The sequence below is a fragment of the Microvirga sp. VF16 genome (genome assembly GCF_016864375.1).
Lineage (GTDB): Bacteria > Pseudomonadota > Alphaproteobacteria > Rhizobiales > Beijerinckiaceae > Microvirga.
In genome coordinates this window covers 2,525,328-2,756,013 of the sequence record NZ_CP069354.1, presented here as the reverse complement: position 1 = coordinate 2,756,013, position 230,686 = coordinate 2,525,328, and the positions used below count along the sequence as shown (strand labels likewise).

Here is a 230,686-nt window from a genome sequence, read left to right as displayed (position 1 = left end):
GCAGCCAGACGGAGCGCCAACTGCTTGCTGGACTGGTTCCCGAGCACTCTTCTCCAGATCAAATCTTTGTTGGCGCCGATATCAACCGATCCCCAAAATGACGCACCCAACTGACTCAGAGACCGCACTTTAGATTTAAAATTCCTCTGGAGCCAGGGCATCGTTTATCTGTCGGCGTGCGTATGTTGGCGAGTTTCCTGTCCACCTCTGGAATGCATGAACAAAGGAACTGACCTCCGAGTATCCCAGGAGCCATGCAATTTGCGAGATAGACAGATTATTGTTCTGCAAATAGCGACTTGCCAGATCCGAGCGAAGCTCTTCCAGTATCGTACTGAAGGTCACTCCTTCTTGAGCTAAGCGTCTAGAGAGCGTACGAGCGCTCATATTTAGGTCATCCGCGATATTCCCAATGTTCATTGTGCCGTGCGGCAGGCGGGGCACGATCGCGTTCTCGACTCGAGTTCGCATCGACTGCTGCTTAGCGTAACGCCCCGCAATTACCTTCTCATAATAGTTCACAAGGAAACGATTCAAAAATGGATCAGCCAATACGAGAGGCAGTCTTGCCTCCTGAATATCAAACGAGATTTGATCCTTCACTCCTCCAAACTCCATTCTACATCCGAAGTAACGCCCCATTTCGGAAGTATCGCCCGCGCGATGATGAAGAAAACTGACATGAAGCGGAATAAGCTCACGTCCTGTAAAGAGCCGGCTGAGACGGAGAGCGCATGTCATCCAAAATTCTATCTGATGACGATCAAGGTGCCTCTTTATCCCGATATAGTGAAATTCGATTGTAAAGGCACCTGCGCTCCGATTCAGCTCAATCCCTTCATTTACTACTGAACTGTACCGTGATGCGTATTCAAATGCATCCCCAAGAGTTTCTGATGATGCCATGAGATGGTAAATAGGTCCGGCCTCACGAAGATCTGTATCTCTGGCAAGATGAAAACCAAGCAGGTCATCCTCAATGATCTCTGCTACAAGACCGACGAAATCGATTTGACCGCGGACACTCACGCGCGCGTCGTGATTGGTCAAAAGATCTGGTGGAAGACCAGATTTCTTGAGCAAGGGCGCGACATCGATTCCCGCTTGAGTAGCACGTTCGGCAGCAAGCCTTGATAGCACTCCCGAAGCTGTAGGGAGTGTCACAGGATCCTTTCGGATGGAATGGCTCACCGGACCTTCTGTCATCGGGCGGCCTCGTCATGAGAAAGTATATTTTCTGATTAGACGGGAACTGGCAAGTCAAAACACTGCTCTATGTGTCAATGAATACAATGGCAGCCTAAGCTGCAGGCCGTTTTCAAAATTTGATGAGCTGAACCCCAGACAAGGCCTCTGAAGAGCAAACTTGCCCCCCTGCTTCTGATGCTGTGGACGGCTCCCACCCTGCGGTGAGGTAACATGGCTGTTGTCATCAGCCAGCGGCACAGGAGCAGCCCATGAGCACGGTCACCACCATTGGTCTGGACATCGCCAAGTCCGTCTTCCAGGTGCACGGCATCAGCGCCACGGGCGAGGTGCTGATCCGACGCCAGATCCGACGAGGGCAGGTGCTCAAGTTCTTCGCCTCCCTGCCGCCGTGCCTGATCGGCATCGAGGCCTGTGCGAGTGCCCATCACTGGTCGCGAGAGCTCCAGCGCCTGGGCCATGAGGTGAAGCTCATGCCGCCGGCTTACGTTAAACCGTACGTGAAGCGGCAGAAGAACGACATGGCCGATGCCGAGGCAATCTGCGAGGCAGTCACCCGGCCCACCATGCGCTTTGTCGAGACGAAGACCTGCGAGCAGCAGAGCATCCTCATGCTGCACCGGGTGCGGCTGATGCAGGTGCGGCAGAGGACCATGCTGACCAACGCGATCCGGGCCCACCTGGCGGAGTTCGGCGTGGTGGCGAAGATCGGCCGCGAGGGCGTGGACGAGTTGCTGCTGCTGGTCCGTGATGGCGACGAGCGCGTGCCTGAGCTGGCCCGGGCCTGCATCCTGGCCCTGGCCGAGCAACTGGTGCTGGTCAAACGCCAGGTCCTGGAGATGGACCGGCGCATCACTGCCTGCCATCGCGCTAGCGAAGTCAGCCGCCGGCTGGCCGAGATCCCGGGAGTAGGTCCGCTGCTCGCCTCCGCTCTGGTGGTCCATGTGCCCAACCCGAAGGCTTTCTCATCCGGGCGCAATCTCGCCGCTTGGATCGGGCTGGTGCCCAAGCAGAACTCCAGCGGCGGCAAGGAGCGGCTGGGCGGGGTGACCAAGCAGGGCAACCGCTACCTGCGCTCCCTGCTGACGGTGGGCGCACTCGCAGTGATCCGCTTTGCCCAGCGGCACGGAACGCGGCGCCCCTGGATCGTGCAACTGCTGGCCCGGCGGGCTCCCAAGGTGGCGGCGGTGGCCCTGGCCAACAAGATGGCTCGGATGGTGTGGGCGATCATGGCCAAGGGCGAGCGCTATCGTGAGCCTGTTGTGCAGACGGCGTAACACCTCGTCGGAACCCCTGACGAGACCGAGGTTGGGAAGGGCGAAAGGACGTTAATGCAGGATCCGGTCGAGCCGGGAAGCGGGACACCCCATTCGTGCCAGAGCATCTTGGAATGCGAGCTTTTGGTCGGGACCCCTTCGCGGAGGGCATTATGGCCAGCGGTCATGAGCACCGCAGCAACAGGTCGAACACATGGCCTATGTGGACGGCCCCCGCCTCGCAAGAAGATTTCGGCATGGTTTGATCGGATCGCTTGCGGTCATATGTCCGGCCTTTCATTGCAGTCACACATGACCGCTGGCCAAGATGGCGTCCGCTCTGTGAGTTCCCAACAGCACCGCGGCCTCGCCAGACCACAGTCATGTGCGGAGTGTCTCACCGTCTGGATCGATCGATCACACCATCTGCTCGCTTCCTTGCAAGGTCCGACACCAGCTCAACACGAGAGCGCTTGAAGGGTTCTCATGTCGGGCTGATCTCTACACAGCGCACGCCGCTGCCGATACTGACGCTGGGGCTTTGTAGCTCTCCCCTGTCACCATCAGCTTCCAGGCAATGCGGGCGATCTTGTTGGCCAGCGCCACGGCAACCAGCTTGGGCGGCTTGCGCTGGAGCAACGCCACCAGCCACGGCGAAGGCGGCGCACTCTGGCCGCGCCGCAACTGCCGGATGACAGCAGTCGCCCCGACCACCAGCACGCTGCGCAGGGCCTCGTCACCGGCCCGCGTGATCACCCCATGCCGCACCTTGCCGGCGGTGGAATGATCCTTCGGGGTCAAGCCAAGCCAGGCGGCAAAGTGGCGGGCCGAGCGAAAGGCCTCGGGTGCAGGCGTCTTCATCACCAACATCGCAGCGCCGATCGGACCCACCCCAGGAATCCTGGCCAAGCGTCGGCTGATCTCATGGGCGCGGTGCCAAGCCATGAGGCGATCTTCAATCTCCTCCAATCGGGCCTGCAGCTGCGCATACTCCGTGGCCTGCATCGCAAACAGCTCCCGGGCGAGAGCCGGCAAGGTCTCCTCGGTTTTGACCCGCTCCAGCAGAGGCTCGATCCGGCACAGCCCCTTAGGGGCAATGAGCCCGAACTCCGCCGCATAGCCGCGGATCACGTTGACCAGCTGGGTGCGCTGCCGGATCAAGCGATCGCGCACGCCCACCAGCATCAAGGCCGCCTGCTGGTCGGCTGTTTTGACCGGCACGAAGCGCATGGTGGGCCGGCTCATCGCCTCGCAGATCGCCTCGGCATCAGCCGCATCGTTCTTGCCACGCTTGACGTACGGCTTGGCCAATTGCGGCGCGATCAGCTTCACCTGGTGCCCTAACGACTGCAGAAGGCGCGCCCAATGGTGCGAGCCCCCACAGGCTTCAAGGGCAACTACGGTGGGCGGAAGCTTGCCAAAGAAGGTGATCAGATCCTGGCGCCGCAGCTTCTTGCGCAGCACCGGCTCCTCGGCGGCATTCACGCCGTGCAGTTGGAAGACGTGCTTTGACGTATCCATTCCGATGCGGATAATCTGGTCCATGGACGGTCTCCTGTGACTGAGATCTGCAACGACCTCATTCTGGCACAGCGATGCCGTAAGGGGGCCGTCCACTCCAACAGCACCGACCAGCCCGGCAGAAGCGTTCAAAAAGCTCTTGCCAACAGGGAGCCGTCCACACATGGCACGTATGCCTATGCCGCCAGTCGAACATACGGATGTGGCGCACTAAACGGTATGTTGGAATAAGAGCCTTGAGGCGGCACCATCGCCTGACTGGTGCCCAAGAGGAGCTGAATGCCCCCCTCCAACCACAACCTACAAATATCTATTATCCAACCATCTCTAGTATGTTCCGGTTACCGGATGGCTCCATACCGGTTCGTGCGAGAACACCACGCAAGACAATAGACACGCATATGGAAGCTAGGATGAGCTTCCTGAATCAGGGCAATTCAGATGGTCGCTAAAGTACACCTGTCGTAATTTCGTGCCTCATGAATTTCATACTTGCTGATATCTGACACATCATGCACTTAACGCTGCCAAGCTTTCGACAAAGTCGATCCAAGACCCCTCAACCTGTCCTGACATATCAAAGAACTGTCTTCATATCACAAGACGCCCATCGTCAGACATGTGTATCCGAAAGACATGTGTTGGCTCAAATTCTGTAGTTCGCACATTACCTAACGTTAGGTAGAGTATACTAATCCCTTCCTGCGTATTTCCCACCTCAGAAACTCTAAAATTACTCTAACAAATCATCCTTTTATTTTCAACCAGCCTCATAAAAACCAAGAGGCATCGTAGGGGTATGAAAATTGGCTTATTCAGCAACACAATGGCAGCCCGATATCTATGAAAACAACTCGTTCTCCCTGGACGGGTATAACTGGAGGGTAGCCGGCGACGAGGCGCACAGCTTCCGGTCACCGGATAACAACACGTTCCGTTTTGAGGTGCGCAAGGGCGACCGCTACAGCTCGTCCTCGTGGACGGACGATGTCGGGGTCGAGCGCTCGGAGATGGGCGAGACCAACCCGCACTCCCTGTCCTCGATGGACAACCACTTCCACGCCACCTACAAGTTCATGATCGAACCGGGCGCCAAGAACACCGCCCAGTGGCTCGTGACCGGCCAGCTCTTCACCGGCGGCACCCCGCCGTTCGAGATCAAGTTCATGGGCAACGACAAGATGGCTGTGGTGATCAAGAACGGCACCTCGAGCTCGCCGGTCGAGAAGACCGTCTACCTCGACAGCGCCGACATCCAGCGCGGCAAGTGGTACGACATGGAAGTCGACGTCAAGTTCGATGCCGCCGGCAACAACGGCCATGCCTATGTCTGGCGCGACGGCACCCAGATCGCCAACTACAACGGCAAGATCGGCTACACCAACGCGACCCAGGCCTGGTGGGAGATGGGCGTCTACCGCAAGTCGCCGTCCGGCGGCGAGACCTTCGCCGTCAACTACAAGGATGTCGACCTCACCTACGGCGCCAGCGGACACAGCGACACGGCTCATTCCAGCCCGTCGCCCACGCCCACGCCCACGCCCACGCCCACGCCGACTCCGACACCCCAGCCGAACGTCATCACCGGCACGGACAGCAACAACCTGCTGAAGGGTACGTCGGCCAACGAGACCATCTACGGCCATGGCGGTAGCGACACGATTATCGGCAGGGGCGGCAACGACGTTCTCTACGGCGGCTCGGACAATGACTGGTTCGTGTTTGAAACCGCGCCCAAGGGCACTGTCGCGCGCATCAAGGACTTCCTCCCAGGCACCGACAAGCTGCACATCGAGAATGCCGTGTTTTCCGGCGCCAACCTCAACACCGGCTCTCTACTATCACACCAGTTCAAGATCGGATCCAAGGCGACCGACTCGTCCGACCGCATCATCTATAATAAGAACACCGGAAGCCTTTATTTCGACAAGGACGGCACTGGCTCTACGGCTCAGGTCGAGTTCGCAAAGCTTGCTACGAACTTGAAGATGACTGCTGCTGACTTCTACATCCTCTAATCCCGTGGAGCGGCCCTCGTTTGAGCGAGGGCCGCTCTTCTATTTTGCGCAAAGTTAGAGAATAACTGGTGCTATCGCAAAATTTAAGACAGTGAAGAGATTATCGCTTCTCGCACGAGATATCTCTTGCAGAGCGACGCGGACATCATCGGGGTGTGTTCGTGCTGAACGAGCAACCAGGATGACACTGTCGACATACTGAGCGATAATGAGAGCAGCCGCTGCCCTCTTGACGGGTGGGGAATCGATCACAACAAGATCGAACTCCTGTTCACATCTCTTTATGAGCTCGCCTAATCGATTATGTTGAAGTAGCTGAGCGAGTGTAGTATCATCCACCTCGCCGCTGGTGATGATTGAACACGTCGAATGCGGGTCTGCCTTAATCACAGACGGCGCTATCAGTCCTTCGGACGAGGGAAGTATCTGGCCGACTCCATCACCTCTCGCAAGCCCCAACATAGAATGCAGATTTGGGTTTCGCAGATCACAATCGAGCAAAACTACTTTGAGACCGCTGCGTGCCGCGTCGCGCGCCAGCGACAAGGCCAGAGTTGATCGTCCCTCCTTGCGATCTACCGAAGTTATCAGGACCGACCTGCATCCAGAACCTTTATTTACGATGAGGTTCAGAGACACTCTTATCCGATGGATCGCTTCAGAATATTCCGATAAAGGATTTTTGTAGATCTCGTCATCAGGTCTGCGCCCTTTCATTCGCTTTGCGATTGGGACTACGCCAACATTGGGAACTTGCGAGATAGCGACCAGATCACGAGCGAATTTGACATTCCGTGGATAGTTATCGCGTAGGTAGCCTACTCCGACAGCTATAACCAAACCGGCGATGCTGCCGAATGCCAGCAGCAGAGTGCGTGGAGGGAAACTCCTGAAAGGAGGGACGCCAGCTTCCGCGGCCACATAAACATTGGGACTTAGAATGTTGCGCTGCTGCGTCAGCGCCTTTAGGCGGCCAAGATAATCTTGATAAAGCTGGCGATTAGCAGTGGCCTCCTGTTGAAGCCGGAAGAGTTGGACAGAGGTGTCAGTGGAGAGATCAGATTTTCTAACGGTCTGTTCCAACTCTTTCCGGAGATTGGCAAGCTGTTCGGTGCTGGCCCTTGATTTTTGGCGAAGGCCATCTACGCGCTGATTGACAATTGTCTGCAGCTGCGCGTTCACCAGCTCGTGACGCTGCCGGACGGGCGAGACATCCGTCTCCCCGTCAGAAGGATGCTGGAGTCGCTGCTCAAGGGAGCGACGCTGCTCGTCGAGTAAAGCGATCTCGGGAGCTTCGAGAATTTTTCCGAGTGTCGCATAGTTACCCGATGACATAAGGCTGTCGACCTCCCGCAGCTTGTTTGCCTGGGAGTTAGCCTCTCGGGTAACAACTGTGATGTTTGCTTGTAAACGGTCGATGTCACGGCGAGCCGTCTCATCGCTCGACTGAGAAGCCTGTGCCAAAGCGAATGCTTTGATTTGGCTTTCGGAACGCCGCAAGGCTTCGCCCAGTTCAGAGACACGTTTGGCGAGTGCAGCCGCCGCATGCCCCGCTGCGCGAAGCTTAGCGTCGATTTGTTCCTCGATGTATGTTTCGGCATAAGCATTCGCGAGTCGTGCAGCATCGTTCGCGTTATCAATGGTGATGTCGAGAGCAATGACGTTTGTCAGTCCACGTCGCCGAACACTGGTCATCTTCTGCAAAGCCTGAGCTGCGATTGCATTAGCGTTGCCAGGACGCTTTCCTTGCAGTCCTTCGTTCTCTGACGATTCTATCCTTGAGTCTGCCTGAGTTTCGGAAGACTCGGCCTCGCCCAACGAATCACCCGTAGTCGGCAGAAGCGCCCTAAGAATGCCGGGAAAACCTCCTGAAGAACCTGACGTCGGGGAAGACGCTTTCACAAATCTTGGATCTTTTGCAAGATCAAGTCGGCGAACAACCTGTTGCGCAAGCTTTGTCGACTTCATCATCTCGACTTCACTATCGACACTGACGGAAGAGACCGATGTGCCCCCCGTGTCGGAGCTAACAGTACTGTGCCCATCCTTTGGGTCGACAACCAGAAGCGTGGTCGCAGTATATTGAGGGCGGAGAGCCAGAATTATAGCTAAAGTGAGCAGCGAGATGCAGAAACTTAGGGCTGCAATCAGCCAGAACTGACGCTTGATGGCGCCGACAATCCGGCCAAAGTGTTCAAGATCGCCGGTTGTCGCTCCCTCATTACCGGAGCGGTTCGGCTCGTAAAACAGGCGCTCTCCGAGGCCATCGCTTGGATCCTGTTTGGCCTCTCCTCGATCCACGGTTTGCGATCGCGGCTCGGACACCCTTTGCTGACCTCTTCCAAGCAAAAATGGCGTCTGATAACTCTGATCTCCGGCGCTGCCTGAATGCCCCAGCGAGGAACTTGCACCAGCAAGGCCGGGGATAACAGTATTATCTTGATACTTCATGCCTGCTGGCCTGCTCTGACCACGGATAGGTAGGAAGAAACAAGCCAACCTGACTGCCTGAGGTCTTCGGCAAACTGATCAGCAAAACCTCGTCTCTCAGCGTCATGAGAATTCCCTCCGCAGGGCGGCGCGGGAGAACGCACTTCGCGCTCAAAAAGCAAGTTGATCTACAATGCCTTATCGTCATAGCCTCTGCCACACGCAGGATCGTGCAACTTGGAGCTACAACAATAGTAGGCTGGCATCTCCTGAGGTACCTCGGAATTTCTGCGGAGTACTGCGCAGGCTCATCAGACGTTACGTCGTGAAGAGGCCGGCTCGATACCATGCGATAACCCCGCGAGAGATCGCTTTCTGTAATTAAACAATCCGGAGCAACGAGCTTTCGGGGTTGAGGATGCCTTCGCCAACGAGCGTTTCAGGAACAACCCTTCGTCACCGGCGCTCACCATATCCGGTCCAATGCCGCCCCTCTCCTTGATCTTCCTGAAGAACATCCGGCTCGGAGTCCTCTTCCTGCTCGATACCAAGCCCCGCATCGTCTCCCATGGAGACAAGGTCAAGCTTCGGATTTTCGTCATCAGGTCGACCGGAAGATCGCCAGGCAGGAGCTCGGAAAGGGCCGACCAGCGGCAACGAAGGCCCGCGTCAAAGCCGGATGTTGTAAAGGCGGACCCGGTGTTGTAAAGGCACACGCGCGTCTTAAGTCGCGCGCTTCTGTTGTTCTGGGGCGCCTGCGCGAGGCGCTGGATCGATCCAGGCGACACAATCGGCAGATCTTAAGGGCGGTGCCCCCCGATGTGCAAAGTGTTCCTGCCCTCGATCGACAGGTTTCCCCGCCGTGAATTCGCAATGATGAGGCCTTAGGCCAGGCGCCTCACGGATGTCAGTTTCGATTGAAGAGTGGATTTGGCGGATGAATGCTCCCGCGCCGAAAGTCTCGTTCGTGTCTCTGGGCTGCCCTAAGGCCCTGGTCGATTCCGAGCGCATCATCACCCAGCTTCGCGCCCAGGGCTACCAGCTCACCAAGGAGCATGACGGGGCCGACGTGGTCATCGTCAACACCTGCGGCTTCCTCGACAGCGCCAAGGCCGAGTCCCTGGAGGCCATCGGCGAGGCCATGGCCGAGAACGGCAAGGTCATCGTCACCGGCTGCATGGGCGCCGAGCCGGAGCAGATCCGCGAGCATTTCCCGAATGTGCTCGCCATCACCGGTCCCCAGGCTTACGAATCCGTCGTCTCGGCCGTCCATCAAGCCGTGCCGCCTGCCCATGACCCCTTCATCGACCTCGTCCCGCCCCAGGGCGTGAAGCTGACGCCGCGGCACTACGCCTATCTGAAGATTTCCGAGGGCTGCAACAACCGCTGCTCCTTCTGCATCATCCCCAAGCTGCGCGGCGATCTCGTCAGCCGTCCCATTGCCGACGTGTTGCGCGAGGCCGAGAAGCTCGCCAAGGCCGGAGTCAAGGAACTCCTGGTGATCTCGCAGGACACCAGCGCCTACGGCCTCGACATCAAGTACCAGCCGAGCCTGTGGAAGGACCGGGAGGTCCGCACCCGCTTCTTCGAACTCGCCAGGGAGCTAGGTGATCTCGGCATGTGGGTGCGCATGCATTACGTCTACCCCTACCCGCACGTGGACGAGGTCATCCCATTGATGGCCGAAGGCAAGATCCTTCCCTACCTCGACATCCCCTTCCAGCACGCCTCGCCGCGCGTGCTGAAGTCCATGCGCCGCCCCGGCAATCAGGAGAAGACCCTGGAGCGCATCCGTAAGTGGCGGGAGATCTGCCCGGATCTGGCCATCCGCTCGACTTTCATCGTCGGCTTCCCTGGCGAGACGGAAGAGGACGTGGATTTCCTCATGCAATGGCTGAAGGACGCCAAGATCGACCGGGCCGGCTGCTTCCAGTACGAGCCGGTGCAAGGCGCGCCCGCCAACGACATCGATGGTGCGGTTAAGCCGGAGATCAAGGAAGAGCGCTGGCACCGCTTCATGCAGACCCAGCAGAAGGTGAGTGCCAAGATCCTCAAGGGCAAGGTCGGCAAGACGCTGCCCGTCATCATCGACGAGCAGGGCGCCACGGTCGCCACTGGCCGCACCAAATACGACGCTCCCGAGATCGACGGCTCCGTCTACGTGGCCTCGAAGACGCCGCTGAAGCCAGGCGAGATCGTCAACGTGAAGATCGAGAGCTCGGACGAGTACGACCTACACGGGACGGCGGTTTAAGTAGTCTGCAAGCGGTTTGCGACTCCCGCTACGTCATCATCGGCCTTATGCCGGTGATCCCGATGAGCTTGAGCGCCGCAGTGTCATTCCCCGGCCGGAGCGAAGGGGATGGGAAGCCACTCGCACGCTCGGCGCTATGGGTCTCCTTCCCGGCCCTTTGGGGCGCCGGAGATGACAGCCGAGCAATGCCTCAGATCAAGTCCGGAACAGTCTTAGTGTCAGTGCGAGTGTTCAAGCACCCGCAATCTGATCGCTCTTGATCGTCTGAACGCCGGCAGTCTTCAAATCCTGCCGCGCTTTCTCAAGCGAACCGTTCGTGTCGATGGCCCGGGAGGCATCCTCGATCAGGTAGGTCTCAAACCCGGCCTCCGCGGCGTCGAGGGCCGTCCAGGCGACGCAGAAATCGAGCGCCAGCCCCGCGCAGAATACGCGGCGGAACCCGCGCTCCTTCAGATAGCCCGCAAGCCCAGTCGAGGTCTGCCGGTCCGCCTCCTTGAATCCAGAATAGCTGTCGATCCCCGCATTGTAGCCTTTGCGGATGACGAGCTGCGCATGCGGGATATCGAGTTCCGGCGCGATCTCGGCGCCAGGAGTTCCCTGCACGCAATGATCCGGCCAGAGCACCTGCGGACCGTAATGCAGGTCGGTCATCTCGAAGGGCTGCTTGGCAGGATGGCTCGAGGCGAAGGAGGCATGCCCTACCGGATGCCAGTCCTGCGTCAGCACCACATGGCGAAAGGTTTTCGCGAGCCGATTGATGGGCTCGATCACCGCATCGCCGTCAGGCACGGCGAGCGCTCCGCCCGGCAGGAAGTCGACTTGAACATCCACGACGATGAGAATGTCGTTCTCACCCGGTTTAATCGTCGCCCGTTCGACCATTCTTCATCCTCTGCATGTCTGATGATGAATATAGAGATCGCAATGAAAAGGGCAGCCGGTCGCCCGGCCGCCCTCGTTCCAATCCAAGCCTGCTTCCAGCTTATTGCGGGATCTTGTCGTCGATACCCTTTACGTAGAAGTTCATGCCGAGCACCTGCTCGTCGGACAGCGCGCCCTTGCCCTTGCACTCGATCTCCTTGCCGTCCTGGCCGATGACCGGGCACTTGAAGGGGTTGAGCGCTCCGGACTTGATCGCGGCTTCGGTTTCCTCGGCCATCTTCTTCACGTCGTCGGGCATGTTCTTGTAGGGCGACATCACGACCATATGGGCATTCAGACCGCCCCAGGTATCTTCCGACTTCCAGGTGCCATCGAGAACGGCCTTGGTTCGCGCGACGTAGTAGTCGCTCCAGTTGTCCACGATGGCGGTCAGCTGCCCTTTAGGAGCAAAGCGCGCCATGTCGGAGGCCTGGCCGAAGCCGACCTTGCCGCGAGCTTCGGCTGCCTGGAGCGGGGCCGGGCTGTCCGTGTGCTGCGCCATCACGTCGACGCCCTGGTCGAGCAGAGCCTTGGCGGCATCGCCTTCCTTCGCAGGGTCATACCAGGAGTTCGCCCACACGACCTTGATCTTGACGTTCGGGTTTACCGACTGCGCGCCGAGGAAGTAGGAGTTGATACCGGCGATCACTTCCGGGATCGGGAAGGCGCCGACATAGCCGATAGTGTTGGCCTTGGTCATCTTGCCGGCAATAACGCCGGTAATGTAGCGGCCCTCGTGGAACTTTGCCGCATAGGTCGAGAGGTTCGGAGCGCGCTTGAAGCCTGTCGCGTGCTCGAACTTGATGTTCGGGTACTTCTTGGCGACCCGCACAGTCGGCTCCATGAAGCCGAAGGAGGTCGTGAAGATCAGGTCATGGCCGGTGCGGGCGAGTTGCTCGATGGCACGCTCGGAATCGGCCTCCGGCACACTCTCCACGAAGGTGGTCGTCACCTTGTCCGGAAAGGCCTTTTCGATCGCTTGGCGACCCTGATCGTGCTGGTAGCTCCAGCCATGGTCGCCCACCGGACCGACATAGATGAAGCCGACCTTGATCTTGTCCTTCGCCTGCGCGAATGCGCCGGTCGCGGACAGAGCCAGGACCGTCGCCCCCGCCACGGCCCCAAAGACTTTCCCTGAAAACATGCTCGTTCCCTCGAGGTTGGATTTCAAACACTCCGTCGCAGGTCTGAAGGCTTCTGGCAAGAATTCCTCTGCCTACACTTTGGTCAGATTAACATCACTTTGCTCACCGGTCAGGCACGAACGGTACACCGAGAGATCCGGGCGCTCCGATAGCTCTGCCGCGGCGTAGGGACAGGAGCAGCAGGGCGATGATTGTCGCCAGATACGGCACCGCTGAGAGCAGCTGAGAGGGCACCCCGAACTGCGCAGCCTGGGCGTGCAGCTGGAGCACCGTGGCGGCTCCGAAGATGTAGGCGCCGACCAGCACCCAACCCGGCCGCCAAGCGGCAAAGACCACGAGGGCAAGGGCAATCCAGCCGCGTCCCGCCGTCATGCCGGGCGACCAGAACCGGGTGTAGACAAGGGCGAGATAGGCCCCCGCCAGGCCGGCACATGCGCCGCCGAACAAGATGGCCCGGAAGCGCACGCGCCAGACCGGCAGACCTAGCGCATTGGCCGAGGTATGGTTCTCGCCGATCGAGCGCAGGGCCAGGCCGGAGCGGGTCCGGGTGAGGTAGATGGCCACGAGAATCGTGAGCGCGATCGAGGCGTAGACGAAGAGGTCCTGTTCAAAAAACAGGCGCCCGATCACGGGGATATCGCTCAGGAGCGGAATGTCGATGTGCTGGATAGGATCGCGCCTCGCACCGACGAAGGGAGCGCCGATCAGGCCGGACAAGCCGAGGCCGAAGATGGTCAGCGCAAGGCCCGATCCGACCTGGTTCGCGGCAAAGCCCAGCACCACGAGGGCGAACAGGGCGGCCATCAGGGTCCCGGCCAGCATTCCGGCGGCAACGCCGAGCAGCGTCGAGTCGAAGGTGACGGCGGCGGCGAAACTGCAGGCCGCCCCCATCGCCATCATACCCTCGACACCGAGGTTGAGGACGCCGGAGCGTTCCGTCACCAATTCGCCCAGGGCTGCGATCAGGAGAGGCGTGGAGGCCGTGACGATGGTAAGAAGGATGGCCTCGAAAGTGGTCACTTACCCCCTCCCCGTGTGACGAAACGAATGCGGTAGCTCACCAGCGCATCGGCTGCCAGCACGCAGAGCAGCAGGATACCCTGGAAGGCCTGCGTGAGATCAAGCGGCAGCTTCAAAAGGATCTGAGCGCTCTCGCCGCCGATGAAGGTCAGGGCGACGACGAGCGCCGCAATGAGGATGCCGACGGGGTTGAGCCTGCCAAGGAAGGCCACGGTGATGGCCGTGAAGCCGTAGCCGGGCGAGATCGAGGGCTGGAGCTGTCCGATCTGGCCTGAGACCTCGGAAATTCCGGCCAACCCGGCCAAGCCACCCGAGATGGCAAAGACCGCCATGGTCGTCGACTTGGAGCTGAATCCGGCAAACCGCGCCGCGCGAGGCGCGTCACCGGTCAGTTTGAGCCGATAACCGAACAGGGTCCGCCCGAGGATCACGGCGGTCAGCAGAACGGCGATCAGGGCGAACACGGTTCCGAAGTGGACGCGCCCCCCTTCAAGCACGGGATGAAGCGTCGCCGACGGATCGAAGGTGACCGATTGCGGGAAGTTGAAACCCTTTGGATCGCGCCACGGGCCGCGCACGAGATAATCGAGGATGAGCTGCGCCACATAGACCAGCATGAGGCTGGTCAGGATCTCGTTGACGCCGAACCGAGTCTTCAGGAAGGCCGGGATCAACCCGTAGAGCGCACCGCCGATAATGCCGAGCAGCAGCATGAGCGGCAGCACCCAGGCTCCGGCATCGGTGCCATGGGTCCTAAGCGCAAGCCAGCTGCCGAGTACGGCGCCAATCACATACTGGCCTTCCGCGCCGATGTTCCAGAGATTGGCGCGAAAGCAATAGGACAGGCCGATGGCGATCAGCGCCAATGGCGTCGCCTTGACGAGCAGCTCCTGCAAAGACCAGGGATCGCTCAGGGGCTGGAGCACATAGACGTCGAATGCCGCGATGGGCGAGCGCCCCATCAGCCAGATGACGAAGCCGGCGATCAGGAAGGCGGTCACGAAGGCCGCGACTGGAGCAAGCGCCCGCATGACGGGAGATACGCTGGGACGGGGCGTCAGCTCAAAGCGCATGAGCATCCCCTTGGGCTTGTGCGACACCGAGCATTTCGAGACCGATGGCTTCCTTGGTCCATTCACCGACCGGTTTCAGCGGGCTTAAATGGCCCTGGTGGATGACGGCCATCCGATCCGCCGTCTCGAACAGCTCGTCGAGATCCTGGCTCACGACGACAACAGCGCTGCCCGCACGGGCGAGATCGACGAGTGCCTGACGAATGAGACGCGCGGCTCCTGCGTCCACGCCCCATGTGGGCTGATCGACGATGATGAGCTTCGGCTTGCGGATGATCTCGCGGCCGATCACGAATTTCTGCAGGTTGCCACCGGAGAGCTTGCGCGCCTGTGGATCGCCCTCGGGCGTGCGCACGTCGAAGCTCTGGATGATCGAGCGGGCCAGTCGCTTGGCAGCGTTCACGAGAATAAAGCCCGAGCGGCTCACTTCCGCGGCGGCATGGGAGATCAGGGTATTCTCGCTCAGGCGATGGGTCGGTGCTGCCGCATGGCCCAAGCGTTCCTCCGGCACGAAGGCGGCCCCCAACCGGCGCCGAGCGTCGATGTTCAAGGTGCCTGCAGGCTTCCCTGCGATGACGATGGCATCGGGCCGGTCCGCCAGGCGCTCGCCTGACAGCGCCGCAAACAACTCGCTCTGCCCGTTGCCCGCGACGCCAGCAATGCCCACGACCTCACCGGCTCGAGCAACGAGATCGATGGCGCGCAAAGCCTGTCCGTGCAATCCGGCGGGAGGCATGGACAGGTTCGAGACCTTGAGCACCTCGCCCTGGACATGATGCGGCGCGTCGGTGCGGACCTCGCCGACCTCGTTACCGACCATCAATGCGGCGATCTCGCGGGCGTTTTTCGCCCGTGGATCGATGGTGGCGACCACGCGCCCGGCCCGCAAGATCGTGGCGCGGCGGCACAGGCGGCGCACCTCCTCCAGCTTATGGGAGATGTAAAGAATGGAGCAGCCCTCGTCCGAGAGTCGGTCCAGGGTGGTAAAGAGATGCTCGGCTTCTTGCGGCGTGAGAACCGAGGTCGGCTCGTCGAGGATCAGCAGCCTCGGATTCTGAAGCAGGCAGCGGACGATCTCGATGCGCTGGCGTTCGCCCGCCGAGAGCGTCCAGACCGCCCGGTCGGCATCAAGCGCCAAGCCATAGGTCCGGCTGATCTCGCCCAGCTTGCTGCGGACCGTCGACAGGCTCCACTCGCCCGACAGAGCCACCGCGATGTTCTCAGCCACCGTCAATTCGTCGAACAGCGAGAAATGCTGGAACACCATGCCGAGGCCGAGATTCCGCGCCTCGACCGGAGAGCCAATGGAAACGGGCCTGCCTTCCCAACGGATCTCCCCGGCGCTCGGCTCGATGACGCCGTAGAGAATCTTGACCAGAGTCGACTTGCCGGCGCCGTTTTCCCCCAGAAGGGCATGGATCTCGCCCGGCTCGATGGCGAGGTTGATTCCGTCATTGGCGAGAAGGTCGCCATAGCGCTTGCTGATCCCTTGAAGTTCGACGAGGGGCGGCCCCGATGGTGATACGTCTGGCTTCACACAAGCGACTCTGACTTAAGGGTTGCGGCGGGCTAGGAATTTGCACATGGATGACGGCCCGTGCGGCTCTTGGCAAGGGCCGTACGGGTGTGCGCTTCCGTTGTGGAACGATCATAGGGAAGCGGCGCGCCGGTCGGCAATGCCGAATCCGTGGTTTATTGTGAGTCCGCGAACCGTCCACAACCTGGTGGTGAGAGAGCCCCGTGACCGATAACACCTATGACATCGCCGTCGTCGGCACCGGAGCTGTGGGCTTGAGCGCTGCGCTCGCCTTCGCCCGTGACGGCTACAACACTGTTCTCATCGGCGGCCTCGATGTTCGCCGGGATGGACGGACGGTCGCCCTGCTCAACGGGTCGGTGCGCTTTCTGGAAGCGCTTGGCGTCTGGCCTTCAGTCGCCTCCGTTGCGGCGCCGCTCGAAACCATGCGCATCATCGACGATACGGGCAGCCTGTTCCGCCCCCCCCCGGCCTCCTTCCGGGCCGGCGAGATCGGCCTCGACGCCTTCGGCTGGAACATCGAGAACGTCGCTCTCGTCGAGACGCTCGCCGAGGCAGCCCGGTCCCGCGAACATCTGACCCTCATTCCGGAATTCGCGACCGGCTTCACAACCGACGAGGCGGGAGCAACCCTCGCCCTTGCCGATGGCACTTCGATCCGGACCGGCCTCGTGGTTGCGGCGGATGGAAGGAATTCCAAGCTGCGCCAGATCGCCGGGATCAGCACTCAAACTTGGTCCTATCCGCAATCGGCCGTGACGGCGATCCTGGCCCATGATCGGGACCACCGGGAAACCTCGACCGAATTCCACACCCGTCACGGACCCTTCACCCTGGTGCCCCTGCCCGGCCGCCGCTCGAGCCTTGTCTGGGTAACGAGCGAGGAGGAGTCGGAGCGCCTCTCGAACCTCGACGATGCTGCCCTGGCCCTTGCCATCGAGCGGCAGGCGCAGTCGCATCTCGGCGCCATGCGTATCGACGGTCCGCGCGGGCTCGTGCCGATGAGCGGCCTGTCGGTCAATCGCTACGGGTCGCGAAACCTGGCCCTCGTTGGAGAGGCCGCGCATGTCTTCCCGCCCATTGGCGCTCAGGGCCTCAATCTCGGCTTCCGCGATGTCGCGTCGTTGAGGGATGCCATCATCGATGGAGGGGATGAGGGTCACGCCCCCGGATCGGATCAGACCCTGACGCAGTATCAGCGCGGCCGGGATCTCGATGTCCGGTTGCGTACGGCAGCTGTGGACGGTCTCAACCGAACGCTGCTCACCGGCATGATCCCAACCGATTTCCTGCGCGGCGCTGGGCTTCTGGCCTTGAGCAATATCGGTCCCTTGCGCCGGATCGTCATGCGCGAAGGCGTTCTCCCGCGCGTCGGCGCGCCCCGCCTGATGCAGGGCGTATCACCGGTCTAATTGGTGCCCAGCCTCTCGCTGTCGCCCCGCCGGGGGCGTCGGGGACGTTTTGAAGATGTTATAACTTGATCTTCCGGACCGGGGTGCGCGAGCTTGCTCAAGTGAAGACAGCATCTGCAAATCATCCACCATTAACCCTATCTCCCGATAGGAGCGTCATCCTCTCCGCCCTTGTTGACTCGCGGAGGCGTTTCCTCATCTTACGGGGCGGGTTAAATCCCCGTTATTCATGGCGGATTGGGGTTCACGCGCGTGATGCCGATCCAAAGGCATGATGCCGCACCGCCATACCGGTGAAAGACCGGATTGTCTCATTCCTCATCTCTGTTTTTCGACAGGCCTCCCTCGCCCGCGATGGCATCGCTGCGGCGTAAAGCCTGCAAAGGCCCATTATGCTCACCGTTTACGATTGCATCATTGCCACACACGATCTCCGGCTTGTCGCTCTGGCAGCCCTAGTCTGTGCCCTGGCATCGCTGACCGGTGTCAATCTGCTGCATCATGTGCGCCGCTCGGATCGCAACAGCCGCATCGCCTGGCTCGGCATCGCAGCCGCGTCGACGGGCGTTGGCATCTGGGCCACGCATTTCATTGCGATGCTGGCCTTCTCCCCATCCCTGCCGACCGCCTACAACGTCTCGCTGACAATCATCTCTCTGGTCGCCGCCGTCATGCTCACCGGCATCGGTCTCGGCATCGCGCTCCTGCGGGGCCTGGTGGCAGGGCCCCTGATCGGCGGCGCCATCGTCGGCGGCGGCATCGCCGTGATGCATTATACCGGCATGGCGGCCTTCGAGGTCGCCGGCACCATCGCGTGGAACTGGGCTCTGGTAACGACCTCGATCCTGCTTGGAGCGGTGATCGGCGCGGGCGCCTTGTTCGTGGCGCTAAGCAGTTTTTCGCTTCCCTCCAAGGTCGTGGGTGCGCTGCTGCTCACGCTCGCGATCTGCAGCCACCATTTCACCGCCATGGGCGCGGTCGCGATCACGCCCGATCCCAGCATCGCGCTGTCGCCCTCGTCCCTCCGCACGGAATAGCTCGCCATCGGCGTCGCGTTCGTCAGCCTTGCCATTCTTCTGCTCGCCGTCGTTGCCCTGTGGCTCGACATCCGGGAACGCCGGCGCGCCTATCTTGAAATGGAGCGCATGCGCGATCTCACCGATGCGGCCGTCGAGGGGCTCGTGCTCTGCGACGGCGACACCATCATGACGGTCAACCAGAGCTTCGCACGGCTGACTGGCCTCAAATCCGAACAGATCGTGGGCCAGACCCTGGCCGCATGGATTCCCGACAGCTCCAAGCGGGATAAGCTGTTCGCGTCCCTGGGACAGGCCATCGAAACCGACCTACGGAACGCAGATGGTACCCTGCTGCCCGTCGAGCTGATCGCTCGACAGATCAATTACAACGGCGCTCCACACAACGTGGTCGCCTTCCGCGATCTTCGCGACCGCAGGAATGCAGAAGCCCAGATCCGCTATCTGGCCCATCACGATCCGCTCACCGGTCTGGACAACCGCGCAAGCTTCGATCATCGCCTGGACCGAGAAATTCGCCTGCACCGGCGAACGAAGCGGCAGATGGCGCTGCTGTGCCTCGATCTCGACGGCTTCAAGGAGGTCAACGATCTCTACGGGCATGCCACCGGCGACCGACTGCTGCAGGATATCGCAAAGCATCTCTCGGCAGCTCTCGGCGATGGACAGATGCTGGCACGTCTCGGCGGTGACGAATTCGCCATCATCGCACCTCATGTGACGGATCCCGCCCAGGTGGGGATTCTGGCCGACACGATTCTGAAGAACCTCAAATGGGACGAGGAAGGGGTTCCGTCCGGTCTCGTCTCCGTCAGCGTCGGCATCGCGCTCTATCCGTCCGATGGAAAAGATCGCACGGAACTCCTCTCCAGCGCCGATGCAGCCCTGTACCGTGCCAAGACCGAGGGAAAGGGTATCTATCGCTTCTTCGAGGCGGCCATGGGCGCGCAGATTCGTGAACGCCGCAGCATCGAGCACGATCTGCGCAGCGCGGTCGCCAACGACGAACTGAGCCTCGTTTATCAGCCGCAGGCGCAGGTCGACACGGGAGAGGTCAACGGGTTCGAAGTTCTACTCCGTTGGACGCATCCGACGCGCGGCAATGTCCCGCCCTCGATCTTCATCCAGATCGCGGAGGACAGCGGACTGATCCTGAAGATCGGCGAGTGGGTGATGCGGGAAGCCTGCCGCGAGGCCGCCACTTGGATGCGGCCGCTGACCGTCGCAGTCAACGTGTCGGCGCTGCAGCTGACCAGCGACGGCTTCGTGGACTTCGTCCAGCGCACGCTTAAGGAGACAGGACTGCCGCCGGAGCGGCTAGAGATCGAGATCACCGAGACGGCTCTGATCCGCGACCCGAACCGCGCTCTCCTGATGCTACAGAAGCTGAAAGGGCTCGGCGTCAATATCGCCATGGACGATTTCGGGACCGGCTATTCCTCGCTCTCGAATCTGCGCGCCTTCCCGTTCGACAAGATCAAGATCGACCGCTCCTTCATCCAGGCGGTTCACACGAACCCGCAGGCGGCCGCGATCGTGCGCGCCGTGCTCGGACTCGGCCGCGGTCTGGGACTCCCCGTGATCGCCGAGGGCGTCGAGACCTCCGAGGAACTGCGCTTCCTCGGGCTCGAGGGCTGCGCCGAGGCTCAGGGCTACCTGTTCGGCCGCCCCGCGCCGATCAAGGAATTCGTGCCGTTGATTTCAACCAATGTCGCCACGTTGCCGCGACCGCTCCGCCGAGCGACTGCGAATCGACCCTAGTTTGCTCGCCGCGGCGGCCGGAAGATTGTCATTCCCGGCCGAAGTGTAGCGAAAAGGAAGGGAATCCATAGCGCCGAACGTATGAGTGGCCCCCCTTCCGATCCTTCGGACCGCCGGGGATGACACGGTGGTTGGTGGAACGCCTCTATTTCCGTTCTTTATCGAACGGATTCTGGCCCATCCGCAGGGACACACGGATCGGGGTGCCGGGAAGGTCGAAGGATTCACGCAGGCCGTTGACGAGATAGCGTGTGTAGCTCTTCGGCAGAGCGTCGAGTTGGTTGCCGAACACGGCGAAATGCGGCGGGCGTGATTTCACCTGCGTCATGTAGCGGATCTTGATCCGGCGGCCGGAAACGGCGGGCGGCGGGTTGGCTTCCAGCGCCTCGGTGAGCCATTGATTGAGCTTCGCGGTCGGGATGCGCGTGTTCCACGTCTCGTAAACCTGGAATACCGCCTTCATGAGCGGATCGATGCCGCTGCCGGCGAGACCTGAGAGCGGCACCACCGGCGCGCCGCGCACCTGCGGCAGCAGGCGGGCAGCCTTTTCCTTCAGGTCCGCAAGCAGGCCCTTCTGATCGGCGACGAGATCCCACTTGTTGAGGCCGATCACGAGAGCCCGGCCCTCCTGCTCCACCAGATCGACGATGGAGAGGTCCTGCTTCTCGAACGGGATCGTGGCGTCGAGCAGCACCACCACCACCTCGGCGAAGCGCACGGCGCGCAGCGCGTCGGCGACGGAGAGCTTTTCGAGCTTGTCCTCAACCCGGGCGCGCTTGCGCAGACCCGCCGTGTCGAAGAGTTTTATGGGACGTCCACGCCATTCCCAATCGAGCGAGATGGAATCGCGGGTGATGCCGGCCTCGGGCCCCGTGAGCAGGCGATCCTCGCCGACCATGCGGTTGATGAGCGTCGACTTGCCCGCATTCGGACGCCCGACGATGGCGACCTGCAGCGGCTTGTTCGGGTCATCCTCTTCCTCCTCCATCTCGTCCGGATTGGGGAAGTGAGGCATCAGGGCCTCGAAGAGGTCGGCCATGCCCTCACCGTGCTCGGCGGAGAGCGGAATCGGTTCGCCGAGGCCGAGCGAAAAGGCTTCATAGGCGCCCGCCATGCCGCCGGATCCCTCGGCCTTGTTGGCGATAAGGATCACCGGCTTGCCTGAGCGGCGCACCATCTCGGCGAAGGGCCGGTCAGCCGGCAGGATCCCGACGCGAGCATCGATAATGAAGAGGATGACATCGGCATCGCCAATGGCGGCTTCCGTCTGGGCACGCATGCGGCCGAGAAGCGACTCCTCGGTCGCTTCCTCCAAGCCCGCCGTATCGATAATGCGAAATTCGAGATCGCCGAGTTTGGCCTCGCCCTCGCGCCGGTCGCGGGTCACGCCCGGTCGGTCGTCCACAAGCGCCAGCTTCTTGCCGACGAGGCGGTTGAAGAGAGTCGATTTGCCGACATTCGGCCGCCCAACAATGGCGACGGTCGCCGTCATGTCTTGTCCTATCTTACTGGGTCGCCTGCACCGGACCGCCCGCCACGAGGGCGGTGTAGATGGCAAGGCGCTGCCTCAAGGAGGAAGGCGTCTCGCGATCGGCGGCGATCTGGTCGAACCAACGACCGGCATAATCCATATCACCGGCCTTAAGGCCGGATAAGCCTAAGAGTTCCCTTGCAGAATGGCGCCAGGCGTTGGACGGCACCGCCAAGGGCTCTACGGCCTGACGCAGCTTGGCGGGCTCGGCCGTGTCGATGCGCAGCCATGCTGCGCGAAGGCGCGCCAAGTCCTTCCAGAGCGCAGGCACAGAGGCATCGTTGGCGAGCGCGTCGAAGGCCGAAGCGCCGTTCTCCGCATTCTGAGCGCCCATCTCGGCCGCGAGGCGGAAGCGGGCAAGCATCGCGTAGCCGGTGGCGCCATCTTCCTTCACGACATTCTCGAAGGCGGCTTGTGCTTCCTGTCCCTTGTCCTCCGAGGAGAGGCGCAAGGCCTCCTCGTAGCGCACAGCGGCTTCCTGAGCACGGGTCTCCTGGGTGTGCTGCCAGAAGCGCCAGCCGCCCACGCCAACAACGACCAGCACCACCACGCCAATGATGATTCCATTGTAGCGCTTCCAGATCTGAGCCATCTGATCGCGGCGGTATTCCTCATCGACTTCGCGAATGAACTCGTCGTTCGGGGCCATCGTCTCACTCATGCGGCCCAATGGCCGCCTCCTGCAATCGAAGGAGGTCGCCTAACACACACAACCGCGCAAGGCGAGAGGGTTCATGCCCGCATGGGCAGGACGGGAACTCCGATCAACCACGGGTGGAGCCAGAACACAAAGGCCAGATAGACCGCCGTTCCGATGATCACCGCCAGTGCATCATTCCGCCACCCGGCGGGTGCCGTCGTACCCCCATGCTGGGCGGCTATGTCCCGGCGCTTGGCGTTGATGCGGGCCAGCACGGCCCAGACCAGGAAGGAACCGAAGAGCAAAATCGAGCCCAGATCGCCATTGGCGAGAAGATGCGCCAGCGCCCAGATCTTCACGCCTGCGAGCATCGGGTGCCTGAGCCGGGCCTTGATGCGCCCCGGCAGATAGGCCGCCGCAATACAGACGAAGGCGAGCCAGACCAGAAGAAGCGCGAGATGGCGTGTCCAGACGGGGGGATCCCAGACCGGGATGTAGCCGCCGGCGCGATACTGGCCATAGCCGATGGCGATCAGAACGATGCCGAGAAGAGAGACGAGGGAATAAAGCCCTTTGTACGGCCTCTCCCCGATCCTCGCGATCAGAGCCGTCCGGCTGCCCCGTGCCATGCTGAAGGAATGAATGCCGAGGAAAATCGCAAGTCCAAGGATCAACAGCGTCACGAACGGCCCCCATGCTCTAGGAACTTATAGCCATTCCAAACAGAGAAAACCAAGCAGTATGAACAGGAAGGGCTCCGTGAGATGAAAAGCCCAAAGGCCGACGGCGCAAGTTTCCAATTACCCTCAAAGCCTTGGACTGCCTAAACTTTTAACAATGGGGTATCTTGCAGCATAAAAATTTCTCCGCTACGGACCGCGGAAACCTTGCTTTAGACTAATTCGGCACTAGCGACGCCGCCCCAAGTCCGATAGCCAAGGCCGCAAGATTATCAACCAACAAGTTTTAAGGGGGAGACAGGTGACGGCACTTCTTGGGCTATCCCGTGTCATCGACTCGATCAACGAGCGCCTCGGCAAGGTCGCAGCTTGGGCCATCGTGGTGGCCATCCTGGTCTCCGCGATCAATGCTATCATCCGGCGCATCTTCGGCGTCTCGTCCAATGCCTGGCTCGAGCTGCAATGGTACCTCTTCGGCGCCGTGTTCATGCTCTGCGCCGCCTGGACCCTGAAGGTCAACGAGCATATCCGCATCGACATCATCTCCAGCAGGCTCTCGAAGCGCGGGCGGGACGGAATCGATGTGTTCGGTCACCTCTTCTTCCTGTTCCCCTTCGTGGCTCTGCTGCTTTGGTTGTCGGTGCCATATTTCCTCAATTCGTTCCGTTCGGGCGAGGTGTCGTCGAATGCCGGCGGCCTGCTGATCTGGCCAGCCAAGGGCCTCATCCTGCTCGGGTTCATCTCGATGTTCTTCCAGTGGCTGAGCGAGCTGATCAAGCGCGTCGCCATCATGCAGGGCAAGCTCGCCGATGAGGAAGCTGGCGGCCACAGTGTCGAGGCCGAGGCAGAGCGCCTCATCCATGACATCGGCACCGTCAACACGCCGGGCACAGGCGCGACGCCGCCTGGCGACGGCATCAGCTGATCGTTTCGGCGACTGATTTTAGTTTTCGGAGTTTCCATCAATGGCTGCATTGATTGCCCAGAACCTCGCGCCGATCATGTTCGCGGCGCTCGTGGTTTTCCTTCTTCTCGGCTATCCGGTCGCCTTCGCGCTTGCGGCGAACGGATTGCTGTTCTTCTTCATCGCGGTAGAGCTCGCTCCGCTAGCCCCTGATACCATCACTCTTTCCTGGCCGTTCCTCCAGGCCCTGCCCGACCGAATCTTCGGCACCATGTCGAACGAGGTGCTTCTGGCGGTCCCGTTCTTCACCTTCATGGGACTGGTGCTCGAGCGCTCAGGTATGGCTGAAGACCTCCTCGACACCATCGGCCAGCTCTTCGGTCCGGTTCGCGGCGGTCTCGCCTACGCGGTGATCTTCGTGGGTGCGCTGCTGGCGGCCACCACCGGCGTGGTTGCCGCTTCCGTGATCTCCATGGGCCTCATCTCCCTGCCGATCATGCTGCGCTACGGCTATGACCGTCGTCTGGCTTCCGGCGTGATCGCGGCCTCGGGTACGCTTGCCCAGATCATCCCGCCCTCCCTCGTTCTCATCGTTATGGCCGACCAGCTCGGCCGCTCGGTGGGCGACATGTACGAGGGCGCTTTCCTGCCCGGCCTGATCCTGACCGGCCTCTACGCCGGCTACATCATGCTGATGTCGATCATCTATCCGAAATCAGCCCCAGGCCTTCCGCCGGAGGCGATCGGCTACCGCGAGCCCGATGGCGCGCGCGGCGTCTGGCAGCTCGGCATCCTGGTCGTCTTCTCCGGCCTCGTCGGCTACTACGTGCTCTCGCAGACCAACACCAAGGCCGGTGCGGATTTCGTCATCCTGACGATCTGCGTTGCCACCGTGGTAGCTCTCATCTGCGCCCTCATGAACAAGATGCTCGGCGCGAAGCGCATCGCCATCTCCGCCGTCCTGGTCGCCCTTCTTGTCGGCGCCTACGTGGTGCTGCACAACCAGGGCCATGAGGGTCTCGCACTGACTTTCGAAATGATCCTGGCAGGCGCGATCTATGCGCTGATCGTGGGCATCGTGGAACGGTTCACGGGCCTGCGGCTCATGTCCAATATGGCACAGCAGGTTACCTTCGTGATGGTGCCCCCGCTCCTGCTGATCTTCCTCGTGCTCGGCACCATCTTCATTGGCCTTGCCACGCCGACCGAAGGCGGCGCCATGGGCGCGTTGGGCTCGGTGATCCTGGCGGCCGTCAAGCGCAAGCTCGACAACAACCCGGCCCGGTTCAACTGGACCCTGGTGCGTCAGGCCACGGAAGCGACCGCGAAGCTCTCCGCCTTCGTGCTCTTCATCCTGATCGGCGCCCGCGTGTTCTCGCTCACCTTTTATGGCGTGAACGGCCACATCTGGGTCGAGCACCTGCTCACCTCGCTTCCGGGCGGACAGGTCGGCTTCCTGGTCTTCGTGAACGTGCTGGTGTTCTTCCTGGCCTTCTTCCTCGACTACTTCGAGCTGGCCTTCATCATTATCCCGCTCCTCGGGCCCGCAGCCGACAAGCTCGGCATCGACCTGATCTGGTTCGGCGTGATCCTGGCCGTGAACATGCAGACCTCGTTCATGCATCCGCCCTTCGGCTTCGCCCTCTTCTTCCTGCGCTCGGTGGCCCCCAAGGTGCCGTATATCGACCGCCTCACGGGCAAGAAGATGGAACCGGTGACCACGGGTCAGATCTATTGGGGCGCCGTACCCTTCGTGATCATTCAGCTGATCATGGTGGGCATCGTGATCGCCTTCCCGCAGATCGTGATGCATTACAAGGCGGCAGGCCCCGCGGTCGATCCGGCAGCAGTGCAGCAGAAGCTCGACCAACTACTGGTTCCTGGCCTCGGCGCCCCTGGCGATCCGGGCGGCCTCCCCAGCCTGAACTTCGACGAACCGCCGAAGATTCAGTAACTTTGCCTCGCATACGAGACGAAAAGGCGGGCTTTGCGGCCCGCCTTTTGCTTGAAAGAACGAAGGTCGTGCAAGAGGGACCAGAGTGTCTCGCTCGTCATTGCAGGACCATCACCCTTCCCGTAAAACCGCTGCACAATCGACAAGATGGGCCAGCCTGACCGGCACCGAGGGGGAACCGAAGATCATGCCTCGCACCATGAGCCTCATATTGACTGCCGGCTTGCTCCTGCTGCCTGAGGCAGCGTTCGCGGCGGAGTTCGACGGGGCGAGTCTCGGCTTCGCCTGGGCGCTGCCCTTTGCGGGCATTCTCCTGTCCATCGCTCTCTTCCCGTTGCTCGCGCCGCATGTCTGGGAGCATCACCAGGGCAAGATCGCTGCACTTTGGGGATTGCTGGTGCTGATCCCGCTGGCCGTTGTCGCAGGCCCCGCAGCGGCGCTCCACGCCCTCGCCCACACGGCGCTGCTCGAATACATCCCGTTCATCCTGCTGCTGCTCGCGCTGTTCACGGTGGCCGGCGGCATTCTCGTGCGCGGCAACCTTCACGGCGCGCCGGGCATGAACACGATCCTTCTGGCCATCGGCACCGTGCTCGCCAGCGTCATCGGTACCACGGGCGCGTCCATGGTGATGATCCGCCCGGTCATGCGCGCCAATGACGATCGGCGACACAACGTCCATGTGATCGTGTTCTTCATCTTCCTGGTGTCGAATATCGGCGGCTCGCTCACGCCCCTCGGCGATCCGCCGCTCTTCCTCGGCTTCCTGCGTGGCGTCGATTTCTTCTGGACCACCACGCACCTGTTCCCGGCAACCCTTGTCGCCAGCGTGCTCCTGCTCGCTCTCTTCTTCGCGATCGATCTCATCGTCTACAAGAAGGAAGGCCGCGTCCGTCCCGATCCGACGCCAGACAATCCGGTCCGCATCACGGGCGGCATCAACGTCCTGCTGATCGCCGTCATCATCGGCGCCATTCTCATGAGCGCCACCGTCGATCTCGGCCGCATGACCGTGTTCGGCACAGAAATCGAATTCGCCAATGGCTTGCGTGATCTCATCATGATTGCGGTCACCATCACTTCGCTGAAGACCACGCCAAAGGCCAACCGGATCGAGAACGGCTTCTCCTGGGACCCGATCAAGGAGGTGGCCAAGCTCTTTGCCGGCATCTTCATCACCATCATTTCGGTGCTGGCCATGCTGCGCGCCGGCGCGGACGGCGCCTTCGCGCCGCTCGTCGCGCTCGTGACCAATCCGGACGGCAGTGCCAACAATGCCGCCTATTTCTGGCTTTCCGGCGGCCTGTCCTCGTTCCTCGACAATGCGCCGACCTATCTTGTGTTCTTCGAACTCGCCGGCGGCGATCCGCAGCAACTCATGACGACGGGCGCGCTGACACTCACGGCGATCTCCGCCGGCGCCGTGTTCATGGGCGCCAACTCCTATATCGGCAACGCCCCCAATTTCATGGTCTACGCGATTGCCCGCGCAGGCGGCGTGAAGATGCCGAGCTTCTTCGGCTATCTGCTCTGGTCGGGCGCGATCCTGCTTCCGACTTTCCTGCTGCTCACGCTGCTCTTCTTCAGGGAATGAACATCACTACAACGTGGGAGCGGATCGGTTTATAGATCTACCGAACCGCCTCTTCATAAAACTCCGGCTTGAAGCCGACCACGAGGCGACCGCCGAGATCGAGAACGGGACGCTTGATTAGGGAGGGCTGGTCGAGCATCAGTGCGAGCGCTTTCCGCTCATCGATGCCTTCCTTCTCTGCATCTGGCAGCTTGCGGAACGTCGTTCCGGCGCGGTTGAGAAGCGTCTCCCAGCCGACGCTGCGCACCCAGGTCTCCAGCCGCGCGCGGTCGATACCTTCCACCTTGTAATCATGGAACGCGTAAGGCACACCCTTGGCATCGAGCCAGGCACGCGCCTTCTTCATCGTGTCGCAGTTCTTGATGCCATAGAGCGTGGCTGCCATCGCCTACTCCCACTCGATGGTGCCGGGCGGCTTCGAGGTGATGTCGTAGGTCACGCGGTTGATGCCCTTCACCTCGTTGATGATGCGGGTCGCGACCCGGCCGAGGAAGGCCATGTCGAACGGGTAGAAATCCGCTGTCATGCCGTCGATGGAGGTGACGGCGCGTAGCGCACAGACATGGTCGTAGGTGCGCGCATCGCCCATCACGCCGACGGTCTTCACGGGAAGCAGCACGGCGAAGGCCTGCCAGATTTCGTCGTAGAGGCCGGCATTGCGGATCTCTTCCAAGTAGATCGCATCGGCCTTGCGCAGGATGTCGAGTTTTTCGCGCGTGATCGTGCCGGGAACGCGAATGGCGAGGCCCGGGCCTGGGAATGGATGGCGACCGACAAAGGCGTCGGGCAGGCCGAGCTCGCGGCCGAGCACCCTCACCTCGTCCTTGAACAGCTCGCGTAGCGGCTCCACGAGCTTCATCTTCATGCGCTCGGGCAGACCGCCGACATTGTGATGGCTCTTGATGGTGACTGAGGGACCGCCGGTGAAGGAGACGCTCTCGATCACGTCCGGATAGAGCGTTCCCTGCGCCAGGAAGTCGGCGCCACCGATCTTCTTCGCCTCCTCGTCGAACACGTCGATGAAGAGCTTGCCGATGGTCTTGCGCTTGACCTCCGGGTCCGACACGCCTTCGAGCGCTCCAATGAACAGGTCCTGCGCCTGCACGTGGACGAGCGGGATGTTGTAGTGGTCGCGGAAGAGCGTCACCACCTGCTCGGCTTCCGCCGCGCGCAGCAGGCCGTGATCGACGAAGACGCAGGTGAGCTGGTCACCGATGGCCTCATGGATCAGCACGGCCGCCACGGCGGAATCGACGCCGCCGGACAGGCCGCAGATCACCCGGCCAGTGCCGACCTGGGCGCGGATGCGCTCGATGGCCTCCTCGCGGAAGGCCTTCATGGTCCAGTCACCCTTGCAACCGGCGATGTCGCGCACGAAGTTGCGGATGAGCTGGGCTCCTTGAGGCGTGTGCACAACTTCCGGGTGGAACTGCACGCCGTAGAACTTGTGCTCCTCGTCGGCCACGACCGCGAAGGGGGCGTTCTCGGAAGCGGCCAGAACCTCAAAACCTTCGGGGAGCTTGGTGACGCGGTCGCCATGGCTCATCCAAACCGGGTATTTCTTGCCGACCTGCCACACGCCCTGGAAGAGCGGGCTCTCGGTGAAGACCTCGATCTCGGCGCGGCCGAACTCGGAATGATGCCCGCCCTCGACCTCGCCGCCGAGCTGCGCCGCCATGGTCTGCTGGCCGTAGCAGATACCGAAGATCGGCAGGCCGGTGTCGAACAGCTCCTGCGGTGCGCGGGGAGAAGTGTCAGTGGTGACCGATTCCGGTCCGCCGGAGAGGATCACGCCCTTCGGCTTCATGGTCCGGATCGCCTCGGCGGCCTTCTGGAACGGCACCACCTCGGAATAGACGCCATCCTCGCGCACGCGCCGTGCGATGAGCTGGGTCACCTGGGAGCCGAAATCGACGATGAGGATTTTATCGTGGGTCTGGGTCATGGCAGGTTCTTACGGCCTTCCGGGTCGGGACAACAATCGAAATATGAGGCTTTTCATGGGTTTCGCACTAGGATCGCGGCATAAAAGCCGTCGGTCCCGGTCTTATGCGGCGTCAGCTGGAGCCCGTGTACGGTCGGGCGAACGGAGCCCTTGAGCGCGCCGAGCCCCGCCTGCTCCAGAACCTTGTCGGCCGGCACGGGCGAAAAGCCGTTGTGACGCTCCATGAGGGCAGAGAGCGCGTCGTCGTTCTCCTCCGGCAGGATCGAGCAGGTGATATAGACGATGCGCCCTTTGGGCTTCACCAGCCGGGCAGCACGGTCGAGAACCGTCGCCTGCTCGTTGCGCCGAACCTCCAGGCTGCCGGGCCGCAGGCGCCATTTCGCATCCGGGTTGCGCCGCCAGGTGCCGATTCCGGTGCAGGGCGCGTCTACGAGCACGCAATCGATCTTGCCGTCGAGATCGGTCACCGCATCGGCCTTGGCTCGCGGCGTGCGGACCTGGACATTGCGCACCCCTGCCCGAGTCAGCCGGTCATGGATGGGCGCGAGACGACGAGCGTCATTGTCGGTGGCGTAGATCTGGCCGTGGTTCTCCATCATGGCCGCCAGCGCCAGGGTCTTGCCGCCGCCGCCGGCGCAGAGATCGACCACCTGTTCGCCGGGCTTGGCACCGGAGAGCAGCGCCACGAGCTGCGAGCCCTCGTCCTGGATCTCGATCCAGCCTTTCAGGAATTCCGGCTCGGATTGCACAGCCGGTCCGCGCCCATCCTCGCTCGGCGCGATACGCAGGCCCAAGGGCGAGAGCGGCGTCTCGATGGCGTTGAGATGCGGCAGGGCGTTGTGTGCCTCCTCGCGGGAGGACACCTTGAGGGTATTGACCCGCAGGTCCAGCGGCGCGCGGGTAGTGAGCGCCTGCATCTCGGGCACGAGATCCTCGACGAAGAGACGCTGCAGCGACGGCTCGATCCAGTCCGGGAAGTCGCCCGCGATAGGGGCCGGCGCGTTGCCGAGATCGGCTTTCTCCAACCTCCCCCGCTCATCGGCGGTCAAAGGCTCCGGGGCGAAGCGCTCGCCTGAACACAAAGCCGCAATGGCGTCGAGATTGAGCCCGCGCTGCAGCTTCAGCATGCCGAGCACGACGGCGCGGGGTGTACTCTCGCCCATGATCCAGGCAGCGGAGGATTTCCGGCGCAGGGCATCGTAGACGAGGCTCGCGATGGCGGCGCGGTCCTTGGAGCCGGCGAAGCGATGGGACAGGCCCCAATCCTTCAGGGCGTCGGTCGCCGGGCGGCGGCGGGCCTCGATATCGGCCAGGACCTCGATAACGGCGGAGATGCGGGCGGCGGGTGTCATCGAAAAAGCACACTCAAGCTTGGCCGTAGAAACGACATAATGTTTCCTATTTTCCGTCCCGTTCGAAAGTGGATCTAAGGAGTGTGCACATCGCACGATTCTCTTTGGAGCCACTTTCCATGTTGACCCGACTGACCCGCGGCCTCGTCGCCGTCGGCCTGACCCTCGCCATCGCCGCCTGCGCCACCGCCCCGGCTGCCGACCTCACCCCACCTCCGATGAGGCAGACCGACGCCAAGACCCAGCTCGAAAGCGGCAAGCGCTTCTAATGCGATGCGCGGGATGGGTGCAACGCCCATCCCGTCCCTTCTAAACGCCTGTCTCGGCAGCCAGCACCCGAATGCCGAAGATCACCCACATAGCCACCAGGATCAGCACTCCGACCACGAAGACCGTGAAGCGCAACGACACCCTGTTCGAGGTCGTATGGATCGCCGCATGGACCAAGCGGCTTGTCACGAACATCCAGGACATCACCACGAAGAGCATATCGGCTTTGCGGGTGAACAGCGCCAGCACCACCAGCACATAGAACAGAACCGGCAGCTCAAACTGGTTATGATATGCGTTCTGCACCTGCAGGATCGGCGTGGGCCAGTTGCGCTCGCCCAACGCGATGTCCCTCACCTTCACCTTGCCCGTACGCAGGCTCGACAACCGTGAGCTGCCCATCCAGAGCAGCAGGAGGACGGTCAGCGCGACCTGGACATAGACCGGGAGAAGGATGGCGGTAATGCTCATAAGCGGGAACTCGACTCAAGCTTAGCTGCGAGTCGGGTAGTTAGGGCTCTCCCGCGTGATCGTCACGTCATGAACGTGGCTCTCGCGCAGGCCCGCGCTGGTGATGCGGATGAACTGGGCCTTCTCCTGGAATTCCGGCAGGGTCGCGGCGCCCACATAGCCCATGGAGGCACGAAGGCCACCGGTGAGCTGGTGCAGCACAGCGGAAACCGGCCCCTTATAGGCCACCTGACCCTCGATGCCTTCCGGCACGAGCTTCAACGTATCGCGCACCTCCGCCTGGAAGTAGCGGTCCGCCGAGCCGCGCGCCATGGCGCCGACCGATCCCATGCCGCGATAGGACTTGTAGGAGCGGCCCTGATAGAGGAAAACCTCGCCCGGGGTCTCGTCCGTGCCGGCGAGCAGCGAGCCGACCATGGCGCAGGAGGCACCGGCGGCGAGCGCCTTGGCGAGATCGCCCGAGAACTTGATGCCGCCGTCGGCGATCACCGGAACGTCTGCCTGCGAGGCCGCCTCGACGGCCTCCATGATGGCGGTGAGCTGGGGCACGCCGACACCTGCGACGATGCGGGTGGTGCAGATGGAGCCCGGGCCGATGCCGACCTTGATCGCATCGGCACCGGCATCGATGAGCGCCTGGGCGCCCTCGCGCGTCGCCACGTTGCCGGCGACGACCTGAACGGCGTTCGAGAGCTTCTTTACCCGCGTGACGCTCTCCAGCACCTTCACGGAATGACCGTGGGCGGTATCGACCACGACCACGTCGCAGCCGGCATCGATGAGGCGCTCGGCGCGCTCGAAGCCCTGCTCGCCCGTCGTGGTGGCGGCAGCGACCAGAAGGCGGCCCTGCACGTCCTTGGCGGCGTTGGGATAGGCGACTTGCTTCTCGATGTCCTTCACCGTGATCAGGCCGATGCAACGGTAATGGTCGTCAACGACCAGGAGCTTCTCGATGCGGAATTGGTGCAGAAGGCGGCGGGCCTCGTCCTGACTCACGCCCTCGCGGACCGTGATCAGGCGGTCCTTGGTCATCAGCTCGGAGACCTTCTGGCCGGGATTGTTGGCGAAGCGCACGTCGCGGTTGGTCAGGATGCCGACGAGCTTGCCCTTGGTGTTGTTCGGTCCCCGCTCGACGACCGGAATGCCCGAAATGCCGTGATGCTTCATCATCGACAGCGCATCCGCGAGGGTCTCGTCCGGATGGATGGTGATGGGGTTCATCACCATGCCCGACTCATAGCGCTTCACAAGGCGGACCTGCTCGGCCTGGGCTTCCGGCTCTAGATTGCGGTGGATCACGCCGAGGCCGCCGTTCTGGGCCATAGCGATCGCCATGCGGGCTTCCGTCACCGTGTCCATGGCGGAGGCGATGATCGGCATGTTGAGGCGGATGGTCCGGGTCAGCCGGGTGGCCACGTCGACGTCGCTGGGCAGGACTTCGGAGCGGCCGGGGCGGAGGAGCACGTCATCGAAGGTCAGTCCTTCGATGATCTTATCGGCAATTACAGAGGCCATGACCAACTCCTTAATGGGTGCGCGAGTGAGAAAATAACGCTTTGGCGAGTTGGCACGGGTCCGTAGCACGGGCTTGTCGTTTCGCAAAGGGTTGAGGAACGCTTCTCCAGAAGACCTGCCTTGCGCCTTTTTGGTCTTTGCAAGAGGGTTGCAGGGCGTTAAGTCCTGCGAGTCATGCGCCAATCCCGCCTTCTCCCGCTGATCATCGCCACAGCCCTCTTCATGGAGAACACGGATTCCACGGTGATCTCTACCTCCCTGCCGATGATCGCGCAGAGCCTGGGGACGGATCCCATCGCGCTCAAGCTGGCGCTGACCTCCTATCTGGTGAGCCTCGCCATTTTCATCCCGATCTCCGGCTGGATGGCGGACAAGTATGGCGCTCGCACGATCTTCACCGCAGCCATCGGCGTGTTTATGGCGGGCTCGCTTGCCTGCGCGGGCGCCACTTCCCTGGAGTGGTTCGTGATCGCGCGCTTCGTCCAGGGCGCCGGCGGGGCCATGATGGTGCCAGTGGGCCGCCTCGTGCTGCTGCGGAGCGTTCCCCGCAGCGAGGTGGTGCAGGCCCTCGCGACCCTGACCATTCCGGCTCTGATCGGCCCCATCGTGGGGCCGCCGCTTGGCGGCTTCATCACCGAGTTCTTTCACTGGCGCTGGATCTTCTTCATCAACATCCCCATCGGTATCCTCGGCATCGTAATGGCGACGATCTTCGTACCGAATATCAGGGAGGAGGATACGCCGCCGCTGGACTTTATCGGCTTCCTGCTCTCCGGCTTCGGCTTTGCGCTGCTCATGCTGGGCTTCGCTTCCGGCGGGCGGCATCTCATCCCGGCGGAGATCTCGACTGGCTGCGTGGTGATCGGCGCGACCTGCCTCGTTCTCTACGTTTTCCACGCGAGACGCACCCCCTACCCGGTCCTGCATCTCAGCCTTCTGAAGATCCCGACCTTCCGCATCAGCGTGATCGGCGGATCACTATTCCGCATAGGCATCGGCGCGATTCCCTTCCTGCTGCCACTGATGCTGCAGGTCGGCTTCGGCTTAAGCCCCCTCGCCTCGGGCTCACTCACCTTCATCGCCGCCGTCGGTGCCCTGTTCATGAAGACCATGGCGAAGCGCATCCTCGAGCGGACGGGGTTCCGCAGACTTCTGATCGTCAATGCGTTCATCGGGGCGGGCTTCGTCGCCGCCAACGGCTTCTTCACGCCCGAGACGCCCCACTGGCTGATCATGATCATTCTGCTGGTCGGCGGCTGCTTCCGCTCGCTTCAGTTCACCAGCCTCAACGCTATCGGCTATGCGGAGATTTCCAACCGGGAGATGAGCTACGCCACGAGCCTGTCGAGCGCGTTGCAGCAGGTCTCGCTCAGCATCGGCGTGGCCTTCGGCGCCTTCGTGCTGGAATATGCCGCGAATCTCCATGGCGACGGCACGATCACGGCGGCGAATTTCGGCCCCGCCTTCTGGGCGGTTGCGACGGTGTCCGCCCTGTCCGGTTTCATCTTCCTGGGGCTGACACCGACGGCGGGCGCCGAGATGTCGGGACACAGGATTGTGAAGGAAAAACCTCCTTCCACGGGCTTAGGGGACGGTATCTCGGGCCGCTAGATGCGCTAATTTTCCCGCGTCAGACCGGGAGGCTTTCATGGATCAACGCATCATCGACCTCTATGACGACTTCACCCATGGCGGCATGAGCCGCCGCAGTTTCATCGACAAGCTCGCCGCCCTGGCCGGAAGCACGGCCGCCGCGACGGCCCTGCTGCCGATCCTGCAGAACAACTACGCCCAGGCTCAGACCATTCCGGAGAACGATCCGCGGATTACCGCCGAGACCGTGGACATTCCCGGTGCCCAAGGACTCAAGGGGTATCTCGTCAAGCCGAAGGATGCTTCCGGCAAGCTACCGACCGTGATCGTCATTCATGAGAACCGGGGCCTCAATCCGCATATCAAGGACGTGACCCGGCGCATGGCGGCCGAGGGCTTCATCGCGCTCGGGCTCGATTATATCTCGCCCATGGGCGGCACGCCCGCCGACGAGGACAAGGGCCGCGAGATGATTGGCCAACTGAAGCAGCCAGACGTGATCGCCTACGGCAAGGCGGCGGTCGCCTATCTCAAGGGCCGCCCGGACAGCAACGGCAAGGTCGGCGCCATCGGCTTCTGTTGGGGCGGCGGCGCAGTGAACAACCTCGCGGTCAACGAGCCGAACCTCAATGCGGGCGTGGCCTATTACGGCGGACAGCCGAGGGCCGAGGACGTGCCGAAGATCAATGCCGCCATGATGATGCATTATGGTGGCCTCGATGAGCGCATCAACGCCGGCATCCCGGCCTATGAAGCGGCGCTGAAGCAGGCCGGCAAGACCTATGAGATCTACGTCTACGAGGGCGCCAACCACGCCTTCAACAACGACACAAACGCAGCGCGCTACGACAAGGACGCGGCGGATGAGGCCTGGAGCCGGACGGTCGGGTTCTTGAAGAAGAACTTGGCTTGAAGGCCGCTGTTACCGCGTCATCCCGGACGAAGCGCAGCGAAGATCCGGGATCGTTCTTAAAGTGAAGCGCTGGCAAGCCCTCTCCCGCTTGTAGGGGAGAGTTGGAGAGGGGGGTGCTGGCGCAGGACTGGTTTGAGGTTGGCGCTCACCCCCTGCCTAACCCTCCCCACAAGGAGGGAGGGGACAGGCGCGCCACTCTCGTCACGCGATCCCGGATCGGCTTCGCCATCCGGGATGACTGCTTGCTCTAATCCTCGAACGCCTCGACCTGCACGCGCTTGCCGATCATGAAGGCGTCGGCCACGAGGCGGAAGGGGGCGATGTCAACTTCCGACTGGCGAGTATTCAGCAACTCGTCGAAACGGCGATAGATACCCTGATATTCCGCAGGCTCTTCCTGCACGACCTGCCTCCCGCCGATCTCCAGGCAGCTGCCGCCATGGGTGAGTTTGAGGTTCAAGCCCGCTTCGGTTTCCACCTCGATGTCCCAGGTCTGCGGGCCGGTCTGGCGCCAGTCGAACACCGCCTGGAGATCACCTTGGCCGTGGCTCATCGAGAAAGTGAGGTTTGCAGCAATCGGTGCGTCGCGGTTGGCGGGGAATTCCAGGCTGGAGGTCTTGATGAAGACCGGCTCGGGCATGATGCGGGTGACGATGGAGAGCGCGTTGATTCCCGGATCGAAGACGCCGAAGCCGCCGGCCTGCCAAATCCACTGCTGGCCCGGATGCCAGTGCCGCACATCCTCCTTCCAGGTCACAAGAAGCCGCTTGATGATCCAACCGGCGAGCGCCTTCTTCGCCTCGTCGACCGCCTTGTTGTACTGGGCGTGCCAGGTGGTGAAGACGACCTTGCCCACCTTCGCGGCGAGCTCCTTGAGGTCCTCTAACTCGCTCAAGGTGGCAGCAGGCGGCTTTTCGAGAAGCACACTCTTTCCGGCGAGCAGCGCGTCGCGGGCGATCTGGTGGCGGACCTGCGGCGGAGTGCAGATCGACACCGCTTCGACCTCAGGGATCTTCAACAGTTCCCGGTAATCCTGGAAGCTGTACTTGGCCTCATCCGGCTGCAAACCACGCTGGCTCGCCACCGCCAGAAGCTCGAAATCCGGATTGGCCTTGATGACGGGCAGATGCTGATCCTGCGCGATCTTGCCAAGGCCGATGATTCCGATCTGGTGCGCTGCCATGGTCGTATCCCTTGCAATATGGCCTCGGACAAAATCCGTCAGGCGGAGGGCGTCTCCTCCGCCCGTCCCCGGAAACCGGTCGCGAGCACATAGAGTTCCGCCGAGTCTGCACGGCTTGCTGCGGGCTTCACGTGGCGCACCACGGCGAAGTCACGCTTGAGATCGGCCAGGAGCTGGCTCTCGGTGCCGCCCTGGAACACCTTGGCGACGAAGGCGCCGCCGGGCGCAAGGATCTCGCGAGCAAAATAAATTGCCGCTTCCGCAAGGCCGATGATGCGCAGGTGATCTGTCTTCTTGTGGCCGGTGGTGTTGGCCGCCATGTCGGACATGACCACATCGGCCGGGCCGCCGAGCATCTCGATCAACTTGCCGGGCGCACTCTCGTCCAAAAAGTCGAGTTGGATGAACTCGACGCCCGCCATCGGATCGATGGGCAGAAGGTCGATACCGACCACCTTACCCTTGGCCCCGACCTTCTGGGCCGCGATCTGGGACCAGCCGCCGGGCGCGGCGCCGAGATCGACGATCTTCTGGCCGGGCTTGAGGATCTTATACTTCTCGTCGATCTCGATCAGCTTGAAGGCCGCGCGCGAGCGATAGCCTTCGCGCTTCGCGCGGGCGACGTAAGGATCGTTGAGCTGACGTTCGAGCCATTTCTGCGAAGAAAGGGACCGCTTGTGGGCGGTTTTCACGCGCTGCTTGAGATTGCGGGCGCCGGAACCTGTCTTGGCACTCACCGTGGGCTGCCTCCCCGCCAAACGGAATCCTCTCGCATCATCTTCATCAAAATTCCTTCGCGCAGTCCGCGATCCGCAATGCGCAGGCGCTCCGACGGAAAAGCCCGCCGGATCGCTTCCAAGATGGCGCAGCCCGCGAGAACCAGATCGGCACGATCCTTGCCGATGCAGGGGTTCTCGGCCCGCTGCGAAAAATCCGAATGCAGCAGACGCTGCATCACTGTCGAGATCTCGCCGTTGCGCATCCACATGCCATCGACCCGGCGTCGGTCGTAGCGCGCGAGGCCCAGATGAATACCGCCGACGGTGGTGACGGTTCCCGAGGTTCCGAGCAGATGGAAGTTGTGGGCGCGCCCTGCCGGCGCCGCCACGAGGGCGAAATCGAGCAGAAGCTCGGACACCTCCTCGACCATGCCTTCGAAGGTCTTAGGGGTGACGTCAATGCCGCCATAGCGCTCGGCCAAGGTCACAACGCCGACGGGCAGCGAATCCCAGGCGCGGATGCGCTTGCACGGATCGGCGAAGGCATGCGGCGCCTGGCCGTCGAGCCAGGCGATCTCCGTCGAGCCGCCGCCGATATCGAACACGATGACGGAATGCGCCTTGGGATCGACCAGGGACGCGCAGCCAGTGACCGCAAGATACGCTTCCGTCTTGCGGTCGACGATCTCGAGCTCCAGATCGAGCTCGTCGCGCACGCGATCGATGAAGGACGGGCCATTCTCGGCCAATCGGCAGGCCTCTGTCGCCACGAGGCGTGCCCGCGTCACATCCTTTGCGACCATCTTTTCCCGGCAGACGCGCAGCGCTTCGAGCGTGCGTCCGATGGCATCGTCGCTCAAGCGATTGCCGAGCCCAAGCCCCTCTCCCAGTCGCACAATGCGAGAAAACGCATCGACGACACGAAAGCCGAAATGCGCAGGTTCTGCAATGAGAAGGCGGCAATTGTTCGTACCGAGATCGAGCGCTGCATAGCTTCTGGAAGAGCGTCGTCGGTAATCTGTCCGTGCCGGCGAAGGACGCTCTGCAACCAAGGTCGCCCCGTTTGCGGACCCATTTAACGGATCCGCATGCCGGTCTCCTGGTTCTGCTGTCACGTCCACTTTGACGGTCAAAACGAATCCCCAAGCATCCCCACCGAATGCCTTGCTTGACGAAGAGAGTAACCATCGCCCTGCCATCCTGCCAAGGGCAGGATCGGCAGATTGTCGCTCATCCTCCCGGGGAGGATCAGAGCCTAAGGTCCTTGAAACGCGACGTCAGCCCGCTCAAAACATTGGCTCCCACATTGGCAATAGCGACGCGCAGATGACCTTCCTGGCCGGGGCCGAAGTAGCTTCCCGGCAGGCACAGCACGCCCCGCTCCGTCGCCAGCTTCTCCGCCACCTGCTGTGCTTTGGCCTCAGGGAACGGGTGACACAGATAGGCGAAATAGGCGCCGACCGACTCGATCTTCCATTCCGGCAGAGGCGCGAGAGCGTCCTGAAAAACCTGTGCACGCCGGTTGATTTCGGCCCGGTTGTCCTCGCGCCAATCGCGCAGGGCGTCGATGGCCCATGGCAACGCTCCCTGGGCCGTACGCGGAGCGCAGATCTGGATGCAGTCGAGAATCTTGGCCACCTGGTCGATGAGTCCGGCATCGGCCGTGATGGCTCCAGTGCGATGTCCGGGGATCGCGTATGATTTCGAGAAGGAATAGAGCTGGATCACCGTGTCGCGCCATGCTTCGCCAATGAACAGTCCGTGGGCGCGGTTCATCCCCTGCGGCAGGAAGTCCCGGTAAGTCTCGTCAATCACGAGATAAATGCCACGTTTGCGACAGAGCTGTGCAAAGCTCTCGATCATATGAGCCGGGTAAACGGCGCCGGTCGGGTTGTTGGGCGTAACCAGGACGACGGCCCGCACCTTGTCGTCGATCAGCGCCTCCGCATCCTCCACCCGCGGCACGAATCCGTTCTCCGGCCGGCAGGGTAATGGACGCGGCTCGATGCCGAGCATGTCGAGGGTCATTTGGTGGTTGAAGTACCAGGGCGTCGGCAGCAGCACCGCTTCGCCGCGATGGGCGAGCAGCATCATGGCGGCGAAGAAGGCCATGTTGCAGCCGGCGGTGATCGCGGTGTCCTCCGGCGCGATCCGGCCCTCATAGAGGCGGGAGAGATCGGCAGCGTAGGCCTGCCGGAGCTCGGCATCGCCGTTGATCGGGCCGTATTGCGAGCCGGACGCGACGCCCGCAACACTCGCCATCCGCTCCAGCAGTTCGGCATGAGGCGCATTGCCGGGAACGGCCTGGGAGAGGTTGATCAGCGGCCCGAAGGAGCCGTCATAGCGCCTCGTCCAGCTTTGCGCCTCGGGGATCGGAGGGCTGCCGACATCCGCGACGAGTGGATTGATGGGATTCGCAAGACCGCGCGCCATGAAACCGTTGGACTCCAAAAAATTTAAGGGCAGGACGTCCGGTGAGCCTCCACCGAAACCTCCTGCCCTTCAAGATCTGATTGGCTCCGCCTGCCGTTATAACAAGCGAGAGAAGAACCCTTAGTCCTTCGCACGCTCCACGTAGGAGCCATCTTCCGTCATGATCACGACGCGGGTGCCGGCCTGGATGTGAGGCGGAACCAGGGTGCGCACACCGTTCGAGAGCATGGCGGGCTTGTAGGACGAGGAGGCCGTCTGGCCCTTCACGACCGGCTCGGTCTCGGTGATCTCGAGCGTCACGCGGGCCGGCAGCTCGATGGCGATCGGAACGCCGTTATGGGTCGAGAGCATCACGGCCATGCTTTCCTGGAGATAGGCTTTCTGGTCGCCGATGATGTCCTCCGGAACCACGACCTGATCGTAGGTTTCCGGGTTCATGAAGTGGAAACCCTCGCCGTCCTCGTAGAGGAAGGTGTGCTCGCGGTCTTCCACGAAGGCGCGCTCGACCTGCTCGGTGGTGCGGTAGCGCTCGGAGACCTTCACGCCGTCGGAGATGCGGCGCATGTCGAGCTGAGTGACCGGGGTGCCCTTGCCGGGGTGGATGTTCTGGGCGGTGAGAACCACATAGAGCCTGCCGTCGATATCGACGACATTGCCTTTGCGGAGCGTAGAGGCGATGACCTTCACGGGAAGCTTTCCTTGTGACAGATAAGGACGCGTCATGAGGGTCGGGTCGTCCAGCCCCCAGTGGCATCGAAAACGATTTCGGAGCCGCAAGTAGCCTATCTTCGCGCAAATCGCCAGTCCGACCTGACGGAACCCTTTGGAATGGATCAACCTGTGCCTGCATCCTCTCCCTGGTGGACGCCCCATGTCCATGCGGATCGCCGCCCCTTCCTGATGGGCCGCAACCGCATCCAGGCTGCCCTGCGAAGCTTCTTTGCAAGCCGGGATTTCGTGGAGGTGGATACGGCCACGCTTCAGACCTCTCCGGGGAACGAGGCGCATCTCCATGCCTTCGCGACGGAAGCCATCGGACATGACGGATCGCGGGTGCCTCTCTATCTCCACACCTCGCCCGAATTCGCCTGCAAGAAGCTGTTGGCCGCCGGCGAAACCCGGATCACCTGCGTCGCCCATGTCTATCGCAACCGGGAGCGCGGGCCGCTGCACCACCCGGAATTCACCATGCTCGAATGGTACCGGGCCGGCGAAGGCTACGAAGCGCTCATGCGGGATTGCGGCGAGATCCTTGGTCTCGCAGCCGAGACGGCAGGCACCCGCACCCTCACCTATCGCGGCCGCGAGACCGATCCATTCCGGGAGCCCGAGCGCCTGAGCGTAGCCGAGGCCTTCAAGCGTTTTGCCGGCATCGACCTCCTCGCCTCCATCGACCGGAGCGGCGCGACGGATCGGGATCATCTTGCCGCCAGTCTGAAGGCAGCGGGCCTGCGGGTGGCCGAGGATGATACCTGGGCGGACCTGTTCAGCCGCGTCATCGTGGAGCGGGTGGAACCCAATCTCGGCCTCCGGCGCGCCACGATCCTGGACGAGTACCCGGTCGCTGAGGCAGCTCTCGCCCGCCCGACCGCCCGCGATCCGCGCGTGGCGGAACGGTTCGAGCTTTATGCCTGCGGCGTGGAACTCGCCAACGCCTTCGGCGAGTTGACCGATGCGGCCGAGCAGCGCCGCCGCTTCGAGGCCGAGATGGCGGAGAAGATGCGAGTTTATGGAGAAAGCTATCCGGTGGACGAGGACTTTTTGGCAGCTCTGGCGCAAATGCCCGAGGCGAGCGGCATCGCGCTCGGCTTCGACCGGCTCGTGATGCTCGCCACCGGCGCCTCACGAATCGATCAGGTGATCTGGGCGCCCGTTCCGGAGACAAGCCGGTGAACACGATCCGCCCCATCCGCACGCCTGTGGAACTGGCCGAGGCCGGCCTCGTGGCACCCGAAGAACTTACCGGGATCGAGGCGGTGGCCGAGCGCTACGCCATCGCGATCAGCCCTGCCATGGCAGCCCTCATCGACCGAAGCGATCCGAACGACCCGATCGCGCGCCAGTTCGTGCCAGATGCGGCCGAGCTGACGACAAAACCTGAGGAGCGCGCCGATCCCATCGGCGATCTTGCGCATAGTCCGGTCGACGGCATCGTTCACCGTTATCCCGACCGGGTCCTGCTCAAGGCCGTGCATGTCTGCCCGATCTATTGCCGCTTCTGCTTCCGCCGCGAGATGGTGGGACCGCAGGGGCTAGGCACGCTGTCTCCCGAGGCCATGGACAAGGCCTTTGCCTATATCGCCGATCACCCGGAAATCTGGGAGGTCATTCTCACCGGCGGCGACCCACTGGTGCTCTCGCCCCGCCGCCTCGCCGAGATCATGCAGCGGCTTGCCGCTATCGATCACGTGAAGATCGTCCGCTTCCACACGCGCGTGCCTGTGGTCGAGCCGGAACGGATCGACGAGGCCTTGATCGCGGCGCTCAAGGCGAGCGGCAAGACGGCCTATGTGGCACTCCATGCCAACCACCCGCGTGAGCTGACGCCGGATGCGCGTGCCGCCTGCGCGCGGCTCGTCGATTCAGGCATCGTCATGATCAGCCAATCCGTGCTGCTTAAGGGGGTCAACGACGATCCCGATACGCTCGCGGGCCTCATGCGCGCCTTCGTAGAGACAAGGGTGAAGCCCTATTACCTCCACCATCCGGACCTTGCGCCTGGCACGAGCCATTTCCGCCTCTCCATTGAGGAAGGCCGCGCCTTGGTCGCCGGCTTGCGCGGGCGGATCTCGGGGCTCTGCCAGCCGACCTATATCCTCGACATTCCCGGCGGGCATGGAAAGGCCGTCATTGGACCTGACGCTATCCGCAACACCGGCAGGTGCTACACGATCTCGGACTACAAGGGCGGCGAGCACGCCTATCCTCCCTCGGAGTGAGGGGCCTGCGCCAGTTTCGCCACTTGGTTGGCCTCGAATTGCGATAGGATCGCTTTCCGATGCTCTAGTTGGAGCCTGACAATGGCGAAGGATGCTGCTGAACCTGTCGAACGCGGCGAGTTGCAACACGTCGATTCCACCTTCCGCAACGGCTCCATCATCGCTATCGGCGTCGTCGTCGGCTTCTCCCTCGGGTTCCTGAGCCGCTGGTCGGCACTCCCGGGAGAATGGATGAACTCGGATCTCGTCTCCGTGGCCGTGATCACCCTGGGTGTTGTCCTGCAGTTGAAGGCATTGGCGGATCTTCTGCTGGTCTCCTCTCTCCAGCTCAAACGGTACAACCGCTCGATCCACTTCTTCCTCACCGGCCTCGTCCTCGTTGGCCTCGGTGTGGTGTTTGCCGTCTTCGCCGATCTTTTCGGCTTCGGCGGCATCGTCCTTAAGGGATGAGGCGCTTAGAGCTGTTTCCACTTGCGTGGAATCATCTCTCTTTTTGGTTTGACGTATTTTTTTTGACGGCGAACCGGGTCCACTTCGCCAAAAAATGCTTTAGTCGAACCCCGGCTTGCCGCTGCGCCCTTTCTTGATCTCGGACCGGCGGCCCTTGGCCTCGAGCCTGCGCTTCTTAGAGGCGAGTGTCGGACGCGTGGGCCGGCGCGTTTTCGGACGCTCGGTCGCCTGCCGGATCAGTTCGACGAGGCGCGCCACCGCGTCCTCGCGATTGCGTTCCTGGGTGCGGAAGCGCTGAGCCGTGATGATCAGCACGCCCTCGTTGGTCATGCGCTTGCCGGCGAGCCTTTCGAGCTTTTCCTTCACGTAATCCGGCAACGACGGCGAATTGCGCACATCGAAGCGCAGCTGCACGGCCGTCTCGACCTTGTTGACGTTCTGGCCGCCCGGACCGGAGGCGCGGATGAAGCTTTCCTGAAGCTCGGACTCGTCGAGCGCGATGGAATTCGTCACCTGGATCATCAAGGGCCTCGGACCGGACGCGGAGAAAGACAAGTGGAGCATAAGGACCGAATTCCAATGCAAGCTTATCCGGCGCTTGTCGATGGCTGCGATACACCTTAAGCGCCTCATGCACCCCGCTTTTTCTGGATCTCATGGTCCGCCCGGCCCAGTTTCTCCATGTCCGCCATCCTCGCCAGCCTGATCCCAACCTTCCTAATCATTGCCACCGGCTGGCTGTGCCGGGCGACGAATTTCGTGAGCGAGCAGCAATGGGCGGGGCTTGAACGCGTCACCTACGTGATCTTTTTCCCGGCGCTCATCATCGACACCTTGTCGCGCGCCGACCTTTCCTCCGTGCCGGTCCTCGGTGTCGGTGGCGCGCTGATCGGCGCGATTCTCACGATGGCGGTCCTCGTGCTGGCGTTGAGGCCCGTGCTGGAGCGCCGCTTCGGCATCGACGGCCCGAGCTTCACGTCAATCTTTCAAGGAGCGACGCGCTGGAACACCTTCGTCGGACTAGCGGTCGCGGGAGGCTTGTTCGGACAGCGCGGGATCGCCCTGATTGCGGTCGCCATCGCGGCCATGGTGCCGCTCCTCAACCTGCTCGCCTTCTATGTCTTCATCCGTTTTGCTGGCCAGCCCCGGCGCAGCCCCTGGGACATCCTGCGCTCGTTCCTGACCAATCCGTTCATCTGGTCCTGCGCCGTGGGTCTCACGCTCAATCTCTTAGCCCCTCCGCTGCCCAGGCCGCTCGCTGGATACATCGAAGTGATGGGCCGGGCGGCGCTCGCGGCCGGTTTGCTCATTGTCGGCGCGGGCCTCGATATCCGTCGGCTCGCCAGCCCTGGTCTACCACATGTCCTGACCGCAAGCCTCAAGCTCATTCTGATGCCGGTCATCGCCGTGACCTATGCCCGCTTCATCGGTGTCAGCGGCGACGACATGACAGTGACGATCATCGCAGCCTCCGTGCCTTCGGCCAGTGCCGCTTACGTGCTCGCCCGCCAGATGGGCGGCAATGCGGGTCTCATGGCCGAGATCCTGACCCTGCAGACATTACTTGCTCTGGTCTCGATGCCACTATTGATCTCCCTATTGAGATGATTTTGCAACTATAAGTAAAGAATAAATCAACTTGCGTTATCATTGGTTGTGTTGCTATCTAGGCGAATTGAAACAAAGAGACAGCGGCAGCCTCGATGTCCAAAGCCCCGCGCCATTTCCTAAAAGCCCCATCATCTCAAGAGCAGCAGATGACGGAACGGAAGGCTGCCCCGCACGAGGCTGGAATGTCGGCGAAGGAAACGGCCCAATACATCTCTGAATTTTCGGCGGAACTGTCCTACCTCGCCCGTGAGGTGAAGCTCGATCTTTTGGCCTATCTTCTCGACATGGCACGGCTGGAGGCCATCAGGACTCTGCAAATGGCCGATAAGGACCGGTAAAGGTTAACCCCCGACGATCAGCGACACTGCATTGCCGCCATGGCGCTCGAGACGTCCAGCGATCTCAAGTTCGAGCAGCGCCATCTGAACGTTGCGGATCGAAAGCCCGGTCTGCCGAACGAGATCGTCGACGGCAACCGGCGAGGGGCCGAGAAACGCGATCAGATCGACCTCGCCCTCACCCCTTTCGTCGTCGAGGCCCGCATCCGGCATAACCGGCCGCACGGGCGCGCGGACGATATCCGGCAGATCAAGCTCGTCCCAGAGTTCTTCCGAGCCCAGCGCGTGCTGCGGCTCCTCGGCGCCCCGGTCGAGACGAGGGCCTGAAGCGATCAGCGGCTCCAGCACACTCGTCACATGCTCCACACCGGCACAGAGCGTGGCTCCGTCGCGAATGAGATCGTTTGTCCCTTCCGCCCGTGGATCGAGCGGCGAGCCCGGAACGGCAAACACCTCCCGCCCCTGTTCCAGGGCAAAGCGCGCGGTGATGAGCGAGCCCGAGCGGCGCGCCGCCTCGACCACCACGACGCCATAGGAGAGACCTGAAACGATCCTGTTCCGGCGCGGGAAGTCGCGGCCGCGCGGCTCCCATCCCATCGGCATTTCGGAGATCACCGCCCCACCCTGCTCGATGATGGCGTGCAGCAGCGGCTCGTTCTGGGCCGGATAGATCCTGTCGTGGCCGCCGGCCAGCACGGCGATGGTGCCGCTCTCCAGGCTCGCCTTATGCGCCTTCGTATCGATGCCCCGCGCGAGCCCCGATACCACTACGTAGCTGGTCTCGCCGAGCTGGCGCGCCAGCCGTTCGGCGAAGGTCAGGCCGGAGGCGGAAGCGTTGCGCGATCCGACGATGGCGACGGAGGGCTTCGCCAGCACGTCGGTGGACCCGCGAACGGCGATCAGGGGCGGCGCGGTATCGATGGCCTGGAGGGTCTTCGGGTAATCCGGCTCGCCCATGGCAATGAAACGGACGCCGAGGCGCGCGGCCGCCGCCATTTCTTTTTCGGCCTCCGCCCGACTGCAGACTTTCAGCATCAGGCGCCCGCCGCGACGGGCGAGATCCGGCAGCGCCTCCAGCGCGGCGGCGGCACTGCCATATTGGTTGATCAGGGCCCGGAAGGTCCGGGGACCGACATTCTCCGAGCGGATGAGGCGAAGCCAATCGAGACGCTGCTCATCCGTCAGGATCATGAATTATCCCTTCTGTCCGATCTTGCCTTCGGTCCCGGCGAGAAGGCGGCTGATGTTCTGGCTGTGCTTCCACCACAGAAGCGCCACAAGGATGATCGTCATCGCGGCCATGCCGGGTTCGCCAAGGAGCCACAGGACCACCGGCGTTGCGGCGCTGGCGATCAGAGCGGAGAGCGAAGAATACTTAGAGGCGAAAGCCACACCGAGCCAGATGAGGCAGAAGATCAGAGCGGCCAGAGGCTTGAGGCCGATCAGCACGCCGATGAAGGTGGCGACGCCCTTGCCGCCCTTGAACTTGAGCCAAACTGGAAAGAGGTGGCCCAGGAACGCGCCGAGGGCCGCGAGGGTCGCGAATTGCGGTCCCCATTGGGCGGCGATCAGCACCGGGACCGTGCCCTTAAGAGCATCGGCGAGCAGGGTCGCCGCTGCGAGCCCCTTGCGTCCCGTGCGCAGCACGTTGGTGGCGCCGATATTGCCGGAGCCGATCTTCCGCACGTCCCCTAGGCCCGCCATGCGGGTGAAGATCAGGCCGAAGGGGATCGAGCCCAGCAGGTAACCGAAGAGCAGAGCGCCCAGGAGGTGCAGGAGGTTGGCTTCGTCAGACATTCACTTCTCGTTACATCGTATCGCGTTGAAACACCACCCTGCCCGCCACCATCGTGACCGTGACCTGCCCCTCCAGGCGAGCTTCGTCGAAGGGCGAGTTCTTGGACAGGGATTTGAGCTGGCGCTTGTCGAGCACGTAAGGCGCATCGGGATCGAAGACGATGAGATCAGCCGGTGCGCCGACGGCGAGGCGTCCGCTGGGAAGCCCAAGGATTTCCGCGGGTTTCGTGGACAGAGCCCGCAGGAGTTTCGGGAGCGAGATACGGCCCGCATGAACGAGGCGCAGGGCAGCCGAAAGCAGCGTCTCAAGCCCGACCGCCCCATTGGCCGCTTCGGCGAAGGGCAGCCGCTTGTTCTCCACATCCTGTGGATTGTGGTCGGAGACGATCACGTCGATGGCGCCGTCGGCGAGCGCCTCGATCATCGCCAGCCGGTCGTCCTCGTGGCGCAGCGGCGGCGAGAGCTTCAGGAAGGTGCGGTAATCGCCGATGTCGTTCTCGTTGAGCGCGAGATGGTTGATGGAAACGCCGCAGGTGACGGGCAGACCTCGCTCCTTCGCGCTCCGCACGATCTCCGCCGAATCGGCGCAGGAAATCATCGCCGCGTGGTAGCGCCCGCCGGTGAGCCGCACGAGGCGGATGTCGCGCTCCAGCATCACCGTCTCGGCCTCGCGCGGGATGCCGGGCAGCCCGAGGCGCGAGGCGAACTCGCCCTCGTTCATCACGCCCTGGCCCACGAGATCGGGGTCCTCCAGGTGGTGGACGATCAGCGCGTCGAAATCGCGGGCATAGGTGAGCGCGCGGCGCATGACCTGCGCATTGGTGACAGAGCGTGCACCGTCGGTGAAGGCGATGGCGCCGGCTTCCTTGAGACGGCCGATCTCGGCCATCTCCTGCCCCTCCAGTCCCTTTGTCAGGGCCGCGGCCGGGCAGATGTTGACGATGGAGGTATCGCGGGCCCGGCGGACGATGAAATCGATGACGGCCGGATCGTCGAGAACCGGGCTCGTGTCGGGCATGGACACGATGGTCGTGACACCGCCCGCCGCTGCCGCTTCGCCGGCGCTCTTGAGCGTTTCGCGATAGGGACCACCCGGCTCGCCAATGAAGGCGCGCATGTCGATGAGGCCGGGGCTGAGCACCTGCCCGCTGCAATCGATCACCTGTGCGTTGGAAGCTTCCGCGACTTGCGGCCCGACAGCCTGGATCACGCCGTCGCGCACCAGCACGCCGCCGCGCTCCTCGCGATCGCTGGCGGGATCAATGAGGCGGGCGTTCTTGAAGAGGATGGTATGATCGGACGTCATAAAGCACCTTGTTTCCCTCTCCCCTCTGCGGGAGAGGGTGGCCTGCGAAGCAGGTCGGGAGAGGGGCCGAGTTCGGCTTCAATCGCTTGGCGCACGGAGTCAAGAACGAGATTGCCGTTACCGAGCATCAGGTCGTTGGAAAAGCGAAGAACGCGAAAGCCCTGGCTCCGCAGGAAGGCATCGCGCCTTTCGTCGTGCGCCCGCTGCTCCGGCTGTTCGTGGGGAACACCATCCAGTTCCACAATCACCCTCGCCCCTGCGCAGAGAAAATCGACGATATAAGGCGCAATCGGCACCTGCCGCTTGAACTTGTAGCCGTGGAATCGGCCCCCGCGGACCTGCTGCCAGAACAGGTCTTCGGCCCTGGTCGGAATCGACCGTTGCTCCTTGGCGAAGGAGCGGAGTTTTGGGGTGACTTGGTTCTTTCGTGTCCTGTCCATGGCCCCTCTCCCGGCCCTTCGGGCCACCCTCTCCCGCAGAGGGGAGAGGGATTTTTCACCTGTTCGGCAGATGGCTCGCCAGAGCCTCCAGCACCGCCATACGCACGGCGACGCCCATTTCGACCTGTTCGCGGATGAGCGACTGCGCACCGTCCGCCACGTCGGAGGAAATCTCGACGCCCCGGTTCATCGGACCCGGATGCATCACGAGCGCATCGGGCTTGGCGAAGGCGAGCTTTTCCTGATCGAGGCCGTAGAAGCGGAAATACTCCTTCACGGACGGCACGAAGGAGCCGTTCATGCGCTCGCGCTGCAGGCGCAGCATCATGACGATGTCAGCATCCTTCAAGCCTTCCTTCATGTTGGTGAAGGTCTCGAAGCCAAGACGCGCGATGCCGGGCGGCAACAGGGTCGAGGGCGCAACAAGACGCACCCGCGCGCCCATGGCGGCAAGCAGGATCATGTTGGAACGCGCCACGCGCGAATGCAGGACGTCGCCACAGATCGCGACGGTAAGGCCTTCGATGCGGCCCTTGTTGCGGCGGATGGTGAGCGCATCGAGCAGCGCCTGAGTCGGATGCTCATGCGCGCCGTCGCCCGCATTGACCACCGAGCAATCGACCTTCTGCGCCAAGAGATGCACCGCGCCGGCCGCATGATGGCGCACGACGATGATGTCGGGCCGCATGGCGTTGAGCGTCACGGCCGTGTCGATCAGCGTCTCGCCCTTCTTCACCGAAGAAGAGCCGACCTGCATGTTCATCACGTCGGCGCCGAGGCGCTTGCCGGCGATCTCGAAGGAGGATTGCGTGCGGGTGGAGGCTTCGAAGAAGAGATTGATCTGGGTCCGGCCGCGGAGGCTCGACTTGCTCTTCTCAATCTGCCGGCTCACCTCGACCTGCTGATCGGCCAGATCGAGAAGTGCCTGAATGTCCAAAGGAGACAGCCCCTCGATGCCGAGGAGATGCCGGTGGGGAAAAACGGATCGGGGGGCGTCACTCATCTTAAAGCGATGGCTATAGGCGGTCTGGGAAATCGCGGCAAGCGGGCTCTCTACGCACGGCGCCGTTCAACCCTAGAATAAACAAGGAATTGTGTTGCGGGATCGATGACCATGCATTCGTTCGAGACCCATGACGTTCTCAACCAAACGCCACCCTTCGGCGACGCGAACCTGATCGCCACCGATCAGCCCCTGCTCGATGCGCTGAAAGCGAACGGCATCGATGCGGAGGCGGAAGGGCTCATGGCTTTCGGCGCGGCCTGGGGTTCGGCGGAGCGGCTCGATATTGGACGGCTCGCCAACGAGAATCCGCCGAAGCTGCGCACGCACGATCCGCGGGGCTTCCGCGTCGACGCGGTCGAGTTTCATCCGGCCTATCATGTGCTCATGCGGGCGAGCATGGAGGATGGGCTCCATGCCTCGACCTGGGACGAGCCGGAGAGCGACCACGCCCATGTGGCGCGCGCCGCCCGGATCTACACGGCGGCGGGCGTGGAGAGCGGACATATCTGCCCCATCACCATGACCCATGCCTCGGCGGCGGCGCTCGCCTCCTCACCCAACCGGCTTACCGAATGGCTGCCGAAGATCCGCTCGCGGGATTACGATTCCCGCTTCATCCCCTTCTGGGAAAAGACCGCCATCACCCTCGGCATGGGCATGACGGAGAAGCAGGGCGGCACGGATGTCCGCGCCAACACCACCCAAGCCGTGTCGAAGGCAGGAGACGAGTATGCCCTTACAGGGCACAAATGGTTCATGTCCGCGCCCATGTGCGATGCCTTCCTGGTGTTGGCGCAGGCACCGGGCGGGCTGACCTGTTTTCTCCTCCCACGTTTCCGGCCCGACGGCTCGCTCAACGCCCTTCGCCTGCAGCGGCTGAAGGACAAGCTCGGCAACCGCTCGAACGCCTCCTCCGAGGTCGAGTTCCAAGAAGCCTTCGCCTGGCGAATCGGCGAGGAAGGGCGTGGGGTGCGCACGATCATCGAGATGGTGCAGCTGACCCGCCTCGACTGCGCCGTCGCCTCGGCTGGCCTCGTGCGGATGGGGCTGGCGCTTGCCATGCACCATGCCCGGCACCGTAGCGTCTTCCAGAAGAAGCTCATCGATCAGCCGGCCATGCGGACAGTGCTGGCCGACCTCGCCTTGGAGAGCGAAGCCATGACGGCGCTGGCCCTGCGGGCAGCGCACAGCTTCGATCTAGCACCCACCGACAGCCATGAGGCCGCCTATGCCCGGCTCGTGACGCCGGCCGCCAAGTTCGGCATCTGCAAGGCCGCGCCACGCCTCCTCTACGAGGCCATGGAGTGTCTCGGCGGCAATGGCTATGTGGAGGAGAGCGCCCTGCCCCGGCTCTACCGGGAGGCCCCGGTCAACGCGATCTGGGAGGGCTCGGGAAACGTGATCGCCCTCGATATCCTGCGCGCGGAGACCCGAGAGCCGGAGGTCGCGGCCTCCGTGCTGGAGCGCCTGATGGAGGATGTCCGGGACCTGCCCGGCGCCTCGGACGCGGCACGAGACATCGTGCTGGCGCTTCATTCGCCCGAGGCCGAGGGGCGCGCCCGCTTCATCGCGGAGAGGCTTTTCGTCCTGGCCGCCACGGCGGCCCTTGTCCGCTCTGCCCCGCCCCAGATTACCGAGGCCTACGCCCTCACCCGCCTCGCCACCCCCTCTCGGATGATCGGCGCCAACGACCTTGGGAAGACGGTGAATCCCTTGCTGGAGCGAGCCTTCGTGGCCATATAGGCAACATACGTACAAGTCCGATTTGACTTGTTTGCGATCATCAACCACTTATCCCGCCCTGCGGCGGTCAGGGGCTGGCCGCTGTTTTGCCCTGGCAACGGGGCGTCCGCCTGCTCCCGCTTTTAGGAAGTCGTTCATGAAAGTCCTCGTCGTCGAGTCGCCTGCCAAGGCCAAGACGATCAACAAATATCTCGGCAAGGATTACGAAGTCCTGGCCTCCTTCGGGCATATCCGCGATCTGCCCGCCAAGGATGGTTCGGTCGACCCGGATGCCGATTTTCGTATGATCTGGACGCTCGAGGACCGGGGCTCGAAGCGGGTCTCCGATATCGCCAAGGCGATCAAGGGTGCCGAAAAGCTCATTCTCGCCACCGACCCGGATCGCGAAGGTGAAGCGATCTCCTGGCACGTTCTGGAAGCTTTGCGCGAGAAGCGTGCACTCAAGGACCTGCCGGTCGAGCGCGTGACCTTCAACGCCATCACCAAGGATTCGGTCCAGGCTGCCCTCCGGCAGCCGCGCCAGATCGACCAGGCGCTGGTCGATGCCTATCTCGCCCGCCGCGCCCTCGACTATCTTGTCGGCTTCACCCTATCCCCGGTGCTGTGGCGCAAGCTGCCCGGCGCCCGTTCGGCCGGCCGCGTGCAGTCGGTAGCCCTTCGCCTCGTCTGCGACCGCGAGCTCGAAATCGAGACCTTCAAGCCGCGCGAGTACTGGTCCATCATCGCGACGCTCGCCACCAAAGATGGCGGCGTGTTCGATGCGCGCCTCGTCGGTGCCGACGGCAAGAAGATCCAGCGCCTCGACATCGGCAACGGTAAGGACGCCGAGGCCTTCAAGAAGGACCTGGAGCTTGCGACCTTCTCGGTGGCGAATATCGAGGCCAAGCCCGCCAAGCGTCACCCCTATCCGCCCTTTACCACCTCGACCCTGCAGCAGGAGGCCTCGCGCAAGCTCGGCCTTGCCCCGGCGCAGACCATGCGCATCGCGCAGCGTCTCTATGAAGGCGTCGATATCGGCGGCGAGACAGTCGGCCTCATCACCTATATGCGAACCGACGGCGTCGACATGGCGCCGGAAGCCGTGCAGGCCGCCCGCCGGGTGATCGGCAAGGAATACGGCGACCGGTATGTGCCGGGCGCGCCGCGCAAGTATTCGACCAAGGCCAAGAATGCCCAGGAGGCCCACGAGGCCATCCGTCCGACCGATATGAGTCGCCTGCCGAAACATGTGGCGAAGTACCTAGAGCCTGAGCAGGCCAAGCTTTACGACCTGATCTGGACCCGTACCATCGCGAGCCAGATGGAATCGGCCGAGCTCGAGCGCACCACCGCCGACATCGCCGCCCAGGTAGGACCGCGCAAGCTCGACCTTCGCGCCACCGGCCAGGTGATCAAGTTCGACGGGTTCCTCACGCTCTACAACGAGAGCAAGGACGACGAGGCGGACGAGGACGAGGGCCGCCTGCCCCCGATGAAGGCGGGCGATCCGCTGGAACGCCGCCGCATCGCTGCGACCCAGCACTTCACCGAACCGCCGCCGCGCTATTCCGAAGCCTCGCTCGTCAAGCGCATGGAAGAACTCGGTATCGGCCGGCCCTCGACTTATGCCGCCGTGCTGCAGACCCTACGCGACCGCGAATATGTGAAGATCGAGAAGAAGCGGCTCGTGCCGGAGGACAAGGGCCGTATCGTCACGGCCTTCCTGGAGAGCTTCTTCCTCCGCTATGTGGAGTACGACTTCACGGCAGACCTGGAGGAGCAGCTCGACCGGATCTCCAATTCCGAGATCGACTGGAAGCAGGTGCTGCGCGACTTCTGGCGCGACTTCTCCACCGCCATTGGCGAGACGAAGGAGCTGCGTACGGCTGAGGTGCTCGAAGCGCTCAACGAGTTGCTTGGACCGCACATCTTCCCGGACAAGGGCGACGGCTCCCACCCGCGCACCTGCCCGACTTGCGGTACGGGTCAGCTTTCGCTGAAACTCGGCAAATTCGGTGCCTTCATCGGCTGCTCGAACTATCCCGAATGCAAATACACCCGCCAACTCGCCGCCAACGGCGTCGAGGGCGAGGGTGACGGCTCGTCCGAGAACGGCGGCCAGCCTGGCGTGAAGGTGCTGGGCACGGATCCGGAGAGTGGCCTCGAAGTCACCCTGCGCGACGGCCGCTTCGGTCCCTTCGTCCAGCTCGGCGAAGGCGAGAAGCCCAAGCGCTCATCCCTGCCCAAAGGCATGACGCCGGCGCAGGTCGATCTGGAGAAGGCCCTGAAGCTCCTGGCGCTGCCGCGTCAGGTCGCGACCCATCCGGAATCGGGCGAACCGATCCTGGTGAGCATCGGCCGCTACGGACCTTATGTTCAGCACGGCAAGACCTACGCCAATCTCGGCCCCGGCGACGATGTGCTGGAGATCGGCGCCAATCGCGCCATCGACCTGATCGTCACCAAGGAAAGCGGCGGAGGCGGTGCCCGACGGGCCGCCGATCCGGGCCGCCCCCTGGGGGAGGATCCGGAATCCGGCAAGCCGATCGTGGTGAAGGCAGGACGCTTCGGGCCCTATGTGACCGACGGCGAAACCAACGCCACCCTGCCGCGCACCATAGCTGCGGAAGCGGTGACGCTGGATGAGGCTGTCGAACTGCTGAAAGCCCGTCGCGCGGCGGGCCCCTCGAAGAAGTCTGCCCGCGGCCGCAAGGCTCCGGCCAAGAAAGCCGCTGCCAAGGCACCCGCCGCAAAGAAGACGGCAGCCAAGAAGACCGCTCCTAAGAAAACGGCCGCGAAAAAGACGACTGCCAAGAAGGCTCCGGCCAAGAAGGCTGCCAAGGTGGGCTGAATGCGATGACGGAGTGGCTGTCCTCGCTCTCAGTGGATTACGCCGTCCAGATCGAGATGTCGCTGCGCCTCGGCGCGGCGACAATCGCCGGAATGACGGTGGGCATCAACCGGGACATCCACGACAAGCCAATCGGGATGCGGACGCTTGGTCTCGTGTCCCTCGGCTCTGCCATCGTCATCCTGGCGGGCTCAGTTTATGAGGGGGTCCATTTCGGACAGGACGCGGTGAGCCGTGTCATTCAGGGTATCATGACCGGTCTTGGATTCCTCGGCGCGGGAGCGGTGCTGCGGGCCCGGGACAAGATGGAAGTACATGGACTGACCACCGCGGCGACGGTCTGGATCGCGGCGGGTCTGGGCGTAGCGGCGGGCCTGGGAGCCTGGTTCATCACCATTGCGGGCACGATCGTCACGCTACTGCTTCTGACTCTTGGAAAGCCCCTTGAGGACATGCTCACCCGGCTCTTCACGTCCGAGGGGAAACCCAGCGATGAGTGATCAGAAGGTTAGACCGAGGCCGATCACGGCGACGGCGGCAATCGCCAGCCACAGGATGCTTGACCCGTAGGAACGTTGGCTGGCGGGCGTCGCATCCGGCTCGTCGAAAGCAAAGGCCTCGCCGGCATTGCGAGCGGCGCGGTCCAAATGAAGCTTCTGTGCCGGTGCCAAAGTCGTCCGCGTCGTCACGCCCGAATCTCCTGTTAAGCTCATGCTTAACCACTCAACGTGAATGGATTTTAAACAGTTCCGTATGACAGCCAAAAGACATTCTTTAGAGGGACATATTGGTAACCTTTACGTCCTAGCCTCATTTCAATTTTGTCCATTGTGACGACAAGCTGCTCTTTTCGTTTCCGTTTTGTTCTCGTATAAAAACGGAATGAGAAATAGTGTAAAGAAACGCGAATCATCATCTCGGACCAAGGTCCCAATGACAGACAACGACGATCTCTTCGGAGGCGCTGCCGCCAAGCGCGCCGCGCCCGCCTCCGCCCGTAACGCCGCCGTGAAGGTGTCCCGCCAGGCGCCCCAGCTGGGCACGCCGGGCGAGGCCGGCTACGACGCCTCCGCCATCGAGGTGCTGGAGGGGCTCGAGCCCGTCCGCCGCCGGCCAGGCATGTATATCGGCGGCACGGATGAGAAGGCCCTTCACCATCTCTTCGCCGAGGTGATCGACAACTCCATGGACGAGGCGGTCGCGGGGCATGCCTCCTTCATCGAGGTGGAGCTGGAGGAAGGCGGCTGGCTTTCCGTGACCGATAACGGCCGCGGCATCCCGGTCGATCCGCATCCGAAATTCCCGAAGAAGTCGGCGCTCGAAGTCATCATGACCACGCTGCATGCGGGCGGTAAGTTCGACTCGAAGGTCTACGAGACCTCCGGCGGTCTGCACGGCGTCGGCGTCTCGGTGGTGAACGCCCTGTCCGAGATCCTCGAGGTCGAGGTGGCGCGCGGCCAGACCCTTTACCGGCAGATCTTCGCTCGCGGTCTGCCGCAGGGCAAGCTCGAGACCGTAGGCCGGGTGCTCAACCGGCGCGGCACCAAGGTGCGCTTCAAGCCCGACTGGCAGATCTTCGGCAAGGACGCCCATTTCCAGCCCCGCCGCCTGTTCAAGATGGCCCGCTCCAAGGCCTATCTCTTCGGCGGCGTCGAGATCCGCTGGAAATGCGCGCCGTCCCTGATCGAGGGCGTCGAGAACGTTCCGGCCGAGGCGACCTTCAAGTTCCCGAACGGCCTGAAGGATTACCTGCTGCACGACATCGAAGGAAAGGAGCTGGTCACGGACCAGATCTTCTCCGGCAAGATCACCAAGCCCGGCAGCCACGGCTCGCTGGAATGGGCGGTCGCCTGGATGACGAACGAGGACGGGTTCTCGACCTCGTACTGCAACACGGTGCCCACCCCCGAGGGCGGCACGCACGAGAACGGCCTTCGCATCGCGCTCCTGCGCGCCCTTCGCGAGCATGCCGAGCGCGTCAATCAGCAGAAGCGCATGGCGGCGGTGACCACCGACGACGTGATGGCGACCTGCGCCTCCATGCTCTCGGTCTTCATCCGCGAGCCGGAATTCCAGGGCCAGACCAAGGACAAGCTGGCGACCGTGGAAGCCGGCCGCATCGTCGAGAACGCGATCCGCGACACCTTCGACCATTGGCTCGCAGCAGCTCCGCAGCAGGCCAATAAGCTGCTCGACTGGGTGATCGACCGGGCGGAGGAGCGCCTGCGCCGCCGCCAGGAGAAGGAGGTCGCTCGCAAGACCGCGACCCGCAAGCTGCGCCTGCCCGGCAAGTTGGCGGATTGCTCCAATGCGGGCGCCAAGGGCTCGGAGCTGTTCATCGTCGAGGGCGACTCGGCCGGCGGCTCTGCCAAGCAGGCGCGCGACCGGGCTACCCAGGCGGTCCTTCCGCTGCGTGGCAAGATCCTGAACGTGGCTTCGGCCGGCAAGGAGAAGCTGCACCAGAACCAGCAGCTCTCCGATCTCGTCCAGGCGCTCGGCTGCGGCACGGGCTCTACTTACAAGGATTCCGACCTGCGCTATGAGAAGGTCGTGATCATGACCGACGCGGACGTGGACGGTGCCCATATCGCCTCGCTGCTGATCACCTTCTTCTACCGGCAGATGCCGCGCCTCATCGACGGCGGACATCTCTACCTCGCGGTCCCGCCTCTCTACCGGCTGACCCAAGGCTCGAAATCGGCCTATGCCCGCGACGATGCCGACCGGGAAAGGCTGATGAAGACGGTGTTCAAGGGCAGCGGCAAGGTCGAAATCGGCCGCTTCAAAGGCCTCGGCGAGATGCTGCCCGGCCAGCTGAAGGAAACCACCATGGACCCGAAGAAGCGTTTGCTTCTCAAGGTCGTCGTAGCGGCCGACGATAAGCCTGAGGCAAGCGATGCCGTGGAGCGCCTGATGGGCAACAAACCCGAAGCCCGCTTCGCCTTCATCCAGGAGCGCGCAGCCTTCGCCGACGAGGCAGCTCTGGATATCTGATCAGACAAGCGCGGGGCTGTTCCCGCGCTGCTGCCCTTGCTGTGATGAGATCTCCGGTGTCATTCCCAGCCGGAGCGCGGTGGAGGCGAAGGGAATCCATTGAGTCCCGCGAGTACAGGTGGATCCCCCTTCCCGGTCCTGCGGACCGCCGGGGATGACACAGTCTCATCACGGCCGGATTTGTTCCTGCCATCCACGTCTTAGAACGCTGTGCTGGAAAGATGTCGATCTCCGGGACAAGCCTGGGGAGGACACCAAGGGTTCAAAGCCACCAAAACTTTTTCAAAATATTTTCGGAACCGTTGGAACCATCTTCGAGGCGACGCGTTTTATGAACTCACCGGCTCATTCTGCCCCCACGGGCCGGTCCCTCAAAGGCTCCGACATCGGGGCCTTATTTTTTTGGCCAAATGGCTTTCCTCTCGCAGGGATCTCTTGCCCTGTCCGGGCGTCTTCACGATGCCAGCCTGCCCGGACTAGCCGCGGCCACGCTTGCATGCGACAAGACCCTGTAAACACAATGAGCTTCTCCCGTGGCCAAACCTCCGAAAGCTGACCAATCTGCTGCCCTTCCCAGCCGGGAGGAAGTCATATCCTTCATCGCCCATGCCCAGGGCAAGGTCGGCAAGCGGGAGATCGCGCAGCGCTTCGGAATAAAGGGCAGCGACCGGATCTGGCTGAAGCAGATCCTAAAGGATCTTGAGATCGAGGGCGTCGTCGATCGCCGGGGCAAGACGGTTCACAAGGCGGGCCAGCTGCCGCCGGTTGTGCTGGCCGACATCACCAAGCGGGACCGGGACGGAGAACTGATCGCCGTCCCGACCGAGTGGGACGAGGAGGAGCATGGCTCCATCCCGACGATCATCATCGTCTCGCCGCGCAAGCCGCGCCCCGGCATGCCCGTGGCGGGCGTCGGCGACCGGGCGCTGCTGCGGGTCGATCCGCTGAAACCCGGCGACATCCATCGCTATTCCGGCCGCGTGACCAAGATCATCGCCAAGAAGCAGGCGCAGGTGCTCGGCATCTTTCGGGCCATGCCCGAAGGCGGCGGTCGGCTTGTGCCTGTCGACAAGAAGGCCCGCGAGCAGGAACTGCAGATCAAGCCGGGCGACGAAGGCGAGGCGAAGGACGGCGATCTCATATCGGTTTCGGTGGTCAAGCACGGCCGCTTCGGCCTGCCCACCGCCAAGGTGAAGGAGCGTCTGGGCTCGATCAAATCCGAAAAGGCTGTGAGCCTAATCGCGATCTACGCCCACAACATTCCCAACGAGTTCCCGAAGGCGGTTCTGGACGAGGCCGAGAAGGCGAAGCCGGCCTCCCTGGACGGTCGTGAGGATTGGCGGCAGCTACCGCTTGTGACCATCGACCCGCCCGACGCCAAGGACCATGACGATGCAGTCCATGCCGCACCGGACGACGATCCGAACAATGCGGGCGGCTATATCCTCACCGTGGCGATTGCCGATGTGGCAGCCTATGTGCGGCCCGGTTCGGCCATGGACCGAGAGGCGCAGGAGCGGGGCAACTCGGTCTATTTTCCGGATCGGGTTGTGCCGATGCTACCCGAGCGGATTTCCAACGACCTGTGCTCCTTGAGGGCGCGGGAGGATCGCCCTGCCCTCGCCGTTCGAATGGTGATTGGCCCCGACGGGCGGAAGATCTACCACAGCTTCCATCGGGTCATGATGCGCTCGGCGGAGAAGCTCTCCTATGGCCAGGCGCAGGCCGCCATCGACGGCAGGCCCGACGACGTGACAGGGCCGATCCTCGACACGATCCTGAGGCCTCTCTGGGCCGGCTACGAACTGGTGAAAAAGGCCCGCGACATCCGTGAGCCGCTGTTTCTCGATCTGCCCGAGCGCAAGATCGTCCTGAACCCGGATGGCACCGTGGATCGCGTCTTCGTGCCCGAGCGGCTCGAGGCGCACAAGCTCATCGAAGAGTTCATGATCCTCGCCAATGTGGCGGCGGCCGAAAGCCTGGAGAAGGCCGAATCCGACCTGATCTACCGCGTCCACGACGAGCCCTCGCTCGAAAAGATGCGGGCGCTGAGCGAGGTGCTGGCCTCAATCGGCCTCAAACTCCCGACCCAAGGTGCGCTGAAGCCGGAATTGTTCAATCGCATCCTGCGCAGCGTCGAGGACACGGAGCACCAGCTCTTCATCAACGAGGTGGTGCTGCGCTCGCAGTCCCAGGCCGAATACGCGGCCGAGAATTACGGCCATTTCGGCCTCAATCTCCGGCGCTATGCGCATTTCACGTCACCCATCCGCCGCTATGCCGATCTCATCGTCCACCGCGCCCTGATCACAGCCCTCAAGCTCGGCAAGGACGGCCTGTCGCCGGACACCACCCGCGCGGAGCTGATCGAGATCAGCGCCAAGATCTCGGCCGCGGAACGCCGGGCCATGGCGGCGGAGCGTGAGACAATCGACCGCCTGATTGCGCACTTCCTTGTCGACCGGATCGGGGCCACATTCGATGGACAGATATCGGGGGTGTCGAAGGCGGGGCTCTTCATTAAGCTGAACGAGACGGGTGCCGACGGATTCGTTCCGGCGGCCACCATCGGCGACGATTACTACCGTTACGACGAGCGAACCCATTCCATGCGCGGCGACGATACGGGTGAAACCTATCGTCTCGGCGACAAGGTGGAGGTCAAGCTGGTCGAAGCGGCGCCCATCGCCGGGGCCCTTCGCTTTGAGATTCTCACCAAGGGGCGTTTCACCGGCAGGACCGGCGGTGCCAGAAAAGGTGGGCGACGTCCGCCACATGGTTTCAAGACGGGTAAGGCGGCTCCTCCCAAGGGCCGCTCCCCGACCCGGGTGAAGGTGAAGCGGCGCGGGCGCGCCTGATGTTTTAAGGATTATGGATGTCTTTGACGATTAAGACCGATTCACCCGCCATCGCGGAGGGGGTGAAGGCCGTTCCTGCGATGAAGCGCGGCTTTCTGGGCCGCTGCCCGGCCTGCGGCAAAGGCCGTCTCTTCGGCCGCTTCCTCAAGGTCGCGGATCATTGCGAGGCCTGTGGGATGGAGTTCCATCATCACCGGGCCGACGATCTACCGCCCTATATCGTCATCACCATTGTCGGCCACCTGGTCGGCTATGGCATTCTCATGACCGAGACCAAGCTCGAGATACCCATGTGGGTGCACCTCGCCACTTGGCCCGCCCTCACGCTGATCCTATGTCTCGCCCTGCTCCAGCCGGTGAAAGGCGCTGTCGTGGGGCTGCAATACGCGCTAGGTATGCATGGCTTCGGCGCCGCCCGAAACAAGAAGAACGCTAGCGCATCTGGCGGAAAAGTGGCCCCGGTTTTCCGCACAGAATGATGCGCCAGCGAGAGAGATGGAGCATAGGTCGCAAAAAGCGGATCCGCTTTTTGCGACCTATGCTTTAGCGAGGACAACGCACGTGACGGACACCGAGACCTTGGCGAGGATGGATCGCCTCGTTTCAGCCGAATCTAACCCCAAGAACCCGACCCTCCGCCCCGTCGACGCCGCGACCCTCATCATCATCGACCGCAAGGGCCGAAACCCGAAGGTGCTCATGGGCAAGCGGCATGAGGGCCTGAAATTCATGCCCGGCAAGTTCGTCTTTCCCGGCGGGCGCATCGAAGCCGGCGACCGATCCATGACCGTAACGGGCGCCCTTCATCCCCGCGCCGAGCAGGCGCTGATGGCCCGGGTCACCCGGCCCTCGACCCAGCGCAGTCGGGCTTTGGCGCTCGCTGCCATCCGCGAGACCTTCGAGGAGACGGGTCTTCTGCTCGGGACCAGGGATTATGGAGGTCCGGACAGCACCCCCGCAGCCACCGCCTGGACTGCCTTTCAGGAACGGGGTGTGTTTCCCGATCTGGAGGCGCTGCATTTCGTCGGCCGGGCCATCACGCCACCCAAGCGCGTGAGGCGCTTCGACACCCGTTTCTTCGCCGTCGACCGCACCGCCATTGCCGACGAGGTCGATGGCGTGGTTGGGCCGGAGGCCGAGCTTGTGGAATTGGACTGGTTCACTATTGCCCAGGCCAAGACCCTGGATCTGCCCCCGATCACGAATGTCATTCTGGATGAGTTGGAAGCCCGGATTGCAGCCGGTTTCAGCCACCAGCTACCGGTCCCCTTCTACCATCAGCAGCGTGGCCGTTTCGTGCGGGAGCTGCTGTAGGCAGGAATTCCGCCTCTCCCTGCCCTTCACCCTTGACTGTCTCCCGATAATCAGGCATGGGAACCAAACGATTTTCCGGCCGGGTTCGCCCGGCCTTTGCGTTTCGGCCATGCCTTGAGGCGAACCGAACCGCCGAACCGAACAAGAGGTCCCGACCATGGCCAAAGCCGCAACGATCAAAGTGAAGCTCGTCTCCACCGCCGACACGGGCTATTTCTACGTGACGAAGAAGAACTCGCGAACGATGACCGAGAAGCTCAATCTCAAGAAGTACGACCCGGTCGCGAAGAAGCACGTCGAGTTCAAGGAAGCCAAGATCAAGTAAGGCTTTCCGGCAGAATTGCTCAAATGAAAACCGCCCATGATGGGCGGTTTTTTGTTGGTTACGAAAAGAAGGCAGTCCCAGCAGATCTGCCTTTTGCTGTTTTAGCGATAAACGCCCTGGATCCTGCGAATCCGCTGGACGTCGCGCCGGCCGATCGATCCGGTGGTCACGACATCGCGCCGGACGGTCCTGACTACCCGACCACGGTCCCGATAGACGACACGGCTCGCAACACGCGGCTGCCGATAGACAATCCCGGTCCGGTAGACCGGATCACGGTAAACCACGCGCGTCCCGTAGACCGGTGCTGGTCCGTAGACGACCCGAGTGGCTGGGGCTGAATAATAACCGTAGGCGGGATAGCTATAGGCCGGGTAGTTGTAAGCGACGGGACCACCGTATCCGTAGCCGTAGGCCGGGTAGCCATAGCCCGGATAGGCATAGGCCGGGGTCGCCGCTGCGGTGATGAGGCCGCCGAGCACCGCTCCGCCAATGAGGCCTGCAGCGACCGCGCCGCCATTGCCCCAGCCGCCGCTACGGTAGTAACGAGGATAATAGCCGCCACGCCATCCGTCACCACGCCAACGTTGAGCCTCGGCCGAGCCGATAGTTGAGAAGGTGATCAACGCAACGCCAGTAAGCACAGTCAACTTCTTCATGATCAATCTCCCCAGAGGTCAGGCAAACCTCCGTCGATCGATCAATTCATTACTCTCTGTTCAGTTCACAGCTTGGCCGGAGAATTCAAATCACTTCTTATCGACTCGTGATGACAACAAGCCATTATTTTTCTGTTTCATGAGAATTCTGGAGGTTCATTTGCAGAATCTCTCTTCAACTTCGTGCCTTTTCACTATTCGGCCCATCTCTCTGGCTGACGGAACGCCACTTTCTGGCCAAACGTTGATTCAGAGCCCAAGAGGCCGAGGAGAGATCAGATGCTGGAGACAATCAAAACGTCCGCTCTGACGATGATGCTGGTGGCTTGGAGCACCATTGCCATGGCCCAAACCCCTCCAAGCGGGACGCCCGGAACGACGCCCCCCGCTCCGTCAGGAACCACGACAGGCGAAGGAACGGACTGGCTTTGGATCATTGCGTTGATTGCGGTGGTCGCTGTCCTGCTTTTCTACTTTCTAGGACGCGGCCGCAGCACGCGAATCTAAACGGGAAGGCTACCTGACTACCTAGAAAGCTTGATTGACCACTGCTTCCGAGAGATGCAGCATCAGGTCCTCAAGGGAGGCGCCCATGTTTGAGCAGGCCGTCCAGGTGAGTGAGGCGTTACGCCAAAGTGCACATCAGATGCAGGGATCCCTTCATATGGCGCTGAAAGGCTGTCCGGAATGCGGCACGACGCAGATGATCGCATCGCCGGCTCTCGGCGTTTGTGAGGATTGCGGATCGAGCTTGGTTGAACTGCCGCGCGAGTAGCGCTCTCCGGAGATCGTCTTTCCCGTAGCCGACCCGACGAGCCACCCTCTATGCTCTGCATTCGGAGAATCGCATGGCATTCTCAGGGTGGATCGAACGGGCACGCGACCGTATCAAAACACGTCCCGCGGAATTGAAGCTGGCGTTGCGAGTGACCATTGCTGGAACACTTGCCTTTGCCATCACGCGCATCTTCGATCTACCGCAGGGCTATTGGGCTGTCATCACGGCCGTCGTCGTGATGCAGGCAAGTGTCGGCGGCTCTCTCAAGGCTGCTATCGAGCGGTTTAGCGGAACCTTGGCTGGCGCTATCTTTGGCGGCTTCGTCGCCGCCTTTGTTCCTCACGGTTCGCCTTTAAGCTTGGGACTCGCCATTGTGGTGGCGCTGTTTCCGCTGGCGCTTCTGGCCGCGGTCAAGTCGGCTTTCCGTGTCGCGCCCATCACCTCGCTTATCATGCTTTTGCCGCCGACGGGGCAGGCGATCGGCCCGCTGGCCTCCGCTCTCGATCGGGTCCTGGAGATCACACTCGGCAATATCGTCGGTGTGATCGTCTCCCTGTTTGTGCTGCCTGCTCGGGCGCATACTCTGATGACGGAGGCTGCGGCCAAGGTCGTGTCGCTCAATGCGGAGCTCGTTTCAGTCTTCATTGATGAGCTGACGGCAGGACCGAAGGGACGCTCGGCGCTACAGAAACTGCATCCTCAGATCCGCGCCGCATTGAAGAAGGCAGAGGCTGCCGCCGAAGAAGCGGCTCGGGAACGAAAGAGCCATCTGACCGAAGCCCCCGATCCGGAGCCGCTCATCCGCACTCTATACCGGGTTCGCCATGACCTCGTGATGATCGGGCGCGCCGCCTCCAGCCCCTTGCCCACCCCGGTGCTCGAACGGCTAGGCCCCTCGCTCACCAACTTGCATCGGGCAGCACGCGACCTCCTTCTCAATCTCGCGAAAGCTCTCCAGCAGTGCAAAGACCCGCCGGAGGATGTGGCATTTCGGTCTGCGCTCGACGCCTTCACCAGCGAGGCGGACGCGCTGAGGGCCGATGTCATGGCGCGCGAATTGCCCGGAAAGACCTTCGGGCAGGTCTTTGCCTTAGGCTTCGCGTTCGAACAATTTCAGAAGAACCTGAGCGACCTGCTGGCCCGCACCGAGGAGCTAGCCTTGGGGCGCACAAACGAGGCTGCGGAGAGTTGAGTTGCCCGTGGTTCGAAAATCCAGGTCAGCGCCGATGTGGTTTTTCACACTCATTCTTTGTGTCACGCTCCTCTATACGGGCATGGTGCTGATTGCAGCACTGTTCCAGACGAAGATGCTCTTTCCAACGCAGATGGCAGCTGCGAACCAACCACCGCTGCCTCCCGCGGCCGAGCGGCTCGAGGTAACGACACGTGATGGCAATCGCCTCATCGGCGTGCGCCTCGGGTTTCCATCAAACTCGAAACCTCTTCTGCTCGGCTTCGGCGGCAACGCCTGGAATGCGGATGCCGTAGCGCTTTATCTTCACGGCCTCTTTCCGGATCATGAAGTGATCGCCTTCCACTATCGGGGCTATTCGCCGAGCACCGGCGGACCGAGCGCAAAGGCACTGCTTGCCGACTCTCTGACGATCTTCGATCACCTGAAGCAGGAACACTCGCGCCCCGTCATCGCCATCGGCTTCAGCATCGGCAGCGGCGTGGCAGCCTATCTGGCACACCATCGCTCCGTGAGCGGCCTGATCCTCGTCACGCCCTTCGATTCCTTGAACGCCTTGGCGAAAGAACACTTCTCCTGGGCGCCGACGGGACTGCTCCTGCGGCATCAGATGGCTGTCATCGATCTGGTGAAGGATCAGCCGACCCCCACCGCTATGATCGTGGCTGGCCGCGATACCATCGTTCCGGCGCACCGTAGTACGCCCCTGCGGAGCGCCATCCCCAATCTCATTCTCAATCGAACGATTGCGGACGCAGGCCACAACGATCTTTACGATCATCCGGCCTTCATGGCTGCAATGGGAGAAGCGGTGGCTGTATTCGAGGCCGCCGCTTCGCGCTGATGCTCATCAATCGTAGAGCGGCACCAGCTCCATCTCCGGCACGAGCACAAGGCCCTTGTCGGTGATGCGGATTTCCGGGATGACCGACAGCGGGATGAGGTTGAAGCCCATATAGGGGATCTTGCAGCCCGCGTTTTCCCACGCTGTCTTCAGGGCACGTGTCTCCTCCGCCACCTCCGTGACACGTTTGTCGGAGAGAAGACCGGCAATCGGCAGCGGCACCATGGCGACAACCTTGCCCTGATCCACCACGCAAACGCCGCCCTGCGCTTCGATGATCGCGTCGAGGGCCACCTGCATGTCGCCCTCGTTCGTCCCCGCCACGATCAGGTTGTGGGAATCGTGCCCGACGCTGCTCGCGACCGCCCCGCTCTTCAGCCCGAAATCCTTGAGCAGGCCATGGGCTATTCCAGCGCCGTCCGTACGGCCGTGGCGCTCGATCACTGAAACGAAAGTGAGACCGTTCTTGGCAAGCAGCGTATCCCAATCCCTCTCGGGCTGGAGTTGCACCTTGTCATGGAAGAGCACGATTCCCGGCAGCGCGACGCGGATGACATTGGCTCCGCAGGGCGATGTGGGCAGCTCCGGGATCAGCTTCGGCCGCCTCGAGACATGAACCGTGCGATACGCCTCCGCGGGATAGCGATAGCGATTGGACAACGCTTCATCGAGCACCGACGTGATCTTCTTGTTCTCGACCACGAGCTCGCCGCCATACCAGGTGTTCTGCACTTCGAGATTATCGTTGAGCAGCACCACGTCCGCGCGGCGTCCACCACCAAGCCCGCCGATCTCGCCGTCCATGCCGAAACGCGTTGCCGGGTGGAGTGAGCCCATGCTCCAGGCCTGCTCGCGGCTCATGCCTGCGCGGCGGGCTTCACGCGTCACCCAATCCATGCCGAAAAGCATGAGATCGTCGGCATCGCGATCGTCGGTGCAAACGCAGATGCGCTTATGCGAAGAGCCCAGTTCAGTGATGGTCTTGATGGCCTCGGGCAGCGAATGCCAGGGCGTCGTGGGCGGGCCGCCGCGGAGAAAGATCCACACGCCCGAATCGAGCAGATCGTCGGCGATATCCCGGTCGATGGCTTCATGCGTATCGGTCACGCCGCTCGCCGCATAGGCCGCGACGAACTCGCGTCCATAGATGTGACCGGAAACGGGCTTGCCGCGTTCCAGGGCCGCTGCGAGGATCGCGTGGCTGCGCTCGTCGCCCATGGTGACGGGCACGAAATCCATCTTCTCGCCGAGCGCCGCGGCCTCGGGCCAGCGGTCGAACAGAGCTGCGATCTTGTCCGGCGTAAGGTCGCCGCCTGCGGTCTCCAATTCCGGCGAGGTGGCAGGCACCGTGCTCGGCACCGTGAGGAAGATGGAAAGCGGCGCATGGCGCGCGTCCTCCAGCATCATCTCGATGCCAGCGGCGTCCATGACGTTGCCGATCTCATGGCTGTCGCAGAAGATGGTCGTGGTGCCGTTGAGCAGCGCTGCCTCCGCGTAAGCGCAGGCCGTGATCATGCTGCTCTCGATGTGAATATGCGGATCGACGAGGCCCGGCGCGACGATGCCGCCCTTCGCATCATAGACACGGCCCGGCGTTCCCTTGACCTGCCGATACGCACCAGCCGGCTTCACGGCTGCGATGCGTCCGCCGGCGATCCAGACCTCCCGCTCGGGCGCGATACGCTCGCTGTAGGTGGAAAGCACACGGGCGCCGGTGATCACGAGATCGGCAGGAGCGCGACCCGAGGCGACGTCTGCGAGGGGCCGGGTCATGGTCGACAGGGAAGCCACGGAAAAGCGGGTCAGCGCTGATTTGGGCGGCAGCGAAGGTGTGCGATGGTCCATGATCCCTCATCCCGTTTGGATACTCGTTGCCCCAGGGTAGCAGGGCGGAATGGGAACTGCACTCCGGATCAGCCTCAGAACGAAACCATCCCCTAAGGCAGTTTTCTTATTGTTAAGCCTAGCTAAAATAGGAATATATGCTGATACACCGTAGGCTTCCGGTGGTTCAACGACGATTCTCGGGCGACAGTCGGGAAGCCAAAACAAAAGGCGCCTTTCGGCGCCTTGAACTAGAAAACTAGATAAGGAAGTTGGTGGCCAGCCAGGGACAGCGTTGAGGAGGCAACGATCTGCCCCCAGGCTGGCCGAGCCCCCGAAGTCCCAGGAGATGCGGCGGACCTGAGCATCCGTAGGGCATTTCTTCCGCTCATAGCGGAAAGTTAGGCTGAACGTATAGGAAACATGGGGCGATGCAAGCACCCATGTGGCCAAAAAGCGGCATTTTCCCAAAAAAGTTAAAGCTAAGTCATCTCAAAGAGATGAGTCGGTCTCTTGAAGCTTCGGCTCGGGTCCTGCCATGGATTCGGCCCAGTTATGTCGGCTTGCCGTCGGCTTCGAGATAAGTTTTCACGGTCGCGATGAACTTGGAGACGGAGATCGGCTTGGACATATATGCCTCGCAGCCCCCTTCCCGGATCCGTTCCTCGTCGCCTTTCATGGCAAAAGCCGTGATGGCAATCACGGGAATCGACTTCAGTTCGTCATCGGCCTTAAGCCAGCGTGTCACTTCGAGACCGGAGACCTCGGGCAACTGGATGTCCATGAGGATCAGGTCAGGCTTGTGCGCCCGGGCCAGTTCCATGGCTTCGATGCCGTGGCTGGTCTTCAAGGTCGCATAGCCGTGGGCCTCGAGGAGGTCGTTGAAGAGCTTCATGTTGAGTTCGTTATCCTCAACGATGAGCACAGTCTTCTTCATGGCCGCTATCCCCGGGGCTTCGGATGTACTTCACCGGCCCAATGGTTCATTTGATGGTATAGTTAGATCCAAACCTATTGATGAAATGCAAATTGACAGCATGAACACTCCCTTAAAAAGAGTTACCCGCGAGGAGGCCGAAAATGTCGCACTCGGCGCTTTTTCACTTCTGACGAGCGACGAGGAACGCCTGAGCCGGTTCCTGGCAGTCTCCGGGCTGCGTCCGGACACCATCCGCTCAGCCGCCTCGTCCCCTGGGTTCTTCGCGGGGATCCTGGACTATGTCGTCTCCGACGAGTCGCTGCTGATCGCACTCGCCAAGGAGCTGAACACCAAGCCCGAGCACATCATGCAGGCCCATTGGACTCTCTCGCCGTCCGAGTTCGAGTAGCCTCGACCGGCCATGAGTGAAGCGCCCTTCTGCCGTGACTGCCTGACCTTGGCCGCCAGCCCCACGGCGGAACGGTGCTCGGCCTGCGGGTCCCCTCGCCTTCTGCGGCACAAGGAGCGCGACAGCCTATCCATCGCCCATGTGGATTGCGATGCCTTCTTCGCGGCTGTGGAAAAACGGGACGATCCGAGCCTCGCTGATAAGCCGGTCATCATCGGCGGCCGCAAGCGCGGGGTCGTCTCGACGGCCTGCTATGTGGCACGCACCTATGGTGTGCGCTCGGCCATGCCCATGTTCCAGGCGCTCAAGCTCTGCCCCCATGCCACGGTGATCAAGCCGAACGGCGAGAAATACAGCAAGGCCGGACGTGAGGTACGCCAGCTCATGCGGGAGCTGACCCCGCTGGTGGAGCCCGTCTCCATCGACGAGGCCTTTCTCGACCTGACAGGGACGGAGCGGCTGCATCACGGCAGTCCTGCCCTCACCCTCGCCCGTTTCGCGCGCAAGGTGGAGAAGGAGATCGGGATCAGCATCTCCGTCGGGCTGTCCTACAACAAGTTCCTGGCAAAGATCGCCTCGGACCTCCAGAAGCCCCGCGGCTTCTCCATTATCGGGCGTGAGGAGGCGGCGGATTTCCTCGCCGACAAGCCGGTCGGGATCATTCCCGGCATCGGTGCATCCGCCCAGAACAGGCTCGCCAAGGTCGGCGTGACGCGGATTTCGCATCTGCGCGACGTGCCGCTGAAGATCCTGTTCGAGGCTCTCGGGCGTGACTCCCAACGCCTCTCCCGTCTTGCCTGGGGTGATGACCGCCGGTCGGTCAACCCGGAACGGGAGACAAAAAGCATTTCGGCAGAGACGACCTTCGAGACGGATCTGCGTTCCTTCGAGGATCTGGAGCCGATCCTGTGGCGGCTCTCGGAAAAGGTTTCGCGCCGCCTCAAGACCGCCGGCCTCGCCGGGCAGAGCGTGACCCTGAAGCTGAAGGACAAGGATTTCCGTCTGCTCACGCGGACACGATCCGGCCTCGCTCCGACCCAGCTCGCCGCTCGCCTGTTCGATCCGGCACGGCAACTCCTGAAGGCGGCCTGCGACGGCACGGCCTTTCGCCTCATAGGCATCGGCGCGGCCGATCTCTGTGATGCCGCCGATGCGGACAAGGGCGACCTCGCCGATCAGAGCGTGGTCCGGCAGGCCCACATGGAAGCCGCCATCGACAAGATCCGCGACAAGTTCGGGGCTGACGCCGTGCAGAAGGGGATTGTGCTGCGCAAACCCTAGAGGAGCGTCGATCCTAACGCTGACAGGGGCTCGGCACCTGCATGTCCAGGCTCTTTAGGTCGCCCTTCAAGGCGAAGTCCCCGTAATCGAGCTTCAGATTGCGGCTGATGCCGTTCTCGTAGAGTTCGAACGAGATCGTATAGACCGGCATCCGGTCAGCCTTGCCTTCCTCGAAGTAGCTGATCGTGACGGGCCAGCGTGCGACCGAGGCGAGTTTTTCGCCTTGGGCAACATCCTCAAGGGAGGCCGTTGCCGCCCCCGCCTCGATCTTGCGTCCAATCAAGCCCAGGGTGTCGTAAACCTTGTCGCCCTTATTAGAACCGTCATAGACCTTCACGGACAGGGTGCTGTCACCCCGGCGCCCCGCTTCGATCAGACGCTTGAGATGCTCGGTCGGGAACACGGTCTCGCCCGCGGCCTCGAATGCCTTTCTCTTCGGCTGCTTCAAATCGACGTTGAGGCTGCCCTGCGGCGTGAGCTTGGCGTCGCCGTCGACCTCGCCATCCTTGATCATGCCCTGACGGAAGGCCGTGGACTTGAAATGCATCGAGCGGCCGTCACCCGTCTCATAGGTCGCGGTCTGAATGTCGAGAGTATTCGAGCCCGTCTCGCTGCTATTGAGAATGGTGACCTGCCGGTATTTGAGGGTGTAGCCGTCGCAGGCATCGCCGCCGAATTCCATGGCGATGCGCCCCCTCGCATTATCGACTCCGTTTGAACCACCGGCCCGCAGGAGCGAGAGATCATAGACCGCTCTGTGAGGTACCAATTGAACCGAGGGCTTCGCCGTTTCTGCAAAAGCAGGAGCCAGCAAAGCGATGGACAAGCCAGAGGCCGCAAAGAGGAAACGCATATCTTCTCCAGATCCGACGCGAGCCAAGATATGATCCTCCTGCGGACAGGGCAATCTTCAAGCTTGCGTCCTTACGGCTCATCCGCCACTACTCCGTCCGGATGATGTCACGGAATGAGGCTTCCATGAGCGCAGTCGACAAGAAACTTCAGGAACTGGGAATCACTCTCCCGACGCCAGCTGCGCCGGTTGCGAATTATGTCCCATTCGTACGGACTGGAAACCTGATCATCATTTCCGGGCAACTCTGCCTCGACCTTGATGGCAAGCTGGCCGACGCCCACAAGGGCAAGCTCGGCGCAGAAATCTCGCCCGAGGTCGGCCAGGAAGCAGCACGCCTGTGTGCCATCAACCTGCTCGCCCAGCTCAAGGCTGCGGTCGGCGATCTCGACAGGGTCACGCGCTGCATTCGCCTCGGCGGCTTCATCAATGCAGTACCGACCTTCGCGGCCCTCGCCCCCGTCATGAACGGTGCCTCGGACCTGATGGTCGAGGTTCTGGGCGACGCGGGCCGCCATGCTCGCTCCACCATCGGCGTCGCGGAATTGCCGCTCGATGCCTGTGTCGAAGTCGAAGGAATGTTCGAAGTCAAATGAGCACCCCGAGCTGGCTCGTCGCGAAGCCCATTGCCCATCGCGGCCTTCATAACAAAGCCAACGGCATCATCGAGAACACGATCTCGGCCGCGGAGGCCGCCATCGCGCGCGGCTTCCCCATCGAGCTAGACGTTCAGCTGACCGCCGATAACGAGGCCATCGTCTTCCACGATTTCGAGCTCGACCGCCTCACGAGCGAGACCGGGCTGGTGGTTGAGCGGAAGCTTTCCGCCCTGACCGACATCGACATCGCGGGCGCCACGGACGGAGACAAAATTCCGTCTTTGAAGGACTACCTCGGCGCAATTGCCGGACGCACGCCCCTGGTCATCGAGATCAAGAGCAAGTTCAACGGCGACATGCGGCTGACCAAGCGCGTCATCGAAATCCTGGCCGACTACAACGGCCCCTTCGTCGTGAAGTCGTTCGATCCGGACATCGTGGCCTATCTGCGCGAGAACGCATCGAACATCACACGTGGCTTCATCGGAGAGCTGGAATACGCCTCCAAATCGGACAGCTTCCTGCCCCCTGAGCAGAAGCACCGGATGGCAAACCTCCTGCATTTCTCGGAAACGCAGCCACACTTCCTGTCCTGGCGCGTGAAGGACATTCCCTGTGCCTCGACCCATCTCAGCCGGATTCTGGGCAACCTGCCCGTGATGACCTGGACCGTGCGCAACCCGGAAGATCGCGCCCGGGCCGAGAAGCATGCCGACCAGATGGTCTTCGAGGGCTTCCTGCCCTGATGGTTGCAAGGATCTCGCCGAGTGATTAGCTCATAATCCCTAACGGCGAGATCCTTCAAACCCTGTGACCTTCCAAGTCAAAATTGCCCAAGGCCTGAAGGCAGTTCCCGCCACCGACTGGGATGCCTGCGCCGTCAATGCCGGCTCCGGCGACGACGATCCGTTCAATCCGTTCGTATCTCATGCCTTTCTGTCCGCGCTGGAGGATTCCGGCTGTGTTGGGGGAAAGACCGGCTGGGCCCCTGTTCATATTCTCGTCGAGGACGAGGCTGAGAAACTGCTGGGCGCGGCCCCCTGCTATCTCAAGTCCCATTCCATGGGTGAATACGTCTTCGACCATTCGTGGGCGGACGCCTATACCCGTGCAGGCGGGCATTATTATCCCAAGCTCCAAGTCGCGGTACCGTTCACACCGGTCACAGGCCCTCGCCTCCTCGTCCCGAGCGGACCTCAAGCGGCGGAAGTCCGCTCCTATCTGGTCGCGGGCTTAAGAGCCTTGAGAGACCAGACGGGGGCCTCTTCCATCCACGCTACCTTCCTGCAGGACGCAGATCTCAAGGCACTGACATCGGAAAAATTTCTGCAGCGGGACGATCAGCAGTTCCATTGGTTCAATGACCGCTATGGCAGTTTCGAGGATTTCCTGACTGCGCTGGCATCCCGCAAGCGCAAGGCGATCCGGCGCGAACGGCGCGACGCACTAGCAAATGGTATTTCCATCGAGTGGGTGACCGGCAAGGACATCACGGAAACGCATTGGGACGCCTTCTTCGCGTTCTACATGGATACAGGCTCCCGGAAATGGGGGCGGCCGTATCTCAATCGCTCCTTCTTCTCCCTCATCGGCGAGCGTATATCCGAGAGGGTCCTCCTCGTCATGGCGAAGCACAACGGACGCTACATCGCCGGTGCCATCAACTTCATCGGCGATAAGCGTCTTTATGGCCGCAATTGGGGATGTATCGAGGATCACCCCTTCCTGCATTTCGAGGTCTGCTACTATCAAGCCATCGAATTCGCCATCGCCCGCGGCCTCGACCGGGTTGAGGCAGGAGCGCAGGGAGAGCACAAGCTTGCACGGGGCTACAGGCCCGTGATCACCTCCTCGGCCCATGACATCGCCGATCCCTCGCTCCGCCGGGCGGTGCAGGCCTATCTCGATCAGGAGCGGCTCTATGTATCCGAAGCTGCCGGCGAGCTATCGGAGGCATCTCCGTTCAAACAGCGGGAAGCGGATTAGGCTCAGGGCGCGGATGCGTGTTGCCGTGCGGCTCGAACGTAGGCCGTGAAGCCTTGGAGAAACTTGCGCAGCTGCTCCTCGACCTTCTGATCGGCGAAGGTGCCATCCTGATTTAAGACTGTCTGCGCATGCGACACCATCAGGCGCCCTCCGGCCCAGAAATCGGCTCTCAATGTGCGCAGCACCGGAAGCCACGCATTCTGCGACAGGATTGTGCCGAAACTGCCCGGCGACGCGCCAATGACAGCCACTGGCTTGCTGCCGAAAACCCGCTTGATGTCCGAGGCTGGCCGGGAGAGCCAGTCGATGGCGTTCTTGAACACGCCGGGGATCGAATTGTTGTATTCCGGCGTGACGAGAAGCAGCCCATCCGCGGCGGCGATGGCGTCTTTCAACTCTGCGACGCGCTGAGGGATCCCCTCGTTGACCTCGACCTCACCATCATAGAGCGGGATACCCCGGATGGTTTCGACCGCGAGTTCTGTATTCTCGGGCATCAGTCCCGCAGCGTTTCGCAGCAATGCGGAGTTGAACGAGGCTTGGCGCAAGCTTCCCGAAATGCCAATCAGTTTCGTCACAGTGACCTCGTTGCCTGTCAGAATTTCATCTCATAGGTGATCGACGGGTTAGCGAGGCTAGGGTTCGTGGGAGACCAAGTCAAACCGCCCCGGGGAAACGCTCTTTACCCTAAACAGGCTGATTGTGTGAGGCATGAGCCCCCAAGCTTATTGGATCTGGGGGCTCGCGCATGACCAACCGCTATGAATTGACGACCCAGCAGTGATGGCGGATCGCACAGTCAGATCGGAGTGGGATTGGGATGATGAACCTCCCTGGCTCATCACGTTCGCTCCGACGCAGGAAATCACGAACGAGTCACTCCTTCAGAGACCTAATATTAGGCAACAGTCAGCCGATGGCGCATGCGTTCGAAGCCATCATTGCTGTCCCGTGCATAGACATCCTCCAATCGTACGATGTCATCCTCCCCGAGATAGGCGCCGGATTGCACCTCGATCAGATTGAGGAGCACGCGGCCGGGGTTCTCCAGACGGTGCACACAGCCCAGCGGCAGATAGACTGACTCGTTCTCCCGCAGCAGGATCTGTTCGTTATCGCGGGTGACAAGCGCTGTCCCGTTCACCACGATCCAGTGTTCTGCACGATGGTAGTGCTTCTGCAGCGATAGCTTCTCGCCGGGCTTCACCGTGATGCGCTTGACCTGGAAGCGTTCACCCATGTGGAGGGACTGATAGAAGCCCCACGGCCGGTGAACCCGTGTCGTCTGGACGGCGCTATCATGTCCCCTCGCCTTTAACTGGTCCACAAGCTTCTTGACGTCCTGATCTCGCTCTTTCTGCGCGACCAGAATAGCGTCCTGGGTTGCAACGACAATGAGATCCTGAATTCCAACAGCCGCCACCAAGGGGCCGTCCGAGCGGAGATAGCAGCCGCTGCTGTCGAGCGCGACCACATCACCGAGGGAGACTGTGCCATCCTGATCTTTTGAGGCCAGATCCCACAATGCGGACCAAGCACCAACGTCCGACCATGCGCAATCCATCGGCACTACCACGGCAAGGGACGTCTTTTCCATCACTGCGTAGTCGATCGAAATGTCGGGTATGTTCTGGAAGGATGAAGGATCGAGGCGCAGGAAATCCAGATCGACGGTGGCCTTGTCGACAGACTGGGTACAAGCCTGCAGCAATCTTGGCTCCAGGCGTCTCAATTCTTCCAGAAATCGACGTGTCGGCAGCAGGAAGATGCCACTGTTCCAGGAGTATGTCCCGGACTCCACATAGCTCTTGGCCGTACTCGCGTCTGGCTTCTCCTTGAAGCCCAGCACCTGACGGATACGCGAGTCTTCGAGGCACTCTCCGCATTGGATGTAGCCATACCCGGTGGCGGGAGCTTTGGGTGTCATGCCGAAGAGCACGAAATGGCCCTGCTCGGCAGCCGTTCTTCCCGCTTCGATAGCCGCCTGGAATTCCGGTACGTTCCCGATACAGTGATCGACCGGCATCAGCAGAATCAGGCTGTCCGGATCCTGCCTGGAGGCCAGGATGGCAGCCACCGCCGCCGCCGGACAGGTATTGCGCCCAAATGGTTCAAGCAGAAGAGTGGCATCCGCGCATCCCATTTCACGGAGTTGCTCCGCAATCAGGAACCGGTGCTCTGCATTGGCGATCACGAGAGGCGCGCCGAAAAGCGGCTGGCCGGATACCCTCCGAAGCGTCTCCTGCAACAGGCTTCCCTGCCCCAGTAGCGGCAGGAGCTGTTTCGGGTAAGCCTCTCTGGAAAGGGGCCACAGACGGCTGCCGGTGCCGCCCGACATCAGAACTGGGGTGATGAGGCTCATGACTAACGCCTCCGCTGGATTGAGATCGTCGATAGTATGAAGGGCGGATTACCCTGGACGCGCTCGACAACTCAGGCTCAGTCCACGTAAGAATCATAAAACATCCACACGATTGTCATCACGACTATTTCGAGGTCGAACAGAATGGATAGTTCTCAGGGTCGGGGAATTGCAGTCCATTGCCCTCCTGGCCCACGCGCTGGTTTCTGGTTGGCCGCGCGGTGTTGATCGACGCTCATCCGGTCACTCTCGGCTTGACGCCGTGATCCGCCTCGTAGGGGACCAAGAGTGTCAATCAGGCTCTTTCTCCCTGCCGCTGTGCCCAGCGCGTGCGACTTGCACCACGACCATTGGCAGGCGCACACCCTGCTCAAACACGAGGCCCGGACGGTTGGGCGGCAGCTACGTAAAAAGCAGATGGTGGAGGCGTTAAACCATCTGGCCCTGGACTGTCGAACGAAGCGCTTTAATCCGCCGCTTCACTAACGTTCAATCTGGATGCTGCAGCGGGGCGGCCAGAAGGCTGGTCTCCAACGCACTTTATCGAAGAGCATTTATATCGAATAAAGAGTTACATCTGAGAGACAGCCTATTTGCGAGACCGTTAGCATCTATAACAAGATCAAAGATCGTTGCTTCTGCCTCCTCCTTGCTTACGAGGATCTCTCCAATGTTCGGCAAATGAGAGTACGTATAGCCGAGATTGTGACCCATCATGCTGGTCGGCTCAACCATTGGGTCATAGATCGATAAGCGAAATCCCAGTTGAAGAAGACGGCGCGCGAGATCGAGATTGGGGCTTTCCCGCAGATCGTCATTATTTGCCTTGAATGCAAGTCCGACCAAAAGCACCTTTGCTTCAAGGGCCAGGCCTTTTGTGACCAGCTCAACTAAAAATCGCTTGTGTGCTTCATTCGATCGCAAAAGAGAATCGATAACGAACGTATTGGCTCCAATTTCTTCAGCGATGAAATTCAGCGCACGTACATCCTTTGGCAGGCATGAGCCTCCGAAAGCCCCGCCCGGCCGAAGATATTGCGGCGAGATGTTCAGCTTCGTATCGGAAACGAACATTTCATGAATTTTGCCGGCATCGATCCCGAGTTTTGCGCAGACACGGCCTATTTCATTTGCAAAACTTACCTTGAGAGCATGGAAGGTATTATCAACGAGCTTGATGAATTCTGCCTCACGATAGCCAGTGTAAAATATCGGCGCGGACATGTTCTCATACAGCTTATCCACATTAGCCGAGCGTTTGCCGCCCTCAGTTCCTACGACGATCTTTGGCGGATTGAAGTAGTCTTTTATAGCGGTCGACTCTCGTAGAAACTCCGGACTGTAAATCAGTTCCACGGCAGACAGGTTTTCCCCAAGAACACCTTGAAATATTGGGCGCACGAGTTGCTCTATTGTGCCTGGGCGAAACGTGCTGCGGAACATAACCGTCAGCGGATTTCGGCGGGCAGGGTCAACGTGACACGCAATTTGCCGGGATACCTCCGCAATGTAAGACATGTTGTGCGAGCCATCGGGTGCACTAGGTGTCTGGATGCGAGACCTCCTTGGCGTGAGCGACGACCTGGAGGGCTTGAGGCAAAGCGTGTGGATCGGGTGGCTTCGCGCGCCGATTGGCCAGCTTCGGCTCAGCGACCAAGCGGCTTCGCACGACCTCGTCCGGTGATCGCCCCTTGAGCACGCGCTGGCGTCTTCTGTTGTAGGCTTGGTTGAAGCCCTTGAGCAGCGTCTCCAGATCCCCATGGCTGTAGATCGTGATGCCGAGCACTTCACGCTGCACCCGTCCATTGAAGCGCTCGGCGAGACCATTCGTCTGCGGCGTATACGGCTTGGTCCTGCGATGCTCCACCTTCAACTGGTGGCAGGCGTCCTCGAAGCCATCAGCGGTAAAGCACGAGCCACGGTCGGTGAGCACGTGGGTGACCTTGAAGGGAAACGCGCGGATCGCTTCTTTGAGGAAGGCAATCGCGCTTATGGCCAGCTCGTCGTCTTTGACGGCCAGGTGCACCCAGCGCGAGCAGCGGTCGATGGCGACATAGAGGAAGCGTTTGCGGCTCTCGCCATTGGCGGTTCTCAGCTTGGGCAGGTGTTTGATGTCCATGTGCACGAAGCCGAGATCGTAGTCCTTGAAGGTGCCGCTCCGGCGCTGGCGCTGCTGCGCCGGTGGCAGGCGGCCTAAGCCTTCAGCCTTGAGGATGCGGTAGACCGCATCACGGTTGAGATGCGGCAGGAAATGCGTGACCACGAAGGTCAGATCGTCGAGCGGAAAGCCGGTGGCCTGCCTCAGGGCGCAGACGATGGCGCGTTCCTCCTCGGTGGCCCTCCAGGGCAGCTTGTGCGGCCGGCTGCTGTGGTCCTGACAGTCTTTGGGGCCGCGCTTGCGCCATTTGCGGACCGTCTCGGTGCTCACACTGAAGCGCTGGGCCAGCACGCCCGTCGGCTCGGATGAGCGGGCAATCTCCTGGCGGACGGCTGGAGTGGTGCGGGCTTGCGGATGAAGGGAGTGCATCATGTCCTCCTGCGATGAGGAGCTCGGCGCCGCAGGCCGTCAAAGCGCCAAGCATACTCCTCAATCGCGCAACGCACTTGGTCCCAACAACGTTCCGCCACCAGACAACTTAGGTGTGCCCACGCAGACCATCACAATATCGCAGTGACCGAGACGTCCATCAACGCTCAGAGAGGTCTCAAGCCGACCTTCCTGCACTCCGAGAAGAAGCAAGTCATTGAGACCGGGCTCATAGATTGGAGATCTTCCGTCTTTGATAAGTGCTAGCTTGTCCTCGTTTGGCTCAATGCCAAGGATAAAGTGCCCTTCCTTGAGCAAACAGCCAGCAGCTGTCAATCCGACATAGCCGAGGCCTAATATTGCGATTTTCATCGTTCATGCCTCATTGCCCCATTTTGAATATGATCTTTGTTTTTCAGAAAAACTAATGACCTCGGACAACCATGAAGCCGCACAATCTCAAACAATACTACATTTTTTTCATTTATATTGACACAGTATCCAGGCGGACGCCCTGATCATATCAAAATTAAACTATGTGAAAAATTATTATTCCGGAATCAAAAACCACTGCAGAGAGTAATACATAATATTATGAAATTAATACCGATGAGTTATTTGCTCACCAACCGCCAAGCTTTGATTCGAAGCGTCCAAACTCGGCTGCATTTGACGTCGCACATATGCAGTTCGGCATAGCAGGTTAATTAAAGCCTACTTGATGCGGGTGAGTCGCCAAGGAAAAAGCCGCATCGGCGTTTGATCCGATGCGGCTTGATAGACGGCTAGGCTAGTCTCAGCCAATCTTAAAGACTGGAGATGATCGCGTCGATGCCTTCCATAATCGCGGACGGCGAGGTGCCGAGCGCGTTGAGGCCGATATCCAGCAGCCAATAGCAGCCCAAGATGATCACCGGCACGAGGATCCACCCCAAGATTTCCTCGAACCACACACGCCGGCGACGGCGCAGATAGCGCTTCTCGCGCCATGACAGCTTCGCCGGCGTCTCCAGGGTTCGGGACGCTTCCAGGGGTCCCTCGTGAATCTCGATCGTCATGCTCTAACCAACGGAACTTTCGGAACGGTGCGGACACCGCCGCCCCCATTACCATCGGATCCCTTCGGTTTCACGGTCTTTTTCGCCTTCGAAGAGGCCTTGGCCTTGGGCTTCTTCTTGGCGGCGTTCGCGACATCCTTCTCGGGCTTCGGCTTCACCGGACCCTCGACATATTCGAAGCCGAGACTCTGCAGACCGATCTCGTCCGTCTTGACGACCACACGAACGGCACCGCCATTCTTCAGGCGACCGAAGAGGACTTCGTCCGCCAGCGGCGTCTTGATGGTCGACTGGATCAGGCGGCCCATTGGGCGGGCGCCCATGGCCTCGTCATAGCCATGCTCGACCAGCCAGTCGCGGGCCTCGTCCGTGAGTTCGATCGAGACGTTGCGGTCGGCAAGCTGGGCATCGAGCTGCATGACGAACTTGTCCACGACCTTCTGAACCACCTCTTTCGGCAGATGAGCGAAGGAAATGATCGCATCGAGCCGGTTGCGGAACTCGGGTGTGAACAGCTTGTTGACCGCTTCCGTATCGTCACCCTCACGCTTGGTGCGGGTGAAGCCGTAGGCCGGACGGGCCATGTCGGCGGCCCCCGCATTCGTGGTCATGATGATGATCACGTTGCGGAAATCGACCTGCTTGCCGTTGTGATCCGTCAGCTTCCCATGGTCCATGACCTGAAGCAGGATGTTGAACAGATCTGGATGCGCCTTCTCGATCTCGTCGAGCAGGAGCACGCAATGCGGATGCTGGTCGACGCCGTCGGTCAGCAGGCCGCCCTGATCGAAGCCCACATAGCCGGGAGGCGCGCCGATCAGACGGCTGACCGTGTGACGCTCCATGTATTCCGACATGTCGAAGCGCAGGAGCTCGACGCCGAGCGAAGCCGCCAGTTGCTTGGCCACCTCCGTCTTGCCGACGCCCGTGGGGCCGGCGAAGAGGTAGGAGCCGATGGGCTTTTCCGCATCGCGCAGGCCAGCGCGAGCCAGCTTGATCGCCGAGGACAGCGCCTCGATAGCCTTGTCCTGACCGTAGACGACCCGCTTCAGGGTATCCTGCAGGTGAGCGAGCACCTCGGCATCGTCCTTCGATACGGTCTTGGGCGGAATGCGGGCCATGGTGGCGATGGTCGCCTCGATCTCCTTGATGCCAATGGTCTTCTTACGACGGCCTTCGGGAAGGAGCATCTGCGATGCGCCGGTCTCGTCGATCACGTCGATCGCCTTGTCCGGCAACTTGCGATCATTGATATACCTGGCCGACAGCTCCACCGCTGCCTTCACGGCGTCGTTGGTGTACTTCAGCTTGTGGAAGTCCTCGAAGTAAGGCTTCAGCCCCTTCACGATCTCGATCGCATCCGGCACCGAAGGCTCGTTGACGTCGATCTTCTGGAAGCGACGCACGAGGGCCCGATCCTTCTCGAAATACTGCCGGTACTCCTTGTAGGTCGTGGAGCCGATGCAGCGCAGCGTACCCTGAGCCAAGGCAGGCTTGAGCAGGTTCGAGGCGTCCATGGCGCCGCCGGAGGTCGCACCAGCACCGATCACCGTATGGATCTCGTCGATGAACATGATCGCGTTCGGGTGCTGTTCGATCTCCTTCATCACCTGCTTCAGGCGCTCTTCGAAGTCGCCGCGATAGCGGGTGCCCGCCAGAAGCGTGCCCATGTCGAGGGAGAAGACGGTGGCTCCCTTGAGGACCTCCGGCACCTCGCCCTGGACGATCTTGCGGGCCAGACCTTCCGCGATGGCGGTCTTGCCGACGCCGGGCTCGCCGACGAGGAGCGGATTGTTCTTCTGGCGGCGGCACAGGACCTGGATGGTACGCTGGACCTCGGACTCGCGGCCGATCAGCGGATCGATCCGACCTTCCTTCGCCTTCTTGTTGAGGTTGACGCAGTAAGCCTCAAGCGCGTCGCCCTTTTTCTTACTCCGCGCGTCACCCTCGTCCTGGGTCGGACGCTCGGTCGAGGATTCCTCCTCGGAGCCGCGCGGCGAGCGGCTCTCGGTGAGGCCGGGACGCTTGGCGATACCGTGGCTGATATAGTTGACCGCGTCGTAACGGGTCATGTCCTGCTCCTGCAGGAAGTAGGCCGCATGGCTCTCCCGCTCGGCAAAGATGGCGACAAGCACGTTCGCACCCGTCACCTCGTCGCGACCAGACGACTGGACATGAATCACAGCCCGCTGAATCACACGCTGGAAACCGGCCGTCGGCTTGGAATCCTGGCGTCCATCGGCCACGAGATTGGCAAGCTCGCTATCGACGTAATCGACCAAGTTGCGGCGGAGAACATCGAGATCGACATTGCAGGCCCGCATGACGGCCGCAGCGTCCTGGTCGTCGATCAGAGCCAGGAGGAGGTGCTCGAGGGTAGCGTATTCATGGCGGCGCTCGCCCGCGAGAGCGAGGGCTCGGTGAAGGGCTTGTTCAAGACTGCGAGAAAAGCTCGGCAACGGCTTGTCCTTTATAAGACGGGCTTAAGCTAATTCTTTTCCATGACACATTGCAGAGGGTGCTGGTGCTTCCGGGCGAAATCCATCACCTGTGTCACCTTCGTCTCAGCAACTTCGTAAGTAAAAACTCCACATTCCCCCACGCCATTCTGATGCACGTGCAACATGATCCGGGTTGCATCCTCACGGTTCTTGTTGAAGAAGCGCTCCAGCACGTGCACCACGAACTCCATTGGGGTGTAATCATCGTTCAAGAGAAGAACGCGGTAAAGGTTCGGCCGTTTCGTGCGCGGCTTGGTTTTCGTGATGATGGCCGTGTTCGAGCGCCCGCCATCATCGCCTCCAGGGGGCTGTGACCCGCCGGCAGCGGAGATCGGAAAAGACTCCGACAGGGTCAAAGTACCTTGAGCTAACCGCAGCATAATCGGACGACCGCCCCTTCTTCTGTCCTCGCCCTCGGCCTTCGGCCCATCCTGTCTCGGGCCGTCGACATCAAGCCAAATGTATAGTCGCTCCATTCGGTTCGCCAGATCAACCAGATGGGTGGTCGCAGCCTCCTGGAAAAGAGCGACATCTTGGTCACTCCTGCGCGAGCGGCGCAAGCGTGCAGCCAAGCCTTAGGCGCATGGCAGCTCCAACGCAAAACGCCCGGGACAGGCCCGGGCGCTTCATGAGAGAAGAGCTGCAATCGTCCGATCAGGCGGTCGTCGCCTTGGAAAGGAGGCCCTCGTAAGGCTTGATCGTCTCAGTCGCGAGAGCGGAATAGAGCGCGCCCATCTTAGTGGTCTGGCTCACGAGGCTGTCATAGGCGCTCTTCACGAAGGCCGTCTGAATCTCAAAAGCCTTATCGAGGGTCTGCACACCGATGAGCTTTTCGACGGTCGCAGAGGTCTGCTCGAACGACTTCCGGGCGAAATCCGCTGTTTCGGTCGCGATCGCCTGGCTGTTGCTGGAAAAGGCGCCCAGGGCCTTTACGGTGGCATCCAGGTTGTCCTGGCCGAATTTCTGAATCTGGGTAAACGGCTGAAGCATTGTGAACCTCGGCAATAAGGCGTTAAATGACGGTTGGCGCCGCTGGATAGCTGACGAACTCAATATGTGCAGTGCACAAAATTTGTCAAGTTCTATTGTGCATTGCACAATATTTCAATCATTCGATTCCCCCGTTAACCGCCCCGTAACCGCATCCTCTTACTGTCGGAGGATGTGTTGTGCTGGCAACGGTTCCTTTCAGAGAGCCGGGCGCACGGGCCTAAAACCAAACGAAACAGGGATTTTTGCAGCATGAATTCGGTTTGGATGGGACACCGAAAGACATGGGCTCTTATTGGTATTGTTGCTTCAGTTGCGGTTGCGTTTTCCTCTCCGGCGGATGCAGCGCGCCGCAGGGCTAAGCCCTCCGGCGGCGGTTTTAGCCCTCTCACAGCCTCCATCGTCGTCGATTCCAAGACCGGCAAGGTGCTCCAGGGCGAGAATATCGACGAACCCCGGATTCCGGCTTCGATCACCAAGGTGATGAGCCTTTACCTGCTGTTCGAGCAGCTTGAACGCGGGCGCATGCGCCTCGACACGCCCCTGACCGTTTCGACCTATGCCGCAAGCCAGCCTCCGACCAAGCTTGGTCTTCGTCCCGGATCGGCTATTGAGGTCGATGATGCCATCAAGGCCATGGTGACCCTGTCCGCCAACGACGTCTCGGTCGTGGTGGCAGAAAACATCGCGGGTTCAGAGGATGCCTTCGCCCAGATGATGACCCGCAAGGCCAAGGAGCTCGGCATGAGCTCAACCGCGTTCTACAACCCGCACGGCCTGCCGCATGAGCCACCGAACATCACCACCGCCCGCGACCTGTCCGTCCTCGGCCGTGCGATCCAGGACCGCTTCCCGAAATATTTCGCCTATTTCCAGACCCGCTCGTTCCAGTACGGCAGCCGCACCATCCGCGGCCACAACCGTCTGCTCGGTAAGGTCGAAGGCGTGGACGGCATCAAGACCGGCTACACCCGCCTCTCCGGCTTCAACCTGCTGACCTCGGTCAATACCGATACCCGCAGCATCGTCGCCGTCGTGCTCGGCGGCCGCTCCGGCTCTTCTCGCGACCAGAAGATGGCGGCCCTAATCGATGATCACCTGCCCCGCGCCTATGCCGGTGCTCGTACGGCACCAGCCGTAGTCGAGAGCCGATCCGCCATGGTAGCCGAAGCTCCGGCTCCGCGCTCGGTTGAAGCCACTCCGGTCGCAGCTCCTGTGCGAGTCGCCTCGGCCACCCCACAGGCTCCTGTCGCGCAAGCCTCGACGCCTCAAGCTGCACCCGAGCGTAAGCCGCTCGACCTGAATACTTTGCGCCCCGTCGTAGCCTCGGCCGCCGGCGCCAGCTCGACCACCACGCCCTCCTCGGTGCGGTGGCAGAAGGGACAGGAGCCGTTGCCCCTGAACGCCCAGGCCTACGCCGCCCTGCCGGCTCCGGCCCAGATCCCGGCCTCTCAGAAGGCCGCTCTGCAGGCCAAGATCGAGGCGAAAGCAGTCGAGCCCGCACCGGCTGCAACCACCGCTGCGGCGACCAAGGTCGCATCTCTCAAGATGGATGCTCCCAAAACTGAGGTTGCCGAACCCAAAAAAGCTGTGACGGGTTGGGTGATCCAGCTCGGCGCCACGGACGACGAGGACAAGGCCAAGGCCATGCTCGACTCGGCCCGCAGCCGCTTCGGCAAGCTCCTCAACAAGGCCGCTCCGTTCACCGAGAAAGTGACTGTGGACGGCAGCACGCTCTATCGTGCCCGCTTCTCCGGCTTCTCCGAATCCAACGATGCCGCCAACGCTTGCAAGCAGCTCAAGAAGGGCGGCATGAACTGCTTCGCCTCGCGCGGCTGATCTGATGTAAGGGAGTTCTGCGACGGCGCGTGTGTTTGCGCCGCCGCAGTCTAAAGACAAACCGGATCGCGCGTGGAGTATCAGCGATGTCGGCCCAGCAAAACTTCTCTCGCCTCGTTCACGCGAGCCGCGAGATACGCCGTCCCTCCCTGGTCGGGATGGAGTTTCTTCATGAGCGTCCGATGCGCTTTTCGGATCTCATCGAGGCTCGCACCCGGCTGAAGCCCCAGGATCTGATAGGCTTCCTCTTTCGTCATTACGCCCGAATGCGCATGGGTGCGCGTCCGCGTGTCACGATCTCCCTGAGCGTTTTCACGCCAGCCGGAAAACCTGCGATCAAGATAAGCCTCTAGGAGCGGAATGCCCTGGGGATCATGGGCACAGCATTCGTCATAGAGACGGCGCAGGCTCTGTGGATCGAGACTTGAGAGGCGGCGGCCAGCGAAAGCCCCGACCAAAATGCTGCCCTCGACGGCGCCGGTCGCGTGGTCGATTTCCATCTCGATCATCGCCGATCGGATGCGGGAGAAGCGGCCGGTCGCCTGCTGGAATTTCTGCCAGGGGCCGGGAATGTTCAGGGCATTCCAGCCTAGGGCCCAGGCCCCAAAGCCCCCTAGCAGGAGGGCCATATCGAAACGCCCCTTGATGCCTAGCAGCACGGCCGCGCCAAGAGCCGCGACACCCGCCACGACTTTGAGGCTCTTCGCCAGAACCTTCGTGTCCGTCCGCGTATACGTCTTGGCAAGCCACCACAGAAGGGCGACCGCCGCGATTCCGAAAAGCAGCATCATCGTTTTTGTCCCCACCCCAACATGTGGGCCGGGATGGGGCGGATGTAAATTGCAAGGTTGAAGAATGAGGGCCCGACGAAAGCCTATTCGGGCCGTTTCGGCATATCGAGGCCGCGCTGGACGGCCGGGCGTGCCAAGCCACGCTCCAGCCAGGCCGGAACCCACTTCAGGCGGTCGAACTCCACCAGTTCGCCCGCGCCATAGAACCCGATCAGGTTGCGGACCCAGCCGAGCAGAGAGATGTCGGCGATGGTGTAGTCCTCGCCCATGATCCAATTGCGGCCTTCCAGCCTCGTCTCAAGCACGCCGAGCAGGCGCTTGGATTCGTTGCGATATCTTTCGAGCGGACGCTTGTCCTCGATCTCGCGACCCGCGAATTTGTGGAAGAAGCCGAGCTGGCCGAACATCGGTCCCACCGCCGCCATCTGGAAGAATACCCACTGGATGGTCTGATAGCGCTGCGCCGGATCGGACGGCAGGAACTTGTCAGTCTTCTCGGCGAGGTAGAGAAGGATCGCGCCGGATTCAAACAGGGGCAGCGGTTTTCCGCCCGGTCCGTTAGGATCGATGATGGAAGGAATTTTGCCGTTCGGGTTCAGAGACAGGAATTCTGGCGTCCAGGTCTCGTTCTGGCCGATATTGATGAAATGCGGCTCGTAAGGAAGTTCGGTCTCCTCCAGCATAATGGAGACCTTGACCCCGTTAGGCGTGGGCGTGGAATAGAGCTGGATCCGGTTGGGATGCTGGGCCGGCCAGCGGGCCGCGATCGGGAAAGCGGAGAGATCAGCCATGGAAACTCCATCATCGGCGTGAGTCGTGATGGAGCGATGCTAGAGCATCGGACCCAAAAGTGGACCCACTTTTGGGATCCAGTCCGATGCTCAATCTCTTAAGCGGCGCATCGTTGATGCGGAAAACCGGGTCCACTTTTCGCTGACGCGACCCTCTGGGTCCGCACGATGCGCTAGAGGGAGCAACCCGGCTTGCAAACGTGAAGCCGGGGCTATCCCAATCAAGTTTCAGTGCAGCTGCGAGAACCGGCTGCGCTGGCTTTCCCGTTCCCAGGTCTGGACCACGATCCCGTTGATACCCGAATCGTGCAGTCTGTCGCTCAGATCGATGAAATGTCGCTCAGTTGCCTCCACATCGAGCTCGATCTGGTCGTCATCCACATGTTCGAGTTCCGAGGCGGCGTAGCGCTCATAGGCGGCCGACATCTCGGCATAGGCAAAGGCCACGGGAAGTGTGCGGAAGATGGTGGAGAATTCCTCGTCCAGCTCGCCAGTGGTCAAGTCCCGCATTTGGACGAGATAGCCGTCGTCATGCTCGCAGACTTCGTAACGCCAGTGCCGGCCTTCAGATGCACACATCAGCATCGGAACCTCCACTCAACTGTACTGCTGAGCCAATGCTATTCGAGGCAGCGCGGTTCCAGGACGATCCCCAGCTAAAAAGTCTAACGGCGCCCACCGACTTCCGCCCGGACACGGCCGCCGATCCGCACTTGCGTACCATTCCCTAAATCGATGAAGCCCTGGTTCGCCCTGGGAGAATTTTGACTCTTTGCCTCCAGTCGGCGGTCCGGCAAACGTTCCTTGCATTCCGGGGGCACTTGCACATTCATGCCAGGAGGCATGTCAGGCATGCGGCACTCTTTCGCAAGGACAGAGCTATCGGTGGCGATCAGAAGGAAGGCTGTCGCGAACAGAAGCCTCATCGAACCATCTCCAGGGATTCACATAGGTTATAGAAGACCCAGCTCGGCCAGTTCGCGACGCATGTCTTCCGGCATGACGGCAAGATCGCCCGATTTGAGATCGATGTCACGCGGAGCTTCCTTGGCGGCCAGATAGCGCCAACCCTGGAACGGCCGATACGGACGCGGCTCCACTGCAACCACCTTCGATTCCAGCACCAGATGACAACGGCCAATGCCGTCGGCATCTGTGAAGGGACGCACGTCCAGCAGCTTCTGGCGTGCTGCAACCTGCCCTTTGATCACCCAGAACAAGGAGCCGCCATCCAGTAGCTCGTCGACGCGCTTCGGCACCATGCGGGTAGTATGCGTCTGCTCGTAATCGCGTCCAAGGCGCCGATGCAGCGCGCGGTTCTCCTCGATCCACTCTTCAAGGTCCGTGATCGAGTCGCAGCCGACGCAGAGTTTGATCAGGTGAAGTGCCATATCCGTCTTCAACCACGTGCTCGCCCGATGTGTCACCCGGCAATGCGCCGCAGCTTATTCCTCTGTTTTGAATACGATCAGGCGTGCCCCTTCCGCAACCTGCGCCCCCGGCTCGGCGGCGATCTCCGCCACCTCGGAATCAGAGGGCGCCACCAGCACATGCTCCATCTTCATGGCTTCGACAATGGCAAGCCGCTGGCCCTTCTCGACCCGCTCACCGGGCTGCACGAACACGGCAATGAGCTTGCCATGCATCGGTGCCTTGACCGTGCCGCCCTCATCCATGTGCTCGAGATCGACATCGAACGGATCGTAGGGCTGCACAAGCGTCTGGCGCCCATGACGGATGATGTAGACGCCGTGTGGCGCCTCCACCTCCTGGTCAACCTCCGCATCGGCCCAGGGATCGCTCTTGCCGAACGCAACCGTACTCGCACCAGGATGCTCGCGGCTGAACACCTCGCGGGCATCGACACGTTCGCCATCAACGCGCAGCGGAACGCCGACGCTGCGCAGTCCGAGAAGCTGGAAGCCGTCCGGCATCGACCAAGGCGACGCCGGTTCATCGCTTTTCTGCAGTTCGGCCATGCGCAGCCGCTCGATTTCCCGCGAGATCAGCGCGGAAGCGCCGAACGACACGGCAACCTCATCCACTGGCTGCGGTCCGACCCCGAGGCTTTCGATATTACGGTCGATGAAGCCGGTATCGAACTGCCCTATCCTAAAACCTTCGGCCTCGCACAGCTTCTTCAGGAACGCCGCATTGGTCTTCGGACCGGCAACGATCGTTTGCCCAAGCGCTTCAGCCAGCTTGTCCAAGGCCTCCTCACGCGTCGCAGCGTGCGCGATGACCTTCGCAATCATCGGGTCGTAATAGGGCGTCACCTCGGCTCCGGCCTCGACGCCGGTATCGATGCGGATGCCCTCGCCTTCCGGAAATTCCAAGGCCCAGAGTTTTCCTGTCGAGGGCAGGAATTCCTTTTCCGGGTCCTCCGCATAGAGACGCGCCTCGACCGCATGGCCGTCGATGGCGAGGTCGCCCTGCGAGAACGGCAGCGTCTCACCAGACGCGACGCGGAACTGCAGTTCTACGAGGTCGAGCCCGGTGATCGCTTCCGTCACTGGATGCTCGACCTGCAGGCGGGTGTTCATTTCCATGAAATAGAATCGGTCGGGACGAAGGCCTTCGCGCCCGTCGGCAATGAACTCGACGGTACCCGCGCCGACATAACCGACCGCGCGGGCTGCTTCGACGGCAGCCTGTCCCATCACGTGGCGCATCTCTGGTGTCATGCCGGGAGCCGGCGCTTCCTCGATGACCTTCTGGTGGCGGCGCTGGAGAGAGCAGTCGCGCTCGAAGAGATGCACCACGTTACCGTGGCTGTCGGCAAAGACCTGGATCTCGATATGGCGCGGCGAGAGAATGTATTTCTCCACCAGCACGCGCGGATCGCCGAAGGCGTTCTGCGCCTCGCGCTGCGCGCTCTCCAGCGCCGCATCGAAATCGGCCGCCTTCTCGACGCGCCGCATCCCCTTGCCGCCGCCGCCGGCAACGGCCTTGATCAGAACCGGATAGCCGATCTCGTAGGCTTTCTGGCGGAGGAAATCCGGATCCTGCTTCGAACCGTGATAGCCGGGCACGACCGGCACGCCCGCCTGCTGCACCAGCGCCTTGGCCGCATCCTTCAGGCCCATGGCCTTGATGGCGGAAGCCGGCGGTCCGACGAACACAATGCCACTCTTGGCACAGGCGTCCGCAAATTCGGCCCGCTCGGAGAGAAAACCATAGCCAGGGTGAATGGCGGTGGCTTTGGCGCGTTTGGCGACTTCGATGATTTTGTCGATCTGGAGATAGCTCTCACGGGCGGGCGGCGGGCCGATGGGATACGCCTCGTCAGCCATCTGCACGAAGAGTGCGTCCGAATCGGCCTCCGAATAGACCGCAATGGTCCGCATCCCCAGCCGCTGGGCGGTGCGAATGATGCGGCATGCGATCTCGCCACGATTCGCAATCAGGACACTCTCGAGCATTTCCGACCCTTGTTCCGGCAATTCTGTCTGGCTTTACCAAACCTAGAGCAAACCTCGGGCGTCTTGTCACGCGAGAACAGGCGAGCCGAAAGCCTGTCTCCAACAGGGTGCCTCGCCTTTTCACCCAAAGTCGAGCCCTCGCCTGAAGCTCCGCTCGAATTCCCCACTTGCCGGATCACGCATTCCAGGTTAGCTTCTTATTGCAAATAATTTGCAACTGCAGAAAGAGACCATGGACCAATCGGCCCCCATTTCCCTTGTTCAAAAGGCCGCCTGGCGGCGCTCCCGGGACCTGCCCTCCCTGCCGGAGGTCAATCGCTCGATTGCAGTGCGGCCGGGATCGACTTGGCGGCGGGCAGCAGCATTTCTGGGACCGGGCTATCTGGTGGCCGTGGGCTATATGGACCCGGGCAACTGGGCCACCTCCATCGCCGGCGGGTCAAAATACGGCTACGCTCTGCTCTCGGTGGCACTGATCTCCAACATCATGGCGATCATCCTGCAGTCGCTCTGTGCCCGGCTGGCGGTCGCCACGGGCCGCGACCTCGCCCAGGCCTGCCGGGACGCGTATCCAAGGCCGGTCGCCTGGGTTCTATGGGCTCTCGCAGAACTTGCCATCTGTGCCACAGACTTGGCCGAGGTCATCGGCACGGCGATCGGCCTCAACCTCCTTTTCGGCATTCCATTGGAGATCGGCGTCATCATCACGGCGCTGGACGTGTTCCTGATCCTCTATCTGCAGAATCTCGGTTTCCGTTGGGTTGAAGCATTTATCATCACTCTGCTCGGCGTGATTGCCGTCTGCTTCGGCATCCAGATCGCCATGGCCGATCCGGACTGGGCCGGCGTGATCACCGGATTTGCCCCGACGACCGAGATCGTCACCAATCCCGACATGCTCTACCTGGCACTTGGCATCCTGGGCGCGACGGTGATGCCGCATAACCTCTATCTGCATTCCGGCATCGTACAGACCCGCGCCTATGGCGACACCTTGAGCGAGCGGCGCGAAGCCTTACGCTTTGCGACCCTCGACTCGACCATCGCCCTGATGTTCGCTCTCACCATCAATGCATCCCTGCTCATCCTAGCGGCCGCTGCCTTCCACCATACGGGCCGGACGGAGATCGCCGAGCTCGGGGAGGCGCACACCCTCCTCCAGCCGATTCTCGGCAGCGCCATCGCGCCGATGCTCTTCGGCCTGTCACTTCTCTGCTGCGGCCTGAACTCCACGGTGACGGCGACCATGGCGGGGCAGATCGTCATGGAGGGCTTCATCAACTTCAAGATGGCACCCTGGATGCGCCGCCTCATCACCCGCGGCATCGCCATCATTCCCGCGGCCGGCGTCACCATCGCCTATGGTGAAAGTGGCACGGCGAAACTCCTGATCCTGAGCCAAGTCATCCTGAGCCTTCAGCTCCCCTTTGCCGTCATCCCGCTCGTGACCATGACCGCCTCGAAAGCCAAGATGGGCGCTCTCGTTACCCCGCGCTGGCTCACCGCCATCGCAGGACTCATCGCCGCGGTGATCGTGGTGCTGAACGTGAAGCTGTTGGTAGATTTCGCCTTGGGTTGAAGGCAGCGGAGTTTACTGCATCCGTGCCAGTGACAGGCCGGAGCGCCATGTCAAATCCACGATCAGCCCTGCCGGAAGGATCGCCAGACTTGGCGTCGTCGGAAACCCCTGCCGCGTCCAAAAGATCCGCGACCCAGTGGTTGCACACGCGAAACAGATTGAAATGGCCTTTGGCTTTATAGAACAGGCTCGGCCCATAGAGGCCGGGACCTAATTCCTGGGGCCGTAGCCCCTCGTCCGGGGCGAAGGATTCTTCGATCTTTTGCCCGAGGCGGGCAAAGCCCTCCGGCGAGAGCCTGATTCTCACGAGATCAGATGTGGGAAAGGCCCATTCTGGCTCCTTCTCCAGTCCGACGACGTGAAGGACGCTTCCCTGCCCCTGTCCCGTGAGCGCGAGCCAGGCGAGACGCCACTGGAACTCGTCTGTCGTCGGCGTTGCGCGATAGAATTCGGCATCGCCCCATCCGAATTCGATCCACTCATAATGCTGGAATCGGGAGGCGATCGAGATCAGGGCCGGCAGCCCCTTGGCACTCCCGAGATTAGCCACCTGTTTTCGGGGCAGCACCAATCCCGCGTGATAGCCGTTGCTGACGAACGCGACCTCCAGACCATCCCGCCCGGCGGGAAAAATATTCGGATCGCCATGTCGTGCAGTCAGCACGACCAGGCCAACTAATACGAGAAGAAGGGCGATAACGCCCTTCAGTCCGTTTTGCAGAATAGGCCTCAACCGGCGTCCCTGAGGCGCCCGAGCGCCTCTTCCATCTTCGCCTTGCGGGTCAGGGCCTCGTCGCGGCGTTCACGCTGCTCCTCGACCACCTCTTCCGGTGCGCGCTTGATGAAATCCGCGTTCCCGAGCTTCGCGTCGATCTTGCCGACCTCCACGTCGAGTTTTTGGATTTCCTTGGCGAGGCGCGCGCGCTCGGCATCGAGATCGATCACGCCTTCCAGCGGCAGGGCTGCCACTTCACCCCGGATGAGGAGCTGGATCGAGCTCTTCGGCGCCGCATCGGCAAACGAGATGTCGGAGAGGCGCGCGAGGCGCTTCACGATATCGCCCCAGCGCCCGGCGCGAGCCTTCACACCCTCAGAGGATGCCACGAGGACGAGCGGGATCTGCGCGCCGGCCGGCACGTTCGTCTCCGAACGGGCAGAACGGATTTCGGTGACGAGATCGACTACCCAACCGATCTCGGCCTCCGCCTGCGGATCGATCAGATCATCGAGTTTCGACCAGGGAGCGAGGGCCAGGATCGTCTCTCGCTTCGGGCCCTCCTGCCCTTTCACCTCCCAAAGCTCCTCCGTGAGGAAAGGCATGATGGGGTGCAGGAGCTTACAGATCTCGTCGAGGATGAACGCGATGGTGGCGCGGGTCTCGTCCTTCGCAGGAGAATCCGCACCCTGCAGGACGGGCTTGGACAGTTCCAGCGTCCAGTCACAGAACACGTTCCACACGAAGCGATAAGCCGCGCCGGCAGCTTCGTTGAACTTGTAGCTCTGGATGCCCGAGGCCACTTCGTTGATCGCCTTGGCGCATTCGCTGAGCGCCCATTTGTTGAGCGTCTCCTTCACCGATTTCGGATCGAAGCCGGCAACGCGCCTGCACTCGTTCATCTCGGCGAACCGGGCCGCATTCCAGATCTTGGTCGCGAAGTTGCGGTAGTTCTCGACACGCTGAACCGACAGCTTGATGTCGCGTCCCTGCGCTGCCATCGAGGTCAGCGTCATGCGCAGCGCATCTGCGCCATACTGCTCCACCACGTCGAGCGGATCGATGACGTTGCCTTTCGACTTCGACATCTTCGCGCCCTTCTCGTCGCGGACGAGGGCGTGAATATAAACCGTGTCGAAGGGCACTTCGTCCATGAAGTGCATGCCCATCATCATCATCCGGGCGACCCAGAAGAAGATGATGTCGAAGCCCGTGACGAGCGTATTCGTCGGATAATAGCGCTTCAGCTCCGGCGTCTCGTCCGGCCAGCCGAGCGTCGAGAACGGCCAGAGCGCCGAAGAGAACCAGGTATCGAGCACGTCCTCGTCGCGCTTGAGCGACACGTCCCGGCCATTCTTGGCACGCGCCTCGGCTTTTGCCTCTTCCTCGCTCAGGGCGACGAAGACATTGCCCTGGTCGTCATACCAGGCTGGGATCTGATGGCCCCACCAAAGCTGGCGCGAGACGCACCAGGGCTCGATGTCTTCGAGCCACTGGAAGTAGGTCTTCTCCCAGTTCTCGGGCACGAACTTCGTTTGCCCCTTGCGCACGGCGCCGAGCGCGCGCTCGGCGAGCGGCTTCACGTTCACGTACCATTGATCCGTGAGGTAGGGCTCGATCACCACGTTCGAGCGGTCGCCATGCGGGACGGTGTGGGCGTGCGGCTCGATCTGGACGAGAAGCTCGCGCTCCTCCAGCATCAGGACGATGCGCTGGCGCGCCTCGAAGCGGCCGACGCCGTCGAGTGCCAGCACTTCCTTGAGATCGTCCGTCTGCTTAAGGCCCTGCAAGAAGGCTTCGTTACCGGCGAGTGCCAGTTGCGCCTCGGTGCCGAAAATGTTGATGAGCGGCAGCTTGTGGCGTTTGCCGACCTCAAAATCGTTGAAGTCGTGCGCAGGCGTGATCTTCACTGCGCCGGTGCCCTTCTCCGGGTCGGAATATTCGTCGGCCACAATGGGGATGCGGCGGCCGACCAGCGGCAGGATGGCGAACTTGCCGACCAGATCCTTGTAGCGCTCGTCCTCCGGATGAACCGCCACGGCCACGTCGCCGAGCATGGTCTCCGGGCGGGTCGTGGCGACTGTGATGGAGCGGTCGGGCATGCCCTCGATGGCATAGCGGATATGCCAGAGACTGCCCTTCACCTCGACCTGCATGACTTCCAGGTCCGAAATCGCGGTCTGGAATTTCGGATCCCAGTTCACAAGGCGCTTGTCCTTGTACATCAGACCCTGCTTGTAGAGGTCGACGAAGACCTTCAGCACGGCGCGGGACAGGCCCTCGTCCATGGTGAAGCGTTCGCGCGACCAGTCGCAGGAGGCGCCGAGGCGCTTGAGCTGGCGCACGATGGTGCCGCCGGACTCCTCTTTCCACTCCCAAACGCGCTTGATGAACTCGTCACGGCCGAGGTCACGGCGCTGGATCTGGCGCTCGGCCAGCTGGCGCTCGACCACCATTTGCGTGGCGATGCCAGCATGGTCCATGCCCGGCTGCCAGAGCACGTCCTTGCCCCGCATGCGCTCGAAGCGGCAGAGAATGTCCTGGATCGTGTTGTTGAGGGCATGCCCCATATGGAGCGAGCCTGTCACGTTCGGCGGCGGAATGACGATCGTATAGGGTACCGCGTCCTGGCGATCCGCACGGCCGGCCTTGAAGGCCTCAGCCTCTTCCCAGCGGGTGGAAATGCGCGCTTCGACAGCGGAGGGATCGAACGTCTTGTCCATCATGATGAGTACCGGCCTTTTGGCGCGAATAACGCGCAAGCAAGACGGCTACAAACCGGACGGATCGGTCGAAGTCAACAGAGGGGCGACAATCTGAGCGCATCGGGCATCAAAAGCGCCCTCTGCAGGTCCTCTGATGGCTCAGCCCCGGCAGCGGGTCACGCGCTCGATTTCGTCTCGCACCAGCCGCTCGACCAGGGAAGGAAGATTGTCATCGAGCCATGCCTTCAGCATGGGCCGCAGCATCTCCTTCATGAGATCCTCTACCGTCTGAGGCTGGCTTGGCTTCAAGGAATCACTCAGCCGGCCGAAGGCATCGGAGACCGAGGCGCTGGCCTCATGCGAGATGAGAAAATCGGTCGTTGCAGGCTCGTTTGTCGCGACTGGGGTAACCGCTTTCCGGGAAGATTCTTGGAGAACAGCCGGAGCCGGAGCTCCCTCTTCCCGTTCGCGAAGGATATGGCGCCCCTCCACGATATCGTCCCCGGGGTGCGTATCCGCGACTAGGATCTCCCCACGGCTCCAAGGTCCGAGCACCGGCTCATTGGGGCCTGCGGCGATCAGTGGAGACATATGAAGCTCGGCAATGTCGAGCACATTATTCAGAGGTGAGGAACTCGGCTCCTCGGGTCCGGAGGGTTGCAGCGCCTCATCATCAGAGATGATACGCCGGATGGAAGCCAAAATTTCTTCCATCGATGGCTCATTAACCTTCAGGCTCGCAGAACCCATAGCCGCATCCAAACTAAAATACGCAAGAATCACATTCGAACGAATGTAAATGAAGTATTTTACGCAACCTTAAAGAAAACAAGCGGGGCCAGAACTTTTTGGTTCTGGCCCCGAAACTTATCAACGACCGTCAGGTGTGCTCGTACCGATCCAGAGATCTTTGACCTGATCGTAATGGATCTTCGGGCTGTAGTGATTAACCTTCAGCGCGAGAGCCCGCGAGTTGAGGCGGCCCATCGCATTGACGAGGCTGTAGGAAGCCACCACTCGGTCGCGCTGGGCCGTGATGAGATTCACACGGGCATTCAGCAATTCCTGCTGAGCGTTCAAGACATCGAGGGTCGTGCGCTGACCGACGCGAGCCTCTTCGCGCACACCGCTGAGTGCCGTCTCGGCGGCGTCGATCTGGGCCTGAGCGGCGACGATCTGAGCGCGAGCCGCTTCCAACCGCCCCCAAGAGGAGCTCACGGCGGCGCGAACCTGATCGCGCACGGAATCGGCTTCGAGGCGGCGCTGCCCAGCCACTTCCTTGGCCTGGCGGGTCGCGGCATAGGCTTGACCGCCTTCGTAGATCGGCACGGTCAACCGCGCGACCACGGAAGCCGAAAGTGCGGCATCACCTTCCTGCTGCCGGTCATAGCGCTGATCGACGGCTCCGGCGACACCCAATTGCGGAGCAAGAGCGCCCTGCTCGATCTTCACCTGCAGCTCGGCCACATCGACAGCGTGCTGACGCGCCTTGATGGCCGGATGCTCGTTCAGGGCGACTTTCAGGGCCGCATCGACGGTGCGGGGCGTCAGGCGATCAAGGGGACGCCCGGGCGCCAACTGCGCAGGTTCGACACCCACGACCTGCCGGTAGACGGCGATGCTGTTGCGCAAGGTCGCCTCGGCCAAGCTCGCTTCGGACCGAGCAGCCGCAAGACGGGCTTCCGCCTGAGCGACGTCCGTCCGGGTCACTTCGCCGACGTTGAAGCGGTCCTGGGTCTGGCGCAGCTGCTCGTCGATGACTTCGACGTTATTGCGCTGCAGATCGAGAATGGCCGTATCTCTCAGGACATCCATATAGGCGGTAGCAGCGTCGAGCAGGATGCTCTGCTCGGTGCTGTTCAGGGTTTCCCGGGAACCGAGGACGGAGGATTCCGCCGCGCGGACCCTGTTGGTGGTCCGAAAGCCGTCGAAGATCGTCTGATTAAGCTCGACCCCGAACCCACGGGGATTCAGTACGGTCGTATTCGTCGTATTCGGCGCGAACCGCGACGCAGGCGTCTCGGCTGATACCCAGGACCGGCTGACATCGGCCGTTCCATTGATCGTCGGACGGTATCCAGACTTGGCCTGGGCGACCGTTTCATCCGTCGCGCGGACATTCGCGCGCTGAACATTCAGGTCCGGATTGTTGCCATAAGCGCGTGCCAGGGCACTTTCCAAGGTCTCCGCCGATACCCCGTCGGGGCCCATCAGCACGAACACCGAGGTCATCGCCCCAAAGAGCAAGCGATACGTCTTCTTGGAATGCTTCTTCTTCACGCGCACCTGCCTAGCGACCGAAACGGAATAACCGCAAGAGACGCCATTTTCAGAAACCACTGCGATTCAAAGCGCAACAATACCCAAGGGAACAGAGTCGGCAACAACGCGTTAGGGCCAACTCGATTTTAGCTTGGGAGTGGCGCAAAAAAGCGACACTATCAACGGGAGGAAATTAAGAATTTGGAAGGGATTAGAACGTGAAGCCCGGAGTCTGGACAAAAGGCGCCAGAAGAGGTGCCGCGGCTTCGAACAGGCTGCGTTCGCCAAGGGCATCGCCAGAGCGGACATAAAGCGTCGCGCGGGCAGCCCGCCCCCGCCCCTTCACACAGACGAGGCGGCCACCTTCGGCCAACTGCTGGAGAAGTGCGTCCGGACGAACCTCGACCGAGCCGTTCAGGACGATGGCGTCATAAGGACTGTTGGCAGCATAGCCTTGCTCAAGAGGACCCGTCACGACAGTGACATCGCCGACACCGGCAGCGCTCAGGCAGTGCTTGGCAGCAGCAGCGAGAGTGTCATCCGCCTCAAGGGCCGTCACCTGAGCGCCAAGCTTGCTGAGAACCGCTGAGGAGTAGCCGCGGCCGCAGGCAATATCGAGAACCTTGTCACCGGCATCGATCTCGAGTGCTTGGATCATACGGCCGAGGATCATCGGAGAGAGCATGTAGCGGCTCTCGCCGCTGTCGCTGACAAGAATGTCCTGGTCGATATAGGCAAGGCTTTCGCGACCTGGGAGCACAAAAAGCTCTCTCGGAACGCTGTCCATGGCATCCAGAAGGGGCATGTCGTTCACATCGAAAGTGCGCAGCTGGCCATCAACCATCATGCGGCGCGCTTGGGTGAAATCGACCATGGATAGTGCCTTCAGAATTTTGTTGGAGGCCTCGCCCGGAATCGAACCGGGGTGCAAGGATTTGCAGTCCTCTGCGTAACCACTCCGCCACGAGGCCATCCGGGGCGTGTCGCGACCGCGACGGCTGCTCCATAGCAACCATCCCCCCAAAGAGCAACAGGCCCTTTTCGGTCCCGTGCGCCAACAATGCACTTGCAACCGTCGAAACCCGTGCTATATGCCTCCCACCTCGCCGACGGACACGTCCCTGGAGACCTCCGAGGCGCTCAAGAAGCTCAATTCAAGGCTTCTTCGAAAGGTATGGCTTATTCCGGCGTGGCGCAGCGGTAGCGCAGCGGACTGTTAATCCGTTGGTCGTAGGTTCGAATCCTACCGCCGGAGCCAACCTTCCTCTCCCGATCAAATCCTGACCAAGCCGGGTATAACTGTCGCGATTTCGCGTCACAGTCGAGGTCCGCAATCGGCTGCGCGTCCCCCTTACCCATACTTGCCGGCGGCAAGCGTCGCAGGTTCGATCATCGCGGGTTCGAATGCGGGCGCTCTCAGGCTCGGTCGGTACCCGCCGGTTATGGCTTGACCATCGAACCTCCTTGCCGTCAGCATCGCCGCTCTCTTTCGAACGGGGCAATTATGACCGCCACGACGCTTCTCTTCCGCGACGATGCTTATGCCACCTCCTGCGAGGCGAAGGTCCTCGGGATCACGCCGGAGGGTGGAATCATTCTCGACCGTACGATCTTCTACGCCCAGGGTGGCGGCCAGCCGGGCGACACCGGCGTGTTGGTGATGTCGGGCGGGGAGAGAATCGAGATCGCGAACACGGTCTACGGCACCGATCGGTCTCAGGTGGCTCATCTCATCGGCCCGGAGGCGGCCTCCCGCTTGAAGGAAGGCGAGACCGTTACGCTCCAGCTCGACTGGCCTCGTCGCCTGAGACGCATGCGCGTCCACACGGCGCTCCACCTGCTCAGCGTCGTTCTGCCCTACCCGGTCACCGGCGGCGCCATCGGTGAGGGCGACGGCCGGCTCGATTTCGATATTCCCGATGCCGGGCTGGATAAGGCCGAGATCACGGAGAAGCTCAACGCTCTCATTCAGCGCGACGCACCGGTCACCGAACGCTGGATCACGGACGAGGAGCTCGACGCCAATCCGGGTCTGGTAAAGACGATGTCGGTGAAGCCGCCGCGCGGATCCGGCCGCGTGCGTCTGGTGGAGATCGAGGGAATCGATCTGCAGCCCTGCGGCGGCACCCATGTCCGCCACACCGGCGAGATCGGCGCGGTCCTGGTCACCGATATCGAGAAGAAGGGCAAGCAGAACCGCCGCGTTCGCATGTCCCTGGTTGATTGAGCCAATCTTTTAAGGAGCCGCCATGTCCCAGCCTTTCGTATCGACTGCCTGGCTGCAGGAGCATTTGAACGATCCGAACATCGTGATCGTCGACGGCTCCTGGTATCTTCCAACCCAGAACCGGGATCCACAGGCGGAATATCTTGCAGGCCATATTCCGGGCGCGGTGCGCTTCGACATTGATACGGTGAAGGACACATCGTCCTCCCTGCCCCACATGCTGCCGTCACCGGAAGAGTTTGCCAAAGCCGTGGGGGCCATGGGCATCGGCGAGGACATGACCATCGTGGTCTATGACGGTGCAGGCCTCTTTGCAGCGCCACGCGTCCGCTGGACGTTTCAGGTCTTTGGCGCGCGCGACGTCTCGCTCCTCGACGGCGGCTTTCCGGCCTGGAAGGCTGAGGGAAGGCCCATCGAGATGGGACCGGAGAAGCCCCGCGCACCTCGAACCTTCACCCCCTCCTTCAACACCTCCGCCGTTGCCGATGCATCGGCGGTCCAGGAGGCCCTGCGCTCAGGATCGGCGCAGGTCGTCGATGCACGCCCGGCGGACCGCTTCAGAGGTGAAGCGCCTGAACCCCGTCCTGGCCTTCGCGCCGGTCACATGCCGGGCAGCCTCAACCTGCCCTTCGGCGCGATCATCGAAAACGGGCGGCTGAAGGACAAAGCGGGGTTGGAGAAAGCCATTGCGGAGGCGGGCATCGATTCCGGCCAGCAGGTGATCACGAGCTGCGGCTCCGGCGTCTCGGCAGCGATCCTCGGCGTCGCCTTCGAGGTGGCGGGCCGTCCGATCAAGGCGATCTATGACGGCTCCTGGTCTGAATGGGGCGCGCGAGAGGAGCTACCGGTGGAAACGGGACCGGGAAAGAAGGGCTAGAGGATCGATCTCTTAAGGAGCGCATCGTTCGGGGCGGAAAACCGGGTCCACTTTTCGCTGACGCGGCCCTCTGGGTCCGCACGATGCGCTAGGCGGCCTTGGTCAGCATTTTCGCAACGGCACCGACGATCTGTCGGAGTTGGACCGGCTTCTCCAGTCGCTCGATACCGCTGAACTCCTGCGGGATGACCTTCTGGTCGTAGCCGGTAGTGAATACGAACGGGATGCCCCGGCCCTTTAGGATCTCGGCCAGCTTGAACGACGGTCCAGCCCCGAGGTTGATGTCGACTACGGCCGCATCGGGACGCTGCGCCTCCAGTTCAGCCCGCGCGGCCTCCTCGGTCGGGAACGGGCCCATGACCTCCGCCCCGGCCCCCTGGAGAGCCCGCACGGCGTCTGAGGCCAGATAATAATCGTCCTCCACCACTAGAATGCGGTGGCCGCCGAGATCCGCTTCGCCTGACATGTCGAGTGCTCCTCCGAAGACCGATGCCCGTTGCGGGGCTCCCGTCTCCAGGACGCTGGGCCCTTCCGTGAGCGGGAATTCCAGGTGGCATTTGGCGCCGCCGGGCTCGATGACAACCCGTCCTGTTCCCCCAAGTTCGTAGGGGATGCGGCCCTCGATCAGCTCGCTGCCGAAGCCGCGTCGGCGAGGCTCATCAGACGCAGACCGAGGCCGTTCGGGCGTGCCTTCCTCCGTCCAATCAAAGCGCAGCCAAGGTCCGCCGTGCTTCTCGAAGGCGGCCCATCGCACAGTGGCCCGGCCATTCGGAATAGAGAACGCGCCATATTTGAGGGCATTGGTGGCCAGTTCGTGGACAGCAAGCGTCAGGATTTCCGCCGCCTTGGGCGAGAGCGTGATGTCGGGACCCTTGAGGACATATTGGCCCTCGTGCTGCGCCCGCACGCTCACTTCCTCGTGCACGATGGTCGCGATTCCAACGCTGGTATTGGCTGTGCGGGTCAGTAGCGTCTGCACCCTGGCCAGGGCGAGGAGCCGCCCCGCCAACAGAGCCGCATATTCCGGCACGCTCGCCGGTTCCGGGAAGCCAATCGATCATCGTGCCCGTCCCATCTGCCAGGACGCGTTCGACGGCCACATCGCTATATGCGCCTTACACTCCAATGGCAGCTCTCGACCATAGCAGATGCGCTCAAGGGCGCGTCAATGTCACCTATTCAGCCTCAAAAGACGGCGATGACAGAAGGCGTGATGGCCGAGGCTTAGCTTTACTCCAATTAACCTCCCAAGGAGACGTAACCGGCGCTAAACCTGAATGATCATGGCTTCTTCGCCGGCCCAAATAAAAAGGCCCTGGACAATGCCGGGACCTTCTGCATTTCAACTGATCTGCCTTAGTGCAGGATCTGGGACAGGAAGAGCTTGGTGCGCTCGTGCTGCGGGTTCTTGAAGAACTCGTCGGGCGTGTTCATTTCCACGATCTGCCCGTAATCCATGAAGATCACCCGGTCGGCGACCTGACGGGCAAAACCCATTTCGTGGGTGACGCAAAGCATGGTCATGCCCTCGTCGGCGAGGCCGACCATGGTGTCGAGCACTTCCTTCACCATCTCAGGGTCCAGAGCCGAGGTCGGCTCGTCGAACAGCATGATCTTCGGGCTCATGCAGAGCGAGCGGGCGATCGCCACGCGCTGTTGCTGGCCGCCGGAGAGCTGGCCCGGATACTTGTTCGCCTGCTCCGGGATCTTGACCCGCTTCAGGTAGTGCATGGCGATCTCTTCCGCCTCTTTCTTGGGCATCTTCTTCACCCAGATCGGCGCAAGCGTACAGTTCTCGAGAATCGTCAGATGCGGGAAGAGGTTGAAATGCTGGAACACCATGCCGACATCGCGGCGCACCTCATCGATGCGCTTCAAGTCGTTGGTGAGTTCCGTACCGTCGACGATGATGCGGCCCTTCTGGTGCTCTTCCAGTCGGTTGATGCAGCGGATCATCGTGGACTTGCCGGAGCCCGAGGGGCCGCAGATCACGATGCGCTCGCGGCGGCGCACATTGAGATTGATGTCACGCAGCACATGGAACTCGCCGTACCACTTGTGCACGTCGATCATCTGAACGGCGGCTTCGGCTTTGGGATCGATTTCGACGGAGCGGATGGTTTGAGATGACATTGTGGTCGCCATGAATGTTTACCGTTTCTGACCAGCCGCAAGGCGCCGCTCGACCCCGAGCGAGTACCGCGACATGCCAAAGCAGAAGATGAAGTAGAACAGGGCCGCGAAGGCATAACCCGTGATGCCGATAGTCGGAGCCGCCCAGTTCGGGTCGATGCGCGAGGCCTCGATGGTCTTCACCAGATCGAAGATGCCGACGATGGCGACAAGCGACGTATCCTTGAACAGGCCGATGAAGGTGTTCACGATGCCGGGGATCACGATCCGCAGGGCCTGGGGCAGGATGATGAGGCTCATCATCTGCGGATAGTTCAACCCTAGGGACATCGCGCCTTCGTACTGGCCTTTCGGCATGGCCTGAAGGCCGCCGCGCACCACCTCGGCCATGTAGGCGGAGGCGAAAAGCGCCGTGCCGATGAGAGGCCGCAGCAGGCGGTCCACCGTCATGTCGCCGGGCAGGAAGAGCGGCAGCATGGTGTTGGCCATGATCAGCACCGTGATCAGCGGCACGCCGCGCACGAACTCGATGAAGATCACCGAGGCCATCCGCAGGATCGGGAGTTTCGAGCGCCGGCCCAGGGCCAGCAGAATGCCGAAGGGCAGCGAGACCACGATACCCACCGTCGCGACGAGCAGTGTCACGAGGATGCCGCCCCACAGGGAGGTAGGAACATGGGCCAGGCCGAAATCGATATCGACGACGGCAAGCGTAATGCCGATCACCGCGACGATCCCGCCGCCCATGATAAGCGCCGGACGCATGGCGGTCTTGAGGAGCGCGGCAAAGAAGGCGAACAGGGCAATCACCAGCGCTCCGAAGATCGCAAACCAGATCCAGAAGCGCGCACCGAAATCGGCATTGCCGCCGGTCAGGAGGACGTAGGAGACGACCGGGAAGATCCAGAAGAAATAGACCGCCCCTAAGTCACGGCGCGGGGCCCTGAGCCACAGCAGCCAGCCGACGCCGATGGCCAGAAGCGCGAAGAAGATGTCCACGCGCCAGCGCTCGGAGACCGTATAGGAGCCGTAGATGAAGTAGTTGATCTTGTCGAAGATGAAGGCCCAGCAGGCGCCGGCCTCGCTGCCACCCGCATCGGCACGGCAGGCAGCCCGGTCGGTACCGCTCCAGACCGCATCGATGAACAGGAATCGCACCAGCGGCGGAACGGTGACGTAGAGGAGGTAGAAAACCACCAGTGTCAGGATCGTGTTGAAGGGACCGGAAAACAGGTTCTCCCGGACCCAGGCGATGGGGCCGCGAGCCAGATTCGGCGGAGGCAGCGCGTCCACCTGCTTGGCGCGGACGAAACGAGGCATATCGACGGCGGTGCTCATGCGATCTCCTACCGTTCGACGATCGCCACGCGGCGATTGTAGATATTCATGATGAACGAGGTCACGAGGCTGATCGTCAGATAGACGCCCATGGTGATGACGACGACTTCGATGGCCTGGCCGGTCTGGTTGAGCACGGTGCCCATGAAGACCTGCACGAGATCCGGATAACCGATGGCCACGGCCAGCGATGAGTTCTTCGTCAGGTTCAGATACTGGCTGGTCAGCGGCGGAACGATGACGCGCATGGCCTGCGGGATCACCACGAGGCGCAGGGTCTGTCCGGGGGTGAGGCCAAGGGAGCCCGCCGCTTCCGACTGTCCCTTCGATACGGCGAGAATGCCGGCGCGGACGACCTCGGCGATGAAAGCTGCGGTATAGGTGACGAGGCCGAGGAGCAGCGCCACGAATTCCGGCAGGATTTGCATACCGCCCGTCAGGTTGAACGTACCCTTGCGTGGCAGTTCGAAGGTGATCGGGTTGGCACCGGTCAGGGCAAGGATGATCCAGGTCAGGATCGGCAGACCGAGGATCAGAGCGAGCGTGACTTTGCCGACGGGATATTGCCGCCCGGTCTGCTCTTGCTGCTTCTTCGCCCAGCGACGGTACAGGAACGTGCCGACGAGGCCGATCATGAGAGCCGCGACGAGAATCGAGATGTTGCTGCCCCAGATGGGCTTGGCCATGAAGAGGCCGCGGGAATTCAGATAGAACCCTGCGCCCATCTCGAGCGAATTGCGCGGCTGCGGCAGGGTGCCGAGAACGGCGATGTACCAGAACAGCAGCTGCACCAGCAGCGGGATGTTGCGCAGCACCTCGACATAGACCATCGCGACCTTCGCCACCATCCAGTTCTTGGACAGGCGTGCGATGCCGATGAGGAAGCCGAGAATGGTGGTGAAGAAGATGCCGATGGCCGATACCAGCAGGGTGTTCAGAAGGCCGACGAGGAAGGCATCGCCATAAGTTCCGCCGGCCGCGCTGAACTGGATCAGCGTCTGGCTGATGTCGAAGCCCGCGGTGTTGTTCAGAAAGCCGAAACCGGAGGCGATCTTGGCGCGCTGCAGGTTCTCGATGGCGTTGGTCGCAGCCGCATAAAACAGGAAGACGACCGCGAGGACGAGTACGACCTGATAAAAGATTCCGCGAACCTTCGGATCGTAAAGAAACGATTTTTTGGGGGGCGATGTCTGACTGACAACGGTCTGCACTGAGTTCATCCTCTGACGGCTTTTTTATTTTATACCGGGCCGTCCTCCCCTGTTCATGCTCGGGTCGAACCCCATGAACGGGCGGCTTTTTATCGTTCTTGAAAGGACGCCCGGAATATCCGGGCGCCCAGGTCTTGGATCGGCTTAGCGAACCGGGATGCCGTATTGCAGGCCGCCCTTGGTCCATTGGGCGTTCTGGCCGCGCTTGATCTTCAGGCGCGAGCCTTCGCCGACGTTCCTCTCGAAGGACTCGCCGTAGTTACCCACGTGCTTGATGATGCGCACGGCCCAGTCGTTCGTCAGGCCGGTGGCCTCACCGAACTTGCCTTCCGTGCCGAGAAGACGCTTGATCTCCGGGTTCTCGGAGGTCTTCATCTGCTCGACATTGGCCTTGGTCACGCCAAGCTCTTCGGCGTTCAGCATGGCATTGTGGGTCCAGCGGACGATATCGCCCCATTGGTTGTCGCCGTGGCGGACTGCCGGGCCAAGCGGCTCCTTGGAGATGATCTCGGGCAGGACGATATGATCGTCCGGAGCCGAGGCGCGCAGACGCTCGGCGTAGAGGCCGGAGGCGTCCGTGGTGAACGCGTCGCAGCGGCCGGCGTCATAGGCCTTGAACGTCTCGTCCGAGGTCGCGAAAGCCACCACTTCGTACTTCATGTTGTTGGCACGGAAGTAGTCGGCGAGGTTCAGCTCGGTCGTGGTGCCCTGCTGGGTGCAGATCGAAGCGCCGTTCAGCTCCTTGGCGGAGGAAACGCCAAGCTTCTTGCGGACCATGAAGCCCTGGCCGTCGAAGTAGTTGATGGCCGGGAAGTCGAGGCCGAGCTGCGTCTCGCGTGACATGGTCGCGGTCGAGTTACGAGCCAGCACATCCACTTCGCCGGACTGGAGCGCAGTGAAGCGGTCCTTGGCGGCGAGCGGAATGAAGCGAACCTTGGTCGGGTCGTCGAAGATGGCTGCAGCAATGGCGCGGCAGAAATCGACGTCGAGGCCCGTCCAGTTGCCCTGAGCGTCCGGCTGGCCGAAGCCCGCAAGACCCGTGTTCGAGCCGCAGGTCAGGAAGCCCTTCTGCTTCACACTGTTGAGTGTCGCCTGGGCCGATGCGCCCGTTGCGAACAGGCTGGCTGTCAGGCCGAAGGCAATCGATACGAGAGCCTTTTTCATGTTGGTATCTTCTCCCAATAGTTCGACACGGCTCGACCGTTTATGGTTATCACCCCCCAGCCGAGCCCCGGATAGACCGTTCCGCGCCGCCTCGGTTGAGGCGGCATCGAGATCCATCACATTCCATGATTAATCACTGGTCAAGTCTTGATGGAAGGCATTTCTTGCCTGACTTGACGGCAGGGCCGGGCCGGTTTCAGATCGGAATCTCCTCAGCAAACCCTTGAAGCAATGTCAAAACTCCCTCCAAAGCCCCAAAACATATCCGAACGAACCCGTCTCGTTCATGCTGGACGGGACCCGTTCGAGCAGCACGGTTTCGTGAACACGCCGATCTATCGCGGCTCCACCGTTCTATATCCGACGACCGACGATCTTCTTCATCGGCGCGGGCGCTATTCCTATGGAACGAAAGGAACTCCGACGACGAATTCCCTGGAAACCGCGTGGACGGAACTGACCGGCGCGGCGGGAACCGTTCTGGCTCCCTCGGGGCTCGCCGCCGTCACGGTCGCGCTCATGTCCTGCCTCAAGGCCGGTGATCACCTTCTGGTGACGGATTCGGTGTACCTGCCGACCCGACAGTTCTGTAACGGCGTGCTCAAGAATTTTGGTGTGGAAACCACCTATTATGACCCGCAGATCGGCGCAGGAATCGAAGCTTTGATCTGTCCGAATACGACGGCCGTGCTCACGGAGGCTCCCGGTTCGCAGTCTCTCGAGATGCAGGACATCCCCGCCATCGCCGAGGTGACACACCGGCATGGGGCTGTAGTCCTCATGGATAACACCTGGGCGACGCCCCTGCTCTTCCCACCGCATGAGCGCGGCGTCGACATTGCCATCGAGGCTGGCACCAAATACTTGAGCGGAGGATCGGACCTGCTTCTCGGCATGGTCTCGGCCAGTGAGCGCTGTTTCAAGCGCCTGCGGGAGACCTACGACGCCTTCGCCATGTGCCCAGGCCCCGAGGACGTCTTCCTGGGCTTGAGGGGTCTACGTACCATGGCGGTGCGTCTGAAGGAGCATGAAAGCCAGGCGCTTCGGCTCGCCCGTTGGTTCGAAACTCGACCGGAGGTGGCGCGTGTGCTTCACCCGGCCCTGGAGACTTATCCCGGTCACGAGATCTGGAAGCGCGACTTCAAGGGCTCGTCCGGCCTGTTCTCGATCATCCTTAAGCCGTGCTCCGACCGTGCGCTTGCCGCCATGCTCGACGGCCTTTCGCTCTTCGGCATGGGCTATTCATGGGGCGGGTTCGAGAGCCTCGTGATTCCCTTCAACTGCGCGACCTACCGAACGGCCACCAAGTGGGAGCCCGGCGGCCACGCTCTGCGCTTCCATATCGGATTTGAGGATCTGGACGATCTAAAGCGGGATCTCGACGCGGGATTCGCGCGGCTCCGGGAGACGGACGCCAAAGCAGCCTAAGGCTTCCGGGCTTCGGCGGTCATCCCGCCGAAGCTTCGACCTCTGAGCCGGAGACGACTTGGCCTCCGGCCTTTTTCTTCTCTTTCGCAATCAGCATCAGATTGCGGACATAGATGAAGATCGAGAAGGCTTGGCCCAGGATGATGACGATGTCGCTACGGGCGAAGCCATAGACTAGGGTCATCAGACCGCCGGAGATCGACAGCAGCCAGAATCCGACGGGAATCACGCTCTTTTCCGCCTTCTCGCTTGCGATCCACTGCACCAGGAAGCGCGCGCCGAAAACGAACTGTGCCAGCACGCCGAAGGCCGCCCACAGATCGAACCGGGCGACGACCAGATCATAGAAGTAAAGTCCCAGATCGTGGGAAAGACGCATCAACATCAGACGATTTCCTGAGCAGCGGGAACGCGGCGGCGGCGCCGGATCAACCACCAGACTCCGGCTAAATCAAGGATGCCGACCCATAGACGGTCGAACATGCCATAATTGGAACGGCCCGCATGGCGCGGCCTGTCGACTACGTCCACATGGGCGATTTGATAACCCTCACGCTTGACCAGGGCCGGCATGAAGCGGTGCAGGGCGTCGAAATAGGGCAGCCGCAGGTAGACCTCGCGCCGGAAGGCCTTGAGGCCGCAGCCGGTATCCCGCGTTCCGTCCTTCAAGATTCTTCCGCGCACACCGTTGGCGATGCGGGATTGCCATTTCTTGTAGGCGCCGTCCTTGCGCCCCACCCGCTGTCCGGCAACGAGTGCCGTCTGCGGATCTTTGAGGGCCGCAACAAGCTGGGGGATGAAGGCCGGATCGTTCTGCCCGTCCCCGTCCAGGGTGACGACGATGGGCCCGCGGGCGGCGTGGACGCCGGTGCGGACGGCCGCGCTCTGGCCGCAACTCGCCTCGTGCCGGACGAGGCGCAGCCATGGCCGGGTCGCGCGGGTGTTCAGGACCTGCTCCACGGTCGCATCCGTCGAGCCGTCGTCCACATAGACCACCTCGAAAGGCGAGAGCGGCGCACAGGCGCGCTCGATCTCCTCCACCAGGGGAAGGATGTTGAGCGCCTCGTTCTTGACAGGCACCACGACGCTGATGCGGGGGCCCGGGGAAAAATCAGTCATCCGTTACGGGCCGTTGCCGGCCGCCTCTTCAAATCGCGATCAAGGTTTACAGGCCCGTCGCATAGGCGGCGATATCGACCCGCCGCCCGCTGTTGATATTGAATCCCTGGATTCGGGTCGAGAGCACCGGCTGCTGGCGCAGGCGCGCATTCGCGGCCCGGAACTCGTCCTCATAGCGCTTTTCCACGAAAACGACACGACATCCGCCCTGGCGCAAGAAGGCCGACGCCTCGGCTCCCGTCTCGACCATCTCAAGGTTCGTCCCCGTCAGGAAGACGAGACTCGGTTCGCGATAGCCGAGGGTCGCAACCTGCGGATTCTCGCACGACACGTTGCGGGCAACCTCGGCTAAACGATCTGAGACCTTGAGGGAGCGCAGGTCGAGCTGGGCGAATCCGAAGACGCCGATGGCGAGGAAGGCTGCCGAGACGAAGCTCGCCCATAGCGTCGGGATCATCCGGTTCTTCACGAAAAGCCACCAAGCCCAAAGAGCGAGAAGCGACGAGATCACAAGGAATGGAAGCGCCCGGAAGGGCAGCATGCCGTCGAAGGACCAGTCGACCGCCGAGAGGCCGATGGTCAAGCCTACGGGAATGAACGGAATCAGAACCGTCGCCAGCTTGGCTGCGGGCCGGTGCGGCCCCACGAAATGGCGCGAGATGGCCATGATTGTGATGATCGCAACTGCCGGCAGAAGCGGCAGCGTGTAGTGCGGGAGCTTGGTCGGCACCATCTCGAAGACGATCCAGGACGGCACGATCCAGGCAAGCGCGAAGGCCACCGGCTCTTCGCGGCGGTGTATCCAGGCAAAAGGCACCGCGATGGCGGCCAGAATGGCTCCGGGCCAGAAGGTTGCGAAGAACGAGATCAGATAGAAACCGGGCGGTGCCCAATGGTATTTCTGCGCCGTGCCGACCTTGCCCAGCATATCCTGGCCGACCGAGGCCGCGAAGAAGGCGCCACCGCTCTTGATCGCGATGGCGATGAACCACGGCAGCACGACGGCGAGGGTAAAGACAAGGCCAAGCCAGGGCCTCAACGTGAGAAGCCAGCGCGCCGAACGCTCCTTGTAGGACAAAATCGCGGCGGTGAGCCCTGCGAACATGAGGACAAGGGGGCCCTTGATGAGGACACCCAGGGCAAAGCCGGTCCAGAAGATCAGGAGCGCCCGCCGGGGCAAGACTCCGGCTCCCCGGCTCAAATAAGCCCGGGCGAGACCTCCCATCACCGCGACGGAACAGGCGGTGAGCATGGCATCAGTCTTGGCGAGACGCGCCTCGACCATGAGAATCACGCAGGTCGCCATCAAGGCGGCTGTCAGGAAGGCCCCTCGCCTCCCAAAGAAGGCCAAAGCGGCCCAGTAGGTCAAAAGGACAGTCGCGATGGCGCCGAACAGGGACGGGATTCGATAAAGCGCGATGGTGGTCCGCGCCTTGGGTACACCCAGCGCTTCGCCGATGGCGACGCTGGCGCTCTGCATCCAGTAGATGCCGACCGGCTTCTTGTGCCGCGCTTCATCCTGGAAGCGGATATCTACGAAGTCGCCGGTCTCCAGCATCTGCTTGGACGCCTGGGCATAGCGGGGCTCGTCCCGGTCCATCGGCTGGAGCGACGTGAAGCCCGGCAGGAAGCAGACGAGCGACAACAGCACGAGAACGGCGCACAGCCGCACATGGCTCCGCTCGACGACGCTCGTCAGCTGGGCCACGGAGAAGTAGCGCAAAGACATCCGCTGCTGGGGGACAGAACCGTCCATCAATGACTCCGGAGGCGGGAATCCTTCGTGCCGAGGGATTTCCCACGGGCACAGGTCTATCAAACCGCGTGATGTCCTCTAAACCCGGCGGGAAGTCAAATTGACGGAAGGTAGCGGGCAGTCACCCAGGAACATGGACCCTCGAGCCGGCATTGCCTGAAAGGTCGGGCTCAATGCCGGAGGTCTTGCCATGAACAGATCCGTCCAATGGTGCGGCATAGCTTTTTTGATGGTTGCTGCTTCGCCGGCGATGGCTCTCGATCAGCCCGTGGTCTGGCGAGACGAGGATACGGGCTGCGCCTATCTGCTCACCCCTCAGGGCGGCATCGCGCCCCGACACCGGCGTGATGGGACACTGGATTGTCCGGATGTAGCCGCAAGCACGGGCGTCGTAGAGAACATGGGCAGAGACATAGCGCGTGGCCTCGATGCCCTACAGCGCGAGGTTGAACGCCTGCGCGAGCGGTACAACCGACCTTGAGGGATTGAATACACTGTTACATATCCAATCGCTTCGAAACGAGGAGATGGTTCTTGGCGACGAATACTCGCATCTACGGCGAGCACGACGAGAAGACGATCAGACAGCTGGACCGCTGCATGCAGGTCGGCAGCGCTGCCAAAGGCGTGCTCTGCGCGGATGGGCATCTCGGCTATGCCCACCCCATCGGCGGCGTGATCGCCTATGAGGAGCATGTCTCCATCAGCGGCGTAGGATTCGACATCGCCTGCGGAAACATGGCCGTACGTCTCGACACCCGCTACGAGGACATCGCTGGACAGACGGGGCGCATCCTCGCCGATATCGGCCGCACCATCAGTTTCGGGATCGGACAGAAAAACGCCGTTGCGGTCGATCATGAGTTGTTCGATTCCCCTCTCTGGGACGAGGCCGGGGTCAGGGATCTGAAACAGCTGGCCTCCGCCCAACTGGGGACTGTCGGATCGGGCAACCATTATGTGGATCTGTTCGAGGACGAGCAGGGATTCGTCTGGATCGGTGTCCATTTCGGCTCCCGCGGCCTTGGTCATAAGATCACGACCCAGCACCTTGCGCTGGTTGGAGCCAAGGACGGCATGGAGGTCGACCCGGCCCTCGTCCACCAGGACAGCGAGGTGGGGCGCAGCTACATTGCCAGCGTGAAGCTCGGCGGTCTTTATGCCTATGCCGGACGCGAGTGGGTGGTCGAGCGCGTGCGCCAGATCATCGGAGGGCGGGTGACGGATACGGTCCACAATCATCACAATTTTGTCTGGCGGGAGAAACACGGCGACAAGGAATACTGGGTCGTCCGCAAGGGTGCGACGCCGGCCTTCCCAGGGCAGCGTGGCTTCGTCGGCGGCTCCATGGGCGACAATGCGGTGATCCTGCATGGGATCGAGAGCCCAGAGAGTGCCGACAGCCTCTATTCAACAGTGCATGGCGCGGGCCGCCTCTTCGGTCGCATGGAGGCAAAGGGCAAGAAGAACAAGGCTGGCGAATGGATCCGCCCTCCCCGCTTCACGAAAGATCAAATGGATGCATGGCTGCGCGAGAAAGGAGTCCTTCTGCGCGGCGGCGACGTGGACGAGAGTCCCATGGTCTATCGGAGGCTGGAGACCGTGCTCGCCTATCACAGAGGCACGATCACAATTGAGCACACGCTCCGACCCTTTGCCGTCGCCATGGCAGGCCCTGGCGAGTTCGATCCCTATAAGGACTAACCTGTTAGCGAATCGTGCGGACCCGAAGGGCCGCCTCAGTGAAAGGTGGCCCCGGCTTTCCGCCCCAAAACGATGCGCTTTGAGGGCATGAGCATCGGATTGGATCCCAAAAGTGGGGACCACTTTTGGGTCCGATGCTCAGACCACAGGGCCGCCTGAGTTCTACCGAAACCAGCCGAAATAGAGCGCCCAAAGGCTCGGTGACCGGATGCCGCGGACCCGGCGGGCCGCCTCGTCCGCACGCATGGCTTCGCCGCCATGGCACGAGCAAAGGACGATATGAGCATCATGTTCGGAGATCTGGAAGAAATCGACCGCATCGCCGAATCGATCGCTAAGAAGCCCCGCCGTCCGAAGCACTGGATCGGAATAGGCCACCGTCAGGGCGGATCCATCCGCGCGCAGCGCACGGCGTTGGGCTCTTGGCTTCCACTCGATTTCGTCCAGGGTCCTGAGAATGCGGTCGGGCTCCCGCTCCAGGAGTTCGACCCAACGGTCCAGGCGTTCTCTTTTCGACAGGACCGGCGCTTGTACAGGGATCTTCAGATCGGCGACGCTACTGAGTTCGGACAGAGGCCTGTGTTCCATGCTCCCCTCCTTGGCAGAAGAGCGGTTTCGAGCACCCACCAGCTACAAGCTCAACCTTGAAACCTAGGGAAAAGTTCGAGGAATGGGCTGCCGGAGCCGCTGATATTTTGTGCACTCCCGACCTTCGTCAGGGGGCGCCGATGAGATGCATGATCGCCGGTGCGCCAAGCGACACGCCGGAGAAGAACAGCAGTCCAAGCACGATCCAACGCATGGCGGCGGGCGAAAGCGGCGGTGGCCATCGCCGTGCGGCATGGGTTGCACCCATGACGACGGGGATGGCGAACAACCCCGTCAGGGTCGACGGCGACGGGAGATTGCCGGAGAAGACGACAAGACCGTTCCGAAACACGGCATTGAGTGCAAAGACGGTCACCAGTGTTTCTCGTACCGTCACCTGCGCCATCGGCTGCCGATAGAAGTGATAGACAAGCGGTGGCCCCGCGGTCGAGAACAGGCCGCCCATCAGGCCCGCTATACTGCCGAAGAACATGAACGAACCATCGCTGGATCGTTTGGGAAGCGGCTCAGGTCGACGGGCGAGTTGCAGACTTGAGACGATGATTACCAGGCCGAGGATGAGTCGCAGAATGTCGGCGCGCGTCCCGGCGAGCCATTCCAGAAGCCAGTACCCGACAAAGAGCATGGGAATGCTGGTCAGCATCACAAAGCGGAACTCCCGCCATGCCACGTCCCGCCATCCCTTGTGAAGCATCTGAACGGCATTCACGAAGGTAAGCACGCTCACGAGCATCGCCGCATCTGGCAACGACAGGAGGCCGGTGAGACCGACACCGCCCATGGTGATGAGGCCGAAGGCAAAACCGGTCAGGGTCTGGATGTAGGCGGCAATTCCGGTGAGAACGAGGAACCCGATCAGTTCGACAAACGACATGCCCTTGAGAAATCCTTCAGGCCGTCGGCTGTCCTTGCAAGTCCGAGTGCTGGACGCCGCTGCCGGGGAGCAGCAGCAGGGCCCCAAAAAGGAATGCTATGCGTCCGCTCACATTGTGGTGAGCGGACGCATAGCATGCATTGAATGGATTTGTCAGGCGATTACCGGGTGATCGTGGTCGAGACGCGTCGTCCCCATCAGTTCGGCGAGGCGGTTGCGCGCGCGATTGACGCGGCTCTTGATCGTTCCGACCTTCACGCCCAGCGCCTCGGCCGCATCCTCGTAGGACATGCCCTCGGCGCCGATGAGGATGATCGCCTCGCGCTGCTCCTGAGGCAGCTTCTCGAGCGCGGTCGAAAGATCCTGAAGCGCGAGCTTGTCCTCCTGGTCCGGGATCGCGATCATGCTCGCGGCATGCGTCCCGTCCCCATCCTCGACCTCGCGGCTGGTCTTACGGTGAGTGGAGTAGAAGCCGTTGCGCAAAATCGTGAAGAGCCAGGCCTGCAGGTTCGTCCCGGCCTCGAACGTATCCTGCTTGGTGAGGGCCTTGAGCACCGTATCCTGTACCAGATCCTCTGCCTGATCGACCTTGCCGGTCAGGGACAGGGCGAAAGCGCGCAAATTCGGCAGCGCATCCATGACGCCGTTGATGAACTCCTGGTCGACCGGCTCCGTATGCGCACGGATAACCTGGGCCACGCGATCGGCCAGACGCGCGAGGTCGCGCGGCAGCTTATCCTCCGCCGGATCGCCATAGAGGGCGCGCAATTGCTTCCCGAGATGCAGCCGCACGGCAGCGCTCAACGCAGCTGCCGAGGAAGGCGTATCGGGCCGGGTGAACTCAGACTGGGTTTTGGAATTCTGTGGCATGCCGAATTATTTGGGGCATGCCGCTGCCATTTAAATATCCGAGCGACATTTCGACCACGAGAATTTTTCATGGCCAGGCCTCTGGATTTCATCTCCCGTATGCCTCAGCGGCCGGGCTGAGCTATATGCTCCTCTGAACATGAGGCCAAACCAAGGCCATCAACATTTCAAGGAGCATGCGGCGTGCCCCATTATCTCGGTATCGATGTCGGTACCTCGGCGGTAAAAGCGATCCTCGTGGACGAGCGGCAAGCCGCGGTGGCGGAAGCGGATGTTCCGCTCCAGGTCTCCCGCCCGCACGACCTCTGGTCGGAGCAGGATCCTGAAATCTGGTGGGAGGCGGTGGAATCCGCTCTCGATCAGCTGCGTACCCAGTCCCCATCGGCGCTGGCCGACATCCGCGGTATCGGCCTCTCGGGTCAGATGCACGGGGCCGTGCTGCTCGATGAGGACAACCGGCCTCTTCGCGCCGCCATTCTCTGGAATGACGGCCGCTCGTTCCGGGAGGCGCAGGAGCTCGGCGACAAACATCCGGAGCTTTCGCATGCCATGGGTGTCATACCGATGCCCGGCTTCACCGCACCGAAGCTCGTGTGGCTCGCGCGGCATGAGCCCGATATCTTTCGCGCCGTGCGCAAGGTGATACTGCCGAAGGACTATATCCGCCTCAAGCTCACCCGCGAGATCGTGTCGGAGATGTCGGACGCTGCCGGCACCTGGTGGCTGGACGAAGCCAAGCGCGATTGGTCGGATGCGGCACTGGCTGCGACAGGTCTGACGCGCGATCAGATGCCGAGCCTCGTGGAGGGCTCACAGCCCTCTGGCATCCTGCGGACCGACCTCGCCCAACGATGGGGCCTGCAGAACGATGTCGTCGTGGCAGGCGGTGCAGGAGATGCAGCAGCAGGCGCCGTCGGTCTCGGCGCTATCGAGGACGGAGCGGCTTTCATCTCACTTGGCACCTCCGGGCAGCTTTTCGTCACGACGCAGGATTTCAGCCCGGCGCCCGAGGCCGTCGTGCATTCCTTCTGCCATGCAGTGCCGGGCCGCTGGTTTCAGATGGCCGCGATGCTGAACGCTGCAAGTTGCCTAGCCTGGGGAGCCCATGTCCTGAAACGAGACATCGGCGAGCTCCTGCACGAGACCGAAGCCGCTTATCGAAAGCCGTCTTCCGTTCTCTTCCTGCCCTATCTCGCGGGCGAGCGGACGCCGCACAACGATCCTTACGCGCGCGGCGTTTTTTTCGGACTCTCGCCGCAGACGCAGCAGACGGATCTGGTCCAGGCGATCCTTGAGGGCGTAGCCTTCAGTTTCGCCGATGCGAAGCAATGCCTTGAACAGGCAGGCACGCCTCTCACCTATGCGGGCATGATCGGAGGTGGCTCGCGGAGCGTGTTCTGGGCAAGAATCTTCGCCAGCGTGCTGAACGTTCCTATGCTGCGATACCAAGGTAGCGACAAGGGACCGGCTTTCGGCGCGGCGCGGCTGGCGCGGCTCGCCGCGACCGGCGAGGCACCGGAAACTGTCTGCACCGCGCCGAGCATTCTCGAGACCATCGAACCCCAGCCGCAGCTCGTGGAGCTGTATGGCCCGCGGATCGAGGCCTTCCGCAGATTGTATCGCGCGTTGAAGTCGGAATTCGCGCAGCCCTGATGGAAAGCGGCTGCGCACCCGCCTTTCTCGCAAGGCAATATTGTATCTCTTAAAATGAAGCGCATCGCCATAAAGGTTGGCGACGTGGGCAAAAAGTCATGCACTCCTGTCCAAGGCTAGAAAGGAGGGATTGAAACCCGATTGAATTGAAACATTTAGGGCAATCACGATCCCTGCTGATCCGATCCAACTTTTGGCATGATAGAGTCTTCAGAATTCAAGGCTGAAAACTGTCGCTGCAAGAACACGCCTTTAGGGAAACGCCCATGACAGGATCCGCGCCGATCCTCGAAATGAAAGATATTTCCAAGACGTTTCCAGGCGTGAAAGCGCTCACGAACGTCTCGCTGACCGTCTATCCCGGCGAGATCCACGCCTTGATGGGCGAGAACGGGGCCGGCAAGTCGACGCTGATGAAGATCCTGTCGGGCGCCTACCAAGCCGATCTCGGCGGCGAGATCCGCATCAACGGTCAGCATGTCACCATCGACGGGCCTCTGACAGCTCGTCATCACGGCATCTCGATCATCTATCAGGAGCTTTCGCTCGCCCCCAACCTGACGGTGGCCGAGAACATGCTGCTCGGACGCGAGCACAAGTCGGGCCCGATGGTCGACCGGCGTTCCATGGAGAAAGCCTGCCAGACGGTTCTCCAACGGCTCGGGGTCCATTTCACGGCGACGACGAAGGTCAGCGAATTGTCGATGGCCGAGCGTCAGCTCGTGGAGATTGCCCGCGCGCTCATCGCAAACTCCCGCATCCTGGTGATGGACGAACCTACCACCTCCCTCTCCTCCCGTGAGACGGAGGCGATGTTCGCGCTCGTCCGGCAACTCCGGGCGGAAGGGCTTGCCATCATCTATATCAGCCATCGCATGGCCGAGATCTACGAGCTTGCCGAGCGGGTCTCGGTGCTCCGGGACGGCTCCTATGTCGGAACGCTCGTCGGCGACGAAATCTCGGCCGAGCGCCTGGTGCAGATGATGGTCGGCCGCGACCTGTCCTCGTTCTACAAGAAGGAGCATGACGCCCATCAGAGCCGCGGACCGGTGATGTTCGCGGTGCGCAACATGGACGACGGCATACGCGTGCATGATTGCTCGTTCGAGTTGCATGAGGGCGAAGTGCTTGGCATCGCAGGCCTCGTCGGCGCCGGACGCACAGAGCTCGCGCGCCTTATCTACGGTGCCGATCCGCGCGCCAGCGGCGAGGTCTTTCTCCAGGGTAAACGCCTTTCGATTGACAAACCTGAGGACGCTATCGCGTCTGGGGTCGTCTATCTGACTGAGGACCGCAAGAATCTCGGCCTCTTCCTCGATCTCACAGTACGCGAGAACGTAAACATAAGCGTTCTGGACCGGGACGCTCGCTTGGGCGGCGTCCTCAACCTGAAGGCCGCCAAGCAGCGGGCGGCGGCGGCGATCCGGGCGCTCGGTATCCGCGTCGCGGCCGACGTGGTGCCAGTGGGCAGTCTGTCGGGCGGCAACCAGCAGAAAGTTCTTCTCTCGCGCCTGCTCGAAACCAAGCCGAAGGTGCTTATTCTCGACGAGCCGACGCGCGGCGTCGATATCGGCGCCAAGTCAGAGATCTACCGGCTGATCGACAGCCTCGCCCGCAACGGCGTCGGCGTGATCGTGATCTCCAGCGAGCTCCCGGAAGTCGTCGGCATCTGCGACCGCGTGCTCGTGATGCGCGAGGGTCGGCTCGAGGGCGAGGTGGGCGGAGACGGTCATCCGCCCATGACACAGGAAAACATCATCACCATCGCGACAGGCGTAAGGGAAGCGGCCGAATGACATCCCCGAATGAGACCAGCGCAGGCTTGCAAGCGACCGGAGCCAAGGGCGCCGATGCGGCGTCTCAAAGCCTTCAGCGCCGTCTTGCCTGGCGCTCCACCCTGCAGGCCATCGGCATGCTGCCGGTGCTCGTCATCCTCGGCATCGTGTTCGAACTCATGTCGGGCCGATTCCTGAGTTTCCAGAATCTGTCGATCGTGATGCAGCAGGCCTCGATCAACACCGTGCTCGCGGCAGGCATGACCTTCGTCATTCTCACCGGCGGCATCGACCTGTCGGTGGGCTCGATCCTGGCCGCCGCCGCCATGGTGGCGATCCTCGGGTCGCTCATCCCGGAATGGGGCATGCTGGGGATTCCCGCTGCCCTGCTGACGGGCCTGGGCCTCGGCCTCGTGAACGGCGCGCTGATCGCCTTCGCGAAACTGCCGCCCTTCATCGTGACCCTCGGCTCATTGACGGCCGTGCGCGGTCTCGCCCGCCTGCTCGGAAACGACACGACCCAGTTCAACCCGCAGCTGCCCTTCGCCTTCATCGGCAACGGCACTCTGTTCGGCCTGCCCTGGCTGGTCTGGATCGCCTTTGCGGTGGTGCTGATCTCGTGGTTCATCCTCAGACGAACGGTGCTGGGCGTTCATATCTATGCGGTCGGCGGCAACCCGGACGCGGCGCGGCTCACCGGCATCAAAGTCTGGGCTGTGCTGCTCTTCGTCTATGCCTTCTCGGGATTAGCAGCAGGTCTCGGCGGCGTCATGTCGGCGGCACGTCTGTTCGCCGCGAACGGATTACAGCTCGGACAATCCTATGAGCTCGATGCCATCGCGGCTGTCATTCTCGGCGGCACAAGCTTCGTGGGCGGCATCGGGTCGATCTGGGGCACCCTGATCGGCGCACTCATCATCGCCATCCTGTCGAATGGCCTCATTCTCGTGGGCGTGTCCGACATCTGGCAGTTCATCATCAAGGGGCTCGTGATCATCGGGGCCGTGGCGCTCGACCGCTACCGTCTCAAGGGGTCGGCACGCACCTGATCAAGGAATACCAGCGCCCACTTCGGGCGCTCGTATATGCGATCTCCCGAAGGTCAGCGCGTAATCCGGGAGACGCGGGGCAACAGGACACCTGCAAAAGACACTCGGAGGAACCAATGGCACTTTCCCGTCTCACGCTAAGCCTTGCCGCCGCTGCCGTTCTCGCAGCCCCGGCCTACGCCAAGGACGTCAAGAATGTCGGCATCTCGGTCGGCCTGCTCGGCAACCCGTTCTTCGTCGCCACCATCAAGGGCATCGAGGCCAAGGCGAAGGAGATCTCTCCCACCGCCAAGATCACCTCCGTGTCCGCAGATTACGACCTGAACAAGCAGTTCACGCAGATGGACAACTTCTCTGCGGCCGGCACCGACATCGTCATGATCAACGCCGTCGACCCGAAGGCCATCGAACCCTCCGTGAAGCGTGCCCAGGCCGCAGGCATGGTCGTAGCGGCGTTCGACGTGGCCGCGGCCGGCGCCGATGTCACCGTGATGACCGACAACGTCAAGGCAGGCGAACTCGCCTGCCAGTACATCGCCGATCACCTTAAAGGCAAAGGCGACGTGCTCATCATCAACGGCCCGCAGGTCTCGTCCATTGTCGACCGCGTCAACGGCTGCAAGGGCGTGTTCTCCAAATACCCGGACATCAAGGTCCTCTCCGACAATCAGGACGCCAAGGGCTCCCGTGAAGGCGGCTTCGCCGTCGGCCAGAGTCTGCTGACCCGCTTCCCGAAGATCGATGCGGTGTTCGCGATCAACGATCCGACCGCCATCGGCATCAACCTGGCGGCGAAGCAGCTCAACCGCAACGAGTTCATCATCACAGCGGTCGACGGAGCGCCGGACATCGAGACCGAGCTGAAATCGGGCAATTCCCTGATCAAGGCTTCGGCCTCGCAGGATCCGTACATCATGGCCGGTCAGTCCTATGAGCTCGCCGTCGGCATCGTGAACGGCAAGAAACCCGAGAAGAACGTGATCCTGCTCGATCCGAAGCTGATCACCGCCGACAACATCAAGGATTACAAGGGCTGGACAGCCGCCCGCTGATCCTCATTTCACCTGCGGCGGCCATGGCGCGAGCGATGGCCGCCGTTTTCCATGAAGGAGGCGCCTCGATGTTGAAGCAGCTGCGCGAGCAGGTTCTGGAAGCCAATCTGGAAGTGGTGCGCCGCGGGCTCGTGCTTTACACCTTCGGCAATGTCAGCGGCATCAGCCGCGAGGATAACCTCGTCGTCATCAAGCCGAGCGGCGTACCTTATGAGCGCATGAAGGCCGATGACCTCGTCATCACGGATTTCGACGGCAAGGTCGTCTGGGGCGAGCTGCGCCCCTCCTCCGACCTCGATACCCACATCCACCTCTACAAGTCCTTCCCGCAGATCGGCGGCGTGGTGCACACGCATTCCGAACACGCCGTCGCCTGGGCGCAGGCCTGCCGTTCGATTCCGCCCCTGGGCACGACCCATGCCGATTATTTCTATGGTCCGGTCCCGATCACACGGCAGCTGACCGCCGAGGAGATCGAGAAAGATTATGTCCGTGCGACCGGCGTCGCCATCACGGAAGCCTTCGGCAACCGCGATCCCATGGAAGTCCCAGCTGCTTTGGTCGCCGGTCACGGCCCCTTCGCCTGGGGCAAGGATCCGGGTGACGCGGTTCACAATGCGGTCGTACTGGAGGCTGTGGCCCGCATGGCGATGTACACGTTCTCGCTGCAGCCGAATGCGCAGGGCGTCTCGCAGGCGCTTCTCGACCGGCACTATTTCCGCAAGCACGGTGCGACGGCGACCTATGGCCAGGACAAGAAATAGCCGCGCATCCACTTTGGGGAGATACAGATGGCCGTTGTAGCAGGTGTCGATTTTGGCACCCTGAGCGTACGGGTTACCCTCGTCGACGACCGCAGGGGCCCGCTCGGCCTTGCCACGGCGGAGTACCCGCTGCACCGCAAGCGTGAAAACCCGGATTACGCCACCCAGGCCCATAGCGACCATATGGATGCTCTCGCCCGCGCCATGCGCGGCGCCCTGGCATCGGCCGGCGTGAACGGCGAGGACGTGGCGGCGCTCGCCATAGACACCACAGGTTCGAGCGTGGTGATGGTGGGGGAAGGGCTCGAACCGCTCGACGAATATTATCTCTGGTGCGACCACCGCGCGAAATCCGAAGCGGAGGAGATCACCCGGCTTGCGCACGAAGAGAGGCTCGAGGCCATCCTATGGTGCGGCGGCGTCTATTCGCATGAATGGGGCTTCTCCAAGCTACTGCACTGGCTCCGCCACAATCCTGAAAAGCGTCGTCGGCTGGTGACGGCGCTGGAGCATTGCGACATGGTCGCTGCGACGCTCACGGGCGTCACCGACCCACGCCGTCTCAAGCGCAGCATCTGCGCCATGGGCCATAAATGGATGTGGAACCCGCGTTGGGGCGGCCTGCCCCCGCAGGAATTCCTGTCCAAGGTCGACCCACTTTTCGACGGCATCCGCGACAAGCTCGCGGGCGAATACGTGACTTCGGATGTCGTCGCAGGCCACCTTACCCCCTATTGGGCGGAACAGCTCGGCCTGGAGGCCGGCATCCCGATTCCGGTCGGCGCCTTCGATGCCCATTGGGATGCCATCGGTGCGGGCTGCCGCGTCGGCGACGTGGTCAACGTGGTCGGCACCTCCACCTGCATCATCGCCATGGCCGAGGACACAAGCCTGATCCAGGGCGTGTGCGGAGTCGTGCCCGGCAGCGTCGATCCCAAGCTCGTGGGCATCGAGGCCGGGCTCTCGGCAACAGGCGACATCTTCGAGGCGATTGCGCGGCGCGCCAATACGAACGTGAAAGAGCTTTCGAAGGGTCTTGACCAATACCGCGCCGGCCAGACCGGCCTGCTGCGCCTGACCTGGGACAACGGTGACCGCACGGTCCTCGTGAAAGCGGATCTCGGTGGCATCACGCTCGGCTGGAACCTGCTGCACACCGCCCAGGACGAGCTGTTCGCCGCCATCGAGGGCACCGCCTTTCACACCCGCATCATTCTCGAACGCATGGCCGAGGGCGGCGTGCCGGTGGAGCGGGTGATCAATGCGGGCGGCATCCCGCAGCACAATACGGTGCTAAACCAGGTCTACGCCAATGTGCTCGGCCGTCCCGTGCTGGTGCCGAACGGCATCCCAACGGGGCTGGGCTCCAGCATCTTCGCGAGCCTCGCCGCCGGTTCGCATCCGGACCTCGACAGCGCTCAAGAAGCAATCTGCCTGCCCTTCCGCACCTTCGAGCCGGATCCGGCAGCGCATGCGATCTATGAGCAACTCTTCGCCCATTACAGGACGCTCTATTTCGGCTTCGGCGGCGTCTCTGGACCCGTCTCGCTGGATCATATATTGCGCGACCTCAAGCGGATCGCGGCTCTTCCCTCAGGGCCCGTTCCGCCCGACGCCATGCCTGACACTTGATCGGGCGGGAGTGTAATTGAGGTTTTGTCAGGAGGCTTTTGATGATCCTGGTTTGTGGTGAAGCCCTGATCGACCTCTTTATGGGAGCGCCGGCCTCGGCAGGCTTTCCGGCGGAGGCCGTTGCTGGCGGCTCGCCCTTTAACGTCGCCATCGGAATCGGCCGTCTTGGACGCCCTTCCGCCTTCCTGTCCACCCTGTCGGACGACGTGTTCGGTACATTCCTAGTCGAGAAGCTCGCCGAATCCGGCGTGAGCCCCGCCTATATCCAGCGCTGCCCGAACTATACCACGCTCAGCGTGGTCGCGACGAACGCCTCGGGACAGCCGCAATACTCCTTCTATGCTCCCAACGCTGCGGACCGTGCCCTTACGCCCGAGGCCCTGCCCGCTCAGTTACCGGCGGACGTGAATGCCATCGCCGCCGGATCCTATGCCCTCGGTGTCGAGCCTATCGCGAGCGCCATCGAAACTTTGCTCCGCCGAGAGGCCGGATCGCGCGTGATCTCGCTCGATCCCAATGTGCGGCCGCGCGTCGTCGGCGATCTGAAGGCCTATCGCGAGCGCTTCGAAAGCCTGCTTGCCTGTGCGGACATCGTGAAGGCGAGCGACGAGGACGTCGAGCTTCTCCACTCCGCCCACGATCTCGCATCGGCAGCCCGCGCCTGGCTCCAGCGCGGCCCGAAGCTCGTCATCATTACCCGTGGCGAGAAGGGTCCGCTGGCCGCCTTTGGCGACCGGATCGTGGAGCGCCCTGCGCCGAGGATCGAGGTGGTGGACACGGTCGGAGCCGGCGACACGTTCCATGCCGGTCTTCTCTCCTGGCTCGATGCCAACAAGCTGCTGACGCCTGAAGGCATCGCGGGATTGGCCGAAGCGCAGGTCACGGCAGCTCTCGATTTCGCAGCTGCCGCAGCCGCCATCGTCTGCACACGCCGCGGCGCCAATCCGTCCTCCTGGGCCGAGGTCGAACAATTCATGGCGGCACGCGCCTGATCACAATGGAATCTGTCATGACCCTATCCCAACCTGTGCTCCCTCCGCTCGGCCCGAATTGGCGCTCGAACCGCTTTCACCGAAAATGGCTGTTCGAACAGGCCAACAACCTGTTCGGCTTCTTTCAGTACGGCATCATCAACCCGGCAGGAGGCTTCTTCGATCTCGACAATACCGGTCAACCCATCGAGATCACCAATCCTGTGCGGCAGATTCACAACACCACGCGCTTCGTGCATTGCTTTGCCATCGGTACCCTGCTCGGCCGACCCGGATGCGAGACAGTCGTAGATCACGGCATGACCTATCTCTGGAATGCCCATCGCGATGCGCAGAACGGCGGCTATGTCTGGTCGCTCGATAACAACGGCCCGAAGGACGACACCAAGCAGGCCTATGGGCATGCCTTCGTGCTGCTCGCGGCTTCGAGCGCGAAGGTGGTCGGCCACCCGCTCGCCGACCGCCTGATCGAGGACATCACGCAGGTTCTGGAAGAGCGCTTCTGGGAAGAGCAGCATGGGGCCGTAACGGAGGAGTTCTCCCGCGATTGGCAGCCCTTGAGCCAATATCGTGGCCAGAACTCCAACATGCACCTGACGGAATCCCTGATGGCCGCCTTCGAGGCGACTGGCGACCGCGCTTATCTCGACAAGGCGGAGCGGATCGCGAGCCTCATCATCGGCCGCCATGCCGTCTCTCTCGGCTACCGCGTGGCCGAACACTTTCATGACGATTGGAACCTCGACAAGGAGTATCGCGGCTACGACGTGTTCCGGCCCTACGGCACAACGCCGGGCCATTGGCTCGAATGGGCCCGTCTCACCCTGCAACTCTGGGTGCTCGGCGGCAAGCGGCATGCCTGGATGCCCGAGGCCGCCCGTGAACTCTTCCGGCAATCCATCGAGCTCGGATGGGACAAGGACAAGGGCGGGTTCTTTTACGCTCTCGACTGGGACGACAAGCCGAGGCTACCCCATAAACTCTGGTGGCCCTGCGCGGAGGCCATCGGCGCTGCGGCTTTCTTGAGCGATCACAGCCCGAGCGACTATCACGAGCAATGGTATCGCACCCTCTGGGGCTTCGCCGACAACCATCTCATCGATCATCAGCATGGCGGATGGCGGCCGGAACTCACGGAAGACCTGAAGCCCGGCACCAGCCTTTTCACCGGCAAGCCCGATCTCTACCATGCCCTGCAGGCCTGCCTGATCCCGCTTTTTCCGGCAACCGGCAGCCTGACCAAGGTCATCCCGGAGAGCAGCGCTCAGGCCTGAGAAAGGTGCTGCTCCAGAGCGTCCCTTTGAGGCATGCCCGCCTGGGCTCCTGCCGTGAGGCAGGATAGGGAGGCGGCGGCACAGGCCCGTTCCATGGCCCGTCCGATCTCCAGCCCTTCCGCAAGACCGTTGGCAAGGCCTCCGACGAAGGTGTCGCCCGCTCCGGTGGTATCGACCGGCGCGATCGGGCGCGCGGTTGCATGGATCCGTCCACCGTCCGGCGCGATGGCATAGGCGCCGCGTGCTCCTGCCGTCACAATGCAGGTCGGACCGAAGGAGCGGGAGATGATTGACCCGGCCTTGAGATAATCGTCGCCCGAGGACTCGCCCACGATATCGGCGATGGAGAGTGCCTCATGCTCGTTGACGACGAGCACATCGGTCACGGCCAGGAGTTCGGCCATGGCGGAACGCTCCTTGACCGGCGGAACCGGCGCGAAATTCCACACGACCTTGACGCCGGCCCGGCGTGCTCGCGCGGCGACCTCCAGGCTGTCTGCGATCGGCACCTCCATCTGGAGCACCAGAACGGAAGCCTTGGACAGGAGGTGATCCGGCAGATCGGCCGAGTGCAGCGCCATGTTTGCCCCGCTGGCAACCGTGATGGCGTTCTCGCCGGTCTCATCGACGGTGATGAAGGCGCAGCCGGTGGGCTCATCCGTGATCCGGATTGCGCCGACATCAACGCCGCTCTCTTCAAGGTTCTTGAGGCAGGCCGTCCCGAACGGATCGTTTCCGACAGCGCCGGCCATAGCCACTCGCATGGGGCCGCCGCGGCTGACCCGGGCGGCTGCGACGGCCTGATTGGCCCCCTTGCCGCCGAAGAAGCTGTCGGCCCGACGCGAGAGCACGGTTTCTCCCGGGCGGGCGATCCGCTGGACCCTTGCGACGAGGTCCATGTTGATGGAACCGAAGATGACGATCATGCCGCACTGCCCTTTTTTGAGGCGGTTTCCTTACCATCCGGAAAGTAAGTTTGACGAGGGATTGCGAGGGCGATCTGCTCTCGGAGAGGTACCTATTGAGCCATCCACAGCTATTTCTCCCCTCCACTCCACAGAGGGATTATGCCCTGGAACCATGCAGGCTGCCTCAACATTTGACTCGCAGGTAAGCGTAGCGACGGTAAACTGTCATGAGAATCAAAGATAGTTTGCCAGTGGCAGACAGAAGAACAGGCGTTGATGGGCAGGCAGGTTGATCCTCACCTTCCGGATCGCGGAAATCCACCGCCCGCAGCCATTCGTTCTCGCACTCACCCCTCTCCTGCAAGTTCCCCCAGACGCCTCTGCGCGGCGCCTGGATAGGTCTCTGTGCGCAGTTTCAAAACCCGGAGTTGGTCATTGAGCAAGCATCATGAGAAGCAGAGACGCAAGACCCGCCGCTCCCATGAAACAGCGCAGGTCTTCGACCTCACCGGATCAAAATTCCAGGCCGAGCGCAGCCTCCCTCCCATCAAGCCACTCAATGCAACGCAGGACGATTATCTCGACGCTTTGAAGACCAATGCCCAAGTCGTGGTCTTAGGCCCAGCCGGCACCGGAAAAACCTGGATCGCGGCAACTTATGCGGCGGATCTGTTCCGCCAGCGGCGCATCCGCAAGATCATCCTCACCCGTCCCAATGTGCCGAGCGGCCGCTCCCTCGGCTTCTTCCCCGGCAGTCTCGAGGAAAAATTCGGCCCCTGGGCCGCACCCGTCATCGAAGCCATCAAGGACCGCATCGGCACGGCAGCTTACGAAATCGCGGTCAAGAACGGTGACATCGAGATGGTGCCGTTCGAGGTGATGCGCGGACGCTCATGGCGCGACGCCTTCATTCTCCTGGACGAAGCGCAGAATGCCACCCCGGCCGAAATGAAAACCTTCCTCACCCGCATCGGGGAGGATTGCACGGTCGTGATCAACGGCGATGTGAGCCAGTGCGACCTGCGCGAGACCTCCGGCCTCAGAACGGTCATTCACCTGATCAAGTCGCAGATGCTCCCGGTTCCGATCATCGAGTTCACGTTGAACGAGATCGTGCGCTCCGGCGTCTGCGAGATGTGGGTTCGGGCCTTCGAAGAGGTTCATTGCTAAGAGGCATCGGCCCCAAAGTGTGGACCACCTTGGGGCCGATAGTCAGCTCTTCAAACAGCGCATCGTTGGACGCGGCAAAACCGAGCCCACTCATCTGCACAATGTGCAGCAGCGGACCCGGTTTAATTCATCAAGAAAAAGGCTGGAAGCCTTAGGCGAGCTCGATGGCGCCGACTTCGGGACCCTTGCGGCCATCGACGATGGCGACACGGACCGCTTGGCCCTGCTCGAGCTGGCCGAGGCCTGCGCGCTCCACGACGGAGATGTGCAGGAACAGGTCCTTGCTCTCACCTTCGACGGAGACGAAGCCGTAGCCCTTCACGGCGTCGAACCACTTGACGGTGGCCGGAACCTCCGGCGGACCGCTGACCGGACGGGGGCTCGGGCCGCCGCTCGGGCGACCGAAACCACCACCCTGGCCGGGACCGCCCGGACGGGCCGGACGCGGCGGACGAGCGCCGCGCGGTGGCTCGGGTTCGGCCGTGCTGGTGTCGACGCTGACGATCTCCTGGACCTGCGGGCCCTTCTGGCCCGCGCCGACCTTGATGACCAAGGTCGTGCCGGATTCGAGCGCGGAATAGCCTGCGGCCTCGACCTGACGCACGTGCAGAAAGGCCTCGCCCGATCCGTCGGTCATTTCGACGAAGCCGAAGCCCTTGTCAGGATTGAACCATTTCACCCGTGCCTCGGTCTCGGGGCCCGAGGCTGGAGCGCCATAGGATGTCTGCTGCCGCATGGGCCGTTCATAAGATGTTGGTGGAGCGAAATCGCCCCAGTGATCTTCGGGTTGACCGCCAAATTGACGTCGGCGATCACGGTGATCATTTCCCCGGCCCATCAGGACTGCCTTCTAAAGTCTCAAGTTTCGTAAACGCTATATAGGCGTAACGCCCTCAACCATTGAGGGCAAGACGATAACTACTCATACCTAGACATTTCATGCAAGGTCCCAAAAGGGCGTGTCATGCGGATTGTGGGGCTCCAACGCGAGAATTCAGCCCTCCGATGACGGCTTTTAGGACATGATGACCATCGGCCTCCGCATGGCCACGCTCGCTTCTGACATAAACACGCTCCTGGATGAAGGCCAGTTTGGCAATGCGGGGGGCATGAAGAGCTCAGATCCGGGTCTTCCAGGCTGTGGCGCGGACGCCCCCGCTCTGCATCGTTAGCTCCGGCGTTATTGATTGCAAACCGGCCCTAGTCGTACCCAATCGGCCTCGAGGGATCCGTTGGGAGAATTCTCCTTAGAGTCTGGCTCATAAAGAGAATGCCACACCGCTAAGCCCTCCCCCTCTTGTGGGGAGGGAAATTACACCTGTGCCTCACAGCGATGATGAGCCATTTCTAGGATCTCCCAGATAGTCGGAGCTGCCCTACGGATCCTCGGCATGTGCCGCCAGCGCCGGCTTTTTCTCCGTCACGGCGTGTCACTGCTCATAATTTAATCTTCCCGCGGCACGCCTCTCATTTCATCATGCCCACACAACGGACTGGTGGTCCGGGCTCCACATGAGGAGGATAACTCATGGTCCATATTGCCAAACAGGCGACGCAGGACGGTACCTTCACCGTCTATCTCGGCGACAGGCCTGTCGCGTGGGGGCTGACGAGCCATGCCGCAGATGCCCTGATCCAAAGGTTGCTCCAGCGCTGAATCCGATCCCATCCGATCTTCGGTGCATCCCGGCACGACGGCTGCTATAGCCGGGACCGGTGCCAGCCTCCGAAGGGAAGATCGATGGAACTTGGTATCTATACCTTTGGTGAGCTGACGACAGCTCCTACCACCGGACACTTGCTCTCACCGGCGCAGCGCCTGCGCGATCTCATCGAGGAGGTCGAGCTGGCGGATCAGGTCGGTTTGGACGTGTTCGGCCTCGGCGAGCATCACCGCTCCGATTACGTGGTTTCCGCACCCGCCGTCGTCCTGGCCGCCGCCGCCGAGCGCACCAAGAGGATTCGTCTGACGAGCGCCGTAACGGTGCTGAGCTCCGACGATCCGGTCCGGGTGTTTCAGAACTTCGCGACCCTCGACCTCTTGTCGAACGGGCGGGCCGAGATCATGGCGGGCCGCGGCTCGTTCATCGAGTCGTTCCCTCTCTTTGGCTACGATCTCAACGACTACGACGCCCTGTTCGCCGAAAAGCTCGACCTGCTTCTGAAGATCCGGAGCGAGGAGCGAGTGACATGGTCGGGCCAGCACCGGCCCTCCCTCGACGATCAGCCGATCTATCCCCGCCCTGCCCGGGAACCACTGCCTGTCTGGATTGCCGTCGGCGGAACGCCACAATCGGTCGTGCGGGCGGGCGCGCTCGGACTGCCCCTTGCGCTGGCCATCATCGGAGGACAGCCGGAGCGCTTCGCCCCGCTCGTGTCACTTTATCGTGAGGCAGGAGCCCGGGCTGGGCACGTTCCGGCGCGCCTGAAGGTCGGCATCAACACCCATGCCTATATCGCAGACAACTCGCAGCAGGCCGGCGACGAATTCTTTCCCTCCTATGCCCAGGTGATGACCAAGATTGGCCGTGAGCGCGGATGGCCTCCCACGACCCGCCCGCAATTCGAAGCGATGCGGGAGCCGCGCGGTGCATTGGCGGTGGGAGGCCCACAGGAGGTGATCGACAAGATCCTGTTCCAGCACGAACTCTTCCGCCACGACCGCTACCTGGCCCAATTCAGCGTCGGCACCATGCCGCATGCCCAGATCATGCGCTCCATTGAACTTCTTGGGACAAGGGTTGCACCAGTCGTGCGCGCAGAAATTGCACGCCGGAGCGCTGTATAATCGGGAGGCTCCCAAGGTCTTTACTTTGGCTGGTCGACGGCATTACGATACCGCCTTAAGTCATAATAACCTAAGATAGTGAGGCTGCACCGAACTATCGATTATAGTTGTTGCAACTGATTCGTTTAATGACGCCGCGAGGCGCCTTTCAGGTGCAATCCGGCTTGGAGGGGCTATGTTCGAGGGTCGCAGAAAGCGGGTCTTGATCGTCGAAGACGAGGCAATGATCTCGATGTTGATCGAGGACATGGTACTCGATTTCGGCTGCGAGATCGTGGGGCCCGCCGCGCGGCTTGATCACGCCCTGACCCTTGCCCTGCAGGCAGATATCGATATCGGCATTCTCGACATCAATGTCGATGGGACGGTTGTGTTCCCGGTCGCCGACGTCCTGCGTTTCCGCGGGATCCCCTTCATCTTCTCGACCGGGTACGATTTCCGCTCGCTCCCCGAGCGATTTCGTGAGTCTCCGACATTGTCGAAGCCATTCTCGTACGACAATTTCGCCGATACCCTGCGCACCGCTCTGGCCGGAGCCTCGGACTCTCCCGAAGTCGTGTAGACATCGTTCCACTCCGTGAAACCTGCAGGACCAATCACGTCCGATTGGCCAATGCAAAAAACTTGAGCTGGATCCGTGAAAGTTTCCGCGCGGACCCAATTTCAACGCTCCGGGTTTATCGCTAATAGACCCCTCATCGAACATCCGCGTGCTTCGGAGCTCCCGCTTAAGATGAAAATGAAACCTGCAGAAGGACCGTTTCGTATCGGGAGATCCGAAACCGGCCTTGGCCTCTTTGCAACCGATGTGATCGAGAAAGGAACGTTCATCATCGAGTATGTCGGACCGAAGATCACGAACGAGGAAGTCCAGCGCCGACGCAACACGCGCTACCTGTTCGAGATCAGCAGCCGCTGGACCATCGACGGCTCGCCGCGCTGGAACATCGCGCGCTACATCAATCACGGCTGCCGTCCGAATGCCGAGGCCACGGTGTCGAGAGGCAAGATCCGCATCAAGGCGATCAAGCGCATCAAGCCGGGCGACGAGATCACCTATAATTACGGCAAGAACTACTTCGAGACCTTCATCAAGCCGACCGGTTGCAAGTGCCGGTCATGCGAGCGCAAGCGGACGAAGCTGGTGGGCGCTTGAGGATGATACTCGCGCCGTCATGGCCCGGCCTGTCCCGGCCATCCCGATTGGAAGAGTGCCGCGCTCTACAGAAACGGGATCACCGGCACAGGGCCGGTGATGACGTAGAGGGTGTCAACTGACACCGTGGGAATACCCCGCGTTAGTCGGCCCCAAACTCAGAGACGGTGCGCTTCGCACCCTTTTCATAAAGACGCGTCAGGTTCTCCGTGACCGCTTCCGTGAACCGCGGATCTTTGGGCAGGTCGTCGCCGAAGATTTCGCGCACGCCGAACAAAGCGCTCGCCAGTCTCTCGGCCGAGCCCCCTGCCCGATCGGCCAGTTCCCGTAAGCGAGCCGCCATGGGATCGCGCACGTCGATGGGTGCGCCCTTCTCGTCGATGCCTGTCACATAGCGCATCCAGGCGGCCACCCCGAGGGAGAGCCGCGCGATGGATGCGCCGTCGCGCAGGCGATCGCGGACCGTTCCCAGGAGGCGCTGCGGCAGCTTCTGCGAGCCGTCCATGGCGATCTGCCAGGTACGATGCTTCAGGGCGGGGTTCTTGAAGCGCTCGATGAGCGCTCTCTTGTAAGAGGTCAGATCGGCTCCCGGCGGCATGTGGAGCGTCGGGGTGACCTCCTCGTCCATGAGCCCTTCGATCAGCCGCACGAAGGCCGGATCTGTCATGGTGTCTGCAACGGTCTCGTACCCTGCGAGATAGCCGAGATAGGCCAGGGTCGAGTGGCTTCCGTTGAGCAGCCTGAGCTTCATGTGCTCATAGGGCTCGACATCGGTGACGAATTCGGCGCCCGCGTTCTCCCACGCCGGCCGGCCTTGCGGAAAGCGGTCTTCGATGACCCATTGGGTGAAAGGCTCGGTCACGACAGGCCACGCATCCTCGACACCGAGAGTTTCCCCGATGCGCTCCCGATCCTGATCGCTGGTCGCCGGCACGATCCGGTCGACCATGGTCGAGGGGCAGGGCACCTCGTTTGCCACGAACCGGCCGAGTTCCGGGTCGACCAGTTCGGCGAAGCGGGCCAGAACACGCTTTACCGTGCGCCCATTGGAGGGAAGATTATCGCAGGTCAGAACCGTGAAGGGCGGCACGCCTGCCAAGCGTCGGCGGCGCAGCGCCTCGACGATGAAGCCGGGAGCGGATCGGGGCGTTCTGCGATAAGCGAGGTCATGCACGATATCGGGATGATCCTCGTTGAGGGTGCCGGTCGCCGGGTCGTGGCAATAGCCCTTCTCGGTCACCGTCAGCGTGACGATGCGTGTTTGCGGATCGGCCATCGCGTCGAGAAGATCGTCCGCCGCGCGGGGGGCGACGATGACCCGGCGGATCGAACCGACGATGCGAAGCGCCTCGCCCTCCTTCGACCGCACCGAGAGGGTATAGAGGCCATCCTGCGGCTGAAGCGCATCGTAGGTGTCGGAGCTGCGCAGGCTTGCCGCCACGATGCCCCATTGCGGATCTTCGCCCAGCACATCGTCGGTGTAGACCGCCTGATGCGCCCGGTGGAAGGCCCCGACGCCGAGATGCACGATTCCCGTCTTGACGCCTCTCCGGTCATAAGCCGGGCGGCGAACGCCTTCCGGCAAATCGGCAAGCGAATCTTCGTTCAGGCGGTCTGACATCATGTCCTCAATGCGCCGGCTGCTGCTTCGCGCGGGTGACAATCTGCGTCGGGTTGACGAAGCGCAGCGCGATGATGAGCCAGACCAGGGTCGTTACCATATAGATGACGGCCATGGCATCGATGGATTGCACGGCGCGCACGCCCGCCGCGAAAACCGCGTAATAGAGTGCCACCACGAGGGTCTGACTGGTCGGCCCGGCTACGAGGAAGGTGAGCTCGAACATGGCAATGGTGCGTACCAGCACCAGCAGTAACGCCGCCAGGATGCCCGGCAGAAGCAGCGGCAGGAGTACGTGGATGAAGAGCTTGAAGGTGTTGGCCCCGAAGACCCGGGCGGCCGCCTCGATCTTCGGATCGATCTGCTCGATGAACGGAATCATGACGAGGATCACGAAGGGCACAGTCGGCACGAGATTGGCTGCCACCACGCCCCAGAATGTGCCGGCGAGACCTGTCTGATAGAGCACGGTCGCGAGCGGGATACCGAAGGTGATTGGCGGGATCAGCAGCGGCAGCAGGAAGAGCAGGACGAGAAGCCGCTTTCCTGGAAATTCGCGCCGGGCCAGAGCATAGGCGGCCGTTACGCCGAGCGCGCCGGAGATGAACACGACGGCCGCAATCACCTGGAATGTGACCATCAGCACGTCCCAGAGCTGGAACTCGCTCCAGGCGGAGGAATACCAGCGTGTGGTCCAGCCGGCCGGCAGCCATGTACCGAGCCAGCGGGTGGCGAAGGAACTCGTCACCACGGTCGCGATCATGGCGAACAGGTTGATGACGAAGAAGCCGACGAGGAACCAGATGGCCGCTGCCCAGAGCTTGGAGCCGAGTGTCGTATCGCGGATCATCGGCTTTAACCTTTCGCGCCGGAGGCTGGGCCACGGTAGAACAGGCCGCGGGATGCGAGCACCGCCACCACGATGGCGAGCTGAACGAAGCCCATGATCATCGCGATCGCCGAGGCCATGGAGTAATCGTATTCCTCGAAGGCCGCCGTCGCAGCCGCAATCGAGATGACGCGGGTGACGCCGGCGGGCTCGCCCAGCAGCACCGCCGAGGGAAACACCGAGAAGGCCTGCACGAAGGACAGGCAGAAGGTGATGGCGAATCCCGGCATCAGCAGCGGCAGATAGACATGGCGGAAGCGCTGCCACGCGCTGGCGCCAAGGGTCGCCGCCGCCTGCTCGAGGGCCGGGTCGATGCCCGTGACATAGGATAGGGTCAGTAGGAAGGTGAACGGGAAACCCGTGATCACCAGCGAGGCGAAGACGCCCCAGTAATTGTGGACGAGCTTCAGGGGCTGGGAGATCAGGCCGAAGGTGAGCAAAGTGCGGTTGAACCAGCCCTGCGGCCCGAGATAGTTCAAGAGGCCTTCGGCCACGAGCACCGTGCCGAGCGTGATCGGCAGAACGAGGATCGTGGTCAGAAGGCGCTGGCGCCGCATGAGGCGCACACGAAAAGCAATCGGCACCGCAAGCAGCAGGTTGAGGAGCGTGACGGGAATCGCGAGCCGGAGCGTGTTGGCAATCGTGTCGTAGAGAAACGGGTCCGAGACAAAGCGCTTGTAATTGGCGAGCCAGTCACCGCCGGCCTTGGGCTCGAAGGAGAGCACGAAGCCGAAGGCGAAGGGATAGACGAAGAGCAGCAAGGTGAAGATCGCCGCCGGAATGACGAGCAGGGTCACCGCATCGAATCCTCTCGCCGCGAGCCGCTGGCGCAGGCTCGGGCCACGCTCGACGGGGGCCGCTTGAGCGAGGGCGTCCATCAATGCCTCCCCTGGATCGGCTCCGCGAAGACGAGAACGCGCCCATCATCCGCCCGCAGATGCACCTTGGATCCCGGCTCGACCGGATGGTGGGAGCGGAACACGAAATCGAGCCCGCCGGCCGAATGGGCGGTTCCGACGAATTCACGGCCGCGATATTCGATGGTGTCGACGGTCACGGCAATGGCGTTCGGCCCAGCCTCGCCAACCATGAGATCGTCCGGACGGATGGCGGCATAGGCGGAGGAGCCGACAGACAGGCTTTCACGGGCGACGCCGCTGATCCGTGCGCCCTCTACGTCGAGAACGGCGCGACCGCTGTCGCTTCCGACCACCTGCCCTTTCAGCTTGTTGCGGAAGCCCATGAAGTCGGCCACATCGAGATGAGCGGGCGCCTCATAAAGCTCCTTGGGCGTTCCGACCTGCCTGACCACGCCGTCGCGCAGCACCACGATGCGGTCGGCGAGCGACAGGGCTTCATCCTGATCGTGGGTGACGTAAATGGTCGTGGCGCCGAGTTCGTTATGGATGCGCCGGATCTCCGCGCGCATTTCGAGGCGGAGCTTGGCATCGAGGTTCGACAAGGGCTCATCCATCAGTACGAGCGGTGGCTCGATGACGATGGCACGGGCAATCGCTACGCGCTGCTGCTGGCCGCCGGAGAGCTGGCCCGGCAGCTTGTGCTCCTGGCCGCGCAGGCGAACGAGGTTCAGGGCCTCGTCGACCTTACGGTCGATCTCGGCCTTTGGCCGCCCGCGCATCTTGAGGCCGAAGCCGATGTTCTGGCGCACGTTGAGATGGGGAAAGAGCGCATAGTTCTGGAACACCATTCCGAACCCGCGCTCCTCGGGGCGGAGCGTATCGACCCGGCTCTTGTCGAGCCAGATCGCCCCACCGGTCACAGGCAGGAGACCCGCGATGCAGTTCAACGTCGTCGACTTCCCACATCCCGATGGCCCGAGCAGCGCGATGAACTCGCGCCGCCGGATGGTCAGAGAGACGTCGCGCAAAGCGTTGAGCGCCCCGAAGTCGCGGCTCACACGATCGAGCCGGACTTCGTCGAATTGGGAAAGGGCTATGGTCATCGCGAGTCCTTGTTTGTCGTCTTACTTGCGCTTGGCGCCGCCGACCTGCTCGTCCCAGAGGCGGAAGGCGACGACCATCTGCTCTGGCTGGAGCGGCAATTCGATCGGGTTCTCGGCGATCCACTTCTCGTATTCCGGACGGCCGAATTCCTTGATGGCGGCCTGGCTCTCCGGCGGCGCCATGTCGAGGGTCACGCCCTTCACGGCCGGGCCCGGATAGAAGTAACCCTCGTCAAAGGTGTAGGCCTGCTGCTCCTTGGTGAGCAGGAAGTTCATGAGGTCGAGGAGGACGGCGACCTTCTCGTTCGGCAGGCCCTTGGGCACGCACATGTAGTGAGCATCCGCCACCCAGTGGAAGCCTTTGAGCGCCGCCACCTTCGCCTCCTTCGGCACGACGCCGAGAACGCGCGGGTTGATGTCCCAACCGGTCGTCGACACGGTCATGTCGCGGGAACCTTCCCCAAGCTCCTTCATCACTGCGCCGGTGCCGGAGGGATAATACTCGATGTTCTGCCCGAGCTCCTTCAGGTAGGCCCAGGTCTTGTCCCAGCCCTTGGCGGGATCCTGCGGGTTGCTGTCGCCGAGGATGTAGGGCAGGCCCATGATGAAGGTGCGGCCAGGGCCGGAATTGGCAGGGCGCGCATACAGGAAGCGGCCCGGATTGGCCTTGGTATAGGCCAGAAGCTCTTCCGCCGTGGTCGGCACATTCTTGACCTTATCGGGCATGTATTCGAGCAGCGGACCCGACGGATAATAGGTCACGACGACGCCCTGTCCCTTCGCCAGCCCCTGCATCTTGGCGGCGGCCGGAAGATAGATGTCGTCAAGCTTCGGCAGGGAATTGGTGTGGCCGGGGATCAGGTCGACCCAAAGCTTCTGCTCGATGCCGGCTGAGAGCGCATCGGTGCCGGTGAGCACGAGGTCGATGTCGACGCGGCCCGCATCTTGCTGTGCCTTGATCTTGCCGGCGAGTTCCGGCGCCGTCGCCTTGGTGAAGGTGATGCGCGAAACGAGGTTGGGCTTTGCCTTGCGATAGTTCTCGATAGCCTTCTGCGTCAGCGCCAGGTTTCCGGCAACGTCGATGACGTTGAGTGCGACCGGGCTCGTGGGCAGGGTCGCCTGCGCGAAGCTCGGCCCGCCGAGGGCTGCAACGCCCGCGGCACCGGCGACACCGCCGACGAAAGTCCGCCTGGTGATCAGGTTCGTCATGTCTTCCTCCCGTTCTGTGCGACATGGCTCATGCGCGGCCATGTCCCGTCTCACAGCTTGTAGGCCTCTTTCGCGAGGCGATAGGCAAGATCGTGCGCCACCTCATGCGCCTCATCCTCATCGAGGCGATGGCTCGTCACGAGATTGGCGAGATAGGCGCAGTCGACCCGGCGGGCCACGTCATGCCGCGCCGGAATTGACAGATAGGCCCGCGTGTCGTCGTTGAAGCCGACGGTGTTGTAAAAGCCGGCCGTCTCGGTCGTGAGTTCGCGAAAGCGGCGCATGCCTTCCGGCGCATCAAAGAACCACCAGGCGGGACCGAGCTTCAGGGCCGGATAGTGCCCGGCGAGCGGTGCCAGTTCACGCGAGTAGCTCGTCTCGTCGAGCGTAAAGACGATGAAGGTGAAGTTCGGCTCATTGCCGAAGCGGTCGAGAAGCGGCTTCAGACCGCGGACGTAATCCGTCTGGAGCGGAATGTCCGCGCCCATGTCGCGGCCGAAGCGGCGGAAGAGCGCATCGTTGTGGTTGCGGAAGGAGCCGGGATGGAGCTGCATGACCATGCCGTCCTCCATGCTCATCGCTGCCATCTCGGTCAGCATCTGGGCACGGAACATTTCCGCATCCGCTGGTCCTGAATCGCCCGAGGACACGCGATGGAAAAGCGCTTCGGCAGCAGCCTGCGACAGATCGGCGGTCTTGGCTGTGGGGTGTCCGTGATCGGTGGAGGTCGCGCCATAGTCGCGGAAGAAGGCGCGCCGCTTGCGATGCGCGTCCAGGTAGCCGCTCCAGGTCGCTGTATCGCAGCCGGTGATCTCACCGAAGCGGACCAGATTATCGCGAAAGCCCTCGAATTCAGGATCGATCACCGGATCGGGCCGGTATGCCGTGACCACCCGCCCCTTCCAGCCCGATTGCCGGATGGTCTCGTGATGCTTCAACGGATCGAGCGGGCTCTCCGTCGTGGTGATGGCCTCGATGCGGAAACGCTCGAAGAGCGCGCGCGGCCGGAACTCCGGCGTGCGCAGCGCTTCGTCGATGCGGTCGTAATACGCATCTGCATTCGCGGCAGAGAGCCGTTCGGTGAAGCCAAACAGGGTCACAAAGGTATGGTCGAGCCAGAGGCGCGTGGGTGTGCCACGGAAGAGATGATAATGAGACGCGAAGCGGCGCCAGATCGCCCGCGGATCGCGCTCGACCGGGCTGCCGTCCTTCGTCGCGATTCCAAGCTGCTCCAGCCTGACGCCCTGGCTGTAGAGCATGCGGAAAACGTAATGGTCGGGAATGACGAAAAGCGTCGCCGGATCCGGGAACGGCTCGTTCTCCGCATACCAACGGGGATCCGTGTGGCCATGCGGCGAGATGATGGGCAGGTCCCGTACTTCCGCATAGAGCCGGCGCGCCACCGCACAGGTGGTGGGCTCGACAGGAAACAGCCGGTCCGGATGGATCAGCATGGCGTACTCCCTCAGGCCTCGCCCGAGCCGTTTTCCAGGCCGGTTCCGAGCGCCTCATTGAGCCAACATTAAGCCGTTCCACGATCCTTTGCAATGGTCTACTAGTATGGTAGTGTGCCACTTATGACGAATAGACCAGCCCTTGCGAAGCTCGATCTCAACCGCGAACCCATGGCCCGGCAGGTCACGCGTGCTCTTCGCCAAGCCATCGTCAGCATGAAGATTTCCCCTGGCGAGATGCTGTCCGAACAGGATCTGGCACAGCGATTCGGGGTAAGCCGCTCACCGGTCCGGGAGGCCTTGATCAAACTGAGCGAGGCCGGCCTCGTGCGGGTCCTGCCGCAGCGGGGCACCCAGGTGGTCAAGATCTCGCGGACCGCTGTCGAGGATGCGCGCTTCATCCGCGTGGCGGTTGAATGCGCCGTGGTGCGTGAGGCGGCCCTGAAGGCTACTCCAATGATGCTGGCAGAACTCAATGCCAGCCTGACCCGGCAGCGCCGCGCCCAGCGCTCCACGTCGTCGGACGATTTCATGGCTCTCGACGAGGAGTTTCACCGTCTTCTTGCGGAAACAGCCGGACGGCCTGCCGCGTGGCGCATGATCGAGGATGTCAAACCGCAGATGGACCGGGTGCGGTATCTCGATGTGAAGCAGGCGACCCCGCGTCACCTCATCGTCGCGCAGCATGCGATGATCGTCGACGCCATCAAGGCGTCCGATCCCATTGCTGCCGAAAAGGCCATGAGCCAGCACCTGAGCGAAATCCTGCGATCCCTGCCAGAGCTCGCCGCTAAGCACCCGGATCTCTTCGAGCCCGAGGCCGATGCTCTGCTGGAGGTGCTCAGCGCGTGACACCAATGAAAGAGCAATCCGGAACCATCGCCGACGATCACATTCGGCCCCACCATTAAGAGGCAATCATGGAACAGACTTGGCGTTGGTTCGGCCCCGATGATGTCGTTCAGCTTTCCCATATCTGCCAGACGGGTGCGACAGGCATCGTCACCGCGCTGCATCAAATCCCCTATGGCGTGATCTGGAGCGTCGAGGAGATCGAAAAGCGTAAAGCGCTCATCGCCGCCGACCCTTCGCTCGGCTTGCGGTGGAGCGTGGTCGAGAGCCTGCCGATCCACGAGCGCATCAAGATCGGTGAAGGCGACTTGACGAGCCTGTTCGACAATTACCGCCAATCCATGCGCAACCTCGCGCAATGCGGCGTCACCACGATCTGCTACAACTTCATGCCGGTGGTCGACTGGACACGCACGGAACTGGCCTACCCTCTTCCCGGAGGCGCAACCGCCCTGCGCTTCAACCTCCATGAATTCGCAGCCTTCGATTGCTTCATGCTGGAGCGCCCGGGCGCCGAGGCGGATTATTCGCCCGACGTCCTGAGGCGCGCGAAGGAATGGTTCCTCCGCTCCTCGGAAGCCGATCGGCGCAAGCTTCTCTCCAACATCATGGCTGGCCTGCCGGGAGCCTATGACCGTTACGATGTTCCCGGCCTGCGCGCCATGCTCGCCCGTTACCAGGGTATCGACGCCGCCGCTCTTCGCGAGAATCTCGCCCGCTTCCTGCGCGAGGTGATCCCGACCGCGGAAGAGGTCCGGATCCGGATGTGCATCCATCCCGACGATCCGCCGCGTCCGCTCATGGGCCTGCCGCGAATCGTCTCCAATGCGGACGATATCGCTTTCATTCTCGGCTCCGTCGATTCGCCATCGAACGGACTCACCCTGTGCAGCGGTTCTCTCGGAGCCAATCCCATCAACGATGTTCCAGCCATCGCGAAACGCTTCGCCAACAGAATCTGGTTCGCCCACCTGCGCAACGTCGCCAAGGACCCAGACGGCTCGTTCATGGAAGCCGATCACCTCGGCGGCGATACGGATATGGTCGCCCTCGTCACGGTGCTTCTCGAGGAACAGAAGCGCCGGAAGGACGCGGGAGAAAAGCACTGGCGCATCCCCATGCGGCCGGACCATGGCCACGAACTTCTCGACGATGTCGGCAAACCCACGCATCCGGGCTATCCTGCCATCGGCCGCATGCGGGGCCTCGCCGAGCTGCGCGGCGTGATGCAGGCGGTTTCCGCGCTGCGCGGCCTGCCGCTTTAGGGGCATGTCCGCCCTGTGTGCCGGATCGTCGTTGTGCAACGTCTGAAATGTCTTTCTCCAGGTCATGGCCGGGCTTGTCCCGGCCATCCCGATGGTGTGAAGCGCGACGCTTTCAAATCGAGTTCACCGGCGCAAGGCCGGTGATGACGTGAGAGAATGTCATCCCCGGCCGGAGCGCAGCGGAGGGGAAGGGAATCCATAGCGCCATGCGTTGAATGGATCCCCTTCCCTCGCCTCCGGCTCGCCGGGGATGACACGGGCGGCAGCAAGGAAAGCTGCGCGTCGTGTGCAAAAGCCTACCCGAGCAAATTCCGCAATGTCCGCATGAACACCCGGGCGCCGATGCCGATCAGGTCGTCCGGAAAGTCGTAGTCCGGATTATGCAGGCTCGGGTGGTTCTCGCCCGCTCCTAAGAAGAACATGGCAGCGGGTGCCTTCTGGCCGAAGCGCCCGAAATCTTCGGAGGCTCGCATCGGCAGGTCGCCCTTGTCATGCGGCACGCCTTCTTCATCGAGGGCGCGGCGAAGATGAGCGACGGCCTCGGGTGCGTTCTCGCAATGCAGGAAGATGTCGTCGTGGGAGATCTCGACGCTGAGCCCCTGTTCCCGCGCCGCGCTCAGCACCAGATGCTCAGCGCTCACGCAGAGATCTTCCATGCCGGCATCGGTCAGAGTGCGCAGGGTTGCCCAGATCTCAGCACGTCCGGGAGCGACGCCGAAGGCGGGCTCACCGATCTTCGCATGAGTGACCGTCACCATTGCGAAGTCATCGTCCAGCGGGCCGCCACGGCCGAGGGCAGTCAGCGCCGGCATCAGTTCGGCAACGACATTCATGGGAGAGATCCCCGTCTCCGGCATCGAGGCGTGAGCCGTCTTGCCGTTCAGGACGATGCGCATGCCGCGCGATGCGCAATTGACCGGCCCCTCTGCCAGTGCCACTTGGCCGAATGGCAGGCCAGGGAGATTGTGCAGGGCGAATGCAAAGTCCGGAGAGATCTCGCGAAAGCGCGGATCGGCGACGACGGCCGCCGCGCCGGAGCCATCCTCTTCCGCCGGTTGAAAGAGCAGGACAGCGCGGCCGCGCTGTGGGCGCTGGCGACCGAGCACGCGCGCCAAGCCGGCCAGGATCGCCATATGCCCGTCATGTCCACACAGATGCGCCTTGCCGGGCGTCACTGAGCGATAGGACAGATCGGAGATTTCCTCGATGGGCAGCCCGTCGAGTTCCGCCCGGACCATGACGGTCGGGCCCGGCTCCCTACCCTCGTAGATGGCCGCGATGCCGTGACCGCCGAGACCGGTGATGATCCAGTCCGCTCCGGTCGAAGCCAGGAACGCACGAACCTCCCGTGCGGTCTCGATTTCCTCCCGTGACAGTTCGGGCATGCGGTGCAGCTTGCGTCTGAAGGCAGCGAGCTCAACCATATCTTGATTGGTCAGAACCATGAATCACCTCCGCGCCGGAGCTTGATAGGAGGCAGAACGGCATCGACCGATAATGCTCCGGCCCGTTGCGGCCAGACGGTTATGGAGCAGGGGTTAAGCGCCGATCAACCCAGCAAAATGGCTAGCACGACAAAAGGATGTATCGCGCGTGCGGAATGCTCCGCAGTTGCTGCCCTCCGTCGATCTCGCTAGGTTCGCCTGACCACACCCGTCATTATTAACGTTATTCAATCTCATGAATCTGTTCGTCTTCGGTCTCGGCTATTCGGTCTGCCAGTTCCTCAGCCTTTACGGCGAGCGTTTCACGCAAATCGGCGGCACGGTGCGCTCGCCGGAGAAGGTTCGGGCGATGGAGGCGGAAGGCCTTCAGGCCTACCGATTCGACAGCGCCGGCTACGATCCTCGCATTCTCGACCAGATCGCCCGCGCGGACGCATTGCTCGTCTCCGTACCCACCGTGAACGAGGCGGATCCGGTGCTGGAGCATTTTTCGGAGGCGATCGCGTCGGCTCCCAATCTCCGCTGGGTCGGCTATCTGTCGACGGTGGGTGTCTATGGCAATGCGGACGGCAATTGGGTGGATGAGACGACACCGCCGAATCCGGCGACGATCCGCTCCCGTGATCGCATTGCTGCCGAACAGGAATGGCTCGCGCTTGGCGAGAGCGCTCCGTTTGCCGTGCAGATCTTCCGGCTTGCCGGCATCTATGGCCCAGGCCGCAATGCTCTGGTGAAGGTCGCCGACGGGACCGCCAGATCCATCGTCAAGAAAGGCCAGGTGTTCAACCGGATCCACACGGCCGACATCGCGCAGATCCTGATGGCTTCGATCGAGCGCGCGAGCCCGAACGCCATCTACAACGTTGCGGACGACGAGCCTGGCCCGCCACAGGATGTCATTGCCTATGCGGCGGAACTGCTCGGGCGCGAGCCTCCGCCGGAAGTGCCTTTCGAGGAAGCGGACATGACACCCATGGCACGCTCCTTCTATGCTGACAACAAGCGCGTGCGGAACACGCGCATCAAGACGAAACTCGGCGTAACGCTCCGCTATCCGAGCTACCGTGAAGGTCTGCAGGCGCTTCTTGAGGCCGGCGAGGGACACACGCCGAAGCACTAATGTTGGCGTCTTGCGCCAATTTCCTGCCGAAGGCCATCATCAGCGGTTTGAGGTGATAGCTGTCTTGCGGCATCGCGCCGACAGGCCAGCCTGCTTTCTCGACCGCTTCTGCCGTCACAGGCCCGACGGCGGCGATCAGAATCTGCCGCATGGCGGCATCGAGTCCCTCTTCCCTGCCGAACCGTCGCGCGACCTCCTGCAAGCGCCGCACCTGCGCCGTGCTGGTGAAGGCGATCAGGTCGATGGCTCCGGAAGCAAGCTCTTCGATGAACGTGAGGACCTGTTCATCCTCTTCGTCCGAGGCATAGCGATAACTCAGGATGGGATCCACCTGTGCGCCTGCCGCCTCAAGAAAATTCGGCAAGGCTTCCTCGCCACCCGGGTAGAGCAGAACGCCGATGAGCCTGCCTTTGATAGGGAGGGTGGACAGGGTCTTCATCAATCCGGCCGTCGTCGGTTCTTCCGCCATCATATCCGGGACGAGACCGATGCCGCGCAGGACCTTGGCCGGCTTGGGGCCGCGAGCGACCGTGAAGGTTTTGCTCAACGCGGCAATCACGTCCGCCTCAATGCCTTTCCGACGTGCGAAGCCGAGAAGACGGGACAAGCCCTCTCCGGTATAGAGAACCACGATGTCGTGCCGGCCTTGGACGAGCCGTTCCAGCCAGGCGTCGGCCGGAGCGGAATCCTCCACATCGTGGATCGACACCAGCGGGCAGCGAGCGGCAACGGCGCCATGCCGCTCGAGCATTCGCGTGAACAGATCGAGTTCCCGGCTCTCGGGCACGGCGATGCGACGTCCTTCCAGCATGATCAAGCCGTCGCGCCAAGCATGAGAGGATGTCCAAGTCTCCGGGCATCTGCTTTCGCAGCGCGCTTGAACACACGACCGACACCGATGATGACGGGCTTCGTCGGATCGCGCCTTTCGCTGGCCCAGCCGAGATCGGTGATTGAGCCAGCCCAGCGTTCGTCGCCGCGCGACACGTTCGATACCATCACAGCAGGGAGGGTCGGAGAGCATCCGGCTTCGATCAGACGCTCGGCGATGGCGCCCGCGGTGCCACCGGCCATGTAAAAGATCGTTGTGGTGCTCGGGTCGGCCAGTCCCTGCCAGTCGAGACCGCTCGGTAGCTGGCCGGTCTTCGCGCATCCCGTCACGAACCGGACCGATTGCGCCATGTCGCGATGGGTGAGCGACACACCGAGAGCGGAGGCAAGCGCAATGCCGGCCGTGATGCCCGGCACCACATCGACGGGGATGCCCGCCTTCTCCAGATGCTCGATCTCCTCGCCCGCCCGTCCGAAGATCATAGGATCGCCGGACTTGAGCCGCACCACCTGCTTGCCCTGCAGCGCCAGACGCGTCATGAGGTCGTTGATGTCGTCCTGAGCGCAGGAGGCGCGCCCTCCCCGCTTGCCGACCATCATCCGCTTCGCCTCGCGACGGGCGAGTTCGAGCACATCCTCGGAGACGAGATCGTCGAAGAGGATCACGTCCGCCGACTGAAGAGCCCGCATCGCCTTCAGGGTCAACAGCTCCGCGTCGCCGGGACCGGCACCGACGAGGGTGACGCGTCCAACCGTCTCTCCCGTCTGCGCGGCGATGCGCTCCAGCACCGTCTCCATCGTGTTTCCGTATGTCGCGGGTGCCTTGCCGCGGAACGCCAGATCGGTAAAGCGCTCCCAGAAGGTGCGCCGCGCCATGCCGGGCGGCAGATGCTGCATCACGCGTTCGCGCAGGTGTTTGGCGAAGCTGGCCCAGGACGCAACCGAGGGGTGCAGCAACGTCTCGATCTTGCGCCGGATTGCCTGCCCGAGGATGGGCGCGGCGCCGTCGGTCGAGATGCCGATCACGACGGGCGAGCGGTTGACGACGGAACCGAACTGGAAATCGCAGAAGGCCGGCTTGTCGACCACATTGACGGGCACGCCTACAGCATGCGCGGCAGCCGCAAAGGTCTCGGCCTCATCCTCGTCTTCGAGATCGGCGACGGCGAGAGCGGCATCCTTCAGAATCTCGGCAGACCAACCATTTCGATGCAGAGTGAGCGAGCCGTCCGCACCGCCACGCGCCAACAGGTACTCCATCTCGGGCGAGGGATCGGTCGCATAGATGTCGACGTCGGCGCCGGAGGCCGCGAGAAGCTCTGCCTTCCAGGCCGCTCCCGCCGATCCGCCGACGAGCACCGCGCGGCGATCCTTCAGGTCGAAGAAGACCGGCAGCTTGGCCAGCCGGCCGAGCCGGCCCGGCTCCGCCTCAGACGGCTTTCTTAAGGACTGCAGCATCGATCAACCTCCTGATTTCAACGCGGCAGGAGCCGCAATTCGTGCCGGCGCGCAGGGTTTCCCCAACGGCTTCAACTGATGCGGCGCCGTTCTCGATCGCCGCGGCGATCTGGTTTGCACCGACCGAGAAGCAGGCGCAGACGATGGGACCGGGATCGGCCTGATCGGTACCGGGCCGCCCGCTCAACAGGCGCAGGCGCTCAGTGCCGCGAATGTCAGGCGCTGACAGATGTTCGACCGCCCATGTCCGCGACACGGCCACCGGTTGCGGCGCGACGAACAGCGCACCCAGCAAGGCATCGCCCGCGAAGGTCGCGAGCCGGAAGCTGGCCTGGTCCTGATCGCTGTATGACAGCGTCTCGAGATTCTCACCGCTGCCGATCAGAGTGGCGGCGAAATCTGCCCAATCCTCCACGGGTTCGGTGCCGGCAAGCTCGATGCGCCAGCCTCCCTCGGCCCGGGCCAGCGCCCAGTAATCCGCCCGGATTGTCTCAGGCCGGTTGCGCAGCACCGCAAAGCCGTACCAGGCCGCGTCGAAGGGCTCGATGCTGACGCTGGAGGACTTGAGACCGGGCTGACCGGAGACCGGATCGACCGCAGCGAAGGTCGCCGCACCGATGCGTCCTTGAGCCGTCTGCTGGTCCGTCCAGTGCATGGGAACGAAGATGCTGCCCTTCTGCTGCCGCTCCGTCACCAGCGCGCGGACGATGGCGCTGCCCTGAGGGCTGACGATGCGCACCAGCGTGGCGGGCGCAACTCCGCCATCTTCCGCGTCGTCCGGATGAATCTCGCAGAAGCTTTCCGCGTAATGGCTCATCAGACGCGGCGTCTTCGCCGTGCGCGTCATGGTGTGCCACTGGTCGCGGATGCGGCCCGTGTTGAGGATCAGCGGGAACTCCGGCGAGACCGCCTGCTGCGCGACCAGTGTCGGGACGAACCGCCCTCGCCGGTCGGGCGTATAGAAGCCGCCCGCCGCGAAGAAGCGGGTCGTGCCGGCATCGAGCGCCTCACCCCGCCGGCGCGGCCACTGGAACGGCTCGAGCGCGTCGTAGGCGTTCCCGCTCAATTCGGCACAGGCGCCGATGTCGAAATCGCGTCTTCCATCATTGGCGAGACCGGACAGGGCGGCATGCTCGCGGAAGATTTCGGCGGGCGACTGATAATCGAACGCCTCGGCAAAGCCCATGCGGGCGGCAACGTCGCAGACGATGCGCCAATCTGGCCGTGCCTCGCCGGGTGGCTTCAGGAACGAGCGCTGGCGCGAGATGCGACGCTCGGAATTCGTCACCGTGCCGCTCTTCTCCGCCCAGGCCGCAGCCGGCAGGAGCACATGGGCATGGCGCGTCGTGTCGGTGCGGGTGACATCGCTCACGACCACGAACGGGCATCGGCGCAAGGCCTCTTGGACGGCATCGGCATCGGGCAGGGAATCGGCCGGATTCGTGCCCATGATCCAGATCGCCTTGACCCGCCCCTCGCCGACGGCACGAAAAAGATCGACCGCCTTCAGACCGGGCTTCTCGGCGATGCGCGGACTGCCCCAGAACGAGCGAACCAACTCGCGATGGCTCGCGCTGTTGATGTTCAGATGAACCGCGAGCATGTTCGCCAGTCCGCCGACCTCGCGCCCGCCCATGGCATTGGGCTGTCCGGTGAGCGAGAACGGTCCCATGCCGAGCCGTCCGATGCGACCAGTGAACAGATGGCAATTGATGATGGCATTGACCTTGTCGGTGCCGGCCACGGATTGGTTTACACCTTGGGAATAGGCGGTCACGACGCGCTCGGAACGGCTCCAGAGTGTGTAGAACTCGCGGAGCAGCTCGGCCGGCAGGCGGGTAGCATTCAGCGCCCCGGGAAAGCCGCATTCGCCCGCGGCCTGCAGAGCTGCGTCGAGGCCGGAGGTGTGGCTGTCGACATAGGCGTTGTCGCGCAGCCCCATCCGGTCGAGATGATCGAGCAGGCCGGCGAAGAGCGCCACATCGGAATTCGGGGCGATTGCCAGATGCAGATCAGCGGCCTCCGCCGTCACGGTGCGGCGAGGGTCGATGACAACGATCCTGGTGCCACGCCGTTCGCGGGCCGCGAGAACCCGTTGGAACAGGACGGGATGGCACCACGTCATGTTGGAGCCGACGAGGACGACGAGATCGGCTTCCTCGAGATCTTCATAGGTGCCGGGCACGGTATCGGAGCCGAAGGCGCGGATATGGCCGGCCACCGACGAGGCCATGCAGAGGCGGGAATTGGTGTCGATATTGGCCGCGCCGATGAAGCCCTTCATCAGCTTGTTGGCGACGTAGTAATCCTCGGTGAGCAACTGGCCCGAGCCGTAGAAGGCGACCGATTCAGGGCCATGCTCGGCAATGGTCTCGGAGAAGCGCCGCGCCACCAGATCCAGCGCCTCGTCCCATCCCGCACGGCGCCCATCGACCTCCGGAAAGAGGAGCCTATCGTCGAGGCTCAGCGTCTCACCCAGAGCCGACCCCTTCGAGCAGAGGCGGCCCTCATTGGCCGGGTGCTGCTCATCCCCTTTGATCGCAATGGAGCCGTCCTCCTGCGACGTCGCCACCACGCCGCAGCCGACACCGCAATAGGGGCATGTGGTCCGGATCGGGGTGAGGCTCACGATCCCCTCCTCAGGCAGCGCGGGCCATCAGGGATGAGGCCGCGAGCAGGATGCGCGAGCCCTCGATCCGCAGTGGGATCTTGTGGGTGCAGCCATGGTCCGCGCCCTGTGCTTCTCCCGTTTCCAGGCTGATGACCCAATTGTGCAGTGGACATGTCACCGAATGGCCGTGCACGATACCCTGGGACAGCGGCCCACCCTTGTGCGGGCAGCGATCACGCAGGGCGAACAGCGTCCCGTCCGCTGCCTTGAACACGGCGATGTCGCCGCCGGGCGCCTGCACGACGCGTGATCCGAGAACCGGCACGTCGTCGACCGTACCCACATCGATCCACTCGCTCATTCCGCTGCCTCCGCCAGGGTGAAGTTCGCCATGGGCCTGAACTCGTGCGCATCGCGGCCGGCGACCCGCTCGGCCCAGGGATCGACCTGCGCATTGCGCTGGGAGATCACGAAGCGCTCATAGAGACCTCGGCGCTTCTCGAGATCGTCGACGACAGTCGCGCGAATGGAATCGACGCCGACCCGGTCGGCCCATTTGTACATGCGCTCGAGATAGTGCCCCTGCTCGCGGTAGAGCTGCGTCAGGGCCGCGATGACCTCGATGCACTCGTCCTCCTCCGGCACCTTGCAGAGCAGCTGCGTGCCCTTGATGTGGAGGCCGGCGGCGCCGGCGAAGTGGATCTCGTAGCCGGAATCGACACAGATCACGCCCACATCCTTGCAGGTCGATTCCGCACAGTTCCGCGGGCAACCGGAGACGCCCATCTTCACCTTCGCCGGCGTCCAGGAGCCCCACATGAACTTCTCGATCCTGACGCCGAGGCCGGTCGAGTCCTGCGTGCCGAAACGGCACCATTCCTTGCCGACGCAGGTCTTCACCGTGCGCAGGCCCTTGGCATAGGCGTGGCCCGAGACCATGCCGGCATCGTTGAGGTCGGCCCAGACCGCGGGCAGATCCTCCTTGCGCACGCCCAACAGGTCGATGCGCTGACCGCCCGTGACCTTCACGGTCGGGATATTGTAGCGCTCGGCCACATCCGCGATGGCGCGCAGCTCCCGCGGGTTGGTGAGGCCGCCCCACATGCGCGGCACGACCGAATAGGTGCCATCCTTCTGGATGTTGGCATGGACCCGCTCGTTGATGAAGCGCGAGCGACCGTCGTCCTCGTATTCCTCCGGCCAGTCACAGAGGAGATAATAGTTCAGGGCCGGGCGGCACTTGGCGCAGCCGCAGGAGCTCTTCCAGCCCAGTTCCTGCATGACGGCCGGGATCGACTTCAGCTCCGCCGCGCGGATGAGGCGGCGCACATCGTCGTGGCCGAGATCGGTGCAGCCGCACATCGGCTCGGCCGCCGACTTGGCGAACTTGTCGCCGAGCGTCAGGGTCATCACCTGCTCGACGAGGCCGGTGCAGGTGCCGCAGGAGGCGGAAGCCTTGGTATGCGCCCTCACCTCGGCGAGCGAGCTCAGGCCCTTGTCGGTGATCGCCTGGACGATCTTGCCCTTGCAGACGCCGTTGCAGCCGCAGATTTCCGCATCATCCGGCAAGGCTGCAACGGCCGCCGTAGGGTCCAGGGGGGCACCCCCAACATAGGATTGACCGAAAATCAGGGTATCGCGCAATTCCGTGACATCCGTCTCCTTGCGCAGGAGATCGAAGAACCAGGAGCCGTCCCCGGTCTCGCCGTAGAGCACCGCGCCGACGATGCGGTTCTCTTTGAGCACGAGGCGCTTGTAGATGCCGCGTGCCGCATCGCGCAGGACGATGTCCTGCCGGTCCTTGGCCTCGCCGAAATCACCCGCCGAGAACAGGTCGATGCCGGTCACCTTCAGCTTGGTCGCGGTGACCGAACCGGTATAGGCGGCCGTCTCGTCGCCGGCGAGCTGCGCGGCGACGACCTTCGCCATCTCGTAGAGTGGCGCCACGAGGCCGTAGCAGAGGCCGCGATGCTCGACGCATTCGCCGACCGCGAACACGTCCGGGTCGCTCGTGCGCATGTCGTCGCCGACGAGCACGCCACGGTTGGTCTCGAGGCCTGCCTCCTTCGCCAGGACCGCATTCGGCCGGATGCCGACCGCCATGACGACGATATCCGCCGGCAGCTCGGTGCCGTCATCGAGCCGGACGCCGGTCACATGCGTGTCGCCCAGGATCGCGTGGGTGTTCGCCTTGCAGCGCACCGCGATGCCGCGGTCCTCGAACGCCTTCTGGAGCAGATAGCCCGAGGACGGATCGAGCTGGCGCTCCATCAGGGTCGGCATGAGGTGGAGAACCGTGACCTCCATGCCCTGCGCCTGCAGGCCGGCCGCCGCCTCAAGCCCGAGCAGGCCGCCGCCGATGACGACGGCGCGACCGCCCTTCCCGGCCGCTTCGAGCATCGTGTTGACGTCGTCGAGATCGCGGTAGGTGACCACGCCCGGCAGGGTCGCTCCGGGGATCGGCACCACGAAGGGCACTGAGCCGGTGGCGACGAGAAGTTGATCGTAATCTGCCGTCGTTCCGTCCGCCGCGGTCACGCGCTTGGCCTGCCGGTCGATCGCGACGACCTGCTTGCCGCGATGGAGGGTGATGCCATGGGTCTCGTACCAGGCATCGTCGTGGATGAGGATGTCCTCATAGGCCTTCTCGCCCGAAAGAACCGGCGAGAGCATGATGCGGTTGTAGTTTACCCGCGGCTCGGCGCCGAAGATCGTGACCTCGTATTCGCCGGGAGCGCGCTCGAACAGCTCCTCCAGGGCACGGCCTGCGGCCATGCCGTTGCCGATGACGACAAGCTTTCTGGGCATCGTCACTCTCCTTACGCTGCGAGTGTCGGAGCCCGGTGGCGTGCATAGAGGAACTCAAGCACGGCGGCACGGGCGTCGTTGTAAGTGGAATTGCCGACCAGCTCGAGGCGCCTGCGCGGACGCTCGAGGTTGACGCTCAAGTCCTCGCCGATGGTGGCGGCAGGACCGTTCGTCATCATGACGATCCGGTCGGAGAGCAGCACCGCTTCATCGACATCATGGGTGATCATGATGATGGTGTTGCCGAGGCGGCCGTGGATCTCCATGACCTGATCCTGGAGATGGGCGCGGGTCAGAGCATCGAGGGCACCGAATGGCTCGTCGAGCAGCAGGATCTTCGGCTCCATGGCGAGCGCGCGAGCGATGCCGACGCGCTGCTTCATGCCGCCGGAGATCTCGTGAGGCCGCTTGTTCTCCGCATGAGCCATATGCACCAGCTCGAGATTGTGCCGCGTCCAGTCGCGGCGCTCCGCCTTCGACTTCCTGCCGCGGAAGACCTTGTTGACGGCGAGCTCCACGTTTTCGCGCACGGTCAGCCAGGGCAGGAGAGAGTGGTTCTGGAACACCACGGCGCGGTCCGGCCCCGGGCCCTCGACCGCCCTGCCCTCCAGGAGCACGCCGCCCTGGCTCGGCGGCAGAAGGCCCGCCACGATGTTGAGCACCGTGGATTTGCCGCAGCCGGAATGGCCGATGATCGAGACGTATTCGCCCTTGTCGATGGAGAGGTTCACGTCCCGCAGCACTTCCGTCGTGGCGCCCGCGCGTTGGAAGGAGATGCCGACGTGGTCGATCTTGAGATAGGCCATGATGCTTCTCCCTATTGCGCAGCGGTGCCGCGGGTGAGCAGATGGCCGATGGCTGCGATGGAACGGTCGAGCAGGAAGCCGACGACGCCCACATAGACCAGGGCCACGATGATGTCGGAGATGAGCGAGGAGTTCCACGCATCCCAGATGAAGAAGCCGATGCCGACGCCGCCGATCAGCATCTCGGCCGCCACGATGGCAAGCCAGGACAGGCCGATGCCGATGCGAAGGCCGGTGAACATGTGTGGCACCGTTGCGGGCACCATGATGCGGGTGAAGAACTCGATGGGCGACAGGCGTAGGACCTTGGCGACGTTGCGATAATCCTGCGGGATGTTGCGGATGCCGACCGAGGTGTTGATCAGGATCGGCCAGACGCTCGTGATGAAGATCACGAAGATTGCCGAAGGCTGCCCGTCGCGGAAGGCCGCCAGCGAAAGCGGCAGCCAGGCGAGCGGCGGGATGGTGCGCAGGACCTGGAACACCGGATCGAGGCCACGCATGGCGAGCGTCGACTGGCCGAGCAGGACGCCCACTCCGATTCCGACGATCGCAGCGAGGATATAGCCGTAGCCGACGCGCACGAGAGAGGCCGACACGTGCCAGAAGAGTCCCTGGTCGATGCCGTTTCCGACCTTGAACGGATTGACGATGATCTCCCAGCTGTCGTCTATCACCTTGAGAGGGCTTGGAAGCGCCGAAGTGGGCCCCGATGCCAGCATCTGCCAAAGCAGCAGCAGCAGGGCGATGGTCAGAACCGGCGGCGCCAGTTGTGTGGCGACGCGGCTACCGATCTTCAGGGCGCGGGAGGCAAGGCTGACCGGCTTCGGTGCCAGCGGATGCAATGCAGCCTGCTGTGCCGGGAGGGCGACCTTCGGATTCGGGAGGGCGAGGACGCGTGCGGAATGAACCATGAGCCTGTTCTCCGAATTTTACGCGATGCGCTTGATGGGCAGGCTCGCCAGATAGGCCTGCGGATTGTCCGGATCGAAGACCTTGCCGTCGAAGAAGGTCTCCTTGCCGCGGCTGTCGCTGGCCGGGATATCGCTTGCGGCGATGCCGAGGGTCTTCGCCGCCTCCCGCCAGAGATCGGCGCGGTTGACCTTGTCGACCAGCGCCTTGGCGTCGGTGTTCGTCTCGAACTTGCCCCAGCGGATGTTCTCCGCGATGAACCAGAGGTCGTGCGACTTGAACGGGAACGAGGCATGGTCGCGCCAGAACTTCATGATGCCGGGCGAGTCCTTCACGACCTTGCCTTCGATGCCGTAGTCGTATTCGCCCTTCTGGCGCGGCAGGATGTCGGCGACGGGCACGTTGAACCAGGCGCGGGTGCCGACGATCTTGCACATCTCCTCGCGGTTCTCGAGCTTGTCGCACCAGGCCTGAGCCTCCATCACGGCCATGAGCAGCGCTTTCGCTGCCTTCGGGTGCTTGTCGACCCAGGCAGCGCGCAGACCGAGCGCCTTTTCGGGATGCTTGTTCCAGATCTCGTAGGTGTTGGCTGCGGTGTATCCGAGCTTCTGGTTGATGAGCTGCGCATTCCACGGCTCGCCGACGCAGAACGCATCCATCGTGCCGACCTTCATGTTGGCGACCATCTGCGGCGGCGGCACCACGATGGTGGAGACGTCCTTGTCGGGATCGATGCCGCCGGCGGCGAGCCAATAGCGGATCCAGAGATCGTGCGTGCCGCCCGGAAAGGTCATCGCGACCTTCGGATCACCGCCGGCCGCGCGCTTTTTCGCGAAGGCCTCCTTCAGCGGGGATGCATCGAGGCCGAGCTTCAGGCCGTTATATTCGGCGGCGACGGAGATCGCCTGCGCATCGAGGTTGAGGCGGGCGAGAATATACATCGGCGTCGGCACGCTGCCCTGCGTCACCTTCCCCGTCGAGATCAGATACGGCATCGGCGTCAGGATATGAGCGCCGTCGATGCCGTTCGCCTCGGAGCCGAGCACGAGGTTGTCGCGGGTCGCGCCCCAGGAGGCCTGCTTCAGCACCTCCGCATCCGGCAGCCCGTGCTTTGCGAAGAAGCCCTTTTCCTTGGCGACGATCAGCGCCGCCGCATCGGTGAGTGCGATGTAGCCGAGCTTGACGGTCTTCGTCTCCGGCTCCGCACTCTGCGCGAATGCACCGCCGGGGAAGGCCGACTTCACAGCGGCGAGCGTCAAGGCGGCGCTGGCGCCGCGGAGCGCGTCTCGACGGGTGATCTTCGGTGTCTGCATCGTGCTTCCCCTGTTCCTGCCGTCACGCCATGCGGACGAGAGTCGATGAAACTTCATCAGGTGGATCCGCCTGGAGCCCGAGGCTCGATCACAGACGCAGATCTCCTGTTGCCGGACCATGCAGGCCCGGCCGAAACGCAAAAAACGCCGCGAGATGAACTGAATGCCGCAGGTGAGCGGGCACAGCTGATCCAGCGACGTCGTTGTCGGGAACGCCTCTTTTGAGGCATCAACGGTCCGTCATCGTTGACGGCCTATCGTTTGAGAGTGGCTCGGACTTCGTTGTCCCGCCCTTCTCTCACTTAGAAAAGGTACAGACTGCCTATATCTTGCTCAAGGTCATAATTTGTGCACTGCGCCTTTGTTGTGTGCGGTGCAATGCCTATTCCACGACCGTCGGCTTGATCCCGTTCCGGATGTCGAAACCTGCCACGTAGCCGGGAACGTCATCGGGCACGAAGCGTCGCCCATCGATGAACTTCTCTAGTTCTGCGCCCTCGATCCTGCTGTCGACGGACGGTATCGGAACGCCCGAGCTTCCCAGAACCGCGCGATACATGTCAGGACGGTAGGCTGCCCGGACTTGGGATAGACCGGTCTCGTCGTAGGCAACCTGTCCCCAGCGCACCATCTGGCTGTAGATCCAGAGCGCCTGGCTGATCCAGGGGAAATTTGCCGACTGATCGTGGAAGGTCAGGTAGTTCTCCACATGCCGCGTCCTGCCGTCGGGATCCACCGTCAGTTGCCCGGAAAGCAGGCGCAGGATCATCTCGGATGGAACGCCCAGATAGGCAGGATCCGACATCATGTCCGCCAAGGCCTTGTGGTTCCGCTCGTCATCACACCAACGGGCTGCGGCATCGAGTGCAACGATGAGGCGAGACAGCGTCTCCGGATTTTCCTCCGCCCATTCCGGGCTGACACCCAGCACCTTTTCCGGCGCAGAGGGCCAGATATCGGCCTTGGTCGCCACCATGCGTCCAACGCCTTTCTCCACCGCGATTACGTTCCAAGGGGCATTGACACAGAAGCCATCGATGGCTCGCGCCGCCATCGCATCAACGGTGAGCGGAGGCGGTACGATCGTCATCGTCACGTCAGTGTCAGGGCTGATCCCGGCTGCCGCGAGCCAGAACCGGAATTCGTAATTGTGGGAGGAGAAGGGATAAGTCATGGCGAAGACGAGCGGCTTCTTGCCAACGTGCCGCCTCCGCTCGACCACCTGCTTCAGGGCCCGGCCGTTGGTGAGCGCGTCCTCCGAGCCATCGAGGCCGGCGAGTGCCTGCATCTCGCGATAGAGCTCGACCGAAAGCGTGATCGCGTTGCCGCCGCGCCCGAGGGCGAAAGGTGTGAAACAGGGATAGGGGTTGGATCCCAGATGAAGCTGCGATGCGATCGGCATCGGACTCAGCATGTGGGCAACGTCGAATTGGCGAAACGCCAGCCGGTCGCGAATGTTGGACCACGACACATCTTTGATCAATTCTAGGCGAATGCCCTCGCGACGGGCAAACCCCTGCTCGGCGGCAGCCACCAGCACGGCCATGTCGACAAGGGGGATGAACCCGACACGGACCAGACGCTCGGGCACCGGACACCCCCTCGTCTCCGAGGGAGTGTCATTGACCGACCCGGCCTGATGCATGGGTCCACTCCCCGCCTCTTCCAAATCCCGCACGCTTATTTCTCCAGCAGGGAAGCTGCGGTCACCACGCTTTGGGCGATGTCGACAAGCTTCCTTTTCTCGTTCATGGCAGTCTGGCGAAGCAGGCCATAGGCCTCCTCTTCCGAGAGCTGCCTCGTTCTCATGAGAATGCCCTTCGCCCGCTCGATCACCTTTCGAGAGGCCAGTTCGCTGCGTGCCTCCAAAAGCTCACGCTGCAGACGCTCGAAGGCATTGAAGCGGCTCACCGCCATGTCCACGATGGGCTTCACACGCTCCTTGCGCAGTCCATCGACCACATAGGCGGACACGCCCGCCTCCACCGCTGCCTGGATCATGGATCCATCGGATCGATCCACGAACATGGCCACGGGGCGTGACACCAGCTTGGAGACCTGGAACATCTGCTCCAGGACATCGCGGCTTGGGTTCTCGATGCCGATGATGATCACATCCGGATCGATGGTGCTCAGGCGCCGGAGCATGTTGGTCATCGTCTCGATGACCTCTACGTCCACAATCCCGGCCTCCCGCAATCCATCGACGAGAATGGCCGCCCTGATGCTGTTTTCCTCGATGATCGCAACGCGAAGGGGCCGCTGACCGTATTGGGTGTCTTTGGTCAAATTCCTGAACGCTCTCGCTGCGAAGGATGATCCACTAACCAAAGCATGAGGCAAGTTTCAGGCCAAAGTCTCCTTGCTTGGAGAACTGCAGATTGACCACTCCCGTTGCGTAAACTTTAGGCAAATGCCGCCCAGCCTTTCCAAGCACGGTGATAGACCCCCTCGCCTCTACGACTAATGGATCAGCAGGGTTTGACCAGGGAACCATCACCGAACCAGTTGCCAATTGGTTCGGCGTTGAGCTAGTTTCCTTTCGTCGAAGACCCGGGTTACGAAACAACGGATCGCGCCCGGAATACCAGCAGCAAGATTAGTACGCGCGGAGCGAAGTCTTCATGGACAACCCTGAGTCCCTACCGGATAGCTCCAACTTCGCCCTCGGGCGGTTGCGGGCTCTTCTGGAGGAAAGCTCTCTCGATGGGGAGCAGCGCCTCCCCTCCGAGCGGTTGCTGGCCGCCCAGATCGGCATCGGTCGACGGGCACTGAGGCGGGCACTCGAGGTGCTGGAAGCCGAAGGCCGGATCTGGCGCCATCAGGGCAAGGGCACCTTTCTCGGACCTCGCCCGCCCGAGCCGCATGCCAATCTCGAAGAACTGTCCCGGCGAACCAATCCGCTCGAAGTGATGGATGTGCGCCTGGAGATCGAACCGGCCCTGGCCCGGCTCGCTGCTCTCCGCGCCTCGAATGGCGACATCGAACGGTTGATGCATCTCGCTGACAAAACCGCCTCGACCTCCGATGCGGATGGACGGGAACTCTGGGACAGCGCCCTGCACCGGGCCATTGCGGAGGTTGCCGGCAACGCCCTCCTTCTGGCGATCTTCGACATGGTCGACCGCATCCGTCAGGACACCACCTGGCGGATCCTGCGCGAGCGGGCGCGGTCCGGCGCCCGGCAGCAGATTTACGTGGACCAGCACCGGCGCGTCATCGCAGCCATTGCCCAGCGCGAGGCCCACGCGGCGGAACGGGCGATGCGCGAGCACCTCGCATTCGTCCGGGATGGCCTTCTGAAAGTCATGACGAGCCCCTTACCCGACGGCGCCATCCAAGAAGCAACAATTTCAGACAACACTGAGGATCAACGTCTCCATGGGACTTGAGGCAGCGCAGCAATCGATGACCGAAATTCGCAACCCGGACAAAGCCGGGTTGGCCGCGGAACCGCCGCTGCTCGAGGTCCAGGGGCTTTCCGTCCGCTTCGATGGCGCGCCGAAGGGCATCAATGTCGTCGACGACGTGTCCTTCTCGGTGAGCAAGGGCAAGACCCTCTGCATCGTCGGCGAGTCCGGCTGCGGCAAGAGCGTGACGTCGCTTGCCCTCATGGGCCTCCTGCCGACGCCGCCGGCGCGGATCGTTGCAGGCACTGCCCTCTTCGATGGCAGGGACCTGCTGACGCTCAGCGAGCGCGAGCGGGCGGATCTGCGCGGCGATCGGATGGCGATGATCTTCCAGGAGCCGATGACTTCGCTCAACCCGGCCTTCACCGTGGGCGACCAGATCGCTGAGGGCATCGCCCGGCATCGCAAGGTTTCGAAGGCCGAGGCCTGGGAGCGGGCGCTCGATATGCTGAAGAAGGTGCGCATTCCCGCGCCCGAGAAGCGCCTGCGCGCCTATCCGCACGAGATGTCAGGTGGCATGCGCCAGCGCGTGATGATCGCCATGGCACTTGCCAATGATCCGCAGCTTCTCATCGCCGACGAGCCGACTACTGCCCTCGACGTGACGATCCAGGCCCAGATCCTCACCCTGATCCGTCGCCTGCAGGAGGAAACCGGCACGGCCATGATCCTCATCACCCACGATCTCGGCGTGGTGGCGGAAGTCGCCGACGAGGTCGCCGTGATGTATGCGGGACGCGTGGTTGAGAGCGGTCCGGTCGAAGCAATCTTCGAGGACCCGCAGCATCCCTACACCATCGGCCTCATGGGCTCGGTCCCATCGCTCGGCCGCCGTCAGGGACGGCTCGCCACGATCCGAGGCACCGTTCCGCCGGCGGAGCTGATGCCCAAGGGCTGCCGCTTCACACCGCGCTGCCCGTTCTCCGACAGCCATTGCGCCAACGATCCGCCGCCTCTTGCCGAGATCAAGCCGGGCCATCGGGCGCGCTGCTGGTACGCCCCTCTCGAACTTCATCGTGGAGCCGCCCTATGAGCGTGATGCCCGCAGACGACATCATTCTCGAAGGCGTCGGCCTGAAAAAGCATTTCGGTGGCGGCGGTCTGCTCTCCTCGCCCACAATCGTGCGTGCAGTCGACGGCGTGTCACTGGGCATCCGGCGCGGCGAGACCTTCGCCGTGGTGGGTGAATCTGGCTGTGGCAAGTCCACCCTGGGCCGCCTCCTGCTGCGCCTGATCGAAGCGACCGAGGGCGATGTACGCTATGAGGGCCGCTCGATCCTGAAACTCAGCAAGACCGAGCTGCGCAAGCTGCGGCGCGAGTTGCAGATCATTTTCCAGGATCCCTACGCTTCGCTCAACCCGCGCATGAATGTGGGCGACATCATCGCCGAGCCGATCTGGCTGCATAACCTCGCCTCCGGCCGGGAAAAGCGCGAGCGCGTGGCGGATCTCATGCGCACGGTCGGCCTTCTGCCGACCCATGCGGACCGCTATCCGCATGAGTTCTCCGGTGGCCAGCGGCAGCGCATCGGTATCGCCAGGGCGCTCGCAGGCGATCCCAAGCTGATCGTCGGCGACGAGCCAGTCTCGGCTCTCGACGTGTCGATCCAGGCGCAAATCATCAACCTGCTCGAGGATCTCAAGGACCGCTTCGGGCTGACCCTCGTCATCGTGGCGCACGATCTTGCCGTCATCCGGCACATGAGCGACCGCGTTGCCGTGATGTATCTTGGTGAGATCGTCGAGCTTTCGGACACGGACGCGCTGTTCGACAACCCGCTGCATCCCTATACCCAGGCGCTTCTTGCGGCGATCCCCGTACCGTCCCCGACAAACCGCCAGCCGAAGGCGCTGCTCCAGGGCGACGTGCCAAGCCCGGCCGCGCCACCGTCCGGCTGCCGCTTCCACACCCGCTGCCCCCATGCCCGCGCTCTCTGCAAGGAGCAGCATCCTGCGCTCGAGACGGCCCCGGACGGGCGGCAAGTCGCCTGCCATTTCTGGCGTGAAATCCAGGGAGCGGGCGCCGGTTCCATCAGCGCACCGCCCCCGAGTGCAGCGCTCGCCAAGCGCTTGGCACTCTACCGCACTTGGCGCGAACGGCAGGATAAGCCCGTCGCGACGAGCCCCTGAACTCAGAGGACGACACCTAGAGGACAATTGGAGGACGAGAGAATGAAGAAGAGACTGCTCCTTGCCGTGGCCGCCGGGCTCATGATGAGCACCGCGGCTTCTGCACAAACCTTGCGCATCGGCCTGAACGAGGATCCCGACGTGCTCGATCCGCACCGCGCCCGCACCTTCGTCGGCCGCATCGTGTTCACGTCGCTGTGCAACAAGCTCGTCGACATCACACCCGAACTGAAGTTCACGCCGGAACTCGCCACCGAGTGGAGCTGGGGCGATGACGGCAAGTCGCTCACCTTCAAGCTGCGCCCGGGCGTTACCTTCCACGACGGCGAAAAGATGGATGCCGCCGCGGTAAAGGCCAATCTCGACCGCGCCCGCACGCTGCCGGACAGCTTGCGTAAGAGCGAGCTGACATCGGTCGCAAGCGTCGACGTTGTCGACGACCTGACGGTGAAGGTCAATCTTTCACAGCCGGACGCGACCCTGCTGTCGCAGCTTTCCGACCGCGCCGGCATGATCCTGTCGCCGAAGGCCATGGCCTCCGCCGATTTCGGCCAGAAGCCCGTTTGCTCCGGCCCCTACAAGTTCGTCGAGCGTGTGCAGAACGACCGCATCGTTCTGGAGCGCTTCAAGGAGCACTGGGACGCGAAGAACTTTAACTTCGACCGCATCGTCTTCCAGCCCATTCCGGACACGACCGTTCGCCTCGCGAACCTCAAATCGGGCAACCTCGACATGCTCGAGCGTCTCGCGCCGAGCGATGTTCCCGCCGCGAAGAGCGATGCCAATCTGGTCTTCGCGCCCGTCACGGGCATCGGCTATCAGGGCATCACCATCAACACCAACAATGGCGACAAGGCCAAGACGCCGCTCGGCCAGGACAAGCGCGTTCGTCAGGCGCTCGAATTGTCCATCGACCGCGATGTGATCAACGAAGTGGTGGGCGCCGGCATCTATCCGCCGGCAGGCCAGCCTTTCCCTGCGGCGAGCCCCTACAACAATCCGAAATTCGCCGCCGGCAAGCGTGACGTGGCAAAGGCCAAGCAGCTTCTGAAGGAAGCGGGCGCCGAGAAGGTGAAGTTCGAGATCACCTTCGGCACCAGCACCACGACGCAGCAGATCGCCGAGATCATCCAGGCGATGGCGGCGGAAGCGGGCTTCGAGATCACGCTGCGGCCGACCGAGTTCGCTGCCATGCAGAAGGAGGCGCAGGCCGGCAATTTCCAAGCCAACATCATCGGATGGTCGGGCCGCGTCGATCCCGACGGCAATATCCACGCCTTCGCAACCTGCAAGGGCGCGCTCAACGACGGCCGCTACTGCAACGCGGAAGTGGACAAGCTGCTCAACGAAGCACGCAGCATCAACGACGAAGCCAAGCGCAAGCAGCTCTATGATGCCGCGCAGGAAATCCTGAAGCAGGACCTGCCGATCATCTACACCTACTATCAGCCCTGGCCCTTCGTTCTCTCGAAGAAGATGCAGGGCTTCAAGCCCTATCCGGACGGCATGATCCGCCTGAAGGGCGTGAAGTTCGCTTCCTAAGCTGATCAAGACAGCGTGCCCGGTTCGACGACCGGGCACGCCCCTACCCTTCCTTGTCACGGGTTCCACGAGCTGATGCTGCGCTACATCGGACGACGAATACTGATTGCCATCCCGACGCTGATTATCGTGTCGATCCTGGTCTTTGCCCTGCAGAAGCTCCTGCCCGGCGATCCGGTTCTCACCATGGCGGGCGAAGAACGCGATCCGCAGGTGCTTGCCTACCTGCGCGAAAAGTATCGCCTGGACGATCCCCTTCCAGTTCAGTATTTCGCCTGGATCGGCTCCGCCTTGACGGGCAATCTCGGGATCTCGCTGCGTACCGATATCCCGGTCCTCGACCTGATCATGAGCAAGCTGCCTGTGACTCTCGAGCTCGCCATCATGGCCATGATCGTAGCGCTCGCCATCGGCATTCCAACCGGCATCATCTCGGCCGTGAAGAAGGGAACGACGGTCGACTACACCGCCAACGTCATCGCCCTCTCGGGCCTATCCATCCCCAATTTCTGGCTGGGCATCATGCTGATCATGCTGGTGTCGGTCCGCTGGGGTCTTCTGCCCGCCTCCGGCTATGTGCCGCCGACCGAAGATCTGTGGCTCAACATCAAGACCATGCTCATGCCGGCCTTCGTTCTCGGTACGGGTTTGGCCGCGAGCCTGATGCGCCACACCCGCAGCGCCATGCTGGGTGTCATGCGCTCCGACTATATCCGCACCGCCCGCGCCAAGGGGCTTCTATCGCGAAAGGTCATCCTGAAGCACGCCCTGCGCAATGCGCTCGTGCCGATCGTGACCCTCTCGACCCTGCTCTTCGGCGAGCTTCTCGCTGGTGCCGTTCTCACGGAGCAGATCTTCACTATCCCAGGCTTCGGCAAGCTCATCGTCGATGCGGTCTTCAACCGTGACTACGCGGTGGTGCAGGGCGTCGTTCTCTGCACGGCCGTCGGCTTCATCTTCATGAACCTGCTCGCCGATGTCCTTTATGTTCTCGTCAATCCCCGCCTGAGGCACGCCGCATGACCGCCACTGCCGTTATTGCCGATGAGGTCGCGCTGCCCAAGAAGCGCAGCCGCGTCCTCGCCAAATTCCTGAAGAACAAGAGTGCCGTACTGGGCGGCGCCATCGTTCTGTTCTTCGTTCTCGTTGCCCTCGTCGGCCCTTATTTCGCGCCCTACGACCCGATCAAGCCGAGCTTCACGAGCATCCGAAAGGCTCCTTCGGCTCTGTTCTGGTTCGGCACCGACGAACTCGGACGCGATCTCCTCTCCCGCATGCTCTGGGGCGCCCGCGCCTCCATCATGGCGGGCGTGGTCTCGGTCACCATCGCCATCGTCCTCGGCGTGCCGTTCGGTCTCATCGCCGGCTATTTCGGTGGCTGGATCGATGCCGCGATATCCCGCGCCACCGACGCCATGTTGGCCATCCCCTTCCTCATCTTCGCCATCGCACTCGCGGCCTTTCTCGGCCCGAGCCTCACCAATGCAATGATCGCCATCGGTCTTTCCGCCATGCCGATCTTCATCCGCCTCACCCGCGGGCAGGTGCTGACCGTGAAGGCGGAGGATTACGTGGAAGGCGCGCGGGCCATTGGCCTGCCCGATTTCTGGATCCTGGTCCGCTACGTTCTGCCGAACGTACTGCCGCCGATCCTGGTTCAGGGCACCCTCACCATCGCTACCGCCATCATCGCGGAGGCAAGCCTGTCTTTCCTCGGCCTCGGCCAGCAGCCGCCGAACCCGTCCTGGGGCTCCATGCTCAATACGGCAAAGAACTTCATGGATCAGGCGCCGTGGATGTCGATCTTCCCCGGCTCGGCGATCTTCCTGATCGTGCTCGGCTTCAATCTTCTCGGCGACGGCCTGCGCGACGCGCTCGATCCCCGCGAACAGTAATTAAAACGCCAACTTCGGATAAGAGATCATGTTTACGACACGGCCCGAGATCCTCGGCACCTTCGGTATCGTCACCTCGACCCATTGGCTGGCTTCGGCCGCCGGCATGTCGATGTTGGAGAAAGGCGGCAATGCCTTCGACGCCTGCGTCGCCTCCGCCTTCGTGCTCCAGGTCGTCGAACCGCATCTGGTGGGGCCATCCGGCGAGGTGCCGACGGTGTTCTACTCGGCCAAGACCAAGAAGGTCGAAGTGCTCTGCGGCCAGGGCACGGCCCCGCAGGGTGCCACCATCGCGCATTACAAGAACGAGGGCCTCAAGCTCATTCCCGGCAACGGCCTGCTCGCCACCGTCGTGCCCGGCGCATTCGATGCCTGGATGCTGCTTTTGCGCGACCATGGCCTGCTCTCGCTGAGAGAGGTGCTGGAGCCCGCCATCTATTACGCTGAACAGGGCCACCCCCTGCTGCCGCGCGTGTCGGACACCATCAAGGGCCTGAAGGAGTTCTTCGAGACGGAATGGCCGACCTCCGCAGCCGTGTTCCTGCCCGGAGGCGAGGTGCCGAAGCCGCGCCAGCTCTTCCGCAACCCGCAGCTCGCGGACACCTGGAAACGCATCATCCGCGAAGGCGAGGCCCGGGGCAGCGACCGCGAGGCGCAGATCGAAGCAGCGCGCAACGCCTTTTACAAGGGCTTCGTGGCCGAGGCCATCGATGCCTTCGTGCGCAAGACGGAAGCCATGGATCAGAGCGGCTCGCGCCATCGCGGCGTGTTGACCGCCGACGATATGGCCAAGTGGTCCGCAAGCTATGACGCGCCGCAGACTTACGACTACCATAACTACCGGGTGAACAAGATCCGTCCTTGGGGCCAGGGTCCGGTCTTCCTGCAGACATTGGCACTCCTGAAGGGTTTCGATCTCGCCGCTATGGGCCCGACCAGTGCGCAATTCATCCACACGGTCGTCGAGTCCATGAAGCTCGCCTTTGCCGACCGCGAGGCCTATTACGGCGATCCGGACTTCGTCGATGTTCCGATCCAGGCGCTGCTGTCGGACGCCTATAACGACGAACGCCGCAAGCTCATCACGGACAGGGCCTCCCTTGAGCTGCGGCCCGGCCACGTCGAGGGGTACGAGGCTCAGGTGGAGCGCACCCTGAAGGCGCTGCGCGAACTGTCTACCACCGACAAGAAGATTTCCGGTGGCGAGCCGACGCTTCAGTCCATGCGCTCGGCGCGGCGCGGCGACACGGTGCATATCGACGTGGTGGACCGCTTCGGCAACATGATCGCGGCCATGCCGTCGGGCGGCTGGCTGCAATCCTCGCCTGTCATTCCGGAACTCGGCTTCATGCTCAACTCCCGCGCCCAGATGTTCTGGCTCGAAGAAGGCCTACCGGCGAGCCTCGCACCGGGCAAGCGTCCGCGCACCACGCTCACCCCGACCCTCGCGGAAAAGGATGGCGAGCCCTACATGGTCTTCGGCTCACCGGGCGGCGATCAGCAGGAGCAGTGGCAGCTTCTCCTCTTCCTGCGCCATGCCCATCACGGCCTGAACCTGCAGGAGGCCATCGACCAGCCGATGTCGCACACGGCGCATTTCCCCTCCTCGTTCTATCCACGCGAGCAGAAGCCCGGCCATCTCATGGCCGAGGAGACCTATGGCGCGGAGGTCCTCGACGATCTGCGCGCACGCGGTCACGAGGTCGAGGTCGCGCCCGCCTGGACGGTCGGACGCCTTGTGGCGGCCAGCCGCGACAAGGACGGCCTGCTGCATGGCGCTGCAACACCACGCCTCATGCAGGCCTATGCGGTCGGTCGTTGAGGAGCATAGATCATGACTTGGTCGATCATCGCCAAGGATCCCGAGACCGGCGCCTTCGGCGTTGCGGTAACGACCAAGTTCTTCGCCGTGGGAGCGCTCTGCCCCCACGGCGCGGCACGGATTGGCGCTCTCGCCACGCAAGCACTCGTCAATCCGCTCTACGGCACGGACGGCGTGAAACTCCTTGCCGAGGGACGAAGCGCCGAGGAAATCGTCTCGATCCTCACGGCGCAGGATCCGGGTAGCCGTTCCCGTCAGCTCCACGTGATCGATCGAGACGGCCGTACGGCCGCTCATACGGGACCGGACTGCATCGACTGGTGCGGGCATCTCACGGATGAAGGTGTCTCGGTGGCCGGCAACATGCTGGCAGGTCCGACTGTCATCGAGGCCACGCTCGAAACCTACAAGCGGCGCCTGGATCTTCCCTTCGCGGATCGTCTCATGACGGCGCTCGATGCCGGACAGGCCGAGGGCGGCGACAAGCGCGGCAAGCAATCCGCTGCCATCAAGGTCTGGCGCGACGAGCCCTATCCCATGCTCGACCTGCGCGTCGACGATCATCCCGAACCTCTGGACGAGCTGCGTCGCCTCTATGGCGTTGCCCATGAGCGCTTCCTCGCCTTCATGGACGCCATGGCAACCCGCGCCAATCCCGGCGGCATCACGGATCGGTCGTGGATCGACCAGAAGGCGCGCGAATATCAGGAGCGGCCGGCAGCAAATTCCTCGCCGTAGGGCAGCCCTGCAACAGCGTCACTTGCCGACAGATCAAAAAGATCCTACGGCGATCTCCTCTCTCGATGGACCTTCCAATGTTTGGCATACCTCTGTTCGAATTGGCTTGGCTCGTGGCTGCGCTGCTGGCCGCTGGTGCCATCACCGGCCTGCTCGCCGGCGTGTTCGGTGTCGGCGGTGGCGCCGTGGCCGTGCCGATCCTCTACGAACTCTTCCGCATCCTGGAGGTGCCTGAGGAAGTTCGCATGCCACTCTGCGTCGGCACCTCGCTTGCCATCATCATTCCCACCTCCATCCGCTCCTTCAACACGCACAGGGCGAAAGGGGCGGTTGACATGACGATTCTGCGGGTCTGGGCCGTGCCTGTGGTGCTCGGCGTCATCATCGGCAGCATCATCGCCCGCTATGCTCCGGCCGACCTGTTCAAGACCGTCTTCGTGATTGTGGCAGGAATCTCTGCCATCCGCCTGCTCTTCGGCAAGGACACCTGGCGCTTCGGCCTCGACATGCCGGCAAAGCCGATCATGGTCGCCTATGGTTGGCTCATCGGCATCCTCTCGGCGCTCATGGGCATCGGCGGCGGCCAGCTCTCTAACCTGTTCATGACCTTCTACAACCGCCCGATCCATCAGGCGGTCGCGACCTCCTCAGGCCTCGGTATCCTGATCTCGATCCCGGGGGCGCTCGGCTACATCTATGCCGGCTGGCCGCATATGGCTGATTATCCCACTGTGACCGCTTTCCAGCCACCGCTGGCGTTGGGCTACGTGTCGCTCCTGGGCCTTGTGCTGTTCATCCCTACCAGCACCTGGATGGCGCCGGTGGGCGCGCACCTCGCGCACCGGCTCTCGAAGCGCCGGCTCGAGGTCGCCTTCGGTATCTTCCTGCTCCTCGTCTGCGCGCGGTTTGCGGCAAGCCTCCTCACTTAAGCCATCGAGAATCTCCAATCTGGGTGACCGGATCGGAGATCAAACCATGTCTGGATCAGCTGCAGGGCCTCTCCATGCCTATCTCGCCGGAACCGGGCACGATGGCAGGGGACGTCTTGCGGCCGATGTCCTCAGCTTTTCTGATGAGCAGCTGGAAGAAGTACATGACTACATCCAGTGGCTTTTTCCCTTGCAGACCCGTAGCGGCGCCCAGCCTGGAGCTCCGGTTCTGACGCAGGCGGAAATAGATGCGATCAGGACGGACCGCAGCGCCCAGGATACGCTTGCGAAGGCGACCGAACGGATGCTCCGGTTCTACCGGGATACGCGATGGTGGCTAACGTCCTACGACCACAACCACCTGCGCATCACCCGGATCATTCACAGCCTCATGCAGCTTGCCAGCCAGGAGGAGGCCGAGCACTTTCACGAGGCCATCCTCGCCTTGAACGAAGCCGCAGGATCACCCGTCAATGCCCGCAGCCTCAAGTTCTGGGCGGACGCGGCGGGTGCCTGACCTCGTCAGGCGAACTGCGCCTCGCTTAGCCGCCTGTAAATTCCATTAAGAGCGAGAAGCTCCCTGTGGTCGCCCTGCTCCACGATCACGCCCCGATCGATCACGGCGATCCTGTCCGCATTCACGATGGTCGCGAGGCGATGGGCAATCACTAGCGTCGTGCGACCCATCGACAATTCGGCGAGAGCCTGCTGGATCGCCCGCTCGGTTTCCGTGTCAAGGGCCGACGTGGCCTCATCCAGGATCAGGATCGGCGGGTTCTTGAGGAAGATGCGCGCGATGGCGAGGCGCTGCTTCTGCCCTCCCGACAGCTTGACGCCGCGCTCTCCGATGATCGTATCGAGGCCCGCCGGCAGGGAGGCGATCACCTCGTCGAGCCGGGCACGACGGGCCGCCTCCAGGATTTCGGCCTCAGAAGACTCAAGGCGGCCATAGGCGATGTTCTCGCGGATCGTACCCGCGAACAGGAACACATCCTGCTGCACGATTCCGATCTGGCTGCGCAGAGAGCGGAGCGTCATGGCGCGGATATCGATCCCGTCAATGGTGATCGCCCCGCTATCGACCTCGTAGAAACGGGGCAGCAGAGAGCAGATCGTAGTCTTGCCCGCCCCCGATGGGCCGACGAAGGCGATGGTCTCGCCGGCACGGATCGTCAGGTCGAGCCCCTGGAGGATGCTGCGCTCCTCGGCATAGCCGAACACGACGTTCCTGTATTGGATGTCTCCCTTGAGCTTGTCGACATCTCTCGCGCCGGGACGGTCCGCGATGTCCGGGCGCGTATCGAGGAACGTCATGTAGCGTTTGAAGCCCGCGATGCCTTTGGGATAGGTCTCGATGACCGAATTGATCTTCTCGATGGGGCGGAAGAAGACGCCCACAAGGAGCAGGAAGCCGACGAAGCCACCAGCACTGAGTTCACCTTTCAGCACCAGATAGCTGCCGGCGACCATGACGACCATCTGGATCAGGCGCATGCTGAGATAGCTCAGCGAAGTCGAGGCGGCCATGATCTTGTAGGCCTCAAGCTTGGTCTTGCGGTAGCCCTGGTTGTCGACGGCGAACAGCCGACGCTCATGATCCTCGTTGGCGAAGGCCTGGACCACGCGGATACCGCCGACATTCTCCTCGATGCGTGCATTGAAATCGCCGACGCGGCCATAAAGAGCCTGCCAGTTCCGCGTCATGCGGCCGCCATAGCGAGTCGTCAGCCAAGCGGTCAGAGGAACGACCATGGCTGTGATGAGGGCGAGCTTCACATTGACCGTAAACATCAGGATGAACGCACCCACGAGCGTCATCACGGCAATGAAAAGATCCTCCGGCCCGTGATGGGCGACCTCGCCGATCTCCTCCAGGTCCTTGGTGAGTCGGGCCACGAGATGGCCGGTCTTCTGGTTGTCGAAGAAGCCAAAGGAGAGCTTCTGGAGATGGTCGAAGGCCTTGCGCCGCATCTCCGTCTCGATGTTGATGCCGAGCATATGCCCCCAATAGGTCACCGTCGCCATCAGGCCCGCATTGAGGACGTAGACGGCAAGCAGCAAAGCCGAGGCGAGCGCAATGAGCCCCCACTGACCGGTCGGAAGCAGGGTGTCGATGAACAGCTTGACCGCAATCGGAAAGCCAAGTTCGAGCAGGCCCGAGGCCACGGCACAGGAAAAATCCAGCACGAACAGGCCGCGATGGGGCCGGTAGTAAGCGAAAAAGCGATTGAGCAGGGAATGCATGGCGGAACTAGGTACTGCCGGCTGCCGATAACGGCAAGCAGGGGCTTGGAAGGTTCAACGGACGAAGCTGACAGGCTGGCCCGTGACGGGATGGGGAATGACATCCATGGCGATGCCGTAGATGGCCTGCAACTGGTGCGGTGTCATGATCTCATCGGGCGTGCCGCGAGCAATCAGCCGCCCCATCTGCAGCGCTAGGATCTCGTCACAGAAGCGGGCCGCCATATTAACGTCGTGCAGCACCACGACCACACCAAGGCCGCGCTCGCGCGAAAGACGCTGAACGAGGGCTAGCACCTCCACCTGATGGGTGACATCGAGTGCGGAAATCGGCTCGTCGAGCAGCAGGAACTGAGCATCCTGTGCGACCAGCATGGCGAGCCAGACCCTCTGGCGCTCGCCGCCTGACAAGGTGTCGACGAGGCGGTCGGCGAAAGGTTCGACATCGGCGAGCACCATTGCTTCCCGCACCTTCTCGCGATCAGTCGCTCCGAAGCGACCGAGCGGGCCATGCCAGGGATAGCGGCCGAGTGCCACAAGTTCCTTGACGAGCATGCCCGAAGCCGGAGGCGTCTGCTGCGGCAGATAAGCGACCCGCCTCGCGAAGGGCCGCTCTCCCCAATCGGATAGTCCTTTTCCCTCGAAAGCGATGGCGCCGCCCGAGACCGGCTGCTGACGAGCCAGCAGCTTGATCAGCGTCGACTTGCCCGAACCATTATGGCCGATCAATCCGATCACGCGCTGCCCCGGCAGGGTCAGCGTGAGCGGATGCAGCAAGGTGCGCTCCGGAATCGAGAAGCTGACATCCGTCAACTCGAACAATGGCGTCTCGAGTGCAGAGTCTGGACGAGAAGCGGCGGACATGGGCTTCGGCACAGTCATGAAGGTGCCGTCTTGCGACGGCGCTCCATACATCACCACTTGTAGCCCGCCTTCAGCGTTGCGACGCGACCGGCACCATAATTGCAGGTGAATTGCGTATCGCAGGCTGAGACATATTCGTTATCGAAGAGATTGTTGACGTTGAGTGCCACCGTGAAGTTATCGCGCGTGTAGCGGATGCCTGCATCGAACACGGTCGCGGCAGGCACCTTCAGGGTGTTCTCGTTGTCGGCATAGGAGAACCCGACATAGCGAACACCTGCACCGAAGCCGAGCCCTTTGAACGGACCGTCCTGAACCGTGTAGTCGAGCCAGCCCGAGGCGAGGATTTCCGGCACGACATTGGGTCGATTTCCGATCAGTAGCGGATTTGAATCCTCAGTGATTTCGATGTCATAAGCCGTGAATGCGGCAATCGCCTTCAGGCCCGCCGTGATATTGGCCTGCGCTTCGAGCTCAAATCCGCGGGAGCGAACCTCGCCCAACTGCACCTCAAAGAATGAGTGCTCCGGGTCGGTCGTGTTAACGTTCTGACGCGTGAGATCGAACAAGGATGCCGTGATCAGAGCATCAATGAAGGTCGGCCTGTATTTGAGGCCGACTTCATATTGTTGTCCGGTTTCAGGGGCGAACGACTGGCCGAAGAAATCGGAGCCGATGACGGGGTTGAAGGAGCGAGACACAGCGGCGTAAGGCGTCATTCCGTTCTCAAACTCATAACCCAGCCCGAGACGGCCGCTGAACTCGCCGGCTTCGTCGCTGAAATTGGCGGCGCCGACCTTATCCGTGCTCTTCGTGGAGACATGATCGTAACGTCCGTTCAACGTCGCGATCCAACCGCTATAACGGATCTGGTCCTGAGCATAGAACCCGAGTTGGCTCATGGTCAGGTCCTGGTCGAGATAAGGAACCGTCGGCCCCTGGAGCACACCGTAAATCGGGTTGACGGGACTGATCGGCGTACCGCCGCCGGCCGCCTGGATATGATCGATATCGTAGTACTTGTAATCCAGGCCGAGGAGCAGCGTATGATTAAGCGGCCCTGTGCCGAACTTCGCTTCTGCCTGGTTGTCGAGGGATAGCGTGTTCACCACCGTGTGATGGTTGAAGCCAACGCGAAACAGCAGGAAGTCCGGTCCGACCGGCGCTCCGCCAAGATAACCGAACGGATAGGGACCGCGCTCCTTCGAATCTACATGCGCGTAGCGGAAGTTCTGCCTAAGCGTCCAGACGTCATTGACGGCATGCTCAAACTCATAACCGATCATCGCCTGTTCGCGGCGGTAGAGATCGATATCGGGCTCGCTGTAGTAGAACCGGCGCGAGATTCGGCCGAACGGCGCAGGCACCACCGTTCCGACATAAGGCAGGAACCCGCCCGTGTGCATGAGATCCATATGCTGGTAGGACGCGAGCACGGTGAGTTCCGTACCCGCGTTGGGCCGGAACGTGAAGGCAGGTGCGATCACGCCGCGGAAATCCTCTGCGATCTCCGTTTCCCAGCCGCCCCCGGACACCTTTCCGGTCAGGCGATAGGACCAGATCTTGTCCTTGTCGAGAGCGCCGCCGAAGTCGAAGGCCGCATAGCCGTTGCCCCAGGAATTGACGCCCGTCTCGACGTAGCGAAGCGGCTCGGTTACCGGACGCTTGCTCACGAGATTGACGATACCACCGATGGACGAACCGCCATAAAGAGCGGCGGACGGTCCTTTAAGCACCTCAATGCGCTCAAGCACGAACGGGTCGATATAAAACCCGCCGAAACCATACTGATAGAGCGGCAGGTTGTTGAGGAACACACCGGTCTGCCCGGCATCGAAGCCGCGGATGAAGAACCAGTCGGTATCCGAATCCAGCCCATAGGGCTGCGCAAAGACGCCAGCCGTGTAGCGCAGAGCCTCGTCAACCTTCTGCGCCTGCCGATCTTCGATTTCTTCGCGGCCGATCACCGAGACCGACTGCGGGATTTCCTCGATGGGCGTGTCCGTCTTGGAGCCGGTTGTCGTGCGGTTGGGAACATAGCCGTTCACTGGCCCGGTCGCGCTGCCGCCCTGCCCTTCGACGGTCACTGTCTCCAGCGCGATTTCACCCGATGCAGGCTGTGTCTGAGCCAAGGATTGACTGCTCGATGCCACCATCACGGCTAGCGAGACGAGGCTCACTCCCATACTCAACACATAACGACGATTCATGGATGCCCCCAAGGCTGTCAATCGCAGGGAAGCCTCCTGGGGCCTCACATGCAGGCGCAATCAGCCGATTACCGGTCGGCGGCACTGACTATGGTTTCCGCCAGGTTGAGGCAAGCATTATGTTTTCAAACTACTCTAAACTGCAGTTTATAATAGTTACAATCAGGAGTTAGATTTTTTATAATCGCTACAAACTAGAGACTATGCTGTTTAACATAATAGACCAAATTGGCAGTTCACGTCCCCACGAAACCCACAAGCAAGCACTTCCAGTCCGAGATGAAAGGCGACTTTCACAACGATGTCGGCACCTGCCTTCATAATCGAAGCTTTCTTTGGAATTGCTCCAAGCTACTGGAATGATTGCATTTTCAGGAGAAATTTGTTGACGCAACCGCATCCACGGTTCATCAACCCGCTTCAAAGGATGGATGTTGCTGGAGCACCTTGCGGCAAACAATGAACGAAGGCGACAGTCGCGCGTTCATCCGGCGGCGATGACATCAACATAGTATTTTCGATTTAGACCGAAGTATAAAACTTCTACCGTAGAGTGCGCCAAAGGATCTTCTCCTGGTACATCGAATGCCAATGCAGCTTTATTCCGCCCGAAAAGCATTCGCGTTGACCCGGCGCAGCTTCCTCGGAGCCGCCATTGGCGCTTCTATCGTCGGCAAAGTCCAAGCGATCCCACATGCGCGGATTGCCGTCGTCGATTGGGCGATGCTCGAGACATTGCTCGCTCTGGATGTGGTGCCTGTCGCTGCGACCGAACTTGTGCAGTTTCGAAAGATTGCGATCGAGCCGAATGTGCCGGCAGGGGTCGCAGATCTCGGCCTTCGCGGCTCGCCGAATTTCGAGATGTTTCGGCTGTCCAATCCCGATTTGATCATCAGTTCGCGCTGGTTCAACTGGGTGCAGGATAACCTCGAACAGATTGCACCCGTCGCGTCCTATTCTGTCTACGAACCGGACCATCCCCCCTATGCCTCGGCCGAGCAGATCACCGTGGCCTTGGGCGAATATCTCGGACGAAAGCAGCAGGCACAGGCTTATGTAGATGCATCCTCCCTTGAGATCGCACAGGCAAGCAGACGCGTCGCGGACAAGAAAGCGCGGCCCGTTTTTCTGATCAACCTCGGCGACGCACGTCACTTCAGAGTTTTCGGCTCTGACAGCATGTTCGGCGACGTTCTTCAGCGCCTAGGTTTCAGGAACGCGTGGCGAAAGCCAACCAGCTACGCAGCCGCCGCTCCCATTCCCCTTGAGGCCCTTGCGGAGGTGCCTGACGCGTCGATCATCATCATCTCTCCCGTTCCGCCGGATGCGCACAGCACCCTTGACAACAGTCCGTTGTGGAAGGCTTTTCCAGCCGTTCGCGAAGGACGCGTCGTGACGCTTCCATCCGTCAATCCCTTCGGCGCACTTCCCGCCGCACGCCGTTTCGCACGCGTGCTGACCGAAGCGCTCTCCAAGGCCGGAGGGACGAATGGTTAGAGCGATGGTGGAAAGACCATCCGCATTTGCGTGGCTTCTGGCGACTGCCGTCGCCATGGGCCTGTTCTGGTACCAGATCCTGAACCTATTTCCGCTGTCGGGCAGCCAAGGATTCGATCTCAATCGAATTCTTCTACTCAACAGCGTTCTTCCTCGCGCGGTCGTCGCATTGCTCTCCGGCGCTGCACTCGGGCTGTCGGGCGCCTTGCTGCAGCAGGTCCTGCGCAATCCCATCGCGGATCCGTCGACGCTCGGAATCTCGGCGGGTGCGCAATTCGCCATGACCACTGCGACCCTGTTTGCGCCGGCCCTTATGGATACCGCGCGCGAGACCGTCGCCTTGTCGGGTGGCCTTACGGTCGCGGCCCTGCTCTTGTCCCTCACCTGGAAGCGTGGGCTTGAGCCGATTACGGTGGTTCTCGCCGGCATGGTAATCTCGTTGATCGCCATGGCCTTGAGCGCCACGCTGATCCTCGCGAATGGCGAGTACATGATGGCCCTTCTCATCTGGGGCAGCGGCTCGCTCACCCAGCAGGGCTGGGATCACGCCCACGCGATTGCGCTCACGCTTTCTATTTCTCTTATCGCATCCTTCGTTCTGATCCGCCCTCTGGCGATCCTTGGCCTTGATGACGCGAGTGCACGCAGTCTTGGGGTCAATCTCCTGTTCCTGCGGCTCTTGGCCCTCGCCGTCGCGGTGTGGCTTGCGACGACCGTCACTGCGGAAGTCGGCGTCATCGGATTCATCGGACTGGCGGCTCCGACCTTCGCTCGATTGAGTGGTGTTCGGTCTCAACGCGACATCTTCATCGCAGCGCCGCTCATTGGCTCCGCCCTCTTGTGGCTCACGGACGGTCTCGTGCAGCTTGCAGCCGGCGGCACAGCGGAAATGGTGCCGACAGGAGCCGCCACAGCGCTGCTCGGCGGACCGCTGCTCCTCTATCTGCTTCCGCGTCTTCGACTCGCACGCCACGCATCCGTCGCCATACCGCCCCCTCCTGTGCGACGGATTGCTCGACCTCTTTTCCCTCTGCTCGCGATCCTTCTTCTCGTCGCGGGCATGATCGTCCTGGCGCTTTTCCTCGGGCGTGGGCCGGATGGCTGGAGCTTTGCGACGGGACAGCTTCTCGACGATCTCCTCCCGTTCCGCGCACCGCGCATTGCCGCTGCAGCGGCCGCCGGAGCCATGCTGGCTGCGGCCGGCATGATCCTGCAGCGGATGACCGACAATCCTCTCGCAAGCCCGGAAGTGCTCGGCATCAGTGCCGGCGCCGGCATCGGCTTGGCGGCCGTGCTTTTTACCTTTCCTGCACCGACGATGGATACTCGGCTGATCGGTGCCACGCTCGGCGTCCTTGTCGCGTTGATTGCACTGCTTTCAGTTGCCGGACGACAGGAGAAGAACTCGGAATGCCTCCTCCTCGGAGGGCTTGCGGTCGGAGCGCTCTGTAGCGCCCTCGTTAACGCCGCCATGATCACAGGCGATGCTCGTGCCTTCCAGCTCCTGGCCTGGATCAGCGGCTCGACCAACCAGGTCACATGGACGGAAGCGTCGATTGCGCTGACAGTTGCCGTCATTCTGCTGGGTCTGTTGCCCCTGATGACTCGCTGGCTCGAAATCCTGCCCCTGGGAGGCGATCAGGCTCGCGCTGTCGGATTGCCGCTCCACGCGAGCCGTATGTCTCTCATCCTGTTTGCCTCAGGGCTTACGGCTGCTGCTTCGCTCATCGTCGGTCCTTTGAGCTTCGTCGGGCTCGTCGCGCCGCATATGGCACGGTTGCTCGGCTTCGGCCGCGCTCACTACCAGCTCATGGCAGCCATCCTGATCGGAGCAGGCGTGATGACCGGAGCAGATTGGCTCTCCAGGGTCGTCTCCTTTCCCTACCAACTCCCGCTGGGTCTTTTCGCGTCGCTCATCGGCGGACCGTATCTGATCTGGCTTTTGCGTCGAACCCGATAGATGGAGCGCTATTGTCCATGGAACAAACGATGACATCACCCATCCTTCGTGCGGAAGCGAGGATCGCCCTCGCAGGCCCCGCCCAGATCATGGACAAGCTCTGCGATCACTTCATCGAACACGGCAAGGTCGACCGTTCCGAGCGTTCCGCACGTGTGGAGTTCGATTTTGGCGCTGCCTCCGTCGAGATAGAGGATGGCGGTCTCTTCCTTCGCGCCGAAGGGCCCGATGCCACAGGCTTGGGCTACGTCAAATGGAGCCTCGCGGAGCATATCCTGGAGTTCGTCGAGGGCGAGACGCCTCACATTGCCTGGTCCGGCGATGGCGTTGCCGGGGCACCGCTGCCCTACTTTCGCGAAATGCGCGTGATCAGCGCGACGAATGTCACGCCGCGCATGCGTCGGGTGCGGCTCAAAGGTGCGGACATTGCTCGCTTTGCGATCGGCGGTCTGCATGTCCGCCTGCTGTTTCCCCCGAAACTCGGTGCCGTTCCACAATGGCCGGTAATGGGCGAGGACGGACGACCCGTCTGGCCAAAGGGCGAAGACCGGCCCGTGATGCGGATCTATACGATCCGTGAGATCGATGTGGAACGCGGCGAGATCGATATCGACTTCGTCCTGCACGAAGGTGACCTCACACCGGGATCGACCTGGGCCCAGCAGGCTTACCCCGGAGCCCTCGTCGGAGTGCTGGGACCGGGCGGCGGCGAACTTCCGGAAGCTGATTGGTATCTCTTTGCCGGAGATGAGACCGCACTTCCGGCCATCAGCCGTATCCTCGCGGAGCTTCCGTCAGAATGCAAAGCCACCGTTCTGCTCGAAGTCGCCGATGAGAGCGAGGAACAACCTCTTCATTCTGCCGCCGCACTGAACATCCGCTGGATGCACCGAAACGGGGCTCCGGCAGGAACCACATCCCTGATAGAGGATGCCATCCGCGAAGTCGCCATGCCGTCGAACGAAGCGCGCCGCTTCATCTGGGCTGGCTGCGAACAGAAAAGTTGCCGGTGCCTGAAAAAGCTCCTGCGCAAGGAGTGGAAGGTTCCAACTTCGGAGCATCAGGTCGTGGCCTATTGGCGCGCCGGCCACACGGCCGATCAGGTTGAGCATTAAAAATGAGCCGGAGCGGATAAGACCGCTCCGGCGCACTTCATGCGTCTGAACGAATACCTTATGCCGCGTACTTGCCGCGCAGATAGGCAAGGTAAGGCGCGGGATTGAGGCGCCGTCCCGTTTCGCGCTCAAGCAACTCGTCGCGCATGAACCGGCGACCGTGCCGCCAGATCCGGCTGCGCAGCTCTTCCGCCAGGGCAGAGTACTGGCCAGCCTCGATGGCCGCATCGAGTGATGGCTTCTGTCGACGCAGGGTCTCCATCACCTGGGCGCCCATGACGTTGCCGATGGTATAGGTCGGGAAGGAGCCGATATAGCCGGTCGACCAATGCACATCCTGAAGAACACCCTTCGCATCGTTCGGCACGATGAGATCAAGATCGCGCCGAATCGCGGCATTCCAGGCTTCCGGCAGCTCGGCGACAGGCAGCTTGCCGTCCATGAGCGCGCATTCGATGTCGCTCCGCAGCATGATGTGGAAGTCGTAGGTGAGTTCATCTGCCTCGACGCGGATGAAGCCGGGCTCGACGCGGGTGACAGCGAGATAGAATTCCTCCGCGCTCACATCGCCGAGCTGATCCGGAAAATGCTTCTGCAGTTCGGGGAAGTGACGATGCCAGAAAGTGCGACTGCGGACGATATGGTTCTCCCACAAGCGCGACTGGGATTCATGGGCACCGAAGCTGGTGCCGCCGACCGCATAGAGACCAACCAGATCGGTCGCAAGCGTGGTGCGGGTATAGGCCGGATCGACGCCTTGCTCGTAGAGCCCATGCCCGACCTCATGCGCGGTGCCGAACATGGAGGCCGGAAGATAATTCTGGTTGTAGCGAGTGGTGATGCGCACATCGTTGCGGGTGAACGACACCTCGAACGGATGTACGGTGGTGTCCAGCCGTCCACGTTGAAGATCGTATCCAAGCTTCTCAGCGAGGCTCAGGCCGAAGGCGCGCTGTCCCTCCTCCGGATAGTCACGGAACAGGAAATCCGAACGGGGTTGCGGGCGCGATCTTGCCGTATCGAGGATCGGCAGCAGCCCGGCCCGCAATTCCTTGAACAGGGATTTGAGGCTCGCGGCCGTTTCGCCCGGCTCGTAGATCGACACCATGGCATCATAGGGATGCTCGCTCCAGCCGATGCAATCGGCATAGGTGCGGGACAATGCGACGGTCTTCGCAAGGTAGGGCGAAAAGATCGAGAAATCGCTCTTCGAGCGCGCCTCGATCCAGGCCGCCTGGGCGACGGTGCGAAGGGCTGCCCGCTCCTGAATCAGCGAGGCGGGTACTCGCTTGTGATGATCCACCGCGTGACGCGTCTGCTGCACCATGCGCCGCTCGGCGGAATCCTCCGCAAGTCCCTCGAGCGCCCGCTCAGCCTCCTCGAGCGCGCTCTCGGTCTCAGACGCGAGAAGGAGGTCGCGCGCAAGCCGAGTTAGCGTCGCTATCTGATGACCACGTGTTTCCGCGCCGCCCGCGGGCATCATGGTGCGGGAATCCCAGGTTAGGACGGATGCCGCATTGAGCACGTCATTGACGGCGGCGATGCGCTCCTGGAGCGCCACGAGAGAGGCTTGCTGAGTCATGAGGGTTGGAGCTCTCGATTAATCCGTGCCACCGGTGTTGAGATGGCAGGCGGAGAAGCGGCCAGGGCCGATGGCGGTCAGTGCAGGCGCTTCCCGCTTGCAGCGTGGCCCCGCGAAGGGACAGCGCGGATGGAAATGGCATCCACTCGGCGGATGAAGCGGCGACGGGATTTCGCCGGCAATCGGACGAAAATTCTTCTTGCCCACACCAATGCGCGGAACGCTCTCGAAGAGCGCGCGGGTATAGGGATGGTTCTGATTGGCATAGAGCTCGGCCGTCGGCGCCAACTCGACGATGCGCCCAAGATACATGATCGCGACGCGGTCGGAAACGTGCCGCACCACGCCGAGATCGTGGCTGATGAAGATGCCGGTCAGATCGAGATCCCGGCGCAGATCCATGAAGAGGTTGAGCACCTGCGCCTGGATCGACACGTCTAGTGAAGCGACCGGCTCGTCGAGCACCAGGAGATCAGGCTTCATGGCGAGCGCGCGGGCAATGGCGACGCGCTGGCGCTGACCGCCGGAAAACTGATGTGGGAAGCGCCTGCGATAGCTCGGGTCGAGCCCGACGCGTCCGAGCAGATCCGCCACGTAGGAATCCGCGTCACGCGCCTTGACGATACTGTGCGCCACCGGACCCTCGGCGACTGTATCGCCGATGCGGATGCGCGGATTGAGGCTCGCGAAAGGATCCTGATGGATCATCTGAACGCGGGTCGTCAGCTTCTGCGTGCGCCGCCCCTGCGGCTTAGCAACGGGTGCTTTGTCGAACAGAATCTTGCCATCGCTCGGCGTATAGATGCCGGCGATCATGCGTCCGAGCGTCGACTTTCCGCAGCCGGATTCCCCCACCAAGCCCACAACCTCGCCCTTGGCGACACTCAGGCTGACATCAGTCACCGCGCGCACGGTCTCGGCCTTCGGCCCCGCGCTCAGGAAACCGGCGATGCGCTCCCCGAGATTGAGCTGCTTTACGAAGCGCTTCGATACGTGGTCGATGTCAAGGAAAGCGGCTGGCATGAAACGGGCTCGATCGGATAATGGCAAAGGGCGGTACGTCCGTCCTCGAAGTATTTGACGGGCGGTGTCGTGGTGCAGGCGGGTCCCGCCTTGGCGCAGCGAGGTGCGAAAGCGCAGCCTGGTGGAAGATTGGCCAGAGACGGCGTCGATCCGGGAACCTGCGGAAGCTTCGTCCCGGGCTCGTGTTCGGCCGGCACGGATGCGAGAAGGCCCGCAGTATAGGGATGGCGCGGCGATGCGATCACATCGGCAGCCGGACCACTTTCCACCACCCTGCCCGCATACATGACGCAGATATCGTCCGCGAGGCTCGACACCACGGCAAGGTCGTGCGTCACCCAGACGAAGGCGGTGCCGGTATCATCCGCAAGACGCCGCACCTCGGCCAGGATCTGGCCCTGGATGGAAACGTCGAGCGCCGTGGTCGGCTCGTCCGCGATGATGACGGCAGGGCTGTGAAGGAGGGCGATGGCGATCGCGACGCGCTGGCGCATGCCACCGGAGAGCTGATGCGGATAGGCATCGAGGCGCTCCTCGGGGCTTGGAATACCCACCTTGGCGAGCGCGTCGCGTGCCCTGGCGCGTGCCACCTTGCGCGAGACCTTGTCGTGCGCCCGCACCGCCGCGATCATCTGCGTCCCGATCTTGAGCACCGGGTTGAGCGTCATCATCGGGTCCTGGAAGACCATGGCGATCTGGGCGCCGCGGACCTGCCGCATCGCCTCGCCTTTCAGATGGGTGAGATCCTTGCCGTTCAAGAGAACCTCACCGCCTGCGACTCTGCCAGGAGGCTCGATCAGGCCGAGAATGGAATACCCTGTCACGCTCTTGCCGGAACCGGACTCACCGACGAGGCCGAGAATGCGGCCTCGTCCGACCTCGAAGCTGACGCCGTCGACGGCCTTCAGAACGCCAGCTCTGGTCTGGAACTGCGTCTGAAGGTCTTTGACACGAAGAACCGCATCGCTCATCGGCTGCGCCTCGGATTCAGAACGTTGCGGACCTGATCGCCGACGAGATTAATGGCAACGACGGTCAGCATCAGGGCGATGCCGGGATAGATTGAGATCCAGTAGCGGCCCGAGAGCAGAAACTGGAAGCCGTTGGAAATCAGGGAGCCCAGCGAAGGCTGGGTGATGGGCAGGCCCAACCCCAAGAACGACAGCGTCGCTTCGAGTGCGATGGAGTTCGCCACCTGTACAGTCGCAACCACGATCAGCGGCGGCAGCGCATTGGGCAAGAGATGGCGAAACAGCACGTGGCGCGCGGGCAGCGGCGTGGACAGCGCGGCCTCGATGTAATCCTTGCGCCGCTCCGCGCTGGCGGCGCCATGGGTGGTTCGGGCGAAATAGGCGTATTGCGCGGCCACCAGCGCCGCGACCAGCTGCATCAGGCCCTGCCCCAGCATGGCGACGAGAACCAGCGCGAGCAGGATCGCCGGCAGGGAGAGCTGCAGGTCGATGATGCGCATGATGAGCGCCTCGACGCGACCGCCATAATAGGCCGCAATAAGGCCGACCGTCGTGCCGAGCACGAGTGCCAGGGTACCGGCCATGACGCCGACGATCAGGCTCGTGCGAAGACCGTAGAGAATGGCGGAGAAGAGGTCTCGCCCAGCGGCATCCGTGCCGAGCCAGTGGACGTAGCCACCGGATCCGACCTCTCCAGGCTCGAGGCGGGCATCGAACAGGTCGAGAGCTTCCTGGTTATAGGGATCCTGCGGCGCCACGAAGGGCGCAAGAAGGGCCATGAGAACCACGACGACGACGACGATCAGGGCCGCAACGGCAACCGGGCTCTGGCGGAAATCCGACCAGAAGTTGGAGAGCCGGGTCCAGCCGGTTTCCGCCGGCAGCGCGACTGTAGGAGAACTGCTCATGACGCCGCCTTTACCCGAATGCGCGGGTCAAGCTGGCCATAGACCAGATCGACAACAAGATTGATCATAACGAAGAGGAACACCACGAGGATGAGGTAGGCGACCGTCACCGGACGGTCGAGCACCGTGATCGAGTCGATGATGAGCTTGCCCATGCCGGGCCAGTTGAAGACTGTTTCCGTCACCACCGCGAAGGCCAGCGTCGAGCCGAGTTCCAAGCCGAACACAGTCACGATGGGGATCGAGATGTTCTTGAGCACATGGAGTCCGACAACCTTGCTCTCGGAGAGGCCTTGTGCGCGGGCGAAGCGCACGTAATCCGAACTCATCACCTCGGCGGTGCCCGCGCGCGTCAGGCGGATCAGAAGGCCGAGCTTGAACAGCGCCAAGTTGAACGCCGGCAGGATGATGTAGCTCCAACCCTCGAGCGAGGTAATCGACAGATTCATGCCGAGCACCTGGGTGGTCGGCCCGCGTCCGCCCGACGGGAACCAGCCGAGTTCGACCGCGAAGGTCATGATGAGGAGAAGTCCGACCCAGAAGCTCGGCACGCTGAAACCGAGAACGGAGAACGCCATAATGGCCTTGGCCGAAAGCGATTCCGGCTTGTATCCAGCCCACAGGCCGAGCGGGATGCCCAGGCACGTGGCGATCAGCATGGCCGTCAGGGCAAGCTCCAGGGTCGCCGGGAAGCGCGACCAGATCAGGTTCAGCACCGGCAGGCGATAGATGAAGGATTCGCCGAGATCTCCGTGCAACATGTTGTTCATGAACACGAAGTACTGCTGGTACAGGGGAAGATCGAGGCCGTAGCGATGGATCAGAGCCTCGCGCAAGGCCTGATCGGACGCAGGATCGATCATCACATCGATGGGGTTGCCGATGGCATAGACGCCGAGGAACACGATGATCGACATCGCGATCACGACCATGAGCGCCTGCAGGACGCGCTGAATAAAAAAACCGATCATGCTGTCTCGTGCATGGTGCCGGGACACCGAGGCGTGAGGGAGAGGCTGCCCGACATGCCCTGACGTCCATTAATCAAAAAGCCGGAGGGAAAGCGCTTTCCCTCCGGAAGAGGCCGGCCGGGATGCCCCGACCGGCTTTCGATACGATCAGCTCTTCGGCTTGATCTCATAGGCCAGGGTTTCCTGGTCGACGCGCGCCGGGATCGTGAGCATGCCCTTCTTGGCGGCCCACACCGTCTGGATCTGAACCGTCGGGATCAGAGCGCGATCCTTCATGGAGATTTCCGTTACCTTCTCGAAGAGTGCGCGGCGCTTTGGATCGTCCATGGTGCGTGCGCCTTCCTGGAGCAGCTTGTCCACTTCCGGATTGGAATAACCCTGCTTGTTGAACGCGCCGAGTCCAATCTGCGGATCGGCCGTGTGCACCAGCGAACCGTAGGTATAGCTCGCCTCGCCCGTCAGCGTGCCCCAGCCGCTCATCCACAGGGAGAACTCACCCTTCTGCTGCGCTGGGAAGAACACGGTGCCGTTGAGCGCATTCGCGTTCACCTTCAAGCCGGCGCGGGCCCACATCTGCGAGAGCGCCTCGCACACCGCGCCATCGCCCGGCAGGCGGTTGTTGGTGCAGTGGAAGTCGATCTCGAAGCCCTTCGGATAGCCGGCATCGGCCAGAAGCTGCTTAGCCTTGGCCAGATCATAGGGACGTTCGGGCAGGTTCTTGTTGCCACCGAAGAAATTGGCGGGCATCAGCTGGTTGGCCGGGCGTCCGAGACCTTCCAGCACGACGCGAACCAGCGTCTTGCGGTCGATGGCGAGATCCATGGCCTCACGCACCTTGGGATCGCGCAGCGGATTGGCATCGATCTCCTTGCCGTCGACCTTCACCTTCCTCGGCAAGGCCTCCTTCACATTCGGCGTGAGATTCAGGAAATAGACCGAGTCGGCGACAAACGTATCGACCGACTTGTCCTTCTGCATAGCAGCATAGTCGGTAGCCGGTACGTAGTTGGCGAGATCGACCTGGCCGGATTTCAGCGCTGCCATGCGGGCCGGATCGCTCGGGATCTCCTTACGGATCACCTTCTGCCAGGGTTGCTTTCCGCCCCAGTAGTTATCATTGCGCTCGAGAACGAGATCGCCCTTCGGCTCCCAGGAGACGAACTTGTACGGCCCGGTGCCAATAGCCGCCTTGCCGGAATTGAACTGCTCGTTGCGGGCTTCCATGCCGACATTCTTCGACACAACGAAGAGGCGGATGAAATCATTCGGCAGGGTCGGCGCTGGAGCCTTGGTCTTCACGTGCAGGGTGTACTTATCGGCGACCTTCGTCCCCGCCACCTGCTTCGTGTAGATGGTCATGCTCATGGGGCCGGTGACGACCGGAATGCGATCGATCGAGAACTTCACGTCCTCGGCGGTCAGTTCCGATCCATCGTGGAATTTCACACCTTCCCGGATCTTGAACTCCCAGGTGGTGTCGTCGATGGGCTTCCAGGACGTCGCGAGGCCGGGCTTCAATCCCAAGTTCTCGTCCGACATCACGAGCGTATCGAAGATATGGCGCAGGGCCTCCGCCTGACTGCCGAGCGTCGACCAATGCGGATCGATCGAGTCGGGGCCGGCTCGCAGCCCCATGGTCAGGGTCTGCGCGGAAACCGAGCCGCCGAGGACAGTTCCGAGGACGAGAGCAGCAACGAGCGATCCACCAAGTTTGAAGTTTTGTTTCACTTCACTTCCCCTCTTGCTAATACCCTGGCTTTTCGTCCAAGGTGTTCTTATCGATTAGAACGGTAGGTCACTCGAACAAGAAAAGTCAACAGTACCTTGCCCAAACCTGAATCAGCATCTGACGCTTATGAAGGCATCCGTTATAGCGACACGGAACAGACGCCGGATGAGCGCATCCTTGCCAACCTCGCGGGAGCCCTCGACCGCTCCCTGCCCGTGCCGCTGGGCATCCAGCTGCGCGGCTTGATCGAGTTTGGTATTGCCTTGGGCGAGCTGCCAACCGGCCAGCGCCTACCCTCGGTGCGGGAATTGGCGGAGCGGGCCGGCATCGCGCATATGACTGTCGCAACGGTTTACCGGGAGCTGCGCGAGGCTGGGCTCATTGAGGCGAAACCGGGTGCGGGCACCTATGTCGGCGATGGGCACAACAGCGACGGCCTGCGCTCGACCGCGATCCGGAAGATTCAGCGCCGAATCGAGACGCTTTTCAACGAAGCCGAGCAGCTTGGGCTCGCGCCGTCTGTCGTGTCGTCGCTGGTGAACGCTCGCGCCGCCCGGGGCCCGACACTGACACGGCCTCTGCGCCTCGTCATGGTTGGCAATTTCGTCGAGACGACTCAGCAATATGCCAACCGAATTCAGGACTATCTCGGCGCGGGTGATACCATCGGCGTGACGACGGTGGACGCCCTGCACGCGGGCGAGAGCTTTCCCCTGCCCTGCGATATCTGCGTCACCCTTGCTCATCGTCGCGGCGAGGTCGAGCATCTTGTCCCCAACGGTATTCCGGTCGTGGGTTTAAGTTTTATTCCATCTGAGGAGACACGGGCGCAGCTTGCCATGATCGATCCCATGGCCCGCATCGGCATTGTATCGATCTTTCCCGAATTCACCGCCCTGATGAAGCCCGGCGTGCTGCGCTTTGCACCCCATGTTTCCGACGTCGACGTACGTCTCATCACCGCATCCGATCTGGAAGCGTTCCTGTCCCAGGTCGATGTGGCGATCTATGCCAGCGGCGCGGAGGCGACCGTCAGACAGATGCTCCCGGAAAATCGCCAGGCCATGGAGTTCCGCTACGTGCCGGATCCCCATGCCATCCGCGCCACGCTTCTCCCCGTGATCGAGCGGCTGCGCTCATCCATCGTTTCACAAGAGGAAATGTCTTCATGAAAATCAGTGAGATGAACTGGCTTCAGGTGGAAGAATATCTGAAGACGGATGATCGCGCCGTCGTTCCCCTCGGCTGCACGGAGCAGCACGCCTATTTGAGCCTGTCCGTCGACAGCATCCTGGCGGAACGCGTGGCTGCGGAAGCTGCCGCACCGACTGGAGTGCCAGTTTTCCCCGTTCAGGCCTATGGCATCACACCCTATTTCATGGCTTATCCCGGCACGATCTCGCTGAAAGCAGACACCTATCTGCGGATCATCACAGACATTCTCGATTCCCTGAAGCGCACCGGCTTCCGCCGTATCCTCTTCGTCAACGGCCATGGCGGGAACACGCCGGGCCAGACCGCTGCCATCGAGTGGATGGGCGCGAATCCAGACTGCCGGGTGAAATTCCACAACTGGTGGAATGCGCCGCGTACTTTCGAGAAGGTGAAGCAGATTGATCCGGTTGCTTCTCACGCCTCCTGGATGGAGAACTTCCCCTGGACGCGCCTGCCCGGCATCGAGCAGCCTTCTTACCAGAAGCCGATGGTCGACCTGGAGCGCATGCGGACATTCGACCCAGAGGGTGTCCGCGAGATCCTGCAGGACGGAAATTTCGGCGGCTACTTCCAGCGCTCCGATGAAGACATGAACGCCATCTGGTCGGTAGCCATTGACGAAACCCGCGTGCTGATCGAGAACTGGTGATGAACGAGAATAAGATCCTGATCTGGGGCGCTGGCGCCATCGGCGGCACGCTTGGCGCCTATCTCGCCCGGGCCGGCGAAGATGTGCTTCTCGTCGACATCGTCGAGCCGCATGTGGAGGCGATGAAGAGGGACGGCCTTTTCATCGAAGGCCCGGTCGAGACCTTCCGTCAGTCGGTGAAGGCTGCACTGCCCAGCGAGGTCACAGGTCAGTTCAAACGCATCATCCTTGCCGTCAAGGCACATCATACCCGGGATGCGGTGCGCGCCCTGAAACCGCATCTCGACTCTGACGGGACGGTTCTGTCCGCACAGAACGGTCTCAACGAGATCGTCATCGCCGAAGAAGTTGGAGCCGAGCGAACGATAGGGTGTTTCGTCAATTTCGGCGCGGACTGGCTGGAACCCGGCCGCATTCTCTTCGGCAACCGCGCAGCGGTGGCGGTCGGCGGTCTCGATGGACAAGTCACAGATGCGGTGCGCGACTACCATCGGCTGCTGTCGATCTTCGAGCCGAAGGCAGTGCTCACCGACAACATCTGGGGCTATCTCTGGGGCAAGCTTGGATACGGCTCCCTGCTATTTGCAACCGCGCTGACCAATGCCTCGATGTCCGAGAACCTCGCTTCCGAGCGGCATTTCCCGGTCTATCACCGCCTTGGACAGGAAGTGATGGCGGTGGCAAAGGCCCGCGGCGTGAAGCCATTGGGCTTTAACGGATTCGACCCCGATGCCTTCATGCCGGGAGCGGACGAGGCAGCCGCCCGTCGCTCCGTTGCCGACATGGCCGAGTTCAACCGGCACACCGCCAAGACCCATTCCGGCATTTGGCGCGACCTTGCCGTGCGCAAGCGCAAGACCGAGGTCGACGCGCAGATCGCGATCATTGCGACCCTCGGCCAGGAAGCGGGTATTCCGACGCCTTCCATCAGCAGGCTGGTCGAACTGATCCACGACATCGAGGACGGGCGGCGCGAACAATCCTGGTCAACTCTCGACGCGATGCTGACGCCATGAAACTCGACTTCACCAATCGCCGTGTCGCCGTGACCGGAGCGGCACAGGGAATCGGCCGCACCATCGTCCAGTCCCTTGCTGCGGAAGGCGCGCATGTCTGGGCTCTCGACATGGACGAGACCGGCTTGCGCGTGGCCGCGGAAGCGGGCGCCGAGGCAACCCGCACCCTCGATCTTGCGGATCGTGCCGCGGTCAGCCGCGTCTTTGACGAGATGGCGGAGTTCCTCGGCGGAATCGACATCCTCGTCAATTGCGCTGGCGGCGTGCGCGGTCAGGTAGCCAAACCCATTGATGAAGTGAGCGAGCAGGACTGGCTCGTTCTCTTCGAGGCCAATGTGCATGGCGCCTTCTTTTGCTCGCAGGCGGTGGCTCCGCACATGAAGCGCCAGAAGTTCGGCCGCATCGTCAACATCTCGTCGGGTGCAGGCCTGCGCCCGAGCCTGACGGGAATTCAGGCCTATACGGCCTCGAAGCATGCGCTCGTCGGGTTGACGAAGCAGTTGAGCTTCGAGCTCGGTCCTCATGGAATCACCGTCAACAGCGTCGCCCCCGGCTTCGTGCTGTCGAACCCGGCAACGCAACGCCAGTGGGAGAGCTACGGCCCTGAAGGCCAGGCGCGCTTGGTGGAGAGCATCCATACACGCCGCCTGGGATACCCGCAGGATATCGCGAACGCCGTCATGTTCCTGGTCTCCGATGCGGCATCCTGGATCTCCGGGCAGATCATTTCCGCGGATGGCGGACGCTCGTGAGACCTGGATCGGGTGAATTAATTTTCAGCTAAGGAATTTGAGGACAAATCATGGACGATATCAGCAGCCAGCCCTGGCGTTGGGACGAGCAGACCTGGCGCAGCAAGGTGGATCACGTGCGCGCAGGCCGCTCTATGAAGCCGGCGAAGTGGAAGAATGGGGCCCGCTGCGCCGTCGCTCTGTCATTTGATTCCGATCACGAGACGAATGAGCTGCGCGATGGCGGCAAATCCATCGGTCGCATGTCACAGGGACAGTATGGCAACCGCCAGGGTGTGCCGCGCATTCTCAATGCGCTCGCCGAATATGATGCCAAGGCGACCTTCTTCGTTCCAGCCGTTGCCGCCCTCCTCTACGAGGACGAGCAGCGCCGGGTCGTCGCGGAAGGTCACGAGATTGGCATCCACGGCTGGATCCACGAACTTAACAGCCAGCTTCCTTACGAAATCGAGCGCGACCTGATGTTCCGCTCGGCAGATACCCTGGAGCGGATCACCGGTGTCCGGCCCGTGGGCCTGCGCACTCCGTCCTGGGACTTTAGCCCAAGCACGCTGCGCATCGAGCGCGAGCTCGGCCTTCTCTACGATTCCTCGCTCATGGCCGACGACGATCCTTACGAGCTGCTGGAACAGGGCGAACCCACCGGCATCGTGGAGCTTCCCGTGGAGTGGATCCGTGACGATGCTGTCTATTTCAACATGCACCGCTTCAACGGCCTGCGCCCGCATACGCCACCGGCAGCCGTCTACGATATCTTCTTCCGCGAATTCGAGCGGGCCTACGAGGAAGGCGGACTGTTCCTCCTCACCATGCATCCACACGTGACCGGCTACCGCTCGCGCATCTGGATCCTCGAAAAGCTCCTGGAAGAAATCACCAGGCGCTCGGATGTGTGGATCGCAACGCACGCGGAAATCGCCGCCTTTGTGAAAGCGGAATGCGCCTGATGAGCCGCACTGCCCGCGCCCGGGATGCAGGCCTCGCTTGCGGCAGCCTGCCGGTAGGAACCCTCAACAGCATCGCTGATGTTCCGGGCGTACTCGTCGGCCATCGCACGCTCATCGATGGCGATACCCGAACCGGGGTGACCGCCATCGTTCCGCATGTCGGCAATCCCTATCGCGAGAAGCCGGTCGCGGCCGTTCATGTTCTCAACGGCTTCGGTAAAAGTGCGGGCTTGGTGCAGGTGGAGGAGCTGGGCACGCTCGAAACGCCCATTCTTCTCACCAATACGCTCTCGGTCGGCACCTGTTGCACGGCGCTCGTGCGCCATGCCATCGAGCAGAACCCGGATATCGGCCGCGAGACCGCCACCGTGAATCCGGTCGTGTTCGAGTGCAATGACGGATACCTGAACGACATTCAGGCTCTCGCGGTCACAGAAGCGGACGCCCGTGCTGCCCTGGAGGATGCTTCATCGCAATTCGAAGTCGGCTCCGTCGGTGCCGGCTGCGGCATGAGCACCTTCGGCTTCAAGGGCGGCATCGGCACGTCCTCCCGCCGGCTGGATCTCGACGGGCAAGGCTTCCACCTGGGCGTGCTTGTCCTGTCTAATTTCGGCCGCGCTGGCGACTTGCGCCTTCCTGATGGCAAAACCGTTGCACCTTCAATGGCTGCCGCAGACAAGAGAGCCACGGAGAAAGGCTCCATCATCGTCATTGCCGCTACGGACATCCCATTGAGCGATCGGCAACTCAAGCGGGTCATCCGCCGCTCTGGCGTTGGGTTGGCGCGACTGGGCTCCTTCTGGGGTCATGGCAGCGGCGATATCGCGCTCGGCTTCACAACCGGCAACATCCTGTCGCATGACGAGAAAGCCGCTCTCGTGGATCTCCGCATCCTCAATGAGAACCGCATGGACCTCCTCTTCGAGGCCATGGCCGATGCCACGCAGGAGGCCGTCCTCGAAGCGCTCGTCGCGGCAGGCCCGATGACAGGCCGCGGGGGCCATCATCGCCCTCACCTCCTCGACGCCCTGAAAACCCTCTCACCGGAACCGTAAAGCCATGACCGGCAGCAAGACTCTCGACAACGATTTTGCCCTCGCGGTCCACGGCGGGGCCGGCACGATCCTGCGCAGCAAGATGACGCCTGAGCGGGAGGCCGCTTATCATGCGGGCCTGCGCCATGCTCTTGATGCCGGTCGCGTCGTTTTGGCCGACGGTGGCAGCGCGCTCGACGCGGTGTCGGCTGCCGTCATGGCGCTTGAGGACGAGCCGCTCTTCAATGCCGGACGCGGCGCGGTCTACACATCGGCCGGCAAGCAGGAAATGGATGCTGCGGTCATGGATGGGCGTGACCGTTCGGCTGGCGCCGTCGCCGGAATCTGCGGCCCGCGCAATCCGGTTCTTGCGGCGCGAGCCATAATGGATCATTCAGATCACGTGATCCTCATTGGCGAAAGCGCCATGGAGTTCTGCCGCAGGCAGAGGCTCACCTTCGAGGAAGCCTCCTATTTCTATACCGATCAGCGCTGGAACGCTCTGCAGGAAACGCTTGCCATGCGCAAAGGCGGCGCCGACGACCAGGACGAGTCACGCAAGCACGGCACGGTCGGCGCAGTGGCCCGCGACCGGCACGGTAATCTTGCCGCAGCCACCTCCACCGGCGGCATGACAGCAAAGGCGCCCGGACGCGTCGGCGACAGCCCCGTGATCGGCGCGGGAACCTGGGCGGACAACGAGACCTGCGCGATCTCCGCCACAGGCCACGGCGAGATCTTCATCCGCTATGCGGCAGCTCATGAGATCGCGTCTCGCATGCGCTATGCCGGCCAGTCCCTGGAGGAAGCCTCGCGCGTAGTGGTGATCGACATGCTGGCTCCGGCTGGAGGTTCCGGCGGCATCGTTGCTGTCGATCATGCCGGTAACGTGTCCCTACCCTTCAACTGCTCAGGCATGTATCGCGGTATGGTCAAGGGCGACGGGCGTCTCCTGACCGCAATCTATCACGAGCCGCTCGTCGATTACCGGAACGCATAGAGGCCAAGTCAATGAGGCATTGAACCGGGGCGGACATGGATGAATGATGGTGGGGCCTAGCCAAGGGAGAGCTTATCGTGATCTCGAACTACGCCTCAGCAGCCGTTTTTCTCACAGGCACGCTCATCTCATCGCTTGCCCTCGCGCAGCAGCCTGCCCAGCCTCAGACAGGGCTCTGGTCCGTTTACGAACAGAGTATCAAAGGCGCCAAGCATATCGACCTCACCCATGCCTTCGCACCCGTCCAGCCAGTCTGGCCGGGCTTCGGGCATGCGGAGTTCAAGGCGACGACGGCCGGGGCAGACATCCCGAACTATGTCGCGAAGGGCGACGAATACACCTATGCCAAGCATGGGTTCGTCGCCACGAGTTACCTGCTCACCACGGATCAGTACGGGACCCAGCTCGATCCGCCGGCCCATTGGGACGAATACGGTGCAACGATCAGCGACCTTCCGGCCACGTACGCAATCCGCCCGCTTGTCGTGATCCCGATTCATGAAAAGGTGACAGCCGACCCAGGCTATCACCTGAGTGTTCAGGATATTCGGGACTGGGAGAGTAGGAATGGACGGGTTCCGGAAGGCGCCGTCGTGATGGTCCGATCGGACTGGTACAAAGGCTGGAACGACCCCGCTCGCTTTGCGAGCAAACCGCATCCGGGCGTCAGCCTGGATGCTCTCAAGTTCCTGCATCTCGAACGCAAGATCCTGTTCCACGGGCATGAGCCTCTCGACACGGACACGACGCCGACTCTCGAGGGCGAGGCTTGGCTTTTGCACAACCATTTCACCCAAGCGGAGGGTGTCGCCAATCTCGACAAGCTTCCGGAGGCCGGAGCGCTCATTTCCATCGGCTTCGCCAAGCCCCTGGGTGGCACAGGCGGCTATGCCCGCTACGTGGCCATCGCACCCGCCGATTGGCCGCACGGGGTCACGGTTGCCGAGGCGCCTGGTGCCCCACTCCCGAAGCAATCGGCGCCCCTGCGTCGGGATGACAAGGGCGTGATGCGTCCTCAAGCGGGAGCAAAGTGAACGAATATATGAGAGGGTCGCTCAGCGACCCTCCCGTTCCGGTGCGTCACGACTATTCCCTCCTTCAGGCAGGCGCCTATATCCCACCCGTTCCGAACCCATCCCGAAGAGGAATTGTCCATGCCGCTCAATGAGAATCCCGTCTGGTTCATCACAGGCTGCTCCACCGGATTCGGGCGGGAACTCGCTCAATTGGTGCTGCAACGGGGCTGGCGCGCCGTGGTGACGGCCCGCGACGTCAGCCGCGTGCAGGATCTGACTCGCGGACATGAGGACAGAACTCTGGCCCTGTCGCTCGATGTCACCAGAAACGACGACATCACCGCCGCCGTCAAAGAGGCCGAGACGCGTTTCGGTTCCATCGACGTGCTCGTGAACAATGCCGGCTATGGATACCAAGCCTCCATCGAGGAAGGTGATGACGCGGAGATCCGCGCTCAGTTCGAGACAAATGTCTTCGGCCTTGCAGCCATGACCCGCGCAGTGCTTCCCGGCATGCGAGCCCGTCGTCGCGGGCATATCGTCAATATCTCATCGCAGGCCGGATTCATCGGCTATCCAGGCTCGGGCTATTATGCGGCGACCAAGCATGCGGTGGAGGGTCTGTCCGATGCCCTTTCAAAAGAGGTCGCGCCGCTTGGAATCAAGGTGACATGCGTCGAGCCTGGGCCTTTCCGCACCGACTGGGCAGGCCGATCTCTGCAACAGCGGCGCCCGACGATTGCCGACTACCAGGAGACGGTCGGCGCCCGCCTCGAAACGACGGCGAACTACAGTGGCAAGCAGCCCGGTGATCCCGTTCGGGCGGCGGAAACCATCATCAAGGTCGTCGAGGCAAACGATCCGCCCAAGCATCTTGTCCTGGGTGCCATTGCACTCGACGGCGTCCGGGAGAAACTCAAGGAAACTCTTGCGGAAGTCGAAGCCTGGGCGGAGACAAGCCGGGGAGCCGATTATCCGGCAGGCGGGGGCTAGAAACACATTTGCATAGAGCGTGGAATGACGGCTATCCTAATAGCATCGTGTAGGACGCCCTATTGTGGTGTGCCCCTCGCCTCCTCCACCTTCATCAAAGGAATCCTTCGGCTATGAGCCTTGAATCCGTTCGCGCCTTTCTGGCCCAAAACGCACCGGATATCGAGATCATTGAAATGCAGACGAGCACTGCCACCGTGATCCAGGCGGCCGAGGCTCATGGCGTCGGACCCGAAAAGATTGCAAAGACTCTGTCCCTCCGAGTCGGCGAGAAAAGCTTTCTCGTCGTTACGAGCGGCACGGCCCGGTTGGACAACCGCAAGGTCAAGGCAGCCTTCGGCGGCAAGGCCTCCATGCTGGACGCGGAACAGGTTCAGGCTCTTACCGGACATCCCGTTGGAGGGGTGTGTCCATTCGGGTTGGCAACGCCCCTTCCGATCTATTGCGACATTTCCCTAAAAGCCTTTGACGAAGTGGTCCCGGCAGCTGGCTCGGTCCATACGGCAGTGCGCATCGATCCTCAGCGTATGGCCGACCTCGTCGGCGCCGATTGGGTGGATGTCTGTCAGTAGAACGAAGATCTGAAGAAACAGCGCATGACGTGGTCGATGCGGAAGCCTTCAACTTGCCATTGGCATCCGGCAAAAAATCACGATTGCTGCGGCAGCGGCTGGCGAGGTTCCGAACTGACTTCACTCCTCACGTGTAATTTGGACCGGTGGCTCAGCATCGCCACGGGAGCAATCGCGAGGACGACGAGAAACGCCGCAAGTCCGAAACAGGCGCCGTAGCCGAAATGCTGCGCAATCCAGCCTGCACCGATGCCGCCGATCATACTGACGAGCGCATCCATGCATTGCAGCAGCGTGAAATCAATCCCGGCCTGACGTGGATCCGAGAGCCCCATGAACTGTGCATAAAGCGCCACAAACCCAAGCGCCATGATGGCGGATGAACTGGCGAGCGCGAGCCCGAGCAGAACCCATTGAGATGCTCCGCCGATCCATGCCGCCGCCGCAAGCCCCGACAAGGCGATCGCCTGCAGGACGAGCGCGAGGACCATGATCGCTCGTGCGCCCCAAAGCCGAACAAGGGCTCCACCCAGAAGAGCGCAGCCGAAACCGACGATCATCCCTCCAGCCCCATTGACGATCCCCAGCGAATCCAGATCGAGACCGGAGTCGACGAGGAACGGCCCGAGCATCGCCAAGCCCCATTTCTGTGAAACGGCATAGAGTGCGGCCAGCGCCAGCCCCTTGCGCATCCCGGTACGGCGCAACGCATCGCGCAAGGATGGTCTATGGGACCGGCCGTCTACCGGCGTGATCGCGGGCGACAGGATGAAGGGCAGTCCGAGCATCACAAGCAGGACCGCCATGACGATCATGGCCTTGGCCCAGTCGACCCGCGCGACGAGCACCAGGAAAAGTCCCGAGCCGATTGCGGAACCCAGATAGGCACCTCCTACCTGAGCGGCATTGCCCCAACCGTGGTATCGCTCCGACAGGCTTTCGACGGCGTGTCCGTCGCAGGCGATGTCTACGGTCGAGGCCGCGAACGCGACCACGATAAGAATGGCCATGAGCGGCACGAAACGGGTCGGGCCGATTGCAGCAGCCAGGATGAAGCACGCGGCCGAGATCAGCCCGCCGATCAGGACGATGGAGCGCGAGCGGCTTGGGCCGGTTGGCGGTAGCCGATAACGTTCGATCGCCGGGGCCCAGAGAAACTTCAGCACCCAGGGCAGAACCGCGAGATAGGTCAGCCCGATCTGGGCGAGAGGCAGCCCGCGGTCGCGGAGCACGCTCGGAAGAGCGCTGAAGGTCACTCCTCCGATGATGCTTTGCCCCACATACAGTCCTCCGATCGCAAGGACGACAGCAAGTGGGGAGCCGAGACCGCGTGCGGGACGCGCTTCAGGAGCCGCCATCCTCACCACCGGTACCGCAGGCTTGCGATGACTTTGCGGCCCTCGTCGAAGTAGCAGTAGTTGGACGTGCAGACCTGACCATCCTCATCGAGCAAGTTCGTCGCATTTACCTGGAAGCGCATGCCTTTGAGGCTCGGATTGAGATTCTCGAGATCGTAGCGGATAGCCGCATCGAGATAGGTGCGTGGCTCGTTCTCGATCACGAGGCGGTTGAGGTTGTCGCCGAAGCTGGAGCCGACATAGCGCACGCCGCCGGCAATACCGAGGCCCCTCGCCGGCCCTTCCTGAACCGTATAATCGAGCCAGACCGATGCCAGATGATAGGGAACGCTCGTCAGCCGATTGCCTACGGTTTCCGGAGTCAGCTTTTCGATTCGAGCATCGGTATAGGAATAGGACGCCTGGACATTCAGACCGTCCGTCAACGAGGCGACACCTTCGAGCTCGAAGCCCTGGGAGCGCAGATCGAGTTGAACCTGCTGGTTGATGCCATCGACGACCTGGTAGACCACCGCATTATTCTGGTGAATGTCGAAGACGGCAGCGCGAAGGGATGCATTAATGCCTGGAAGGTCGTATTTTACGCCGACCTCAACCTGCTCACCCGTCGTCGGCTCCGCCACGCGACCTCCCAGGACCGTTCCCGGATTAGGCGTGAAGGACGTTCCCCAGCTCACATAGGGCGCGAGGCCGAAATCCGTCACATAGCCCAGAGCGGCACGTCCCGTGAACTTGGTGTCATCGCGATCAAACTGGAATCCTGCGCTGTCGAACTCGCTCGACAGCCAGTCGTGGCGACCGCCAAGGGTCAGACGCCAGTTCTGCCACTTGAGCTGGTCCTGAATGTAAATTCCAGTGAGAGTTTGCGTCTGATCCTCCCGGTAGGAGAGCACCGGATCGGTTCCGATGGGAACGATGCCGAAACCTTGCTTGGAGACATAGCTCAAGCGACTGATGTCCAAGCCGGTCAAGATTGTATGATCGACCGCGCCTGTTCTCACGCGGCTTTCGAGATAGGTATCGCTGACGACCCCCCAATTGTTCTCTCGGGTGAGGCCCGATCCACCGAAATAATATTCCTGGTTGGTGCCAAGGGCAGAGAACCGCGTGCGCTGATGCAGGGTGAACATGTCGTTGAAGCGGTGCTCGAACTCATAGCCGATCCGCCCCTGTCTCTGACGGAAATCGTTGTAGCGCTTATCACCGGCGAACACACGGGTCGCCCCGATCGATAGGCTGGTGGGATTACCCGCAGCATCCGTCGCGTAGTTGTTGATATAGGCCGCGGTACCGCCCGTGGTCGAATCCATGTACTCGCCAAGGACCGTCAGCGTCGTTGCATCGTTCGGCGACCAAGTGAAGGCCGGGGCGATGAAGATGCGATCATCCTTGACGGCGTCGATCTCGGTGCCCGCGTCGCGCACGAGACCGGTCAGGCGATAAAAGAACGTGTTGTCGGAATTGACGGGACCGGACAGATCGAAGTTGCCCTGCACACGCCCATAGGAACCGGTTTGGACCTCGACTTCGCGGAAGGATAGAAAAGTCGGACGCTTCGAAATCAGATCGACAATGCCGCCGGTGCTGCTCGCGCCATAAATCGAAGCCGCAGGCCCCCTCAGAATTGCAATTCCCTCCAGACCGTAGGGCTCGAGGCGGAACAGGCCATTCGGGCTGTTCACCTGGCGCAGGCCATCACGGAACACGCCGGTATAGGTGACATCGATGCCGCGGATGCTGAAGGCATCATAACGAGGATCGAAACCATAACTGCCGACCCGCGTGCCAGGAGTGTATGATAGTGCATCGAGCAATGTCTGAGGCTTGCGGTCCTCGAGCTGCTCCTGCGTCACTGTCGAGATCGACTGCGGTATCTCGAGAATCGGAGTGTCGGTCTTGGTTGCAGCGTTGGTCGAAGTAGCGACATAGCCATTGGCACTGAGGTCGCCACCCTGCCCGTTTTTGCTCCCTTCAACCGTCACTTCGTCAAGCTGAATGGCGCGCGGCTCAGGCGCCTGAGCGAGCACTTCACTTGAAACGAAAACAAGAGCCGATGACGCCAGCAACGCAAGGGGTAATTTCACAACGGAAACCTTCATATCACGACGATGGCTTCCGCTATCAGAGCGAATATTGAAGAGTCAAATACTATAGTTTTTAATTATTTTAATCCAAATCTCTCAGATTTGAATAATTCTATTCTGTAATTTACATCAGAACTAACGCTTCGATCGCTCACTTGACTGGGAACGCCGCACCGCCTGACACTCATATCTCTCGTCGGCTTTGCTCAGCAGAATTTCATCTCTGTGATGGTGGAATTTGAAGTCAAACCACCAAGTGTTCTCTGACTAGGCACGCAGAAAACGACATTGAACCACAATCTGGCATTCAATTGTGGTTCAATACTCTAACTTTTCCATGCTCCCGGTTCGATCGAAGAAACATCCGGTACCGAAGCATCTGGAATGAGAGGCGCCCACACTGGCTGCAGAACTGTGCATTGTCCGGGCTAGGTTGGTGCGCAGCACGGACAATTCATTGCCGAAATTTGAAGCAAGACGGTCTTGCACATGCAGCTGAGTCTCTGCTCAGAGGTCCAGAATGCGTTTCACTCCAATCTGCTTCTGACTATTGTCCTCGGCCTTGCATCCGCCCAATTCTCCGCCCACATTAGCGTGGCCTAGGGGTCCGGGCCCCTCTGGCGAGCGGGGCGCCGCTCGCGATGTCGGACACCTCTCTTGCTCTTGCGCCGACGAGCGCTCCCGCAATTGGAGGATCCATTTTGGACTACGCGGTTTTTAGGACACGAATGATGACCACCCGTTCCGGTGGCATTCTGACCATTCTGGTGAGAATTTTGGCCGTGGCTGCGGCGGGCATTGCCCTATTGGCAATAATGCTGATCGGCCTCTTTGTCTTGCTCCCCCTGATGCTTGCCGGCGGCGCGGCCATGTATTTCTACCTTCGCCGGCGTGTGCGTCAGGTCCGCCCTCGCCCGCAGAACCGGGCCCAGTCTCGTCCTCAGGATGACGTGATCGACGCGGAATACACGGTGATCGAGCGGCGGTAGCCATCTTCTCGGGCCCGGGGGACCCGGAGCAAGTCCGCATGCCCCTATTGGCCGCCTTTTGCAGCCGATAAGCTGATATTAACGGCATCGAACGAGACTGCCCAAGCAGCCTACTCCATGTCAGGACTGCCCAGATCAGGCCCTCCTCCGTCATGATGCCTCCAACCGATGTCAAGGACCGGCATGTCGCCAACCGACAGGGGGCGGTCTTTGCCTTGGTGGACATGGTGCTCGTCGTCATCTCGATGGGTGTCATCAAGCAGGCTGGCGCAACCTTTCCCGCGATCCAGCTCGTTTTCTTCCGTGCCGTCGTCGGTATTTTGCTTATTGCGCCGCTCATCTGGCGTTACCGCATCGAGGTCTTCAATACCCAGCAGGTGAAGGGGCATGTCGGTCGGGTGCTGTGCGGCACGGTGGCTCTGTGCTGCAATTATGCGGCCACGGCCGCCCTGCCCCTGACCCTCGTGACTGTGATCGGCTTCACCCGTCCATTCGTCATTCTGGGGCTTGCTGCCGCCATGTTGGGAGAGCGCATCCTGCGGCGGCACTGGATATCGTCCGTTATCTGCTTCGTCAGCGTGCTGTTCATCGTGAAGCCCGGATCGATGAGCTGGGACTGGGGCCTGCTGGCGGCCCTGGGCATGGTCCTGTTCGGCTCCCTCAGCGTCGTCCAGACCCGTCGCCTCACCGGCGAACACGCCGTCGTCCTGATGGTGTTCCACGCCCTTGGCCTTGCCATTCTGACGGCCATCCCGGCGGCACTCGTTTGGGTTCCCCCGGGTTTGAGCGATCTGCCCGCCTTCCTCATCATTGGTATGCTCGCCCAAGTCGGCCAGTTCTGCTTCCTCCGCTCTCATCAGCTAGCCGAGGCAAGCATCCTTGCCCCTCTCAGCTATGTCGTGATCGTCTTCTCTTCCGTCGCCGATTATCTCTACTTCGGCATCGTCCCGACACTCTCCCTCATCATAGGCTGCCTTGCGATTGTCTCAGCTGCCTTGATCGGAACCCAGGTCGGCAGTTTGCGACGCTAGCCGCACCGCCCGAATCCGTCTGCTCGATACAAATGTGACTGCAGTGCAATTGCAGCGCGATTAATGCAAAAATTTGCATTTGCATGAGTGTTGCAACTGACCGCCTACTGCGCAACAAATCTATGCAATGAAGAAAAACAGTGAGAGGACATGACGAGAGTTAGCCTCAGCCGTCGCCCGCGACAGACGGATATCGCCCGCTTCGCCGGCGTTTCCGTGAGCACCGTATCGCGTGTCCTCGCGAACGAACCCGGCATCAGCACGAATGTCCGCGATGAAGTGATCCGGATCGCCTCCGAGCTCGGTTACAATATCCGCCCGGTGCCGAGTGCTCAACCGCAGAACCAACGGTCGGTCGCTGTCATCTCGGTCGATCAGGCAACAGGAGGGCTAGGCGTCTTCTATGAGGGGATTCTCAGCGGCCTGCGGGGCGCCGCGGCGCGTTCGGGTGGAATGCTCCTGCCGCGACTGGTTCGATCCTCTTTCCTGAAAATATCCGAGCTGAAGCAAACCCTGTCGGAAACCGAAGCGACGGGCATCTTCCTTGTCGGCATTGATCCACCGGAAGATCTCTGTGGCTGGATCAGAGAGTCCAACATCCCGACTGTCTGGGTCAACGGAAACGATCCCGATCTTCAATTCGACTGCGTGTCGCCGGCCAACTTCTATGGAGCGCGGCTTGCGACCGAGCATCTCATTGCTACAGGCCACCGGAACATCCTTCATTTCACGATGTCTCACCGGCACACCATCCGGGAGCGCATCCGCGGCTTTGAGTCGGCGGCTGCGAAGCACGGCGTGAGAACGCGTATCGTCCAGTTGCCCTCATCTTCATCGCGGACCAGTACGGCGGCCTGCGAAGCGATGGAGGCGATCCTCCTCGAGGACCAGGGTTTCACCGCGGCTTTCTGCATGAACGACATGATGGCCATTGGCGTCATGGAAGCCGTCACCAATCATCATCTTTCAATTCCTCAGGATTTCGCCGTAATGGGGTTTGACGACCTCCCCTGCGCATCCATGACCATGCCGCGCCTGACAACCATGCATGTCGATCGGGAGGCGATCGGGCAAGAGGCCTATTACCTCATGCAGCGACGCATCGCCGATCCCAGTGCCGGGCCGCGCAAGGTGGAGCTGGCTGTCAGGCTGGTCGAGGGCGCAACGGTGCAGGCGCAATCCAAGCAGATCGAAGATGGAGTGCTCTCGGCATGACCTATGCCCCTGCTCATGCCAATCCTCTCGCCGGCAACCCGCTCAAGACCAGAGACGATGTCGAAAAGGCGCTTCTGGATCTCTTCAATCCGCTTCTGCCGGCCTTCTCGGAAGGAGGCGCCCGCGTGAGCCTCAGTGCCACGGCGGCCCATTTCGATCAGGCTGCCGCGGATCTGGAAGGCTTTGCACGGCCGCTCTGGGGCTTGGCGCCCTATGCCGCCGGCGGTGGAGACTTCCCCCATTGGCCGCTCTACGCGAAAGGGCTCGCCAATGGGACCGATCCCGAGCATCCCGAGTATTGGGGCAAGGTCACCGACCGAGACCAGAGGATGGTGGAGCTGGCAGCGCTCGGCTTCGCTCTCCGCCTAGTGCCCGAGCATCTCTGGGCCCCTCTTGACGAGCGGGCGCGAAGGAACGTCGCGACCTATCTGCTGGAGGCTCGCCCTCACCAGTTCGCCGACAACAACTGGAAATTCTTCCGGGTGATGATCGATCTCGGCCTCGAGCGGGTCGGCATCGACTTCGACCGCACGCTGACCGAACAATACCTTCAGGAGTTGGAGGCATTCTATCTCGGCGACGGCTGGTACCGCGACGGCAATGTTCCTCGCGTCGACCACTACATCCCGTTTGCGATGCATTTCTACGGGCTGATCTACGCAGCCCTCGCGACAACGGACGAGGAGCGGAAGCATCGGTTCCGTGAATGGGCGCGCCTGTTCGCGCCGAACATCCGGCACTGGTTCGCGGATGACGGCGGCACCCTCGTCTTCGGCCGCAGCATGACCTACCGCTTTGCCTGCGCCGGTTTCTGGGCAGCTCTTGCCTTTGCGGACGAAGAGGCAATGCCCTGGGGCGAGGTGAAGGGCTATTACCTTCGCCACCTGCGCTGGTGGGCGAAGCTTCCCATTACCGACCGGAGCGGCGTGCTCACCGTCGGATTTGGCTACGCCAATCTATTGATGTCGGAGAATTACAATTCGGCAGGCTCTCCCTATTGGGCCTTCAAGGCCTTCCTGCCGCTTGCGCTGCCCGCGACACACCCGTTCTGGACGACGGAGGAAGCGCCAGCTCCCGTGTTCTCCGAGCCATCCCCTCAGCCGCAGCCGGGCATGGTGATGATGCATCCACCTGGGAACGTCATCGCCTTGTCGTCCGGTCAGGAAAATCTCCAGATGCGGTTCGGCAGTGAGAAATATGCCAAGTTCGTCTATTCCTCCCGCTATGCCTTCAGCGTCGAGAGCGATGAGCGCATCTTCGAGGGAGCGGCCCTCGACGGGATACTGGCCTTCAGCGACGATGGCCGGCATTTCCGGGTGCGCGAGACCAATGACGAGGCGCGCATAGCCGGGAGTGTCCTCTATGCCCGATGGCGCCCCTGGTCCGATGTCGAGGTGGAAACGTGGCTCCTCCCGGCTTCTCCATGGCATATCCGTATCCATAGGATCAGAACGCCTCATCCGCTGGCTACTGCTGAAGGCGGCTTCGCCATTCCACGGGCGGACGCATACCGGATGCTGGAACGGATCGACGAGCGGAGTGGCACAGCGCTAGTCATCGGTGCTAGCGATTTCAGCGGCATCGCCGATCTGGGATCGACGATCGAGCGTCGTGGTATCGCATTGAAAGCCCCTCCCAATACCAACCTGCTGTATCCGAAGACCTTCGTGCCTCAGCTCCGTGGCGAAATCCCGAGCGGGGAAACGGTTTTGACGACGGCCGCGGTCGCCCTGCCCGATCCGGCGGACGTGATAAGGATCTGGAAAGACATTCCAACCGCACCGAGAATTGATGAGCTCGAGTTTCTCTTTTCACGGGGCAGCCAGCGCGTCGGTGCTCTCGCCTGGAGGATGGCGCCGTGACCCGCCCCTATAACGTCGCGCTCGCCATGGACCCCACCCGGACGGAGGGTGTCCTCACGCCAGAGTTGCTGAACCGGCTTGAACAGTTATGCACCATCCTTGCCCCGAATCCCCTCCGGTCGTTCTCGCAAGGGTCAGGACCCGATGTGCTGCGCCAGGCAGAGATCCTCATCACCGGCTGGGGTTGTCCTGCTATCGGACGAGACATTCTGGAATTGGCGCCGAAGCTGAAGCTGATCGCCCATGCGGCGGGCACCGTCAAAGGGTTTCTGTCGCCGGATGTGCTGGATGCGGGGATCACGGTAACTCACGCCGCCGAGGCGAATGCCGTCCCCGTCGCCGAGTTCACGCTCGCGGCCATCATCTTCGCCAACAAGCAGGTCTTCCGCTTGCGCGACATCTACTGCTCGGACAGGAACCGCAACCGGACCTTTCCCCTAACCTCGCAACCGGTTGGAAATTTCAAGCGTACGATCGGCATTGTCGGGGCCTCGCGCATCGGACGCCGCGTCATCGATCTTCTGGAGCCGTTCGACTTCAGGATCGTTCTTCATGATCCGTATGTCAGTGCTCGAGAGGCTGCGGCCCTCGGCGCGGAGAGCGTTTCGCTGGACGGGTTGATGCGACTCTCGGATGTGGTCTCAATTCATGCTCCTGCCCTGCCGTCGACTCAAGGGATGATCGACCGCAGACATCTGGCGCTCATGCGTGATGGAGCCACGCTCATCAACACGGCACGAGGCATCATCGTCAATCAGGACGACCTGATCGACGAGCTGCGCACGGGCCGCATCGATGCGATCATCGATGTCACCTATCCGGAAGTCCCGGAGGCATCCTCTGCCCTCTACGATCTTCCGAACGTCTTTCTCACGCCTCATATTGCCGGTGCCATCGGCAATGAACGGGAGCGGCTCGGCGAGTTCATCGTCGAGGAGATCGAGCGGTTTGTCAGAGGGCTTCCCTTGCGCTCCGCCATCACCGCAAGCGCGCTGGAGACAATGGCATGACGTCGTTCCGGCCTGGCCTGTGCTCTGTCACATTCCGCAAGCTCGCGCCTGAGGCCATCGTCGAGCTTGCCGCGGAGTGCGGCATCGAGGGGATCGAATGGGTGGGCGACGTTCACGTTCCCCCCGGTCAATTCGACCTCGCACGTCGCGTCCGGCACATGACCGAAGATGCGGATCTCTCCGTCATCTCATACGGGTCCTACATTGCACCGCCAAGCGACAATGAGGCCGCCTTCGCCGTCGTCCTCGAAACAGCACAGGCTCTCGGCGCGCCGAACATCCGCATCTGGCCGGGATACCGCAACCGCGATTCCGTGACCTATTCTGCGGAGGAGCGTCAGCACACCGTCTCGCTGATCCGGCGCATGGCCCGGCTGGCGGATGATGCGTCCATCACGCTCTCCCTCGAATATCACCCCAATTCCCTGACGGACGATCTCGCCTCGAGCCAGCGGCTCATCAAGGAGATCGACGACCCCAACGTGTTTCTCTACTGGCAGCCGCGTCCCGGCCTGCCTCTTGAGGACGCTCTCGATGAGAGCCGCGCGATCGGAACTGAGACATCGCATGTCCATGTTTTTGCATGGGACAGCGAGAAGAAGCGTTATCCGTTGGCCGATCAGCGAGCGTACTGGGATAGGATCCTGACCGAAGCGCCGGCGACGCGCTGGCCGGGAGACCGTTTCGCGATGCTGGAATTCGTCCGGGACGACAGCCCCGAACAGTTCCGGGTCGATGCAGCCGTATTTTGTCAAATGTTGAAAGAGGTGCGGGACCGCCCGGCCAGCGCGACCTGACTTCTATAACAACACTCGTCGAGGAGCGTGCTTCTCGCTCCCTCGCGAAGAATGATGTGAGAAGCGAATGGGAGGAAGCCATGAAGACTGATCTTAATCGTCGTACCTTACTGAAATCCGCTCTGGCGCTCGGCGGGGCCGCCGCCGTCAATGCGCCTGGCATGAGCTGGGCTCAAGGAGAGGCCGTGAAGCTGCGTGCCACTTGGTGGGGGTCCCCCGACCGGGCAAGGCGCACCACTGACGTGGGCAAGCTATTCACTGAACGCACCGGCATCGAGATCGCCGGTGAACCTGTCGGCGCCGATTACTGGGCGAAGATCGGCACCCAGATGGCGGGACGCAACATCGCCGACGTATTCCAGTTGGAACCGAGCAGTCTCGCCGATTATGCCGGGCGCGGTGCCGCAAAGCCCATGGACGACTTCGTCGGCAAGCAGCTCGACATCTCCAGCTTCGGCGAAAAGATGGTCGACCTCTGCCGGGCGAACGGCAAGATCTACGGCGTTGCACTGGGCCTCAATTCATTCTCCCTCTTCTACGACCAGACGGTCTTCGAGAAGGCCGGCATCAAGCCGCCGACCCACGAGACCACCTGGAAGCAGTTTGCCGATATGGCGGTCGATCTCACCAAGGCGGTGGGACGTCCCGATTATTGGGGTGCTCCCTACGGCGCCCGGTATCACTACGTGTTCGACGTCTGGCTCCGTCAGCGGGGCAAGCGTCTCTATACGGAAGATGCCAAGCTCGGTTTTACTGTGGACGATGCAAAGGAGTGGTTCAGCTACTGGGAAGATCTGCGCAAGCGCAACGGCTGCGTTCCGGCCGATGTACAGACGCTGGACCAGAACCAGATCGAGCGAAATTCGCTGGCTCTTGGCAAATCGGCCATGGGTCTCACCTATTCGAACCAGCTCATCGGCTATCAGCTTCTCACCAAGAACAAGCTTGGGATCACGATGGTGCCGTCGTCCGGACCCGGCACGAAATCCGGTCACTATTACCGTCCGGCTCTCATCTGGAGCATTGGATCGACAACCAAGAATGCGGACAAGGCGGCAGCCTTCATCAGCTTCTTCGTCAACGACATCGAAGCGGGTAAGATTCTCGGTGTCGAACGCGGTGTGCCGATGTCGCCCAAGGTGCGCGAGGCCATCCTGCCCAACCTCAACGAGGTCGAGCGCGCGACCGTGGATTACGTCAATCTCCTCGCCGACAAGGTGAGCGATTATCCTCCGCCGGTGCCCATCGGAGCCGTCGAGTTCGACAACAACGTCATGCGTAAGGTGGCCGATCAGGTCGCCTTCGGTCAGATCTCGATCAACGACGCGGCGCAGCGGATTCTGGAGGATGGCAACGCCGTCCTGCGCAAAGTGAACTAGCTTCACCCGAGTGAGCCATTGCCAGCCGGCGCTGTCTCAGCGCCGGCTGGATGACTCACAGCCTTGGTCGTGAGACACTACCCTTGGGTGGAGAGACAGGCCATGGCGCAGAATGTGACGGTCTATTTCGCGACCAATCGCATGCCGCTCACCGACGCGAGCGGCGCTGCGATCATCGATTTCGGTTCGGAGCCCGGACCCATCGATGGCACGGCGGTGAGGTTCGGCAGCGCAGAGGCGAGTGTCACCGCAACGAGTTCCGGCTTCGTTCCGGGCTCGCTCTATGTCGCACCGGAACAACTCTTCGGACCGACGATCCAGCGAGGCAGCCGCGACATCTTCGAAAAACTGCGGCAGGACATGCAGGAGGGAGGGCGCCCCACCCTCGTCGTAATTCACGGCTTTTCGAACACCTTCAAGGAAGCCATCGAGCGCGCCGCAACGATCATCAACTTCTACGGCATCGATGCCAACGTGTTCTCGTTCACCTGGCCTTCCATTGGCTCAGCTCTGCCGACGCCCCTGCCCTACAATGACTATTTTCACGATCGCGGTACTGCGCGGGCCTCTGGCGTTGCCATTGCCCGAACGATGCGCATTCTCTACGACTTCATCGACAATCTTCCCCGCCGGGATATGTGCCGCCAACCGCTGCATCTGATCTGCCACAGCATGGGGAATTATGCGTTCCGCTATGCCGTGCAGGCCTTGATGCAGGTGCCTCAGGGCGAGCCGCGCGAATACGTTCGCACGGTCGACGCTCCCGCGATGGATGCCGATGATCGTCCCTTCCCGGCTCTGGTGGCCCTGCCAACCGAGGCGCCCGATCCCAACCGGCTGCGCCGGACCTTCGATCAGATCGTCCTGGCTGCAGCGGATGAAGACGAGGACGCCTTCGACGACGTCAGAGAATTGCGATATCTGCCGCGCCTCGGCAATCGCGTGACCGTGTATCATACGCAGAAGGACTGGATCCTCTCGACCTTGAGCTCGGTGACCAAGTTCAACGGCCCCCGCCTAGGTGTGGACGGACCGGAGAACATGGCGATGATCAGCGACAAGGTCACCGCAGTGGATGTCAGCGACGCCATCGACCCGAGACAGGATTTCCAGAGTCACCAGTATTATCGGATCTTTCCGGTGGTGCGTGACGACATCGTTGCGGTCTTGACCGGCGAGCGGCAGGACAAAATTGGGAACCGCGACCGCACCGACATGCAACGATATCGCCTGCGGGCTCCGTCACGGAGCACGAGGCGAAAGGCCCATTAACGCCTCTGCTGGCCGCTCGATTGTAGCCGCCGCAAGTTTGGCCACATGTCGTTCTACCGTTTCACCCTCTGAAGTCGGAGGTAGGCGATGCGCCGGCCGATTTCCTCATCAAGCGGAGACGCGATGACGGGCATGACCGCCAGAATCCTCGGACTGTTCGCTTGCTTGCTGACGCTCCTCGTCGCTCTTCCGGCTCAGGCAGATCCATTCTTCGTCAGGGTCTACGGGCGGACCTACAAGATCGATCCGCGGTATCCGTCCGATGAGCCGAAGGGTCCCAAGCCCCAAGAGGCCATGAAGGCCCTGCCCTCCGACCTCGGGCGCGGCCCCGGTTTCAGGCCTTCGCACGAGGAGGTGTTGGCCGAGGTCGAGGAAAGGGTTTGGATCGCCAGGAATCAGCTCGACGCGGAATTGGAAGAAGTGGCTGGGTCACGGGAGTGGCGCAACACGGGGTCAGACGCAAAGGCCGTCAAACAGGAGATCACGGGATCGCTCGCAACCGGATCCGGCAAGACACGCTCACCGGAACTCCAGACACTCTACGACCGCCACAGAGCGCTGAACCTCCTCGTGCAGGAATTGCGGCGCTCCCTGGATCTGCCGGTCAGAACACCGGAATCCGGATTCTCGCGGCCCAAGCTGACATCTGAGATCGAGGCCAGCTATCGCGCTCTGAATTTCGATCCCTATGCGGCCTATTATGGTTTCAGGCGCGTGAAGGCCGCCTTCCGATCCGGGGATGCCGAACTCCTCTCCCGCGTGACCCATTATCCGCTGGCGGTGACCGGCAGGGTCAGGCGCACCATCCGCAACAGCGATCAGCTGATCGCTGCGAAAGAGACCGTCATGAACGCCTCCGTCCGGGAGGCGGTCGCCAAATCCACGTTCGAGGGTGTTTTCGTCCGGGACAAGGGGATGATGCTCGGAGACGGAGCCGTCTGGATCACCCACGACAAAACGGGCTTCGCCTTGGGAACCGTTCATCTCGACTAAGCGTTACGAAGCTTGACAATGATGCCTCAACTTGGCCGGGATGATGCGGCAACGTTTCATCCGGTTAAACGACGTGGGAGGAGACCGGAATGATGAGGGGCTGGCAAAATGGGATCGCCGCCTTCACGGCCTTGACATCGCTCTTCGGGATGGCCGGCGCGGTGAGTGCTGCGCAATGCGGTAGTAGCGCGGCCGGCTTCGACGAGTGGAAGCGGGAATTCGCCGTCGAAGCAAGGGCCAACGGAATCAGTCCGGGGACTATCTCCGCTCTCATGGCGACGAATTATGCCACTGCCACCATCCGGGCCGACCGCGGCCAGAAGAGTTTCAGGCTGTCGCTCGATCAGTTCATGGCCAAGCGCGGCGCTTCGGCCATCGTCTCGCGCGGGCGCTCGCTCAAGCAATCGAATGCGGCGCTCTTCGCCAATCTCGAACAGCGCTACGGCGTCCCACCAGGGCCACTCATCGCTATCTGGGGCATGGAGACGGCCTTCGGGAGCCAGCGCGGCAACCAGCATACACTGTCGGCCGTAGCGACCCTCGCGTATGATTGCCGACGGTCGGAATTCTTCACCGATCAGCTTTACGCAACCCTGACACTGATCGACCGCGGCGTGCTCTCAAGTAGCGCGCGCGGCTCCATGCACGGGGAGATCGGCCAGACCCAATTCATGCCCAAGAGCATCCTGAACTACGGCAACGGCGGCAATCTCGACAACACGGCGGATGCCCTGACCGCGACAGCCAATTTCCTCAAGGCCCATGGCTGGCGTGCAGGCGCGGGATATCAACCCGGCGAGCCCAATTTCCGGGTGATCCAGGCCTGGAACGCAGCATCGGTCTACCAGCAGGCGATTGCATTGATCGGCCAGCAGATCGACAGCGGGCCGCGCCGATCGGCGGAGCGCTGACGGCACTTCGTCAGGAATCCGTCTGGCTGTGCTCTGTCAAATATCGAGTTCGACCAGCACAGGCTGGTGGTCGGAGGCCTGTGTCTCCTGATCGTAGTGAACCCTTCTGATCCTCGGTGCGAGATCTTCCGTCACGAACACGAAGTCACAGCAATGAGGAGGTCCGTTCGACTGCTCGTAAAGACAGAACGATGTCGGGTGCGCCTCCGACGGATGAGCCGCCCGCCATGCGTCCAGCAGCGCAGGCGTTCCGTTGTCGAATGACTCCGAGACCCGCTGCTTCACCGGATCGTCCGGCCGCATGTTGAAATCGCCGGTTAGCACGGCCGATGGCGTCGCGGGGAACAGCGCATAGGTGCCGGGGCCATTCTCGCGAAGGGTGACGGTGCGCTCACAGGCGGTGCGGTGAGCCTCGCGGATGCCTTCGACCTGCGCGCGCCGCAGCTTCTCGGACGAGTATTCCAGATGAGTCGTCATGACACGAAGGGGGCCGGAGGGGGTCTCTACAACCGCTTCAAGCAGGAGACGCGGCATGTTGCGGGTCGCAGCTGCCTCCCATGGCAGGGTATAGCGCAGCACCTGTGCCACGGGGAAACGGGAGAGAATCATGTTCCCGAACCGACGCCGGCCTCCGGTGCCGTCCGGAATATCGAGTGCCACGCCCTCGATGGCGGTGAAGTCCGGCAGCAGGCCTGCGATTTCGGCGAACTGGTTCCGTCCGTCGTTGCCCTTCAGATCGGAAAAGTTATCCGCGACCTCCTGAAGGCAGAGCACATCGAAATCCGCAAGCGCGCGTGCCTCGTCGACCAGGCGCCTCAGATCCGCGTTCCCGTCGATCCCCAGACCCCATTGAATGTTCCAGGTGATGATTCTGAGCATGATGTTTCTAACGTCTTACTGGCCGACCTTGCTCAACACGTCGGCTTTCAGGAAGCGTTCGATGACGATCATGAACAGAACGGAAGGCACGAGGAGGATGAGCGCCGTGATGGAGGCGATCTGGTAATTGCCGCCCATGCTCGCATTGTAGAGCAGAAGCGGCAGGGTCGTCACCTGGGGCACACCGACGAAGAACGTCCCTGTGAATTCGTCCAGTGATTCCAGGAAGACGAAGATCGCGCTCGCCATGATGCCAGGCGCAGCCAGCGGCAGCGTGATGGTAAAGAACGTGCGCAGAGGCGATGCGCCGATGTTGCGTGCGGCCAGCTCAAGATCTCGATCGACGGCCGCAAAGGCGGCGGCGGCGATCCAGACGGAATAGACCAGACCGTGCGCGGCGTGGACGAGAACGACGCCGGGGATCGTTCCCGTCAAGCCCAGACCATAAAAGACGCGGGCGACGTTGATGTAGATCGCCACCGACGGGAAGGCCTGCGGCAGGAGGAAGAGGATCATCAGAGCCGTGCGCCAGGGCAGCCTGAGGCGCGCCAAAGCATATCCCGCCGGAACCGACACCGCCAGCGCGACCAGGACCGTCAGGCAGGCGATGCTGACGCTCGTCACCAGCGACGACATGGCGTCGCCCGTCGGGCGGAAGACCACCTCCCAGTAACGCATGCCATAAGCGACCGGCAGCTTGAACGGCGCATACCACCGCTCCGCGACCGACCACAGAACGAGATTGGCAAGCGGGCCGAACAGGAGGAACGCGAAGGCGGCAAGCCCCAGGACCTTGAGCAGCGTCGAGCCGAAAGTCCAGAATCTGGCTCGGGACTCGCCAGGTGCCGGTTTGCGCGACTGGGCTTCCGCACGCGCCGTTGGGGAATACCCCTCCGCTTGGGAGAGCTGCATCTTCCCGCTCATGCCTGCACCTCACGCTTGACGTTATAGCGCAGGTAGATCCAGGCCACCGTTCCGGCGATGACATAGGAGATCACGCCGAGCGCGTTGGCCGTGGCATAGTCACCGTAGGAGTTGATGCGGAAAGCCATGTCCACGGTCAGCATGGTCGGCTGCGAGCCGGCGACCATCATCGGCACGGACAGCACCGACAGCATGGTAACGAAGGACAGAACCAGACCGACAAGGAGCGTTTGCATCACCTGCGGCAGAACCAGTTCGATCAGGACGCGAACCCGAGAGGCTCCGAGATTGCGTCCGGCCTCGATGGTGGCGCGGTCGATCGACGCCATGGCGCCGGCAAGCATCAGCGTCACGAAAGGCACCTGCTTCCACACGAAGGTGATGATGATGCCCCGCCAGTCGAGGAAGCTCGTGGCCTGGATCGGCTCCATCAGCCCGAGCGCCACGAAGGTGTTGTTCATGAGTCCGTTCTTGGCGAGGAAGGTCCGCATGCACTGTGCCGCGACGATGAACGGGATGAAGAGTGGCCAGCGGTAGAGATTGCGAAGGGCCGCGACGAGCCAGGGCGTCTCGCCCAGGGTGAGGATGCCCGCAATGACGATCGAGGCGATCCCCGTCAGCAATGTCGAGACGATGACGATGAACAGCGTGAAGAGAATATCGGTGGAGTAAAGTTCGTAGGCCCTCTGAAAATGCATGAGCGATGGCTCGCCACTCTCCGGGTTGGTGAATGCGGAAACCAGCGAGAATCCGAGGGGATACAGAAACAGCGCCCCGATCATCGCGAGGGCGGGCGCGATGAGCAGAAGGCCGAAGAATGAAGATTTCGCCATAGCTTGGAGTATTACGATGTCCCAGGATCATGCTTTGAAAGAAGCGGGTAGCCTGTTCTCCAGGCTACCCGCGAGAGGCGAAATTAGTTCGCAACCTTCCTCTCATAGCTTTCGAGGATGTCGTTGAAGTAAGGTGCGATCGGGAACGGCTTGCCGTTCGTTGAAAGGGCCTCCGGCGGGATATCGGCGAAGAGCGCGTTCCATGCGGACTGATCCAGTTTCCCCTCGAGGTTCTTCGCATCGATGCCGGGGTACCAGTTGAACCGCTTCACGATTCCCTCGGCCTGAACATCCGGGCTCGTCGCAAGCGCCACGAAATCGGCGGCGAGCTTCTCGTGCTGCGTCTTCGCAGGAAGCGCGTAGTACATTGGCTGACCGGGCATGCCGGGGGAAACGAGCTTCAGGCGCATGTTCGGCGGAAGCTTGCCGTCGGCCTTCCAGGTGTAAAACATATCGACCCAGACCGGTCCCATGGCGATCTCGCCACGGTTGAGCATATCAAGCGTGCCGGCGTTGCCGGGCGTGATCAAGGCATACGAATTGAACTCCTTCAGATCGGCCAGTGCCTTGTCCCAGGTCGCCTTGGTGGCCGCATCGTAGGGGCCCTTCTCGAGCTTTGCCGCATCGCCGCCAAAGGCGGAAACCCAGCCCGTGACGAAGGCGACGCCGGACATGCCGCCCTTGATGCCGTTATAGCCGAACTGCTTCGGGTTCTTCTTCACCCAGTCGCGCAACTCCACGTAGGTGTTAGGCGGGTTCTTGACGAGGTCCGGGTTGTAGGCCAGCGCCGTCTGGGAGTGGAACATCGGCATGACATAGCCCGAGACGTCGGTGCCGAGAGAGTTGGTCGCCGTGTCACGCGTCACCAGCTTTCCTGTGGGAAGACTGTCGCGGTACTTCTTCAGCAGGGCCTCCTGCACCATCGTTCCCGCAGCCTTCTGGTGGATCACCACCACGTCGAAATCCGCGGGCGTGTTGGCGTTCTTCTGGGCCGAGAGCTTCTCGTAGATCTTCTGCGAGCCGCCGTCGCCCGGGCCGGTGCCAACGGCCACGACCTTCACACCTGGATTCTTCTTTTCGAAAAGCGGGCCAAGATAATCCTTGATATAGTCGACCATGTTCTGGTCGCCCGCGGTGGCGACATTGAGCGTCTGCGCGTGCGCCGCGCCCGTCATCAGAAGAGCTGCGACGCCCGCAGCCAATAGACCTTTACGCATGGTTTCCTCCCGTTGCTTGGGTATCAGGGAACAGGTGCAATGATGCCAGCGGCAGGCGCATGCCCACCGGGCGATCGATCTCGTGATAGCGGTGGTCCGTCACGGTGAAATGACAATCGCCGACCGCGACCACGTACCTGTAGTGTCCTCCCGGATACGTTCTCTGCGTGATTTTTCCGGGAAGGATGATCGATCCGTCGATTTGCGCATCCGGATCGTCAAGGGACGCGACATCGTCGCGGAAATAGGCCGTCACTGAGCCGACAGGCACCTCCTTGTCATAGGCGACCGGGCGGCCTTCAGGGACGCGGACCTCGACGCCGGAAGCGGAAGACCGGATATCGAGGCTAAGCGTGTTCTCCGCCCCCATGAAGCTTGCCACAAAGGGGGAGCTGGGATGGTCATATACGTCCTTCGGGGCCCCGACCTGCGCAATGCGGCCGGCATCCATCACGACGATCCGGTCGGCCATGGTCATGGCCTCCTCCCGATCGTGCGTGACATGGATCGCCGTGAAGCCGAGACGCTTCTGGAGCGTCTTGATCTCTGACCGAAGCTGGACCCGCACCTTGGCGTCGAGATTGGACAGAGGCTCGTCGAGCAGCAGGATTTCCGGCTCGATGGCGAGCGCCCGGCCAAGAGCCACACGCTGCCGCTGCCCGCCCGAAAGGTCTGTCACCCTCCGGTCCTCAAGGCCGGAGAGATTAAGCATCTTCAGCACCTTGGCGACGCGGGCGCGGATCTCGTCCCTCGGCACGCCGCGGAGGCGGAGCCCGTAACCCACATTGCCGAGCACGGTCATGTGCGGCCAGAGGGCGTAGGACTGGAACATCATGGCCATACCGCGCTTCTCGGGCGGCGTATTCACCACATCGCGGCCGGACAGCCGGATGGCTCCCCCGGAGGCTTTGTGAAATCCGGCGATGGTTCGTAGCAATGTGGTCTTCCCACAGCCGGACGAACCCAGAATGGCGATGAACTCGCCAGGAGCGACCGACAGGCTGACCCCGTGCAGCACCCGCTGGCTGCCGTAGCTGACCTGCAGATGCTCGACATCGATCGCGGCCAAAGCAGAGCTTTCCACGGACTCAACATCCTCCCTGAACGCGCTTCTCGCGTCTCTTATTGAGGGAGAAGATCACATTTGAATGTCAGTGGGAAGAGTAGCCGGCTACCGGCATCGAAAAATATCCACCTTGATACTGCCGGTATGTATTCTAGAGCATCGGTCCCAAAGGGCCGCGCGATACGCCGGCCTCTAACCCCTTCGTGACGAAGAGCGCCCAAGGCTCATGATGTGCTCCCCCGGGACGCAGGGCAGGATAACCCGCGAGGCATATATTGCATCGCAGTAGACAGAATTGCGCGCGATCTTGCGTATGCGCCCCCTGCCCTCAGGCTCACCCGTGTTCGGGTTCACGTCGAACTTCGGAAAGTTGGACGACGAGATGTCGAGCCGGATCCGATGTCCCCTCTTGAAGAGATTCGCCGTCGCGAAGGGCTCAATCGTAATCTGGAAGATCTCTCCCGGCGTCAGGAGTTCCGGATGCTCCCATGACTTGCGGTAGCGGCATCGCAGGATGCCATCGGTTAGGTTCAGGGCATAGCCAGTCGGATAGTCCTTCGAGAGCGGATAGACATCGATCAGCTTTGCGGTGAAATCCGTATCGAGCGCATCCGACGAGACCCAGAGCTCGACCGAGATGGGACCGATGACGGCGAGGTCCTGCTCCAACGGCAGCGTCTCGAACGAAAGGACATCCCGACGGGCCGAGAGCGGCAGCCCCGGATGGCGGCAGCCGAAGAACTGCGCAGCCTCGCGCTGATCGAACGCCCCGCCTTCGAAGACCGGCTGGCCGCTCGTCAACGCACCGCCGATGGTCGGCACGGGATCCGACGGATCGAAGTCGTAGCTCAGGGGAGCGGCGCTTCCATCCGCCGCCGTTTCGCACAACCGCCCGTTATTGTGGATGTAGAAGGATCGGAATTCGGTTTCAGGCAGAGGCCAGCGCGCTGCCTCGATCCAGCGGCCGCCATGATCGAGCTTGCCCGCATCGGTCTTGCATCCCGTTCCTCCGCCCATCAGGAAGAGGCGAACGGAGGGATCGCGATCGACACTGTTCTCGATTTCTTTGAGCCAGCGCTCGAACCACCGCCGGCGGAACTCCAGCCAGGATGGCGTGACATTGCCGGCAATCGTCGCATTCTCACCGAAATAGACGTCGCCGGAGAAGGTCGTGTTCCGGTTGCCGTGCAGCCACGGCCCCATGATTAGCGAGATCGGGCGTTTGCCGTTCCGCGACAAGCCCTCGTAATTGTCGAAGGTCGTGCGGACATAGGCGTCATACCAGCTCGACAGAAGAGCCACCGGCATCTGCGGAAACGTGTCGTAAGACCCCTCCGCATAGATGCCGACCTTCTTCCAGAAATCGCCGAAAGAGCCCTGGCGCCATTGTTCGAGAACATAGCTTTCATACTCGGGCACCCAGCGTACCGGCGAACGCCCCTCCGACCATGGCAAGGCGCTGAACCAGGCCTTGAGGTCTTCCGCTTCGAGGGCCTCGACGATGAGGGGATCGTTTTGCGCCTCCGGGCTCTCCTTGGCGTGATTATAGGCCCAAGTGAGTTGCTTGAGCTCGAACGCGCCACCCTGCCGGATGCCTGTGCGATAGGCGCTGGAGAAGCCTCCGGAATCGAGAACCATGCAGGCAAGGCCCGGCGGATTGAGACAGGCCAGCGCAGCCTGCGTGTGCGCCGCATAGGAAAGTCCCATGGTGCCGATCTTGCCGTCGCACCAAGGCTGCTCGACAATCCAGGCGCAGGTGTCGTAACCGTCGGGTCCCTCGGACAGATACTTCGTGAACGTCCCTTCCGAATTATAGCGGCCCCGGCAATCCTGATAGATCACCACGAAACCGGCCCTCACGAAATGCATCGCGACTTCGGCCCGCGTCATGGGTTGCTTCATCCCGGGCTCGATCTCGGAGCGCGAGCGCTCCGTCTTGCCGTAGGGTGTCCGCTCCATGATGACAGGCAGAGGTGTCTCGACAGGCCGTCCGTCGACTGCCGGACGATACACATCCGTTGCGAGACTGACGCCGTCGCGCATGCGGATCATAACGTCCCGATGCACGACGATATCATCGGCGAGGACCTCCACTGCAGGTGCAGTGGAGGCAACGGACGGCAGAGCAGCTTGAGAGGTCATTGAGCAGTTCCCGCGAGGGTCGCCATCAGGTCTTCGCCGCGATTGGCCGTGTACGTGACGTTCGCCTTCGAGGCCCAGTACACCTTCGGCCAGAACAGCGGAATAACGCCGACATCATTCATCGCGACCCGTGTCGCCTCCTGCAGAAGGGCAATGCGCTTCTGTGGGTCGAACTCCGACGTCGCCACCTTCATCTTCTCGTCGAACTGCGCATTGGAGTAGCGCGTGCGGTTGAAGGATCCCGTGCCGGCGTCCTTGTTGGGAGTCATCAGAAGGTTGCGGAGGCTGGTCGCGGACGTCGGCGTCGTCGTTCCGAGCGAGAAGATGAAAGCGCTGAACTGCTGCTTGCCCGCGGCTGAAGCATAGACGTTGTAGGGCTGAGCCACCACGCCGTTCACCTTGATGCCGCCCCGGGCGAACATCTGTCCGATCGCCTGGGCGGATTCGGCATCTCCTGGGAAGCGGTCGTTGGAGGTGTGGAGAGTCAGGCCGAACCCCTGCGGGTATCCAGCATCGGCAAGGAGCTTCTTCGCCCCTTCCGGATCTGCAGCGGGCGCCTTCAGCGACGGATCGGCACCGCCGATCCCGTCGGGTACGATCTGTCCTGCCGCCTCGCCAGCATCATCGAGGATGCGGTCGACGATGAGCTGGCGGTTGATGAGCTTGGACAGCGCCTGGCGGACGCGCACATCCTTGAGCGGGTTCGGGTTCAAGGGCTTGCCGTCGGCGCCCACGACAAATGGGCTTTCATCGCGGCTCGCATCGAGGGCGAGGTACACGACGCGGGCCGAGGGAATCGACCAGAGCTTCACGCCGCCGACGCCCGACAGGGTCTTCACGTCTCCCGGAGGAACGGCATCGATGAGGTCTACGGAGCCCGACCGCAACGCCGCCACGCGCGCGGCATCATTGGCGATGAACTTGATGGTGACGTTCTCGAAGGCAGGCTTCTTGCCCCAATAGGCATCGTTTCGCACCAGCGTGATGTGGTCGCCGGGCACCCATTCCTTGACCTTGTAGGGGCCCGTGCCGATGGCTGCGGAACGATCGTTGAACGCCTCGATCGTCTTGCCCTCGGCAAGCTTCTTCTGAACGATATAGACGAGGCCCACCTGCTCGATGAAGTCGGGTGTGGGGTTCTTCGTCTTGAACTCGATCGTCTGCGGATCGACGATCGTCATGCTGGCGATGGAGCCGATATTGCCCGTGAAGGGTGCCGGGCTGTTGGGAATGTCCTTCACCCGATTGAGCGAGAAGATCACATCCTCGGCCGTGAGCGGAGAGCCGTCCTGAAATGTGACGCCGGACCGCAGCTTGATCCGCCATGTGGTCGGATCGACATTCTGCCAGGATTCCGCGAGAGCGGGCGTCACCTGCAGGTTCGGATCGGGCGAGATGAGCCGGTCGAAGATCTGAGCGGCGATGTTCTGGTTGTTGCCGGTCCGGGAGAAGTGAGGATCAAGGGCCGAGGGCTCGGTCGAGCTGCCGATGATGAGATCCGCCGCATAGGCCGGCGACAGGGCGAGAAGCCCGGCCAGCGAGACCGTGGCGCCCAGGCTCTTCAGATGTTGAAGCAGTTTCATGTGGTTCTCCCTTCTGGATCAGGATGCGGCCGCGATTTCCGGCCGTCTGTTGGTGGATTGGGAATCGTTGAGATGGCAGGCGCTGATATGGCCCGGCGCGATCTCCCGCAGCTTCGGCGCTTCCCTGCGGCACCGTTCGAAGGCGTGCGGGCAGCGGGGATGAAAGTGGCAGCCGCTGGGGGGCGAGAGCGGTGACGGGATCTCTCCCTTGATGGGTGAGAAGATGCGCCGCCGGTTGGCGATGCTCGGCACCTCGTCGAGAAGAGCCACGGTATAGGGGTGATTGGGCCGGGCGAAGAATTCCTCGGCCGGTGCGCTCTCGACGATGCGGCCCAGATACATGATGGCGACGTGGTCGCTGATGTGCTTCACGACGCCGATATCGTGGCTGATGAAAAGGTAGGTGAGACCGAGATCGCGCTTCAGATCCATGAACAGATTGATGATCTGCGCCTGGATCGAGACGTCGAGCGCCGCGACGGACTCGTCGCAAACGATGAATTGCGGCTTGACCGCAAGCGCTCGGGCGATTCCAATTCTCTGCCGCTGGCCGCCTGAGAATTGGTGCGGATAGCGTTCACGATAGGCGGGGTCGAGCCCGACACGCTCCATGAGGCCGGCCACATAGGAATCCTTCTCGCGCCGGGACACGATGCCGTGGGCGACAGGGGCCTCACCGATGATGTCGATCACCCGTTTGCGCGGATTGAGCGACGACATCGGGTCCTGGAAGATCATCTGGGCGGAGAGCTTCGCTGCCCGGGCATCCCGCTGACCGAGCTTGCGGCGGTCTTGGCCGTTCCAGAGGATCTCCCCCTCGCTCTGGGGCATGATGCCTGCGAGCATCCGGCCCAGGGTCGACTTCCCGCAGCCGGATTCTCCCACAAGGCCGACGACCTCGCCGGGCATGATCTTCAGATCGACCGTGTCGACGGCATGCACGACCTGGGGCTTGAGATCCGCACCCAAAAGACGCACGAGCCGCTCGGCGTAGTCCAGGTCCCGAACGAAGCGCTTCGAGACCTGAACGGCTTCGATCAGAGGCTTCATGCGGCTCTCCTCGCCTGGGGATGAAAGCAGCGCCAGGCAACGTTTCCGGCGTTTTCGAGGCGCGGCTCGGTCTCGCAGATCGATGTGGCGAAGGCACAGCGCGTGCGGAAGGCGCAACCGGAGGGTCGGCTCAGCGGAGACGGCGCCATGCCGGGTATGGCCTGAAGGGGAGCGCCGCGGGGTACATTGGCCGCGACCGACTGCAGAAGTCCGATCGTGTAGGGATGGACGGGACGGTCGAGGACGTCGTCAGTCGGCCCCATTTCGACGATGCGGCCAGCATACATCACGGCGATCCGGTGAGCGAGGCCCGCGACCACTCCCAGATCGTGACTGATCCACACGAGCGCCATGCCGAGATCCTTCGACAATTTCTGGATCTGAGCGAGGATCTGCGACTGGATGGTGACGTCGAGCGCGGTTGTCGGCTCATCGGCGATGATGAGATCGGGACGATGCAGAAGGGCTATGGCGATGGCCACCCGCTGACGCATGCCCCCGGAGAATTGATGAGGATAGGCGGCGAGCCGTTCGTCCGGCGACGGGATTCCGACCATGCCGAGGGTATCGCGGGCTCTTGCTCGCGCGTCGCTGACGCTTACCTTCTCATGTGCGAGAACGGCTTCGACCATTTGCGTGCCGACGCTGAGCACCGGGTTGAGCGTCATCATGGGATCTTGAAAGATCATCGCGATCCGCCGGCCGCGTATCTTCCTCATCTCATGGGCGGGCAGCCCCACGAGATCTTGTCCTTGGAAGAGGATCCGCCCGCCGACGACTCGCCCGGGCGGATCAACTAGTCCGAGAATGGAGAAGCCGGTGATCGACTTGCCCGATCCGGACTCCCCGACAAGCCCGAGCACCTCTCCGCGGCGGACCTCGAAGCTCACTCCGTCGACGGATTTGATGACACCCTTCTCGGTGAAGAAATGGGTCTGGAGATTCTCGACCATGAGAGTTGGATGGCTCATGACGCTCTCCCTCACTGCGCGAGCCGTGGGTTCAGCACCTCGCGCAGGCGATCACCGACGATGTTGATGCTGAAGACGAGGAGGACCAGCAGAAGACCGGGATAGACGCTGATCCAGTACTGTCCCGACATCAGAACCTCGTAGCCATTGGCGATGAGGAGGCCGAGGGACGGCTCGGTGATCGGCAGTCCGATTCCGAGGAAGCTCAAGGTCGCTTCCGCCGAAATCGCATTCGCCACCTGCAATGTTCCGATCACGATGAGCGGTGGCAGGCAGTTCGGCAGCAGGTGACCGAAGAGAATGCGGGTCTTGCTCAGATCCAGGCAGGCTGCCGCCTCGACATATTCCTTGCCCTTTTCGACCAGAGCCGTGCTGCGAACCGCACGGGCGAATAGCGCCCATTGCACCAGCACGAGGGCGAACATGACCTTGCCCACGCCCTGCCCGATCGTTGCAAGCAGCATCAGTGCCACAAGGATGGTCGGGAAGCCGAGCATCAGGTCGACAAGCCGCATGATCAGCGCATCGACACGGCCACCGAAATAGGCTGCTATCAGGCCAAGCGCAGTCCCGACCCCAAGGGCCACAACACCGCTGACGACACCGACCGCGAGGCTCGTACGCAGGCCATAGATCATGGCCGACAGCATGTCTCGCCCCTGCCCGTCCGTGCCGAGCCAATAGATGCCGCCCGACATGCTTTCCGACCCCGGAGGAAGCCGTGCATCCATGATGCTGATCTGCATCAGGTCGTAAGGATCCTGCGGCGCAAGCCACGGCCCGAAAACCGCCGTGAGAAGCAGCAGCAGAAAGATGATCGCCGCAATGGTCGCCTTCGGGCTCTTGAGGAGGCCGTTGAAGGCACGGCCGAGAAGCGTGTCCGTGCTCGGCTTTCGGAGGGCGATGGCAGTCATGACGCGCTCCCCAGCCGGATGCGCGGATCGAGCAGGGAATAGAGGATGTCGACCAGGAAGTTGATGACGATAAACAAGGTCACGACCACGAGCAGGTAGGCGACGACGACCGGTCGGTCGAGGCGCATGATCGAGTCGATCAGAAGCTTGCCCATTCCCGGCCAGGCGAAGATCGTCTCGGTCACGATCGCGAATGCGATGAGGCTTCCGAACTCGACGCCGACGACGGTAACGATGGGGATCAGGATGTTCTTGAGAACATGCACTGATACGATCCGGCGCTCGGAGACTCCCTTGGCCCTGGCGAACTTCACGAAATCGAGAGGCATCGTCTCCCGCACGCCGCTTCGGGTGAGACGGATAACGAGAGAGATGTTGAACAGGGCAAGATTGAGCGCCGGCAGAATGAGATGAGACAGGCCGGACCAGGTCACGAGACTGGTCGGGATTCCCAAGAAGTATCCGACCTCTCCGCGCCCGGTCGATGGCAGCCACCCGAGCCAGACGGAGAAGATCATGATCAGCATCATCCCCTGCCAGAAATTCGGCAGGCTGAAGCCGAGGATCGAACCAGTCATGACGGTCTCGTCGAGAGCCGTGCCGGGCCGGAGGCCAGCCCAGAGGCCCAGCGGGATTCCCAAAACGAGCGAGAGGGCAAGAGCCACGAAGGCCAGCTCAAGCGTCGCCGGCATGCGGCTGAGGATGAGATCGATGGAAGGCTGATTGAAGACGAAGGAGCGGCCCAGATCGCCCTGGAGGGCATTCCAGATGAAAGTGCCATATTGTTCGACGAGCGACCGATCCAACCCAAGAGCCCGGATCGCCTGCTCCCGTTCGGCGGGGGTTGCGTCTCCCGCGATCAGGATATCGACCGGATTGCCGATCGCGTAGATCCCCGCAAAAACGATAATCGACGTAATGAAAAGAACCAGCAGGCTCTGCGAAAGGCGCCGGACGATGAAGACGCTCATCGACGAGGCTCCCTCAGGCGCGGCTCAAACGATCGGCCCATACAGACTTTCGAAGGTTTCCGCAGATAACGTTGCATGAAGACGCTTTCATTCGGATAGTGGGCGGCAGTTAGGCACCCCTGAGGAAAGCGCGCAATAGTATGAGGAAATGCGATAGGGCAATGAAATTTCCGGAAAGCGCGTGTAGCGTCCGAAGCGTGTCTAAGCCATGAATCTGAAGCAACTTGAAGTCTTGAAGGCGATCATCGCGACCGGCTCCACGGTCGGCGCATCGACAACTCTGGGGATCTCGCAATCCGCCATCAGCCGGCATCTGACGACCCTCGAGGCCGAAATCGGATTCGAACTCTTCATCCGGGACAAGGGACGCCTTATTCCCAGACCGGAGGCCAAAGCTCTCGTGCCGGAAGTGGAAGAGCTTACGGAGGTCCTTGCACGCGTGAAGCGGAAGGCTGCCGACATCAAGGCCGGAGCGGCGGGGGATACACTTCTGCGTGTCGCCTTTCCGCACAGTATCACCACCAGTCTTCTGCCCCAGGTTCTGTCGCAATACTTCAAGCTCTACCCCAAGGCCGTGGTCGAGACGCTGTCCGGTCCTTACAGCGCCATCGAGCAGATGATCCGGGCCCGCAGCGCAGACCTGGGCTTTGTGCGCCTGCCGACCGAAGACCACGGCTTCAACGTGCGCCCAATTCTGCAGGGCGAGACCACATGTGTGATGGCGCCGGGCCATCCGCTCGCATCGAAGAAGCAGATCCAGCTGAAGGACCTAGCCAGGAACGATCTAATATTGCTCGGCCGGCAGAGAAGCGCGCGGCATGAGCTCGAGTATGAGCTTCGCGAAGCCAGGGCCCCCCATCACTGCAGGATCGAGGTTCATTCCGTCGAGGCGGCCTGCGCCTGTGCGGCTGCCGGCCTCGGGGTGGCTGTCGTTCCGGCACTGATCGCAAGCTTCTTCCGCTCTCCTGACATCGAGATGCGTCCTTTCCGCCCTGCCCGGACATCGGAATACGGGATCATCTCTCTGCCCAACCTGCCACTATCGAGACCGGCGGAATATTTCGTCGACCTCTTCATCAATGAGGTTACCTCCAAGGCATCTGGCACCGTGCGCATCGGCTCAGCGACGGTTTACGCCTGACGATCCAAGCGCACCTTAGGCCCCGGGGCTTGCTCGTTCGCTTCATGCGATGGGAGTGCCAACTCAGTGGATCGAACGGTTGCTGTCTTCGCTGAGAGTTAGCCAGAGAAATCCCTGCTCTTCAGGAACGTCGCCCTAACGCGCACGCCCTGATCACGACGCGCCCCGACACAGCTCAGCTGGAATGACCAGTCCATGCTGAACAGCCATGCGCCCCCAGCGCAAATTGCTCCCCCTCAATCCTATTGACCTTGAGTCCACATTCACTCACTATGACATAACTAAAGCAAATAATACATAATTATAGAGCAAGAGGGTGAACATGAGGATCAGAGAGGCATTACTATCCGGCTTGGCAATCCTTGCATCAGGCCCGGTTCTCGCCCAGTCCGGCGGGGTCATCAACGTGGCGACGATCGGCGAGCCGCCGACGCTCGACCCCATGGTCTCGACGGCAGACCTGGTTGGCATCGTCACTCAGCATTTCTTCGAGACGCTGTTCACCTTCGACAAGGATTGGAAGGTCACGCCTCTCCTGGCCGCATCGCTTCCGGAAGTCTCTGACGGCGGTAAGGTCTACACAATCAAGCTGCGCCAGGGCATCAAGTTCCACGACGGCTCGGACATGACCTCCGAAGACGTCGTTGCCTCTCTCAAGCGCTGGATGGAGCAGGCCTCGCGCGGCAAGCAGGTCGCCGGCAATGTCGACAAGCTGGAAGCCGTTGATCCGTCGACCGTGCGCCTCACCTTGAAGACGCCTTACGCTCCTCTCCTGGCGCTTCTAGCCTTCAACAACTCCGCTGCGGTGATCATGCCGTCGGAGAAGATGGACGTTCCGATGAAGGAGCCTGTCGGTACGGGCCCTTACAAGCTGAAGGAGCGCAAGCCGGATCAGTACATCCAGCTTGTTCGCAACGACTCCTATAAGCCGCTCGATGGCGCCGGCAACGGCTATGGTGGCGCCCGCAAGCCGATCCTCGACGAGATCCGTTTCGTGCCGGTCCCGGACCCCAACACGCGCGTCGAAGGCGCGATTTCCGGGCAGTTCGATTACGTGGATTCCCTCCCGGTCGAATCCTACGACCGCATCAAGAATCTGCAGACGTCGAAGCCCGTCATTCTCAAGCCGTTCGGCTGGCCCGTCTTCGTGATGAACACGAAGCAGGGCGTGATGGCGAACACCGACTCCCGCATGGCCGTGCGCCTTGCGCTCAGCATGGAGGACATGCTGGCCGCGGCCTTCGGCAATCCTGAATTCTACTCGCTCGACGGGGCCATGTATCCCAAGGGCTATGTGTGGAACACGGGTGCAGGCGTCGAAGGCAAGTACAACGTCGCGGACCCCGACAAGGCCAAGGCGCTCCTGAAGAAGGCCAATTACAGCGGCGCACCGCTTCGCATCCTCACCAGCCGCCAATATGAGTTCCACTACAAGATGGCGCAGGTGGCGGCGGAGTATCTCAAGCAGGCCGGCTTCGCGGTCGATCTGCAGGTGGTCGACTGGGCAACGCTGACCCAGCGTCGCGGCGATCCGGCTCTGTGGGACATCTACATCACGCACAGCCCGTTCCTGCCGGAACCGGCGCTCATCGGACAATTGTCGGAGAGCTCCCCCGGCTGGTGGTCGACCCCCGAGCGCAAGAAGGCGGTGGATGCCTTCAACACCGAGAGCGATCCGCAAAAGCGCCCTGCTCTCTGGGCTGAAGTGCAGAAGGTCATCTACGACGAAACCCCCAGCATCAAGATCGGCGACTTCAACGCCCTCTCGGCACAGTCGCCGAAGCTGGAAGGTGTCGTGCCTGCGCCCTGGCCTTACTTCTGGAACGTCTCGGTCAAGAAGTAAGCGTTTAAGCAAACCGGGGAGCGCTCACTTGGCGCTCCCCATCAATCCTCCATGTAAGTCGACGCATGAGCCGCTACATCTTTCAACGATTGCTCGGCATGCTGGCCGTGATGTTCGTGGTCGTCACGATCGTGTTCATCATCGTGCGCATCGCCCCCGGTGATCCGGCCGCTGTGATGCTCGGGCCCGACGCTACGGCCCAAGACGTGACCGCACTGCGCACGCGCCTTGGCCTTGATCAGCCGCTCATCATTCAATACGGCATTTTCTTCGGGCAGCTGCTGCAGGGCGATCTCGGAGAATCGATCTTTCTCAACCGCCCGGTCCTCTCGGCCCTGGCGGAGCGTGCCGAACCGACGTTCTTCCTCACCATATTTTCCATTCTCATCGCAGGCCTGATCGCCATTCCGGTCGGCATCCTGTCAGCCTACTGGCGCGGCTCCCTCTTCGATCAGGCATCGACGACCCTGGCGATGCTCGCGGCCTCCGTGCCGAGCTTCTGGCTCGGATTGCTGCTGATCCAGTTCTTTGCCGTGCGCCTCGGAATCTTTCCGGTCTCCGGATATGGCGGCCCCGGCGCCGGGCTCGGCACGCGGTTGTCTCATCTCGTTCTCCCCGCCCTGTCGCTCGGCATCGTGTCGTCGGCCCTGATCCTGCGCTTCACGCGGGCCAGCATGCTCGACGTTCTGAACGACGATTACGTGCGCACCGCCCGCTCCAAGGGCATGGGTGAATTCCGGGTCGTCATGAAGCATGCCTTCAAGAACGCGCTCATTCCGGTTCTGACCGTGATCGGCCTGACGGCTGCGCTTCTCGTGTCCGGCGCCGTCGTGACGGAAACCGTGTTCGGCCTTCCCGGCGTCGGCAACCTTGTCGTCTCGGCCGTGCTGCGGCGCGATTATCCCGTCATCCAGGGCGCACTTCTCATTGTGGCGGCGCTCTATGTTCTCATCAACTTCCTGATCGACATGCTCTATCTGCTCGTCGACCCACGGGTGCGTTACTGATGGCCGCGGTCAGCTCTCCTGCCATCAGCGAAGCGAGTTTCGTCTCGCGGCTGGTGACGCGCAAGACCGTCATGATCGGTCTTCTCATCCTCGTGATCGTCGCGGCACTGGCGATCCTGGCGCCGTTGATCGCGCCCTACTCGCCGAGCCGCCTCTCCGTCGTGAACCGGCTCAAGCCGCCGAGCGGCGTCTACTGGTTCGGAACGGACGAGTTCGGCCGCGACGTGTTCAGCCGCACGATCTATGCGGGCCGGCTCTCGCTGCTCGTCGGCGCCTCGGTCGTCGCGTTCGCGGCCGTCTTCGGCGTGACGCTCGGTCTCGTGGCCGGCTTCTTCCGCCGCCTCGACACGCCGATTGCCCGCATCATCGATGCCATGATGGCCTTCCCGGACATTCTCCTGGCCATTGCGCTCGTCGCTGCCCTCGGCCCCTCCCTTGTCACCGTCATCGTGGCTCTCGGGATCGTCTACACGCCGCGTCTTGCGCGTATCGTGCGCGCCTCGACGCTCGTGATCCGCGAACTGCCTTATGTTGAGGCGGCGCGTGCGCTCGGCGTGCCGACCTGGCGCATCATGACACGGCATGTGCTGCGCAATCTCGTGTCTCCCATTCTCGTGCAGGGCACCTTCATCTTCGCCTATGCCATGCTGGCGGAAGCCGGCCTGTCGTTCCTCGGCCTCGGCGTCAGCCCGGAGGTTCCGACCTGGGGAACGATGATCGCGGCGGGGCGGCAATATATCGGACAGGCCGACTGGATGACGCTGTTTCCCGGCATCGCCATCATCCTCTCGGTTCTTTCATTGCAAATGGTTGGCGACGGGTTCCGGGACCTTCTCGATCCGCGCCTGAGAAAGGATCTTTGATCTCATGACTTTTCATGCAGAAGCGTCTCCCCTGCTGATCTCGGGCGTGAAGCCTGTCGGCTTCGGCAAGGGCGTGCCTCAGGAAGCCACGGACATTCTGATCGGCGGCGACGGAAAGATTGCCGGCGTCGGCCATTCGCTCCAGACGCCTGAAGGCGCCCGCCGCATCGATGCCAAGGGAGCCTATGTCTCGCCCGGCTGGGTCGATCTGCATGCCCATGTCTGGCATGGCGGCACCGACATCTCCATCAAGCCGCAGGTCTGCGGCATCGAGCGCGGCGTAACGACCATCGTGGACGCCGGATCCGCCGGTGAAGCCAATTTTCACGGCTTTCGCGAATACATCATCGAGCCGGCCAAGGAGCGCATCAAGGCCTTCCTCAACATCGGCTCGATCGGTCTCGTCGCCTGCAACCGCGTCAGCGAGCTGATCGACATGCGGTCGATCGATATCGACCGCACCATCGCCTGCGTCGAAGCCAATCGCGACATCATCATCGGCATCAAGGTGCGGGCGAGCGGCGTCATCGTCGGCGCATGGGGCATCACGCCCGTGAAGATCGCCAAGAAGGTGGCCAAGATCCTCAAGCTGCCGCTGATGGTGCATGTGGGCGAGCCGCCCCCGGTCTTCGACGAGGTTCTCGAGGTTCTGGGCCCCGGCGACGTGGTGACCCATTGCTTCAACGGCAAGGCCGCGGCGAACATCATGGAGGACGAGGATCTGTTCCAGCTGGCGCAACGCTGCGCCAGGGACGGCATCCGCCTCGATGTGGGTCATGGCGGCGCCTCCTTCTCGTTCAAGGTGGCCGAACTCGCCATCGAGCGCGGCCTCCTGCCCTTCTCGATTTCAACCGACCTGCACGCACGCTCCCTCGACAATCCCGTCTGGGACATGGGCACCACCATGTCGAAGCTGCTCTCGGTCGGCATGCCGTTCGAGGCCGTGATCGACGCCTCGACGCGGGCCCCGATGCAGGTGATCGGCCTTCCCACCGAGAACCTGCTTTCCCCCGGCACGCGGGCCGAGTTCACGGTGTTCGAGGTCAATGACAGCGATCTCCGGATCGTCGATTCCATGGGCTACAACGCGCATCTGTCGCGCCTGATCGAGCCCGTCTGGACCATCCTCGGCCAGGAGGCCATCAAGGCCAGCCGCTATACCCCGCCCCGGAAATCCGCCCTGGAGAGTTCCGCTTGCCCGCATTGCGGGTGGATCAGCGCCCGATGACGGAGCTTCCCGACGATACCGTGCTCAAGGTCTCGGACCTGCGCACTCACTTTGAACTCGGCAGCCGTGTCGCCAAGTCGGTCGATGGCGTGAGCTTCGACGTGAAGCGCGGGGAGACGGTCGCGGTCGTCGGTGAATCGGGCTCGGGGAAGTCCGTCACCAGCCTGTCGATCATGCGTCTTCTGTCGTCTCCAGGCCGGATCGTCGGCGGTAACATCCTCTACCGCACGAGCCAGGGCCAGGTGATCGACATCGCGACCCTGCCCGAGCGCAAAATGCGGGCGATCCGCGGCCGGGAGATCGCCATGATCTTCCAGGAGCCGATGACGAGCCTCAACCCGCTCTATACGGTCGGCGACCAGATCGTGGAGATGATCAGGCTGCACGAGCCTGTTTCGGCCGCCGAGGCACGCCAGCGCGCGAAACAGATGCTCGAACTCGTCGAGATCCCTGCGGCCGACCGCCGGCTCGACGAATATCCGCATCAGATGTCGGGCGGCATGCGCCAGCGCGTGATGATCGCGCTCGCCCTGTCCTGCAATCCCAACCTCCTGATCGCGGACGAGCCGACGACCGCTCTCGACGTGACCATCCAGGCGCAGATCCTCGATCTGCTCCGCAGGTTGCAGCGCGAGATCGGCATGAGCATCCTGTTCATCACGCACAATCTCGGCGTGGTGGCGGAGATCGCTCACGACGTGGTGGTCATGTATACCGGCCGCGTGGTCGAGAAGAGCCCGGTCGCCAGCCTCTTCGCTCATCAGAAGCATCCCTATACCCGTGGCCTTCTCTCCTGCATCCCGAACGCATCGCGGGATCGCAGTGCCACAGGCGAGCGGCTGCGTCTCAATCCCATTCCGGGCAATGTTCCCAGCGTCACCGCGCTTCCGCCGGGATGCAGCTTCGCCCCGCGCTGCTCCTATCGCATTCCGCATTGCGACGAGGCGCCGCCGCTGATGACGGCTGGCCCCTCCCATCTCAGCCGATGCTGGAGGCATGAGGCCCTATGAGCACAGAAACCCTCCTGAGCGTCCAGGGGCTGACCAAGCAGTTCCAGACCCGCAGCGGCACGGTCAAGGCCGTCGACGGCGTCAGCTTCGACGTGAAACGCGGGACCATCGTGGGCCTCGTCGGTGAATCCGGATCGGGCAAGACCACCGCCGGGCGCTGCACCCTTCGTCTCGTCGAGCCCAATGAAGGGCGGATCCTCTTCGACGGTGTCGATCTGCGCACATTGTCGGAACGAGAGATGAGAGCCTACCGCAGCCGGCTCCAGATCATTTTCCAGGATCCCTATTCGAGCCTCAATCCCCGCCTTCGGGTCGATCAGATCATCGGCGAAGCGCTCGATATCCATCGCCCCGTCAAGGGCAGCGCCCGGCGGGACCGCATCGCCGAACTTCTCCAGAGAGTGGGCCTCAATCCGGATGCGGCGCGTCGTTTCCCGCATGAATTCTCCGGCGGACAGCGGCAGCGCATCGGCATCGCACGAGCCCTGGCGGTGGAGCCCGATTTCATCGTGGCGGACGAGCCGGTCTCGGCGCTCGATGTCTCGGTGCAGGCTCAAGTGCTCAATCTGATCCAGGATCTGCAGCAGGATTTCGGCCTGACGATGCTCTTCATCGCCCACGACCTGTCGGTGGTGGAGTATCTCTGCGATGAAGTCGTCGTCATGTATCTCGGGCGTGTCATGGAGCGCGGGCCCAGCCGCGAGATCTACGCCATGCCGCGCCATCCCTATACGCAGGCTCTCCTTTCGGCGGCACCCTTGCCCGACCCGGAAGCGAGCCGCCAGCGGATCGTTTTGAAAGGCGATATTCCGAGCCCCCTCAATCCGCCATCCGGTTGCGTGTTCCGGACACGTTGCCGTTACGCCGTCGAGGCCTGTGCCGAGATCGTTCCTCCCCTGGAGGACATCGGCTCGGACCATCACGTCGCCTGCATTCGCCACGGCGACCCTGAAGTGATTTCTCAAGGACTGAAATTGTGAACGAAGTTCAATACCTGACGACGCCGAATCCTTATGAGCGCCTGAAGGAGTTGGGCATTGCGCTTCCCAAGCCTCCAAACCCGATTGCCAATTTCGTGACCCATGTTCAGGAAGGCAACCTTTTGTTCCTGTCGGGCCAGGGACCACAGGAGGCGGATGGCTCTCTCCATACGGGCAAGGTCGGCGTGGATGTCGATGCGGACAAGGCCTATGAGCATGCCAAGCTGACCGGCATCAATCTTCTGGCCGTCATGCAGGATGCCCTGGGCGACCTCTCCCGGGTGAAGCGCGTCGTGAAGCTGCTCGGCATGGTGAATGCGGCGCCCGATTTCGGCGAGCATCCCAAGGTGATCAACGGATGCTCCGATCTCATGATGGCGGTTTTCGGAGAGGCCGGTCGTCACGCCCGCTCCGCCGTCGGCTTCGGATCCCTCCCCAACAACATCACGGTCGAGATCGAAGCCATCGTCGCTATCGAGGAATGAGATCTTTCCTCATGCGTGGATCAGCGCCAGCCCAATGTCGTCTCGATCCTCTCGGCCGCCTCGCGGACAGCGTTGGTGTAGCGGTCACGATCCTGCACGACCCGATGCTCCGGAAGCACGATGGAAATCGTGGCAACGCATTCTCCGGAAGGCTGGCAGATCGGCGAAGCGATGCAGGCCACGGAGAAATCCGACTCGTTGATCTGGATCGAGAGGCGCTCGCGCAGGGCAGCCGCGGAAGCTTCGGACAGAGCTTCGGGATTCGTGTTGGCTCGCCCCGTAGGCGACACCTTCGAGGCGTGCCTGAAGACGTCCAGCCGTTCCTTGTCAGGAAGATGACCGAGAAGAAGGCGTCCCGAGGCCGTCCAGTTCAGCGGCACGCGCGAGCCGACCTTGGACGTGACCCGGAAATGACCGGGACCATCCGCCATGGCCATGACAACCATGTGGTCGCCGTCGCGCCCGCAGATCTGGATGGTTTCCTCCACCTCTCGGCACAGGTCCTGCATTTCGTGGGTCGCGATGTTGAGGAAATCGAGAGATTGGGCGTAAGCCAGGCCGTAATGATAGAGGCGAGGACCAAGCCAGACCGTTCCGTCGTTCCGCCTTTGCAGAAGCCGCTTCTCCACGAGGTCCTCGATGATCACATAGACCGTGGACAAAGGAGCGCCCACCGCCTTCGCCACCGCATAGGCACCGGCCGGCTTCATCTCCGTCTGCAGGAAGTCGAGAATCTGCAAGGCACGGTCGATCCCGCTGACGCGCGCGCCACGGCTGCGCTTCTCAGGACTGGCGTTCACGGCCTCGGAAAATTTGGTGTCCACTGGATCTTCCCCCGGATCTTCAGAAATTGCGGCCCACCGCTACGACTGGCAGCATCTCATCATGCGCTTCCTCAATAATGGAATATACGCCATTCCGGCAACATAAAACATAGAGACAAAGAGCCCCATGACACAGAAAGACATCCGGCCGGACCTTGGCCTTCGCCCCGTCATCAACGTATCCGGCACCATGACGTCGCTCGGAGCATCCATCGTCGTGCCCGAAGCGGTTGCCGCTGTCTCGGCGATCCTTCCGCAATTCGTCGAGATCGGCGACATGCAGAAGAAGGCCAGCCGTGTGATCGCGCGCCTCTGCGACACGGAAGCCGGTTTCGTGACAGCGTCCTGCTCAGCGGCCATCACGCTTGCGGTTGCGGGCGCCATGACCGGATGCAATCTCGCCGCGATTGAGCGACTTCCCGATACCGAGGGCCTGAAGAACGAAGTGCTGCTCATGACGGGACACATGGTCAGCTATGGCGCACCTGTCGAGCAGGGCATCCGTCTTGCCGGTGCGAAGGTCGTGCCCGTGGGCCAGGCCACCTCGGCCTATGGCTACCAGCTCAATGGAGCGATCAACGAGCGAACCGCCGCTGCGGTTTACGTCGTGTCGCACCACACCGTGCAGTACGGCCTGATCCCGCTCAAGGAATTCGTCGAGATCTGCCATGCACGCGGCGTGCCGGTGATCGTCGACGCAGCCTCGGAATACGACCTGAAGGGCTTCCTGGCCACCGGCGCCGACATCGCGCTCTATTCCTCCCATAAGTTCCTCGGAGGCCCGACCGGCGGCATCGTGGCCGGCCGCACCGAACTCGTGCGCGCCACCTACATGCAGAACATGGGCATCGGCCGCGGCATGAAGGTCGGCAAGGAAGGCATGCTCGGCACCATCGCGGCTCTCGAAGCCTGGGAGAAGCGCGATCATGCGGCTGTCCGCGAGCGTGAGACGCGGTATCTGGAGCTCTGGGAGCAGACGCTCTCCGGCCGCCCCGGCGTGACGCCGATCCGCGAGGCGGACCCGACCAACAATCCGCTCGATCGTCTCAAGGTCGCCATCGAGCCCAAGGGAGCCCACATCACGGCCTGGGATCTCGCCGATGCTCTCGCGTCCGGACGCACGCCGATCATCGTTCGCGACCACGAGGTCGAGCACGGCTATTTCTATCTCGACCCGTGCAACCTGCATCCGGGACAGGAAACCGTTGTCGCGGAACGGCTCGTCGAGGAACTGGAGAAGGCCCGGCAATCGAATGAAATCATTGCCACTCCGCTCGATAACCGGCGCAATCGGTCCTCTCAGGCGATCATGCGCTGGCCCGACTGATCGAGAAAACAAGGAGTGAGCTGGCGAGCCGGACCTGAAGAACGGATCGGCTCGCCACACTCAACGTCTCGCTGGATCACCGTCGCGGATTCAGGCGGCCTGACGGGTAAAATGGTCCGGCCCGACCTCGATGACGCGATCCTGAAGATGCTGGGCTCCTCTGCGGATGGCATCGACCTCACGCGGATCCAGTCTCGCGCCCGGATTGTCGAAGCGGATCTCGGGATTGGGCACGGCCGACAGGAGAAGGCGCGTATAGGGGTGTTGCGGATTGCTCAGCACCCGGTGAACATCCCCCCACTCGACGATCTGCCCCGCATACATCACGAGGATGTCCTCGGCGACATAGCGGGCGGTCGCCAGATCGTGGGTGATGTAGAGCAGCGCAACCCCGAGGTCCCGTTTCATCTCATTGAGCAGGTTCAGGACACCGAGCCGCACTGAAACGTCCAGCATCGATGTCGGCTCGTCGGCGACGATGACCTGAGCGCCCATGGCGAGGGTCCTGGCGATGTTGATGCGCTGTCGCTGCCCGCCGGAGAGTTCGTGCGGATGCTTGTGCGTGACGGCATCGGGATCGAGCTCCAC

At 62.1% G+C, this 230,686-nt stretch carries 204 protein-coding genes and 2 tRNA genes (1 of these 206 running past the window's edge); 100 read left to right on the top strand and 106 right to left on the bottom strand.

Going from position 1 to position 230,686, the window contains the following annotated elements:
• Positions 1-135: 135 nt before the first annotated feature.
• Positions 136-1,206: an AraC family transcriptional regulator gene (locus tag JO965_RS12940; RefSeq protein WP_203439319.1), complete on the bottom strand. Its 1,071-nt coding sequence runs from the start codon at positions 1,204-1,206 to the stop codon at positions 136-138.
• Positions 1,207-1,457: 251 nt separating this feature from the next.
• On the opposite strand from JO965_RS12940, the gene JO965_RS12935 reads away from it, so the two are divergent.
• Entirely contained in the window at positions 1,458-2,483 is a 1,026-nt protein-coding gene (locus tag JO965_RS12935) for an IS110 family transposase (RefSeq protein WP_203439318.1), read from the top strand.
• A gap of 480 nt (positions 2,484-2,963) precedes the next feature.
• On the opposite strand, the gene JO965_RS12930 is transcribed toward JO965_RS12935, so the two are convergent.
• Complete coding sequence (locus tag JO965_RS12930) at positions 2,964-4,007, bottom strand: IS110 family transposase (RefSeq protein WP_203439317.1); 1,044 nt, start codon at positions 4,005-4,007, stop codon at positions 2,964-2,966.
• Positions 4,008-4,789: 782 nt separating this feature from the next.
• Here JO965_RS12930 and JO965_RS12925 point away from each other — a divergent pair.
• Positions 4,790-6,001: a heparin lyase I family protein gene (locus tag JO965_RS12925; protein WP_203439316.1), complete on the top strand. Its 1,212-nt coding sequence runs from the start codon at positions 4,790-4,792 to the stop codon at positions 5,999-6,001.
• 54 nt (positions 6,002-6,055) lie between these two features.
• Here JO965_RS12925 and JO965_RS12920 read toward each other — a convergent pair whose 3' ends face one another.
• Complete coding sequence (locus tag JO965_RS12920) at positions 6,056-8,452, bottom strand: polysaccharide biosynthesis tyrosine autokinase (protein ID WP_203439315.1); 2,397 nt, start codon at positions 8,450-8,452, stop codon at positions 6,056-6,058.
• A gap of 916 nt (positions 8,453-9,368) precedes the next feature.
• Here JO965_RS12920 and rimO point away from each other — a divergent pair.
• Entirely contained in the window at positions 9,369-10,685 is a 1,317-nt protein-coding gene (gene rimO / locus JO965_RS12915) for a 30S ribosomal protein S12 methylthiotransferase RimO (protein WP_203439314.1), read from the top strand.
• A gap of 231 nt (positions 10,686-10,916) precedes the next feature.
• Here rimO and pncA read toward each other — a convergent pair whose 3' ends face one another.
• From pncA to JO965_RS12890, 5 genes are all read right to left on the bottom strand, one after another.
• Entirely contained in the window at positions 10,917-11,567 is a 651-nt protein-coding gene (pncA, locus tag JO965_RS12910; protein ID WP_203439313.1) for a bifunctional nicotinamidase/pyrazinamidase, read from the bottom strand.
• A 100-nt stretch (positions 11,568-11,667) separates the two neighbouring features.
• Positions 11,668-12,750 (bottom strand): BMP family ABC transporter substrate-binding protein, encoded by a 1,083-nt coding sequence (locus tag JO965_RS12905; RefSeq protein ID WP_203439312.1) that lies wholly within the window; start codon positions 12,748-12,750, stop codon positions 11,668-11,670.
• A gap of 103 nt (positions 12,751-12,853) precedes the next feature.
• Positions 12,854-13,771 (bottom strand): ABC transporter permease, encoded by a 918-nt coding sequence (locus JO965_RS12900; protein WP_203439311.1) that lies wholly within the window; start codon positions 13,769-13,771, stop codon positions 12,854-12,856.
• Positions 13,768-14,844: an ABC transporter permease gene (locus tag JO965_RS12895; protein ID WP_203439310.1), complete on the bottom strand. Its 1,077-nt coding sequence runs from the start codon at positions 14,842-14,844 to the stop codon at positions 13,768-13,770. Before JO965_RS12895 ends, JO965_RS12900 begins: the two co-directional genes overlap by 4 nt.
• Positions 14,834-16,381 (bottom strand): ABC transporter ATP-binding protein, encoded by a 1,548-nt coding sequence (locus JO965_RS12890; protein ID WP_203439309.1) that lies wholly within the window; start codon positions 16,379-16,381, stop codon positions 14,834-14,836. Before JO965_RS12890 ends, JO965_RS12895 begins: the two co-directional genes overlap by 11 nt.
• A gap of 203 nt (positions 16,382-16,584) precedes the next feature.
• Between JO965_RS12890 and JO965_RS12885 the strand changes: the two genes are divergently transcribed.
• From JO965_RS12885 to JO965_RS12880, 3 genes are all read left to right on the top strand, one after another.
• Positions 16,585-17,793 (top strand): UbiH/UbiF family hydroxylase, encoded by a 1,209-nt coding sequence (locus JO965_RS12885; protein ID WP_203439308.1) that lies wholly within the window; start codon positions 16,585-16,587, stop codon positions 17,791-17,793.
• Positions 17,794-18,185: 392 nt separating this feature from the next.
• Entirely contained in the window at positions 18,186-18,830 is a 645-nt protein-coding gene (locus tag JO965_RS47840) for an MHYT domain-containing protein (RefSeq protein WP_246776541.1), read from the top strand.
• A 108-nt stretch (positions 18,831-18,938) separates the two neighbouring features.
• Entirely contained in the window at positions 18,939-20,591 is a 1,653-nt protein-coding gene (locus JO965_RS12880) for a bifunctional diguanylate cyclase/phosphodiesterase (protein ID WP_246776540.1), read from the top strand.
• A 145-nt stretch (positions 20,592-20,736) separates the two neighbouring features.
• On the opposite strand, the gene der is transcribed toward JO965_RS12880, so the two are convergent.
• The 3 genes from der to JO965_RS12865 all read right to left on the bottom strand — a co-directional run bounded on the left by der (position 20,737) and on the right by JO965_RS12865 (position 23,445).
• Positions 20,737-22,083, bottom strand: coding sequence for a ribosome biogenesis GTPase Der (gene der, locus JO965_RS12875; protein WP_203439307.1), 1,347 nt, complete (start codon positions 22,081-22,083; stop codon positions 20,737-20,739).
• Between the two features lie 13 nt (positions 22,084-22,096).
• Positions 22,097-22,771, bottom strand: a complete 675-nt coding sequence (locus JO965_RS12870; RefSeq protein ID WP_203439306.1) for a tetratricopeptide repeat protein — start codon at positions 22,769-22,771, stop codon at positions 22,097-22,099.
• 83 nt (positions 22,772-22,854) lie between these two features.
• Positions 22,855-23,445 (bottom strand): NnrU family protein, encoded by a 591-nt coding sequence (locus JO965_RS12865; RefSeq protein ID WP_203439305.1) that lies wholly within the window; start codon positions 23,443-23,445, stop codon positions 22,855-22,857.
• 298 nt (positions 23,446-23,743) lie between these two features.
• Between JO965_RS12865 and JO965_RS12860 the strand changes: the two genes are divergently transcribed.
• The 3 genes from JO965_RS12860 (at position 23,744) to JO965_RS12850 (ending at position 27,894) form a co-directional block, all read left to right on the top strand.
• The gene (locus JO965_RS12860; RefSeq protein ID WP_203439304.1) at positions 23,744-24,367 is read left to right on the top strand and encodes a TRAP transporter small permease subunit; all 624 of its coding nucleotides are present in this window, start codon (positions 23,744-23,746) and stop codon (positions 24,365-24,367) included.
• A gap of 40 nt (positions 24,368-24,407) precedes the next feature.
• Positions 24,408-26,300 carry a TRAP transporter large permease subunit gene (locus JO965_RS12855; protein WP_203439303.1) on the top strand — a complete coding sequence of 631 codons (1,893 nt, stop codon included), beginning with the start codon at positions 24,408-24,410 and terminating at the stop codon, positions 26,298-26,300.
• Between the two features lie 187 nt (positions 26,301-26,487).
• Positions 26,488-27,894, top strand: a complete 1,407-nt coding sequence (locus JO965_RS12850) for a sodium:proton antiporter (RefSeq protein ID WP_203439302.1) — start codon at positions 26,488-26,490, stop codon at positions 27,892-27,894.
• A 37-nt stretch (positions 27,895-27,931) separates the two neighbouring features.
• On the opposite strand, the gene JO965_RS12845 is transcribed toward JO965_RS12850, so the two are convergent.
• Genes JO965_RS12845 through JO965_RS12835 form a run of 3 tightly spaced genes read right to left on the bottom strand, consistent with a single transcriptional unit; the run spans position 27,932 to position 31,191 of the window.
• Positions 27,932-28,279 carry an ArsC family reductase gene (locus JO965_RS12845; RefSeq protein ID WP_203439301.1) on the bottom strand — a complete coding sequence of 116 codons (348 nt, stop codon included), beginning with the start codon at positions 28,277-28,279 and terminating at the stop codon, positions 27,932-27,934.
• 3 nt (positions 28,280-28,282) lie between these two features.
• On the bottom strand, positions 28,283-29,839 hold the full coding sequence (guaA, locus tag JO965_RS12840; RefSeq protein WP_203439300.1) for a glutamine-hydrolyzing GMP synthase: 1,557 nt from the start codon (positions 29,837-29,839) through the stop codon (positions 28,283-28,285).
• 53 nt (positions 29,840-29,892) lie between these two features.
• Positions 29,893-31,191 carry an RsmB/NOP family class I SAM-dependent RNA methyltransferase gene (locus JO965_RS12835; RefSeq protein ID WP_203439299.1) on the bottom strand — a complete coding sequence of 433 codons (1,299 nt, stop codon included), beginning with the start codon at positions 31,189-31,191 and terminating at the stop codon, positions 29,893-29,895.
• A gap of 119 nt (positions 31,192-31,310) precedes the next feature.
• Here JO965_RS12835 and JO965_RS12830 point away from each other — a divergent pair, with 119 nt between their 5' ends.
• A complete protein-coding gene (locus JO965_RS12830; protein WP_203439298.1) occupies positions 31,311-31,460 on the top strand; it encodes a hypothetical protein in 150 nt (49 codons plus the stop codon).
• A gap of 40 nt (positions 31,461-31,500) precedes the next feature.
• Here the strand turns inward: JO965_RS12830 and JO965_RS12825 are convergent, their stop codons facing one another.
• On the bottom strand, positions 31,501-31,932 hold the full coding sequence (locus JO965_RS12825; protein ID WP_203439297.1) for an MAPEG family protein: 432 nt from the start codon (positions 31,930-31,932) through the stop codon (positions 31,501-31,503).
• Between the two features lie 21 nt (positions 31,933-31,953).
• Positions 31,954-33,447, bottom strand: a complete 1,494-nt coding sequence (guaB, locus tag JO965_RS12820; RefSeq protein ID WP_203439296.1) for an IMP dehydrogenase — start codon at positions 33,445-33,447, stop codon at positions 31,954-31,956.
• A 174-nt stretch (positions 33,448-33,621) separates the two neighbouring features.
• Here guaB and JO965_RS12815 point away from each other — a divergent pair, with 174 nt between their 5' ends.
• Together JO965_RS12815 and JO965_RS12810 are read left to right on the top strand one after the other, a co-directional pair.
• On the top strand, positions 33,622-35,058 hold the full coding sequence (locus tag JO965_RS12815; protein ID WP_203439295.1) for a DHA2 family efflux MFS transporter permease subunit: 1,437 nt from the start codon (positions 33,622-33,624) through the stop codon (positions 35,056-35,058).
• A gap of 37 nt (positions 35,059-35,095) precedes the next feature.
• Positions 35,096-35,953: a dienelactone hydrolase family protein gene (locus tag JO965_RS12810; RefSeq protein WP_203439294.1), complete on the top strand. Its 858-nt coding sequence runs from the start codon at positions 35,096-35,098 to the stop codon at positions 35,951-35,953.
• A gap of 247 nt (positions 35,954-36,200) precedes the next feature.
• Here JO965_RS12810 and JO965_RS12805 read toward each other — a convergent pair whose 3' ends face one another.
• The 5 genes from JO965_RS12805 to efp all read right to left on the bottom strand — a co-directional run bounded on the left by JO965_RS12805 (position 36,201) and on the right by efp (position 41,011).
• Complete coding sequence (locus tag JO965_RS12805) at positions 36,201-37,136, bottom strand: Gfo/Idh/MocA family protein (RefSeq protein ID WP_203439293.1); 936 nt, start codon at positions 37,134-37,136, stop codon at positions 36,201-36,203.
• A gap of 38 nt (positions 37,137-37,174) precedes the next feature.
• Positions 37,175-37,873 carry an RlmE family RNA methyltransferase gene (locus tag JO965_RS12800; protein ID WP_203439292.1) on the bottom strand — a complete coding sequence of 233 codons (699 nt, stop codon included), beginning with the start codon at positions 37,871-37,873 and terminating at the stop codon, positions 37,175-37,177.
• Positions 37,870-38,907: a Ppx/GppA phosphatase family protein gene (locus tag JO965_RS12795; protein ID WP_203439291.1), complete on the bottom strand. Its 1,038-nt coding sequence runs from the start codon at positions 38,905-38,907 to the stop codon at positions 37,870-37,872. Before JO965_RS12795 ends, JO965_RS12800 begins: the two co-directional genes overlap by 4 nt.
• 196 nt (positions 38,908-39,103) lie before the next feature.
• Positions 39,104-40,288: an aminotransferase gene (locus JO965_RS12790; RefSeq protein ID WP_203439290.1), complete on the bottom strand. Its 1,185-nt coding sequence runs from the start codon at positions 40,286-40,288 to the stop codon at positions 39,104-39,106.
• A gap of 120 nt (positions 40,289-40,408) precedes the next feature.
• A complete protein-coding gene (gene efp, locus JO965_RS12785; protein WP_203439289.1) occupies positions 40,409-41,011 on the bottom strand; it encodes an elongation factor P in 603 nt (200 codons plus the stop codon).
• Between the two features lie 117 nt (positions 41,012-41,128).
• Between efp and epmA the strand changes: the two genes are divergently transcribed.
• The 3 genes from epmA (at position 41,129) to JO965_RS12770 (ending at position 43,677) form a co-directional block, all read left to right on the top strand.
• A complete protein-coding gene (epmA, locus tag JO965_RS12780) occupies positions 41,129-42,181 on the top strand; it encodes an EF-P lysine aminoacylase EpmA (protein WP_203439288.1) in 1,053 nt (350 codons plus the stop codon).
• Positions 42,178-43,227, top strand: a complete 1,050-nt coding sequence (locus tag JO965_RS12775) for a lysine-2,3-aminomutase-like protein (RefSeq protein WP_203439287.1) — start codon at positions 42,178-42,180, stop codon at positions 43,225-43,227. The genes epmA and JO965_RS12775 overlap by 4 nt, the downstream gene beginning before the upstream one ends.
• Positions 43,228-43,308: 81 nt before the next feature.
• Entirely contained in the window at positions 43,309-43,677 is a 369-nt protein-coding gene (locus JO965_RS12770; protein ID WP_203439286.1) for a hypothetical protein, read from the top strand.
• 99 nt (positions 43,678-43,776) lie between these two features.
• Here the strand turns inward: JO965_RS12770 and arfB are convergent, their stop codons facing one another.
• Entirely contained in the window at positions 43,777-44,199 is a 423-nt protein-coding gene (gene arfB / locus JO965_RS12765) for an alternative ribosome rescue aminoacyl-tRNA hydrolase ArfB (protein WP_203439285.1), read from the bottom strand.
• A 159-nt stretch (positions 44,200-44,358) separates the two neighbouring features.
• Here arfB and JO965_RS12760 point away from each other — a divergent pair, with 159 nt between their 5' ends.
• Complete coding sequence (locus tag JO965_RS12760) at positions 44,359-45,285, top strand: AEC family transporter (protein ID WP_203443987.1); 927 nt, start codon at positions 44,359-44,361, stop codon at positions 45,283-45,285.
• Positions 45,286-45,434: 149 nt separating this feature from the next.
• A complete protein-coding gene (locus JO965_RS12755) occupies positions 45,435-45,626 on the top strand; it encodes a hypothetical protein (RefSeq protein WP_203443986.1) in 192 nt (63 codons plus the stop codon).
• A 3-nt stretch (positions 45,627-45,629) separates the two neighbouring features.
• Here the strand turns inward: JO965_RS12755 and dprA are convergent, their stop codons facing one another.
• From dprA to JO965_RS12730, 5 genes are read right to left on the bottom strand one after another with little or no spacing between them, the layout of a single operon-like run.
• Positions 45,630-46,817: a DNA-processing protein DprA gene (gene dprA / locus JO965_RS12750; protein ID WP_203443985.1), complete on the bottom strand. Its 1,188-nt coding sequence runs from the start codon at positions 46,815-46,817 to the stop codon at positions 45,630-45,632.
• A 3-nt stretch (positions 46,818-46,820) separates the two neighbouring features.
• Positions 46,821-47,423, bottom strand: coding sequence for a glycerol-3-phosphate 1-O-acyltransferase PlsY (gene plsY / locus JO965_RS12745; protein WP_203443984.1), 603 nt, complete (start codon positions 47,421-47,423; stop codon positions 46,821-46,823).
• Between the two features lie 10 nt (positions 47,424-47,433).
• Positions 47,434-48,729 carry a dihydroorotase gene (locus tag JO965_RS12740; protein ID WP_203443983.1) on the bottom strand — a complete coding sequence of 432 codons (1,296 nt, stop codon included), beginning with the start codon at positions 48,727-48,729 and terminating at the stop codon, positions 47,434-47,436.
• Positions 48,726-49,169, bottom strand: coding sequence for an endonuclease domain-containing protein (locus JO965_RS12735; protein WP_203443982.1), 444 nt, complete (start codon positions 49,167-49,169; stop codon positions 48,726-48,728). Before JO965_RS12735 ends, JO965_RS12740 begins: the two co-directional genes overlap by 4 nt.
• Positions 49,170-49,224: 55 nt before the next feature.
• The gene (locus tag JO965_RS12730; RefSeq protein WP_203443981.1) at positions 49,225-50,172 is read right to left on the bottom strand and encodes an aspartate carbamoyltransferase catalytic subunit; all 948 of its coding nucleotides are present in this window, start codon (positions 50,170-50,172) and stop codon (positions 49,225-49,227) included.
• Between the two features lie 105 nt (positions 50,173-50,277).
• Here JO965_RS12730 and JO965_RS12725 point away from each other — a divergent pair, with 105 nt between their 5' ends.
• The 3 genes from JO965_RS12725 to JO965_RS12715 all read left to right on the top strand — a co-directional run bounded on the left by JO965_RS12725 (position 50,278) and on the right by JO965_RS12715 (position 55,248).
• On the top strand, positions 50,278-51,918 hold the full coding sequence (locus JO965_RS12725) for an isovaleryl-CoA dehydrogenase (RefSeq protein WP_203443980.1): 1,641 nt from the start codon (positions 50,278-50,280) through the stop codon (positions 51,916-51,918).
• A 136-nt stretch (positions 51,919-52,054) separates the two neighbouring features.
• On the top strand, positions 52,055-54,748 hold the full coding sequence (topA, locus tag JO965_RS12720; RefSeq protein WP_203443979.1) for a type I DNA topoisomerase: 2,694 nt from the start codon (positions 52,055-52,057) through the stop codon (positions 54,746-54,748).
• 5 nt (positions 54,749-54,753) lie between these two features.
• On the top strand, positions 54,754-55,248 hold the full coding sequence (locus tag JO965_RS12715) for an MgtC/SapB family protein (RefSeq protein ID WP_203443978.1): 495 nt from the start codon (positions 54,754-54,756) through the stop codon (positions 55,246-55,248).
• Here the strand turns inward: JO965_RS12715 and JO965_RS12710 are convergent, their stop codons facing one another.
• Positions 55,249-55,437, bottom strand: coding sequence for a hypothetical protein (locus JO965_RS12710; RefSeq protein ID WP_203443977.1), 189 nt, complete (start codon positions 55,435-55,437; stop codon positions 55,249-55,251).
• Positions 55,438-55,681: 244 nt separating this feature from the next.
• Here JO965_RS12710 and parE point away from each other — a divergent pair, with 244 nt between their 5' ends.
• The 5 genes from parE (at position 55,682) to rpmG (ending at position 62,239) form a co-directional block, all read left to right on the top strand.
• Positions 55,682-57,742: a DNA topoisomerase IV subunit B gene (parE, locus tag JO965_RS12705; protein ID WP_203443976.1), complete on the top strand. Its 2,061-nt coding sequence runs from the start codon at positions 55,682-55,684 to the stop codon at positions 57,740-57,742.
• A gap of 533 nt (positions 57,743-58,275) precedes the next feature.
• Positions 58,276-60,600, top strand: a complete 2,325-nt coding sequence (gene rnr, locus JO965_RS12700; protein WP_203443975.1) for a ribonuclease R — start codon at positions 58,276-58,278, stop codon at positions 60,598-60,600.
• 17 nt (positions 60,601-60,617) lie between these two features.
• Complete coding sequence (locus tag JO965_RS12695) at positions 60,618-61,079, top strand: DUF983 domain-containing protein (RefSeq protein WP_203443974.1); 462 nt, start codon at positions 60,618-60,620, stop codon at positions 61,077-61,079.
• Positions 61,080-61,188: 109 nt separating this feature from the next.
• A complete protein-coding gene (locus JO965_RS12690) occupies positions 61,189-61,914 on the top strand; it encodes an NUDIX hydrolase (RefSeq protein ID WP_203444174.1) in 726 nt (241 codons plus the stop codon).
• A gap of 157 nt (positions 61,915-62,071) precedes the next feature.
• The gene (rpmG, locus tag JO965_RS12685; protein ID WP_009491004.1) at positions 62,072-62,239 is read left to right on the top strand and encodes a 50S ribosomal protein L33; all 168 of its coding nucleotides are present in this window, start codon (positions 62,072-62,074) and stop codon (positions 62,237-62,239) included.
• Between the two features lie 101 nt (positions 62,240-62,340).
• Here the strand turns inward: rpmG and JO965_RS49335 are convergent, their stop codons facing one another.
• Positions 62,341-62,898 carry a hypothetical protein gene (locus tag JO965_RS49335; protein ID WP_203443973.1) on the bottom strand — a complete coding sequence of 186 codons (558 nt, stop codon included), beginning with the start codon at positions 62,896-62,898 and terminating at the stop codon, positions 62,341-62,343.
• 279 nt (positions 62,899-63,177) lie between these two features.
• Here JO965_RS49335 and JO965_RS12675 point away from each other — a divergent pair, with 279 nt between their 5' ends.
• From JO965_RS12675 to JO965_RS12660, 4 genes are all read left to right on the top strand, one after another.
• Complete coding sequence (locus tag JO965_RS12675; protein WP_203443972.1) at positions 63,178-63,405, top strand: hypothetical protein; 228 nt, start codon at positions 63,178-63,180, stop codon at positions 63,403-63,405.
• An 85-nt stretch (positions 63,406-63,490) separates the two neighbouring features.
• Positions 63,491-63,673 (top strand): hypothetical protein, encoded by a 183-nt coding sequence (locus JO965_RS12670; protein WP_203443971.1) that lies wholly within the window; start codon positions 63,491-63,493, stop codon positions 63,671-63,673.
• A 73-nt stretch (positions 63,674-63,746) separates the two neighbouring features.
• The gene (locus tag JO965_RS12665; RefSeq protein ID WP_203443969.1) at positions 63,747-64,868 is read left to right on the top strand and encodes an FUSC family protein; all 1,122 of its coding nucleotides are present in this window, start codon (positions 63,747-63,749) and stop codon (positions 64,866-64,868) included.
• A 34-nt stretch (positions 64,869-64,902) separates the two neighbouring features.
• Positions 64,903-65,712 carry an alpha/beta hydrolase gene (locus JO965_RS12660; protein ID WP_203443967.1) on the top strand — a complete coding sequence of 270 codons (810 nt, stop codon included), beginning with the start codon at positions 64,903-64,905 and terminating at the stop codon, positions 65,710-65,712.
• A 6-nt stretch (positions 65,713-65,718) separates the two neighbouring features.
• Here the strand turns inward: JO965_RS12660 and JO965_RS12655 are convergent, their stop codons facing one another.
• Together JO965_RS12655 and JO965_RS12650 are read right to left on the bottom strand one after the other, a co-directional pair.
• Complete coding sequence (locus JO965_RS12655) at positions 65,719-67,557, bottom strand: adenine deaminase (protein ID WP_203443965.1); 1,839 nt, start codon at positions 67,555-67,557, stop codon at positions 65,719-65,721.
• 532 nt (positions 67,558-68,089) lie between these two features.
• Positions 68,090-68,473 (bottom strand): response regulator, encoded by a 384-nt coding sequence (locus tag JO965_RS12650; RefSeq protein ID WP_203443958.1) that lies wholly within the window; start codon positions 68,471-68,473, stop codon positions 68,090-68,092.
• Between the two features lie 100 nt (positions 68,474-68,573).
• On the opposite strand from JO965_RS12650, the gene JO965_RS12645 reads away from it, so the two are divergent.
• Together JO965_RS12645 and JO965_RS12640 are read left to right on the top strand one after the other, a co-directional pair.
• A complete protein-coding gene (locus JO965_RS12645) occupies positions 68,574-68,864 on the top strand; it encodes a DUF3572 domain-containing protein (protein ID WP_203443956.1) in 291 nt (96 codons plus the stop codon).
• Positions 68,865-68,876: 12 nt separating this feature from the next.
• Positions 68,877-70,145 (top strand): DNA polymerase IV, encoded by a 1,269-nt coding sequence (locus JO965_RS12640; protein ID WP_203443954.1) that lies wholly within the window; start codon positions 68,877-68,879, stop codon positions 70,143-70,145.
• Positions 70,146-70,158: 13 nt separating this feature from the next.
• Here JO965_RS12640 and JO965_RS12635 read toward each other — a convergent pair whose 3' ends face one another.
• Positions 70,159-70,998 (bottom strand): cell envelope integrity EipB family protein, encoded by an 840-nt coding sequence (locus tag JO965_RS12635; protein ID WP_203443952.1) that lies wholly within the window; start codon positions 70,996-70,998, stop codon positions 70,159-70,161.
• Positions 70,999-71,123: 125 nt separating this feature from the next.
• Here JO965_RS12635 and JO965_RS12630 point away from each other — a divergent pair, with 125 nt between their 5' ends.
• The 3 genes from JO965_RS12630 to JO965_RS12620 all read left to right on the top strand — a co-directional run bounded on the left by JO965_RS12630 (position 71,124) and on the right by JO965_RS12620 (position 73,583).
• The gene (locus JO965_RS12630) at positions 71,124-71,594 is read left to right on the top strand and encodes a RidA family protein (RefSeq protein WP_203443951.1); all 471 of its coding nucleotides are present in this window, start codon (positions 71,124-71,126) and stop codon (positions 71,592-71,594) included.
• Positions 71,591-72,343: a glycerophosphodiester phosphodiesterase family protein gene (locus JO965_RS12625; RefSeq protein ID WP_203443949.1), complete on the top strand. Its 753-nt coding sequence runs from the start codon at positions 71,591-71,593 to the stop codon at positions 72,341-72,343. The genes JO965_RS12630 and JO965_RS12625 overlap by 4 nt, the downstream gene beginning before the upstream one ends.
• Positions 72,344-72,407: 64 nt before the next feature.
• Positions 72,408-73,583 carry a GNAT family N-acetyltransferase gene (locus tag JO965_RS12620; protein WP_203443947.1) on the top strand — a complete coding sequence of 392 codons (1,176 nt, stop codon included), beginning with the start codon at positions 72,408-72,410 and terminating at the stop codon, positions 73,581-73,583.
• A 2-nt stretch (positions 73,584-73,585) separates the two neighbouring features.
• Here JO965_RS12620 and JO965_RS12615 read toward each other — a convergent pair whose 3' ends face one another.
• The 9 genes from JO965_RS12615 to JO965_RS12575 form a co-directional block, all read right to left on the bottom strand.
• Complete coding sequence (locus JO965_RS12615; RefSeq protein WP_203443945.1) at positions 73,586-74,161, bottom strand: NADPH-dependent FMN reductase; 576 nt, start codon at positions 74,159-74,161, stop codon at positions 73,586-73,588.
• A gap of 320 nt (positions 74,162-74,481) precedes the next feature.
• Positions 74,482-75,945: a mannose-1-phosphate guanylyltransferase/mannose-6-phosphate isomerase gene (locus JO965_RS12610; protein WP_203443943.1), complete on the bottom strand. Its 1,464-nt coding sequence runs from the start codon at positions 75,943-75,945 to the stop codon at positions 74,482-74,484.
• Between the two features lie 540 nt (positions 75,946-76,485).
• Positions 76,486-77,463 carry a nucleotide sugar dehydrogenase gene (locus JO965_RS12605; RefSeq protein ID WP_203443941.1) on the bottom strand — a complete coding sequence of 326 codons (978 nt, stop codon included), beginning with the start codon at positions 77,461-77,463 and terminating at the stop codon, positions 76,486-76,488.
• Positions 77,464-77,485: 22 nt separating this feature from the next.
• Positions 77,486-78,472 carry an IS481 family transposase gene (locus tag JO965_RS12600; protein WP_203444173.1) on the bottom strand — a complete coding sequence of 329 codons (987 nt, stop codon included), beginning with the start codon at positions 78,470-78,472 and terminating at the stop codon, positions 77,486-77,488.
• 60 nt (positions 78,473-78,532) lie between these two features.
• Positions 78,533-78,844 carry a hypothetical protein gene (locus JO965_RS12595; protein WP_203443937.1) on the bottom strand — a complete coding sequence of 104 codons (312 nt, stop codon included), beginning with the start codon at positions 78,842-78,844 and terminating at the stop codon, positions 78,533-78,535.
• A 434-nt stretch (positions 78,845-79,278) separates the two neighbouring features.
• Positions 79,279-79,530 carry a hypothetical protein gene (locus tag JO965_RS12590; protein WP_203443935.1) on the bottom strand — a complete coding sequence of 84 codons (252 nt, stop codon included), beginning with the start codon at positions 79,528-79,530 and terminating at the stop codon, positions 79,279-79,281.
• A complete protein-coding gene (gene clpA / locus JO965_RS12585) occupies positions 79,527-81,989 on the bottom strand; it encodes an ATP-dependent Clp protease ATP-binding subunit ClpA (protein ID WP_203443934.1) in 2,463 nt (820 codons plus the stop codon). Before clpA ends, JO965_RS12590 begins: the two co-directional genes overlap by 4 nt.
• Before the next feature lie 29 nt (positions 81,990-82,018).
• Complete coding sequence (gene clpS / locus JO965_RS12580; RefSeq protein ID WP_203444172.1) at positions 82,019-82,411, bottom strand: ATP-dependent Clp protease adapter ClpS; 393 nt, start codon at positions 82,409-82,411, stop codon at positions 82,019-82,021.
• A 274-nt stretch (positions 82,412-82,685) separates the two neighbouring features.
• The gene (locus JO965_RS12575) at positions 82,686-83,021 is read right to left on the bottom strand and encodes a phasin family protein (RefSeq protein ID WP_203443933.1); all 336 of its coding nucleotides are present in this window, start codon (positions 83,019-83,021) and stop codon (positions 82,686-82,688) included.
• A 252-nt stretch (positions 83,022-83,273) separates the two neighbouring features.
• Here JO965_RS12575 and JO965_RS12570 point away from each other — a divergent pair, with 252 nt between their 5' ends.
• Positions 83,274-84,860, top strand: a complete 1,587-nt coding sequence (locus JO965_RS12570; RefSeq protein ID WP_203443932.1) for a D-alanyl-D-alanine carboxypeptidase — start codon at positions 83,274-83,276, stop codon at positions 84,858-84,860.
• Positions 84,861-84,940: 80 nt separating this feature from the next.
• Here the strand turns inward: JO965_RS12570 and JO965_RS49180 are convergent, their stop codons facing one another.
• From JO965_RS49180 to JO965_RS12545, 5 genes are all read right to left on the bottom strand, one after another.
• The gene (locus JO965_RS49180) at positions 84,941-85,651 is read right to left on the bottom strand and encodes a DnaJ domain-containing protein (RefSeq protein ID WP_203443931.1); all 711 of its coding nucleotides are present in this window, start codon (positions 85,649-85,651) and stop codon (positions 84,941-84,943) included.
• Positions 85,652-85,734: 83 nt separating this feature from the next.
• A complete protein-coding gene (locus tag JO965_RS12560) occupies positions 85,735-86,442 on the bottom strand; it encodes a glutathione S-transferase N-terminal domain-containing protein (RefSeq protein WP_203443928.1) in 708 nt (235 codons plus the stop codon).
• A 228-nt stretch (positions 86,443-86,670) separates the two neighbouring features.
• Positions 86,671-87,027 carry a hypothetical protein gene (locus JO965_RS12555; RefSeq protein ID WP_203443927.1) on the bottom strand — a complete coding sequence of 119 codons (357 nt, stop codon included), beginning with the start codon at positions 87,025-87,027 and terminating at the stop codon, positions 86,671-86,673.
• A 368-nt stretch (positions 87,028-87,395) separates the two neighbouring features.
• Positions 87,396-87,833 (bottom strand): DUF1489 family protein, encoded by a 438-nt coding sequence (locus JO965_RS12550; protein ID WP_203443926.1) that lies wholly within the window; start codon positions 87,831-87,833, stop codon positions 87,396-87,398.
• A 54-nt stretch (positions 87,834-87,887) separates the two neighbouring features.
• The gene (locus tag JO965_RS12545) at positions 87,888-89,864 is read right to left on the bottom strand and encodes an acetyl/propionyl/methylcrotonyl-CoA carboxylase subunit alpha (protein WP_203443924.1); all 1,977 of its coding nucleotides are present in this window, start codon (positions 89,862-89,864) and stop codon (positions 87,888-87,890) included.
• 232 nt (positions 89,865-90,096) lie between these two features.
• Here JO965_RS12545 and JO965_RS12540 point away from each other — a divergent pair, with 232 nt between their 5' ends.
• The gene (locus JO965_RS12540) at positions 90,097-91,443 is read left to right on the top strand and encodes an Nramp family divalent metal transporter (protein WP_203443923.1); all 1,347 of its coding nucleotides are present in this window, start codon (positions 90,097-90,099) and stop codon (positions 91,441-91,443) included.
• On the opposite strand, the gene JO965_RS12535 is transcribed toward JO965_RS12540, so the two are convergent.
• The 6 genes from JO965_RS12535 to JO965_RS12510 all read right to left on the bottom strand — a co-directional run bounded on the left by JO965_RS12535 (position 91,382) and on the right by JO965_RS12510 (position 98,096).
• Positions 91,382-92,176: a DUF2459 domain-containing protein gene (locus tag JO965_RS12535; protein ID WP_246776842.1), complete on the bottom strand. Its 795-nt coding sequence runs from the start codon at positions 92,174-92,176 to the stop codon at positions 91,382-91,384. The two genes, JO965_RS12540 and JO965_RS12535, sit on opposite strands and share 62 nt — an antisense overlap.
• Positions 92,173-94,884 carry a valine--tRNA ligase gene (locus JO965_RS12530; RefSeq protein WP_203443922.1) on the bottom strand — a complete coding sequence of 904 codons (2,712 nt, stop codon included), beginning with the start codon at positions 94,882-94,884 and terminating at the stop codon, positions 92,173-92,175. Before JO965_RS12530 ends, JO965_RS12535 begins: the two co-directional genes overlap by 4 nt.
• Before the next feature lie 138 nt (positions 94,885-95,022).
• Positions 95,023-95,454 (bottom strand): PopZ family protein, encoded by a 432-nt coding sequence (locus tag JO965_RS12525; protein ID WP_371826878.1) that lies wholly within the window; start codon positions 95,452-95,454, stop codon positions 95,023-95,025.
• Positions 95,455-95,733: 279 nt separating this feature from the next.
• Entirely contained in the window at positions 95,734-97,095 is a 1,362-nt protein-coding gene (locus JO965_RS12520; RefSeq protein ID WP_246776879.1) for a TolC family outer membrane protein, read from the bottom strand.
• A 241-nt stretch (positions 97,096-97,336) separates the two neighbouring features.
• Positions 97,337-97,999, bottom strand: a complete 663-nt coding sequence (locus tag JO965_RS12515; protein ID WP_203443918.1) for a protein-L-isoaspartate O-methyltransferase — start codon at positions 97,997-97,999, stop codon at positions 97,337-97,339.
• A 23-nt stretch (positions 98,000-98,022) separates the two neighbouring features.
• A tRNA-Cys gene (locus tag JO965_RS12510) sits at positions 98,023-98,096 on the bottom strand.
• A gap of 212 nt (positions 98,097-98,308) precedes the next feature.
• On the opposite strand from JO965_RS12510, the gene JO965_RS12505 reads away from it, so the two are divergent.
• The 3 genes from JO965_RS12505 to sseA all read left to right on the top strand — a co-directional run bounded on the left by JO965_RS12505 (position 98,309) and on the right by sseA (position 100,229).
• Positions 98,309-98,383 (top strand) — tRNA-Asn (locus JO965_RS12505).
• A gap of 246 nt (positions 98,384-98,629) precedes the next feature.
• The gene (locus JO965_RS12500; protein ID WP_203443917.1) at positions 98,630-99,352 is read left to right on the top strand and encodes an alanyl-tRNA editing protein; all 723 of its coding nucleotides are present in this window, start codon (positions 98,630-98,632) and stop codon (positions 99,350-99,352) included.
• 22 nt (positions 99,353-99,374) lie between these two features.
• Positions 99,375-100,229, top strand: a complete 855-nt coding sequence (gene sseA, locus JO965_RS12495; protein ID WP_203443916.1) for a 3-mercaptopyruvate sulfurtransferase — start codon at positions 99,375-99,377, stop codon at positions 100,227-100,229.
• Between the two features lie 88 nt (positions 100,230-100,317).
• Here the strand turns inward: sseA and JO965_RS12490 are convergent, their stop codons facing one another.
• From JO965_RS12490 to JO965_RS12470, 5 genes are all read right to left on the bottom strand, one after another.
• Complete coding sequence (locus JO965_RS12490; protein ID WP_246776840.1) at positions 100,318-101,259, bottom strand: HWE histidine kinase domain-containing protein; 942 nt, start codon at positions 101,257-101,259, stop codon at positions 100,318-100,320.
• A gap of 326 nt (positions 101,260-101,585) precedes the next feature.
• Positions 101,586-102,302 (bottom strand): amino acid ABC transporter ATP-binding protein, encoded by a 717-nt coding sequence (locus JO965_RS12485; protein ID WP_371826877.1) that lies wholly within the window; start codon positions 102,300-102,302, stop codon positions 101,586-101,588.
• Positions 102,303-102,380: 78 nt separating this feature from the next.
• Entirely contained in the window at positions 102,381-103,700 is a 1,320-nt protein-coding gene (locus JO965_RS12480) for an amino acid ABC transporter permease (RefSeq protein WP_203443914.1), read from the bottom strand.
• 8 nt (positions 103,701-103,708) lie between these two features.
• The gene (locus JO965_RS12475; protein ID WP_203443913.1) at positions 103,709-104,920 is read right to left on the bottom strand and encodes an amino acid ABC transporter permease; all 1,212 of its coding nucleotides are present in this window, start codon (positions 104,918-104,920) and stop codon (positions 103,709-103,711) included.
• 135 nt (positions 104,921-105,055) lie between these two features.
• Positions 105,056-106,075 carry an amino acid ABC transporter substrate-binding protein gene (locus JO965_RS12470; protein WP_203443912.1) on the bottom strand — a complete coding sequence of 340 codons (1,020 nt, stop codon included), beginning with the start codon at positions 106,073-106,075 and terminating at the stop codon, positions 105,056-105,058.
• A 231-nt stretch (positions 106,076-106,306) separates the two neighbouring features.
• On the opposite strand from JO965_RS12470, the gene metC reads away from it, so the two are divergent.
• The gene (metC, locus tag JO965_RS12465; RefSeq protein WP_203443911.1) at positions 106,307-107,503 is read left to right on the top strand and encodes a cystathionine beta-lyase; all 1,197 of its coding nucleotides are present in this window, start codon (positions 106,307-106,309) and stop codon (positions 107,501-107,503) included.
• Positions 107,504-107,522: 19 nt separating this feature from the next.
• Here the strand turns inward: metC and JO965_RS12460 are convergent, their stop codons facing one another.
• Genes JO965_RS12460 through JO965_RS12450 form a run of 3 tightly spaced genes read right to left on the bottom strand, consistent with a single transcriptional unit; the run spans position 107,523 to position 110,378 of the window.
• Positions 107,523-107,888, bottom strand: a complete 366-nt coding sequence (locus JO965_RS12460; protein WP_203443910.1) for a lipid-A-disaccharide synthase N-terminal domain-containing protein — start codon at positions 107,886-107,888, stop codon at positions 107,523-107,525.
• On the bottom strand, positions 107,888-108,622 hold the full coding sequence (locus tag JO965_RS12455) for a glycosyltransferase family 2 protein (RefSeq protein WP_203443909.1): 735 nt from the start codon (positions 108,620-108,622) through the stop codon (positions 107,888-107,890). The genes JO965_RS12460 and JO965_RS12455 overlap by 1 nt, the downstream gene beginning before the upstream one ends.
• A gap of 46 nt (positions 108,623-108,668) precedes the next feature.
• Complete coding sequence (locus JO965_RS12450) at positions 108,669-110,378, bottom strand: glycosyltransferase family 39 protein (protein ID WP_203443908.1); 1,710 nt, start codon at positions 110,376-110,378, stop codon at positions 108,669-108,671.
• 190 nt (positions 110,379-110,568) lie between these two features.
• On the opposite strand from JO965_RS12450, the gene JO965_RS12445 reads away from it, so the two are divergent.
• Positions 110,569-110,859 carry a hypothetical protein gene (locus tag JO965_RS12445; RefSeq protein ID WP_203443907.1) on the top strand — a complete coding sequence of 97 codons (291 nt, stop codon included), beginning with the start codon at positions 110,569-110,571 and terminating at the stop codon, positions 110,857-110,859.
• Positions 110,860-110,912: 53 nt separating this feature from the next.
• Positions 110,913-112,082, top strand: a complete 1,170-nt coding sequence (locus tag JO965_RS12440) for an RtcB family protein (protein WP_246776839.1) — start codon at positions 110,913-110,915, stop codon at positions 112,080-112,082.
• A gap of 162 nt (positions 112,083-112,244) precedes the next feature.
• Here JO965_RS12440 and JO965_RS12435 read toward each other — a convergent pair whose 3' ends face one another.
• The 3 genes from JO965_RS12435 to JO965_RS12425 all read right to left on the bottom strand — a co-directional run bounded on the left by JO965_RS12435 (position 112,245) and on the right by JO965_RS12425 (position 114,435).
• Positions 112,245-112,670 carry a hypothetical protein gene (locus JO965_RS12435; RefSeq protein ID WP_203443906.1) on the bottom strand — a complete coding sequence of 142 codons (426 nt, stop codon included), beginning with the start codon at positions 112,668-112,670 and terminating at the stop codon, positions 112,245-112,247.
• A 127-nt stretch (positions 112,671-112,797) separates the two neighbouring features.
• Positions 112,798-113,565, bottom strand: coding sequence for a sulfite exporter TauE/SafE family protein (locus JO965_RS12430; protein WP_203443905.1), 768 nt, complete (start codon positions 113,563-113,565; stop codon positions 112,798-112,800).
• A gap of 153 nt (positions 113,566-113,718) precedes the next feature.
• On the bottom strand, positions 113,719-114,435 hold the full coding sequence (locus JO965_RS12425; protein ID WP_203443904.1) for a sigma-70 family RNA polymerase sigma factor: 717 nt from the start codon (positions 114,433-114,435) through the stop codon (positions 113,719-113,721).
• 183 nt (positions 114,436-114,618) lie between these two features.
• Here JO965_RS12425 and xylB point away from each other — a divergent pair, with 183 nt between their 5' ends.
• The 8 genes from xylB (at position 114,619) to JO965_RS12385 (ending at position 124,626) form a co-directional block, all read left to right on the top strand.
• Positions 114,619-116,088: a xylulokinase gene (gene xylB, locus JO965_RS12420; RefSeq protein ID WP_203443903.1), complete on the top strand. Its 1,470-nt coding sequence runs from the start codon at positions 114,619-114,621 to the stop codon at positions 116,086-116,088.
• Positions 116,089-116,354: 266 nt separating this feature from the next.
• On the top strand, positions 116,355-117,884 hold the full coding sequence (locus tag JO965_RS12415; protein ID WP_203443902.1) for a sugar ABC transporter ATP-binding protein: 1,530 nt from the start codon (positions 116,355-116,357) through the stop codon (positions 117,882-117,884).
• Positions 117,881-118,912: a ribose ABC transporter permease gene (locus tag JO965_RS12410; RefSeq protein WP_203443901.1), complete on the top strand. Its 1,032-nt coding sequence runs from the start codon at positions 117,881-117,883 to the stop codon at positions 118,910-118,912. Before JO965_RS12415 ends, JO965_RS12410 begins: the two co-directional genes overlap by 4 nt.
• Positions 118,913-119,028: 116 nt before the next feature.
• Positions 119,029-119,964, top strand: coding sequence for an ABC transporter substrate-binding protein (locus JO965_RS12405; RefSeq protein ID WP_203443900.1), 936 nt, complete (start codon positions 119,029-119,031; stop codon positions 119,962-119,964).
• A 68-nt stretch (positions 119,965-120,032) separates the two neighbouring features.
• Positions 120,033-120,728, top strand: coding sequence for an L-ribulose-5-phosphate 4-epimerase (locus JO965_RS12400; protein WP_305846596.1), 696 nt, complete (start codon positions 120,033-120,035; stop codon positions 120,726-120,728).
• A gap of 27 nt (positions 120,729-120,755) precedes the next feature.
• Positions 120,756-122,360 carry a ribulokinase gene (locus tag JO965_RS12395; protein WP_203443899.1) on the top strand — a complete coding sequence of 535 codons (1,605 nt, stop codon included), beginning with the start codon at positions 120,756-120,758 and terminating at the stop codon, positions 122,358-122,360.
• Between the two features lie 41 nt (positions 122,361-122,401).
• Positions 122,402-123,352 (top strand): carbohydrate kinase, encoded by a 951-nt coding sequence (locus JO965_RS12390; protein WP_203443898.1) that lies wholly within the window; start codon positions 122,402-122,404, stop codon positions 123,350-123,352.
• 17 nt (positions 123,353-123,369) lie between these two features.
• Complete coding sequence (locus tag JO965_RS12385) at positions 123,370-124,626, top strand: AGE family epimerase/isomerase (protein ID WP_203443897.1); 1,257 nt, start codon at positions 123,370-123,372, stop codon at positions 124,624-124,626.
• Here the strand turns inward: JO965_RS12385 and JO965_RS12380 are convergent.
• Positions 124,617-125,552 (bottom strand): ribokinase, encoded by a 936-nt coding sequence (locus tag JO965_RS12380; RefSeq protein WP_203443896.1) that lies wholly within the window; start codon positions 125,550-125,552, stop codon positions 124,617-124,619. The two genes, JO965_RS12385 and JO965_RS12380, sit on opposite strands and share 10 nt — an antisense overlap.
• A 417-nt stretch (positions 125,553-125,969) precedes the next feature.
• Between JO965_RS12380 and JO965_RS12375 the strand changes: the two genes are divergently transcribed.
• Positions 125,970-126,704 carry a PhoH family protein gene (locus JO965_RS12375; protein ID WP_371826859.1) on the top strand — a complete coding sequence of 245 codons (735 nt, stop codon included), beginning with the start codon at positions 125,970-125,972 and terminating at the stop codon, positions 126,702-126,704.
• Positions 126,705-126,855: 151 nt separating this feature from the next.
• Here JO965_RS12375 and JO965_RS12370 read toward each other — a convergent pair whose 3' ends face one another.
• Entirely contained in the window at positions 126,856-127,440 is a 585-nt protein-coding gene (locus JO965_RS12370; RefSeq protein WP_246776838.1) for a cold-shock protein, read from the bottom strand.
• Between the two features lie 792 nt (positions 127,441-128,232).
• On the opposite strand from JO965_RS12370, the gene JO965_RS48910 reads away from it, so the two are divergent.
• The 4 genes from JO965_RS48910 to JO965_RS12355 all read left to right on the top strand — a co-directional run bounded on the left by JO965_RS48910 (position 128,233) and on the right by JO965_RS12355 (position 130,648).
• Positions 128,233-128,361, top strand: coding sequence for a hypothetical protein (locus JO965_RS48910; RefSeq protein ID WP_256451915.1), 129 nt, complete (start codon positions 128,233-128,235; stop codon positions 128,359-128,361).
• 84 nt (positions 128,362-128,445) lie between these two features.
• Positions 128,446-129,492 (top strand): LLM class flavin-dependent oxidoreductase, encoded by a 1,047-nt coding sequence (locus JO965_RS12365; RefSeq protein ID WP_203443894.1) that lies wholly within the window; start codon positions 128,446-128,448, stop codon positions 129,490-129,492.
• Between the two features lie 175 nt (positions 129,493-129,667).
• A complete protein-coding gene (locus tag JO965_RS12360) occupies positions 129,668-130,054 on the top strand; it encodes a response regulator (RefSeq protein ID WP_203443893.1) in 387 nt (128 codons plus the stop codon).
• Positions 130,055-130,231: 177 nt separating this feature from the next.
• Positions 130,232-130,648 (top strand): SET domain-containing protein, encoded by a 417-nt coding sequence (locus JO965_RS12355; protein ID WP_246776837.1) that lies wholly within the window; start codon positions 130,232-130,234, stop codon positions 130,646-130,648.
• 142 nt (positions 130,649-130,790) lie between these two features.
• Here JO965_RS12355 and JO965_RS12350 read toward each other — a convergent pair whose 3' ends face one another.
• From JO965_RS12350 to uxaC, 6 genes are read right to left on the bottom strand one after another with little or no spacing between them, the layout of a single operon-like run.
• Complete coding sequence (locus tag JO965_RS12350) at positions 130,791-132,269, bottom strand: mannitol dehydrogenase family protein (protein WP_203444167.1); 1,479 nt, start codon at positions 132,267-132,269, stop codon at positions 130,791-130,793.
• Between the two features lie 7 nt (positions 132,270-132,276).
• Complete coding sequence (locus JO965_RS12345) at positions 132,277-133,119, bottom strand: ABC transporter permease (RefSeq protein WP_203443891.1); 843 nt, start codon at positions 133,117-133,119, stop codon at positions 132,277-132,279.
• Between the two features lie 5 nt (positions 133,120-133,124).
• Complete coding sequence (locus JO965_RS12340) at positions 133,125-134,036, bottom strand: ABC transporter permease (protein WP_203443890.1); 912 nt, start codon at positions 134,034-134,036, stop codon at positions 133,125-133,127.
• Positions 134,036-135,121, bottom strand: coding sequence for an ABC transporter ATP-binding protein (locus JO965_RS12335; RefSeq protein ID WP_203443889.1), 1,086 nt, complete (start codon positions 135,119-135,121; stop codon positions 134,036-134,038). The genes JO965_RS12340 and JO965_RS12335 overlap by 1 nt, the downstream gene beginning before the upstream one ends.
• Positions 135,122-135,142: 21 nt before the next feature.
• Positions 135,143-136,330, bottom strand: a complete 1,188-nt coding sequence (locus tag JO965_RS12330; RefSeq protein WP_203443888.1) for an ABC transporter substrate-binding protein — start codon at positions 136,328-136,330, stop codon at positions 135,143-135,145.
• A 50-nt stretch (positions 136,331-136,380) separates the two neighbouring features.
• Positions 136,381-137,784 (bottom strand): glucuronate isomerase, encoded by a 1,404-nt coding sequence (uxaC, locus tag JO965_RS12325; RefSeq protein WP_203443887.1) that lies wholly within the window; start codon positions 137,782-137,784, stop codon positions 136,381-136,383.
• Between the two features lie 123 nt (positions 137,785-137,907).
• Between uxaC and JO965_RS12320 the strand changes: the two genes are divergently transcribed.
• Positions 137,908-138,636, top strand: coding sequence for a GntR family transcriptional regulator (locus tag JO965_RS12320; RefSeq protein ID WP_203443886.1), 729 nt, complete (start codon positions 137,908-137,910; stop codon positions 138,634-138,636).
• A 68-nt stretch (positions 138,637-138,704) separates the two neighbouring features.
• A complete protein-coding gene (gene uxuA, locus JO965_RS12315; protein ID WP_203443885.1) occupies positions 138,705-139,901 on the top strand; it encodes a mannonate dehydratase in 1,197 nt (398 codons plus the stop codon).
• Between the two features lie 296 nt (positions 139,902-140,197).
• On the opposite strand, the gene JO965_RS12310 is transcribed toward uxuA, so the two are convergent.
• The gene (locus JO965_RS12310) at positions 140,198-141,346 is read right to left on the bottom strand and encodes an amidohydrolase (protein ID WP_203443884.1); all 1,149 of its coding nucleotides are present in this window, start codon (positions 141,344-141,346) and stop codon (positions 140,198-140,200) included.
• 235 nt (positions 141,347-141,581) lie between these two features.
• On the opposite strand from JO965_RS12310, the gene JO965_RS12305 reads away from it, so the two are divergent.
• Positions 141,582-142,466 (top strand): SDR family oxidoreductase, encoded by an 885-nt coding sequence (locus tag JO965_RS12305; protein ID WP_203443883.1) that lies wholly within the window; start codon positions 141,582-141,584, stop codon positions 142,464-142,466.
• Here the strand turns inward: JO965_RS12305 and JO965_RS12300 are convergent.
• From JO965_RS12300 to JO965_RS12255, 10 genes are all read right to left on the bottom strand, one after another.
• Entirely contained in the window at positions 142,369-143,277 is a 909-nt protein-coding gene (locus JO965_RS12300; RefSeq protein WP_203443882.1) for a uroporphyrinogen-III synthase, read from the bottom strand. The genes JO965_RS12305 and JO965_RS12300 overlap by 98 nt on opposite strands.
• A gap of 2 nt (positions 143,278-143,279) precedes the next feature.
• Entirely contained in the window at positions 143,280-144,755 is a 1,476-nt protein-coding gene (gene cysG / locus JO965_RS12295) for a siroheme synthase CysG (protein ID WP_203443881.1), read from the bottom strand.
• Complete coding sequence (locus JO965_RS12290; RefSeq protein WP_203443880.1) at positions 144,727-147,384, bottom strand: nitrate reductase; 2,658 nt, start codon at positions 147,382-147,384, stop codon at positions 144,727-144,729. Before JO965_RS12290 ends, cysG begins: the two co-directional genes overlap by 29 nt.
• A 10-nt stretch (positions 147,385-147,394) precedes the next feature.
• Positions 147,395-147,727: a nitrite reductase small subunit NirD gene (nirD, locus tag JO965_RS12285; RefSeq protein ID WP_203443879.1), complete on the bottom strand. Its 333-nt coding sequence runs from the start codon at positions 147,725-147,727 to the stop codon at positions 147,395-147,397.
• A complete protein-coding gene (gene nirB, locus JO965_RS12280; protein ID WP_203443878.1) occupies positions 147,724-150,174 on the bottom strand; it encodes a nitrite reductase large subunit NirB in 2,451 nt (816 codons plus the stop codon). The genes nirD and nirB overlap by 4 nt, the downstream gene beginning before the upstream one ends.
• A gap of 11 nt (positions 150,175-150,185) precedes the next feature.
• On the bottom strand, positions 150,186-150,980 hold the full coding sequence (locus tag JO965_RS12275; protein ID WP_203443877.1) for an ABC transporter ATP-binding protein: 795 nt from the start codon (positions 150,978-150,980) through the stop codon (positions 150,186-150,188).
• An 11-nt stretch (positions 150,981-150,991) separates the two neighbouring features.
• Positions 150,992-151,894: a nitrate ABC transporter permease gene (gene ntrB / locus JO965_RS12270; RefSeq protein ID WP_203443876.1), complete on the bottom strand. Its 903-nt coding sequence runs from the start codon at positions 151,892-151,894 to the stop codon at positions 150,992-150,994.
• An 18-nt stretch (positions 151,895-151,912) separates the two neighbouring features.
• Positions 151,913-153,205 carry a CmpA/NrtA family ABC transporter substrate-binding protein gene (locus JO965_RS12265; protein WP_203443875.1) on the bottom strand — a complete coding sequence of 431 codons (1,293 nt, stop codon included), beginning with the start codon at positions 153,203-153,205 and terminating at the stop codon, positions 151,913-151,915.
• A gap of 382 nt (positions 153,206-153,587) precedes the next feature.
• Positions 153,588-154,850 (bottom strand): CmpA/NrtA family ABC transporter substrate-binding protein, encoded by a 1,263-nt coding sequence (locus JO965_RS12260; RefSeq protein ID WP_203443874.1) that lies wholly within the window; start codon positions 154,848-154,850, stop codon positions 153,588-153,590.
• 35 nt (positions 154,851-154,885) lie between these two features.
• Positions 154,886-155,494, bottom strand: a complete 609-nt coding sequence (locus JO965_RS12255; RefSeq protein WP_203443873.1) for an ANTAR domain-containing response regulator — start codon at positions 155,492-155,494, stop codon at positions 154,886-154,888.
• Between the two features lie 335 nt (positions 155,495-155,829).
• Here JO965_RS12255 and JO965_RS12250 point away from each other — a divergent pair, with 335 nt between their 5' ends.
• The 10 genes from JO965_RS12250 (at position 155,830) to JO965_RS12205 (ending at position 166,188) form a co-directional block, all read left to right on the top strand.
• Positions 155,830-156,597 carry a FadR/GntR family transcriptional regulator gene (locus JO965_RS12250; protein ID WP_203443872.1) on the top strand — a complete coding sequence of 256 codons (768 nt, stop codon included), beginning with the start codon at positions 155,830-155,832 and terminating at the stop codon, positions 156,595-156,597.
• Positions 156,598-156,613: 16 nt separating this feature from the next.
• Complete coding sequence (locus tag JO965_RS12245) at positions 156,614-157,648, top strand: ABC transporter ATP-binding protein (protein ID WP_203444166.1); 1,035 nt, start codon at positions 156,614-156,616, stop codon at positions 157,646-157,648.
• A 5-nt stretch (positions 157,649-157,653) separates the two neighbouring features.
• Positions 157,654-158,745 carry an oligopeptide/dipeptide ABC transporter ATP-binding protein gene (locus JO965_RS12240; RefSeq protein ID WP_246776877.1) on the top strand — a complete coding sequence of 364 codons (1,092 nt, stop codon included), beginning with the start codon at positions 157,654-157,656 and terminating at the stop codon, positions 158,743-158,745.
• Positions 158,746-158,787: 42 nt separating this feature from the next.
• Positions 158,788-160,287, top strand: a complete 1,500-nt coding sequence (locus tag JO965_RS12235) for an ABC transporter substrate-binding protein (protein ID WP_203443870.1) — start codon at positions 158,788-158,790, stop codon at positions 160,285-160,287.
• A 75-nt stretch (positions 160,288-160,362) separates the two neighbouring features.
• Positions 160,363-161,310, top strand: coding sequence for an ABC transporter permease (locus tag JO965_RS12230; RefSeq protein WP_203443869.1), 948 nt, complete (start codon positions 160,363-160,365; stop codon positions 161,308-161,310).
• Positions 161,307-162,182, top strand: coding sequence for an ABC transporter permease (locus JO965_RS12225; RefSeq protein ID WP_203443868.1), 876 nt, complete (start codon positions 161,307-161,309; stop codon positions 162,180-162,182). Before JO965_RS12230 ends, JO965_RS12225 begins: the two co-directional genes overlap by 4 nt.
• 28 nt (positions 162,183-162,210) lie before the next feature.
• Positions 162,211-164,004 (top strand): gamma-glutamyltransferase family protein, encoded by a 1,794-nt coding sequence (locus tag JO965_RS12220; RefSeq protein WP_203443867.1) that lies wholly within the window; start codon positions 162,211-162,213, stop codon positions 164,002-164,004.
• A 12-nt stretch (positions 164,005-164,016) separates the two neighbouring features.
• Entirely contained in the window at positions 164,017-164,742 is a 726-nt protein-coding gene (locus JO965_RS12215; protein ID WP_203443866.1) for a DUF1028 domain-containing protein, read from the top strand.
• Positions 164,743-164,819: 77 nt separating this feature from the next.
• Entirely contained in the window at positions 164,820-165,671 is an 852-nt protein-coding gene (locus JO965_RS12210) for a sulfite exporter TauE/SafE family protein (protein ID WP_203443865.1), read from the top strand.
• Positions 165,672-165,717: 46 nt separating this feature from the next.
• Positions 165,718-166,188: an opioid growth factor receptor-related protein gene (locus tag JO965_RS12205; RefSeq protein ID WP_203443864.1), complete on the top strand. Its 471-nt coding sequence runs from the start codon at positions 165,718-165,720 to the stop codon at positions 166,186-166,188.
• Positions 166,189-166,193: 5 nt separating this feature from the next.
• Here JO965_RS12205 and JO965_RS12200 read toward each other — a convergent pair whose 3' ends face one another.
• The 3 genes from JO965_RS12200 to JO965_RS12190 are packed head-to-tail and all read right to left on the bottom strand — an operon-like array spanning position 166,194 to position 170,989.
• The gene (locus JO965_RS12200; RefSeq protein WP_203443863.1) at positions 166,194-167,915 is read right to left on the bottom strand and encodes an ABC transporter ATP-binding protein; all 1,722 of its coding nucleotides are present in this window, start codon (positions 167,913-167,915) and stop codon (positions 166,194-166,196) included.
• Between the two features lie 54 nt (positions 167,916-167,969).
• Positions 167,970-168,797 carry an ATP-binding cassette domain-containing protein gene (locus tag JO965_RS12195; RefSeq protein ID WP_246776835.1) on the bottom strand — a complete coding sequence of 276 codons (828 nt, stop codon included), beginning with the start codon at positions 168,795-168,797 and terminating at the stop codon, positions 167,970-167,972.
• A 32-nt stretch (positions 168,798-168,829) separates the two neighbouring features.
• Positions 168,830-170,989, bottom strand: coding sequence for a TonB-dependent siderophore receptor (locus JO965_RS12190; protein ID WP_246776834.1), 2,160 nt, complete (start codon positions 170,987-170,989; stop codon positions 168,830-168,832).
• Between the two features lie 591 nt (positions 170,990-171,580).
• Here JO965_RS12190 and JO965_RS12185 point away from each other — a divergent pair.
• From JO965_RS12185 to JO965_RS12175, 3 genes are read left to right on the top strand one after another with little or no spacing between them, the layout of a single operon-like run.
• Positions 171,581-172,486 carry an iron-siderophore ABC transporter substrate-binding protein gene (locus JO965_RS12185; RefSeq protein WP_203444164.1) on the top strand — a complete coding sequence of 302 codons (906 nt, stop codon included), beginning with the start codon at positions 171,581-171,583 and terminating at the stop codon, positions 172,484-172,486.
• On the top strand, positions 172,479-174,446 hold the full coding sequence (gene fhuB, locus JO965_RS12180) for a Fe(3+)-hydroxamate ABC transporter permease FhuB (RefSeq protein WP_203443861.1): 1,968 nt from the start codon (positions 172,479-172,481) through the stop codon (positions 174,444-174,446). Before JO965_RS12185 ends, fhuB begins: the two co-directional genes overlap by 8 nt.
• Positions 174,447-174,475: 29 nt before the next feature.
• A complete protein-coding gene (locus tag JO965_RS12175) occupies positions 174,476-175,561 on the top strand; it encodes a siderophore-interacting protein (RefSeq protein ID WP_203443860.1) in 1,086 nt (361 codons plus the stop codon).
• 58 nt (positions 175,562-175,619) lie between these two features.
• Here JO965_RS12175 and JO965_RS12170 read toward each other — a convergent pair whose 3' ends face one another.
• The 6 genes from JO965_RS12170 to JO965_RS12145 all read right to left on the bottom strand — a co-directional run bounded on the left by JO965_RS12170 (position 175,620) and on the right by JO965_RS12145 (position 182,744).
• Positions 175,620-177,143, bottom strand: coding sequence for a carboxypeptidase M32 (locus JO965_RS12170; protein ID WP_203443859.1), 1,524 nt, complete (start codon positions 177,141-177,143; stop codon positions 175,620-175,622).
• 18 nt (positions 177,144-177,161) lie between these two features.
• Positions 177,162-178,166, bottom strand: coding sequence for an ABC transporter ATP-binding protein (locus JO965_RS12165; RefSeq protein ID WP_203443858.1), 1,005 nt, complete (start codon positions 178,164-178,166; stop codon positions 177,162-177,164).
• A complete protein-coding gene (locus tag JO965_RS12160) occupies positions 178,118-179,137 on the bottom strand; it encodes an ABC transporter ATP-binding protein (protein ID WP_203443857.1) in 1,020 nt (339 codons plus the stop codon). The genes JO965_RS12165 and JO965_RS12160 overlap by 49 nt, the downstream gene beginning before the upstream one ends.
• Positions 179,134-180,045 (bottom strand): ABC transporter permease, encoded by a 912-nt coding sequence (locus JO965_RS12155; RefSeq protein ID WP_203443856.1) that lies wholly within the window; start codon positions 180,043-180,045, stop codon positions 179,134-179,136. Before JO965_RS12155 ends, JO965_RS12160 begins: the two co-directional genes overlap by 4 nt.
• Entirely contained in the window at positions 180,042-181,016 is a 975-nt protein-coding gene (locus JO965_RS12150; protein WP_203443855.1) for an ABC transporter permease, read from the bottom strand. The genes JO965_RS12155 and JO965_RS12150 overlap by 4 nt, the downstream gene beginning before the upstream one ends.
• A gap of 147 nt (positions 181,017-181,163) precedes the next feature.
• Positions 181,164-182,744 carry an ABC transporter substrate-binding protein gene (locus JO965_RS12145; RefSeq protein ID WP_203443854.1) on the bottom strand — a complete coding sequence of 527 codons (1,581 nt, stop codon included), beginning with the start codon at positions 182,742-182,744 and terminating at the stop codon, positions 181,164-181,166.
• 96 nt (positions 182,745-182,840) lie between these two features.
• On the opposite strand from JO965_RS12145, the gene JO965_RS12140 reads away from it, so the two are divergent.
• From JO965_RS12140 to JO965_RS12095, 10 genes are all read left to right on the top strand, one after another.
• On the top strand, positions 182,841-183,917 hold the full coding sequence (locus tag JO965_RS12140) for a GntR family transcriptional regulator (RefSeq protein WP_203443853.1): 1,077 nt from the start codon (positions 182,841-182,843) through the stop codon (positions 183,915-183,917).
• Positions 183,914-184,609: a creatininase family protein gene (locus JO965_RS12135; RefSeq protein WP_203443852.1), complete on the top strand. Its 696-nt coding sequence runs from the start codon at positions 183,914-183,916 to the stop codon at positions 184,607-184,609. The genes JO965_RS12140 and JO965_RS12135 overlap by 4 nt, the downstream gene beginning before the upstream one ends.
• Positions 184,609-185,625: a ketopantoate reductase family protein gene (locus tag JO965_RS12130; RefSeq protein ID WP_203443851.1), complete on the top strand. Its 1,017-nt coding sequence runs from the start codon at positions 184,609-184,611 to the stop codon at positions 185,623-185,625. The genes JO965_RS12135 and JO965_RS12130 overlap by 1 nt, the downstream gene beginning before the upstream one ends.
• Positions 185,622-186,377, top strand: a complete 756-nt coding sequence (locus tag JO965_RS12125) for an SDR family NAD(P)-dependent oxidoreductase (protein WP_203443850.1) — start codon at positions 185,622-185,624, stop codon at positions 186,375-186,377. Before JO965_RS12130 ends, JO965_RS12125 begins: the two co-directional genes overlap by 4 nt.
• Before the next feature lie 50 nt (positions 186,378-186,427).
• Positions 186,428-187,324 carry a polysaccharide deacetylase gene (locus JO965_RS12120; protein ID WP_203443849.1) on the top strand — a complete coding sequence of 299 codons (897 nt, stop codon included), beginning with the start codon at positions 186,428-186,430 and terminating at the stop codon, positions 187,322-187,324.
• Complete coding sequence (locus tag JO965_RS12115) at positions 187,324-188,379, top strand: P1 family peptidase (protein ID WP_203443848.1); 1,056 nt, start codon at positions 187,324-187,326, stop codon at positions 188,377-188,379. Before JO965_RS12120 ends, JO965_RS12115 begins: the two co-directional genes overlap by 1 nt.
• A 4-nt stretch (positions 188,380-188,383) precedes the next feature.
• Positions 188,384-189,358: an isoaspartyl peptidase/L-asparaginase family protein gene (locus tag JO965_RS12110; RefSeq protein WP_203443847.1), complete on the top strand. Its 975-nt coding sequence runs from the start codon at positions 188,384-188,386 to the stop codon at positions 189,356-189,358.
• A 77-nt stretch (positions 189,359-189,435) separates the two neighbouring features.
• Positions 189,436-190,392, top strand: coding sequence for a cyclase family protein (locus tag JO965_RS12105; protein ID WP_371826858.1), 957 nt, complete (start codon positions 189,436-189,438; stop codon positions 190,390-190,392).
• A 120-nt stretch (positions 190,393-190,512) separates the two neighbouring features.
• Positions 190,513-191,367 carry an oxidoreductase gene (locus tag JO965_RS12100; protein WP_203443846.1) on the top strand — a complete coding sequence of 285 codons (855 nt, stop codon included), beginning with the start codon at positions 190,513-190,515 and terminating at the stop codon, positions 191,365-191,367.
• A 113-nt stretch (positions 191,368-191,480) separates the two neighbouring features.
• On the top strand, positions 191,481-191,939 hold the full coding sequence (locus tag JO965_RS12095) for a YbaK/EbsC family protein (RefSeq protein WP_203443845.1): 459 nt from the start codon (positions 191,481-191,483) through the stop codon (positions 191,937-191,939).
• 77 nt (positions 191,940-192,016) lie between these two features.
• Here the strand turns inward: JO965_RS12095 and JO965_RS12090 are convergent, their stop codons facing one another.
• Positions 192,017-193,297: an MFS transporter gene (locus JO965_RS12090; RefSeq protein ID WP_203443844.1), complete on the bottom strand. Its 1,281-nt coding sequence runs from the start codon at positions 193,295-193,297 to the stop codon at positions 192,017-192,019.
• Between the two features lie 2 nt (positions 193,298-193,299).
• On the bottom strand, positions 193,300-195,381 hold the full coding sequence (locus JO965_RS12085) for a TonB-dependent siderophore receptor (RefSeq protein WP_246776833.1): 2,082 nt from the start codon (positions 195,379-195,381) through the stop codon (positions 193,300-193,302).
• 728 nt (positions 195,382-196,109) lie between these two features.
• Between JO965_RS12085 and JO965_RS12080 the strand changes: the two genes are divergently transcribed.
• The 10 genes from JO965_RS12080 (at position 196,110) to JO965_RS12035 (ending at position 206,840) form a co-directional block, all read left to right on the top strand.
• Entirely contained in the window at positions 196,110-196,370 is a 261-nt protein-coding gene (locus JO965_RS12080) for a hypothetical protein (protein ID WP_203443842.1), read from the top strand.
• A gap of 152 nt (positions 196,371-196,522) precedes the next feature.
• Positions 196,523-197,401, top strand: a complete 879-nt coding sequence (locus JO965_RS12075) for a DMT family transporter (RefSeq protein ID WP_203443841.1) — start codon at positions 196,523-196,525, stop codon at positions 197,399-197,401.
• A 150-nt stretch (positions 197,402-197,551) separates the two neighbouring features.
• Positions 197,552-198,616: a LacI family DNA-binding transcriptional regulator gene (locus JO965_RS12070; protein WP_203443840.1), complete on the top strand. Its 1,065-nt coding sequence runs from the start codon at positions 197,552-197,554 to the stop codon at positions 198,614-198,616.
• The gene (locus tag JO965_RS12065) at positions 198,613-200,478 is read left to right on the top strand and encodes a DUF2264 domain-containing protein (protein ID WP_203443839.1); all 1,866 of its coding nucleotides are present in this window, start codon (positions 198,613-198,615) and stop codon (positions 200,476-200,478) included. Before JO965_RS12070 ends, JO965_RS12065 begins: the two co-directional genes overlap by 4 nt.
• Before the next feature lie 26 nt (positions 200,479-200,504).
• Positions 200,505-201,488, top strand: a complete 984-nt coding sequence (locus JO965_RS12060) for a hydroxyacid dehydrogenase (RefSeq protein WP_371826876.1) — start codon at positions 200,505-200,507, stop codon at positions 201,486-201,488.
• Complete coding sequence (locus JO965_RS12055; RefSeq protein WP_203443837.1) at positions 201,485-202,285, top strand: sugar phosphate isomerase/epimerase; 801 nt, start codon at positions 201,485-201,487, stop codon at positions 202,283-202,285. Before JO965_RS12060 ends, JO965_RS12055 begins: the two co-directional genes overlap by 4 nt.
• A gap of 80 nt (positions 202,286-202,365) precedes the next feature.
• Entirely contained in the window at positions 202,366-203,664 is a 1,299-nt protein-coding gene (locus JO965_RS12050; protein WP_203443836.1) for an ABC transporter substrate-binding protein, read from the top strand.
• A 102-nt stretch (positions 203,665-203,766) separates the two neighbouring features.
• The gene (locus tag JO965_RS12045) at positions 203,767-204,936 is read left to right on the top strand and encodes an alpha/beta fold hydrolase (protein ID WP_203443835.1); all 1,170 of its coding nucleotides are present in this window, start codon (positions 203,767-203,769) and stop codon (positions 204,934-204,936) included.
• A 132-nt stretch (positions 204,937-205,068) separates the two neighbouring features.
• A complete protein-coding gene (locus tag JO965_RS12040) occupies positions 205,069-205,929 on the top strand; it encodes a hypothetical protein (RefSeq protein ID WP_203443834.1) in 861 nt (286 codons plus the stop codon).
• Between the two features lie 89 nt (positions 205,930-206,018).
• Positions 206,019-206,840: a lytic transglycosylase domain-containing protein gene (locus tag JO965_RS12035; protein WP_203443833.1), complete on the top strand. Its 822-nt coding sequence runs from the start codon at positions 206,019-206,021 to the stop codon at positions 206,838-206,840.
• Positions 206,841-206,876: 36 nt separating this feature from the next.
• Here JO965_RS12035 and JO965_RS12030 read toward each other — a convergent pair whose 3' ends face one another.
• The 11 genes from JO965_RS12030 to JO965_RS11980 all read right to left on the bottom strand — a co-directional run bounded on the left by JO965_RS12030 (position 206,877) and on the right by JO965_RS11980 (position 219,390).
• Positions 206,877-207,719, bottom strand: coding sequence for an endonuclease/exonuclease/phosphatase family protein (locus JO965_RS12030; protein WP_203443832.1), 843 nt, complete (start codon positions 207,717-207,719; stop codon positions 206,877-206,879).
• A gap of 15 nt (positions 207,720-207,734) precedes the next feature.
• A complete protein-coding gene (locus tag JO965_RS12025; protein WP_203443831.1) occupies positions 207,735-208,631 on the bottom strand; it encodes an ABC transporter permease in 897 nt (298 codons plus the stop codon).
• Between the two features lie 8 nt (positions 208,632-208,639).
• The gene (locus JO965_RS12020; protein ID WP_203443830.1) at positions 208,640-209,476 is read right to left on the bottom strand and encodes an ABC transporter permease; all 837 of its coding nucleotides are present in this window, start codon (positions 209,474-209,476) and stop codon (positions 208,640-208,642) included.
• Between the two features lie 83 nt (positions 209,477-209,559).
• Positions 209,560-210,693, bottom strand: coding sequence for an extracellular solute-binding protein (locus JO965_RS12015; RefSeq protein ID WP_246776832.1), 1,134 nt, complete (start codon positions 210,691-210,693; stop codon positions 209,560-209,562).
• Complete coding sequence (locus tag JO965_RS12010; RefSeq protein ID WP_246776831.1) at positions 210,686-211,777, bottom strand: ABC transporter ATP-binding protein; 1,092 nt, start codon at positions 211,775-211,777, stop codon at positions 210,686-210,688. The genes JO965_RS12015 and JO965_RS12010 overlap by 8 nt, the downstream gene beginning before the upstream one ends.
• Positions 211,778-211,951: 174 nt before the next feature.
• Positions 211,952-213,901 (bottom strand): CocE/NonD family hydrolase, encoded by a 1,950-nt coding sequence (locus tag JO965_RS12005; RefSeq protein ID WP_246776830.1) that lies wholly within the window; start codon positions 213,899-213,901, stop codon positions 211,952-211,954.
• Positions 213,898-215,484, bottom strand: coding sequence for an ABC transporter substrate-binding protein (locus JO965_RS12000; protein WP_203443829.1), 1,587 nt, complete (start codon positions 215,482-215,484; stop codon positions 213,898-213,900). Before JO965_RS12000 ends, JO965_RS12005 begins: the two co-directional genes overlap by 4 nt.
• A gap of 18 nt (positions 215,485-215,502) precedes the next feature.
• A complete protein-coding gene (locus JO965_RS11995) occupies positions 215,503-216,534 on the bottom strand; it encodes an ABC transporter ATP-binding protein (RefSeq protein WP_203443828.1) in 1,032 nt (343 codons plus the stop codon).
• Positions 216,531-217,505, bottom strand: a complete 975-nt coding sequence (locus JO965_RS11990; RefSeq protein ID WP_203443827.1) for an ABC transporter ATP-binding protein — start codon at positions 217,503-217,505, stop codon at positions 216,531-216,533. Before JO965_RS11990 ends, JO965_RS11995 begins: the two co-directional genes overlap by 4 nt.
• An 11-nt stretch (positions 217,506-217,516) precedes the next feature.
• Complete coding sequence (locus JO965_RS11985) at positions 217,517-218,419, bottom strand: ABC transporter permease (protein WP_203443826.1); 903 nt, start codon at positions 218,417-218,419, stop codon at positions 217,517-217,519.
• Positions 218,416-219,390: an ABC transporter permease gene (locus JO965_RS11980; protein WP_203443825.1), complete on the bottom strand. Its 975-nt coding sequence runs from the start codon at positions 219,388-219,390 to the stop codon at positions 218,416-218,418. The genes JO965_RS11985 and JO965_RS11980 overlap by 4 nt, the downstream gene beginning before the upstream one ends.
• Before the next feature lie 208 nt (positions 219,391-219,598).
• On the opposite strand from JO965_RS11980, the gene JO965_RS11975 reads away from it, so the two are divergent.
• The 8 genes from JO965_RS11975 to JO965_RS11940 all read left to right on the top strand — a co-directional run bounded on the left by JO965_RS11975 (position 219,599) and on the right by JO965_RS11940 (position 227,947).
• Positions 219,599-220,531, top strand: a complete 933-nt coding sequence (locus JO965_RS11975; protein WP_203443824.1) for a LysR family transcriptional regulator — start codon at positions 219,599-219,601, stop codon at positions 220,529-220,531.
• A 322-nt stretch (positions 220,532-220,853) separates the two neighbouring features.
• Positions 220,854-222,374 carry an ABC transporter substrate-binding protein gene (locus JO965_RS11970; RefSeq protein ID WP_203443823.1) on the top strand — a complete coding sequence of 507 codons (1,521 nt, stop codon included), beginning with the start codon at positions 220,854-220,856 and terminating at the stop codon, positions 222,372-222,374.
• A gap of 65 nt (positions 222,375-222,439) precedes the next feature.
• The gene (locus JO965_RS11965; RefSeq protein WP_203443822.1) at positions 222,440-223,381 is read left to right on the top strand and encodes an ABC transporter permease; all 942 of its coding nucleotides are present in this window, start codon (positions 222,440-222,442) and stop codon (positions 223,379-223,381) included.
• A complete protein-coding gene (locus JO965_RS11960; RefSeq protein WP_203443821.1) occupies positions 223,381-224,244 on the top strand; it encodes an ABC transporter permease in 864 nt (287 codons plus the stop codon). The genes JO965_RS11965 and JO965_RS11960 overlap by 1 nt, the downstream gene beginning before the upstream one ends.
• A gap of 4 nt (positions 224,245-224,248) precedes the next feature.
• Entirely contained in the window at positions 224,249-225,472 is a 1,224-nt protein-coding gene (locus tag JO965_RS11955) for an amidohydrolase/deacetylase family metallohydrolase (protein WP_203443820.1), read from the top strand.
• Positions 225,469-226,482 carry an ABC transporter ATP-binding protein gene (locus tag JO965_RS11950; RefSeq protein WP_203443819.1) on the top strand — a complete coding sequence of 338 codons (1,014 nt, stop codon included), beginning with the start codon at positions 225,469-225,471 and terminating at the stop codon, positions 226,480-226,482. Before JO965_RS11955 ends, JO965_RS11950 begins: the two co-directional genes overlap by 4 nt.
• Positions 226,479-227,462 (top strand): ABC transporter ATP-binding protein, encoded by a 984-nt coding sequence (locus tag JO965_RS11945; RefSeq protein ID WP_203443818.1) that lies wholly within the window; start codon positions 226,479-226,481, stop codon positions 227,460-227,462. Before JO965_RS11950 ends, JO965_RS11945 begins: the two co-directional genes overlap by 4 nt.
• On the top strand, positions 227,459-227,947 hold the full coding sequence (locus JO965_RS11940; RefSeq protein WP_203443817.1) for a RidA family protein: 489 nt from the start codon (positions 227,459-227,461) through the stop codon (positions 227,945-227,947). Before JO965_RS11945 ends, JO965_RS11940 begins: the two co-directional genes overlap by 4 nt.
• A 20-nt stretch (positions 227,948-227,967) precedes the next feature.
• On the opposite strand, the gene JO965_RS11935 is transcribed toward JO965_RS11940, so the two are convergent.
• The gene (locus JO965_RS11935) at positions 227,968-228,771 is read right to left on the bottom strand and encodes an IclR family transcriptional regulator (RefSeq protein WP_203443816.1); all 804 of its coding nucleotides are present in this window, start codon (positions 228,769-228,771) and stop codon (positions 227,968-227,970) included.
• A 127-nt stretch (positions 228,772-228,898) separates the two neighbouring features.
• Here JO965_RS11935 and JO965_RS11930 point away from each other — a divergent pair, with 127 nt between their 5' ends.
• Positions 228,899-230,098, top strand: coding sequence for an aminotransferase class V-fold PLP-dependent enzyme (locus JO965_RS11930; RefSeq protein WP_203443815.1), 1,200 nt, complete (start codon positions 228,899-228,901; stop codon positions 230,096-230,098).
• A 90-nt stretch (positions 230,099-230,188) separates the two neighbouring features.
• Here JO965_RS11930 and JO965_RS11925 read toward each other — a convergent pair whose 3' ends face one another.
• Positions 230,189-230,686 carry the 3' portion of an ABC transporter ATP-binding protein gene (locus JO965_RS11925; protein WP_203443814.1) on the bottom strand. It continues 411 nt past the right edge of the window, so 498 of the gene's 909 nt are visible here — the last part of the coding sequence; its start codon lies off the right edge, out of view; its stop codon occupies positions 230,189-230,191.

Excerpts from the sequence above, each read along its gene's own strand:
- JO965_RS12940 (WP_203439319.1), bottom strand. The coding sequence starts at position 1,206 with ATGACAGAAGGTCCGGTGAGCCATTCCATCCGAAAGGATCCTGTGACA.
- JO965_RS12935 (WP_203439318.1), top strand. The coding sequence starts at position 1,458 with ATGAGCACGGTCACCACCATTGGTCTGGACATCGCCAAGTCCGTCTTC.
- JO965_RS12930 (WP_203439317.1), bottom strand. The coding sequence starts at position 4,007 with ATGGACCAGATTATCCGCATCGGAATGGATACGTCAAAGCACGTCTTC.
- JO965_RS12920 (WP_203439315.1), bottom strand. The coding sequence starts at position 8,452 with ATGAAGTATCAAGATAATACTGTTATCCCCGGCCTTGCTGGTGCAAGT.
- rimO (WP_203439314.1), top strand. The coding sequence starts at position 9,369 with ATGAATGCTCCCGCGCCGAAAGTCTCGTTCGTGTCTCTGGGCTGCCCT.
- pncA (WP_203439313.1), bottom strand. The coding sequence starts at position 11,567 with ATGGTCGAACGGGCGACGATTAAACCGGGTGAGAACGACATTCTCATC.
- JO965_RS12905 (WP_203439312.1), bottom strand. The coding sequence starts at position 12,750 with ATGTTTTCAGGGAAAGTCTTTGGGGCCGTGGCGGGGGCGACGGTCCTG.
- JO965_RS12895 (WP_203439310.1), bottom strand. The coding sequence starts at position 14,844 with ATGCGCTTTGAGCTGACGCCCCGTCCCAGCGTATCTCCCGTCATGCGG.
- JO965_RS47840 (WP_246776541.1), top strand. The coding sequence starts at position 18,186 with ATGCTCACCGTTTACGATTGCATCATTGCCACACACGATCTCCGGCTT.
- JO965_RS12880 (WP_246776540.1), top strand. The coding sequence starts at position 18,939 with ATGCGCGATCTCACCGATGCGGCCGTCGAGGGGCTCGTGCTCTGCGAC.
- der (WP_203439307.1), bottom strand. The coding sequence starts at position 22,083 with ATGACGGCGACCGTCGCCATTGTTGGGCGGCCGAATGTCGGCAAATCG.
- JO965_RS12870 (WP_203439306.1), bottom strand. The coding sequence starts at position 22,771 with ATGGCCCCGAACGACGAGTTCATTCGCGAAGTCGATGAGGAATACCGC.
- JO965_RS12855 (WP_203439303.1), top strand. The coding sequence starts at position 24,408 with ATGGCTGCATTGATTGCCCAGAACCTCGCGCCGATCATGTTCGCGGCG.
- JO965_RS12850 (WP_203439302.1), top strand. The coding sequence starts at position 26,488 with ATGCCTCGCACCATGAGCCTCATATTGACTGCCGGCTTGCTCCTGCTG.
- JO965_RS12845 (WP_203439301.1), bottom strand. The coding sequence starts at position 28,279 with ATGGCAGCCACGCTCTATGGCATCAAGAACTGCGACACGATGAAGAAG.
- guaA (WP_203439300.1), bottom strand. The coding sequence starts at position 29,839 with ATGACCCAGACCCACGATAAAATCCTCATCGTCGATTTCGGCTCCCAG.
- JO965_RS12835 (WP_203439299.1), bottom strand. The coding sequence starts at position 31,191 with ATGACACCCGCCGCCCGCATCTCCGCCGTTATCGAGGTCCTGGCCGAT.
- JO965_RS12830 (WP_203439298.1), top strand. The coding sequence starts at position 31,311 with ATGTTGACCCGACTGACCCGCGGCCTCGTCGCCGTCGGCCTGACCCTC.
- JO965_RS12825 (WP_203439297.1), bottom strand. The coding sequence starts at position 31,932 with ATGAGCATTACCGCCATCCTTCTCCCGGTCTATGTCCAGGTCGCGCTG.
- guaB (WP_203439296.1), bottom strand. The coding sequence starts at position 33,447 with ATGGCCTCTGTAATTGCCGATAAGATCATCGAAGGACTGACCTTCGAT.
- JO965_RS12815 (WP_203439295.1), top strand. The coding sequence starts at position 33,622 with ATGCGCCAATCCCGCCTTCTCCCGCTGATCATCGCCACAGCCCTCTTC.
- JO965_RS12810 (WP_203439294.1), top strand. The coding sequence starts at position 35,096 with ATGGATCAACGCATCATCGACCTCTATGACGACTTCACCCATGGCGGC.
- JO965_RS12805 (WP_203439293.1), bottom strand. The coding sequence starts at position 37,136 with ATGGCAGCGCACCAGATCGGAATCATCGGCCTTGGCAAGATCGCGCAG.
- JO965_RS12790 (WP_203439290.1), bottom strand. The coding sequence starts at position 40,288 with ATGGCGCGCGGTCTTGCGAATCCCATCAATCCACTCGTCGCGGATGTC.
- efp (WP_203439289.1), bottom strand. The coding sequence starts at position 41,011 with ATGACGCGTCCTTATCTGTCACAAGGAAAGCTTCCCGTGAAGGTCATC.
- JO965_RS12770 (WP_203439286.1), top strand. The coding sequence starts at position 43,309 with ATGGCGAAGGATGCTGCTGAACCTGTCGAACGCGGCGAGTTGCAACAC.
- arfB (WP_203439285.1), bottom strand. The coding sequence starts at position 44,199 with ATGATCCAGGTGACGAATTCCATCGCGCTCGACGAGTCCGAGCTTCAG.
- JO965_RS12760 (WP_203443987.1), top strand. The coding sequence starts at position 44,359 with ATGTCCGCCATCCTCGCCAGCCTGATCCCAACCTTCCTAATCATTGCC.
- JO965_RS12755 (WP_203443986.1), top strand. The coding sequence starts at position 45,435 with ATGACGGAACGGAAGGCTGCCCCGCACGAGGCTGGAATGTCGGCGAAG.
- dprA (WP_203443985.1), bottom strand. The coding sequence starts at position 46,817 with ATGATCCTGACGGATGAGCAGCGTCTCGATTGGCTTCGCCTCATCCGC.
- plsY (WP_203443984.1), bottom strand. The coding sequence starts at position 47,423 with ATGTCTGACGAAGCCAACCTCCTGCACCTCCTGGGCGCTCTGCTCTTC.
- JO965_RS12740 (WP_203443983.1), bottom strand. The coding sequence starts at position 48,729 with ATGACGTCCGATCATACCATCCTCTTCAAGAACGCCCGCCTCATTGAT.
- JO965_RS12735 (WP_203443982.1), bottom strand. The coding sequence starts at position 49,169 with ATGGACAGGACACGAAAGAACCAAGTCACCCCAAAACTCCGCTCCTTC.
- JO965_RS12730 (WP_203443981.1), bottom strand. The coding sequence starts at position 50,172 with ATGAGTGACGCCCCCCGATCCGTTTTTCCCCACCGGCATCTCCTCGGC.
- JO965_RS12725 (WP_203443980.1), top strand. The coding sequence starts at position 50,278 with ATGACCATGCATTCGTTCGAGACCCATGACGTTCTCAACCAAACGCCA.
- topA (WP_203443979.1), top strand. The coding sequence starts at position 52,055 with ATGAAAGTCCTCGTCGTCGAGTCGCCTGCCAAGGCCAAGACGATCAAC.
- JO965_RS12715 (WP_203443978.1), top strand. The coding sequence starts at position 54,754 with ATGACGGAGTGGCTGTCCTCGCTCTCAGTGGATTACGCCGTCCAGATC.
- parE (WP_203443976.1), top strand. The coding sequence starts at position 55,682 with ATGACAGACAACGACGATCTCTTCGGAGGCGCTGCCGCCAAGCGCGCC.
- JO965_RS12695 (WP_203443974.1), top strand. The coding sequence starts at position 60,618 with ATGTCTTTGACGATTAAGACCGATTCACCCGCCATCGCGGAGGGGGTG.
- JO965_RS12690 (WP_203444174.1), top strand. The coding sequence starts at position 61,189 with ATGGATCGCCTCGTTTCAGCCGAATCTAACCCCAAGAACCCGACCCTC.
- rpmG (WP_009491004.1), top strand. The coding sequence starts at position 62,072 with ATGGCCAAAGCCGCAACGATCAAAGTGAAGCTCGTCTCCACCGCCGAC.
- JO965_RS49335 (WP_203443973.1), bottom strand. The coding sequence starts at position 62,898 with ATGAAGAAGTTGACTGTGCTTACTGGCGTTGCGTTGATCACCTTCTCA.
- JO965_RS12675 (WP_203443972.1), top strand. The coding sequence starts at position 63,178 with ATGCTGGAGACAATCAAAACGTCCGCTCTGACGATGATGCTGGTGGCT.
- JO965_RS12670 (WP_203443971.1), top strand. The coding sequence starts at position 63,491 with ATGTTTGAGCAGGCCGTCCAGGTGAGTGAGGCGTTACGCCAAAGTGCA.
- JO965_RS12665 (WP_203443969.1), top strand. The coding sequence starts at position 63,747 with ATGGCATTCTCAGGGTGGATCGAACGGGCACGCGACCGTATCAAAACA.
- JO965_RS12660 (WP_203443967.1), top strand. The coding sequence starts at position 64,903 with ATGTGGTTTTTCACACTCATTCTTTGTGTCACGCTCCTCTATACGGGC.
- JO965_RS12655 (WP_203443965.1), bottom strand. The coding sequence starts at position 67,557 with ATGGACCATCGCACACCTTCGCTGCCGCCCAAATCAGCGCTGACCCGC.
- JO965_RS12650 (WP_203443958.1), bottom strand. The coding sequence starts at position 68,473 with ATGAAGAAGACTGTGCTCATCGTTGAGGATAACGAACTCAACATGAAG.
- JO965_RS12645 (WP_203443956.1), top strand. The coding sequence starts at position 68,574 with ATGAACACTCCCTTAAAAAGAGTTACCCGCGAGGAGGCCGAAAATGTC.
- JO965_RS12640 (WP_203443954.1), top strand. The coding sequence starts at position 68,877 with ATGAGTGAAGCGCCCTTCTGCCGTGACTGCCTGACCTTGGCCGCCAGC.
- JO965_RS12635 (WP_203443952.1), bottom strand. The coding sequence starts at position 70,998 with ATGCGTTTCCTCTTTGCGGCCTCTGGCTTGTCCATCGCTTTGCTGGCT.
- JO965_RS12630 (WP_203443951.1), top strand. The coding sequence starts at position 71,124 with ATGAGCGCAGTCGACAAGAAACTTCAGGAACTGGGAATCACTCTCCCG.
- JO965_RS12625 (WP_203443949.1), top strand. The coding sequence starts at position 71,591 with ATGAGCACCCCGAGCTGGCTCGTCGCGAAGCCCATTGCCCATCGCGGC.
- JO965_RS12610 (WP_203443943.1), bottom strand. The coding sequence starts at position 75,945 with ATGAGCCTCATCACCCCAGTTCTGATGTCGGGCGGCACCGGCAGCCGT.
- JO965_RS12605 (WP_203443941.1), bottom strand. The coding sequence starts at position 77,463 with ATGTCTTACATTGCGGAGGTATCCCGGCAAATTGCGTGTCACGTTGAC.
- JO965_RS12600 (WP_203444173.1), bottom strand. The coding sequence starts at position 78,472 with ATGCACTCCCTTCATCCGCAAGCCCGCACCACTCCAGCCGTCCGCCAG.
- JO965_RS12595 (WP_203443937.1), bottom strand. The coding sequence starts at position 78,844 with ATGAAAATCGCAATATTAGGCCTCGGCTATGTCGGATTGACAGCTGCT.
- JO965_RS12590 (WP_203443935.1), bottom strand. The coding sequence starts at position 79,530 with ATGACGATCGAGATTCACGAGGGACCCCTGGAAGCGTCCCGAACCCTG.
- clpS (WP_203444172.1), bottom strand. The coding sequence starts at position 82,411 with ATGCTGCGGTTAGCTCAAGGTACTTTGACCCTGTCGGAGTCTTTTCCG.
- JO965_RS12575 (WP_203443933.1), bottom strand. The coding sequence starts at position 83,021 with ATGCTTCAGCCGTTTACCCAGATTCAGAAATTCGGCCAGGACAACCTG.
- JO965_RS12570 (WP_203443932.1), top strand. The coding sequence starts at position 83,274 with ATGAATTCGGTTTGGATGGGACACCGAAAGACATGGGCTCTTATTGGT.
- JO965_RS49180 (WP_203443931.1), bottom strand. The coding sequence starts at position 85,651 with ATGATGCTGCTTTTCGGAATCGCGGCGGTCGCCCTTCTGTGGTGGCTT.
- JO965_RS12560 (WP_203443928.1), bottom strand. The coding sequence starts at position 86,442 with ATGGCTGATCTCTCCGCTTTCCCGATCGCGGCCCGCTGGCCGGCCCAG.
- JO965_RS12555 (WP_203443927.1), bottom strand. The coding sequence starts at position 87,027 with ATGCTGATGTGTGCATCTGAAGGCCGGCACTGGCGTTACGAAGTCTGC.
- JO965_RS12550 (WP_203443926.1), bottom strand. The coding sequence starts at position 87,833 with ATGGCACTTCACCTGATCAAACTCTGCGTCGGCTGCGACTCGATCACG.
- JO965_RS12545 (WP_203443924.1), bottom strand. The coding sequence starts at position 89,864 with ATGCTCGAGAGTGTCCTGATTGCGAATCGTGGCGAGATCGCATGCCGC.
- JO965_RS12540 (WP_203443923.1), top strand. The coding sequence starts at position 90,097 with ATGGACCAATCGGCCCCCATTTCCCTTGTTCAAAAGGCCGCCTGGCGG.
- JO965_RS12530 (WP_203443922.1), bottom strand. The coding sequence starts at position 94,884 with ATGATGGACAAGACGTTCGATCCCTCCGCTGTCGAAGCGCGCATTTCC.
- JO965_RS12525 (WP_371826878.1), bottom strand. The coding sequence starts at position 95,454 with ATGTCTCCACTGATCGCCGCAGGCCCCAATGAGCCGGTGCTCGGACCT.
- JO965_RS12520 (WP_246776879.1), bottom strand. The coding sequence starts at position 97,095 with ATGACCTCGGTGTTCGTGCTGATGGGCCCCGACGGGGTATCGGCGGAG.
- JO965_RS12515 (WP_203443918.1), bottom strand. The coding sequence starts at position 97,999 with ATGGTCGATTTCACCCAAGCGCGCCGCATGATGGTTGATGGCCAGCTG.
- JO965_RS12500 (WP_203443917.1), top strand. The coding sequence starts at position 98,630 with ATGACCGCCACGACGCTTCTCTTCCGCGACGATGCTTATGCCACCTCC.
- sseA (WP_203443916.1), top strand. The coding sequence starts at position 99,375 with ATGTCCCAGCCTTTCGTATCGACTGCCTGGCTGCAGGAGCATTTGAAC.
- JO965_RS12485 (WP_371826877.1), bottom strand. The coding sequence starts at position 102,302 with ATGATCGACGTGCACAAGTGGTACGGCGAGTTCCATGTGCTGCGTGAC.
- JO965_RS12480 (WP_203443914.1), bottom strand. The coding sequence starts at position 103,700 with ATGAGCACCGCCGTCGATATGCCTCGTTTCGTCCGCGCCAAGCAGGTG.
- JO965_RS12475 (WP_203443913.1), bottom strand. The coding sequence starts at position 104,920 with ATGAACTCAGTGCAGACCGTTGTCAGTCAGACATCGCCCCCCAAAAAA.
- JO965_RS12470 (WP_203443912.1), bottom strand. The coding sequence starts at position 106,075 with ATGAAAAAGGCTCTCGTATCGATTGCCTTCGGCCTGACAGCCAGCCTG.
- metC (WP_203443911.1), top strand. The coding sequence starts at position 106,307 with ATGTCAAAACTCCCTCCAAAGCCCCAAAACATATCCGAACGAACCCGT.
- JO965_RS12460 (WP_203443910.1), bottom strand. The coding sequence starts at position 107,888 with ATGTTGATGCGTCTTTCCCACGATCTGGGACTTTACTTCTATGATCTG.
- JO965_RS12455 (WP_203443909.1), bottom strand. The coding sequence starts at position 108,622 with ATGACTGATTTTTCCCCGGGCCCCCGCATCAGCGTCGTGGTGCCTGTC.
- JO965_RS12450 (WP_203443908.1), bottom strand. The coding sequence starts at position 110,378 with ATGGACGGTTCTGTCCCCCAGCAGCGGATGTCTTTGCGCTACTTCTCC.
- JO965_RS12445 (WP_203443907.1), top strand. The coding sequence starts at position 110,569 with ATGAACAGATCCGTCCAATGGTGCGGCATAGCTTTTTTGATGGTTGCT.
- JO965_RS12435 (WP_203443906.1), bottom strand. The coding sequence starts at position 112,670 with ATGGAACACAGGCCTCTGTCCGAACTCAGTAGCGTCGCCGATCTGAAG.
- JO965_RS12430 (WP_203443905.1), bottom strand. The coding sequence starts at position 113,565 with ATGTCGTTTGTCGAACTGATCGGGTTCCTCGTTCTCACCGGAATTGCC.
- JO965_RS12425 (WP_203443904.1), bottom strand. The coding sequence starts at position 114,435 with ATGCCACAGAATTCCAAAACCCAGTCTGAGTTCACCCGGCCCGATACG.
- JO965_RS12415 (WP_203443902.1), top strand. The coding sequence starts at position 116,355 with ATGACAGGATCCGCGCCGATCCTCGAAATGAAAGATATTTCCAAGACG.
- JO965_RS12410 (WP_203443901.1), top strand. The coding sequence starts at position 117,881 with ATGACATCCCCGAATGAGACCAGCGCAGGCTTGCAAGCGACCGGAGCC.
- JO965_RS12405 (WP_203443900.1), top strand. The coding sequence starts at position 119,029 with ATGGCACTTTCCCGTCTCACGCTAAGCCTTGCCGCCGCTGCCGTTCTC.
- JO965_RS12400 (WP_305846596.1), top strand. The coding sequence starts at position 120,033 with ATGTTGAAGCAGCTGCGCGAGCAGGTTCTGGAAGCCAATCTGGAAGTG.
- JO965_RS12395 (WP_203443899.1), top strand. The coding sequence starts at position 120,756 with ATGGCCGTTGTAGCAGGTGTCGATTTTGGCACCCTGAGCGTACGGGTT.
- JO965_RS12390 (WP_203443898.1), top strand. The coding sequence starts at position 122,402 with ATGATCCTGGTTTGTGGTGAAGCCCTGATCGACCTCTTTATGGGAGCG.
- JO965_RS12385 (WP_203443897.1), top strand. The coding sequence starts at position 123,370 with ATGACCCTATCCCAACCTGTGCTCCCTCCGCTCGGCCCGAATTGGCGC.
- JO965_RS12380 (WP_203443896.1), bottom strand. The coding sequence starts at position 125,552 with ATGATCGTCATCTTCGGTTCCATCAACATGGACCTCGTCGCAAGGGTC.
- JO965_RS12370 (WP_246776838.1), bottom strand. The coding sequence starts at position 127,440 with ATGCGGCAGCAGACATCCTATGGCGCTCCAGCCTCGGGCCCCGAGACC.
- JO965_RS48910 (WP_256451915.1), top strand. The coding sequence starts at position 128,233 with ATGGTCCATATTGCCAAACAGGCGACGCAGGACGGTACCTTCACCGTC.
- JO965_RS12365 (WP_203443894.1), top strand. The coding sequence starts at position 128,446 with ATGGAACTTGGTATCTATACCTTTGGTGAGCTGACGACAGCTCCTACC.
- JO965_RS12360 (WP_203443893.1), top strand. The coding sequence starts at position 129,668 with ATGTTCGAGGGTCGCAGAAAGCGGGTCTTGATCGTCGAAGACGAGGCA.
- JO965_RS12355 (WP_246776837.1), top strand. The coding sequence starts at position 130,232 with ATGAAACCTGCAGAAGGACCGTTTCGTATCGGGAGATCCGAAACCGGC.
- JO965_RS12350 (WP_203444167.1), bottom strand. The coding sequence starts at position 132,269 with ATGTCAGACCGCCTGAACGAAGATTCGCTTGCCGATTTGCCGGAAGGC.
- JO965_RS12345 (WP_203443891.1), bottom strand. The coding sequence starts at position 133,119 with ATGATCCGCGATACGACACTCGGCTCCAAGCTCTGGGCAGCGGCCATC.
- JO965_RS12340 (WP_203443890.1), bottom strand. The coding sequence starts at position 134,036 with ATGGACGCCCTCGCTCAAGCGGCCCCCGTCGAGCGTGGCCCGAGCCTG.
- JO965_RS12335 (WP_203443889.1), bottom strand. The coding sequence starts at position 135,121 with ATGACCATAGCCCTTTCCCAATTCGACGAAGTCCGGCTCGATCGTGTG.
- JO965_RS12330 (WP_203443888.1), bottom strand. The coding sequence starts at position 136,330 with ATGACGAACCTGATCACCAGGCGGACTTTCGTCGGCGGTGTCGCCGGT.
- uxaC (WP_203443887.1), bottom strand. The coding sequence starts at position 137,784 with ATGCTGATCCATCCGGACCGGCTGTTTCCTGTCGAGCCCACCACCTGT.
- JO965_RS12320 (WP_203443886.1), top strand. The coding sequence starts at position 137,908 with ATGACGAATAGACCAGCCCTTGCGAAGCTCGATCTCAACCGCGAACCC.
- uxuA (WP_203443885.1), top strand. The coding sequence starts at position 138,705 with ATGGAACAGACTTGGCGTTGGTTCGGCCCCGATGATGTCGTTCAGCTT.
- JO965_RS12310 (WP_203443884.1), bottom strand. The coding sequence starts at position 141,346 with ATGGTTCTGACCAATCAAGATATGGTTGAGCTCGCTGCCTTCAGACGC.
- JO965_RS12305 (WP_203443883.1), top strand. The coding sequence starts at position 141,582 with ATGAATCTGTTCGTCTTCGGTCTCGGCTATTCGGTCTGCCAGTTCCTC.
- JO965_RS12300 (WP_203443882.1), bottom strand. The coding sequence starts at position 143,277 with ATGCTGGAAGGACGTCGCATCGCCGTGCCCGAGAGCCGGGAACTCGAT.
- cysG (WP_203443881.1), bottom strand. The coding sequence starts at position 144,755 with ATGCTGCAGTCCTTAAGAAAGCCGTCTGAGGCGGAGCCGGGCCGGCTC.
- nirD (WP_203443879.1), bottom strand. The coding sequence starts at position 147,727 with ATGAGCGAGTGGATCGATGTGGGTACGGTCGACGACGTGCCGGTTCTC.
- nirB (WP_203443878.1), bottom strand. The coding sequence starts at position 150,174 with ATGCCCAGAAAGCTTGTCGTCATCGGCAACGGCATGGCCGCAGGCCGT.
- JO965_RS12275 (WP_203443877.1), bottom strand. The coding sequence starts at position 150,980 with ATGGCCTATCTCAAGATCGACCACGTCGGCATCTCCTTCCAACGCGCG.
- ntrB (WP_203443876.1), bottom strand. The coding sequence starts at position 151,894 with ATGGTTCATTCCGCACGCGTCCTCGCCCTCCCGAATCCGAAGGTCGCC.
- JO965_RS12265 (WP_203443875.1), bottom strand. The coding sequence starts at position 153,205 with ATGCAGACACCGAAGATCACCCGTCGAGACGCGCTCCGCGGCGCCAGC.
- JO965_RS12260 (WP_203443874.1), bottom strand. The coding sequence starts at position 154,850 with ATGCATCAGGCCGGGTCGGTCAATGACACTCCCTCGGAGACGAGGGGG.
- JO965_RS12250 (WP_203443872.1), top strand. The coding sequence starts at position 155,830 with ATGGACAACCCTGAGTCCCTACCGGATAGCTCCAACTTCGCCCTCGGG.
- JO965_RS12245 (WP_203444166.1), top strand. The coding sequence starts at position 156,614 with ATGACCGAAATTCGCAACCCGGACAAAGCCGGGTTGGCCGCGGAACCG.
- JO965_RS12240 (WP_246776877.1), top strand. The coding sequence starts at position 157,654 with ATGCCCGCAGACGACATCATTCTCGAAGGCGTCGGCCTGAAAAAGCAT.
- JO965_RS12235 (WP_203443870.1), top strand. The coding sequence starts at position 158,788 with ATGAAGAAGAGACTGCTCCTTGCCGTGGCCGCCGGGCTCATGATGAGC.
- JO965_RS12230 (WP_203443869.1), top strand. The coding sequence starts at position 160,363 with ATGCTGCGCTACATCGGACGACGAATACTGATTGCCATCCCGACGCTG.
- JO965_RS12225 (WP_203443868.1), top strand. The coding sequence starts at position 161,307 with ATGACCGCCACTGCCGTTATTGCCGATGAGGTCGCGCTGCCCAAGAAG.
- JO965_RS12220 (WP_203443867.1), top strand. The coding sequence starts at position 162,211 with ATGTTTACGACACGGCCCGAGATCCTCGGCACCTTCGGTATCGTCACC.
- JO965_RS12215 (WP_203443866.1), top strand. The coding sequence starts at position 164,017 with ATGACTTGGTCGATCATCGCCAAGGATCCCGAGACCGGCGCCTTCGGC.
- JO965_RS12210 (WP_203443865.1), top strand. The coding sequence starts at position 164,820 with ATGTTTGGCATACCTCTGTTCGAATTGGCTTGGCTCGTGGCTGCGCTG.
- JO965_RS12205 (WP_203443864.1), top strand. The coding sequence starts at position 165,718 with ATGTCTGGATCAGCTGCAGGGCCTCTCCATGCCTATCTCGCCGGAACC.
- JO965_RS12200 (WP_203443863.1), bottom strand. The coding sequence starts at position 167,915 with ATGCATTCCCTGCTCAATCGCTTTTTCGCTTACTACCGGCCCCATCGC.
- JO965_RS12195 (WP_246776835.1), bottom strand. The coding sequence starts at position 168,797 with ATGACTGTGCCGAAGCCCATGTCCGCCGCTTCTCGTCCAGACTCTGCA.
- JO965_RS12190 (WP_246776834.1), bottom strand. The coding sequence starts at position 170,989 with ATGAATCGTCGTTATGTGTTGAGTATGGGAGTGAGCCTCGTCTCGCTA.
- JO965_RS12185 (WP_203444164.1), top strand. The coding sequence starts at position 171,581 with ATGCAGCTTTATTCCGCCCGAAAAGCATTCGCGTTGACCCGGCGCAGC.
- fhuB (WP_203443861.1), top strand. The coding sequence starts at position 172,479 with ATGGTTAGAGCGATGGTGGAAAGACCATCCGCATTTGCGTGGCTTCTG.
- JO965_RS12175 (WP_203443860.1), top strand. The coding sequence starts at position 174,476 with ATGACATCACCCATCCTTCGTGCGGAAGCGAGGATCGCCCTCGCAGGC.
- JO965_RS12170 (WP_203443859.1), bottom strand. The coding sequence starts at position 177,143 with ATGACTCAGCAAGCCTCTCTCGTGGCGCTCCAGGAGCGCATCGCCGCC.
- JO965_RS12165 (WP_203443858.1), bottom strand. The coding sequence starts at position 178,166 with ATGCCAGCCGCTTTCCTTGACATCGACCACGTATCGAAGCGCTTCGTA.
- JO965_RS12160 (WP_203443857.1), bottom strand. The coding sequence starts at position 179,137 with ATGAGCGATGCGGTTCTTCGTGTCAAAGACCTTCAGACGCAGTTCCAG.
- JO965_RS12155 (WP_203443856.1), bottom strand. The coding sequence starts at position 180,045 with ATGAGCAGTTCTCCTACAGTCGCGCTGCCGGCGGAAACCGGCTGGACC.
- JO965_RS12150 (WP_203443855.1), bottom strand. The coding sequence starts at position 181,016 with ATGATCGGTTTTTTTATTCAGCGCGTCCTGCAGGCGCTCATGGTCGTG.
- JO965_RS12135 (WP_203443852.1), top strand. The coding sequence starts at position 183,914 with ATGAAAATCAGTGAGATGAACTGGCTTCAGGTGGAAGAATATCTGAAG.
- JO965_RS12130 (WP_203443851.1), top strand. The coding sequence starts at position 184,609 with ATGAACGAGAATAAGATCCTGATCTGGGGCGCTGGCGCCATCGGCGGC.
- JO965_RS12125 (WP_203443850.1), top strand. The coding sequence starts at position 185,622 with ATGAAACTCGACTTCACCAATCGCCGTGTCGCCGTGACCGGAGCGGCA.
- JO965_RS12120 (WP_203443849.1), top strand. The coding sequence starts at position 186,428 with ATGGACGATATCAGCAGCCAGCCCTGGCGTTGGGACGAGCAGACCTGG.
- JO965_RS12115 (WP_203443848.1), top strand. The coding sequence starts at position 187,324 with ATGAGCCGCACTGCCCGCGCCCGGGATGCAGGCCTCGCTTGCGGCAGC.
- JO965_RS12110 (WP_203443847.1), top strand. The coding sequence starts at position 188,384 with ATGACCGGCAGCAAGACTCTCGACAACGATTTTGCCCTCGCGGTCCAC.
- JO965_RS12100 (WP_203443846.1), top strand. The coding sequence starts at position 190,513 with ATGCCGCTCAATGAGAATCCCGTCTGGTTCATCACAGGCTGCTCCACC.
- JO965_RS12095 (WP_203443845.1), top strand. The coding sequence starts at position 191,481 with ATGAGCCTTGAATCCGTTCGCGCCTTTCTGGCCCAAAACGCACCGGAT.
- JO965_RS12090 (WP_203443844.1), bottom strand. The coding sequence starts at position 193,297 with ATGGCGGCTCCTGAAGCGCGTCCCGCACGCGGTCTCGGCTCCCCACTT.
- JO965_RS12080 (WP_203443842.1), top strand. The coding sequence starts at position 196,110 with ATGATGACCACCCGTTCCGGTGGCATTCTGACCATTCTGGTGAGAATT.
- JO965_RS12075 (WP_203443841.1), top strand. The coding sequence starts at position 196,523 with ATGATGCCTCCAACCGATGTCAAGGACCGGCATGTCGCCAACCGACAG.
- JO965_RS12070 (WP_203443840.1), top strand. The coding sequence starts at position 197,552 with ATGACGAGAGTTAGCCTCAGCCGTCGCCCGCGACAGACGGATATCGCC.
- JO965_RS12065 (WP_203443839.1), top strand. The coding sequence starts at position 198,613 with ATGACCTATGCCCCTGCTCATGCCAATCCTCTCGCCGGCAACCCGCTC.
- JO965_RS12060 (WP_371826876.1), top strand. The coding sequence starts at position 200,505 with ATGGACCCCACCCGGACGGAGGGTGTCCTCACGCCAGAGTTGCTGAAC.
- JO965_RS12055 (WP_203443837.1), top strand. The coding sequence starts at position 201,485 with ATGACGTCGTTCCGGCCTGGCCTGTGCTCTGTCACATTCCGCAAGCTC.
- JO965_RS12050 (WP_203443836.1), top strand. The coding sequence starts at position 202,366 with ATGAAGACTGATCTTAATCGTCGTACCTTACTGAAATCCGCTCTGGCG.
- JO965_RS12045 (WP_203443835.1), top strand. The coding sequence starts at position 203,767 with ATGGCGCAGAATGTGACGGTCTATTTCGCGACCAATCGCATGCCGCTC.
- JO965_RS12040 (WP_203443834.1), top strand. The coding sequence starts at position 205,069 with ATGACCGCCAGAATCCTCGGACTGTTCGCTTGCTTGCTGACGCTCCTC.
- JO965_RS12035 (WP_203443833.1), top strand. The coding sequence starts at position 206,019 with ATGATGAGGGGCTGGCAAAATGGGATCGCCGCCTTCACGGCCTTGACA.
- JO965_RS12030 (WP_203443832.1), bottom strand. The coding sequence starts at position 207,719 with ATGCTCAGAATCATCACCTGGAACATTCAATGGGGTCTGGGGATCGAC.
- JO965_RS12025 (WP_203443831.1), bottom strand. The coding sequence starts at position 208,631 with ATGCAGCTCTCCCAAGCGGAGGGGTATTCCCCAACGGCGCGTGCGGAA.
- JO965_RS12020 (WP_203443830.1), bottom strand. The coding sequence starts at position 209,476 with ATGGCGAAATCTTCATTCTTCGGCCTTCTGCTCATCGCGCCCGCCCTC.
- JO965_RS12015 (WP_246776832.1), bottom strand. The coding sequence starts at position 210,693 with ATGCGTAAAGGTCTATTGGCTGCGGGCGTCGCAGCTCTTCTGATGACG.
- JO965_RS12005 (WP_246776830.1), bottom strand. The coding sequence starts at position 213,901 with ATGACCTCTCAAGCTGCTCTGCCGTCCGTTGCCTCCACTGCACCTGCA.
- JO965_RS12000 (WP_203443829.1), bottom strand. The coding sequence starts at position 215,484 with ATGAAACTGCTTCAACATCTGAAGAGCCTGGGCGCCACGGTCTCGCTG.
- JO965_RS11995 (WP_203443828.1), bottom strand. The coding sequence starts at position 216,534 with ATGAAGCCTCTGATCGAAGCCGTTCAGGTCTCGAAGCGCTTCGTTCGG.
- JO965_RS11990 (WP_203443827.1), bottom strand. The coding sequence starts at position 217,505 with ATGAGCCATCCAACTCTCATGGTCGAGAATCTCCAGACCCATTTCTTC.
- JO965_RS11985 (WP_203443826.1), bottom strand. The coding sequence starts at position 218,419 with ATGACTGCCATCGCCCTCCGAAAGCCGAGCACGGACACGCTTCTCGGC.
- JO965_RS11980 (WP_203443825.1), bottom strand. The coding sequence starts at position 219,390 with ATGAGCGTCTTCATCGTCCGGCGCCTTTCGCAGAGCCTGCTGGTTCTT.
- JO965_RS11975 (WP_203443824.1), top strand. The coding sequence starts at position 219,599 with ATGAATCTGAAGCAACTTGAAGTCTTGAAGGCGATCATCGCGACCGGC.
- JO965_RS11970 (WP_203443823.1), top strand. The coding sequence starts at position 220,854 with ATGAGGATCAGAGAGGCATTACTATCCGGCTTGGCAATCCTTGCATCA.
- JO965_RS11965 (WP_203443822.1), top strand. The coding sequence starts at position 222,440 with ATGAGCCGCTACATCTTTCAACGATTGCTCGGCATGCTGGCCGTGATG.
- JO965_RS11960 (WP_203443821.1), top strand. The coding sequence starts at position 223,381 with ATGGCCGCGGTCAGCTCTCCTGCCATCAGCGAAGCGAGTTTCGTCTCG.
- JO965_RS11955 (WP_203443820.1), top strand. The coding sequence starts at position 224,249 with ATGACTTTTCATGCAGAAGCGTCTCCCCTGCTGATCTCGGGCGTGAAG.
- JO965_RS11950 (WP_203443819.1), top strand. The coding sequence starts at position 225,469 with ATGACGGAGCTTCCCGACGATACCGTGCTCAAGGTCTCGGACCTGCGC.
- JO965_RS11945 (WP_203443818.1), top strand. The coding sequence starts at position 226,479 with ATGAGCACAGAAACCCTCCTGAGCGTCCAGGGGCTGACCAAGCAGTTC.
- JO965_RS11930 (WP_203443815.1), top strand. The coding sequence starts at position 228,899 with ATGACACAGAAAGACATCCGGCCGGACCTTGGCCTTCGCCCCGTCATC.